Raw genomic sequence first — 181,223 nt, 5'->3', positions numbered from 1 at the left:
GGTGATGCGCTACCAACTGCGCTACATCCGCATTGCATCATACAAACTGCTGTGTGTAACAACCGTCTGCCGTGGTGCGAGTAGAAACATTATCGCGCACTTTCGAAGTTTCCAAATCCGCAGGATAATTAGCTGTTTTTACAGCGCTGTTTGATAGAGATTTTCACCGAGCGAATTACGTCGATGTGATTTTAGGATTCTCTTCAATAGACCGATTAGGAGTTGCCGCCGCCCTAGGTGTAGATTCAACACCGCACCGCGGTCCTATAGCTCAGTGGGAGAGCGTTCCGTTCACACCGGAAAGGTCGCTGGTTCAATCCCAGCTAGGACCACCGCTTTCTTAAAGCCGGCATCTTTTATTGAAGGATGCCGGCTTTGTTGTATCTCCTCGTTGTATCTCCTGCGCTGTTTCTCCACTAGGCTGGCCGGCATGAGCGAAAGCATTGATGTATCCACGTTGGTCGGCCCTGACGAGCCGGGAATCCGTCTGATTGAGGTCTCTACCCTTTCTGGTTCGGCCACTATAGATGGCACCTCGGATGCCATGGGCAACGATAACGACGCCGCGTTGTTTGCAGCACTGCGCGAGTGGGCCGACGTCGCAGTAGTGGGTTCAGGCACGGTCAAGGCCGAGGATTATGAGGGCTCCTCCCCTGGCAAGGCACGCATTGCAGTGATGAGTAACTCGCTCGACTTAGATGTGGAGTCGAAGCTTTTTAATGTTGGAACTCCGCCCATCATTTTGACCCCGGACGAGAACCTGGGCACCACCGCGTCGAAGCGTTTGGAGGAAGCCGGCGCCACGTTGCTAGGCACTGGTGACGGCACGATCCCTTCCGTCGTGGAGGCACTTCGCGCGAAGGGCTGGTCCCGCATTAGCTGCGAGGGCGGCCCAGGCATCTATTCCCTTTTCATTGCCGCAGGCATGGTGGACAAGCTCTATTTGACCCTGGACCCGCATCTTTCGCCCACGGTTTCCCAGCCGCTGGTCCACGCGCCGGATGAGGAAACGGCTAATGCACAGCCGTTGAGCCTGTCGCTTGAAAGCGTAATCCCGGACGCTGACGGCACGGTGTTTCTGCGCTACGCCGTAGTAGACGCCCCGTAAACTGCACATCGTGAAATCTCCGAGTCTCTCTCCAACTGCTGACGCGTTGCCATTGGACACAAAATCTTCGTATGGCTCGCGAAGCATCAAGGTTTTTAAAACCGCGGCTTGGCCGATTGCACTGTTGTTGGTGTTCCATCGCGTTGTCATCGTCGCGTTAAACGGCACCACCACCGACGACTTTACTACCGTGCATTCGGCCATGCGCCGCTTCCTGCAAGGCATTCCCGTCTACGAGCAGGACTACACGCATGTCGATCCGCTCTATCTCTACAATCCAGGCGCCACGCTTTTACTTTCGCCCTTAGGGTGGATGGATCTCACGGTGGCGCGCTGCGGCTTCATTGTGGTCAATGCATTGGCTATCATCGGCGCCCTCGCCGTCCTCATCAAACTCGTCGGACGCAACCTGCGCAGCCCGGAATTTCCGGCCTCCATCATCTTGGCTTTTGCCACTGAGTCAGTGACCAATACCCTTGCCTTCACCAACATCAACGGCATTCTCTTCTTGGCCATGGCGATATTCCTCTGGGGCATTTTGGATTCGTACCGCCGCAGCCACATCATCGCGGGGTTGGTGTTGGGCTTGGCCATCCTCATCAAACCCCAGTTTGGGCCGTTGCTATTCCTAACGCTGGTAAAGAAGCGGTGGCTAAGTGCCGCCTTAAGCGTCGCGGTGCCGGTCATCTTCAACGCCGTCGCTTGGCCGCTTACCCCGGGCGCCAGCGGCTACCTGGACAAGCTTGTGCCTTATCTCGGGCAAACGCGCGACTTCGCCAACAGCTCGTGGCCGGGCGTGCAGGCTTATTTTGGGCTTGGCGACGCCCCGTTCTACGCCGTTTGGCTCGCCGCCGCCGCGGCGTGCGCGTTTAGCATCCTGGGCCTACTCAAATGGCGCGATACGGAACCGGTGTTCTGGGCTTTGACCACCTCAGGCGCAATTATGGCGGGAATCTTCTTCCTGTCCTCGCTGGGCCAGCAGTACTACTCCATGTGGCTTATCCCGCTGGTCTTTACCGTTTTTCTGCCGCGTTCGGTATTCCATACCGTCCCGGCGTGGTGCGTGGCATTTTTATTCCTCGCGCCAGTCAAGTGGACTTCGGTGCCCTGGCCCACCGCGGGATACTGGATGGCCGTGTTCAGCGCAACAATTGGCTGGGGCCTGCTGATTGTTTTGATTGCCGCATCGGTTGCCGGATGGTGGCGGCAGAATGAGACCAAGGTCTAGACTTCCCGGCATGACTGATTTCAAGCTCATTGCCGATACTGAATGGCGCAACCGGCTAAGCGCCGAGGAATACCGTGTGCTGCGTCAAGCTGGCACTGAGGCGCCTCACGTTGGTGAGTACACCAACACCACCACCGAGGGCGTGTACTCCTGCAAGGCCTGCGGAGCCGAACTTTTCCGCTCTACGGAAAAGTTCGAGTCCCACTGTGGCTGGCCTTCCTTCTTTTCCCCATTGGTTGGAGAGGCCGTCATCGAAAGAGTTGATACCTCACACGGCATGACCCGCACCGAGGTGTTGTGCGCCAACTGTGAGTCCCACTTGGGCCACGTATTTACTGGCGAGGGTTATAACACCCCGACGGATCAGCGCTACTGCATCAACTCGATCTGCCTCAACCTCGAGGAAAAGCCCGTCGAGGATTAGGCTGCGTTTGCCAAATACCTAAGTAGGTTGCTTTAGGCAGCAGCCTAAGGCAACCTACTTAAGGCAGCACCGCGATGAGCTCGGCGACGCCCTTGACACGACGGCCGGTGTGGAAAGGAATCTCCTCGCGCACGTAGTGGCGGGCCTCGGTGTAGCGCATCAGGTACATCAGGTCGACGATGCGGTTTAGCTCTGGAGCCTCGAAGGCGAGGATCCACTCGTAGTCGCCGAGCGCGAAGGATGGCACGGTGTTCGCACGCACGTCTGGGTAGTCGCGGGCCTGCATGCCGTGCTCCATCAGGATGCGGCGGCGCTTTTCCTCATCCATGGTGTACCAGTCGTAGGAACGCACGAACGGGTAGACCGCAATCCAATCCCCTGGTTCCTCACCCATGATGAAGGAAGGCAGGTGGGATTTGTTGAACTCTGCCGGACGGTGCAGGGCGTTGCCCACCCAGGTCACCTCAGAGACTTGGCCGAGAACAGTCTCGCGGCGAAAGTCCGCAAATGCCTTCTGGATGTCCTCAAACTGCTCGGCGTGCCACCAGATCATGAAATCGGCAGAATCGCGCATGCCCGAAAGATCATAGATTCCGCGGACGGTTACCTTCCCTGCAGCTTCGAGAGCCGTGAAGAACTCCTGCGCCTGGGTCACGATGTCCGCGCGCTCGGTTCCCAGGGCACCCGGGATGACCTTGAACACCGCGTGTTGGGAATACTGCTGTACTGCGTTGAGCTCTTGGAAGTTAACCTTCGCCATAATGGACCGTCTCCTTGAAAAGCGGATTCATGTTGAAATACCTATCCATCATAAGTTGGATAGGCGGCCATTTCCATTTCCCCTGCCACCGCCCTGCCTCATTTGTCGGGCAGCTCACCGAGTTCCGGCGCGCCTTCGCCCTATTCCGAGCCGAAAACTATAGCTTGAACCTCGTGAGCAATTCCGACGCAACTTCGAGCACCCCGGCAGGCGCCCCAATGAGCCTGCACGAGCACGCCGCAGCCAAGGCCACTTCCGCACAGGAAGAGGCAACGACGCCCACCGTCTTCAATGCCGCTGTAGATTCCATGCACGCGGCACAGCTGCGCCCCGAAATCACTTTGGGCACCATTCGCCCGCCGCAGCGCCTGGCGCCGTATAGCCACGCTGTTGGCCTGGAAATTGGCGACCCCGCGGAAGGCACCGACGTGGTTCCAACGGACGCCGAGGGCGATGCCTTCGGCCGCCTTATCCTCCTGCACGATCCCGGCGCCGAAGAGGCATGGGAAGGTGCTATGCGTCTGGTGGCCTATATCCAGGCAGATATGGACGATGCGGTCGCGGGTGACCCGCTGCTTCCCGACGTCGCTTGGCAGTGGCTCAACGAGGCCATGGAGGCCAACGGCGCAACGCACACCAACTTGGGCGGCACGGTTACCTCGACCGCCTCTGTCCGTTACGGCGAGATCGGCGGCCCGCCGCGCGCCTACCAGTTGGAGATGCGCGCCTCCTGGACTGCTGCGGATCTGAACCTAACCCCGCACGTTGAGGCCTTTGCCCAGGTTCTCGCGAACGTCGCCGGCCTGCCTCCGGAGGGCGTTACAGAGCTCGGACGTTAACTACGGCTCCGTGTCACACCAGACTTGTAGGCTGGCTACTATGACTGAATTGCGGACCAGACCGGCGGAAGGCACTCCAGAGGTTTTGCGCACCGCGGCGGAGTTTAAAGCCGCGGCTAGTGCGCTGGCAGTTGGCGAGGGCCCTTTCGCTATCGATACTGAGCGTGCGTCCTCGTATCGATATGATGACCGCGCATTTTTGGTTCAGGTGCGCCGCAAAGGCGCCGGAACCTTCCTCTTTGCACCGGAGGGTAAACGCAAACAGCTCACGGCAGCGCTTGCGCCGGTGCTTAATGATTCCGCGTGGGTAGTCCACGCCGCGCCCTCAGATTTGCCGTGCCTGGCCTGGTTGGGGCTATATCCAGGCACTCTTTTTGATACTGAACTCGCCGCCCGCATGGCAGGGTTTGAGCATGCGAATTTAGGCTCCATGGTTGCAGAGCTTTTCGACGTCGAGCTAGAAAAAGGCTACGGCGATGCTGACTGGTCTGAGCCGAACTTGAGCCTGGACTTGCGTGCCTATGCGGCCCTCGACGTCGAGTTGCTCTTAGAGCTCGCGGAGGCCTTGCGCGATATCTTGGCTGAGCAAGACAAACTCGACTGGGCCTATGAAGAATTCGCGGCAATCGTGGCCGAGCATGCCGGCATCAAGGAGCCGGCGCCACGTACCTGGCGCGGGCTCAAGGGGCTCAAGGCCCTTCACAAGTCGGAACAGCTCATCGTGGCGAAGCTGCTGTGGACCAAGCGGGAGAAGATTGCCCGTGAGACTGACACCGCACCAAACCGCGTCTTGCCGCACCGCGTGCTCGTGGACATCGCACGCCAGCTGCCCGATTCTCCCCGCGATTTTGCCCGCATCAAGGGCGTGCCGCGCAAGCGCCACGGGGCGGGCCTGCAGTGGCTGGCGGTAGTCCAACAGGCGCGCGAGATAGATCGGCGCGAGTGGCCGAGCAAGAAGCGGGAGCCTTCCCGCGTTCCTTCCAAGACGGTGTGGAACAAAGACCACCCGCATCTGTGGCGAGTGTTCCAGGACCTGCGCACCGATTGCGAAGAGCTCGGTGAGGAATTGGGCATGCCGTGGGAAATCATCATCAAGCCCGCCACGTTGCGTGCGGTGGTGTGGGCCGCTGGCTGCCCGCCGCAGGCACGACGCGAGGGTTCCGTGGGCGGACTCGTCACAGACGAAAGCGATATCGCGCCTTTCCTACGGGATGAAGGAGCCAGAGAATGGCAAATCGAGCTCCTTCAACCGATTCTGGAAGAAGGGCTCGATTATTCCGGCAGCTAGGCCCTAGCCTTCGGTGATGGTACCCAGCCAGTCCTCGACGGCTGCGGCGATTTCCTCCGGGGTGAGGCTGTTTTCCTCCAGCACTTCGCCGCGGCTTGCGTGGCGTGGGAAGTAGTTGGCCACGCCCATGCGGCGCAGCGGCGTATCCACCTCAGCGGCATTCAGCGCCTCTGCGATCATGGAGCCGATGCCGCCACGGATGATGCCGTCCTCGACGGTGACCACGAGGTCGTGGTCTGCCGCGAGGCCAACCAGGGACTGCGGTACCGGAACCACCCAGCGCGGGTCGGCGACGGTGACGTTGTAGCCGCGCTCTTCGAGCAGCTTCGCGGCGTTGCGGGAACGGGTGCTCATCGCGCCGATGGCAACGAGCAGGATGTCTGGGACATCGGAGGCAGCTTCCTCAGCATCGTTGTAGTAGATGATGTCCACACCGTCGGAAAGCTGGTCCACTGCTTCGATGTCATCAAGCAGGTTGCCCTTGGGGAAACGCACGACGGTTGGTCCGTCGTTGACCTCGAGGGCCTCGTTGAACAGCTCGCGCAGGCGGGCGCCGTCGCGAGGAGCGGCGATGCGCATGCCTGGGACGATGCTCATCAGGGCCATGTCCCACACACCGTTGTGGGAAGGGCCGTCGGAGCCGGTGACGCCAGCGCGGTCCAAGACAATGGTCACCGGCAGCTTCAGCAGCGCGATGTCCATGATGACCTGGTCCACGGCACGGTTCAGGAAGGTCGAGTAGATGGCAACCACCGGGTGCATGCCGGCTAGCGCCAAGCCAGAGGCAGAAGCCATCGCGTGCTGCTCTGCGATGCCGACGTCGAAGAAGCGCTCTGGGAAGCGCTCCTCAAAAGGCGCCAGGCCGGTAGGACCTGCCATGGCAGCGGTAATCGCCACGATGTCCTCACGGTTTTCTGCCGCCTTAATGAGTTCCTCGGAAAAAGCTGCGGTCCAACCCGGCTGCTTCTGGCCCTTTGCCACGCCGGTGACTGGGTCGATGGCACCGGTGGAGTGCATCTGATCCTTCGGCTCGTTGACGGCTGGGGCAAAGCCGTGGCCCTTTTCCGTTACGGTGTGGACGATGATTGGGCCGTCGTAGTCGCGGGCGTAGGAAAGCGCGCGCACCACGGCGTCGATGTCGTGGCCATTAATGGGGCCAACATACTTAATGCCAAGCTCTGGGAACATCTCGGTAGGCATGACGGTGGACTTCACGCCGTCCTTGATGGCATGCAGCGCATCGAAGGTGCGCTCGCCGACCCAGCCCATGGACTTCAGGCGCTTTTTGCCCTGTTCCATGATCTCGTCGTAGCCATGCTGGGCACGGATACGGCCCAGGTTCTCGGATAGACCGCCGATGGTCGGCGAATAGGAACGGCCGTTGTCGTTGACGATGATGACGGCGTTGCGTTCTTTATCGGCTGAGATGTTGTTGAGCGCTTCCCAGCACATGCCGCCGGTCAACGCGCCATCGCCCACGACGGCCACGGCGTTGCGGTGGTTCTCACCCTTGATCTTGAAGGCCTTGGACAAGCCATCGACGGTAGAAAGCGCGGCAGAAGCGTGGGAGGACTCGGTCCAGTCATGCTCAGACTCGCCGCGATCGGTGTAGCCGGAAAGACCGTCCTTCTGGCGCAGGGTATCGAACTGATCGGTGCGCCCCGTTAACATCTTGTGCACGTAGGACTGGTGGGAGGTATCGAAAACGATGGCATCCCGCGGGGAGTCAAACACGCGGTGGATGGCCACGGTCAGCTCCACGACGCCCAGGTTAGGCCCTAGGTGGCCGCCGGTGACGGAGACCTTCTCAATCAGACGTTGACGAATTTCATCAGCCAACTGGCGCAGTTGTGCTGGGGAGAGAGCCTTCAAATCGCGAGGCGACGCAATGGTATCCAGAATGGTCATGGAGCGGCCTTCTTCTCCTTCTTGTCAGTTCTTTTTCTTTTCTACCGTACCCGTTCCTGCGCTAAGGGCGGCAATCCTCGAATTAGCTTGGGTGTTAGCCGCGGCGGCTGGGGCAAGGCTATTTATGCGGCTGCAGCAGCGCCATCGTCTCGAAGTGATGCGTTCCGGGGAAGGCGTTGAGCATGGTCAAGCGTTTGAGTTCATAGCCGACCTGCTTCCACGCCTTGATGTCGCGAGCGAAGGTTGCTGGGTCGCAGCCCACATGGACGACGCTGCGTGGTGCGGCGCTAGCGACGGAACTTACGACGTCGTCTCCAGCACCGGTGCGCGGTGGGTCAAGGACCACGAAGCGCGGTGCGGGCAGCTGCGCCGCAGACGTTTCCACCTTGGCGCTGCGGAACTCCACGGAGTACGGCGCCAGGCAATCCTGCTTAGTGGCAGCTGCTGCCGGCGAGTAGTCCACGGAGTAAATTTGCGGGGAGGCAAAGTCTGCAGGTTTCTCGGCCGCTCCGCTGCTTACCAGGGCGTCGTGCAGCGCGGGCACGAAAAGGCCCACGCCTCCATAGAGGTCCCAAGCCACAGCGGATTCTCCAGAAGAATCCGCCGGTGCTGACGAAGCAGAGAGCCACTCACGCACGAGCGAGGTATAGGCCTCGGGTGCGGCGCGGTGAGCCTGCCAAAATGCGGTGGCCGGGAAGGTAAAGGCGTGCTCTCCTACCTTTTCGACCACGGTGCCGGTGCCTTCAATGACTTCGCGGACGGTTTCGACTCGGCGCCCGCGCGGGGCACGGCGGGATTCCACGACGTGGCGGTTTCCCTCGCTGTCCATCACGGCGATGACTTCAGCACCCGGGGTGAAACGGCGGGCGTCCTCCCCCACGATTCCGTCGACGAGGCCCGGCACTAGCTGGGTGCAGGCAACATCGGTGACAAGCTCAGTGGAGCCACGCTTGCGCAAGCCGGCACGGCCCTCCTGGTCCACGCCGAGGCGCACGCGCGTGCGCCAGCCACGCTGTGGGGCAAGCTCGCGGGTCTCGACGTTGAGGGCCTCGAGCTCTTCTTTTTCCAGCTTGGCCACGCGGCGCAGCTGCTCAGTCAAGACTTCGGTCTTGATCTCGGATTCCTTATTCGGATCCAGCTCGTGGAAGTCACAGCAGCCAGCGCCCTGTGCAGCTGCCGGGCAGGCGGACTCCACGCGCAGCGGGCCGACGGTGTTAACTGCTACAAGGTCAGCCTCGATGAAGGACTTCTTGACCTTGCGGGCGATAACGCTCACGGCGTCGCCGGGGAATGCGCCGTGGACGAAGACGATGCGGCCGTCGGCAGCATGCGCGATGCCCACGCCACCGTGTGCCATGCGCTCGACAGTAGCGTCGAAAGTCTCGCCCTTAGTAATCGTTACCTCCGGGCTAGTCACGAATAGCCTCCTCAGCAGTTGCTTCCTCGACAGCGGCGTTGGCACGGCGGACCATCCAGATGGTCAGCAGGGTGACCACGCCTGTCAGTGGCCAGCCCATGAGGATGCGCACGACGCCGAGCGCGGTGGTGTTGTCGGCGTTGTAAATGGCGTTTTGCACGATGAAACGCGCCAGGAAGATCACTGCCCAGCCGGCAGTTGCGATGGCGTAGGCGCGGCGGGCTGGCGCCACGGTGCGCCAACGCATGTCCTCGCCGTTGATGCCTTTCCAGATGACGCCGACTAGCGGCCAGCGCACCACGATCGAGATGGCAGCCACGATGAAAAACAGCAGCGACATCCAGATGCCGTAGAGGAAGTAGCCCTTTGCATCGCCCGTGAACCACGCGATGGCGGCGCAAATACCGACACCCACCAGGCCGGAGATAGCAGGCTGCAGGGTTTCCTTGCGGGCAATGCGCCAGACGGCGATAAGGAGGGCAACACCAAGCGCGGCCAACAAGGCAGGGCCCAAGCCCCACACGTTGTTGACCGGAATGAGAACCACCACGGGCAGCGTCGCAGATACCAGGCCGGAAAGCCCGCCCATCTGCTCCAGAAGGGTGGGCTCTTGCTCAGTAGTTGCGGTTCCGTCGTTGGACGCGTTGGACGCGGATGCGCCGTTAGAACTATCGGGTTTCGTCACGTTAGCTTTCTTCTTTGTTCAATTCATCCAGCTGTGCCTTGGCTTCAGCCTCCGCTTCAGCTGCTGCAGAATCAGTGCGCTGGGCGTCAGCGCCATCGGCGCTGGTGCCCTCGGCGCTGGTGCCTTCAGCACGCTGCTTCATTGCCTGCTGCACCTGCTCGGCCAGCTGCTGCGACAGGGTCACCGGCAGCGAGTTGCCAGCCAGGATCGGATCCTCGCCGCGATAGATAAAGGTACGGGCGAAAACCTCACGGCCAAGCTCTGCGAGTTGTTCCTGCTTGCCCGCCGGTGCGGCAAGCGTCAGGCGGTACATCCAGCGCGGGCCGTCGACGCCGATGATGCGGATTTCACCATTCGGGTTGGTGCCGACGATCTCGGTGCCCCAAGGGCCATCCTCGCCGTGGGCTTCAAAGCCATCGCGGGTGAGACCATTAATGATGTCGGTCGCGGACTCAGCCCACTGACCCGGCTTGCGCGGCGCCGCGAAAGCAACCGGCGTCATGCGGCCGTGTTGGCTAACGATGTGGAGCATCTTCGGGCCCTGCTCGCCCATCTCAACCTGGACCTGGGTGCCCTTTGGCAGCGGGATGCGCATGGAACCCAAATCCAAAAGGCCTACCGAGAAATCCTCGAAGTCGAAGTCCTGGATATTTACTTGGTCGCCATCGAAAGGACCCATCTCGCCACCCACGGCGTCGTGTTCCACACTGTAGGCATTGAAGCCTGCAGGAGCTGCGGGGGCATCGGTTGGCGCAGCTGAAACGTCGCTTTGCGCCGCGCCTTCTTCTGCCGAAACGTTATCAGCAGCAGGTACCTCATCGGCCGGGACACGGGTTTCCGCGTCCTGGGAGTTATCGCTTTGAGAGTCAGATTTCTTCTTAGAAAAAGGCCACATAGGCATAATTGTTCTCCAAACTTTTCTCGCGCGCTACCTAAACACCAGTGGAGCCATAGCCGCCGGTGCCGCGCACGGTCTCGTCGAGTTCTTCGACTTCCTCGAAATCGACCAGCTCCACGCGCTGGATGAGCAGCTGCGCGATGCGCATGCCGCGCTCCACGTGGAAAGTCTCGTGCAGGTCGTGGTTAATCAAGCAGACCTTAATTTCGCCGCGGTAGTCGGCGTCGATGGTGCCCGGCGTGTTGACCACCGAAACACCGTGCTTGGCGCCCAGGCCGGAGCGCGGGTGGACAAGGCCAACGGTGCCCAGCGGTAGTGCGACCGCGATGCCGGTTCCCACGAGGACGCGCTCGCCCGGGGCGATGTCGACCGATTCTGCCGCGCAGAGGTCAGCGCCGGCGTCGCCACGGTGTGCGCGCTGCGGCAGCGGCAGCTCCTTATCCAGACGGCGTACCTTGACAGGGCCGAAGGGGCTTGCAGGATCGATTAATGGGTTCGTCTCATTCACCCGCACTAGCCTACCGTGGGGTCACAACGGCTTCGCTAAAGCAGGGCCTGAGTGACTACACTTACTTCCCGTGTCTAAGAATTCTGCTTCCGCTTCCCAAACCGCAGCCGGCGTAGCAGGCAGCCCCGCGCCGGAGGTCCTCTACAGCGAGCGCCAATGGGTGCCGTGGTATTTCTGGTTCATGGCAGCCTTCGTCGTGGCGATTACCACCGCGACGGTCAGCCTGAACCGCAATATTTGGTGGATCATCATCCCGGCCGTGGTCTTAAGCGCCATCGCAATTTGGGTCATGGTTTCTTGGTCCGGCACCGTCCTGCGCGTGGAAAAGGATGCTGATGGCACCCGCTGGCTCGTGGTCAAAGACGCGCAGCTTCCCCACGATGTCGTGCAGCGCTCCATGGTGGTGCCAAAGTCGGCGCGCCGCAGCGCCCTTGGACCGCAGTTCGACCCAGCCGCCTTCCTGGTCACGCATGGCTGGATCGATGAGCACGTGATGCTGGTTCTGGATGATCCAGAGGATCCAACTCCGTACTGGCTCGTTGCCACCAAGAACCCACAGCAGGTGCTAAATGCCTTCTTAGATCCGGCAGATCGCCCTAACACTTAAGAGCCGCAAGCTCCCTAAAGGCAGCAAGACATAAAAATTCCCCTCTGCGCCGCTTACCCAAGTTATTGCTCCGAAAGGAACTATTGCTCCAAAGGGTAAGTCGCCCGCAGAGGGGAATTTGTTTTTCTCGCCTATGCGCAGTCGAGGCAGATCGGCTGACCGTCTTCCTCGTGGGACAAGCGCTTGTTGGATTGCACCAGGAAGCAGGAAGAGCAGGTGAACTCGTCTTCCTGACGCGGGATGACGGTGACGTTGAGTTCCTCACCGGTGAGATCCACTGTCGGTGGCTGGAAAGCCTCGACGATTTCTCCATCGTCGTCCATGCCGTTGTTGTCGGTTTCGGCAGCCTTCAGACCTTCGAGAGAGTCGGCTTCCAGCTCGTCTTCTACACGGCGACGCGGTGCGTCATAATCGGTGGCCATAGTGTACGCCCCTATTAGTCATGTGGTTGGGATAGGTATTTATCGTGCGCATCCTAAAACACATTTGCTGCGATGTCATACTCGCCCCGCCGCAGGCGCGTCAGATTCCTACCCCCGCAGTGGCTCTAGGGCACCATTTTCTTCGAGAAGCTGGGAAAATGCCGAGGCCAGGCTACCCCCGCAGGCCCAGGTTAATTCGCCGTCTTTTGCGCCTTTATTCAATCCTGGGCGATTAACTACAGCTCCGGCTTCAGCTGCGATGATGGCACCGGCGGCGCAGTCCCAGGCGTTAATTCCGTGCTCGTAGTAGGCGTCGACGCTTCCCTCCGCCACGCGGCACAAGTCGAGCGCGGCCGCGCCCATGCGACGAATATCACGTACCTGCGGAAGCAGTCGGCAAAGCAACTCCGCCTGCGCTTGGCGACGCCCCGCTGCATACCCAAAGCCCGTTGCCACCAGGGCTAGCGCAGGATCAGTTTCGGTGCGGCAGTGAAGCTTTCGTAGAGTGCCATCGGACGTTTCTAGCGTGGCGCCGTAGCCCAGGGCCGCCGAGTAGAGGTCGCCGCGCACTACGTTGATGACGGCGCCGGCGACGATCTCGCCATCCACGGCGGCGCCGATGGACACCGCATACTCATTGATGCCATAGAGGAAGTTCACGGTGCCATCGATGGGATCGACAATCCAGGTAATGCCGGTGCTACTTAAAACGTCTGCGCCTTCCTCGCCCAAGATGCCGTCGCCAGGACGCGCGAAGACGATCTGCTCGGTGATAAAACGCTCAGTTGCTTGATCCACCTCGGTGACGGGGTCCACCGCACTCGACTTCGTCTGCGTGTGCGCGGCGAGACCGTCGGCGTCGATAAGCGCCGCTCTTTGCGTGCGAATACGTGCTGCGGCGGCACGGGCAGTAGCCGCGGCGAAATCGCGCAGCTCTTCGACGTTAATTACATCCCTATCAAAGCTAGCCATGCCAACAATTATGCATTTGCCTAGACTTGATGCCTATGACTGGCACTACAGCTGAAACCAGCACCGCAAACCACGCCGCCCCAGCCCAGGCGGAGCACTCTTTTGGCATCGACATCGGAGGTTCCGGCATCAAGGGCGCGGAAGTAGACCTAGCAAACGGCGAGTTCGTGGGCGAGCGTCTAAAGATTGCTACCCCGGAAAAGTCCACCCCGGAGGCCGTGGCGACGATCGTCGCGCAGATTGTGGCGGAAAAGAACTGGGAGGGCCCGGTGGGTATCACTCTGCCTTCCGTGGTGAAAGATCAGAAGGTGCTCAGTGCCGCCAACATCGACAAGTCCTGGATTGGCGTGGATGCGCAGGAGCTTTTCGCCCAGTACCTGGATCAGCCTTTCGTGGTGCTTAACGACGCCGACGCTGCCGGCCTCGCCGAGGTTGCCTACGGCGACGCGGTGGCGCGCACGGGCTCGGTCATCTTCCTGACCCTCGGCACTGGTATCGGCTCCGCGTTCCTGCTGGACGGCAAGCTCTTCCCTAATACGGAGTTGGGCCACATGATGGTCGGCGATGCCGAGGCTGAGCACCAGGCGTCCTCTGCTGTAAAGGAGCGCGAGGGACTGAAGTACAAGGAATGGGTCAAGCGCCTTGACCGAGTATTGGAAGAATACGAAAAACTTTTCAATCCCCACGCTTTCATCATTGGCGGCGGCATTTCCCGCAAGTGGGAAAAGTGGGGCGATAAACTCACCACTTCTACTCCCGTTGCCCCAGCGCAGTTGCGCAATCGTGCGGGCATCGTGGGTGCGGCTATGGCAGCCCAGCAGGGCCTTAAGCCGTAACAGCAATCACATAGCTAATCGACCCCAGTTAACCGCCTTAAAGGCAAGATCATCTATACTGGGCCGTCGATCCTTAATCTAAACAGCACGCGGCGTGCCTAACCCGCCCTGATGTGGCGAGCTCGTAGCATGGCCCCAAAGGTTGGACCTTGTCTAACCTTGCTGTTTTCAATCACAAGCAAGTCGAAAGGGCGTACGTGGCAGCCACTGATTCTTCAGACCAGGTTCTCGGCGAGGGCACTGATGCCGCCGAGGCATCTGCCCCTGTCAAGAAGACCGCCAAAAAGACGGCCAAGAAAACCGCAAAGAAGGCCGCGAAGAAGACCGCCAAAAAGACCGCGAAGAAAACGGCCAAAAAGACTGCTAAGAAGACGGCCAAGAAGACGACTCGCAAAACTGCGAAGAAATCTGCCAAGAAGACCGTCCGCAAGTCTGCGCAGAAGGCCGCGGCCGCTCCTGAGGAGAAGCAGGAACAGCTCGAGACCGCTTCTGACGAGCTCGAGGACGAGCTGGTAGATGACGCGGACCAGGATGACGCTGACTTCGATCCAGATAACGCGGACATGGACGATGACGAGTTCGGCGATTCTGATGACGAACTCGATGCGGATGAGGACGATGAAGACGACGAAGAGGATTCTTCCTCTGTCTGGGACGAGGAAGAGTCCGCTACCCTGCGCCAGGCGCGCAAGGATGCACAGCTGACCGCTTCTGCTGACTCCGTCCGCGCTTATCTCAAGCAGATCGGTAAGGTCGCCCTCCTTAACGCTGAGCAGGAGGTCTCCCTGGCAAAGCGCATTGAGGCTGGCCTCTACGCGCAGTACCGCATGGATGAGATGGAAAAGGCACGCGCTGAGGGCGATAAGGCCGCCAAGCTCTCCCCTATGGAAAAGCGCGACCTGCGTTCCATCGCCCGTGATGGCCGCAAGGCAAAGAACCATCTGCTGGAGGCGAACCTCCGACTCGTCGTTTCGCTTGCGAAACGCTACACCGGCCGCGGCATGGCTTTCTTGGACCTCATCCAGGAAGGCAACCTGGGCCTTATCCGTGCGGTTGAGAAGTTCGACTACACCAAGGGCTACAAGTTCTCCACCTACGCCACGTGGTGGATCCGCCAGGCCATTACCCGCGCTATGGCGGACCAGGCCCGCACCATTCGTATCCCGGTCCACATGGTTGAGGTCATCAACAAGCTGGGCCGCATCCAGCGTGAGCTGCTGCAGGATCTGGGCCGCGAGCCCACCCCGCAGGAACTGGCGAAGGAAATGGATATCACCGAGGAAAAGGTGCTGGAGATCCAGCAGTATGCTCGTGAGCCTATTTCCCTGGACCAGACCATTGGTGATGAGGGCGATTCCCAGCTGGGTGACTTCATCGAGGATTCCGAGGCAGTCATCGCTGTCGACGCCGTATCCTTCACCTTGCTGCAGGACCAGCTCCAGGACGTGCTCACCACCCTGTCTGAGCGTGAGGCCGGCGTTGTCCGCCTGCGCTTCGGCCTGACCGACGGCATGCCGCGCACTTTAGACGAAATCGGCCAAGTCTACGGCGTCACCCGCGAGCGCATCCGCCAGATCGAGTCCAAGACCATGTCCAAGCTGCGCCACCCATCGCGCTCTCAGGTGCTGCGCGACTACCTCGACTAAGAGGCCAAGCTAGCCAAGGCAAGCAACAAGACGCACACGCTTGCCGACGCCGCCCTCTCCTCCCCCCGTTAGCACTAAGCTGCGGAGGGACGCGAGGGCATTTTGCATCTGTGGCACAAGCAAGAGTCCCAAGGATGCGGCCTAAGCCTCAACGTCATGGGTTCGCAGCCAGACAACAGATGCAATCCAAGCTCCGATGACGAAGCAGATAGAAACAGCCATCCTGAACGCGATACCGTACACATCAGGAGTGTCATCTGCGCCGAAGGCAGTACTGCCGAGCGAAATCGTCGACGTAACCATAGCCGGTGGTAGCAGCATCGGGATGAGCCGAATACCGCTGTAGAGAATTCCAACTGAGGCAATCGCGCCCACAAGTGAAATCGCCACGGGCGTGGCAAAGCTGCGAAAGATCATCGAGAAGAAGGATTGCCAGGCCCCGACTGCGAACGCCGGGATGATTGCTAGGAACAGCGCGCTCAAGTTGAGAGGCGAAATCTCTCCCTGTATTCCTAAGCCGCGTCCAATGCCTAATGCCAGCGCAATGAACACCGCCTGCATTAGCGCGATGAGGACCATGATGGAGAAAAACTTGGCCGCGACTACTTCTCCCGCCGAGCGCGATGAGGTCAAAATAGTGTTCCAATTGTGGTTGCGATGTTCCAGGCGCCAGGCAGCTGCAGCGATGATGGCCACTCCCACGGTCATAAAGATTAAGCCGTAGAACAGCGTTGCTTGGGAAAGATAGCTTGCCCATCCGGCATTAAGTACCGCCAAGTTGGCGTGATAATTCGCGGCACCAATGCCGACTGCTATAGACGGCACGAGGAAGATGACAGCCCATACGTAAGAGCGTCGAAATTTCAGCAGGTCGATAGCAAACATGAACTTATTCCTCCTGGGAATCAAGCGTGCGACAAAGCACGGTGAAGATGACGGTTACAACGGCGATGAACAGTGCCCATGGAATCCACAGTGGTTCGATGCTCACCAGGCCTTCGGGGCGGAAGGTAAATGGGGATAAGATTGCGTAGTAACCGAAGGGATTAATGAGCGTGACCGCGGTTGGGGAAAGCATTCCTGCCACACCGAGGAAGCCGCCTACTACCCCAGTGCTGAGCACCACGAGCTGGGATTCCACGCGTGCTGCCTGCCACAAGAAAATCGCCATCAGTGCGCACGAGGTCCCATATAGACCAGCTGCTGTGAGAACCCATGTGCCGGGGGAATCAATCGACTGTGCGCCAAAGAGGAATGGAGTGGTCAAGACCGCGAGCAATTCAACTACCTTTACTGCGGCTAGGACAAGGGCTAAAGCTGCGAACTTCGCGCGGAGCAGACCACCGCGGCGGTACCCGGCGATGGAATTAAGCCGCCAGCCGCCGTGGAGATGCTCTACATCGGCTGCGCGGCTGGCTAACAATGCCACCTGCACCGGAGTGAGGAAGGCCGTCACCATGATGTAGCCAAGGAGATGTCCGCCCCATTGACTATGTGGATCTTGCTGAAATTGTTCGGCGGCGTGCTCACTCACCAGATTCATACTGGAAAAGGCAACGATGGCGAGCGTGACAGCAAGGGCAAGCGGCAGCATCCGGGTATGCCGCATCTTGGCATATTCATTCTGCAGCATCATTGCAAGCCACCTCGTCCCGTAATCGAAATGAAGATCTCTTCGAGACTGCGGTGCGTTCTTAGCACTTGGTAGATGGGCACGCCATGGTTGACGAGCTGCGCGCAAGCCCCCGCGACGTCGCGCTCGCTTAAGTTCGGGACCCGAATGCCACCTTCTACAAAGCGCACTGAGATACCCGCGAGTGCTTGCGCCGCTTCCTTGGGGTTCGGGGTTTCGATAAAGACTTCAGGCGGCTGGGAATGGAAAAGCTCCTGCTTTGTACCTTGGAAAAGCAACTGCCCGCGATCGATAATGGTCAGCTCACTAGCCATCTTTTCGATTTCCGAGAGAAGGTGGCTCGAAACCAATACCGTTCGCCCCTCATCGGCAGCGAGGCTGACGATGAGATTGCGAATCTCTTCGATACCGGCAGGGTCAAGGCCGTTCGTTGGTTCATCAAGGATCAGAAGCTGCGGGTTACGAATCATAGCCATTGCGATGCCGAGGCGCTGCTTCATGCCCAAGGAATAGTTCGCTACTTGTTTGTCCAGCTGCTTTTCCAGCCGCACGAGGTGCACTGCGCGATCCACGTCTTCTGCCTCAGCGCGTAGAAGCCGCGCAGCGATGCGCAGGTTCTCTCGCCCGGTGAGGTGCAAATAGGCCGAAGGCTGCTCGATGAGCGAGCCGGTGCGGGCCAAGGCCCGGCTGCGCGTCTTAGGCCCGAAAGGCTCGCCGAACAAACTGATGCTTCCCGCAGTCGGCTTTGCCAGACCCAAAAGCATTTTCATGGTCGTGGACTTGCCCGAACCATTCGGCCCCAACAATCCGTGAACGACACCGTGGCCGATTGCCATATCAAGGCCGTCGACGGCCTTGAATCCCTTATATTCCTTGGTCAAACCCTGAGTTTCGACAACATATTCTGTGCTCATAACTCAATCGTTGCCCGGCGCGCCTACGCCGCACATCGCCGCGAGGCACGATTTCGCGAGTCATACCGGGGTATTAGGAGCTAAGCAGGTCAGCACGGGAGACAACTCCTGTGCGATAGACGAAAAGGGCTGCGTGTACACGGTCCCTAGAACTCGTCTTGGCGAGTACTCGTCCAACGTGCGTCTTGACGGTCGGCATAGAGATGAACATCCGCTCACATATCTCTGTGTTTGACCATCCCATCCCGATTGCTTCAAGGATTTCTTGTTCACGGGCAGTCAGCGACTCAAGTACCCGACGGTCTACGCCGCTAATACTCAGCGTGTCCGTGGAATCATCCCTCATACTGTGGACAAGGCGCTTAGTGGCGCGGGGTGAGATTACCGCGTCTCCGCGATAGACAGTGCGCAACGCGCTTAGTAGCTCCTCTGGCTCTGCGTCCTTGAGCACGAAGCCACTCGCTCCTGCTCGCAGCCCAGCTACTACGTAGTCTTCGTCATCGAAGGTTGTCAGAATGATGACCTTCGTCTCCGGAAGAGTGGATGCGATTTCAGCAGTGGCGCTAATTCCATCGCGGACAGGCATCTGTACATCCATGAGCACCACATCAGCAGGCGTGGCCGCGCATTGGGTCAGCGCATCTTCGCCATCGTTTGCTTGCCAGATAACATCCATGTCTGGCTGCGAACTAATGATCTGGGCAATCCCGTGTAGGAAGAGAACCTGGTCATCTACCAATCCGACTTTCATTGCTTACTTCCTCCTCCTGTGGGTAACTCTGCTTCTACTATCCATGTGCCAGCATCACTGCGCTGTTGGAAGGTTCCTCCAACCAATTCCGCTCGTTCCTTCATGCCAGCAATGCCATGTCCCTCGCCTCGGGCATCACCCATGTATCCATTGCGCACCTCAAAGCGGACGATACCTTCAAGCCATTCGACTAGTACGTCTGCTTGCCCGCCACCATGTTTGTTCGCATTGGTCAAAGCCTCTTGGACAATTCGGTACAGACTTAGCGACGTCGCGGCGGAAAGCTCTTCAGGTGGCGTTCCTGTGCAGCGATATCCCACAGCAATGCCAGCGCTTCTAACGCTGTTAATGAGTTCTGAAAGATCACCGAATCCCGCCATCGGTTGAGTGCCGCGCTTTTCCCCTGTGCGCAGCAAGCCCACGACTCCCCGCATCTCCCGCAAAGAGGTCCTTCCCACGCGGGAAATAGACTTCAAAGCTTCTTCTTGCGCTTCCGTGTCTTTGGTGTAGAGCGCCCCATCGGCCTGGGCAACTATGACCGATAGCGAGTGCGTGACGACGTCATGGATCTCACGTGCGATGAACGCCCGTTGTTCCGTCGAGCTTTTCTCGAATTCCAGGCGTTGTTTCTCTAGAGCACGCGAAATCTCCCGTGTGCGTTCTTCCTCTGCTCTCCTACGCAGTTCACCCACAAGCATGCATACCGCAAGGACCAGTAGGCTCCAGCCCACGACGAAAAGGCGCCGCGCAATATCCTGTGCTGCTTCCTGTACCGTTTGGCTCACCCAAAATACGCCGATAAAGTCCGCAGCAAGCATCCCTATAGTCATTATTCGACGTAGGGGCTCTTCCAGCCTGCGGCGAATAATGTAGGCGACCTGCCCCGCAAGGATTATGATGCCTACGGTGAGTTCCACCTGGAACAGGCTGGCGAAGAGCACCACTGATGCAACGAAGACCACCAGGCGCGGCCACCGCCTGCTAATAATTGGCACTAGCACGACCAAGGCGATAATCAGGTAGTCAAAGAGCGGCCGGGACATCAGGTCCCTACCGATGAGAGACGCCGCTCCGCACAAAAGCGACACCGCAAGGTCACGAATCATTCGCCTATCAGAAAAGACTTCCACACCTCTACGCTATCCGGTTCGACGAGTTAAGTAGTCATGCCTGAGTACGATTTCGTCGGCCATTTCTTCCCCAGGCCGGGTCTAAATAGACCTCCTTCCCCACAATTTCAGGCAGCCGAAGATTGGAAATCTGCGCCCCAAACTAATGTCTTGGGATACCGTGACGAGAGCAACATTGCAGAACAGCCTGATTCGAAATCCTCGCCGCCCGCCCCGCCGCGGTGACACACACCATAGAAGTCACCGGACCCGTCGGACAACAGGTCACCGCCCAGTGGGTCGAGTTCCCCGCGCGACGCCTCGCCGTCATCGAGATGGCCTCCTGCGCAGGCCTCTCCCTCGTGCCGCAGGACCTGCGCGACCCCGGCGCGACCACCATCCTCCTAGCCGCGCACATTCGCTTGCGCGGCTTCCGCGTTCCTATCCCTCAATGCCTGCGACCCCGTCGCTCCCCGCGGCGGGGTCGGAGCTGTTTCCACCCCCGCCAGAGTGCCCCCTTGCTGGAACCGGTGGTGAGGAAATAGGGTGGATTTAACAAATTGCAAACGTTTACATCAATCGTTTGCACACCACAGGGCGAAGCGGGGTGACCATCATGGCAGCAGAACACAGCCGTCCCACCCTCAAGGACGTGGCCCAGCGCGCCGGTGTCTCCATCGCCACCGCCTCCCGCGCCATGGCGGACAACCCCGCGGTGGCCACCACCACCCGCACGCGCATCCAGGCCCTAGCCGCGGAGATGGGATATCTCCCCAACGCCCAGGCCCGGGCCCTGCAGAGCTCACGCAGCAACACCATCGGGATAGTGGTGCCCAGCCTGATCAACCCCTATTTCGCCACCATGGTCTCCGCCGTGCAGAACGCAGCCGAGGGTGCCGGTCTGGCCACCATCATCACCAACACCGATGAGCGCCCGGAGACCATGGCCGCCTCCCTGGCCTTCCTTGCCAGCCACGGGGTGGACGGCATCATCTGCGTGCCCGATGAAGCCTGCGCGGACCAACTGAACAACCTGCACGCCCAGGGCATGCCCTTGGTCCTCATCGACCGAGAACTCACCGGATCCCCCATCCCCACCGTCATCTCCGATCCGCAACCCGGCATGGACGCCGCGGTATCGCTGCTGGTGGAGCACCATGCCCTGCCGATCGGTTACCTCTCCGGGCCGCTGAGCACCTCCTCGGGACGTGCCCGCCTGGAAGCCTTCCAGCAGGCCTGCCGGAACAACGAACGGGAACCGCAGCTGGTCTTCCGTGGTGGGTTCGAACAGGAGCAGGGCTATCAGGGTGCCACCCACCTACTCAACCACGGGGCCCGTGCACTGGTCGCCGGGGACACCATGATGACCATCGGGGTGCTCCAGGCCTGCCACCGGGCGGGCCTGAGTATCGGCGAGGGCATCAGCGTGATCGGTTTCGACAACCAACCCATCTTCGCCCTGCAACCACGGCCCCTGACGGTCATCGACCAGCAGGTGGACGTCATGGCCCGGCAGGCCTTCACCGTCCTGCACGGGCTGCTGACAGGCTCCAAAACTACCGAATCCACCCAGACGCACCTTGTCACACCCACTATCCTGATCCAGGGTGATTCCCTCATGAAAGGCCCACAACCATGACTGACATACCCGGTTCACCCGGTTCCATTGTTGTTGTCGGATCCATCAACGCGGATCTGACCACCACGGTCCACCGCCACCCCCACCCCGGTGAGACCCTCCTCGGCGGCGGTGGTGAGATCAGTGCCGGCGGCAAGGGCGCCAATCAGGCCGTGGCCGCCGCCCAGCTCGGTGCGGAGGTCCACATGGTCGGTGCGGTGGGTTCCGATACCATGGCCGACTCCGCCCTGGTGCACATGCGTGCCTCCGGCGCTGACATGTCCGCAGTCCACACCGTCGACGGCCCCACCGGTCTGGCCGTGATCACGGTGGCCGATGACGGTGAGAACACCATCATCGTCGTGCCCGGCGCGAATGCCAGCATGGACGCCGACTATGTGGACCGGCATGCCCGGCTCATTGAACAGGCCGGCATCGTCCTGCTGCAGGGTGAGATCCCCGCCGATGGTTTCAACCGCGCGGTGGACCTGGCGCAGGGTCGGGTGGTGATCAACCTCGCGCCTGTGGTCCCGGTCGGTCATGAGCAGCTGCGTCAGGCGGATCCCCTCCTGGTCAATGAGCACGAGGGTGCCCTCGTGTTGGAGATGCTCGGTGCACCCACCCCCGAAACCGATCCGTCCACCCTGGTGGCAGCCCTGCTGGGTCAGGGTTTCCCCACCGTGGTCATGACCCTCGGTGCCGATGGCGCCCTGGTCGGTGACGCCGAGGGCCTCACCGCGATCCCGACCCCCACCGTTGAGGCGGTGGACACCACCGGCAGTGGCGATGCGTTCGCGGGTGCGCTCGTCGCAAAGCTCGCCGACGGCCACTCCCTGGTGGAGGCCGCACGCTTCGCCGCCCGCGTCGGTGCGTTCGCCGCCACCCGCCGCGGCGCGCAGGCCTCCTACCCCACGCTTGTCGACGACCTACCCACAGTCACCGCTTAACTCCCCCACCGAAACGAGAGTAACCATGTCAACCACCATCGAACCGAAGAAAGCCCCGGCCGCTGCGATCATCCCGCTGATGATCGCCCTGCTGGTGGCGGTGTTCGCCTTCCAGCTCAATGCCTCCATGCTCGCTCCGGCCCTGGCCACCATGGAGGTCGAACTGAATGCGACCCCCGCCCAGATCGGTATGACCCAGACCGCGTTCTTCACCGCGGCCGCCCTGTTCTCCCTCTTCCTGCCGCGCTGGGGTGACCTCATCGGCCGCCGCAAGGTGCTGATCGGCATGATGATCGTCACCGGCATCGGCTGTCTCGTCGCGGCACTCGCCCCCAATGTCACCGTGTTGTTCCTGGGACGTCTGATCCAGGGTGTGGCCGGCCCCACCGTGCCGCTGTGTCTGATCATCCTGCGCCAGCATGTGCCCAATGAGAAGCAGTACGCACTACTGCTGGGTGTAATCACCTCCATCAACGGTGGTATCGGTGGCGTCGACGCGATCGCCGGTGGCTGGCTGGCGGAACACTTCGGCTTCCGGTCCATCTTCTGGGTCATGGCCGTGTTCTGCGTGGCGGCCGCCCTGGCCCTGTCCTTCAGTGTGAAGGAATCCACCGCCGAGACCACCCCGAAGATGGACTGGCTCGGTGTGCTGCCGCTCGCCGTGTCCATCGGTGCCCTGCTGACCGCCTTCAACGAGGCCGGCAAGCTTGCCGACGCCAACTGGTTCCTCGTCATCGCCCTGTTCGCCATCGGCATCATCGGCACCGTCGCCTTCTACAACATTGAAAAGCGTGTGAAGAACCCCCTGGTCAGCATCGAGTACCTCGGCCAGCGCCGCACCTGGGCGCTGCTGCTGACCACCCTGTTGACCATGACCGGCGTGTTCGCCATCATGAACGGTCTGCTGCCCAACCTCGCGCAGAACGCCACCCATGGTGCGGGCATGTCCGCCGGTGTGGTCTCCTGGTGGACCCTGACCCCGTATGCCCTGGCCGGCCTGGTCTTCGGGCCCGTCGCCGGTATTCTCGCCGGCAAATTCGGCTACAAGATCGTCCTGCAGATCGGTATCGCCGCCACCATCATCGGTGTCGCCGGTGCCACCTTCCTCGTGGGCAGCACCTCCAACCTGGCGTACCTGGGGATCTCCATCTTCGTGGGTATCACCTACGCCGGTATCGCCAACATCATGCTCAACGGACTCGGTGTGGTGCTCTCCCCCGCCGACAACCAGGGGTACCTGCCGGGGATGAACGCCGGCGCCTTCAACCTCGGTGCGGGTATCTCCTTTGCCATCCTCTTCGCGGTGGCCACCAGCTTCGGGGACAGCAACGGTGGGTACGCCGCCGGTATGTGGGCCGGTGTGATCATCCTGGCGCTGGCGTTCCTGTGCTCCCTGCTCATCCCACGCCCGGAATCCATCACCGATACCGTGGCGGCCAGAAACCTGGCTGCCAATGCCACCGACACCACCGATACCGCCCCCCGTGGGCAACTAACCCCGCACTTTGAGAATTAGGAGTTTCACCATGACCACCAAGATCATCCTCGACTGCGATCCCGGACACGATGACGCCGTCGCCATGCTGCTCGCCCACGGCAACCCGGACATCGAGCTGCTCGGCATCACCACCGTCGGCGGCAACCAGACCCTGGCCAAGGTCACCCACAACGCCCGTGTCGTGGCCACCATCGCCGGCATGGACACCCCGATCTACCCGGGCGTGACCCGCCCGCTGGTCCGCCCCATCGAGGTCGCCGAGGACATCCACGGCGACACCGGCATGGAGATCAACAACTATGACCTCCCCGAGCCGACCGTGGGCGTTGAGGACACCCACGCGGTGGACTTCATCATCGACACGGTGATGAACAACGAACCGGGCACCGTCGCCCTGGTTCCCACCGGCCCGCTGACCAACATCGCGCTGGCGGTGCGCAAGGAACCCCGCATCGCCGAACGCGTCAAGGAGGTCGTCCTCATGGGTGGCGGCTACCACGTCGGCAACTGGACCGCCGTCGCGGAATTCAACATCAAGATCGACCCGGAGGCCGCCCACATCGTCTTCAACGAGTCCTGGCCCCTGACCATGGTCGGTCTGGATCTCACCCACCAGGCGCTGGCCACCCCGGAGGTGGAGGAAAAACTCGCCGCACTGGGCACCGCGACGGGCGACTTCGTCGTCGCACTTTTCGACGCCTTCCGCAAGAACTACCAGGACGCCCAGGGATTCGACAACCCACCCGTCCACGACCCCTGCGCCGTGGCCTACCTCATCGACCCCACCGTGTTCACCACCCGCAAGGCACCACTGGATGTGGAACTGTCCGGCGCGCTGACCACCGGCATGACCGTCGCCGATTTCCGCGCCCCCGCCCCGGAGGACTGCACCACCCAGGTGGCGGTGGAACTGGACTTCGATAAGTTCTGGACCATGGTCGTCGATGCGGTGAAGCGCATCGGTTAGGAACTCAACGCACTAGGGGGACGTGAATGTCCCATTACGTTGTTAGCAGTTCCACCCCAGGGCACCGAAGATTCAAAGCCCGTCCATCCGAATGGGCGGGCTATGTTTATGTCCGTTCCCGCCGTCTGAAAGGAAAGTGGAACTAGTCGCTGGCTTCGGTATGGCTTATTCCTGTCCCTGTCTCTGAAAATGATCCGGGGGTGATGCCGCCGAAGACAATGACATACTCAAACAGCTCAATAGGAACCTGGCCCGGCCCGGGTGGCATGAGGTTTCACAGTAATGTGGATGCCAGCGCAAGTATGTCCGACCACCCCAGCGATGAAGCTCATCTATTCAACTCCCTACTCATCGCTAGGAAGCACAGACTCATGGCCTATGACTTCGTCATTGGCATGGACGTCAGCGAATTCCTGGCCAGCGACGCCGACGCCTCAACGTCCTGTTCGCAATGATGCGCAGCGGAGAGCTCTACAGAGACATCCCCACAGCCCGGGAGGCCGCAGCGGCCTAGCCCCTACAAGCCCCGAAGCCGATTGTGCAGGAAGCCCTGCTCTGGAGCGTCATCGCGTACTGCTCGAGCAACGCGCTGTTCACCGTGGTCATGGGCAACGCCTTCGCCGCGTTCCCCATCATGACCGCTGCAATCGGCTGGCCAGTCCTCGTTGAGAACTTCAACGGAAACCCCACCGCCATCATCATGCTGGTGTCCATCACAATCATGATGCGAGTATTCGCCTTCTAGCGAGCCAAAGTTACAAAAGAAAACAAGAGACAAAAGCCTATAAAACTCTTCCCTGTGACCTAGGAAACAGTTAGCATTGCGGAATGAAGTCGATTTTTATCTCCGGCGGCTGCGGCGGCTTCGGTCTCGCCGTAGCCCATATTTTCCGCAATGAAGGCTACATCGTTGGATTGGGCGATCTTCGCCCACCAGCCGACGAATCCATCCTCGGTGAGGGCATCACCTTCTACGAGCTCGATGTCACCAAACCAGAGTCCTGGGACGCTGCCCTATCCGAGTTCACCAAACTCACCGGCGGCAGGCTCGACATCCTCGACAACAACGCCGGCATCATCGACTCCGCCACCATCGCGGAAAGCGAACCCGCGCGCATCCGCGCCGTCATCGACGTCAACGCACTAGGCGTCACCCTCGGCGCACGCGCTGCTTACCCCTATCTGAAGAAGACCCCCGGCTCACAGCTGATCAACATCGCCTCCATCGCCGGTTGCTACGGCATCCCCGACGTCGGCGTCTACGCCGCCACCAAGGCCTATGTCCAGTCCATGACTGAAACCCTCGACCTCGAGTGGCGGCGCGACAAAATCCGCGTGCTCGACATCAACCCCCTATGGGCAAAGACGCCCATCTCCGACGTCAAGTCCAAGACGGTCACACGCCTCGGCGTAAACCTCACGCCAGACGACGTCGCGCAAGCCATCTGGCGCGCCGCCAACCCCAAGAACCGCTGGGACAAAGGCCGCCTCCACTGGGGCGTCGGCGCCCAAGACAAAGCAGCCCGCGTAGCCCGCAACATGGTGCCCGACCGCGTAGCCAAGGTCATCTACCAGGTGCTGTCAACCTAGTTATCGAGACCATCCGCAATAGCATCAGCGATTTTGTCGACAATCGGCTTATCCGCTGAATCACCGATGATCGTCACGGTGTCGCCCTGCGCGGCGCCCAAGGACATCAGCATCATGGCGGAATCGGCATCAGCTCGGTCGTCATCGAATGCAATGACAATGTCGCCACTTGCCTCCGCGGCCATCTCAGCCACCTTCGCTGCAGGGCGTGCATGGAGACCAGCAGCATCAGCCACGGTTGCCGACCGTGAGTATGCATCGCCGTCTGCGACGTCTGCCTTGCGTTCCGCCACTTTCTTTGGCACGAACACCTCGATGGCGCGCTCGGCAGCAACAGCAACTTCGTCAAGGTCATCACCTTGCTGCGCCGCAGTAGCCGCAGCGATAGCAGCCTCCACGAGCGGTGCGTCCACGAACTTCACCGGCTCATCGTCAAGGAACTCCAGCACCGACTCAACGGTCATTGTTGCCGAGCCCAAGTCGGTGAGAACAACAACTGCGAGGCCTTCCCCGAGCAGGTCATTAATAGCCGACTCGATGAGGTCATACGAGGTTCCGATTTCACCGGACTCCAGACCACCCGCGGCTGCGATACGCACGTCAGCGGCCATCTGCCCAGCCAGCTCAGCAAGGCCTTCGGCCAGCTTGGCTGAGTGCGAAACTAGGACCAAGCCCACTTTCGGTTCTGCCATGCCCTAACCCTCCTTTACAGCAGAAGCAGCGTCAGCAGCTGCAGCAATAAACAGCGCGGTCGAAGCAGCACCTGGATCCTTATGGCCAACAGAGCGCTCACCCAAGTAGGAAGCACGGCCCTTGGTAGCAACGAGTGGAATGGTTGCCTCGGCGCCTTCGGCTGCGGCATCGGCTGCCGCGCGCAGAACGTCGGCAACTCCCGCCCCGGCATCAGCCTGCTCGCGGGCAGCACGCGCCGCCGGCGCCCACGCATCAACCATGGTCTTCTCCCCTTCGGCGGCCTTACCACGGGTGGTGATGCCCTCGAGTGCCGCCTCAATGAGCGCGGCCGCGCCAGCGCCATCAAGCGCTTCACCGCCGACTGACTTAGCAGCGCGCAGGAATGCAGTTCCCAAAAGCGGACCAGATGCGCCGCCGACGGTGGACATCAAGGTCTTGGCCGTCAGCTTCAGCACATCCACGATGCTTTCCGAGGCATCTGCTTCGAGCTTTTCCACGACCGCGCGGAAACCACGGTCCACGTTTTCACCATGGTCACTATCGCCGATGACGCGGTCGAGCTCAATAAGCTCCTCCCGGTGCTCGTGGGCTTGTTCGGCACAACCTTTCATCCAAGCCAGGGCCCATTCGGTGTTCAAAGTTTCAACAGAAGTCACTTTATTCTCCTTGGCGTAGTGCGGCGGTATGGCATGGTGCGTCGAACAGCTCGATGTCTTCATCGTCGGCGCGCATGACCGTGACAGAGCAGCCCGCCATGTCGAGGCTGGTGACGAAGTTACCTACGAGGGAGCGTTCAATGGTCACGCCCGCTTCTTCTAGGCGCTGAGCTACTCGGCGGTAGACCACGTAGAGCTCCGATGCCGGGGTGGCACCCATGCCATTGACGACGACGATGGTTCGCTCGCCTTCTGCCAACTTCAGGTCGGCAAGAATCGGCTCCATGAGATGATCAGTGACATCGTCCGCGGAGACCAACGGGATCTCCTTGCGGCCCGGCTCGCCGTGGATACCGACGCCGAGCTCCACCTCATCATCTGCGAGGTCAAAGGAAGGCTTGCCCACGTGCGGCACGGTGCAAGCGCTCAGTGCTGCGCCCATGGTCGCGGTGTTCTCCACGACCTTCTTCGCCACTGCCGTGACAGCAGCTAGATCATCACCGCGCTCAGCGGCTGCACCTGCCAGCTTCTCCACGAGCAGCGTGCCCGCCACACCGCGACGGCCTGCAGTGTAGGTGGAATCCTCCACCGCCACGTCATCATCCACGATTACCTGGCTGACCTCAATGTCATCGAACTCCGCCAACTCAGCCGCGGTATCGAAATTGAGGACATCGCCGGTGTAGTTCTTCACGATGTAAAGCACACCCGCACCCGCATGGACCTCGTCGGTCGCCGCCTGGATCGCATCCGGCGTCGGCGACGTAAACATCGCGCCTGGCACCGCGGCATCCAACATGCCGTGGCCCACGAAGCCTGCGTGGAGCGGCTCATGTCCCGAGCCACCACCAGAGACAATCGCAACCTTGCCCTGTTCCTTCTTCTGCGCACGCGCCACAAACAGCGGCTCAGTAAAGCGCTTGACGATGTCGCCGTGTGCCAGCGCGAAGCCCTCCACAGACTCCGCCACTACGTTCTCCGGTGAGTTGATGAGCTTTTTCATCACGTATCTCCTTGGGATGTCGAATTAACCCAATTTCACTGGTTATAACAGTGCCGAGCCTACACGCGGATCCGCATAGATGAACGCAAACTTAAGAAAATGGAGACGCCGAAAATACCCGTCTACAAATCAAAAAATATTCCCAGCTCACTACGTCGAATTTCGACATAACACTCGAGAGTACACAGCCCCGCTGCCGCGGATGCATGGATAGACTCTGGTGTCATGAATGCCTTCACGCCCGCCCTTGCGGCCTTCCTGGACAGTTCAAGCCCCATCGATCTGCTTCAGTGGGTCTCTGCGATCCTGTCCCTGGATGACGATTTCTCGCAAAAGCCTGCCGAGTTCTTTGAAGCCATGTGGGATAACCCCGCCCCAGAGACGACCGCGGTACTCTGGGCCGCCGCCCTGCTGGATGAAGATAAAGAGCGCGTAAAGCTCCATCGCGCTGAGCTCGCCCGGCGCGATGACTTACCGCAGGAACCGACCTGGCTTGCTCACCTTGAGCAAGCCAGCGTAGTCAACGTCATCGAGGCTACGCAGTACTACGGGGATGTCCATTACTACACTCTCGAGCTATCCGTCCCGCACTCTGCGCCCCTGACGGTGAATGTCTCCATTGACCTAGCAGGCGGCAATGGCTCGATTTATGACTGTTTCCTCACCGAGGCCAATGCACAGCAGGTTATGGAGATCATGTCCAAGGATGAGTCCATGGAGAGCTTCGGCCCTACGAGCCAGGAGGGCCTGGCCGATTTCCTCAGCAACGCCATCTGGCTAGATGAGATCACAGTCGACGACGGCCCTGGTGAAAGCTGGCCTACCACCCGTCCGCTGCTGCGCTGGGTGCTCTCGCTACTAGATAATGTCCCTGCTACTGTCTCCAGTCCCGGTATCATCGGCCGCCGTATTCGTCTTGAAGAAGGCGATAATTCCGAAACTGAAGAAACATTGGCCGCCTTCCTGGATGCCGTTCCGCTTAAGAAGGAGGAGGCCGATGCTACCGAGACGCTACTCAGCATCACAGCCAATTACACCATGGCCGACCTCTACCACTGGTCCCCACTACGTGTGGAAAAAGCTCTGACCCTCGTAGCCCGCAAAGTCATAGCCCGTGACTCGTTCCTCCGGTGCTTCCCACGCGTCCTCACCAAGTTCGTCACCTGGACCGGCGAAGTCGCAGGACGCCCCGCCCACATCCAAAGGCAGCTCGACTCAGCACTAAAGGAAGAAGGAAAGCGCTTCCGCAGGGAACTCCAAGCACAATCCGACTTCGGTTCCTATGGCTACGGCCCAGATGCCATCGGCCTCGGCCCTGGCATGCCCGACCCCGAGACCTCCCGCTTCGACGCACAGCTCGACGATTCCCCTCTCCCCTCCGAGGACACCAAACTCAGCGCCCTAGCCCCAGACGTTATCGCTGGTGTAAAGCAATGGGACGCACTTATCACCGAGTGGTTTAACGATCACCCAGAGATCGATCCGGAACTGCTAACATCCACTCGCCGGCTCCTGAGCGCCCTAGCCCACGACAAGCCGAAGCAATTTAGCTCGACCAACGCCACAGTGGAGCGCAGCGTCGCCGCACTTCTAATCGCGGTCTCCGAGATCAACGCCGTGCCATTCGTAGTCGCCCAGATCCAACGTGACTTCGATTTACGCACCAGCCCCCGCTCGCGTGCCGATACCCTCCACAACTATCTTTACGATGCCGCCATCCACTCCGGCCGCCCCTTGAGCGGCTACCTCATCTCTCAAACACGACAGAGCATGATGAGGAATGCAGGGCTCTACTAATGGCTCAAGTCATCCACCCCGGCTGCACAACATCGCCACCATTTGGAAGTGGAGAACTCATGTGTAGTCCATAATGGACACCATGTCTGCTTTCGGTGAAGTCCTAGCCCAGCTCCGTGAAAATCAGCCTCAAGGCTCGTACGGCATTAAGTTCGAAAAGTTAATGGTCAACTACTTCCGAACCGATCCCGTCCTCCAGGAGCAGTTCTCGGAAGTCAGCCGTTGGAGCGATTGGGAGTTCAACGGCGGTAAGCAAGACACCGGCATCGACCTCGTTGCCCGGCGCGCCGATGACGACGCGTGGGTTGCCATCCAGTGCAAGTTCTACAAGCCGGATACCTATATTCAGAAGCGTCACCTCGATTCCTTCTTTGAGGCATCCGGACACTCGTTTACTACAGACAAGGGCACAGAATCCTTCGCACAGCGGATCATCATCTCCACGTCGGAGCGATGGTCAAAGAATGCTGAAGCGATGCTGGAGCACCAGCTCATCCCGACCAACCGTATCGGCACGGCAGCGATTGCAGAATCCCCTATCGACTGGGATGTGACCTTCCCGGGTTCTGAGATCGAAATTAACCTCACCCGGCGCGAGGTTTTCTCCCCGCGCCCGCACCAGCAAGAAGCGATCTCGAAGGCTATCGCAGGCTTTGAAACACACGACCGTGGAAAGCTCATCATGGCGTGCGGTACGGGAAAGACGTTTACCGCCCTGCGTCTGGCGGAGCGCTTCGCGGAGCTCAACGGCAACAAGGCCCGCGTCCTCTTCCTCGTTCCCTCCATCTCCTTGCTCTCGCAGACGTTAAAAGAATGGACCGCACAGAACCAGGAGCACCTGCCGCTGAAGTCCTACGCAGTCTGTTCGGATACGAAGGTCTCCAAGAAGGCTGAAGACATTGCCTCCTATGACTTGGAGGTTCCGGTCTCTACCAACGGCAAGAACATTGCCGAGCGCACCGCGCAGGGCAAGCGTCGTGCCGGTATCAACGTCATCTTCTCCACGTACCAGTCCATTGAGGCCATTCACGAGGCCCAGGAACTCGGCATGGACGACTTCGATCTCGTCATCTGCGATGAAGCTCACCGCACCACCGGCGTCACCCTCGCCGGGGAGGATGCCTCCAACTTCGTGAAGATTCACGACGAAAAATACATCAAGGCTAGCAAGCGTCTCTACATGACCGCGACTCCCCGCCTGTTCGATGACAACATAAAGGGCAAGGCCGCTGAGCATTCCGCGGAGCTTGCCTCCATGGATGACGAGGCCATCTACGGCCCCGAGTTCTACCGCCTCGGCTTCGGCGAGGCCGTGGACAAGGGTCTACTCACCGACTACAAGGTTCTCGTCATGACCGTCGAGGAAGACATCGCCGCCGACGTCCTCGCTACCAACCCCACCAACGAAATCAACCTCACCACTGCCTCTGCCATGATCGGCGCGTGGAACGGACTCGCGAAGCGTTCGGGTGCCGAGCAAGACACCAAGTCCGGCTTTGAAGCGAACGCCCAACCCATGCGCCGCACCGTTGCCTTCGCCAAGGACATCAAGGCCTCGAAGACCATCCAAGAGACCTTCCCCACGCTCATCCGCCAGTACCAGGAGCAGCTCAAGGACCACGCCGCCACCAACGACGTCAGCCTGCTCAACATCGATCTTCAGGTCGCCGTCGAGCACGTCGATGGCACCATGAACGCCCTCGAGCGCGGCAATAAGATCTCGTGGCTTGAGTCCTCCATCCCCGAAGACGAAACCCGCATCCTTACCAACGCTCGCTGTCTCTCCGAGGGCGTCGACGTGCCCGCCCTCGACAGTGTCATCTTCTTCCACCCGCGCAACTCCATGGTCGACGTCGTCCAGTCCGTCGGCCGCGTCATGCGCAAAGCCGAGGGCAAGGACTATGGCTACATCATCCTGCCCGTCGCCATCCCGCCGGGAGTCTCCCCGTCCCAGGCGCTCAATGACAACACGCGCTTCCGCGTGGTCTGGCAGATCCTCAACGCTCTGCGCGCCCACGATGACCGCTTCAACGCGAAGGTCAACTCGATTGCGCTCAACGAGAAGACGGAACTCCCGATTGTTCCGATTCCCGTTCCTAAGCCCTCGCCTGACCAAGAATCCGACGAAGAAAAGGCTCGCCGCGCACGCCAAAAGCTCAATGCGGGAGATCGGAGGTCATCAGGTGAGCCAGAACACCGCGGAGGTGAAAAGGAACAACTCACCGCGGAGCAGATGACGCTGTTCTCTCTCGAGGCCTGGCAGGAGGCCATGTACGTCAAGCTGGTTGACAAGGTCGGCACGCGCACCTACTGGGAAGACTGGGCTGACGATGTCGCCACGATCGCCGAAGCACAAATCGCTCGCATCAAGGCACTCATCAATGCTGCGGACGACACGATCCGCAAGGAATTCGAGGTCTTCATCGAGGGCCTGCGCGGGAACCTCAACGACTCGATTACCGAGGACGAAGCCATCAGCATGCTCTCGCAGCACCTGATCACTGCCCCGGTCTTCAACGCTCTCTTCACCGAGCATGACTTTGCCGCACACAACCCGGTCGCCCGCGTCATGCAGCGCATGGTCGACGCGCTCTCGGACGCCAAGCTCGAGTCGGAAACCGAGTCTCTGACGAAGTTCTACGAGTCGGTCCGCATCCGCGCCTCCGAGGTCTCCTCCGCTTCCGGCAAGCAGCAAGTGATCAAGGACCTCTACGAACGATTCTTCCGCAAAGCTTTCAAGAAACAGTCCGAGGCCCTCGGCATTGTCTACACTCCAGTCGAAATCGTCGACTTCATCCTCCGCTCCGCCGATCAAATCTCCCGCTGGCACTTCGGCAAGGGGCTCACCGACGAAGGCGTCCACATCCTCGATCCGTTTACGGGCACCGGCACGTTCATGGTCAGACTCCTCCAGTCGGGTCTCATCGAACCGGAGGACCTCGCCCGCAAGTACGCTGGCGAACTCCATGCCACCGAGATCATGCTGCTCGCCTACTACGTCGCCGCAGTCAACATCGAGACGACCTACAACGCTCTCCAAGCCGAACGCGCCCAGCGCAACAATGAGCCTGAACCCGCGTACGTCCCCTTCGACGGCATCGCACTTGCCGATACCTTCCAGATCCACGAAGAAGGCGACATCCTCGACCTCACAGTCTTCAAGGAAAATAACGCTGCGATCGAGCGCCAAAAGTCCGCGCCGATCAACGTCATCATCGGCAACCCGCCCTACTCCGTAGGCCAGACGAGCGCGAACGATAACAACCAAAACCTCAAGTACCCGACTCTCGACAAACGTATCGAGGAAACCTTCGCCGCCAACTCGTCCGCTACAAATAAGAACTCCCTCTATGATTCGTACCTCCGCGCATTCCGCTGGTCCATAGACCGACTCGGTACCCACGGTGTCATGGCTTTTGTATCCAACGGCGGATGGATCGATGGCAACACCGCCGACGGCGTGCGTCTTTCGCTAGACGATGAACTCAGCGACATTTACGTCTTTAATCTCAAAGGCAACATGCGCAAAGCAGACTGGAAACGAGAAGGCGGGCAAGTTTTCGGCGGTGGTAGTCAATCCACAATAGCCATCATCATCGCCGTAAAACGCGAAATCCCAGACGATGTCTGTATCCACTACCGCGATATTGGCGACTTCCTCAGTGCAGACGAAAAACTTGCGATTGTTGATCGCTCCACGCTCGATAATGTCGAGTGGCAAATTATTGACCCCAATATTTACGGTGACTGGCTTGACCAGAGAGACGAAGATTTTGAAAGTTGGCCAGCTATCGGCGACAAAAAGAAAACCGCTAGCGCCAAAATATTTAACGCCTTCGGTGCTGGGCTGCAGACTAACCGCGATTCGTGGGTATATTCTTCGAGCAAAAACGAACTTGGCAGTCTGATTGAAACACTTACCAGTAACGTTGCGGTGGCTACCGAGAGCTGGAATAAGTGGGCCACGAATACAAAGATAACTAAGGCCAACGAGTCAACTGTGGCTCAGTTCCTCACAGAATATCCCGAGCTCTCCGACCCTCATTTCATTAAATGGTCACGCAGTCTCCGTCAACATGTTGCAAAAGGCGAGCCCGCAGTAATCCACAGCGATGGATTCACGACTGGTTTGTACAGACCATTTAACAAACAACGCGTATATTTCGACAGCTACCTTAACCACGAACGAAGCCAATTACCCCGCATGTTCCCCACCCCATTACATGCCAACTTCGGGTATTACGTCGTAAATCCTGGTAGTGCAAAGCCGTTCGCATCAATTGCTACAGATCTAATCCCGGATCTTGCTATGTGGGGCTCGAATGCCGGCCAATTCTTCCCCCGCTGGACTTGGGAAACGGTCAAGGCGCCGGAGGGTGAGCTGGCCTTTGGGATGGGGGCATCGGAAGGCTCGGCGCCTGGTACCGAAGGAGAAATCCTCGATGGGTACCGGCGCGTGGACAACATCACGGACGAGATTCTTGGGATTTACCGCGAGGCGCTGGGCTCGGATGTGACGAAGGATGACATCTTCTACTTCGTCTACGGGCAGCTGCACGACCCCGGATACCGGGAGAAGTACGCCGCGGACCTGAAGAAGATGTTGCCGCATATCGAGACGCCGACGTCACGGGCGCGGTTCGACCAGCTGGCTGCCGCCGGCCGGGAGCTGATGGACCTGCACGTGAACTACGAGGACGTGGATCCGTGGCCGGTGGCAGTGGATGTGAAGGCATCGGAAGACGAGTCCGACCGCGAGACTTGGCGCGTGCAAAAGATGAAGTGGGCGAAGAAAAAGGACTCAGAGACGGGTAAGAACGTCAACGACGTTACGACTCTCGTCTACAACAAGTCCGTGACCGTGCGCGACATTCCGGCTGAGGCGGACGAGTACATGCTCGGCTCGCGGTCCGCGTTGGCGTGGATTATTGACCGGTACCAGGTGAAGAAGGACAAGGCATCGGGAATCGTCAACGACCCCAACGACTGGGCTGACGAGGTGGGAAATCCGCGGTACATCGTGGACCTCATCGCGAAGGTTACGCGCGTGGCGGTGAAGACTGTACGAATCGTCGAAGGAATCAGAGAGGTTGGCGAAAATAAGTAGCTCTGGGGGACATGCCATCGATTAAACCGGGGTCGAGCCTGCGCCTCAGTACAGCGCGGGCGCTTCCTCTTTTTAGTCTCTGAAAGAATCATTTCAAGGCCACCAATTCTGCTCGGCGAGACAGAGTATGTCTCGCACATGCAGGTGACAGGCCGAGGCTAGCTGTATGTCGTAATGTCAGGTAATATAAGTTCCAACTTTTGCCTCAGACTTTCGCCGATAAGGAAAGGTGGACAGAGCCATGAATCGCAAAGACGCAGCACGTAAGCGTCTTCTTGAAAGCGCTCAAGAGTCTGCCGCCTCTGTCGAAGTACTTAGCGACAACGAACTTGCTACAGCAGCCTACCGTCAGCTTCTCCGCACAATCGATGCTCAATCTGAGCCCCTTGATCCCGGTGCTGCGGAAGCGTTTGCTCATGAAGAAATCGCCACTATGCGAATGGAAAAGAGGACCCGTACCGCCTTGGGAGCAGGTAAGTGACCGAAGAGCTTCAACAGATAGCAGCACACAGAAAGTTGCGTCTGGTTGTTGATACTAACCTCTTTATATCGTCTTTGCTGTCACCTCGCGGCTCCGTGCGCGCGCTGATTGAAGCATGTTTTGCAGGAAAATTTGAGCTGCTCTACTGCGAACGCCTTCTCCAGGAGATTGAAGACGTTATTTCTAGAGCAAAATTTCGGAAGCACTTCACTGTAGAAGAAGGCCTATCCCTTATCGATGCCATCGTCCTTGTCGGGACAGAGGTTCCGGACCGCGAGGAGCAAAAACTACCGCGAATCTGCGATGACCCCGATGACAACTTCCTTTTCGCTCTCTACGAAGACGGTAACGGAGACCTCCTTGTTAGCGGCGACAAAGATGTCCGCAAAGCCGCAGTCAGCGCACTTTGGGTTACCAGCGCCGATGGCAAAATGGCAGCCACTCTCCTAGAGAATAGGAAGGCTTGGGGATCCGAACTTCTCAGAGGTGATAGTGAGAGCGGATGGGAGGCTATCGAAGCAGCGGGAAATCGGGCTATTTTCAACGCCGTTAATTTCCTATTCGAGGTAATAGAGGGCATTAAGTCCAAAAAATTTGACCGTGAACTACTCGCCCAAGCCGTTGTCCCCGGCACCGCAACTGCGTGGCTTGATGACTTCGAATCAGCTCAGTCATTGTTAACGAACCGCGCATTCGGTACTCACCCGATTATCATCTCGCCCGAGATTGTTGCCATCAAACTGGTGCCTGATCTTGGAGATTCCTACGTCGCGCTGCGGCCGACTGCACCGATCGAAAACGCCGTTTTCCTCACACTTGAGCGTTGCCCAGACCTTCTCGATAACAAAGGGAACGACGCTCTCGGCCTTGATGGTTGGAGAGCACACAGCATAGGGCCACGATTCTTACAGCCCAATGAAGTCCGGCCTCCAACGGATGCAGTACGCAAGAAGGCAGTTCAGTCGCTACGCGGTTCGCGAAACTAAGCAAGCCCCAGAAAACAGATCACCATAATTTTCGACCCCTTTGGAGTCTTTCACGCGCACACCTTTCGTTAATTTTTATGCAGAGTTCTCTCTTCAGTTCCTAATCAGCCTTTCGGCTGCAGGCAGGCGTTGCGCCCTATATCGTTGAAAGGATTGATTCACGTGCACCATTAGCGAGGGGAGCCGCAGCCGCATGAAGGGCGAAGTCAAACAGGCATATACCATTTTCGACAGCGTCGAGAAAGAACTCATTATCCCTGTTTATCAACGCAATTACGACTGGTCAAAGAAGCAATGTGAGCGACTATTCGACGACCTGGAAACTCTGATTACGGAGAACAGAGAACGTCACTTCTTCGGCTCGATCGTTGGCAACCCCGAGACATCGTTCAAGTGGGTCGTTATTGATGGCCAACAGCGCCTCACCACGCTGAGTCTCTATATCCTCGCGCTCACTCACCTGTTGGATACCGGTGTCGTAACCTCCAAAGACCCCGAACTCGCACGGCGGTTGCGTACTAGCTATCTCATGAAAAACAGCTCGACCAACGAACCAAAATTCAAGCTCAAACCTGTAAAGAACGACGCGACCGCTTACAAGCGTTTGTTCGGCGATGAGTCGATGTTCATCGAGGACAGCAACCTCACGGCAAATTACCGGTACTTCCTCGAGCGAATGAACAAGACCAAGCTCACCGGCGATCAACTGTGGAACGCCATCGAGCGACTTGACCTCATGATTCTCGATCTAGAGTCGCACGATGATCCACAACGCATCTTCGAATCTCTCAACTCGACAGGCCTTGCGTTGAGCGAAGGCGACAAGATTCGCAATCTCATACTCATGGGCTGCGAGCACCAGTTACAGACGACGCTGTACGAGAACTACTGGAATCCGATGGAGAAGAATATTTGGTACCTCACGGACTGGTTCATCCGCTGGTACCTAACAATCAAATTGTCGCGGACTCCCAAGCGCAACGAGGTCTATGACGAGTTCAAGGCATACTTCAAAAAGCAAAGTTCCGATGTCCAGACGGTACTCGCCGACATGTACGAGTATTCCCAGTTCATGCGCGAGATCTGTGGATCCGACACGAAGAATGCCGCGCTGGACGCACAGCTCGAACGATTTAATTTCATCCGCGGCGATGTTCTGCTTCCGCTTCTCTTGCCGTTGTATCGCGACGTCAAGCTTGGCAAGCTTTCAAGAAACGAATTTTCGCGCATCATTCGACTACTGGAGATCCATATCTTCCGCCGTACGGTCGCTTCTGTTCCGACGAACTCGCTCAACAAGGTCTACGAGACCATGTACAACGACATGCGGAAGATTCGTGGAGAGAAAGATACGGCGTACGACGTGCTCACCTATCTGCTCCGACGCCGCGACGGATCGTCCGGACGCATTCCCAGCGACGAAGAATTTAGCGCTGAGTTCCGCACCCGCAATATGTACAACATTCACAAAAATGTGCGCGCTTATCTTTTCGATGTTCTCGAAAACGGGGATTCCAACGATACGAAGGACATCGCAACCGCGCTCGAGAACGGCAATATCAGTGTCGAGCACATTATGCCGCAGACGCTCAATGCGCAGTGGAAAGAAGAACTCGGAGAGGACTTTCAGGAGATCCATCAAACGTGGGTAAACCGCATTGGAAACCTCACTGTCACTGGTTACAACTCCGCGTACTCCAACTCCAATTTCATTACCAAGCGTGACCGTGAGAAAGGCTTCCGAGAAACCGGTTATCGCCTCAATGACGATGTAAAGACGAAGGACAAATGGGACCGGGCAGCTATGGAGCAGCGTACCGACGCACTTTTGCGCCGCGCTCTCAACTACTGGTACCTCCCCAATTCCGACTTTATCCCCAAGCGCGAAGTGCTCCCTACTGAGCCGATGGGCGACGATGCGAGCTTCACTGGGCGCTCGATCAGCGCCTTCGAATGGGAAGGCATCAAGATCCCTGTCAAAACCTGGGCCGAGTTCGTCCACATGCTGCTTAAGTTGATGGCCGAACGCTACCGCACGGAACTGATAAACTTCGTCGAACAAGCATCAGGAACTCTCGTGCTTACTAAGTCCGGCTACGCGTACTCGAGCCGAGTGCGTGAAGTTGATGCAGGTCTGGGCGTCGTCCTGTCTACATCGACCGATCAGAAAATTTCCTTCCTCCGTAGACTCTTCGATCATCTTCAACTAGATACCAACGAGGTCATCCTCACGCTGAGGAAGACAGCAGGCGAATCACAACGCAACGAGGAAGAAGCCGAATCGAAATACTCTGCACTCACCGTGTTCAAGAGCATGGCGGACGATTTTGGTTCCCAGAACATCACTCCAGAAGACACGCAGCAATTCGAGAATCAATTTGCTGAAGCGTTGGAGAAGTTCCGTCCAGATGAACCTGCCACTGTACTGGGAACGAAACCGCTTTCAGAGCTTGAGACAGCTGAGGGAATTGCAGCTGCCAGCGCCGCGGAGATTATTGCGGCTATCTGTCTAACCTACGACAAGCCGCCGGTGTATTTCCCCAACGCAATGTTCCACGCCATTGCAAACGGACACATGTCAATGTGGCTTGCGCGACTTGAAGACATTGATGCTGCCGTGGACGAGAACCACTAAAGCATAAGACACCACGTTCGTTGGGAACATCGAATCTTCCGATTAATCACGGCGCCCTTCACCTCGGGCGCCGACGGCGGAGTGGGCGACAGTGCGGGCGGCATCGGCAAGCGCGATGAGTTTGATAAGCCAATCTTCGACCTTGACGGTGTCGTCTTCCTCGCTCGGGGAGGCGGGGTTGAGGACGAACTCCATCCGCTGCGCGGAGTTGACGACCGAGGTGGGAAGAGCGGTCTCACGCACGAGCTTATCCTGCGCCGCCTTCGCCGCGTAGTACGGGAACTTCGTATTCTCGGGCTTGTCGAGGTTAGTGATGGACAGGAAGACGAGATGGCCCACGCCGGTGTGCGGGCACGCGTCAATAATGCGGCGCATGACGGTCGCCTCAGCGCTCCTCGTTCCCGTAATCGCGATGGCGACTTATGCAACCAGCTTCAGCAGCATCGATAACAGGGCCTGGCTCAGCTTTGCGTTCCTAGCGTTGTACTTTTCGGGCACCGTCCCGCTCGTGAAATCCATGGTGCGTGAGCGCAAGACGCCAGGTTTCACGCAGTTCTCCATCCTCTTCCACGCCGCCTGCGCCATCGCTTTTGCCGCAATAGTCGTAGCGCTGCTAACCAAAGAGTTTCTCAACATCTTTACCGCTACAGGGTTTAGTGCCTTCGGCCATCACATAATCTGGCAGGCAGCACTAATGGAACTAACTCTCATTGTGATGGTTACTTTGTGGTGAGCGCCGCGGTCACACTATTGAGGCGCGGGGCCTACTGCATCGACAATGAGCGCAATATCATCCTCGGAGTAGTCGGCATGAGCTGTAAGTCTTAGCAATGCCTGTCCGAGCGGTACCGACGGATAGCGGATCGGAGAAACAATTACTCCCCTTTCAGCCGCCTGTGCCGCACACTCCATAGCTGCGTCCTCAGCGCCTACTGGCAAGACGATAATAGGTGCGGGCGAGTCCGCCACTTTCCATCCGTTCGCCCGCAGACGCTGCCGAAGGTTGTGCACGACGCGGGCAAGCCGTGGCACATGCGAAGGAACAAGAGCTAACGCCGCACTAATAGCAGCCGCCTGCGATGGTGGCATGGACGTTGAGAAGATATAGCTGCGGCAGCGTTGGCGGCATAGCTCGATAAGTGGCTCACTGCCCACGACGAAAGCGCCCGCCACACCTAGGGCTTTGCTAGCGGTACCGATATAGATATCCGGCAAAGGTAAATCGAAATGCTCACAAACGCCGCGTCCATTTCTGCCAAGTGTGCCGATCCCGTGCGCGTCATCGATCATCAACCAGGCGTTGTAATCCTGAGCAAGTTCCTGAAGCGCATGGAGATTCGCAAGCTCGCCGGACATGGAAAATACGCCGTCACTGACAATCAATCGGCGCTCTGATGCATCGGCAGCAAGCTGCTCTTCTAAGGTTTTCACGTCGAGGTGCGGATAAACAGATGACCGGATCCCTTGGTAGCTCGACTTGGCCAGCCGGATGCCGTCGATGATGCTCGCATGATTATCAGCGTCAGAGAAAATAGAAAGTCTCTCGCCACAATCTCGCGCAGCTGCAGCAAGCGCAGGGATTACTCCCATGTTGGCGTGGTAACCCGAACCGAACACGAGCGCTGCCGGCGCACCGACAAAACCAGCCAGATCACGCTCGAGCGCGACATGATAATCACTCGTACCCGTAGTCAGTCGCGATCCTCCCGACCCCACCCCGGCGCGCAGCGTTGCTTCGTGGGCTGCGTCGGCAAGCGCGCGATTCGCCCCGAGCCCCAGGTAATCAGACGATCCCGCAAGCAGCGTTTCACGCCCATCGACCACGGTGCGCGGACTTTGACTACCGCTAATGACCCTTTCGACTCTTTCCAGACCACGCTCACGCCACGAAGCATTAGAACTGCATGCCCAGTCTTCCAGGCTCATTGCCAAGAACCTTCCACGAGGACAGGCTTTTCACGCAGCCACTGCTCTGTCGCCGGAAGTGCACTAAGTGCGCCTGAATAGAACAAGACACGTCCGCCTTGTTTCCCGCCTTCAGCCTTGACGTTGTGCAAAGCCGTATAGGAACCTTCGACCGCAACATAACCCGTGGTGTAGCTCGGGTCATCGGAAATACAGACTTCCGCGACAATGCCCGGCGCAGCAAGAGCCTTGGATGCTAAAGCAACGGCATCAGCCCGATGGTTCTTCGACTCGGCGCAAAAGGAATCAGCCCAATCAAATGTTCCCACCCGAACGCCACGTTGCCCATGAGTGTCTAGACGCTCGCCGGTTTCAGCACAGACGATGCTCGCACCGCGCATATCGCGGGTGCGGTACAGAAGCTCGATACCTCGGCGGGCTGCGCTCTCGGAAACTCGGTTGCCCTTAGCGAGCACGGCTATCATCGCTGTTTGTGCAGACTCCGGGTTCTCGCAGTCCCGTGTACTCACCTTCAAGGCACTGACATGAGCAATGTCGCTTGCTGCAACCACCCTCGTAGCGATATTGATGGAATCCGGCACGCCCTTTTCGTGCCGCAACGCACGAGTAGCAAGCTCTGAGCTCACACGAGGAACAAGGTGCGGTTCTACGATGCGTTCTGCACCCGAGATATGCCTACCTTCAAGGCTTGCACGCATCTTGATACTCATCAGCACAGTCGAGGTTTTTGCCATGCAGGTATCGTAGCCCAGCATCTTGAACACCGTTCAATAATTATCAAACAGGGTTAATCCCCTCTCCTAGTTCCGCTCGGAAACGCACTTACCGACGCCAAGTGACAGAGCGACTTCCACGAGACATTAAGAACCCCCACGTGCCTTCCAACCACATATGTGGTCGGGGCTCGTGGGGGTTGCTTAGTGCGATGTGTGGGTATTTCCCCTACTGCTGTGCTGCGGTGCCTAGGCTATCCTCCATGCAGGCCTGCTGCTGAGCAGGGTCCTGCATCTCCAAGCACTTGTCGGCGCCGGTCTCACCGAGGAACGCGACGCCGAGGGCCATGACGGCGATGGAGCCAGCGAGGGCCAGGATGGAAGTAACCAGGCCGACGATGGACATCCAGGTGCGGCGCAGCTCCTTCGGGCGCTTGCCGCCAACGACCAGCGCGATGATGGAGACGATGATGCCGATTGGGCCAAGCAGGAGCGGCGGAACAATCAGCAGCAGGGACAGCAGCGCGATGATGCCGATGACCATCGCCCAGATAGCAACGGCGTTCTTCTTTGCCGGCTGGCTGTCAGCACCAGCGTAGGCCGGGTAGCCGGTGCCAGCGGCGGTTGCGTTAGCGTCCGTGGCGTATGCGTCGTGAGCGCGCTCCTCGTTGGCCTTGGAGGTTGCCTCACCGTAGGACGGCAGCTTGCTGGTGCTGTCGCTGCTAAATGGGTTCTTTACGTTGTCCGGGTTCTCTGGGTTGTTCAGGTTGTTCGGATTCTCTGGGTTGTTCGGGGTGGTCATGTGGTTGGCCTCCTTGGGGCAGCCCTAACTGCGTGCTCTTTATCGAATATGTGCGTTTAATAACTTATACGTTTGCAATCGCTTCCGGCCACGTTACTTACGAAACCTGTGAAATCACTGGCAACCTAGTTTTGAGTAGAGCCATTCAAAGAATCTTCCATGCAGGCTTGCTTTTGCGCTGGGTCATCGATGGTCGTGCACATTTCAGGGTCAGGCGTCATCGTCCAACCAATGTGCGTATACAAGTAAATCGAGAAAGCAACGGACAAGATTAAAGCGATAATTGAGGTAATCAAGCCGGCGATGGACATCCAGGCGCGGCGCAGCTCTTTTGGTCGCTTCTTGCCTTTTAGCAATGCGATGATGGAGACGATGATGCCAATCGGCCCCAGCAGCAGCGGTGGAACAACTAGGAACAAAGACACCAGCGCAATGATGCCGATAACGAGAGCCCAAACAGCGATCACGCTCTTCTTTTCGGCTTGAGGTTCACCGACAACACCACCGGCATAGGCTGGGTATGCCGTGCCCTCGGTACTGTCGGAATTCTTCTCATTGCCCGGGGTGTGAGGGTCGTTCGGGGTGGTCATACGCTTGGCCTCCTTGAGTACAGCCCACAAGCCTTAATCGTGTTATTGCTCATCGTTCTATTACTTTTGACTACTGCTTTTGACCAAGTTACCCACGCTGGGTGCGCTCCACGCTAGGAGTGCACCGCGTCGCGTCACCTACCACTTGCGCAGGTACTCGATGCGCTGGCGCAGTTGCTCGGCGTCGCAAAGCGCGGTGGGTGGGCCGCCGCAGGCCTTGCGAACCTCAGTGTGAATGGCGCCGTGGGGGCGGCCGGTGCGCTGCGCGGTAATGGAGACAACGGTGTTGAGTTCCTTGCGCAGGTTGCCAATCTCATCTACTACGCCGGTGGATTCTTGGTTGTTAGTTGGTTCCTCACGGCGCTTCGGGGCGTACTGCATGCCGTAGAGCTTGCGGCGCTGTTCCTCAGCGGCCTCAGCAGCCCGGCGCGCCTTCTCCTCTGCTTCGCGGCGGTCGAGTTCCTCCGACTGCTTCTTGCGCAACAGGTCCTTGACCTGGTCGGCGTCGAGAAGCCCGGGGATGCCCAGGAAGTCCGCATCGACGTCTTCGGTGATATCGCCGGTGTTGAACTGCGAGCCGTTAAACAGCAAGCCGGAAAATTCCGCCTCAGCGCCGAGGGCCTCGTAGGAGGGCTCGAGCATGTCGGGCTCAGACTTCTTAGTATTGGCCTCCGCCAATAGCTCGTCGTCCCAGCCCTCTTTATCGGGGCCCTTTTCCTCACCCAGGACATGGTTGCGTTCCTTTTCCATGTTCTCAGCCAGGCCCAGCAGCACCGGCACGGAAGGCAGGAACACCGAGGCGGTCTCACCGGGCATACGCGATCGCACGAAGCGGCCGATTGCCTGCGCGAAGAACAGCGGAGTCGAGGCCGAGGTGGCGTAAACGCCCACCGCTAGGCGCGGGACGTCGACGCCCTCAGACACCATGCGCACTGCCACCATCCACTCGTCGGTGGACTTGGAAAACTCCTCAATGCGGTCCGAAGAGCCCGGGTCATCGGACAAAATCACGGAGACCGGGGTCGAGGAAAGCTGCTTCAGCAGCTTCGCGTAGGCACGCGCGGTCTGCGTATCGGTAGCAAGCACCAGGCCGCCGGCGTCCGGCATGTTGCGGCGCATCTGCATAAGGCGCGTGTGTGCGGCCTGCAGCACCGCCGGGATCCACTCGCCCTTCGGGTCCAGCGCCGTCTTCCATGCACGGGCTGTCTGCTCAGGGTTCAAGATATCGCCCAGACGCGCGGCGTATTCCTCACCCGCGGAGTCACGCCAGCGCGCCTCGCCCGAGTAAGACAAGAACACAACGGGGCGCACGACGCCGTCGCGAAGCGCATCGCCATAGTTATAGGCGTGATCCGAGCGAGAGACCAGGTGGCCCTCACCGTCCTCCTCGTAGCGCACGAAAGGAATCTGCGAGTCATCCGAACGGAAAGGCGTACCGGTAAGCGCCAAGCGATGCTCGACGTCGTCATAAGCCTCGCGCACGCCGTCGCCCCAGCTCTTGGAGTCACCGGCGTGGTGGATCTCATCCAGAATCACCAACGTACGGCGCGCCGAAGCCACCGCGCGGTGCTTGAACGGGTGCATGCCCACCTGGGCATAGGTCACCACGATGCCATCCATCGCCGGGTTCACGGCAGAAGAATTCGAGAAGTTCGGATCCAGCGCCAAGCCCACGCGCGCGGCTGACTGGGACCACTGAATCTTCAGGTGTTCAGTAGGCACCACGACGATGACGCGCTCGACCGTGCGGTCTTCCATCAGCTCCGTGGCAATGCGCAGCGCGAAGGTGGTCTTACCCGCGCCAGGCGTTGCCACGGCCATGAAGTCCTGCGGCTTCTTGGCGAGGAACTTGTCGAGGGCGGCCTGCTGCCAGGCGCGTAGCTTTCCGTTGTTGGCGAATCTTCTGGGGTTGCGGGACACAGAATTACTCACCGGGCGGCTCACTTGCGGCGCAGGCCCTTGTACACGCGCTCACAATCCGGGCATACCGGGGAGCCGGGCTTTGCCTGCTTGGTTACGGGGAAGGTCTCGCCACACAGCGCAACGACGTACTTACCGTTGACTGCGGAGTCCAAAATCTGGTCTTTCTTTACGTAATGAAAGAACTTCGGGGTGTCATCAGAAGTGGACGTGTCCTCGCGGACGTCGGGGCGTTCAATCGTCTTAGTCGTCGTACTCACTCCACCAATCATGCCGCATCGGTGTCGAAGTTCGCACCTCGCCCGTCTACCCTTGTACGCATGTCCCCCAAGAACTCGCGCGATAGGTTAAGCCGAAATTCCTCCGGCACCCCACAAACGGGGCGGCGCGGATGGGCGCGCCCTTTCCGACGCCGCGAAGCCCACCTCATCACCACCGCCCAGCTCTCCCCGGGCCAACAGTTGCATCGGCGCGAAGTCATCTATTCCATCCTGCAGTTTCTGCGCGTGCCCTCCCTCCTCATAGGCGGCGCGCTCATGTACTTCTTCGACGCCTGGCTCGCCGGCACCTTAATTATCGCCGTTACCTTCCCGCTGCCGTGGATCGCCGTGGTAATTGGTAACGCGCAGGGCCAGCGCAAGGACAAGCGCGAAAAGAACATCTATAAGCCGGCGCTTGCCCGCCAGATGGCGCAAATGCAGGCAGAACAACTAGCCCAGCCCAAGCGCGAGGGCATCGAGCAGCGGACTGCCGAGACCATCGAACATGACGACGACTCGCAATAATCGGCATAGATAAACAGATAAAGAAATAAGGCTGGAGAAAAGACGGAGAAAAGACAATGACTAAATTTGGACCTGACTTCAATCCCGAGCTCCCCGTCGCCGCCGTCGCCGCGGAGCTTGGCGAGTTCTTGAGCTCCCACGGTTTCACCGCCGACGGCATCGCTGGGCACTTAGGCCCCGAGTACACCGAGGCGCTTCACCGCGGCGAGCCGGCCGCCGTGGCCCTGGGCGCTGCGGGTGATACCACCTTGGACGCACTAATCCGCCTGTTTATCCTGCACGAGGCCGTGGCTCCGACGCAGCTTTCCGACGTCCTCGGCGCCCGCCTTGCCACCAAGCTCATGGATGCAGGCGTCGCACAACTCGACGAGTCCGGCAATGCCTACATTGCCTATGACATCCGCCCACACATCATCGTCGGCACCAACCGCCTGGTCTTCTCTGACGTGGATGCTTCCCTGGTGGACCACGTCCCGGGCTCCGAGCACGTGCTCGGCGTGGGAGCGGCCAGCCTCTCGCTTTTGCAATCGACGCCGCTTACTCCGGTGGAGACCACATTGGACCTAGGCACCGGCTCCGGCGTGCAGCTGCTCGGCCAGCTTTCCACCGCCGCCCACGTGACGGCCACCGACCTACACTCCCGCGCTCTGGACCTCGCGCGCGCCACGCTGGCCGCCGCAGGCCCCGCGGCAGAAGAAAAGGTCGAACTGCTCCAGGGCTCCTGGTTTGAACCAGTAGCCAGCCGCCGCTTCGATCGCATCGTGGCCAACCCGCCTTTCGTGGTGGGCCTGCCGGAAGTCGGCCACATCTACCGCGACTCCGGGCTAAACCTGGACGGCGCCAGCGAGCTCGTGGTCTCCCAGGCAGTCGAGCACCTCGCACCAGGCGGTAGCGCACACATCTTGGGAGCATGGGTCCACCAAGGCGAGCAGTCCTGGCAGCAGCGCGTGGCCTCCTGGCTGCCGGAAAAGGGCGTGGCCGCCTGGATAATCCAGCGCGACGTCGCCGACCCTGCCCTCTACGTCTCCACCTGGCTCAAGGACGAGTCAGTGGACGTTCGCAGCGACCTCGGCCGCGAGCGTGCCCGGCTTTGGCTTGAGCACTTTAACGAGCACGACGTCACCGGCATCGGCTTTGGTTTTGTGGCCATCCAGCGCATCGACGATGACGAGCCTTCCGACGTCCTCGCCGAGTACATGCCGCAGCCTTTCACCGATCCCCTGGGCCCAGAAGTAGAGGAATACTTCGCGCGCGTGGCCTGGCTCCGAGGTCTTGTCCCGGGCGAGCTAGAGACCAAGCACTTCCAGGTCCGCCCCGGCGTGGCCCGCGAGGACGTGCAGCTTCCCGACGCCGAGTTGGGCATGGGCTTTGCCCCCGCCGCGCTGCGCCTTACCCGCACGGAGGGCCCACGCTGGTCCCACGACGTCGACAAGCACATCGCGGCCATCGTCGCCGGCTTAAACCCAGCGGGGCTCTCCCTTGGCGAGACCATCGAGCTCTACGCCGCAGCCCAGGGCTTCGATGAGGAGGAGCTGGTGGCCTCCGCGCTGCCGGCCATGGTTGACCTCATCCGCCACGGCCTCATCATCCCCACCGAGCTGGCCCCGTTCTGCAACCTTGTAAATGGCGCAGTCGCTGCCGGCCAAACTGCTACTGCTGAGGAGGAAGACTAATGCGCGCAGTTTTAACCCGAGTATCCAGCGCTTCAGTGATCGTAGATGGCGAGGTCGTAGGGGCTATCGACTGCCCAGAAACCGGCGGGCTCCTCGCACTTGTGGGAGTATCACGCGAAGACACTGCAGTAAATACTGCAGAGCTAGAAGCCAAGATAGAGAAGATGGCGCGCAAGATTGCCGAGCTACGCATCCTCGAAGGCGAGAAATCCGTCGAGGAAGCAGGCGCTCCCGTGCTGGTAGTTAGCCAATTTACGCTCTATGGCAAGACTGCTAAGGGACGCCGCCCCTCTTGGTCTGATGCCGCGCCCGGGGATGCAGCAGAGCCTGTGATTGAGAAAATCATTGCAAGACTTCTTGCACGCGGCGTCCACGTTGAGACCGGAAAGTTCGGCGCGATGATGGAAGTTGCATCCGTCAATCAAGGCCCTTTCACCGTTCTGGTGGAAACTTAAAGGGGATCAATTAACCCCAAGGGGCGATTAATACATCCGAGCGCAGGTACTTTTACCTGCGCTTTTTCTTTTTGTCTGTGACGTAGTTCATTGTTTAATTTAGAGTGTTGAACAAAGCACAATCTGGCGCAAAACTCAAATTTTAAGGGAGTGATAAAAAACGTACTTGCAATGCGATAATTTATTATCAAATCTTCTCCAAACAGGCTTATGATAAAGACACAGCGAAGCAACAAGGGCTGAAGCTGCAGGACACAGAGTTAAAAAGTCCAACTGCAGTTGCAAAATTGTAGCCGCGAGAAAATTCTCAAGACTTGCAAAGTTGCGCCAAGCTCTAAGGCTTCGGTCGATCAACTAGAGACATCAAGGAGACCAAAAAATGTCTCACTCAGTCTTGCGGAAAGACACCGCTAACCATCCGGAGAATGAGCCAAACATGCCTGAGAACATGAAGACCTCAAAAGCAGTCAAAGCTGAACAAGCCGCAGGATTCGATCCTGCAGAATCCCCATTCGCCGGCACCACCGGCGCACCGAAGTGGAACAACTCCGACCTAACCTGGATGCTCTCCCTCTTCGGCACCGCAATCGGTGCAGGCGTTCTGTTCCTCCCAATCAACGCCGGCATCGGCGGCATCATCCCGCTCATCATCATGACGGTTGTTGCCCTGCCGATGACCTACTGGGCACACCGCGGCCTGGCGCGCCTGGTTCTCTCCAGCTCCAAGCCATCCGGTGACCTGACCGACGTCGTCGAGGAGCACTTCGGCATCAAGGCAGGCGTGTTCATGAACATCCTGTACTTCCTGTCCGTCTACCCCATCCTCTTGGTCTACTCCGTGACCATCACCAACACGGTTAACTCCTTCTTGGAGCACCAGCTCGGCATCACCCCGCCGGACCGCTGGCTGACCTCCCTGCTGCTCGTCGGCGGCCTCATCCTCATCGTCCGCATGGGCAAGGATGTCATCGTCCACGTCATGTCCTGGCTGGTCTACCCATTCATCGCCGTCCTGGTCCTCCTGTCCATCTACCTCATCCCGAAGTGGAACACCGCACTGTTCGATTCCTTCGACCTGAACGTTGCCCGTGAAGCTTCCGGCCACAGCTTGGGCGTCACCCTGATGCTCCTGGTTCCGGTTATGGTCTTCTCCTTCAACCACTCCCCGATGATTTCCTCCTTCGCAGTTGACCGCCGCGAGACCTACGGCAAGTTCGCTGAGGTCAAGGCGCGCACCACCCTGCTGCGCGCAGAAATCCTCATGGTCGTCGTCGTTATGTTCTTCGTCTTCTCCTGCGCACTGTCACTGTCGCCAGCTGACATGGCAGAAGCAAAAGCCCAGAACATCACCATCCTGTCCTACCTGGCTAACCACTTCGATACCCCGATCATCCAGTGGATTGCACCGATTATCGCAATGATCGCTGTTGCAAAGTCCTTCCTCGGCCACTACCTCGGCGCTGCTGAGGGCTTCGAAGGCCTCATCCTCAAGGGCAACAAGAACCTCGACAAGGACGACGCTGCAACCGCTCGCAAGCTCGGCACCATCACCCTCATCTTCATGCTGATTACCGCATGGTTGACCGCTTGGGCAGACCCATCCATCCTGGGCATGATTGAGACCCTGTGCGGCCCGACGATTGCACTCATCCTCTTCCTCATCCCGATGTGGGCAATCCACAAGGTTCCTGCACTGCAGCGCTTCAAGGGCCAGGCTTCCAACTACTTCGTCTTCTTCATGGGCCTGGTAGCTGTCGCCACCATCCTCTACACCATCGTCCAGGCTTTCTAAACACTAGAAACCCCCGGACCCCCTCTCCCCCTCGGAAGATTCAAGGAAAAGCAATGTTCATCAGCATTTTCGATATGTTCAAGATCGGCATCGGCCCCTCAAGCTCACACACGCTTGGCCCAATGAAGGCTGGTAAGGCGTTCGTAGATGAGCTGAAAGAAAAGGACATCTTCGACCACGTCACCCGCATTCAAGCCAACGTGTACGGTTCCCTCTCGCTTACCGGCATCGGTCACTCCACCGATAAGGCCATCCTCCTGGGCCTGGCCGGCGAGGTGCCAGAGACCGTAGACATCGACGGCATCAACGAATTCGTGAAGAACGTTCGCACCTCCGAAAAGCTCATGCTCGGTGGTACCCGCGAGGTCGATTTCCCGAAGGAAGGCGGCTTCTACTTCCACAACGAGTACCTGCCGATGCACGAGAACGGCATGTGCCTCATCGCCTTCAACGGTGATGAAGAGTTGCTCCACAAGACCTACTACTCCATCGGCGGCGGTTTCATTGTCTCCCAGGAAGATTTTGCAAAGCGCGGCGAGGACAACGTCAAGGTTCCTTACGCCTACGCAAGCGCACAGGAAATGCTCGCCCTCTGCGAGCAGCACAACTTGACTCTTCCAGAGCTGGGCATGGCCAACGAGCTGGCACACGCCACCGAAGAAGAGGTCAAGGAGCACATGCGCAAGGTCCGCGATGTCATGTACACCGGCATCGAGCGTGGCTCATCAACTGACGGCCCTCTGCCGGGCCAGCTCCTCGTCCCACGCCGTGCTGCTGCGCTCAAGCGCCTGCTGGAAACGGATGAGCCGCACGATGGCCTCAACATCCTCGACTGGGTCAACATGTTCGCGCTTTCCATCTCCGAGGAAAACGCTTCGTGTGGCCGCGTGGTCACCGCTCCTACCAACGGCGCTTGCGGCATCGTCCCAGCAGTCATCGCCTACTACGACAAGTTCGTTGAGCCGGTCACCGAGGAGATGTTCTCCGACTACATCTTCGCCTGCAACCAGATTGCTTCGCTGTACAAGATGAATGCATCCATCTCGGGTGCAGAGGTTGGTTGCCAGGGCGAGGTCGGCGTCGCCTGTTCCATGGCCGCCGGCGGTCTGGCTCAGCTCATGGGCGCTACCCCAGAGCAGGTCTGCATCGCAGCCGAAATCGCTATGGAGCACAAGCTCGGCTTGACCTGTGACCCGGTCCTGGGCCAGGTACAGATTCCGTGCATCGAGCGCAACGCAGTCGCTGCAGTTGACTCCATCACCAGCGCCCGCATGGCCCTTGAGCGCGAGTCCAAGCCATGCGTCAGCCTCGATGACGTCATCTGGACGATGTACAAGACGGGTAAGGATATGAACGCCAAGTACCGCGAGACCTCCCAGGGTGGCCTTGCACTGGCTATCCACCCACCTATCCCAGTCTGCGGCTAATACTGCCGTAAGGCACACCTTGAGCGGGTGAACACAGCGCTTGGCCGCTCGTGTTTACCCGCTTTTTGTCGTGTTAATATCTATCCAACTTTCTTAAAGTGTCAGGAACTTAAAGGACATGCTTCAGCTGATGAATGAACTCAACAGTCATGGCATAGACCAAGATTTCCTCGGGCAGTACGTACCACTCGTCGAATTTCTAGGCCAGGCCTTGGGCCCAAACACTGAGATCGTTCTGCACGATCTCGATGTCCCAGATCAGTCAATCATCGCCATTGCGAACGGCCACATCTCCGGCCGCCAGATTGGCGGGCCTGTAACTGATTTCGCCCTGTGGTTTATGAAACAAGGCGACGCCTCCGCCGTCCCCATGATGACCGGCTACCGGGCCGTCAACACGGAAGGCAAGATTTGCCACTCCTCTAGCTACTTCCTGCGTGATGAGACGGGCCACATGCGCGGCATGCTGTGCATCAACGTCGACATCTCGGATCTCGTAGCAATCCGCAACGCCGCCAGCTTCCTCATCGGCAACACCGAGGAAGCACCGGATAAGGCCCAAGCCTTCGGCGGCTACCCGGGAGCAAGCGCAGCCCAGGCTGCTGTGACTGCTCTGGCCCCGCAACCAGAGCCAGAGGAGGCGGTCAGCGAATCGCTGCGCGACAACGTAGAGAACCTGTTGGACTCCATGCTGGATTCCGCGATTTCTACCCAGTCCGTGCCTGTCCGACGCATGCAGCGCGACGAGCGCATCGAGGTCGTTCGCGCCCTCGAAGATAGCGGCTTTTTCCTCTTGAAGGGCGGAATCGCCGCCGCGGCAGAGCGCCTCAGGGTCTCCGAGCCGACCATCTACCGATACTTGGTAAAGGTGCGTAGCTAGTGGCCCCAAAGGCCAACTGCAAGGCCAAACTGCCCATGCCATGAGTGAGCCCTCCCCCGTATGCGGGGAGGGCCTCCTTTATGTCTGCACTACTTTTGAAAAATTTTTCTAAACCGGGGAACTAAACGCGCAAGCACTTCGTTGTACCTCATGTACAAAGCCGCAACCTCAGGAGGCTAGAGATGGCTGAAAAGTCCCACACCAAGGCCGCTGACCTTGGAAACAATTCAAATGAAGAGGAGCCGGAGGTAGACCGCGGCTCACGCCGCAACCAGACCAATGACAACCCTTCCGCCGACTTGGTCCGTGTTTATCTCAACGGCATCGGCAAAACCGCACTGCTCAGCGCTGAAGATGAGGTAGAACTCGCCCAGCGCATCGAGGTTGGTCTCTACGCCGAGTACAAGCTGGCGAATGCAGAAAAGGTCACCCGCGCCGAAAAGCGTGATCTCAAAATTCTGGTCCGGGAAGGCAAGAAGGCACGCTCCCACCTGCTGGAGGCAAACCTGCGCCTGGTCGTTTCGCTTGCGAAACGCTACACCGGCCGCGGCATGCCACTTCTGGATCTCATCCAGGAAGGCAACCTGGGCCTTATCCGCGCCATGGAGAAGTTTGATTACGCCAAGGGCTTTAAGTTCTCCACCTACGCCACCTGGTGGATCCGTCAAGCCATTACCCGCGGTATGGCTGACCAGTCCCGCACCATCCGTCTGCCAGTCCACCTGGTAGAGCAGGTCAACAAGCTCTCCCGCATCAAGCGTGAGATGTACCAGTCCCTGGGCCGCGAGGCCACCAATGAGGAGCTGGCTGAAGAGTCCGGCATCGAGGAATCCAAGATCGAGATGCTGCTGCGTCAGTCGCGCGATCCTGTCTCACTCGACATGCCGGTGGGCACCGATGAGGAAGCACCACTGGGTGACTTCATCGAGGACGCCGAAGCTACCGACGCCGAATCCGCCGTTGTGGCGGCAATGCGTCACTCCGATATTCGCGGCGTCATCGACACCCTCGAGGAGCGCGAGCAAGACGTCATCCGCCTGCGCTACGGCTTGGCCGACGGTGTCCCGCGCACCCTGGATCAGATTGGCCGCAAGTTCGGCCTTTCCCGTGAGCGTGTGCGCCAGATTGAGCGCGAGGTCATGGCCAAGCTGCGTGACGGCAACCGTGCCGATCGCCTGCGTGAGTACGCACTCTAATCTTTAGCCCTCTCCTGAGAAATTCTCTTCACCCTGTCAGCCACTTCTCCTTTAATAGGCAGTAGCTGACAGGGTTTCAATCTTTTATAGGTAGAATATGTGAAGCTACACCGCGCCGAAAGCAAGAGATGCGTTTATCCCTTTCGGAAGCAGGCTCGGCAAAGTGCGGTATTGTTTAGTTATTGTTCGAAGACGCTGCGAGCCATGTCGCCCGCACCGAAAGGTGCGTTCCGGCCTTTTTGCTCACGGCGCCTTTCACCATCGTGCAGAAAGGTATGCCCACGTGAGGGACCTAGTTGATACCACTGAAATGTACCTGCGTACCATCTACGAACTTGAGGAAGAAGGCATCACGCCCCTGCGCGCGCGTATCGCCGAGCGCCTTGAGCAGTCAGGGCCCACGGTATCTCAGACCGTTGCACGCATGGAACGCGATGGCCTGCTGCACGTGCGCACCGACCGCAGCCTCGACCTCACCGCCCAGGGCCGCGAGCTCGCCACGGCCGTGATGCGCAAGCACCGCCTTGCGGAGCTTTTGCTTACCGACGTCCTGGGGCTCGACATTCACAAGGTCCACGACGAAGCCTGCCGCTGGGAGCACGTCATGAGTGAGGAAGTAGAAAAGCGCGTTGTCGCCGTGCTTTCCGACGCCACCCACTCCCCCTTCGGCAACCCCATCCCGGCGTTGGATCAATTAGGCATCGAGGTTGGCGAGGCACCGAGCGGCACCCGTGCCATCGACCTTCCCAACGGCGTAGAGACCAAAGCTACTATCACGCAGATTAACGAGATCCTGCAGGTAGATTCCGCCACCTTCCGTGATATCAACGCAGCCGGCGTCGTCGTGGGCGCGCCCGTCACCGTGGTCAACGCCAACGGTGCGGTGACCCTTACCACCGAATCAGGCGCCAAGATTGAGCTGCTCGACGATCTGGCACACGCTATCCGCATTGAGGTGAAGTAAATGAAACTCCTAGTCACTGGCGGCGCAGGCTACGTCGGTTCCGTCTGCGCGGCGGTACTGCTGGAAGCAGGCCACGAAGTCACCATCATCGATAACTTCACAACCGGCAACCGCGAGGCAGTTCCGGCGAACGCGCGCCTGGTAGAAGGCGATGTCGCCGACGTTGCCGATGAGGTGCTCTCCGAGGGCGGCTTCGACGGAGTTGTCCACTTCGCCGCCCGCTCGCTAGTTGGCGAGTCGGTGGAAATCCCTGCCGACTACTGGGAGCACAACGTTGTCACCTCCCTGAAGCTGCTCAACGCCATGCGCGCTCACGGCGTCAACAACCTGGTCTTCTCCTCTACCGCCGCCACCTACGGCGAGCCGCAGCAGGTGCCTATCACCGAGGACATGCCGACCCAACCCACCAACCCTTATGGCGCGTCCAAGCTGTCCATCGACTACATCATCACCTCCTTTGCCAAGGCTTATGGCCTAGGCGCCACTTCGTTGCGCTACTTCAACGTCGCGGGCGCTTACGGCCTCATCGGCGAAAACCGCGAGGTGGAGACCCACCTGATTCCGCTGGTGCTGCAGGTAGCTTTGGGCCACCGCGACAAGATCTTCATGTTCGGCGATGACTATCCCACCACCGATGGCACCGCGGTGCGCGATTACATCCACATCCGCGACCTCGCCGAGGCGCACCTGCTCGCGCTGGAAAGCAATAAGCCGGGCACCCACCGCATCTATAACCTGGGCTCCGGCGATGGCTACTCCGTCAAGCAGGTCATCGAGATGTGCCGCGAGGTCACCGGCCACGAAATCCCGGCAGAGGTTGCTCCCCGGCGCGCCGGCGACCCAGCCACCCTGGTAGCTTCCTCCGAGAAGATCAAGGCCGAGCTGGGCTGGAACCCCACCCGCACGGATCTGCGCACCATCGTCACCGATGCCTGGAACTTCACCAAGCAGCTCGGTGATAAGTCTCATTCCGCCAAGCGCTAAGCCACTTTGCCGTCCCGGACTTGCAGCGCCATGGAACGCGCAACCCCAGAGGAATGGCGCAGGGCTTCGGTCAGCTGGCTTGCTAGTCCCTTGCGGTAGAGCTGGTGGACCAGATTGCCGAAGGTATGCTCTGGGGCCTCCTCCAACAGGATATTCAGCGCTGGCCCTGCCAGCTGGTAGCGCTCCATCTGCAGCTGCGCGATGGCATAAAGCACCAGCGCGTTATACCGGATAACTCCCTCGAAGGTCTTCGCCGTGGCCAGCATCAGGATGGCCGCTTTGTCCGGCCGCTCGCAGAGCTTCTCGATGACCAGGTCGCGCGACCACGTGGTGGCTAGCCAGGTGGCGGCGGTCTCGAGAGCCTCGACGTCGCCAAGCGTGGCGTGTAAATCCTGCACCGCGCGCAGCTGCCACCACGCATCATCCAGGAACTCCTCAAGCGCTAACTCTGGGTCATCCTCGTAGAGCTCGATCTCCTCGCGGAATTGCTGTGCCGCGGCCCGTGCGCGCTCTGCAATCTCGCGGCCCAACACCGTTCCTACCTGGTTATTGCCCGGCGCGAGCTTGGCGTAGAGCTCCTCGCGCGTTAGCTCCGGGATAAGGTCCTTATCCACGCAGTGGTGCATGGTGGGCGCAGAAGTCAGCGGTGGAATCTTTCCTTCCTGCCAATTCTTCATCGGGCCCTTGCCCTCGTGGTTGACGGCGCCGAAGAGAATTTCATAGCTGCCGCCGGTGATGATCTCCGGGGTATGCCAGGCGGCGTCGATGTCCATGCCGTCGTTGTGCTTGTGCAAGCCGTACATCCACTCGGCCAATGCGTCGACTTCGCTGGGTGGGCGCTGGGTGATAAAGAAGGCGAAGACGCCCTCGGTGCGGTCGGTGGTAATTGCCTGCCAGACTTCCTCCGTCGCCGCCTTGGCGTCCGCGAAGTCCACGCGTGCGACGGGGCCCAACGCTATGCCGTGTGGGGAAGGCTCGAAGGTTAGAAAGACTACGGAATCGGTGGGATAGAACCCGAGCACTCCTGGTAGGTTGGCCAAAAGGTGTCCCGGGGTGTTGATCGGTGGATAGCTGTGCTGATGTGTGTCTTGCTTGCTCATAGCACTTACTATGCGCGAGCGCGCGGGCCACGCACTAGGGTCAGTTTTCCCAAACGGCCGAATCTGTGGATAACTCATCGCGATGCCACCTGCCATCCGGGGCTTTTAGGATCCTAAAGGGCGAACTTCAGGAATACTTGTTTAAGGCTCGGTGTTGAAAGCGGTAAGTGTCTTCCGAAGCTGTATTGTCGGGGCACAGGTTAAGGAGGTATCGCACGCATGCATGATGATCAAAGGCGCATCTACGAATTGGAATACCCCGCCCCAGTGGTGAAGGATTCTTCCAGTGAGGATAAAGGTCCCACGATGATCGTGGCTATGCACGGCTATGCCGATGCCGGCCAGGCGGTGGAGGCCTCTGCCGATCACTTGAAGGCCGCGCTGGAAAACCGCCAGCTCGCCTCCTTTAATAGCGACGAGCTCATGGACTACCGCTCGCGCCGCCCCATGGTCACCATTGACCATGACCGCACCGTAGAAATCGAAAACATCGAACTCGGAATCAAGGTGCTGCGTGATAACTCCGGCAAGTCTTTCCTGCTGCTTTCCGGCCCTGAGCCGGACCTGCGCTGGGAGGCATTCACCGAGGCCGTCGTGGGCATTGCAGAGAAGTTCGATGTACACGACACCATCGTTCTCTACGCCGCCCCGATGCCGGTTCCGCATACGCGCCCCACGGTGATTACTGCGCACGGCAACTCCCCTGAGTTGGTAGGCCGCATGATGAAGATTGAGCAGACCATGATGGTTCCGGGCTCGGCCGCCCTCTTCCTGGAAAAGGCACTGGATAAAAAGGGCCGCAACGTCGCTGGCTTTACCGTTTCGGTCCCGCATTACCTGGCTTCCTCACCGTATCCGCAAGGTACTTTCTCCCTGCTGAACTCGGTGTCGAATGCCGCGGGCCTCAACCTTCCTCTGCGCAGCTTGGAAGAAGACATCACGCGCGTGAACCAGCAGCTCGAGGAACAGGTCATGGACTCCGAGGAGGTTTCCTCCGTGGTCCAGCAGCTCGAGCAGCAGTATGACCACTACCACGAGCGCTACCGTAAGGAGCACCCGAATGCTTTGCTGCCGGGTGAGGAATCCGTGCCCTCCGGGGAGGAAATCAGTGCGGAGTTCCAGGCTTTCCTAGCGAACCTGGACGGTGATTCCGAGCAGCGCCACGAGGTTCTGGACAGCGAGATCGATGACCGCGAAGATGCCGCCGATCGCGCTGCAGAAGATGACGAAGATACTCAGGAAGGCGAGAACTAGCCTCTTTCCACACGGCGGCGCCTTCATCCCCTAATGTGGAAAAGGTGAATCTTTCTCAGCTGCTGCCCGATCTCGCCGAAGTTCCTGATTCCCTCGTTGACGAGGCGATTTGGGATACCTTTACTAGCTGGACCACGCAGCGCGGCATTTCGCTTTACCCGGCGCAGGAGGAGGCCTCGCTGGGTATCCTTGCTGGCGATAACGTCATCCTTGCCACGCCTACGGGCTCTGGCAAGTCCATGGTGGCAAATGCCGCGCACTTCATCGCCTTGGCGCGTGGCCAGCGCAGTTTCTATACCGCGCCGATTAAGGCTTTGGTCTCCGAGAAGTTCTTCGCCCTGTGCGAGATCTTCGGCGCCGAGAACGTGGGCATGATGACGGGCGACGCCACGGTCAACGGCAATGCTCCCATCATCGCCGCCACGGCAGAAATTGTGGCGAACATTGCGCTTCGCGACGGCGCTGATGCTGCCATCGATCAGGTAGTCATGGACGAGTTCCACTACTACTCAGAGCCGGACCGCGGCTGGGCCTGGCAGGTGCCGCTGCTGGAGCTGCCGAAGACGCAATTCCTGCTGATGTCCGCCACCCTGGGCGATACCGGCTGGTTGGAAAAGGACTTAACCGAGCGCACCGGCCGCGAGACCACGCTGGTGGCCGGCACCACCCGCCCGGTGCCGCTGGATTTCTCCTACGTGTTTACCCCGGTTCACGAGACCATCGAGGAAATCCTCTCCTCCGGTAAGGCGCCGGTCTATGTGGTGCACTTCTCCCAACGTGAGGCCGCCGAGCGCGCCCAAGCGCTGACTTCCCTATCTGGCATCATCACGCCGGAGGAAAAGGAAGCTATTGCCAAGGAGCTGGCGCACTTCCGTTTTTCCACCGCCTTCGGCCGCGACTTGTCCAAGCTTTTGCGTCGAGGCATCGGCGTCCACCACGCGGGTATGTTGCCGAAGTACCGCCGCCTCGTCGAGAAGCTTGCGCAGCAGGGGCTGCTTAAGGTCATCTGCGGAACCGACACCCTGGGCGTGGGCATCAACGTGCCGATTCGCACGGTGCTGATGACCGGACTGGCCAAGTTCGATGGTCAACGCCAACGCATTTTGAAGTCCCGCGAGTTCCACCAGATTGCCGGCCGCGCGGGCCGCGCGGGCTATGACACCGAGGGCACCGTCATCGTTGAGGCCCCAGAGCATGAGATCGAAAACGCCAAGGCGCGGCGTCGCCTCAGCAACGACCCGGCGCGGCTGAAGAAGCTTAAGAAGAAGTCCCCGCGCGATGGCGAGGTCTCGTGGTCCGAGAAGACCTTCGCCCGCCTGACCGAGGCCGAGCCGGAGCAGCTAACTTCGCAGTTCCGGGTCTCGAACTCGATGCTGCTCAACGTACTTGCCCGCCACGGCAACGGGTACGAGCATATGAAGCACCTGCTGCGTACCAACCATGACACCCGTAGCAAGCAGAACCAGGACATCCTGACCGCTATCGAGCTCTTCCGCGGCCTGCTGAACTCCGGCGTGGTGCAAAAGTCCACCAAGGGCCTGGACATTTACGGCCGGCCCTATCACTTGGTCCGCGAACTGCCTCGAGACTTCGCGCTGAACCAGCCGCTTGGGCCTTTTGCTCTCGCCGCACTCACGCTGCTGGACCCAGAGTCTGAGACTTACACCTTAGACGTCATTTCCGTTTTTGAGGCGATCCTCGATGACCCGCGCCAGGTGCTCGTAGCCCAGCAGAAACAGCGCCGCGGCGAGGAGATTGCCGCGCTGAAGGCCGACGGCGTCGATTACACCGAGCGCATGGCCATCGTTGAGGACATCACCTGGCCAAAGCCGCTGGAGGAGCTGCTCGAGCAAGCCTATGACACCTTCGCGGAGACCAACGCGTGGGTCAAGGAGTTTGAGCTGCGCCCGAAGTCCGTGGTCCGCGACATGTTGGAAAACGCCATGACCTTCTCGGACCTGGTGGCCACCTACGGCTTGGCTCGCTCCGAGGGCGTTATCCTGCGCTACCTCACGGACGCCTGGCGCACGCTCAAGCAGTCCATCCCGGAGGAATACATGAGCGAGGAGCTTGCCGACGTCGTCGTTTGGCTCGGCGAGCTCATCCGCCAGGTGGATTCCTCCCTCGTGGACGAGTGGGCGCAGATGGCCGGCGAGGATTCGCCGATTTCCCAGAAGGACCTGGAGCGCGAGCTGGCCTTCGGCGTTGAGGACCCTTCTGCCCTAACGTCCAACCGCCGCGCGTTTAGCATCATGGTGCGCAACTACTTCTTCCGTTTGGTGCAGCTTTTCGCGCTCGAAAAAGAGGATCGGCTGGCCGAGCTTCTGGACTACCTGGACGAGGTCCCCGACTTCGGCGCAGTCCTCGACGACTACTTCGACGAATACGACGACATCGATTCCGGCCCCGCCGCCCGTGGCCCGGAATTCTTCCGCGTTTCCGGCCAGGACACCCGCTTGTGGGAGGTACGCCAGGTAATCAAGGATCCTGAGGGCGATCACGGCTATCAATTCGTTGGACGCGTGGATCTCGACGCCTCCGATGCAGCCGGCGAGGTGCGCCTAGCGGAGCTGCGTATCGAGCACTAGCTTAGGAAAGGGTCTGCTACGCGCCGCCAGCGCAGCCTAACCATGCTAGACAGGCCCCTTGACCTGCGACGACAATAAGAGTCGAAAGGACAAAAGGTGAAGGCCATGGTTGATATACTCCACCCCACCGAACCACACGCGGCAAGCCATAACTCGCGGCTCAATTCGCTACGCGCAGCCGTGCTGGGCGCAAACGACGGCATCGTATCGGTCGCTGCGCTCTTGCTCGGCGTCGTTGGTTCTGGTGCCAGCGATCAAACAATCTTGACCGCTGGTCTTGCGGCCACGGTCTCCGGCGCAGTGTCCATGGCCTTGGGCGAATACGTCTCGGTGTCTGCGCAGCGCGACTCCGAGCGCGCGCTCATTGCCAAAGAACGCTGGGAGCTCGCCGAGTTCCCCGAGCAGGAGCACGCCGAACTCACGGAGATGCTGGCGGGCTACGGCATGAGTGTGGAAACCGCGAGCCGCGCGGCCTACGAAATCGCCGATAATGACCCGCTCGATGCTCACCTGCGGCTGGAACTCGGCATCGACGGCGATGACCTCACCAACCCCTGGCATGCCGCCTTTTGGTCGGCGGTCTCCTTCCTCGCCGGCGCCTTGCTTCCGATGCTTGCCATCCTCATCGCGCCTTCTGCCGCAGGCGGCTGGGCCGTCGCCCTGGTTACGCTCCTAGCGCTTGCGCTTACCGGCTATATTTCCGCCCGCCTTGCCCGCGCAGTCATCCGCCTGCTCATCGGCGGCGCCGCGGGTCTGGCCGTAACTTATGGAATCGGTACCTTGTTTGGGGTGGCCGTCGGCTAGCGCGGCGTTAAAACGCCAAAAAGGCTCGCACGATATTTCACCGTGCGAGCCTTTAAAAGTGCTTTTAGCGAGCAGCCTCAACCTGAATGGTCTGAGCGATAGCCTGGATAACGCCAGCGATCTTGACGCCCTCCCAGATCTGCTCCTTGGTCATGCCCTCTTCCTGCAGGGTCTTGGAGTGAGCAACCAGGCAGTGCTCGCAGCCGTTGATTGCGGAAACAACGGTGTTCCACAGCTCGAAGTTAGCCTTCTCCACGCCCGGCTTAGCGATGATGTTCATGCGCAGGCCGAACTTAACCTGAGCGTAGTCCTCGCCCATCCAGCCCTTGGCGCGGTATGCAACGTTGTTCATTGCCATGACGGTGGCAGCGCCCAGCGCGGCCTCGATAGCCTCAGCGGAAAGGTGTTCCTTTGCCTCTTCCATGATCTCGGAAAGAACGGTGTCGTTGCGGGTTGCGGCAGCAGCAGCCAGCATGGAGCCCCACAGCTGCTCCTCGTTCAGCTCGGTGGAACGAGTGAGGGTGCCTAGGTTCAGCTTCTGGTCCTTTGCGTACTCCGGAAGGGAAGACTTCAGGTTATCGATAGACATATCTTGTGTTCCTTAGCGTTTTTAATAAGTGTTTTTCAGAAGAAGTTCAAAGGAAAGCCCCTTCGGTTGCCCGAGGGGGCTTTGTTGTCGCGCGTGACTATCACGCGCGGTTTAGTCACCCTTAGAGAGCAGACTGAACAACGTCCATCTTGTTGATGTTCTTGGTTGGGTCATTAGCTTCCCAGTTGCAAGCGCAGACCTCTTCGGACTGCAGTGCGTCCAGAACGCGCAGAACCTCGTCAACGTTACGGCCGACAGCGTCCGGGGTAACGGAAACGAACTGGATAACGCCGTCTGGGTCGATGATGAAGGTTGCGCGGTCAGCAACACCGTCAGCGTTCTCAACGCCGAGGGCGCGGATGAGGTCGTGGCGGATGTCAGAGAACATCGGGAAAGGAACTTCCTTCAGTTCTGGGTGGGTTGCGCGCCAGTTAAAGTGAGCGAACTCGTTATCGGTGGAGCCGCCGAGGATCTGGGTGTCGCGGTCCTGGAACTCCTCATCCAGCTTGCCGAAAGCAGCGATCTCGGTCGGGCAAACGAAGGTGAAGTCCTTCGGGTAGAAGAAGACGACCTTCCACTTGCCCTCGTACTTGTCCAGGGAAACCTGCTCGAAGTAATCCTCAGGCTGGTTAGCGTTAACGTCGTGCAGGTCGCCGCCCTTCAGTGCGGTGAGCTCGAACTCTGGGAACTTCTCGCCAACGGTCAAGATAGGCATATGAAAGACATCTCCTTATTAGATGTTGAATCAAAATTCTGGGCTGCGCATCTTCCAGCGCTTGTGGGGCCTAAAGCCCCGCCGCAGCCAAGTATGCCAACATCCGTTGCGCATGTCAATAGGAAATCCTATCGATGGATGTTAAAGTTATAGGCATGCACAATAAAGAGTACCGTCCCACACTCGCTCAGCTGCGAACATTCGTCACCATCGCGGAGAACAAACACTTCGGCACCGCCGCCGCAAAGCTGGAAATCTCCCAGCCTTCCCTCTCCCAAGCCCTCGTGGCCCTCGAACAGGGCCTTGGAATTCAACTCATCGAGCGCTCCACGCGCAAGGTAATAGTCACCGCCAACGGCGAAGAGCTCCTGCCCTACGCTAAAGCAACGCTCGAGGCCGCCGATGCGTTCCATGCCCATGCCCGCGGTGCCCACGGTACCCTCACTGGGCTGCTGACCATCGGCGTTATCCCCACCATCGCGCCATATATCCTGCCTACCCTGCTGCGGTCTATCACCGAGACCTACCCAGAACTCGAGCCGCGCTTCGTGGAGGAGCAGACGGAGCACCTTTTGGGCAAGCTGCGCGACGGCCAGTTAGATCTTGCCATCATCGCCCTGCCCTCCGAGGCCGCCGGCATGGTGGACGTGCCGCTGTACACGGAGGACTTCGTCGTGGTCACCGACAACAATGATGCCCTGGCAGGCCGCGAGGACCTCACCCCTGCAGAGTTAGATAGCCTGAAGCTTTTGCTTCTCGACGACGGCCATTGCCTCCGCGATCAAATCCTCGATCTGTGCCGCCGCGCGCATATCAACGCGTCTGAGGCCACTAACTCAGTTACTCGTGCATCCTCTTTGACCACCATCTTGCAGCTAGTTATGGGCGGGCTGGGCGCTACTTTGGTTCCGGAATCGGCCATTGCCACCGAGTGCACCAACCCGCACTTACAGGTCTCGCGCTTCGACCCAAGCGTTACCGCTGAGCGCGAGGTGGGCCTGGTCTTCCGCAGCTCCGCTGCTCGCGCCGAAGAGTTCCGCAAGTTCGGTGCTCTGGTTACCGCAGCCTTCGAAGAAGCCCTGCAGCGCTCGCGCAACGTATAAAAAATTCCTCGGCTCCTTGATTGGAACCGAGGATTTTTCTTTTATCTCTAGGCCTGTACATAGCGGCCAGCACACTGGCGGAACAAGTGCGCCTCAGCCAGCAAGGAAACTGGAGCGAAGATGAAAAGGCCCAGACCAAGCGTGAAGATACAAGCGATACCCAGGCCGAACATCATCAGCGTATACAGCAGCAGCTGCATGTAGTTGGCCTTGCCCGCCATGAAGCCCTTCTTGATGGAATCGCCGATGGAGTCACCGTCAGCTGCGAACCATGGCATCAGCTTGTACAGCGGAGTGACCAGCCAGCCGATGATGACCATCACTGCCAGGATGCCGAAGACGGTGCCAGCAGCCGCCAGAGCTGCATCCTCGTCCTGAACGTCCGCGCTGGTGAGCGTGGCAAAGGCCGCGCCACCAAAGACCATGACGGCCAAAATCATGACCACGAAGGACACGAGGGCGATGATCAGCAGCATCAGGAAGGTATTGCCCCATCGTACGTCCTTACCGATGTAGGACCAGCCAGTCTTCAGATCATCAATCTGGAACAGCGCCAGACGCATGACGAACAAGGAGACCAGCAGGGAAATCACCTGCGTGATCACGTTGGAGAAGATATTGCCCGTGAACGCGGCGTTGCCGTCGCCGTTGGAGGCCAAGATGAATCCCACAACGGCACCGAAGATGCCGAATACAGCCAACATCAAAAGCGAACCCAAAATCCACAGCTGCCAGTTACTAAAGACCGTGCGGAATGCCCAGCCGATAGCCTTCGTCGCAGAAACCGGGCCGTTGTAGCCCACGCCGCCCTGTGGCTGCTCGTCGTAGCCAGCGTTCCCGCCCGCGTTGTAGCTACCGTAGGAAGGCAAGCCGTAGTCAGGACGGTCCTCCGGGTGGTTGGTTGGCTCATAACGCGGGAAATCCTTGCCGTCGCCTGCAGATCCAAAAGGTGAAGACATCTTCAATCCCCTCTATTTAAATTCATTTTCTTTTTCCTTGATCGCACCCACCCTATCAACATTTCCCGCCGCTTACGACGACTAGTAGAATTCACAACCAGCTATGACGACTTCTTCAACGCCCACCCGCGACGAGCTTTACGCCGCTCTCGACGAGGTTTCTACCAAAGATGCCCGCGCTTTCCGACGCCGCCTTCGCAAGGCCCGCTCGCCCCAAGCCCTCACCGCAATCGGGGGCGATATCCAACAAGCCCGCGAGCGCGTCGCGCTAATCGACGCCGCCGTTCCCCCTATTTCCTACCCCGAGACCCTTCCGGTTTCCGGCCGCAAGGACGACATCGCAGAAGCCATCCGCGATAACCAGGTGGTCATCATCGCCGGCGAGACCGGCTCCGGTAAGACCACGCAGATCCCTAAGATCTGCCTCGAGCTAGGCCGTGGCCGCAAGGGGCTGATCGGCCATACCCAGCCGCGTCGTCTAGCCGCGCGCACCGTCGCCGAGCGTATCGCGCAGGAGATGGATCAGAAGATCGGCGAGTCCGTGGGCTACGCCATCCGTTTCGATGATCGCGTGTCTGCTACCACTGCCGTGAAACTAATGACGGACGGCATCCTGCTCGCGGAGATGCAGCGCGACCGCTTCCTGAATGCTTATGACACCATCATCATCGATGAGGCTCACGAGCGTTCCCTCAACATTGATTTCCTGCTGGGCTACTTAAAGCGCCTGCTGCCTAAGCGCCCGGATCTCAAGGTGATTATCACCTCCGCGACCATCGACCCAGAGCGCTTTGCCCAGCACTTCGCAGACGGTGAGGGAAAGCCCGCGCCCATCATCGAGGTCTCCGGGCGCACCTACCCGGTGGAAATTCGCTACCGGCCGCTCGAGTTCGAGGCTGGGGGCAAGGTCGTCGATCAAGATCCGCTAGACGGCCTGTGCGAGGCCATCGAGGAGCTCATGGCAGAAGGAGAAGGCGACATCCTCTGCTTCTTCCCCGGCGAGCGCGATATCCGCGACGCGCAAGAGGCCATCGAGGCGCGCAAGTGGCGCGGCGTTGAGGTCACCCCACTGTTTGGCCGCCTGTCCAACGACGAGCAGCACCGCGTCTTTTCCGAGCACCGCGGCCGCCGCATCGTGCTGTCCACTAACATCGCAGAGACCTCGCTGACGGTCCCGGGTATTCGATACGTGGTAGACACCGGCACCGCGCGTATCTCGCGCTATTCCACCCGCACCAAGGTCCAGCGCCTGCCCATCGAGCCAATTTCGCAGGCCAGCGCCAACCAGCGTTCCGGCCGCTGCGGCCGTGTTGCCGACGGCATTGCCATCCGCCTGTACTCCGAGCAGGACTTCGCCTCCCGCCCAGAATTTACCGACCCCGAAATCCTGCGTACCAACTTGGCCAGCGTCATCCTGCAGATGATTTCGCTGCGCCTAGGCGATATCTCGGAGTTCCCCTTCGTGCAGCCGCCGGAGAACAAGGCCATTCGCGATGGCCTGCTGCTCCTCCGCGAGCTCGGCGCCCTGCACTCGCAAGAGGAAAAAGACGGTCTTCCGGTTCTCACCGACATCGGCCGCGACCTTTCCCGCATCCCCGTCGACCCCCGTATGGCGCGCATGCTCGTCGAGGCCCACCGCTCCGGTTGCTTGGAAGACGTCATGGTCATCGTCGCGGCCATGACCATCCAAGACGTTCGCGAGCGCCCCCTCGAATACCAAGCGCAAGCCGACCAAGCCCACGCGCGCTTTAAGGACGCCTCCTCCGACTTCCTCGCCATGCTCAACCTGTGGGATTTCCTCAAGGACGCCCGCACCGAGATGAGCGGCAATGCCTTCCGCAAGCGCATGAAGAAGGAATTCCTGCACTACATGCGCATCCGCGAGTGGTTTGACTTGGTGCGCCAGCTTAGGGACGTCGCCAAGCAGCTCGGATGGAACCAGCAAGAAGCCACCGAACGCCGCCCCGATGACATCCATATGTCGCTTTTAGCGGGCCTTTTGTCCAACATCGGCGCGCGCGATGGCAACTCCAAGGAATTCCACGGTGCCCGCAATACTCGCTTCCTAGTCTTCCCCGGTTCCGCGCTGGCGAAGAAGCCGCCGGAATTTCTAATGGCCGCCGAACTCCTCGAAACCTCGCGCCTGTGGGCACGCGACGTTGCCGCCATCGACCCCGCGTGGGTGGAAAAGCTCGGCGCGGACCTGCTACGTCACAACTATTCCGATCCCGTGTGGTCGCGCAAGCGCGCCGCCGCCGTGGCCACACAGCGCTCGACGCTCTACGGCGTGCCCATCGTGGTAGACCGCACGGTGCCCTATCACCGCGTCGACCCGACGGCCGCACGCGACATGTTCATCCGCTCTGCGCTAATTGAAGGCGAGTGGAATACCCACCACCACTTCTTCCATGACAACGTGAAGAAGCTGGAAGAGGCCGCCGAGTTTGAGGACAAGGCGCGACGCCGGGGTCTGGTGGTTTCGGAGGACACTCTCTTCGATTTCTACGACACACGTATCCCCGCCAAAGTCACCACGGGCCGGCACTTCGACTCGTGGTGGAAGAAGCAGCGTCACAAGACCCCAGACCTGCTGGACTTCGACCCGGAAAAGCTTATCGAGGAAGACCACGACGTCACCGAGGAAGCCTTCCCGGACAGGTGGCTGAAGGGTTCGATTGACTATGACTTGAGCTATAAGTTCGAGCCCGGCGATCCCCTCGATGGCGTCACCTTGATGGTGCCCGTGCCGTTGCTTGCAGGGCTGGATACGGAGGGTTTCGACTGGCTGGTGCCGGGGCTGCGCCTGGAGTTGGTCACGGAGCTAATCCGTTCCCTGCCGAAGGCGTTGCGCCGCACCGTGGTTCCCGCACCGGAGTTCGCAGAGCGTGCCCTGCCGCGTCTGCTTCCTTATGAAGGCCCCCTGACGCAGCAGCTTGCCGACGTCCTCCGCGAGCTCGGCGGCCAAGGGATCAACGCTTCCGACTTCCGGCCTTCCAGCCTGCCGCCGCACCTGCAGATGAACTACGCTGCGGTGGATAAGCGCGGGAAGGTTATCGATTCTGACCGGGACCTCGCAGCGCTCGTGCAGCGCCAGGCGGGGCACATCAAGTCCTCAGTCTCGCGGGTCGGACGCAAGTCTGAGTCGAAGGCCGTCAAAGAGTGGACGCCGGAGACGCTCGGCACTATTGACGAGGAAGTCCAAACGGTGGTTGACGGCCATGAGGTCACCGCGTACCCCGCGCTCGTGGCAACCGCGGACGGCGTTTCCCTGAAGGTTCACCCCACCAAGGCCGCTGCCGACGCTGCTATGTTGACCACCACTCTGACGCTGCTCCTGCGGGAGATTAACGTCAATCACCAACAGATGGTCAAGGGGCTGCCCTTGCAGCAGCGAGTGGCTGTCGACGCCTACCCGCACGGCGGCGCCGAAGGCCTCGTCGGCGATGCGCGGGTGGCTGCCATACGCGATCTCATGGTCGAAGCCGGCGGTGCGCCTCGGTCGCCGGAGGGCTTCGCCAAGCTTCGCGACGTCGTCAAGCCCCAGGTGCCTGGCCGCGTCCGACAATCCGTGGTGGCAATCGCACCAGGGCTTGCCGAGTATGCGAACCTGCGCGCCGAGCTCAAACAATGGGAAGGCCCTGCCATTGACGATATGCGCGAGCAGCTGAAGTTCCTGCTTCCCGAAAACGCCATCACCTTGCATGGCATGGCTCACCTGCGCCATCTGCCGCGCTACGTACAGGCTATGCGGATTCGTCTAGATGAGATGGGAATAGACCCGGACAAAGACGCGGACCGGCAGGCCGAAGTCGACGAGGCCAAAGCGTACCTCAACAATCGCCTGCGCAACCTGCCCGCCGGGCGTGCCAAGACCCGCGAGGTCAAGGACATCTACTGGATGGTCGAGGAACTACGCGTCTCACTTTTTGCTCAGCGCCTCGGCACCGCGCACCCGGTATCCTTGCGCCGCATCCAAAAGGCGGTGGACAAGCTCCGCTAAGCACCGCGCCGTCTAGCTTCAGATGCGGCCATACGCCGTTCGCCGCCATCCGCAAACGAGCACCAGCCCTCGGCTGGCACTGCGGCTCTTAAAAGTTATCGCGGTCGCGGCGGCGCATCAGGCGAATTTCGGATTCGAAATCGTCGGCGCTTTCGAAGGACTTGTAAACGGACGCGAAGCGCAGGTAGGCCACCTCATCAAGGTCACGCAGCGGCTCGAGGATTGCAAGGCCAATGTCGTTGGCGTTGACCTGGGAGGAGCCGTGGCTGCGCACGGTCTCCTCTACTTCTTGGGCGAGCTTTTTCAAAGCGTCGTCGCTGACGTCGCGTCCCTGGCAAGCGCGACGGACGCCGCGGATTAGCTTGTCGCGGCTGAACGGCTCCGCCAGACCGTTGCGCTTAACCACCAAAAGAACCGCTTTTTCCACCGTGGTGAAACGGCCTTTGCAGGAGGCGCACTCGCGCCGACGGCGGATGGCGGTGCCGGCGTCGACTACACGAGAGTCGATGACTCGCGACTGTTCATAATGACAAAACGGGCAGTACACCGCACGGTTCCTTTCACTTTCACGTCATCCACCTCCCACACGTGGAAGGCAGGCGTTAAGACCGCATTTAGTGTACTGCCCAAACAACTGGGGATGCCATTTTCCGGCCGGCATCCAAGCCGAGTGATTACTTTCCCACACCAACAGCGCCGCACGCCCACAGAACCGCACGCCAAGGGCTCCGCCTAGCCAAACGCGCGACGCCAAACGCGCGACGGCAGCTAACGCGCGACGGGCTAGCGTGCAGCGGCGGCTAGTGCGTAACGCCTGCCTGGACTACTTGGGTGTTCTCAGTGTGGACAGCACCAGTGTCAGCAGTCAATCCTCCGAATACAGTTCCGACGAACACGGCTGCACCAAAGACAGCGCCCAACAGATAATTCGCACGATTCGACTGCGCACGCGAATATTCTGGCTCGCCATGACCAGCGGCTTCAGCATTCGCGCAACGGCGGATAGGGGCACCGTATGTTCGATTATCCACGCTAAGAGTTCGAACATCGTGGGGTGTTGTGGCTACCCCAGCGCGACGGACATCGTAGACATCTGCATCCCAAACAGAGGCTGCCGGCACGACGCGAGCGCGGTACGCGCGGCGAGCGTTAGTGGAAGTAACATGGGTGGAAGCGGTGTTGAGAGCGATAGCCATTGTGAGATCCTCCAGTGTTTGTACGTTGCGATTAACTGATGGTTGCAGAGTACTTTTCTGCTGCGACACGTTCGAAAAGTTCCATCGCTAATCCGTTCGAATTAGTTGCTATGTTCGATTTATAACAACTTTTCGAAAGTTTGTCCACACCTCCGGCAAATTTCTCGAACATTTGTCCCCCAGGTGGTAGAAAAGAAGGGAGGTTTTTCGAAAATTCGAGCAACCCAAGTTCAAACAACCCAAGTTCGAACAACCCAAGCCGCGACGGAAGCCGCGCGGCAACTTCCAACCCCGCCGAGGAGAAACCGTGCCACGCAAGCCAGCTAAAAATTCCGCTAAGCCCGACATCAGCTCCCTTTCGCCGCGTCAACGCCGCATCCTCGACGTCATTCACGACGCAGTCATGCTCCGCGGTTACCCGCCAAGCATCCGCGAAATCGGCGACGCTGCCGGCCTCCAGTCCACCTCTTCCGTGGCCTATCAGCTCAAGCAACTAGAAGAAAAAGGCTTCCTACGCCGCGACCCAAACAAGCCCCGCGCCGTCGACGTACGCCACCTCAATGAGGAAGAGCCCAAGAAGCCAGGACGCAAGGCCTCACCCAAGGAAGAACCGCAGCAGCCTGTCGACGCCACCCCAGAGGACGCTTCCGCAGTTTCCTATATTCCGGTGGTCGGCCGCATTGCCGCAGGTTCGCCGATTACCGCCGAAGAAAACATCGACACCTACTTCCCCATGCCTGATGACGTAGTTGGCAACGGCGAGCTATACATGCTCCAGGTTGTGGGAGACTCCATGCAGGACGCAGGCATCCTCAACGGTGACTGGGTTATCGTTCGTTCGCAGTCGGTGGCCGAGGAAGGCGAGTTTGTCGCCGCGCTTCTCGACGGCGAGGAAGCCACCGTCAAGGAATTCCACCGGGATTCCTCGGGCGTGTGGCTCCTGCCCCACAACGATGCTTACTCCCCAATCAAGGGTGACGATGCAGAAATCATGGGCAAGGTAGTTTCTGTATTCCGCAAGCTCTAATCACCCACTTCTGTTGCTTCAACGCCGGCCAACGGTTGCCCGAAAATACCCCCTTTTATGCGTAATTTTCCGGTTGTCCATTGGCCGGCGTTTAATGTCACATTTTGCAAATCTGCAGCTAAAGAAAATTTCGGCGATCGCATGCAAGATTGGCGATATGTGAAACTCTTTGTTTCGTTCCGATTCGTAGGGATTTCTGGAAAACTAGAGACAAGCCAGTATTATTCCGGCAACAGCTTCCGCTTACCCCCAATAAACGGAGGTTGTCTAGCCCCCACCCCGTTCCTGGGCAGACCTTTGGAGGACCCTATGTACGCAGAGGAGCGTCGCCGTCAGATCGCCTCCCTCACCGCAGTTGAGGGACGCGTCAACGTCACCGAGCTTTCCGAGCGCTTCGACGTCACCGCTGAAACCATTCGTCGCGATCTCGCGGTTCTAGACCGCGAAGGCGTTGTACACCGCGTGCATGGCGGCGCTGTGGCCTCTCAGTCCTTCCAAACCGCAGAGCTGACCCTCGACACCCGGCAGCGTTCCGCTACCGGCGCCAAGATTGCCATCGCACGCGCCGCCATGCAGTTCCTCCCAGACGCCGGAGGCAGCGTCTTCCTCGACGCGGGTACCACCACCAATGCCCTGGCAGACCTCATCGGCCAACAATTCGCCGCAGGGCAATTTTCGATAGTTTCCAATAGCTTGCCCATCTCGCTTTCCTTGGCAAGCAACGGCGTTCCCGACGTTCAGCTGCTCGGCGGCACCGTCCGCGCCATCACCCAGGCAGTCGTGGGCGATACTGCACTGCGCACCATGGCGCTCATGCGTGCCGACGTCGCCTTCATCGGCACCAATGCGCTCACCCTCGACCACGGCCTGTCTACCGCAGATTCCCAAGAGGCAGCCATCAAGTCTGCCTTTGTCACCAACGCCCACAAGGTCGTGGTCCTCTGCGATTCCTCAAAACTCGGTAACGATTATTTGGTCAGCTTCGCCTCTATCGCGGATATCGACGTCGTCATCACCGATTCCGCCGCACCAGAAAGCTTCATCGAGGCGCTTCGCGAGCGCGAAATCGAAGTAGTCATCGCCGCCGATAAGTAGCATCGGCACATACAAAAATAGCCCCGCAAAAAGCGGGGCTATCGTTATGTTTTAGAATTCGTCCAACAAAGAGAGCGCTGCCGCTCGGGCTTCGGATGGACCCTCGGCGTTGATGGCGGCGTCGGCAAGCTTTTGGCACTGCTCGAACGTCAGCTCCGCAAGCTGGGCGCCCACGCCGGCGACAGCCGTGGAAGCCGCCGACAGCGAGTTCACGCCCAAGCCAGTCAGCACGCAGGCAAGCAGCGGATCCGCTGCCGCCTCGCCGCATACGCCAACCGGAACATCGTTATCCTGGCCCACCACGCAGGTGTGCTGGATAAGGCGCAGCACCGCCGGCTGCCATGGGTCAGTAAGATATGCCAGCTGCGGGGAAAGACGATCCGCTGCCATGGTGTACTGCGTCAAGTCATTGGTACCAATAGAGACGAAGTCTAGATGCGGCATGATGGTATCGGCCATCAAAGCCGCTGCGGGAACCTCAATCATGGCGCCCGCAGTAAGGCCACGCTCGCGACAAAGACCCGCGAACCACTTCGCCTCAACGGCGGTAGCGACCATCGGCGCCATAACCCACGTCGGAGCATCGTAGCCACGGTCTGCGGAAGCCTTCGCAATGGCATCCAGCTGGCGAGTCAACAGCGCCTCGTTATCGCGCGCGATACGCAGACCACGCACGCCAAGCGCAGGGTTTTCCTCGGAAGACAGGGTGGCATAAGAAATCGGCTTATCTGAACCCGCATCCAAGGTGCGAACAACCACCTTGGAAGACGGGAAGGCGTTAAAGACCTTCCCATAGATGCGCGCCTGCTCATCCACCGTCGGCTCCTCGCTCGCAGAGAGGAAGGAAAGCTCAGTGCGGTAAAGACCAATGCCCTCTGCCTGGGAGTCCGACGCGATGCGCGCCGCGTTGCCGTCCGCGACGTTAGCCAAAAGCTGCACGCGATAGCCATCCTTAGTTTGCGCTGGGCCACGCCACTGCGCCACTCGCGCAGCCTTCTCGCGGTATTCCTCTACCGCCCGCAAAGACTCCTCGCGGTCTGCGCCCAAGTTCACTGTGCCAATAGAGCCGTCCACGAACACGAGCGTGCCGGCCTCAATGTCACGCAGCTCCGCGCCCGCGGCCACGATACATGGAATATCCAGCTGGCGGGCAATAATCGCCGTATGGCTCGTCGGGCCACCGAGCTCGGTGACCAAAGCCTTGATGTGTGCGGTGTCGAGGGTTGCGGTATCTGCGGGCGCGAGGTCATCAGCAAGCAGCACTGCTTCCCCGTTGACCATCGGCAGACCTGGCTCCTGCTCGCCACGCAGCTGCGCAATAACGCGGTCGCGCACGTCCTTTAGGTCCGTCGTGCGCTCGGCCATCACGCCGCCTGCTGCTTCAAACATGGTGACAAACTTCTCAGTCGCGCTCGCGGTTGCGTACTCCGCCGGCCGGCCTGCACGGATGGACTTGCGCACCGCTTTGTGCCAGCCGCGGTCCTTGACCATGCCGGCGGTAGCGCCCAGCACCTCAGCCGCCTGGCCTTCTGCGCCGGCCGCACGCTGCTCGAGGCGGCTTGCCACGATATCGACGGCCTCTAGGAAGCGGTCATACTCGCCGTCGCGCTTTTCTTCGTCGATTAGCTCCCCAGCAGTGGGCAGTTCTGGACGAGGACGCACCCACACGGCCTCGGCGTATGCGACACCGGCAACGACGCCAGTGCCCTTGATGGTTGATTGAGATTCGTTTTCCATCACACATTCCTTCGGGAGGGGATTTGCTCTCCCCCTAGATCATCACAGATCGGGTGAAAAAGCAACGAATACCACACTCTTTTGATTGACTTTCGGGCATAACCAGACAAGAATCAACAGGGAGCAGAAATCTGCGCTCGACCACCGTCCAGCTAGCTTTCTCCCAATATACGCAAACTGCGAAAGGGACGAGTCTCCACAATGATTCTCACACTGACCCCCAACCCCAGTATTGACGCCACCCTAAACCTCCAAGAAGCCATCAATCCGGGCGCAGTTCACCGCGCCAGCCAGGTTTCTCAGGTCGCAGGCGGCAAAGGCGTCAACGTCACGCACGCGGTGCACCTTGCCGGCGAGAAATCCGTCGCTCTTCTGCCCGCACGCAAGGGTGATCACTTCCTTACCTTGATGGAAGACGGCAACATTCCCTTCGATGCCGTATCTATGCCCGGTTCTGTCCGAACCAACACCACCATCACCGAGCCAGGTGGCCGCACCACCAAGGTCAACGGCCCGGGCCCTGAGCTCGACGAGACAGTCCAGTCTGCCATTGCCTCCTCGCTGGCCGCGCTTTCCATCGGCGCGGAATGGGTGGTGCTTGCGGGTTCCCTGCCCAAGGGCGTTCCCACGCATTGGTACGCCACGCTTGTCGACGCCATCCGCTCCGCCGCGCCCCAAGCACGCATCGCCGTCGACACTTCCGACGCCCCGATGGTCGCCCTTGCAGAGCGCCTCAACGAGTCCGCGCCGAATCTAATCAAGCCCAATGGGCTTGAGCTCGGCCAGCTCACCGATACTGACGGAACTGCACTCGAGGCGGCCGCGGAACAGGGCGACTACTCAGGCGTCGTCGAAGCCGCGCGCGTAGTGGTTGGCCGCGGCGTCGATGAGGTTCTCGTCACTTTGGGCGGTGCTGGCGCAGTTCTCGTTACTGCAGATGGCGCTTGGGCTGCTACCCCACCTCCCACGGCTGTCGCATCCACCGTCGGCGCGGGTGATTCCGCACTTGCGGGCTATATTTTGGCCCGCCGCGCAGGGAAGGACTTTGCGGAAGCTTTGCGCCAATCCGTGGCCTACGGTTCTGCCGCTGCGGCTCTGCCCGGCACCCAGCTACCAAAGCCTGCACAAGTCAATATCGCAGAAACCAAAGTTTTAACCCTATAACCGCGTTTAACTACAACTCTGATCATTAAAGGAGTGTCCTCATGGCATCCAATCTCATCACGACAGACTTGGTCGCGTTGGACGCCGATTTCGGCGACAGTGTCGAATCTGTCATCACAAACCTTGCCACCCTGGTGCACGAGACGGGGCGCGCGACCTCCGTCGAGGGTCTCGCCCAACCGGCCATCGACCGCGAGGCCAAGGCTGGCACCGGCGTGCCCGGAGGCGTTGCTATTCCACACTGCCGCTCTGAGGTCGTCACCGAGCCAACGCTGGCCTTCGCGCGACTTTCCCGCGGCGTCGATTTCTCCGGTCCTGACGGTGACGCCCACTTGGTCTTCCTCATCGCTGCCCCCGCCGGTGGCGGTAAGGCACACCTAAAGATCCTTTCCAAGTTGGCCCGCGCGCTGGTAAAGAAGGACTTCCTCGAGGCGCTGCGTACTGCGGCGACCAAGGAGGAAATCGTCAAGCTGGTGCTGGATGTGGTCAACGCGGAAAAGCCCAAGAAACCTGCGAATTCTGCTTCCGCGGCGTCATCTGCTTCCGCGGCATCAACTTCCGCCGCTACGGCGGCGTCCGCTACCGCAACACCAACTACCGAGAACGCAGCCACCAACATCGTGGCGGTCACCGCCTGCCCCACCGGCATCGCGCATACCTACATGGCTGCCGACGCCCTGGCCCAAACCGCGGCAGAGCGCACCGACATAAACCTCACCGTCGAGACCCAAGGCTCCTCGAATAACACCTCCGTCTCGCAATCGGTGATCGACGCCGCTGACGCCGTCATTTTCGCCACCGACGTCGGAGTGCGCGAACGTGAACGCTTCGCCGGCAAGCCCGTCATCGAATCCGGCGTCAAGCGCGCCATCAACGAGCCCGGCGTCATGCTCGATGAGGCCGTCGCCGCCGCCAAGAACCCGAATGCGCGGCGCGTGGCGGGAACGGCGGCATCGGAAAGCGCGTCCGGAAGCGCATCAGGCAGCGGAGAAGAAGGTGAAGCACTCGGCTGGGGCAAGCGCATCCAGCAGGCGATCATGACCGGCGTGTCCTACATGGTGCCTTTCGTGGCCGCGGGCGGCCTTTTGCTCGCCCTCGGCTTCCTCTTCGGCGGATACGACATGGCCAACGGTTGGCAGGCGATTTCCACCAACTACTCGTTGACCAACCTGCCCGGCCACCAAGTTGAGGTCGACGGCGAGATGATGAGCTTCGACCGCTCCGGCTTGCTGCTCTATATCGGTGCGGTGCTCTTTGCCATCGGCCAAGCAGCCATGGGCTTTATCGTTGCGGCACTGTCGGGCTATATCGCCTTCGCATTTGCCGGCCGCCCGGGAATCGCTCCTGGTTTCGCCGGCGGCGCCATCGCCGTCGCCCTCGGCGCGGGCTTCATCGGTGGCCTGGTCACTGGTCTTATCGCGGGACTCATCGCCATGTGGATCGGCAACTGGAAGGTCCCGCGCTGGATCGGTTCCCTGATGCCGGTTGTCATCATTCCGCTGCTGACCAGCCTTATCACAGGTCTGTTGATGTACCTGCTGCTCGGCGCTCCGCTGGCCGCAATTATGGAAGGCCTGCAGAACTGGCTTTCTTCCATGTCCGGCTCGTCCGCCGTGCTGCTGGGCATCATCCTCGGGCTGATGATGTGCTTCGACCTGGGCGGCCCCGTCAATAAGGCGGCCTATCTCTTTGCCACCGCCGGCCTTTCCACTGGTGACCAGGCCTCCATGGAGATCATGGCCGCCGTCATGGCCTCCGGCATGGTTCCGCCGATTGCGCTATCGATTGCGACCTTCCTGCGCAAGAACCTATTTACCCCGGCGGAGCAGGAAAACGGCAAGTCCGCGTGGCTACTCGGCCTCTCCTTCGTCTCGGAGGGCGCCATCCCATTCGCTGCCGCTGACCCGCTGCGCGTCATCCCGGCGATGATGCTCGGTGGCGCCACCACCGGTGCACTGTCGATGGCCCTGGGCGTCGGTTCGCGTGCCCCACACGGCGGCATCTTTGTCTTCTTCGCCATCGACCCGGCCTGGGCTTATGTCCTGGCTATCGCGGCGGGCGTCGTGGTTTCCGCGCTGGCGGTCATCGCGCTGAAGCAGTTCTGGCCGAACAAGACCGTCGAGGAAGCAGCCGCCAAGGCGGAGGCTGCCAAGGCCGCGGCATAACGCGTACACTTGTAGACACGAAATCTCACATAGTCGAAAGGACTTATCATCATGGCATCTAAGACCGTAAAGGTTGGCTCTTCCGTCGGACTGCACGCACGTCCTGCGTCCATCATCGCAGACGCTGCAGAGGCTTATGACGAAGACATTCTGCTGACCCTCGTCGGCAGCGATGACGACGAAGAGACCGACGCAGCTTCCTCCCTGATGATCATGGCCCTGGGCGCTGAGCAGGGTGACGAAGTTACCGTTACCTCCGAGAATGCAGAAGCAGTCGAGAAGATTGCCGCTCTCATCGAGCAGGACCTCGACGCTTCCTAGCGTTAGCGTTAAAAGACTCCCGAGCTTTAAAGCTTGGGAGTCTTTTTTAAGTTTTGGGCATGCCAAAGCACCCGCGCGTGGCGGGGGGCTCTAGCTCACCGGCGAAGCCCACGGCGGCAACCAGGTGATTTTTCCGCGAATGCGAGCTAGCTTTCCACGGGAAGTTTTCGGCGAACTTCCTGGCGGAGAGTCGTCATTTATTCCGTTGTGATACGCACAGCAGGTAACGAGGTTTCCGATGTTCGTATCGCCTCCCCTAGCCCAAGAGGTGAGGTGATGGACCTGCGCACTATCCGCCGGGTGATTACAGCCCGGCCACGCGCACGTGGGATTTTCGGCCGCGGCCAGCAGGCGCTGCTTTTCATTAGCAAACCGCTGCGTGCGATAAAGATTGACCGGCCCTTCATAAGGATGCACGAGGCTGACCAATCCATGCGCGGAAAGCACGCGGGAGACGAAATCCGCGCCAGAAATGCTCGCGCCGTTGGTCATGCGCAGCTGGATTTCCTCCCCGCCGCCTTGCGCGATTTCCACGAACTCGTCCAAAGTGATGACGACGTGGGAGCCCGCCACCGGCTTGTGCGCACCGGAAAAGAATCCCTCGTAAAAGGATTGGACGGGCGCTTCGGGTTTTAAGGCAGAGAAGATATCGGCAATCATGTCCTGCTTGCCGGTAACGGTCAGGGACCACAGCGCTTGGCGACGCCGCGTAATCCGCACCCCTTCCTGTGGTTCCCGCGGCTTGGCGTATTCTTTCGCCATCGCGCGGGCTTTTGCCTTCAGCTTGTCCGCGGGAAGGGTGCTGGTGCAGAGTGTTTCCCGTACTTTCCACTTATCGCGTTGGCGTGGAATACGGGAAATGTAGCCTTCGATCATCGTCAGCGTGGACAGGCTATGCGCTGAGCCCTGCGCGTTGCGCTGGCAGCGCAAAGAGGAGGTGGGGCCAAAATAGATGCCCGCCAGATAGATAAGCTCGCGGGCCTGTAAGTTCGACGCGCCGAGCTGCACGAGCTGTGCTTCGCTGCGCCCGTGGGCGCCGGCAAGAATGGCCATGCCTGGCGCCTGGGCTGCGAGGAAGTCTGCTAGTGCGTTCATGGTTTTTAAGCCTAAAAAGCCCTCACCAAGCCCCACAAGAGACAATTTTTGGCCTGTGGATAACTTCGCCAAATTCACCCCGAAAAGGGGCGAGATTGGTGACGTATCCCGTTTTAGTACTTGGCGCCCTTGCCCTCACCAAGGGTTTCGTAGAGCCACTTCGCCGCAGGGTAGACCACAATGACGCCGATGGAGCCCCAAGCGATGCCCTCGAGGGAAACGGAACCCACGTTCAGCGTTAGGTTGCCGATACCCGCAATCAACGCCACCGCAGCACAAGTCAGGTTCACCGGATTGTTGAAGTTGACCTTGTTATCCATCCAGATGCGGATGCCCAGCATGCCGATGAGGCCGTAAAGCACGAGAGTCGCTCCGCCCAGCACACCGGTGGGGATGGTGAAAATCAGGGCGCCGAACTTCGGGATGAAGGCCAAGCAGATGGCGAAGACCGCAGCCACCCAGTAGGCCGCCGTGGAGTACACGCGGGTCGCGGCCATAACGCCGATGTTCTCGGCATAAGTTGTGGTGCCGGAGCCGCCGAAGCCGCCGGCGATGGCGGTGCCGAGACCGTCGGCGATAAGCGCGTCGCCAGCTAGGTCATCGAGGTCGCGCTTCGTCATCTCAGACACGGCCTTAACGTGGCCGATGTTTTCTGCGATCAGCACCACCAGCACTGGCAGCGCCACGGCGATGGCGGAGAACTTAAACTCCGGCGAGTGGAACTGCGGGACGCCAATCCAGGCAGCATCGCGGATGGTCTGCGCGGTTCCTTCCGCTAGGTTTCCGGTAAGCGCCGCAAAGACCCAGCCCACGACAACGCCGATGAGGATGCCCAAGCGGGAGACCATGCCGCGCCCGCCCACGGTTGCAAGGACGATAGCAGCCAGGGTAATCGCCGCAACGAGCGGCTGGGTCTGGAAGTTTGTCGTGGCCGCCGGCGCCAAGTTCAGGCCGATGAGCGCCACGATGGAACCAGTCACGGCCGGCGGCATCACGGCATCCAAGACACGGCGCCCCGCGGCTTTCACCACGAAACCGACGGCCATCAACACTGCACCGGTCACCAAAATGGAACCGGACTGCGCGCTGATGCCATACTGCTGCGACGCCGTCAGCGGTGCGATGAAGGCAAAAGAAGAGCCCAGGTAGGAAGGCAGGCGATTGCGGGTAATCAACAGGAACAAAATAGTGCTGATGCCCGAGAACAGCAGCGTCGTATTAACCGGGAAACCGGTCAAGGTGGGAACCAGCAACGTAGCGCCAAACATAGCCACCACGTGCTGCATGCCGATGCCGATAGTGCGCCCCCAGCTCAAGCGTTCTTCGGGCGCTACTACCGCGCCAGGTGCAATATTCTTACCATCGCCGTGCAGGCGCCAACCAAAAGTACTCACGAGCTTTCATTATGGCCCACCAGCGGCGTTTTAGGAAACTTCTTCCGCAACGTACTCCGCCAATTCGTGGGCAATGGAGGCAGGCAGGCGGACGTCGACAAGCGTGCCCTCCCCTGTGTACTCCTCGCCCAAAACGGTGCCTTCGGCATGCACACGGGAGACAACATCGCCGCGAGTAAAAGGCACCAGCAAACGCACGTGCACATCACGGGAGTTGAGAAAGAGCTCAACGCGCGAGGTCAGCTCGTCAATGCCCTCGCCGGTGTGCGCGGATACGTAGACCACGTTCTCGCGGTCGAGCACGTGACGAATCTCAGCAAGCACAAGCGGATCGGCCTTATCGATCTTGTTGATGACGATAATCTCCGGCGGCGCCTGCTCGCCTGTTTCCTGCACGATGTCATAGATGACCTTATTGACAGCCTCGATCTGTTTCAACGGGAATGGGTCGGAGCCATCGACCACGTGCATCATTATATCGGCAGCCAAGACTTCCTCGAGGGTGGACTTGAAGGCCTCCACCAGCTGCGTGGGCAGGTGGCGCACGAAGCCGACGGTGTCGGTGAAGACGACTTGGCGGCCGTCGGCAAGCTCTGCGCGGCGGGTGGTTGGGTCAAGGGTGGCGAAAAGCGCATTTTCCACCAGCACGCCTGCGCCGGTCATCGCGTTGATGAGGGAAGACTTGCCCGCGTTGGTGTAGCCGGCGATGGCAATTTGCGCGATTGTCGACTCCTGACGCTTCGAGCGTTTGATATCACGTGCGGTTTTCATTCCGCGCAGCTCTTTACGCAGGCGCGCCATCTCGGAGCGGATGCGGCGACGGTCGGACTCAATCTTGGTCTCGCCGGGGCCGCGCAAGCCGACGCCGCCGTTAGAGCCCGCGCGGCCACCCGCCTGGCGCGAGAGGTTGCCGCCCCAGCCGCGGGTATGGGTATAGAGGTATTCCAGCTGTGCAAGCGAGACCTGCGCCTTACCCTCTTTGGACTTCGCGTGTTGGGCGAAGATATCCAGAATCAGCATGGTGCGGTCAATGACCTTGGTGTTGAGCTCGCGCTCTAGGGCGGAAAGCTGGCCGGGCTGCAGTTCGCCGTCGCAGATGACGGTGTCGGCGCCGGTGGCTTCGACGATTTCTTTGAGTTCCTGGACCTTGCCACGGCCGATGTAGGTGCCAGGGTCGGGCTTTTCGCGCTTTTGGTAAATCGCTTCCACGACTTCGGCGCCGGCGGTCTCGGTCAGCGCGGCAAGCTCGGCCATGGTGGCCTCTACTTCGGCGACGGTGCCTTCGGTCCATACGCCCACGAGTACGACCTGCTCGAGGCGCAGCTTGCGGTACTCCACCTCATAGCCGTCGGTGGTGTCCTCAGCGCGGATGGTGGTGGAAACGCGGCGAAAGGCATTGCGCTCGGCTAGGTCGAGGTCGCCCGTGGTGGGCTGGAATTCCTCACCAAAAGCCTGCGCGAGAAGTTCTTCGTGATTTTCGTTCATGTTGCTTTTATTCTTGCACGTCGCAGGCTTAAAACCCCAATTTTTAGTAGCTAAAGCCCGCGGAGATACAATAGCCACTATGACCGAAACTTCCCCCGCCTCCACTGCCAATACTGAGATGCAGGCAATTGGCCTGAACTTTGTGCGTTGGCAAGACGCCGTTGAGGCAGCCATTTCCACCAACCAGCTCACCGTCACCGGCGAGATCCGCGACGGTCAGCTCATCCAATTCGCGGACCCGTCCGGAGCGCAGATCAATATTCTCGCGGTCGAGCCTTTTGCCACCTACATCGGTTTCGATTCCGTGACGCAGGGCTTTGCGCATGTGTCCATGGTCAACGACGTGCTGGCTTTCATGGAAATCCTGGACCCATTCGGCACCGTTCTCGCACAGGCCACCGCTAACCTCGCGCAGGGTCCGCTGCTGGCAGACGAAGAAACCCAGCCGTGGCAGCAGGTAGGCCTTAGCGTCATGGGCTTCGGCGTGAAACGCTATGCCTCCGCCGCAGACTACGAGGCGGAGTTTGATACTTACCCGGCGGCCTTCGAGTCTGAAGGCGCAGAGATTGTCGCGAAGGGTTCCGGCGCAGCGGCGCCTACCCCGGGCTGCCGATTCGCCGCCCGCGTGATGGAATCCGAGTGGCGCGAAAACCAGCTTACCGGCGAAAAGTTCATGCACCTGGTCATGGACGGCGTCTTCCCGTTCGACCTCTGCTTACCGGCCAGCTTCGGTAAGCTTCCCGCCAAGGATGAAGTTCTGGCTGGAACTGGTATGCTGACGGCTTCAATCGAAATGCCCACCGGCGGCTGCGGCTCCGACGGCGGCTGCTCCTGCGGTTCTGGCGGATGCCACTAAATAAAACGAAGAAGGGCCAGGTATGGACTCGACAGGGCGACATATGCTCGCCGTCACCCTCGCGGTGGTGGCAGCCGTTGCGCTCATCGTGACCCTGAAACTGCCTGGCCTTTTCATTGCGCTCTTGGTGGCAGGCGCCATATGGCTTTTCGCCTCTGCACGTCCCGACGCCTCCGAGCACGCCGCCCTGCGCACCTCCATCGATCTTTCCGCGGACGATATCCGCGACGTGATCGCTGAATTCGACGCCTTCTGCAATTCGCAAAATACCGATGCCATTGCAGACCGCACTTTGCACCGCCCCGCGCTGCTGGATCTGGATTGCACGGATCCCACCATCGAGGCCTTCCGCTACGAATTAAACGGTGCCAAGCGATTTTTAAGCCGCTTGGACATCCGCGTATACCGCACAGACATCGAAACCGACGAGCTGGAATCCCTCTTAAGGGTTACCGATGACCGCGCCACCGAGCTGCGCGAGACCTGGCTCGCCGCCCGCCGCGCGGCCCTTTCCCTCGGCACGCACTACAAAGACTAAAGCGCGGTCTCGCCAGTTGCCACGATGCGCGAAGGGCCGGTAAGACGCGAGTCTTCGTCGAAGATCTCCACTTCCACCGTGCCGCCGGGAACATGGACGCTGACGGTGCCGGTGCCGTAGCCGGCGTCGGCAAGCGCGGCGCATGCGGCCGCCACGGTGCCGGTGCCGCAAGAGCGGGTCTCTCCGACGCCGCGTTCGAAGACACGCATGGAAACGGCGCCTTCAGCAAGCTGAGTCAGCACCTCAACGTTGACTCCCTCGGGAAAGAAGGACTCATCGAAAGTCGGCTGCTCGAAGGTCATCTCGGCCAGGCCTTCTGCCGAAAGCCCCGGGATGACCGCTGCCAGGTGCGGATTGCCCACGTCGACACCGAGGCCCGCAAAGCTCTCGCCTGCCATCGACGCCGTGGAAACTCCGGTTACCCGCGCAGCACCCATCTCCACGCTAACCTGCGCCTCGAACTCATCGAAGGAATGCACCGTCACCGTTTTCGCACCGGCACGGGTGCCGACGGTGAAGGTATCGGCCTGCACCAAGCCGCGGGAGCGCACCCAGTGGGCAAAGACGCGAGTGCCGTTGCCACACATTTCGGCGACGGAACCATCGGCGTTGCGGTAGTCCATGAACCAATCCTCGTCCGCGATGCCGTCTGCGAGCGGCTCCCTCAGCGCTCCCGCGCGGACCACGCGCAGCAGGCCATCGCCGCCGATTCCGGCGCGGCGATCGCACAGGCGCTGCACGCGCTCGGGGCTAAGCTCTAGCTGGCCGTCATGGTCTTCGATAATGACGAAATCGTTTTCCGTACCGTGTCCCTTGGCAAATTTCATGCCTCAATAATACGCAGCGCCTGCCCACGAGTATCGGCGGCCGCATCCAGCCAGTTGATGCGCTTGTCGCGGTTAAACCAAGAGCGTTGGCGGCGCACGTAGCGCCGCGTTCCGGTAATCGTGCGCTCTATGGCTTCGTCCCAGGTCAGCTCTCCTCGCTGAGCTTGGAATACCTGCGCATAGCCGATGGCGCGGCCGGCAGTGGAATCTTCTACGAGGCCTTGTGTTTGCAGGCGCTCGACCTCCGTTACGAGCCCGCGTTCGAACATGCGTCGGCTGCGCAGCTCGATGCGCGGGTTGAGCCAATCTGCTTGCGTGCGCAGGCCCAGCAGCAGCATGTTCCAGCGCGGCGGCGCGTCCTTCGGCGGCTGGCTGGCCTTGAAGGGTTTGCCGGTTAGCTCGATGACCTCCAGCGCACGGACGGTGCGCCGCGGGTCTTTGTCCTCGATGATGGCGGCCGCGGCCGGATCTACTTCTGCAAGCTCCGCGTGCAGCTTATCGACGCCGATTTCCACCCTCCGCTGCTCATACTTCGCGCGAACTGCAGGGTCGGTGGGTGGAAACTGCCAGTCGTCGACGAGCGCTTGGACATAGAGCATCGAGCCACCCACGAGGATGGGCGTTTTGCCGCGGGCCATGATCGCCTCGACGTCGGCAATGGCGTCTGCCTGATAGCGCGCGACGGAGGCCTTCTCCGTGACTTCCCAGACGTCAAGCTGGTGGTGCGGGATGCCCTCGCGTTCTTCCAACGTGAGCTTCGCCGTGCCGATGTCCATGCCGCGGTAGAGCTGCATGGAATCGACGTTGACAACCTCGCCGTCTAGCTCATGCGCGAGCTGCACGCCCAAGTCACTTTTACCCGAACCCGTAGGCCCTACGACTGCGATTGGTCTTAGCATTGCCACCCCGCCACGTATCGTCCAACGCCCAGCGTCGAATCCGCCGCGCGCAGTTCCGCTTTTACCGGCCGCAGCGCCGCGAGCTCTGCCCACAGAGCAGTCTCTTCGACGCCGGCGGCACGCAGCTTTTCTTCATCGCAGCTTTCGTCCGCGCCCGCTAGCAGGGATTCGCACCACCGGGCGGCCGCAGGGGCGGCGTCGATAAGCGCGAGCGGCGCGCGTTGGGTAAGCCCGGCACTGCCGTCTATGCACACGATGGTGAGAACGCCCGCGCGCGGGGTGCCAAGGTGCTCGCGGACCTCACCCACGCGATAATCCGGACCGCCTGCAAGCATGTAGCGCGCCATAAGCTCCGGCAGGTAATTGCCCTCGCCCAGCTGCACGCTCGGGGCGCCCCACGCGCGCAGGGATCCTGTATGTGCCGTATGCCAGCGTGCATCCCTGGAGCCAACGATGTCTAACACCAGCTCCTCATTGGCCGACGCGTATTCGCGGACTAGCTGCCGAGCTGCGCCTAATAGCGCGCGGCTAGGGGCATCTGCGGGAGATAATTCCTCCGCCAAGGCCGGCGAGGAAGGCATAATCAAAAGATTTAACATTGCTCACTCATCCTAATGCAGGAGAAGGTACTGTTAGGGAGAACACTCTAGGCAGCCGTGACGCGCGGCGCGACTTTCATAAAGGCGGTTTCAACCATGTCTATCCCAACCCCAGGTGCAATGCCCAAGAAGGGTGCTCGTCCAGGCCCTCGCCCGGGCGCACAGCCGGCGGCTAAGGTCGCAAAGAATGATCCGGCCAAATGGGGCCGCGTGGAGGAAGACGGTTCCGTCTTCGTCAATGCTCCCGAAGGCGAGCGCAAGATTGGCGAGTGGAAAGCCGGCACCCCGGCTGAGGGCTTGGCGCACTATGGTGCCCGCTACGATGACCTTTCCACCGAGATTGAGCTGCTGGAAACGCGTTTGAAAGCGCACCCGGGCGAGGCGGAAACCATCAAGGCCACCGCCGCGGAGCTGCGGGAGTCTTTACCTACCGCTGCCGTTATCGGCGATATTGCGGCCTTGGACAAGCGTTTGGGCGCTGTCATCGAGCACTCCGTAAGCGCCGGCGAGCAAGCGCAGGCCGATAAAGCGCGCCGCCGCGCGGAAGGCATCGCGGCCAAGGAGAAGCTCGCGGCAGAGGCCGAGGACATCGCAGCGAACTCCACCGAGTGGAAGGCCGCGGGAGATCGCATCCGCGCCATCCTCGAGGAGTGGAAGCAGATTCGCGGAATCGACCGCAAGACTGACGACGCCCTCTGGAAGCGCTACTCGCGCGCACGCGACTCCTTTAATAGGCGTCGTGGAGCGCACTTCGCGGAGCTAGACCGCAACCGCGCGGCGGCCCGCAAGCGCAAGGAAGAGCTCGTCGAGCGCGCCGTGGCGCTGCAGGATTCCACCGACTGGGCAGCCACCGCGCGCGCCTACCGTGACCTGATGACCGAGTGGAAGGCCGCCGGCCGCGCCCCGCGCGAGGCCGATGACAAGCTGTGGGCGCAGTTCCGCGCTGCGCAGGACCACTTCTTTTCCGCTCGCAACGCCGTCAACGACGAGCGCGATAAGGAATTCGCCGCCAACGCGCAGGCGAAGGACGCCCTGATTGCGGAATACGACTCGCAAATCGATCCTTCCAAGTCCATCGAGGCCGCCAAGGCGAAGCTGCGCGAGCTGCAAGAAAAGTGGGAGGAAATTGGATTCGTCCCACGCAACCAGGTCCGTGAATACGAGGCCAAGATTGAGGCCCTGGAAAAGCGCGTTTCCGCCGCGGAGGATTCCGAGTGGCGCCGTACCGATCCCGAAGCTCAGGCACGCGTGGCGCAGTTCCAGTCCAAGGTTGACGATCTAAACGCGCAAGCCGACGCCGCCGCTGCCAAGGGCAACGCCACGAAGGAGCAGGACCTGCGCGCCCAAGCCGCGCAGTGGCAGGAGTTCGCGGACGCAGCGGCAGCTGCTGTAAATGACAAATAGTTTGCTCGTCCAGATTGTCCCTGGCCGCGGAGAGCCAGCAGATTGCGTCCGTAGCTTCGTCTTCGACGCGAACCTGTATGCGCAGGAGGCCAGCGGTGACCCAGCCGCGTCTTCTGCGCCTTCGCGGGTGGTCCAGCGCCTGCAGGGCTCGAACGAGTCGCAGACCTATCTCTTTGGGCTAACTTCTCCTACCCCACTGGAGGTGGGCGCGCTGGGCTTGCCCACTATTTCCGCGGTGGAGCCCAGCCCGGAGTTGGATTTCGACGGCTTCATCCATATCTCGCTGCCTCTTCTTGAAGAAACACAGAATGCGGAAATCGAGTGCGTTCTCGCGGCGGGCCTGCTGCCCATGCCCGGCGAGGAGCTGTCCGCGGAAGCGCGCGGAGTGACCGAGCAGCTTGTCGACGCCGCCCTCGACCTGGCCCATAAGCTCGGCCGCAGCGTCGCACAGATAGGTATGCTCTACCCTGCCGATGCGGACTACTCTTATGACCCGTTCTCGGGCCCGTATATCGCGCGGGGCTTTGCACAAAAGCACGCCGAGCACCAGATGTTCGTAGAGTTTCCGGATACGCCAGCGCGGCCTTTCCCGGTGGCCTCGCGCAAATTTCATGTCTTTGCCGACTATGACATCCCCGCTGAGTATCTGGATGACATCCTGGAGCTTTTGACCGTGGCCTCCACGGATGCGGTCTACGGCGATTTGAGCACCGAGCCTATTTACTGGACCGCGCAGCGTTTGGAGGAGGCGCATCGCAGGCTGCGGGCACGGCGCTCGCATACTCTTCTGGTTGCGATCGAGGAAGCCGGGCGTATCGTGGCGCTGACGGAGCTTTCCCGGCACGCGGATGCGGACCCGGAGGTCTGTGAGTGGACGCTGACGGTCACCGCCCGCGATAGGCGTCGACGCGGACTGGCCACGGCTGCGAAACTGCACGCACTGCACGAGGTCGCGCGGTGGTGGCCGGACGCGCGCCGAGCATATTGCTCGGTCGCGGATGCGGACCCGGCGATGAACCGCATCTATAAGCACCTAGGCGCGAAGGTTATTTCCACTTCCTCAGCCTGGGAGCTGCATCTCCGCAGTTAAGGACTGAGCATTCGGGGCTTAACGCTTGTGTGCTTGGCGGCGCCGGTCGTCGATAAGCAGCGGATTCTCCTCCGGAGGAAGTGTAGTCGCGGCCTCCGTCTGCAGGACGCCGACTTGATCGAGGGAGCTGGCTGCGGCGCGGGCTTTTTCGGCCGCTGCAATCTGCTCGGGGCTGCGCCTAAAGGCCACGCGGCAGTACGCCAAGAATGCAATCAGGCTAGCGAGCACGCCGACCCACATGCCGATGGAGGCGCCGTCCGCGGTCGAGCCGCGGTACCAGAAGCCCCAGAGGTTAAGAAACAGCGAGATTGCCACCAGCATCCATGCAGCAAGACCGAAGTTTAAGCGGCGGGTGATGACGGTGAGGCTGGTCAGCACGCCGATGCCCAGCAGGGCACACCACCCCGAGATGTTCTCCATGATGGAAATCTTCACGCTCGAGCTGTCCAGACCAAGAACCTCCCAGCCGTGGGCGGTGCCGGCATAGGGCAGAACCAGGTACGCCACCCACGCGACAACCGCTACGATGAGCGCGGTTTTGTAGCCTCCCAGTTCCATCTTCTGGGCGGCAGCGCGCTCGGCGGCGTGGGCGGTGTCGTACTGATTGCTCATGAAATACTCCTTTAGCAGCCGCAGGAATCTTGGGTGGCGGGGGCGCCAACCTGCGGTAGACCCAAACCTACGCCGATAGGCACGGTGGTTGGGGTCTGACCCGCTGCGGACATGTCGCCGGCCTTAGTGCGGCGGTGCTCGGTAACGCCGGAGTCAGCCACGAGGAAGAAGGAACCAGAATCGGTGACGGTGGTATGCACGACGTCGCCTGGGCGGATATCTGCGCTGATGGAAGTGCCGGCGGCGTCGATAGGCGCAAAGTGCACGAGGCGGCCATCGCGGGAACGTCCGGTCAGGCGGTGAGTCTTGTCAGCCTTGCGGCCGCCCTCGGCCTGCACCAGCAGCTCGACGTCGGTGCCAACCAGCTTCGCATTCTCCTCGGCCTGGATGGAGTCCTGCAGCGCGACAAGGCGCTCAAAGCGCTCCTGCACGCTGTGCTTCGGGACCTGCTTTTCCATCTCCGCCGCCGGGGTACCCGGGCGCGGCGAATACTGGAAGGTAAAAGCGGAAGCAAAACGGGCGCGCTTTACCACTTCCATGGTGGCCTCGAAGTCCTCTTCGGTCTCGCCTGGGAAACCGACGATGATGTCAGTGGTGATGGCCGCATGCGGCATCTTCTCGCGGACTTCATCCAGGATGGCGAGGAACTTCTTCGAACGATAAGACCGGCGCATCTCCTTCAAGATGCGGTCGGAGCCAGACTGCAGCGGCATGTGCAGCTGCGGGCACACGGCTGGGGTCTCGGCCATGGCGTCGATGACGTCGGAAGTAAATTCTGCCGGGTGCGGCGAGGTAAAGCGCAGACGCTCCAAGCCCTCGATCTTTCCCACCTCGCGCAGCAGCTTCGAGAACGCGAACTTATCGCGCGGCAGGTCAGGGTCTGCAAAGTTCACGCCATAAGCGTTGACGTTTTGGCCCAGCAGGGTGACCTCGGAGACGCCTTGGTCTACCAGCGCCTTGACCTCGGCCAGGATGTCGCCTGGGCGGCGGTCCTCTTCCTTACCGCGCAGGGAAGGAACGATGCAGAAGGTACAGGTGTTGTTGCAGCCCACCGAGACCGAGACCCAGCCGGCGTAGGCAGACTCGCGCTTTGCAGGGAGCACGGAGGGGAAAGCCTCGAGGGAATCAACGATTTCCACCTGGGCCTCGTCATTGTGGCGCGCGCGTTCGAGCAGCGTAGGAAGGGCACCCATGTTGTGGGTGCCAAAGACCGCATCGACCCACGGCGCATTATCGAGGACGGTGTCTTTGTCCTTTTGCGCCAAGCAGCCGCCCACGGCAATCTGCATGCCGGGGTGATTCTCCTTGGTTTTCTTCAATGCGCCCAGGGTGCCGTATAGGCGCTTATCTGCGTTCTCACGCACCGCGCAGGTATTAAAGACGATGAGGTCGGGCTCGTCGCCGGAGTCGACTGCGCAGTAGCCTGCCTCCTCCAGCAAGCCGGAGATGCGCTCGGAATCGTGCACGTTCATCTGGCAGCCAAAAGTACGCACTTCGTAGGTGCGGGGCGCCTCAGTCTGGGGATTACTCACGTCGGGTCATTCTATCGGCCAAAGCAGCCAACTCATAAACCCTAGGATTCCAGCTCCGCGATGCGCGCATCCAGCGCCGCAATGGCAATCCGCATGGACATGCCTTGGTTGAAACCGCGCCGCGCCAGCACGCCTACGATGCGGCGCAAGTATTTATCACGCTCTGCCCTATCCTCCGGCACCGTTTTCACAGAGCGTGCCTTCTTTACTGCCAAGGCCTGGGCAATGGACTCCTCAGACTCCTCCGTCACCTGTTCCAAGGCCTCACTCCGCAGGGCTTGGGACACGCCCTTTTCCTGCAGCTCGCGATCTAGCACGCGCGCGGATTTACCCCTGCGGGCATGGCGCTGGCGCACCCACTCTTTGGCAAAGGTGGCGTCGTCAAGCAGGCCCACGTGCGTTAGGTCATCGAGGACCATCTCCACCACCTCGGCGTCGAATTCGAGGGCAAGGAGGCGGTCGCCTAATTCCTTGCGCGAACGCGCGCGCTGATCCAGCAACAACAGCGCGCGCGAACGCACCTTGGCTTTGGCTTCTTCTGCTTCGGCATCAAAAAGCCCGCCTCCAGCGGCGCCGGATTCATATTCGGCAAGCGCCTGGCGAAGCTTTTCGAGCTTTTCTGGGGCGGGCTTTGACATTTAGTCGTCGTCGAAGTCGACGTTCGGAACCAAATCGACGGCGTCATCCGTCAAGGAATCGTCCGCACCGGGCACGTCCATGTGGACTTCCTCTCCCGTCGCGGCCGCGGCGCCGATGCCAAGCTTGGTGAAGATCTTCTTCTCAATCTCATCAGCCAGGTCCTTGTTTTCCTTCAGGAAGTTACGGGCCTTCTCTTTACCCTGCCCCAGCTGGTCTCCCTCGTAGGTAAACCAGGAACCGGACTTCTTGATAAAGCCGTGCTCCACGCCAAGGTCGATGATGGAGGACTCACGCGAAATACCCTCGCCGTACATGATGTCGAACTCGGCGATCTTGAAAGGCGGGGAAACCTTGTTCTTTACAATCTTGATCTTGGTGCGGTTACCAATCGCATCCTGGCCATCCTTAAGCGTCTGGATGCGGCGGATATCGCAGCGCACGGAAGCGTAGAACTTCAGCGCCTTACCACCGGTGGTGGTCTCCGGGGAGCCGAACATGACGCCGATCTTCTCGCGCAGCTGGTTGATGAAGATGGCGGTGGTGCCGGAGTTGTACAGCGCGCCGGTCATCTTGCGCAGCGCCTGGGACATCAGGCGGGCCTGCAGGCCGACGTGGGAGTCACCCATCTCGCCTTCGATTTCCGCCTTCGGGGTAAGGGCCGCGACGGAGTCGATAACGATGATGTCGATAGCGCCGGAACGCACGAGCATGTCGGCGATTTCCAGCGCCTGCTCACCGGTATCCGGCTGAGAAACCAGCAGGTTATCCGTATCCACGCCCAAAAGGCGAGCGTACTCAGGGTCGAGGGCGTGCTCGGCGTCGATAAACGCAGCGATGCCACCTTCCTTCTGCGCAGACGCAATCGCGTGCAGCGCAACGGTGGTCTTACCCGAGGATTCTGGGCCGTAAATCTCCACGATGCGCCCGCGCGGGAATCCGCCGATGCCCAGTGCGATGTCGATGGCGGTGTTGCCGGAGGAAATCGCGCGGATTGGGGGACGCTCGTCGTCGCCAAGGCGCATGACAGCACCCTTACCGAAATCCTTCTCAATCATCGCCATCGCGGCGTCGAGCGCCTTCTGGCGGTCATCTCCCTTGCCCGCCGCAGCGGTGGACTTCTTCTTCGTTGCCATTTTTAATTCCTAACGTTGATTTACCTGCGCATCCCACAGGTCCATTGATTTAGACTGCCAAACCTTACCTGCGGTTCCGCAGCAAAAGCTAAGCTAGCGCCGACGCCCGACACCCCAAACCACCTTACACACAAGTGTTCGAAACTAAAATACAAACCCCGCGTGTCCGCCCAGTTTTTAACTCACAAGTCTTCGAATGCGTTCGAACAACTAGAGCGTGGGATAGTCCACGCCTAGGCGGCGGTTTTCCGGAACATCAAAATCGTCGCACAGGCCTTCCCACACCTCGCTTGGGTCTACCCCGCGTTCGATGAGCTCGTCGGCGGTTTCACCGTATTTAGCCAGCACGTGGGAGTGGCTTATCCACTTGCCTTCGGATTCACCGAATTCATCGACTATCAGTTGGTGATACTCCGTCAATCGCATGCCCGCTATCCTACAGGCCGAACTTCCAAGCCCCAGTCCCTGCTCAACACACCCGCCTGAACGCCGTTCAAAAGGCGAGTTTCCCAGCCGCAATGCCAGGCGTGTAATCTGCCCAACATGAAGAAGAACTCTGTCGCGGGCGACATTGCTTACGTTGCCGTCTTTACCGCTCTCATTATTGTCTTCGCGTTCGTTTCGATCCCCAGCCCGGTCTCCGGCGTTCCGATCGTTTTGCAGAACGCCGTCATCACCCTTGCTGGCCTGATTTTGGGCGGGCGCCGTGGCTTCTACGTAGGCCTACTTTTCATCGTTCTGGGTCTCGTTGGCCTACCGGTCCTGGCTGGCGGCCGCAGCGTTTTGAGCGCACTGGCCGGGCCTACTGTGGGCTACATCGCGGGCTATGTCATCTCCCCTGCCGTAGGCGGCGCGATTGCTTACCGCGCCCCGCGCAACAAGGCTGGCATGTGCATCGTCATTGCGCTCGCGGGCATCGTCAGCCTGCTGGTGCAATACACCTGCGGCATCATCGGCATGGCCTTGCGCGCGGGCATGGGCTGGGGCGAGGCCGCACTCGCGCAGATTCCTTTCCTGGGCCCTGACGCACTAAAGCTGGCGGTCATGGTCGTCATCGCGATTGGCGTGCACGCGGCGTTTCCGGATCTGATGGGACGCAATCCCAAGAAGGCATAAATGTCCACCATCGAGTTCCAGAACGTCAGCGTCGCTTTCGACGAAGAAGAGGTTTTAAGCGATATAAACCTCACGCTTTCTGAGCAGCGCATTGCCATCATTGGAGCGAACGGCGGCGGTAAATCCACGCTCACCCGCCTCATCAATGGCCTAGGCGAGCCCACCTCGGGCACCGTGCTTGTCGACGGCGCGGATGTCGCCCGCCACGGAAAAGAAATCCGCCGCAAGGTCGGTTTTGTCTTCTCCGATGCGGAGAACCAAATTGTGATGCCGAACGTGCGTGACGACGTCGCCTTTTCGCTGCGTCGGCTAAAGCTCAGCAAGGCCGAGCGGAACGCGCGCGTGGATGCTGTGCTGGAGCGCTTTGGTCTACGCGAGCTGGCAGACCAGTCGCCGCATACGCTTTCTGGAGGGCAGAAGCAGCTGCTGGCTTTGGCCGCGGTTCTCGTGATGGAGCCGGTGCTTATCATCGCCGACGAACCCACCACTCTTTTGGACCTGCGCAACCGCGACCGCATCCGCCGCGAGTTTGCGCGCTTGGAGCAGCAGCTTATCGTGGTCACGCACGACTTGGATTTCATCCACGATTTCGACCGAGCCATTTGCATCGATGAGCACCGCATTGCTGCCGACGGCGCGCCCGCTGAGGTCATCGACTTCTATCGCTCCCTGATGGCCTCCCGCCCGCTGTAATTTCCGCCCGTTGTAGCAAAGGGAGACATTCGTGCCACAGAATATTCCGCTTGGGTTTTATGTCGATGCCGATACCTTCATCCACCGCTTGCCGGCGTGGGTGAAATTTGTGGTGCTCATCGCTTTCATCATCAGCACCACGATTTTTGCAAAGACCATTCCCGTAGCCGTGGGCTGCGCGGTAGTCGCGCTTGCGGTCTACCCGCTCGCGCGTATCCCTGCGCGCGTGGCTTGGGGCCAGCTTTATCCCCCGCTCTATTTGCTCGTGGCGCTGGCGGCGCTGCAATGGTGGCAGCAAGACCTTGAAACGGCGGTGACCACTTTCTTTAGCATTTATGCCGCCATCGTCGCGGCAGTGCTCCTCACGCTGACTACTAAGGTCTCGGAGATGATGGAGTCTTTTGAGAAGGCGCTCGCGCCTCTTGGCAAGCTGGGGCTGCCGGTGGAAAATATCAGCCTGGCGATGTCACTTACGATCCGCCTCCTGCCGCTGATGCTCGGCACGGTTCAAGAGGTCATGGACGCCCGCAAGGCCCGCGGTGCGGGCACTTCCCTGCTGGCTTTCGGTACTCCGGTGGTCATCCGTTCGATACGCCGCGCCCGAGCCATGGGCGAGGCACTCCAAGCCCGCGGCGTGGGCGACTAGATACCGACTAGATCCACAAAGACCCTCGAGAACTTCTCTCGAGGGTCTTCTTAAAACTAGAGGCTACTGCTCGCCGCGCAGTTCGCGCAGGCGGGCCTGGACGGCGTCGTCAGCAGCGGCGTTAGGCTGCGCCGCCTGGTCCGCTGCAGAACCAGCGGTGCGGTTGCCCTCGATTGCCTGCTGGGAGTTGCCCTCAACAGCCTTGGAGGAACCCATCTCTGCACGAATCTGCTCCAGACGGGAGTGTCCGGCCAGCTGCACGCCTGCCTGCTCCACCTCGTGCATGCGGTTAGCCACGGAGTTCTCCGCCAGCTCCGCCTGGCCCAGGGCCTTGGTGTAGCGGCGCTCAATCTTGTCACGGACGGAATCCAGAGACGGCGTGTTGCCGTTAGCGGTCATCTCGTTCATGGAGTTGAGAGACTCGGAGACCTTCTCCTGCATCTTCGCCTGCTCGAGCTGGGAAAGCAGCTTGGAACGCTCGTTGACCTTTTCACGCAGGGCCATGCCATTGCGCTCGACGGCCTTCTTGGCCTGCTCTGCCTGCTGAAGGGCTTGATCGTGGAGCTTCTTGGTGTCTTCCACAGACTGCTCTGCGGTAACCAGCTGTGCGGCGAAGGCCTCTGCGGCGTTCTCGTACTCGGTGGCCTTGGTGTTATCACCTGCAGCGCGAGCTTTATCAGCAAGCTCCAGCGCCTGGCGGGTATTGCCCTGCAGCTTCTCAATCTCATTCAGGCGGCGGTTGAGCTGCATCTCCAGCTGACGCTGGTTACCGATGACAGCGGCTGCCTGCTGCGAAAGCTCCTGGTGCTGGCGCTGTGCGTCCTCGATGGCCTGCTCGATCTGTACCTTGGGATCAGCGTTTTCTTCGATCTTGGAATCGAAGAGTGCCATCAGGTACTTCCATGCCTTGGAAAATGGATTCGCCATTAGTGTGTTTAAGCCTTCCTAAGTTGCGTTTAACGCGTGACTAAAAGTGTTTCGTTACCCCACCAATACTAACGAAATCCGCGCTCCACTGTGGTGCCCGAAGGCATAAAGTTCACTGTGAGACGCGGAGAGTTTTAAAGCTCCGAAGCAGCAGGTGCGGTGGTTGCCAGTTCCTCGTCCATGGACGGCAGCGCCATGAAACCTGCAGCCTCAATCAAGACGTCAGAAACGCTGACCTCTAGAGCGTGGCAGACGGAGGCCAAAAGCTCGGAGGAAACTTCCTTGCGGCCGCGCTCGAGCTCCGAAAGGTAGCCTGGGGAAACACGCGCGACGCTAGCAAGTTCGCGCAGGGTCACGCCCTTGTCGGCGCGGAATGCGCGAAGGGTCAGCCCCAGAGCCTCACGCAGCAGCGGCTCCGGCGCGCGTTTAGGAGCCTCAACAGCACCTGCCGAGGCGTTGAAAGGCTTTTCAAGAAGTGCAGTAGTAGTGTTCATCAATCTGTACAACGGCGCTGCGGCCGGCTTTGTTCCCGAAAATCCTATTTTTCTTTCAAAGTTGATAGAAGCAGGCTCAAGACCTCTTCCACAGCGGCTTCACGGATCGCGTTACGGCTGCCCGATAGCTGCTGCAGTTGTATGCCATGGGCAGGAACCCCGGGGCCAACGATGCCCACGAAGACCGTTCCCGCGGATTTGCCCTCTTGCGGGTCAGGTCCTGCCACGCCTGTCAGCGATAGCCCCCAGTCCGCGCCGGTCTCGCGCACCGCAGCCTCGGCCATCGCCTGCGCGGTTTTGGCTGAGACCACCCCTTGGGCTTCCAGCTCCTCCACCGGAACCGACAAGAAGTGAGACTTCACCTCGGTAGCATAAGTTACTAATCCACCGCGCAAGACTGCCGACGCCCCCGGGACCGTAGCGAGCGTGGCCGCCGCTAGGCCCGCAGTCAAGGACTCGCAGAAGGATACGGTCTGGTGGCGGTTGCGCAGGGCATCGACAAGCGCGGGCGCAGACATCAGGAGTTCTGCTTCCTACCGTCGATGAGGTACTGCACGCCCGTGACCACAGTGACCACGACGGCGATAAACATGACCACGAAGGAAGGAATGTCCATCCAGCTCGGCAGCGGGCACAGGTACATCGCCACGGCAAGGGACTGCAGGACGGTCTTGAGCTTGCCACCTTTAGACGCCGGGACAACCTTGCCCTGGCGCAGAAGGGCCATGCGCCAGAAGGTGATGCCGAATTCGCGGACAAGGATGACCACGGTGACCCATACCGGCAAAACGCCGATGATGTTGAGGCAGACGAAGGCCGCGGTCATTAAGGCTTTGTCTGCGATAGGGTCGGCGATTTTGCCGAAGTCGGTGATGAGGCCACGGGAACGGGCGATGTCGCCATCGAGTTTGTCCGTAATCATCAACGCGGCGAATACACCAAACGCCCACCAGTCGTGGCCGGCCAGCACCAACCAGACGAATACGGGGATAAATAAGATGCGCAAGCTCGTCAGAATATTGGGTAGATTCCAGTTGGAAACGTGGGGATTTACATCCGACGCCGCCGCCGTTTTCTGCCGAGCCCTAGAGTGATTCACGGACTTTATCCTACCTGTCCTATTAAAGCCGCTGCGGCAAACTCCCCCATCTCTTTAAGATAAGTTCATGAAATACTTCGCAGTCAGCTACGAATACAACCCGCAAAATCCGGCCATCGCGGAAAACCGCCCAGCGCACCGCGAATTCATCGGTGATCTAAATGAAAAGGGCAAAATTTTAGGCTCCGGCCCCTTTACTGATTCCAAGGGCGGTGCACTCATCGTTTTGCAATTTGCCGATGAGGCCACCGAGGTTGCCGAAGCCATCAAAATTATGGACCAAGATCCATTCTTTGTCTGCGGCGCTGTTACTGCGCGCGCATTCCGCGAGTGGAACCCGGTGATTAACTCTTTTGCTTAAAGGTTAGGGCAGTTCGGTCTCTGGCAGATCGGCTGCCTTACCGACGAACTCGCCCGACTTGGTGCGGACGATCTTGTTGCCCTCTTCGTCCCAGTCGTAGTGGTTGTGGGACACGGTGATGCCGCCCTGCGCTTCGTCGCGCTTGTTCTTAAGGACAGAAGACGCGACGGTAAGCCCCAGCACGCCGACGATGACGAGCAGGGAGACCAAGGTCGGAATCTCTGGAATGCCGCCGACGTTTTCACCGCCATTCACGAACGGCAGGTTGTTCTCGTGCAGCGCGTGGAAGAGCAGCTTGATGCCGATGAAGCCCAGGATGATCCCCAAGCCATAAGGCAGGTAAACCAAGCGCTCGAGCAGGCCATCGATGAAGAAGAACATCTGACGCAGGCCCATTAGCGCGAAGGCGTTGGTACTAAAGACCAGGAACGGCTCCGAAGTAATGCCGTAGATGGCTGGGATGGAGTCGAAGGCGAACATGACGTCGATAAGCCCGATGGCGACCAGTGCCACGAACAAAGGCGTCAGAGCCAGCTTGCCCTTCTTCGGGCCGGACTCCTCGCGGTGAGTGAGCTTGTCACCGTGGTAGCGCGGGGTGACGTGGATGACCTTGCGCAGCCACTTGATGATCAGCATGTCATTCGGGTCAGTCTCTTCGGCATCGGTGACCTCGTCCACGATGAGCTTGACCGCGGTGTAGATGAGGAAGATGGCGAAGAGGTAAAACACGTCAGACCAGGCCTGGATGATTGCCGCGCCCAGCATGATGAAGATGAGGCGGAATAGCAGCGCCAACACGATGCCGATGAGCAGCACCTTCTGCTGGAAGCGGCGAGGAATCTTGAACGAACCCATAATCAGCGCGAACACGAAGAGGTTGTCCACGCTCAAGGCTTGCTCAGTCACCCAGCCTGTGTAGAACTGAATGGCGTGCTCGTGATCCCACAGCACCCAGACGATACCACCAAAGATGACGGCCATGCCCATGTAGAACAAGGTCCAGAAGCCGGATTCCTTCATGGAGGGCTCGTGCGGCGAACGCACGTGGCTCAAGAAGTCAAAGATGAAAAAGCCGAGGATGACGGCGATGGTTAGTATCCAAATCCACAAAGGGACATGCATATAGAAATATCCTCCGGTCGAGTAAGAAAAGATTTGACCGGAGGTCTCCCCCAACTCGTCTACTGCGAGCCAGCGAGACCGGGAACTCATTTCCCTGCGGAGTTGCCGTGTTGACGATCATCGCTGTGGAACGGGGTACTCCCCTCCAAGACTTGTACTATCTTACACAAAAGTTAATACCCCACCGCAATGGCTGCGGTGGGGCGAGAAACTTATTGCCTAGAAGGCACCGGAGGACGGGTTATACGTCGCTTGGACAGTGCGCGTGTCCTCGCCACTTGGGGCGGAGGCATCGTCGGCGGAAGAATCTTCCGCCGATTCAGCCTGCGCCATCTCGTCCTGGATTTCCTTCGGCGCCTCTGCTGGGTCGGCGCCCTTGATCATCCAGATGATGGTGTCGAGTTCTTCCGGCTTGACCAGCACCTCACGGGCCTTGGACCCCTCGGATGGGCCCACGACGCCGCGGGATTCCATGAGATCCATCAGGCGGCCCGCCTTGGCGAAACCGATGCGCAGCTTGCGCTGTAGCATCGACGTCGACCCCAGCTGGGAGGTGACAACCAGCTCGACTGCCTCGAGCAGATCGTCCATGTCCTTGCCGATATCGTCGTCGATTTCCTTCTTGGCCTCGGACTTCTTTTCCTCGGTAACGCCCTCGGTGTAGTTGGGCTGGCCTTGGGCCTTCGCGGCGTCGACAACCGCTTGCACCTCTTCGTCGGAGACGAAAGCGCCCTGCATACGCACCGGACGGCCACCCTGCGGAATGAAGAGACCGTCGCCCATGCCGATGAGCTTTTCTGCACCGCCTTGGTCCAAAATGACGCGGGAGTCCGTAAGGGACGAGGTGGCAAATGCCAAGCGGGAAGGAACGTTGGTCTTGATAAGACCGGTGACCACGTCCACGGAAGGTCGCTGGGTTGCGAGCACCAAGTGGATGCCGGCCGCACGCGCCTTCTGGGTGATGCGCACGATGGATTCCTCGATTTCCTTCGGCGCGGTCATCATGAGGTCGGCCAACTCGTCCACGACACAGACGATGTACGGGTACGGGCGCATCTCGCGCTCGGAGCCGAGCGGCGCCTGGTGCGCGCCGGAGATGACCTTGCGGTTATAGTCCTCGATCTTGCGCACGCGGGCAGCCTTCATGTCCATGTAGCGCTGCTCCATCTCCTCGACGAGCCACTGCAGGGCCGCCGCCGCCTTCTTCGGCTGGGTGATAATAGGCGTAATAAGGTGCGGGATGCCCTCGTAAGGAGTCAGCTCCACCATCTTCGGGTCAACGAGGATGAGGCGGACCTGCTCCGGGGTCGCGCGCGTCAGGAGGGAAACCAGCATCGAGTTAACGAAGGCCGACTTACCGGAACCGGTGGCGCCGGCGACGAGCAGGTGCGGCATCTTCTGCACGGAATAGGACGAGTACTCGCCCTCGATGTCTTTGCCCAGGCCGATGAGCATTGGGTCCTCATCACTGGCGATGGCCGGGGAATCCAGAACGTCACGCAGGCGCACCATCTCACGGTCTGCATTCGGTACCTCGATACCCACCGCAGACTTGCCCGGGATTGGGGTCAGCAGGCGCAGGTTGTCCGTCGCCACAGCATAGGCCAGGTTGGACTGCAGGTTCGTAATCTTGGAGACCTTCACGCCTGGTCCCAGCTCGATTTCGTAGCGGGTGACTGTCGGGCCACGGCTAAAGCCGGTGACCTGAGCATTGACCTTGAACTCCTCGAAGACATCGGTAATCGCCTCGATGATGCGGTCGTTGGCCTCGGTGCGGGCCTTGGTGGGCTTGCCCGCGGTCAACAATGCGGTGGTAGGCAGGTCGTAGTCGGACTCGTTGCCCATCGCGCCAACCTGTGCGGCGGCCGGTTGCTGCGCTGCAGGGGCCTGCGCGGCCTGTTGCTGCGCAGCAGGCTCCTCCACGGACTTGCCCGTCGCCGCATCGCGGCCGGAGCGCTGCTGGAATAGGCGCACTGCCTCCGCGTGTGCGGAAGAGACGACGTCGGAAGCAGCGTCCATTGCGGCCGCACCAGCAGCGCCGGCAGCGGCGGCACCAGCAGCGCCGGCAGCGGCGGCACCGGCAGCGCTTGGCGACGCCTTCTTGGCTACAGGCTGAGCCGCAGGTTGTGCGGCTGACTGCTGGACCGGCTGCTGAGTCGGCTGTGCAGATTCTTGACGCTGCGGTGCAGAAGGCAAAACGGTGGTCTGCTCTTCATCACGCACGGCCGGGAACTCGTCGGTGTCCTCGATGTTGCGGGAGCCAGCGAAGTCTGGGCGGCCGTGCTGGACTGGCGCGGGGTTAGAAAAGACTTCGGTGGGCTGGCCGGCCTCGTCAAGCAATGCTTGCTCTTCTTCCTGGGCAGCCGGCTTGGTGCTAGCGGAATCAAAGGACACGGTGGGCTGATTGACCGATTGGTTATCTGCCGGGTAGTTATCCAACGGCGTCGCCAAGCGGCGTGGGGCCTGACGCCGCACGCGACGTGGCTGCGAATGCTGGCGCTTATCACGCGGGGTGCGCTCGCGGCCTTCGGCAATGTCTTCGATGTCATCGTCGACGTGGCCATAGGCATCGTCGACGATGTCCTCGTCATAGTCGCCATAACGCTCGGCCTTCTTCTCGCGCAGGCCCGCCATCAGGTCGTTGAAGAGCGCAGAGAGGTAGTCGAAGGCCTGGCGCAAGGTGATGCCCGTGACGTTCAAAGCGCCGTAGATGATGAGCAGGATCAGCAGCGGCACGGCGACGTAGGCGGAAAATGCTGCCTCCAAAAGCTGGCCTACGGCAAAGCCGATGGCACCGCCGGCGTCTCCAGCCGCGTTATCATGCCAGGAAAGCTTGGGCAGACCGGCGAAGATGTGAATTAGGCCCAGCATCGAGACAACAATGAGGCCGATGCCGCCCATTACGCGGGGCTGCAGACGACCAGCTACGCCGGAAACTCCCATCATCAGCGCCATGGCGAGCGCGATCAGGGCGACCGGCAAGACGTAAGCGCCCGCGCCGATGACATAGCGCACGGCGTCGGTGAGATAGGCGCCGATAACGCCAACGATGTCGAACCAAACCGCGCATGCCAAGACGATGGCTACGCCGATAAGTGTTAAAGCAACGGCATCTGGGTTGGAAATCTGGATGGTGCGCTCTTCGCGCGCGATTGCATCAGGAGCAGTTGCCGGATGCTCATCGAGCTCATGCTCGCGCGCTGCGCGATCTTCTGTGGCCTTTGCGCGGGTCACCTTGTTTTTCTTTTGTTTGCCGCGAGTAGAAATTTCCTCTGGCTCCCTTGCATCGTCGTATGCGAATTCTTCATAGCCTTCTGCCCCGCCGTCACTCGGACGCAGATTGCCAAAACCGCGGCTAACGCCGCGCGTCATATCGCCCATGCCACGCGCGGTGGCACCGAATGCGGCACTTAGGCCACGCCCGACAGCACGAAATGCGCTGCCGGTCCGCTCATAAGAGGGATCAGCAGCGCGGTTGGCGGAAGTAAGCGTCAGGTTCTCTGCCGCATTCCGCGACGTGGACTTGGCCGCTCCAGACCGCCCCGAGGGGCGCGATCGATTCGCAGGACGGGCCGCCCCCTTGCCGGAGCGGCCGCGATGCGAGGCGCGTGACGGTGCGTTTTTGACAGACATGCCAGCCACTCTAGTAGCCCACACCCCACTAATCACATACGCCACACGGGTTTCGAGGAAGTATTTTCCTTAGTTAATGATGCGTCTGCGGGCCCGCGGGGCTACCCGCAGGACGTACGCGGCTATATCTAGCCTAGAGGGTTGACCTAACGACGGCGCTTACGTCACCCTCAATTTTCAGCGAGCAAGCATCGCGGCCAAAGACCCACAGCACGAGCTCTGGAACGGGCCCCATCACGCGGACGACGTCATCGCCGCGATCGGCGACCTTCCTATCGTCCGCGACGACAATACGGCCAAAGTTCTCCGGATACAACACGACCGGCTTGGAAGACTTATTCAGCATGCGTGGCGCGAGCATTTTCAGAGCCTTATGCAGCTCGCCCAAAACCACCGCGGAGAACTCGCGTTGCTCAGTCATGCCATTGGCCCGGCGCACGTCCTCGTGGTGGACAAAGTGCTCGGTGAGATTGATCTTGGAGTCAACAAGACGCATTGGGTTGGCGCGTCCGGCTCCCCTCCCCCAGTCATCGACGAGCTCGGTGAAATCGCGGGCAGCCGCCTGCTCCATCGCGGCGTCGAGACGGCCGGCAAGCTGTGGGACCAGCATGCCCGCCGCAGCGTCGGGACGATTCTCACGCACCCACAGGTGGGCAGCTAGATCGCGGGTGCTCCAGCCCTGGCAGAGGGTGGGAGCGTCTGGTCCGAGCTTATGAAATAGCGTCACCAGCTTGGCGCGCTCAGCAGAAGAAAACGACATGTGCCCCAGCATAGACTGCTGGGGCACATGTCGTCAGACGAGCAAGGCGGCTCGATACGCGCTGCCAAGCCTAAAGGTTTTTAAAGGGACTCGCGGGAAGCCTCTACCTCATCGTCGTCTGCAAGCAACGGACCAGAGTTGGTCGGAATGATGGTCGGCAGGATGACCGGCTCACGCTTGTACTTGGAATCCATGAGCTTGGTGACCTTGCGGCGGACCTTCTGGACCATGCGGTAGGTATCGTTCTCGCCTTCGGCAGCGAGATCGTTCATGGTGTTTTCCACGATCTCGGCAACCTCTGGCACGATTCCACGGTCGTCGTCGGAGAAGCCCGTGGTGGAAACCGCTGGCTTTTCGAGCAGACGCGAGGTGCGGTTGTCGATGACACAGGTGATGGAGACAACGCCGCCAGCGCCCAGGTTGGTGCGGTCTGCCAAGGTATCGGCATCGACGTCACCCATGGAAACACCATCGACGTAGAGGTTACCCACCGTGATCTGGCCAACGACCTCGGCGCGACCCTTGCGCAGGTCTACAACGACGCCGTTTTGGGCGAGAACCACGCGGTCGCGGGCGACGCCAGTAGAGACAGCCAGCTCCTTGTTCGCACGCAGATGGCGCCACTCGCCGTGGACCGGCATAGCGTTCTTCGGACGTGCAGCGTTGTAGAGGAACAAAAGCTCGCCGCCGTAGCCATGGCCGGAAGCGTGAACCTTAGCCTCCTTGTTGGTGACAACCTCGGCACCAATCTGGGAGAGCATGTTCATCACACCGTAGACGGCCTCTTCGTTACCCGGAATTAGGGAGGAAGAGAAGATGATCAGATCGCCATCGCGGACGGTGATCTGGCGGTGCTCGCGACGCGCCATGCGCGACAGTGCCGCCATCGGCTCGCCCTGGGTACCGGTGGTAATCAGAAGGACCTTGTGCGGTGCCATCTTGGCAGCCTCATCGATCGGGACGATGGTGCCGCGTGGAACCTTAAGGAAGCCCATCTTCTCGGCGATTTCCATGTTGCGCATCATGGAACGGCCGTTGAACGCGACCTTGCGGCCAGCGTAAACGGCGGCGTCGATAGCCGCCTGCACGCGGTAGACGTTCGAGGCGAAGGACGCAATGATGACGCGCTGCTTGGCATTGGAGACCAAGCGACGGAAGGTAGCCGGGATATCGCCCTCAGATGCGGAAACGCCTGGGATGTTCGCGTTCGTGGAATCGCAGAGCATGAGGTCGACGCCCTCGTCGCCGTAGCGAGACAGCGCCGGAAGGTCGGTCGGACGGTTATCCAGCGGGGTCTGGTCCAGCTTGATGTCACCAGTGTGGATGATGTTGCCAGCCGGGGTGCCCAGCATGATGCCCAGTGCATCCGGAACGGAGTGATTAACTGCCCAGAAGCGCAGACGGAACGGACCGTAGTTCACGTCGGACTTCTCGTTGACCTCAACGAACTTCGGCTTCTGGCGGTGCTCCTTACACTTCGCCGCAATCAGGGCGATGGTAAAGCGCGATGCCACGATTGGGATATCCGGGCGCAGCTTGAGAAGCCACGGGATAGCACCAATGTGGTCCTCGTGAGCGTGGGTAACCACGACCGCCTTGACCTTGTCGATCTTCTTTTCGATCGGGCCAAAGTCCGGCAAGATAAGGTCCACGCCCGGCTCCCCGGAGGACGGGAAGAGCACGCCACAGTCAATGATGAGCAGCTCGTCCTGGTACTCAAAGACGGTCATGTTACGACCGATCTCAGAAATACCGCCCAGAGCGTAAATGCGCAGGGCATCCTTCGGCTGCTTCGGCGGCTGCGGCAGGCGCTTGGTCAGATCCGCGCCCTGCATGGACTTCGGAACGTTGCGGCGGCCGCGGTTGTTGTTGCGGTTGCCACGGCCACCATTGTTATTGCCGTTATTGCCGTTGTTGTTATTTCCGTTGTTCTCGGCGTTGTTGCCGCCGCGGCCGCGACCGCGACCACCGCGGGAGCCACGGGAACGCGAGCGGCGGTTGCCGCCGTTCGAGTTCTCGGAATTGCCGTTGTTATTGGACTTCTTGTCGCCGGATTCCTGTTTTGGCTCCGAGTTGCTCGGTGCCTGAAAAACCGGCGAAGCCGCCTCGTTGGAGGCGGACTCGGTTTCCGCTGGTGGGCCCGCCTTGCGGGTAACCTTGCGGGAACGGTTACGGGGTTCAGTCATTCTTAAAGGACTCCAGCCTTTTCCATATCACGGCGAAGTTCCTCAATCTCCTGCTCGCTTGCTGCGACAACAGGCAGACGAGGATCTCCGACTTCGATGCCCTGCAGGCGCAGGGCAGCCTTTGCGAGTGTTGCTCCTCCCAAGCGTGCTTGAGCTTGGATGAGCGGGGTCAAAGTTTGTGCATTGATCTCCCTTGCGCGTGCAAGATCGCCTTCTTCGAAGGCATCCAGAAGATCTGCGAGACCGCGCGGTGCTGCATGGCCAACCACGGAGATGACGCCAGATGCGCCCAAGGTCAGCCACGGCAGGTTTAGCGGGTCATCGCCGGAGTACCAGGCGAGGCCGGTCTCCTGAATAAGTGGGGTGGCTGCACCAAGGTTGCCTTTGGCGTCCTTGATGGCCTGAATAGTCGGCAATTCCGCGAGGCGACGGATGGTATCCGTCGCAATCGGAATGCCCGAGCGGCCAGGAATGTCATAGAGACAAATTGGGGTATCAGTTGCCTGAGCAATCGCTGCGAAGTGCGCATACACGCCTTCCTGCGAAGGCTTGGAGTAGTAAGGGGTCACGACGAGCAGGCTGTCTGCTCCCGCTTCTGCGGAAGCCTTTGCCATCTCAATCGAGGTGGCGGTGTTGTTGGTACCTGCTCCAGCGCAGATCTTTGCGCGGTCCCCTACTTCTTCCTTGACGGCCTTGAGCAGCGTTAGCTTTTCATCCAGCGTTGTCGTCGGCGATTCACCGGTGGTACCGCCCAGAATCAAAGAGTCGATACCGTTGTCAACGAGGTGAGCTGCCAGCCGGCGTCCCGCGGCGACATCGAGTTTGCCATCCCCGTCAAACGGGGTGACCATGGCTACTCCGACGCGTCCAAAGGTTTCTACGCCTGTCTTTGCTGTCATACCTGTGCTCATAGCCGTCAAGATTACCCGCTTCCCGCGAAATTTTGTTCATCGGGGTGGTCGCGTGGCGGAACAAGCTATGTCCACCGCCACGGACTTGAGCTAGGCGTATGGGCTCGCTGCCATTTCGGTGCCGTCGGCAAGCTGGGTGATGTGGAAGTCATCGAATACCACCGGCGACTGCTCCTGCAACAGCTTTAGGCAGGCAATAGCTAACTCGCGCATCTCGGTATCCGCCTGCTCTGTGGCACGCGCACCGATGAAGTGACGCCAAGCCCTGTAGTTGCCGGTAACCACGATGCGGCTTTCCGTGAGATTGGGCAACACCGCACGTGCCGCCTGCCGAGCCTGCTTCTTGCGCAGCAGTGCGTTGGGCTCATCTTCTAACTTGCTCTCCAGCGCGCTGAGCAGCTCGTTATAGACAAAGCGAGTTTCATCAACGGCCTGCATAGTAAGCCGCGTCAGCTGCTCGTCTTCAGCAATGAGCTTGGGCAGCACCACCTGAGTTTCCTCCGGGTGGACATAGCGCTGCGAGAGCTGGGAGAAGGAAAAGTGGCGGTGGCGCACCAGCTCATGACTGGCAGAGCGCGACAGGCCGCGGATATACAACGTAGCCGTGGCGTGCTCCAGCAATGCGTCGTGGCCGACCTCCAGAATGTGGCGCAGGTAGGCCGAGTTTGTCGCGGTGCGCGGGTTCGGCTTATCGAAGGACTCGTAGCAAGCCCGGCCAGCAAATTCGACGAGAGCCTCGCCATCGGAGGCTGCCTGTTCCCTCTCCCACTCGATGCCCTGCGGCGGGTGGAACTGCGTTGCCGCGATGAGCTGGACGTCCAGTTCGCTAATGCGTGCCATGTCTAGTGCCTTATGTCTCCCTGATAGTCCGACTTATAGGCCCAAGTACTTCTCAAGACCCACGGTCAGCCCTGGGTGCTCTGCAATCTGGCGAACGCCAACCAGCACGCCCGGGGTGAAGGAAGAACGATCATAGGAATCCTGGCGGATGGTCAAGGACTGCCCCTGGGCGCCAAAGATGACTTCCTCGTGGGCAACCATGCCGCGGGTACGCACGGCGTGGACTGGGACACCGTCGACGTCGGCGCCGCGTGCGCCTTCGAGAGCTTGCTCGGTAGCGTCCGGCATCTGACCTAGGCCTGCTTCCTTGCGGGCGGCCGCAATGCCCTGCGCGGTGTGGATGGCGGTGCCAGAAGGCGCATCCAGCTTGGTTGGGTGGTGGTACTCCACAACCTCGGCGGTCTCGAAGTACTTCGCAGCCTGTGCTGCGAAAAACATGGTCAGCACGGCGGAGATGGCAAAGTTTGGTGCAATCAGGACGTTGCCTGCGCCATCTTGCTTGGTCCACTCCTCGACCTGTGCCAGGCGGTCTGCGTCGAAACCGGTGGTGCCCACGACGCAGTGAATGCCGTTGCCAATGCAGAACTCAAGGTTTGCCATCACCGAAGATGGCTGGGTGAAGTCAACGATAACCTCGGCGTGGCTATCCACCAGCACCTGCAGGTCGGTATCGCGGTCAACCTCAGCGACCAGCTCGAGGTCATCTGCCGCATTAACGCCTTCTACAATCGCCTGACCCACGCGGCCCTTCGCACCCAAAACGCCAACTTTGATAGCCATAAATGCTCCTTTGCCCTGTTCAATATTCAATGTTCGATGTTCAATCTAAATTTAAATACGTATAAGCACGCTACATCTAGCGCAGGCCTTATTGCCTGCCCCAACGCCGACCAGTCTAACGCGCCAGTTGGCAACGCAGACTTTGTGCCATGCGTATCTATATTGCTTCCGTGCTTGTCGACGACGTCGCTCGCGCCCACGATTTCTACGTCAACACCTTGGGATTCAAGGTCAAAGACGATGTCACGCACGGCGACTTCCGTTGGCTCACTGTCACCAACGCCTCCGGTCCAGCCGACGGAAGCGGCATCGAACTCCTGCTAGAGCCCAATGGCCCTCCAGCAGCAGCTCCTTTTACCGAGGCACTCAAAAAAGACGGCATTCCGTTTACCCAGTTCCTGTCTGAGGACGTGCAGGCCGAGTACGAAAAGCTCAGCGCAAAGGGCGTTAATTTCACCATGGAGCCAACCGACGTCGGCCCTTCCATCATCGCCGTCTTCGACGACACAGTGGGCAACCTGATTCAGCTAGTCCAGCTCAAGCATTAAAGCCTTTCAAAACTAACAAGACACAAAAATCTCCTCCCTCAACATTTCACGCCGCAATAGCAGCGCCAGCTTAAACTTTAAGCAGATGTTGAGCGGAGGAGATTTTCTATTTTGGAATGCTCAAGGCTTTAGGTCATAAGGCCTAAGGCCTGAAGCCTGAAGCCTTAAGCCTCTTCGACTGGAACCAGGGAGATCTTTCCGCGGTTGTCGATGTCTGCGATTTCGACCTGAATCTTATCGCCGACGTTGACGACGTCCTCGACCTTCTCGATGCGCTCGTCGCCGCCGAGCTTCGAGATGTGGATAAGGCCATCGCGGCCCGGGGTCAGGGAGACGAAGGCACCGAAGGCGACGGTCTTAACGACGGTGCCCAAAAAGCGCTCGCCGACCTTCGGCAGCTGCGGGTTAGCGATGGAGTTAACCTTCTCGATCGCGGCGTCGGCAGCCTCGCCCGTGGCAGCAGAGATGTAGACGGTGCCGTCTTCCTCGATGGAAACCTCAGCGCCGGTCTCCTCCGTAATCGAGTTGATGGTCTTGCCCTTCGGACCGATGAGCTCGCCGATCTTGTTGATCGGAATCTTCACGGAAGTGATCTTCGGAGCCAGACCAGACATCTCGTCTGGTCCTTCGATGACCTCAGCCATGGTCTCCAGGATGGTGGCGCGGGCGTCGCGAGCCTGCTCCAGTGCCTTAGCCAGGACCTTGGACGGGATGCCATCGAGCTTGGTGTCCAGCTGCAGCGCGGTGATGAACTCGGAGGTACCTGCGACCTTGAAGTCCATGTCACCGAATGCATCCTCGGCGCCCAGGATGTCAGTCAGAGCGACGAACTTCTCCTTGCCGTCTACCTCACCGGAAACCAGGCCCATTGCGATACCTGCAACCGGGGCCTTCAGCGGCACACCAGCGTTGTACAGGGACAGCGTGGAAGCACAAACGGAGCCCATGGAAGTAGAACCGTTGGAGCCGAGGGCCTCAGAGACCTGACGGATGGCGTACGGGAAGTCCTCACGGGAAGGGATGACCGGCAGCAGGGCACGCTCGGCAAGAGCACCGTGGCCGATCTCGCGGCGCTTCGGGGAGCCAACGCGGCCGGTCTCACCGGTGGAGTACGGCGGGAAGTTGTAGTGGTGCATGTAGCGCTTGCCCGTGACCGGAGTCAGGGAATCGATCTGCTGCTCCATCTTGAGCATGTCCAGGGTGGTAACGCCCAGGATCTGGGTCTCACCGCGCTCGAAAAGGGAGGAACCGTGTGCGCGTGGGATGAGGTCAACCTCGACGCCCAGGTCACGGATGTCGGTGACGCCACGGCCGTCGATACGGAAGCCCTCGGTGAGGATCTTCTTGCGCACGATGGCCTTCATGACAGCGTTATACGCAGCGCGGATCTGCTTGGAGGCATCCTCATCCTCAAACTTCTCGAGGAGATCCGCCTCGACCTGCTCCATGTACTCGTTGGTAGCGTCGTCACGGTCCTGCTTGCCAGGGATGGTCATCAGCTTCTCCAGCTTCTTGGAGGCTGCCTTTTCCACGGCGGCAAATACGTCATCGGTGTACGGCGGGAAGAGTGGGAACTCCTGGGTTTCTTTCGCTGCGCGCTCAGCCAGACCTGCCTGCGCCTCGCACAGGGTCTTGATGAATGGTTTTGCTGCTTCAAGGCCTGCTGCAACGGTGGATTCCTGCGGTGCCGGTGCGCCTTCCTTGATGCGCTCTGCAACGTTGATACCAGCGCCTGCCTCAACCATCATGATGGCAACGTCTTCCTTGCGGCCCTTCTTCACAATGCGGCCGGCGACGACCATCTCGAACAGCGCACGCTCGTGCTGCTCGTGGTTCGGGAACGCAACCCACTGGCCTTCTGGATGCTTGTCATCAGCGATAAGCGCCATGCGCACGCCGCCGACGGCGCCGGATACCGGCAGGCCGGAAAGCTGGGTGGAAGCAGATGCACCGTTGATGGCGATGACGTCGTAGTACTCCTCCGGTGCCATGGAAAGCACCGTGACAACGACCTGCACCTCGTTGCGCAGGCCCTTGACAAAGGTCGGGCGCAGTGGACGGTCGATCAGGCGGCAGGCCAGGATGGCTTCGGTGGAGGGACGGCCTTCGCGGCGGAAGAAGGAGCCCGGAATCTTGCCGGCTGCGTACATGCGCTCCTCGACGTCCACGGTCAGCGGGAAGAAGTCGAAGCCCTCACGCGGCTGGTTGGAGGCGGTGGTGGTGGACAGAAGCATGGTGTCCTCGTCCAGGTAAGTGGTGACAGAGCCGCCCGCCTGACGAGCCAGCTGGCCAGTCTCGAAACGGATGGTGCGGGTGCCAAAATCGCCATTGTCAAGGGTGGCGATTGCTTCGGTGATACCGAATTCTTCATCAATGTTGAACTCAACGGCGTTCTTAGCGCTCATTAAAGTCGTTCTCCTTTGGAGGTTTCTTTGGCGATCATCGGTGCCGCCTTCTCAAAAATTTGTCTATGACAACGTTGCACAATCCTAGCAGATATCCTGCGCTTTTGCCGCGACTACGCTCGTCTACAAAGCGGGTGAAACAAGCTTTCAAGAGCCGTAGGGTTTGTCCGCGGCTGTTAGATAGCACTCACCAATTAGATTGAACTGTGCTGGCTACCAGTAGATGGTAATCCTTATTAGAAAAACTATTTAAGGAGAAAAATGGCTTGCTCACTCGTAGCCAAGAATCTACAAATATCCCGAGGGAAAACAGTTGTCGTCGATAACTTCTCTGCAGAACTCAAATCCGGCGAAATTGTCGCCATGGTAGGACGAAATGGCGCCGGAAAGTCCACAATCATGTCGGTTCTTACTGGAAATCTCGTCGCCGCTTCCGGCACTGTTTCGATAGCGTCTAATAATGATCCGAAAACTGACAACGCAGCGTCATCGGTAGCTTTTGTCTCTCAAGGCCGTCCGCTTTACACCGGGATTACGGTCAAACAACATGTTCAATTGGCAAAAGACTTAAACGAAAACTTCAAGCTCGACTGGGCAACTGAAAAAATCACCTCGCTTCGGATTCCGATGAACGCAAAGATTTCGCAGCTGTCAGGTGGTCAACACACCCAAGTGGCATTGATTATTGCGTTAGCTCGCGGGAAAAGATTTATGGTTCTCGACGAACCGATGGCAGATCTCGACCCAGTCGTAAAGATTTGGGTTCGTAAGCTTCTCGAATACGCAGCGAAAGAAGAAAACGTTGGAATTCTTGTTTCTTCACACACCGTTTCTGACCTATCCCCTGTTCTTTCGCATCTTTGGGTTATTGAACATGGAGAGCTCTTAGTTTCGGTTCCCCGAGAAACAATTGAAAATGAGGAGCACGGCGATTTTGAGAAGTTCGTTTTGGACCACCTCACGAAAGAAGGAATCTAATGCTTAAGGTAGCTACGCACTATTTTCGTATCGACAAAACTGCTTGGCTAGCTTGCGCCGGAATCCTAGTTCTGCTGGGCCTTCTAGCGGCTTATGAAGTGAAATTTAAGCCGTATTTGGGCATGACCGAAATGCTGGCCGGAATCGTGCCCATGTTCGCAGGCATTGTTTGGGCGGTCGCGCTCTTTTCCCGCGAGTTCGAATCAAAGTCAATAGTTTGGGCATTGGGTCAGGATTTTTCACCTTCCAAATTGTTCATTTGCAGGATGATCAGCCCACTTACCTCAACTGTGATCTTTGGATTACTCGTATGGGGAATCGTCGAAGTCAGCCAGCTTCGAGCGAATGGTTTGGGACCTCATGAAAATATGATGAGCTACTCCTACATCGCTGGTCATGGCATCTACCCCACCTTAGCTACGCTTGTGCTCGTATCTGTTGCTGCATTAGCCGGCATCTTGTTTAAGAAGTCGATCCCTAGCGTCGCTATTACCTTCGCGTTAGGATTGGTGATCGGCACAACGGGTGCTTCTTGGCTAAACCCTTTGTTGCCCGTCGAGCGCAGCGAAGTGAATCAAGCTGGCATGGATGAGTCTTTCAACTTAGTTCCGGGCAACACCATCTCTTCGACCCCGCTTGATAGCGGAAAGGCGCTCCTCGAATTCTATCCAAATACTGCTTTCTGGACCGCTCAAGGCTTTTACGCGCTCCTTTGGGTGGTAACTGCCCTTATTCTCTTGTGTCTAACCCATTACTTCTTCAAGCGCTCCGCACGGAACGTGGCCTAATCAGAAATAAACAAGCTCCGACACATGAATTTTGTGCCGGAGCTTAGTTTTAAGTCGGCACTCACCAAATCTGACCGGTCCAACTAACGCAAAAATCCTCAGCCCAGGAATTGGACTGAGGACTTATCTCTACTCTAAGCTGCGCTCCTCGACGTCCACGGTCACCGGAAGAAGTCGAAGCCCTCACGCGGCTGGTTGGAGGCGGTGGTGGTGGACAGAAGCATGGTGTCCTCGTCCAGGTAAGTGGTGACAGAGCCGCCCGCCTGACGAGCCAGCTGGCCAGTCTCGAAACGGATGGTGCGGGTGCCAAAATCGCCATTGTCAAGGGTGGCGATTGCTTCGGTGATACCGAATTCTTCATCAATGTTGAACTCAACAGCGTTTCTAGCGCTCAAAGTTTTCTACTCCTTGTAGCCCGGCGATCATCGGTGCCGCCGGTTAAAAATGGTTAGGTTTCTACAACGAGTAGCGATTTTAGCAGCTTTCCTGGGATTATGTCGAACATCACGCTCCCCGACTCGCGGTACAGCCTTAGACTTAAACCATGGTCATGTTGTTGCTGTGGTCGCTTCCCACACTCATCTACCTTCTCCTGCGCCGCCAGCCGGCAGTCGCCGTCTGCGGACTGGGACGTCCATGGGCGCGCGGGTGGGCGTGGGCAGCAGTGATGCTGCTCGTGTTGCTGGTGCTGAGCTACCTCGCGTTGTTGCCTGCGCCGCCGGAGGTTGTCGCGCAGACCACGACTGCAACAACGGCAATGGGATTCCTCGCGATGGCGCTGCGCGCGGTGGGCGAAGAAATCTTCTTCCGCGGTTTCCTACAAGGAATTATCACCCAGCGCTGGAATGCCAGCGCGGGAATTACAGTGCAGGGCCTCCTCTTCGGCCTCATCCACCTACCGCTGGCCATGCTGGATGTCAGCCTCATCCCGCTCTTTGTTTTGCAGATTGCCACCGGCTTCGCCATGGGTTGGCTGCGCGAGAAAAGCGCTTCTCTATGGCCCGGCGCCACCGTGCACGCTACCATCAACGTCCTCACGGCAGTGCTCCTCGTGTAGCCCACGCTCGGGACTAGGCGAACGGGTCGCGCCCTCCCAGCATCATTTCGAAGCGCGCATAGTCCTCAAGCGACGCAAAGTGGCGCGCATAGAGGTCCACGTCTCCCTCGACCGTGCCGTCGAGTGCGGGCGCGACATCCACGATGTGGCGCATCACGATTGTGGGATGCTCTGCCGATTCTTGGCTACGCGCCAGCGCCTCGACCTTCGCGCGCGCCTCATCGTCGTCTGTGGCACGGACGAGGACAAAATCTTCCCGGAAATACGACGGCTCACTGGGCTCTACCGATTCAAGTTCAAAAACGACAATGCCGATATAAGGTTCCATGGTGCCAAGCTACCGTCTCTGGGGCCGCGATACCTGCTGCGTGATCGAGACGGCCTCAAAAACGCAACAAACCCCGTCCGAAGACGGGGTTTGAAAGCAACCGAAAAGGCTTAGCGGCGCAGGCCCAGGCGGGAGATGAGGTCACGGTAACGATCGATGTCGTTAGCTGCGAGGTACTTCAGCAGGCCGCGGCGACGACCGACCATCAGCAGCAGACCACGACGGGAGTGGTGATCGTGCTTGTGGAACTTCAGGTGCTCGGTCAGGGTGTTGATACGGGAGGTCAGCAGAGCGATCTGTGCCTCTGGGGAGCCGGTGTCGGTCTCGTGCAGGCCGTACTCCTTGAGGATCTCTGCCTTCTTCTCAGTGCTCAAAGCCATGTTGGATTTCTCCTATTGTATTTCAGTCCGCATGAAATTCTTAGCGCCTTTAACTGCTGCGGACCGCAGTCACAAAGCCAAGGGATAACTCTAACAGCTTTTCTGCCCCAAACCCAAACTGCGGCTTCTTGGCACAATCCGCAGGAAGGCACGCCACTTTCTGCACGTTAATGCTGTTGCAGAAGCGAATCGAGCTTGTCCATCAGCTCGGCCACAAAACGCGGGGCATCCACATCTACTGCCACGTGGGCAGCCTTGTGTAGTTCTTGCATCCTGGCAACATCGCCGATGGTGCGGCCAGGGGTCGTGCCAGTAGTTTCGCAGGCCAGGTTGGTATCGAAGCAGGTGACCAGGCTAGGGTCTGCCGCCACGGCCACCGCGAGCGGATCATGCAGGCCACAACCGCCCAGGTCCGGTTCGATGGCGGCGTAGGCGCGGATGTAATAGTCGAGCATGTCCGCATAAACGCGTCCGGCCCGCGTACCGAGCCAACGCCACTGCCGTGTCTCCGCAGTGGTCAGAAGCGTTTGCAGCGTAACATCCAAGCCCACCATCGTGACATCGCGTGCAGTGCGGAAGAGGAAGTCCGTGGCGGCGGGGTCCTGCGCCACGTTGGCCTCAGACCAGGTGGTGACGTTGCCCGGCACGGTCAGGGCGCCGCCCATCATGACGATGCGAGTGTCCGCGAGTGCCGGCTCAGCTTTCAGCGCCGCCGCAATCGTGGTGGACGGCCCAGTCGGGATAATCACCAGGTCTTCGCCATGTTCACGCGCCGACCGGCACAGAAACTCCACCGCGGATTTTTGCTGTACCTGCCCGCGCGGCGGCGGAAGCAGAACGTCGCCAATGCCATTGCGGCCATGGATGAATGCGGAAATTGGCTTGACCTGGAATCCCGCCGGCTGCTCACCGGCAAAGACCGGGACGTCGCCCGCGCCGAGCAGCTCCAGCAGCACCAAGGTATTGCGCACGCCCAGTTCCACAGGCACGTTGCCATAAGTCACCGTCACGCCGATGAGCTCGAGGCCTGGGTGCGCCAGCGCATAGGCCAGCGCCAGGGCATCGTCGATCCCGGTATCGAGATCCAAAATGACCTTCATTTAGCCCTCCTGCAGGAAGTACTCGTCCTTCTCCCAACCGCGGGCCTTAGCATCCTCGGCGAGGACCTCACGTGCCTTGGCCACATCTGCTGCCATCGCGTCCAGCAACTCTTCTACCGAGTTGAACTTCACCATGTCGCGCAGATGATCCACGAACTTCACGGTGGCCACGTGCCCATAGAGATCGGCGTCGCGATCCAGCACGAAGGACTCGATGGAACGTTCTTCGTCGCCGAAGGTCGGGTTCGTGCCCACGGAGATCGCTGCCGCATAAGCCACGCCATGGTCCATGTTGCCCTCGACGGGTGCCTCAGCCGGCTCCAGGATGAACCAACCCGCATAGACGCCATCGGCCGGAATAGCCACGCTGTCCGGGAAGTACTGATTGGCGGTGGGAAAACCGAGCTCCTTGCCGCCGCGCCCGGCACCGCGCACCACCGGGCCAGTCACTGAGAAGTGGCGGCCAAGCGCCCAGTTAGCCTTGGCAATCTCGCCCGCCGCCAGGTTAGCGCGGATGTTTGTGGAGCAGATTCGCACCCCGGCGTCGTCAAGCAGCGGCACCACGTCGACGCTAAAGCCATAGGTTTTGCCGAACTCCACCATCGCGTCCGCCGTGCCGCTCGCGCCCGCACCGAACGTGAAATTCTCCCCCACGACCACATGACGCGCGTGCAGCTTTCCCACAATCAGGTCTTCGACGTAGTGCTGCGGAGTCGTGCCCACGAGCTCCTTGGTGAAGTCGATGACGAGCACCGCATCGATGCCCATCTCTTCCGCCAGCTGCAGGCGGCGCTCAAACGTCACCACGGACAGCGGCGCGCGCTCCGGGAGGAAGACCGCGACGGGGTGCGGATCAAAAGTCACCATCACCGTGCGCAATTCCTTTGCGCGCGCGAAGCTCACCGCATTATTGATCAGCTGCTGATGGCCGCGGTGTACGCCGTCAAAGACACCGATGGTCACCGCAGTCGGGCCAAAGTCACCGGGGATGCTGTCGATTCCGTACCAAATATCCACGGCCACCATGCTAATGCACGGCGAGGCGTGGAATAGACTGCAGGGCATGACTGATGCGCTCGCAAATTCTGGCCTGGTGGTAGTGGACAAGCCGCAAGGCATGACCTCACACGATGTGGTGGGCCGCCTCCGCCGCATATTTCACACCCGCAAGGTGGGCCACGCAGGCACCCTCGACCCGATGGCCACCGGCGTTTTGGTGGTCGGTTTGGAACGCGGCACCAAGTTCCTCGCGCACATGGTCGCGTCAACCAAGTCCTACGACACCACTATTCGCCTTGGCATGGCGACGCATACTGACGACGCCGAGGGCGAGCGCACCTGGGGCGAGCCTGCAAGCGAACTCGATATGGAGCAGGTCAATAAAGAGGTCGCAGCTCTCACCGGTGACATCATGCAGCGCCCCGCTGCGGTCTCTGCTATCAAGATCGACGGCAAGCGCGCCCACGAGCGCGTGCGCGAGGGCGAAGAGGTAGAAATCCCCGCCCGCCCGGTTACGGTCAGCCGCTTCGACATCCTCGCCCACCGCATCGAAGGTGAGTACCTGGACCTCGACGTCACCGTTGATTGCTCGTCTGGCACCTATATTCGCTCCCTCGCCCGCGACTTAGGTGAGGCGCTCGGCGTGGGCGGTCACCTCACTGCCCTGCGCCGCACGGAGGTGGGGCCTTTTAAGCTTGGCGACGCCCGGACCCTCGACGAGCTCGCTGACGCTCCGGCGCTTTCGCTTTCCCTCGACGAGGCGCTCGCCCGCTCCTACCCTGTCCTTCAGGTCACCGAAGACGAGGCAAAGGCGCTCGCCATGGGCAAATGGCTCGAGCCGCGCGGGCTAAAGGGCACCTATGCGGCGGTAGATCCTGATGGTCGCTCGATTGCGCTCATCAAGGAAAAAGGAAAGCGCCTGGCCACGGTATTCGTGGCGCGGCCGTCGACGCTTTAAGCCTGAGAGTGGGCTATCGAGAGCCCACCCGCTAAAAGCCCACCGCGGGCACCACCGTGGACACAATGACGAAGCCATCGCGGATCATCCAGCGCCCGCTAATCAGCGGCACTGGGGTCGGGCGGGCCAAGATATAGGAGATCAAGGTGCCGTCGAGGCGCAGGTCGATCTCTGCTTGGTCGAAGTCCAGCCAGCGATGTGTCATGGGAAACCACGCTTTGTACGTGGCTTCCTTGGCGCAGAACAAGAGGCGATCGGGACAAGCAATCCCGGCGTCGGCAAGCTGCGTTAACTGCGCCATCTCCCCTGCGCGCGCAATCATGATCAGCACGTGATCGGGCAATGGCTCGGCGGGTTCGGCGTCGAGGCCCATAGAGCGCACATGTTTACTCGGAGCCGCTACCGCCGCACGCAGGCCCTCTGTATGCGTCATGGAACCGGTATAGCCGTGCGGCCACAGCGGCATGCCCCGCTCGCCGCGCATGATGGGCTCCTGACTTGCACAGCCCAGCTCCTGCAAAGCGCGATGCGCGCACCAGCGGGCGTCTCCAAATTCCGCCTTGCGCACGTCTACTGCCTGGGAGACCAAGGATTGCTCCTGCGGGTCCAGCTGCGTGTAATTCATCAAATCCGTAAGCGCAGCGTCGGTGCGCACGTAGCAGTAGCGGGCGGTATCTGGGAACAGGTGTGGTTCCAGCATTAGCGCACCTCCTCAAGCGCCGAGGACGCGGGCTCATCACTGTGTAGGACCGGATAGGGCCACTGCTGGAGATGGCCGTGCGCCTCCCACTCGCGGGGATAGCCCAGTGAGACCTCGATGTGGTCTACCCCATCGACGTTGGTGCGGCCGGGCAGATGCAGGTGACCGTAGATGACCGCCTGCGCGTTATAGCGCCGCGCCCACGAGCGGGTATGGCGAGTGCCGCACCACAGGGCGATTTCCGGCCACGCCATGCGCAGCGTGGGTTCTTGAACCAGCGGCCAGTGATTGACCAACACCGTAGGCCCACTTACCCGGGAAAGGCGCTTGATGGAATAGGCAAGGCGATCCCAGCACCAGGCGCGAACATCGACGAAGGGAGCGATGGCGAAGTCATCGGTCATGACAATCTGGCGTTCACGGGCGCGTTCTAGGGCACCCTCGACGGTGGTGCCGGGTGGGCGGAAGCTGTAATCATAAAGGGTAAACAGCGGCACGATGGTCACCCCGCCGAAGACGGGATATGGGTCTTCCGGAGTCACCACGCCGATTTCGCGGCAGCCCTCCACCAGCTCGTCATACTTGGCGCGGCCCTGGCACCTATCTTGGGAACGCGAGAAGAGCTCGTGGTTTCCCGGCACCCAGATCACCTTGGCATAGCGCCGCGAAAGCTTAGTGAGGATGCGCAGTACGAGTTCGGTGCGCTCGGCCACGTCACCGGCCACGATGAGCCAATCGGCAGGATCTTCCGGGTAAAGCTCATCGATGCGGCTGGAATTAGCGCGCACTGCCGCGTGGAGATCTGACACCGCCCATAAGGTGGCCATGGCGTGCTCCTTTCTTCGTTCTCCTTCAGGTTAGACCACAGCCCAGCGCATCGAGCGGAAGCGATAGACCACGCCGAGGAAACGGATGAAAACAAACAGCGCAAGGCCGCACCACACGCCGGGCAGGCCCGCGCCCAAGGCGTAGGCCGCCCACACGCCGGGCAGGAATCCGCAGAGCACCGAAACGACGGTCAGCGTGCGTAGGAAGGCGGCATCGCTGGCGCCGAGCAGGACGCCGTCGAGTGCAAAGACCACGCCTCCCAGAACCACCATGGCAATCATGATGAGCCACGGCAGCCGGATGACCTCGAGCACCACTGCATCGGTGGTGAAAAGCGCAGGAATGATGCTGATGCCCAGGGCTAGGACTACGCCGAGCCCGAGCGCAAAGGCCGTGGAGTAGAAAGTGACCTTGGTGCCGACGCTGCGCGCGTGCTTGGCCGAGCCCGCGCCGAGCGCCGCGCCGGTCAGCGCCTGGGCGGCGATGGCCAGAGAATCCAGCACGAGGGATAGGAAGTTCCACAGCTGAATCATGATCTGGTGCGCGGCGAGCTGGGCCGTTCCGAAGCGGGAAGCCACGGCGGCGGCCGAAAGGAAGGCCACCTGGAAGCTGGCAGAGCGTACGATGAGATCGCGGCCCAACACGAGCTGGCGCTTGACGACGCCCCACTGCAGCCGCCAGGAGCCCACGTGCTCACGGTGAAGTTCCCACAGGAAGAGCGAGGCCATGATCGCCATGCCCAGCACCGTGGCCCAGGCGGAGCCGGCAAGGCCCCACTGGTGGACGAATACTGGCACAGCAATGGCGCCAGGAATGAGGCCGGCCAGGGTAAAAAGCAGCGGTTTTACAGTGTTTTGAACGCCGCGCATCCAACCGTTGCCTGCCATCTCGATGAGATTGAGCGGGATAGCGAAGGCAGCGATGCGCAGCCACAACGCGGTGTCCTGGGCAGTTTCTGGATTGCCGGTTAGCCAGCGCGCAAAGTGCCCTGCGCCCAACCACATGATGACCGCCAGGGTCATGCCCACGCCGATGGCCACGTAGGTAGCCTGCACGCCCTCGGCTACGGCCTCGTCCTTTTTACCGGCGCCGAAAAGCCGCGAGGCGCGTGAGGTTGTGCCATAGGAAAGGAAGGTCAGCTGGGTGGTGACAACCGTGTGGATGGTCGCCGCAGCGCCAAGTGCGGCCAGCTGATGCGCGCCCAAGCGGCCCACCACGGCCGTATCCAGCAATAGGTAGAGCGGCATGGCAGCGAGCACGCCGAGCGCCGGAAACGCGAGGCGAAATACCTGACCAGCGCTCACGCGGGTGACTGCCTTACCTGGCTTCGAAGTATCTTCTGCTTCTGCCGAAGCTTTACCCTGTTCGCGCCGCGTGATGGTTACTCCCCTACAGCATTTTCTTCGTCGTAATTGGCAAGTGCGTCGACGAGATGAGCAATGATTTCTTCTGGCTTGCCCAGGGCCGTATAGCCGGCCGCCGGGATGTGCCCGCCGCCGTCGAACATGAGCGCCACCTGCGCGCAGTTAACGGTGGAAGAACGCAGCGACACCGCCCAGACTCCCGCGCGTTGCTCTTTGAACACCACGCCCATGTCGGTGCCTTTGAGCGCGCGAACGAAGTCCACCATGGATTCCACGGCGGAATCGGAATGCGACTGTACTTCCTCAACGGGCACGATAAGCGTGCCGAGGCGGTGCTCGCCAGCTTCGATGATGCGCAGACCAGACAGCACGCGGCCGACCATCTGCACGTCGTCGGCGGTGTTGGAGTCCATCAGTTCCACTGCGATCTGTTTGGTATCGAGCCCATAGAACATCAGGCGGGCAGCGATGTCGTGCATGGCTGGCCGGCCCCAGCGGAAGCTGCCGGTGTCGGTGACCAGACCGGCATAAAGGCAATGCGCAATCCCGCGATCGATCTGCACGGAGAGCATATCGAGGACGTCGAGAAGCACCACAGTGGTGGACTCGCACTCCGGATCAATCAGATTGATGGAACCGAAACCGCGGTTCGATGCGTGGTGGTCGATGCACAGTACCCGGCCGGTGCCCGCCATCTTCTCCAACTCCCCCATGAGAGCGCCGGTGCGGTCGATGGAACCACAGTCCACCGTGACATAAAGGTCATAGCCTTTTGGCAGGGTGTTGACGAGCTCAATCTCGTCGGCGGCAGGGATGGTGAAAAGATTGTTCGAAATCGGGCGTTCCTGGCCGATGACGGTGCGGGTCTGCTTGCCCCGCTGGCGCAACGCCAGGTTCAACGCGGCGGCAGAGCCGATAGCATCCGCATCGGGGCGCAGGTGCGTAATGATGCAGATGCTGCTCGCTTCTATCAAGGCGTCGGCGGCGCCTTGATAATCAGCGCGGCGCACCCTAGGCCTCTTCCCGATCGGAATCCTTGTATGGGTTTGCGTCTCCAGCCGGCTTCGCGTTGGCCTTCAGCTTGGCAAGTTCGGCATCGCGGGCGCGGGCACGCTCCAGCAAATCCTCCATGTGGGCGGAAGCTTCCGGAACGGTATCGACCTCGAAGGCGAGCGTCGGGGTAAAGCGCACGGAGAGCTGATCGCCCACAATCTTGCGCAGCTGGCCCTTCGCGCGGTTGAGTGCCTCTGCTGCCTTGTCGAAGTCTGGCTCGGAGTCGATGTCCTTGCCGCGCACGGTGTAGTAAACGGTGGCATCATGGAGATCACCCGTGACGCGAGTATCGGTGATGGTCACCATCTCGAGGCGACGATCCTTGATCTCGCGTTCGATAGCACTCGCCACGATTTCCTGAATACGCTTGGCCATTCGTGCAGCACGAGCGTGGTCAACCATGGTGCAACTCCTTCTCCGTCGAACTAGCGATCTCTACCAAGATCTATAAAATCGTGTTCATCTTACATTACTCCGCATACATGTCCTGCAGCAGAAAGAGGAAGCGTCATGCCCCATCCTTTAAATGAGTTTCATGCCGATGCTCCGAACAAAGCAGCAAGCTGCCTCGAAAGGGCTGAACTCACGCAAGCTTCTCTGCTAAACAAGGCACGCATTAGCAAACCCAACTTGTCTAAAACCTGTCTGGATAGTTGAAATTCTAAAGTTCAGCAGAAGTTGCAAATAAAATCGCCAGGGCTTCCCCCATCGGGGAAACACCTGGCGATTTTATTTATGCCGCTTGCGGACTAGGTACGCGGAACCTCGACCTCTTCGTAGGCCTGGATCTGGTCGCCCACCTGGATATCTGGGTAGGACAGGACCATACCGCACTCGTAGCCGGCGTTGATCTCGTTTGCGTCGTCCTTTTCGTGGCGCAGGGACTCGATCTTGGCGTCGGAAGTAATGACGTTGCCATCGCGAACGAGACGGACCTTGCCGTTGCGCTTGACCTTGCCCTCGGTAACCATGCAGCCCGCGATGGTGCCGACAGCGGAGGACTTGAACAGCGCGCGGATTTCCGCAGCACCGGTGTCGCGCTCCTCGTAGATTGGCTTAAGCATACCCTTGAGAGCAGCCTCGACCTCTTCGATGGCGCGGTAGATAATCGTGTAGTAGCGGATATCCACGCCCTCGGCGTTAGCTTCCTCAGTTGCCTTACCCTCAGCGCGAACGTTGAAGGCGATGATGATTGCGTCGGAAGCCGCTGCCAGGGAGACGTTGGTCTGGGTTACAGCACCAACGCCACGGTCGATGATGTTGAGCTGTACCTCGTCGTCGATCTCGATGTCCAACAACGCATCTTCCAGGGCTTCCACCGAACCGGCGTTGTCGCCCTTGAGGATGAGGTTGAGGGTCGAGGTCTCCTTGAGAACTGCATCCAGATCCTCGAGAGAAACGCGCTTGCGAGCCTTTGCCTGCAGAGCGGAACGCTTACGAGCATCACGCTGTGCAGCAATCTGGCGTGCCACGCGGTCATCTTCCACCACGAGCAGGTTGTCGCCGGCACCCGGAACACCGTTGAGGCCCTGGACCTGAACCGGTCGGGACGGACCAGCCTCTTCGACGTCGTTACCGAACTCGTCAAGCATGCGGCGGACACGGCCGTGCGCATCGCCAACGACGATGGAGTCACCAACGCGGAGGGTACCGCGCTGGACGATGACGGTGGCAACCGGGCCGCGGCCACGGTCGAGGTGAGACTCGATGGCAACGCCCTGTGCGTCCATCTCTGGGTTCGCAGTCAGTTCAAGCGCTGCATCAGCAGTCAGGATGACTGCCTCAAGCAGGCTGTCGATGTGCAGATCCTGCTTTGCAGAGATATCGACGAACATGGTGTCGCCGCCGTACTCCTCCGGCACCAGGCCGTACTCGGTGAGCTGGCCACGGATCTTGTCCGGGGAAGCCTCTGGCTTATCGATCTTGTTGACTGCAACCACGACTGGGATGTCCGCAGCCTTGGCGTGGTTGATTGCCTCAACGGTCTGCGGCATGACGCCGTCATCTGCTGCGACAACCAGGATTGCCAAGTCAGTGGACTTCGCACCGCGTGCACGCATAGCGGTAAACGCCTCGTGACCCGGGGTATCTAGGAAGGTGATGGTGCGCTCGCCATCTTCCAGTTCAACGGTGGTCTGGTATGCACCGATGCCCTGGGTGATGCCGCCGGCCTCGCCCTCGCGCTCGTTGGTCTTACGGATGGAGTCCAAAAGGCGGGTCTTACCGTGGTCGACGTGACCCATGACGGTAACAACTGGAGGACGGTTCTCCAGCGCCTCTTCGCCGCCTTCGTCCTCACCGAACTTCAGGTCGAAGGACTCGAGCAGCTCACGGTCCTCGTCCTCTGGGGAGACGACCTGGACGTCGTAGTGAATCTCAGCGCCGAGCAGCTGCAGGGTTTCCTCGGAAACGGAGGCGGTTGCGGTAACCATCTCGCCCAAGTTGAACAGTGCCTGCACCAGTGCTGCCGGATCTGCGCCAATCTTCTCTGCGAAGTCAGCCAAGGAAGCACCGCGGCGCAGACGAATGGTCTTGCCCTTGCCGTCAGGCAGGCGTACGCCGCCTACCTCATGCTTCTGCTGCTCTTCAAACTCATGGCGCTTCTGACGCTTCGACTTCTTGCCGCGACGCGGTGCGCCACCTGGACGGCCGAATGCACCTGCGGTACCGCCGCGACGTCCGCCGCGTCCGCCACCGCGGAAGCCGCCTGGGCCACCTGGACCGCCTGGTCCACCCTGGCCACGCCCACCGCGGCCGCGGCCACCGCCGCCACCGTTGGAGGACCTAGACGGCATGGCTGCCGGGTTTGGACGCGAAGGCATCATGGCCGGCGATGGACGACGACCGCCGCCCTGCCCCTGACGCTGGTTGCCCTCGCCCTGGCCCGAGCGTCCGCCGCCCTTGCCGCCGCGGTTATCGCCTGGCTTACCGCCAGGACGCTGGCCCTTGGAGCCGCCCGGACGTGGTCCTGGACGGCCGCCCTCGCCACCACCCGTGGAGAACGGGTTGTTGGCCACGCGGCGGGTGCCGCCCGGCTTCGGCATGGGGCGAGGCATAGCGTTGCCTGGGTTTGGACGTTCTGCGCCCGGCTTCGGGGCAGACTTAGAAGCGGACTTGTCCGCGCCGTTTGCCTGTGGCTTCTGGCCACCCTTCGGGCCCGGCTTAGCAGCACCTGGCTTCGGGGCGCCTGGCTTGGCAGCGGACTTCTGCTCTGCCTGTGCGGAAGCGGAATCCTTTGCGGCAGGCTTTGCACCTGGCTTGGCAGCTCCCGGCTTCGGGGCGCCTGGCTTCGGTGCGCCTGGCTTTGGCGCGTTAGCTGCAGGCTTTTCTGCCTTGGCAGCGCCTGCAGCCTTAGCTGACTTAGCGTCCTTGGCAGCCTTGTTTGCGGCAGGCTTTTTCTCTGCCGACTTCTCACCGGCCAGCTTCTCGCCGCCGGACTGCGCCTCGTAGTGGGCGCGCATCTTCTTTACCACTGGAGGTTCAATGGTAGAAGAAGCAGTCTTGACGAATTCGCCCTGCTCCTTGAGCGTAGCGAGTAGTTCCTTGCTGGTTACTCCGAGCTGCTTTGCGAGCTCGTGAACACGTAGCTTTCCGGGCACTTGTCTCCTTGTGATCGTTACTAGGAGCCAAGGCCTGGAAGTGGCCTGACCCCTAGTTAATGGCTATGGACTTTCATCGCTGATGCTTCATCGTTGTGCGCTCATCAGTGTTCGGTCTTCCTTTAACTCTGGCTCGTGAAGGCGCGGTGCCTTCACGAATGCACCTATGATTCGCCGGCTTTCGCCAACTTCTCCAGGTACTCACGTACGTGACCTGTATCCACGTCAGTGGATAACCGAAGCGCGCGCCGAAATGCTCGGGTGCGCTCCGCCAGCTCTAATGCAGAAAGTTCCGGGCTAATCCAGGCTCCCCTTCCGGGAAGGCGGCGCCGCGGATCCGCCACGACACGTCGGCCGCTTGGGTCATCGCGGTCAACGACAACACGCAATAGCTGCGTATCGGGAAAGCGGCGGCGCGTAGCAATACAGGTACGAATACGTACGTGAGGGTCTGACTGTGGTTGTCTCAGTGACATCCAACTCCCTTACGTTTTCGCGCTTACCTGAAAAACGCCACAGCTTTTCTGCATGTGGGCCGTTATCTAGCTTACGCGAAAACCTGGCAGAACCTTAATTAGTACCTTTATCCCTGTGCAGCTCGACTACTAGTTGGATTTTGCATCGGAGTGGATGTCGATCTTCCACCCGGTAAGACGCGCCGCCAGGCGGGCGTTCTGGCCTTCCTTACCAATTGCCAAAGACAACTGGTAATCCGGAACGGTCACGCGCGCAACCTGTGCTTCGTGGTCGATGACCTCAACGCGGACAACCTTAGACGGCGCCAGGGAGTTGCCCACGTAGACGCTTGGGTCCTCGCTGTAGTCGATGATGTCGATCTTCTCGCCGCCGAGCTCACGCATGATGTTGTTGACGCGCTGGCCGCGTGGACCAATGCAGGCACCCTTGGCGTTAAGCCCCTTGGCGTGGCCCACCACTGCCACCTTGGAGCGGTGTCCGGCCTCACGCGCGATGGCCACCAGCTCAACGGTGCCGTCGCCCACCTCAGGGACTTCCAGCTCGAACAGGCCGCGCACCAGCTCCGGGTGGGTGCGCGAAAGGGTGATCTGCACCTGCGCGCCGTTGCGGGTAACTCCCACAACATATGCCTTGATACGGTCACCGTGCTCGAGTTTCTCACCCGGCAGCTGCTCAGCGGGCAGCAAGATAGCGTCCTGGGAATCCAGTTCAGTACCGAGCTGGACCACAACGACGCCGCGCTCGTTGGCGCGCACATCGCGCTGGACGACGCCGGATACGACGCGCCCAGTCAGTTCCGAATAGGACTCATAGGTTTGCTCGGCTTCTGCCTCGCGCAGCTTGCGGATGATGGCCTCGCGCACTGCCTGCGCACCGAAGCGACCAAAGTTTTCTGGCGTATCGTCGTATTCGCTCAAAGTCTCGCCAGTTTCCAGGTCGGTCTCCGTGACGATGACGGAAACTGCACCGGTGTCGGCGTCTATGTCTACGCGGGACTTGGTGCCCTCCGCCTTGGTTTCTGCCGACTGCTTGCGATAATCCAGGTACGAATACAACAAGGCACTCGCGATCGCTTCGAGCAGGTCCTTGACGTGGACGCCGCGCTCGTTCTGGATCGTACGGAGTGCCTCTAGATCAATATTCACTTTTCATCCTCTCGGGTTGCCGAGTTCTGCTCGGCGTATTCAAACGTCTGCTGCGCTGCCTCCTGCTCGTCCGCAGAAGGTTTAGCAAATTCAATTTCTACCACCGCGCGGTGGATATTTTCCAATCGCTCGATGCGGAATTGGACGTCCTTCTTCACCGTAGTGATAAGCGCTACCGCAGCCTCATCCGCGGAAAGCGCACCAATACGAGCCACTTCGGTCTGGCCCGGAGTGGTTTCAAATGCGACGAGGCGGCCACGGTTGCGGCGCCAGTGGCGCGGGGCGGTAAATGGCAGATCGACGCCCGGGGTAGAGACCTCCAGGGTGTAGCCTGCGCCAAAGTTCAACTCGCCTGATTCTTCCTTGGCATCGAAGAATTGGGAGATCTGATTGGAGACTTCTTCCAGGACATCGGAGCTCGGGCGCGTATCACCATCGATGCGGATGATGACCTGGGATTTCTTTCCCGCCTTGGTGGTCTTTACGTCCTCCACGTCGAGTCCGCGGGGCTCCAGCAATGGTTGGAGTAGTTCAGTTAATTGTTCTGCATCTGGAAAAGCCATGCGCTCTAGCCTAACTGTTACGTGTAAGGTCTTTTGCGTGAACCGCCGTGCCCTAGCCCCCATCGCAACGCTTACCGCCCTTGGCGCACTCGCGCCCGCGCTGAGCGGATGCCAAGCCGTCGACTCCATCGTCGACTACTTTGGCCCCCGTCCCGATGAGGCACTCGTGGGCTTAGGCCGCAGCGCCGACGCGGACGCGCAGCAGCTCGCTGCGGTCGATCCCCACGCTTCGCAGTTGCGCTCCGAGCAGGCCGACGCCCTTTATGCCGAGGTCGAGCGGCTTTGCGGCCGCAACGAGAAAGGCGCTGCCCCGCGCTCCTGCGAGGTCCAGCGCGACCCGCAGGCCGCCGACCAAGAGCCGGCCGCAGAAAATATTGATGTCATCGAAGTCATGGACCAAGCCGCGGTGCATACCCGCGACGCCCTGAGCGAGGTCAGCGCGGAGTCCCGCGCGCTGGTGACCAACCAGGCCATCATCTTGGACGCGTGGGAGCCTTCCCAGCTGCCGGAGTCCCCGGAGCTTGATCCCAGCGAAGCCGCCCGCGCCCGAGAGCTTCTGGAATGGGAATACGAGCAGGTCTACGGCCTGGACTTCGCCCGCTCCTACGCCGCGCCGTCGATGGAAGAAAACATCGATGACCGCCTCGAGATGCACGAAAAGCGCATCGCAGCGCTGCAAAAGGCACTCGCCCCGCTTGGCGAAGTCCCCCAACCGGCCCCCGCTTACGAGCCAACGCCTGAGGAAATGCCGCTGCCTAGCGACGCTGCTTCCGCCCAAGCTTTCGTCGACCACCTGGGGTGGAATGACTCCCTCGAGTGGTCTTCTGCCGCGTCACAAGCCGCCGCCCCCACTGCCGAGGGCGAGGAACGCGTGGCCTGGCGCAACTGGCTCATCGCCGTTGCTGCCCAATCCCGCGGTTTATAGAAAAGCGTGAATCCCTAAACAAATCTTCGGGCCCCGCCTTAAGGCTGGGCTTTTACAATGGCCAGGGTGTCTCACCAGAAAATACGCCACTTTAGATGGCTCGCTCATCCCTAGCAAGGACGGCAACTCAGCCATCGTGCCAGTCCAGGTAACGGCCGGGACCTCTACCGAAAGCGCCGACAAGGTCACCCAGCTGCGCGAGTACTTCGGTGAGCACGCCGGCACCCGCAGCGAGGGCTCTGTACTGGTAGGCGACCCCGACTCCCAGCTAGCTGACGAAGAATCCGCGGCCGCGAGGATGCCCGAGCCGATACCCGCCGGGTCGCTCGGAGTGTTCTACTCGATACACTCATCGTGCGCACCGTCTTGGTACCGGCCTTGGTCCAGATCCTCGGCGAGAAGTTCTGGTGGCCCGCACACCTAAAGCGGGCTGCTACGAACAGCGCTAGCGCACAAGCTGCAACGCCTCGCGAATAATCAGCAACTGTGCTGGCTGACGCAGCGCGTGATAGAGCTTCTTACCTACGCCCGTGGAGGATTGATTCCAATCCTTGCGGGCGTGATACATATTGGCGGGCCATACCGCGAGCAACAGTGCTACTGCGGACCAGCCGCCGACGGAACGTGTGCGCTCATTAATTACTGCTGCACCGGTGGCCAGCTCCCAGATACCTGAGGCATAGTTATAGAACCGCGCACCGCCTGGCAGACGCGGCGGCACGATGGATTCAAATTCTTCCTTCTTCACAAAGTGCAGCGTGCCCATGCTTAGCATCACAGAGCCAAACGTAAGGGCACGGGCACGCTTCCAATCAATAGCCATGCCCTGACTCTACATCGCCGAGTTTTCTCCACCGAGCCCACAGCCGCTTAAGGCTTACTGAGTAGCGGCCAGACAATGAGCAGCAAACTTTACGACGCATTTCATTGCGAGGGCCCTCCCACCGCTTTTACGTTGGTTGGCCATGGACACACCGGAGATACCGCGTGGGTGTTCCTTTAATGACACAAAGAGAAGGAGAACTTTCTCAATGCGTTCAAAGAAGAAGTTTGCAACCCTGTCCGCTGCCGCTGCAATGGGCGTTGCCGCACTGGCGCAACCTGCCGCAAACGCTGCCCCGGCCTCCGCATGGGAACAGGTTGCAGCATGCGAGTCCGGTGGTAACTGGCAGATCAACACGGGCAACGGCTACTACGGTGGCCTGCAGTTCAATGCACAGACCTGGAGCAGCTTCGGCGGCCAGCAGTACGCCCCAACCGCTGACCAGGCAACAAAAGAGCAGCAGATTGCTGTTGCCGAGCAGGTCCTGACTACCCAGGGCGCCGGTGCTTGGCCAAACTGTGGTGGCCCGGTAGGCGGCTACTAAAGCCACACTCATACGTGCCATAAGGCCCTGCCCCTCGAACCGAAAGGGGCAGGGCCTTCGCGTATCCACAGCAACCCACCGCTTTGCATCCCCCATCAACGGACCGCTTTGCATCCCCCATCAACGTACTTCTGTGTGCAAATAGGCCGCCTAAAACACGGCAAACAGCTGCCCTATTTACACAGAGCGGTACTCACCCTCTAGCGGCTCACCTCAACCCCCGCGCACCGCACCCCACAAAGCGCACCGCACCCCACAAACCGCACCACCCCACACGGAAACGCCCCGCGAACCCGCGCGGCCGGAGTGACCCCAACTGCCAGGTACTTATATATGCAAATAAGGCCCCCAAATCACAAGATTGGAAGCCTTATTTACATACAGCGGTACCTGCGCCTTAACAGCGCGCTCTTAACAGCACGCGCCAACAGCGCACTCTAACGGCACGCCTCAACCGCGCACGAGCTCCAAGAGCTTGTCCACGATCTGCTCAGCTGGCACCTCAAGCGTTTCGCCACCACGGATGCGCAGCTCGATGATGCCATCGGCAAACGAGCGGCCAAGGATGGCGATGAACGGCATACCCAGCAGCTCAGCGTCCTTGAACTTCACGCCCGGAGATACCTTCGGACGGTCGTCAAAGAGAACCTCGATGCCAGCAGCATTCAGGTCCTCGACCAGCTTCTGCCCTGCCTCAAGCGCAGCGGCGTCCTTGTTCGCCACAGCCACGTGCACCTGGAAAGGAGCAACTTCAACCGGCCAACGCAGGCCCTTCTCGTCAGCCATCTGCTCGGCCAAGACAGCCATCATGCGGGAGATACCGATGCCGTAGGAGCCCATGGTCGGAACCGCACGCTTGCCGTTCTCATCCAGGATCTGAACATCGAATGCCTCGGTGTACTTGCGGCCCAACTGGAAGATGTGGCCCAGCTCGATACCGCGCTCCAGGGTCAGGGTGCCCATGCCGTTCGGTGCCGGATCGCCTTCCTTGACCTCGGCGGCCTCGATGAACTCGTCAACCTCGAAGTCGCGGCCAGCAATACAGCCCACCACATGGTGATTAGCCTCATCAGCACCAGTGATCCAGGAAGAGCCCTTCACCACGCGCGGATCCGCATAAACCTTCACGTCGTTTGCGTTGAGCGCACGCGGGCCCACGTAGCCGCGAACCAGGAATGGGTTCTTCTTGAAGTCTTCGTCACCGGCCAGCTCATACTCGGCAGGCTCAAGGGAGGCCTCAAGGCGCTTTTCGTCTAGCTCGCGGTCGCCCGGAATCAGAACAGCAGCTAGCTGCCATTCCTTTTCTTCCTCACTTGCCGCAGGCTGTGCCACCTTGATAACCATGCACTTCAGGGTGTCAGCGGCTTCCACCGCACGGCCTTCAACCTCGATGCCTTCAGAGTTAGCCCACTGCACCAAAGAGTCAATGGTCGCAGCATCAGGCGTCTGGTAAACCTTCGCCTCTGCCTGGCCTTCAATTGCCTTTTCTTCCGGCACAGGGGTAACCACGGCCTCAACGTTAGCCGCGTACTCGCCCTCCGTGGCGCGTACGAAGGTGTCCTCACCTGCCGGAGAGACAGCCAGAAATTCCTCGGACGCGGAACCTCCCATGGCACCAGAGGTTGCCTTGCAGATGGCGTAATCAATCTTCAGACGGTTGAAGATGTTCTGGTAAGCCTTGCGGTGGCGCTGGTAGGACTCGTCCAGGCCCTCGTCGCTCATGTCGAAGGAGTAGGAATCCTTCATCACAAACTCGCGGCCGCGGAGGATGCCCGCACGCGGACGCTCCTCATCGCGGTACTTGGTCTGGATTTGGTACAGGGTAACCGGGAAGTCCTTATAAGAGGAGTACATGTCTTTTACCGCCGAGGCGAACATCTCCTCGTGCGTCGGGCCGAGCAGCATGTCTGCGCCCTTGCGGTCCTTCAGGCGGAAGAGGTTATCGCCGTACTCGGTCCAGCGCTGGGTCTGCTCATACGGCTCACGCGGCAAAAGGGCCGGGAAGAGCATCTCCTGGCCGCCGATTGCGTTCATCTCCTCGCGCACGATGTCTTCAATCTTGGACAGGGTGCGCAGGCCGAGTGGCAGCCAGGTGTAAACGCCCGGCGCGGCGCGGCGGACGTAGCCTGCACGAACGAGGAGCTTGTGGCTGGTTACTTCGGCATCTGCCGGATCTTCGCGCAAGGTGCGAAGGAAGAGATTCGAAAGGCGAGTAATCATGCCTAGCACTCTACCCCGCTAGTATTTAGCTATGCTCATTCTCCTCCCTCCTTCTGAGACGAAAGCCCCCGGCGGCACCGGTGCCCCGCTCGACTTCGGAGCATTGTCCTTCCCCTCGCTGAACCCGGCGCGCCAGGAGATCGCGCAGGCGCTTGCCTCTCTCGAGGTGGATGAGGCGATGATTCAGCTAAAGCTCTCGGAAAAGCTCCGCGGGGAGGCCGAGGCCAACCAGGTAATTTATAGCTCTCCTACCCTGCCGGCCATCGAACGGTATACGGGTGTGCTTTATGACGCGCTGGATGCCGCCACGCTTTCCGACGCCGCTCGTTCCCACCTAGCCATCGGCTCCGCCTTGTTCGGCATCGTCCGCGCCGATGATCTGATTCCGCATTATCGTCTCTCCGGCGGAACGAAGCTGAGTGGAAACACTATGAAGTCTTGGTGGGGTAAGGCGATCACTGAGGCCTTGGAGGAAGTCGCGGCCCATGAGCTGGTGGTCGATATGCGCTCTGGCACCTACCAGCAGCTGGGCAAGCTCAAGACGGCGGCCACGGTTCGCGTGGAATCGGTTCAGCCTGATGGCTCGCGCAAGGTCATCTCTCACTTCAACAAGCACTACAAGGGCCTACTCGCCCGCCACGTGCTCAGCCAGCCGGTGCTTCCAACCACCTTCGAGGAGTTTTCCGCAGCCGCCGCAAGCTTCCCCGAGTGGGAGACGGAAATCCGCGGCAGCGAGCGCGCCCCAGAATTGGTGCTCGTGCTTGACTCCTAGGACCGAACACCGGCAAATTAGCTGTTATAGCGCAGGCTATTGCGCTCTAGGCTGCATTCGGTGGCAATCGCAATCCCGGAGGCAAGCTTGCCTCGCTCGCGCAGGCGGTACAGCGAATCAACGATGCGGTCGCGCAATCCCCACGGCGAGATGGTGTTGATATAAATCTTGGTCCCGCCCTCAAAGCCGGCCAGCGTGGACACGCGCAGTTTGATCATCACTCGCCACGGCTGCGCGAGGTCGACCGATGGCGCCTTGTGGTGCCATTCCTCATTACAGGCCACATCGGGGCCAACTGCCGCATGGGCCGCGTGGATAAGGTCAGACATTCCGCGGATTTCCCCAGGCGTTTGCTTCCACGGCTCGCAGTGCTCGGACTTGGAGAAGATCTCCAGTGTGGGATAGCGATGGCCAAAACCGGCAAAGAGTACCGCATAATCGTTTTCTGCAATCACCAGGTTGTGCTGCGCCGCGTAGCCTACGGCCCAGTCGTTGTACATGTTGGGGTGTGCACGCAGGATGTCGTTTTCATGCGCGGCCGACATGCTGAGGTCATCTATGGCCACCAGCTGCTTGTGCAGATGGTCAAAGGAAGCCCCGGCGGGCGCCAGCCAGTTCTGGAAGGCCACCACATAGTCGGCGTAGCGGTTGCGCTCATAAAGGTCACGCATGGAGTCTGCGGTAAACGAAGTAAAGAGGAAATGCTCGTCGGGGCTGAGCGTGCCAGACGAGGCCAACTGCGAATCATCGGTAGCACCGTCCACAAAGTGGCGCGCGCCAATGATGACATCGTGACCGCCACCGAAAAAGCAGCCGGCGTGTGTAAGCAGTTCCTGCTCCCCTAGGTCCGCATCTCGACCGGCCGCCCTGAGCTTCGTCCGCACGATGTTTAGAACGTGCTCGCGGCCTACAGGATTCGCAATGTAGCCCTCCATCCTCTCTTTAGTCTCCGCGTCCATCTCATACTCGTAGTTGGCCTTCCAGTAGTCGAAGGAGACGATCTCAAAGAGGTTCGGTACGCGCCTAAAAGCAGGCTGGGTTGCATCCAACGAATCTGGCGCAACCCCACGCACTATCTCGCCAGAGGCTAAGATGCGTGATTTCTCAGGCGGGGTTTCCAGCTTGCGCGAAGAACAAAAAGCACAGGTGTTTCGCGCGGCATCGGCAGCCAGCGGTTGGGAGCTAGAGGCGGTATGCGCAAACGGACGATTCCCGCGGCCTGGAACGGTCCATACCTCGGTTCCGGAGAAGGGATTGACCTGTTTGACGGTGCCATCCGCCATTACTTGAATTGGCTCGATGCGGCTAAAAAGTGCTTCGCTCATGTTCCATAGGATAGACCGCGGCATGGCGGCTTGCGCGGGCTCGTAAGCTGGTGGCCATGCACCTTGATTACTTCGAAGTCGATGTCTTCGCCACCACGGCCTTTAGCGGCAATCCACTAGCTGTCATCGCCGGGGCGGATGAGCTTTCGACCGAGCAGATGCAGCGCATTGCTAACTGGATCAACTTCTCGGAGACGACGTTCCTGTTGCGCCCTACGACCGCAGACGCTGACTACCGGGTGCGTATCTTCACGCCGCACGAAGAATTCGCTTTCGCAGGTCACCCCACGTTGGGCACAGCACGGGTGTTCTGCGAGCTCACTGGACATACAGGCGACCTCGTTCAGGAATGCGGCGTTGGGCTGGTAGACATCAAGGAAGAAAGGGAAGTCTTTTCCTTTGCCACCCCCGCGCTTTACAAATCTGGGCCATTGAGCGCGGCCGAGCTGAGCGAGTCCGCCGCAGCACTCGGCATCGATGAGGCCGAAATCTACGACGCCGCATGGGCAGACAACGGCCCCGGCTGGCGCCTGGTGCAGCTTCGCGACGCCGCCGCGGTCCGCACACTGCAGCCCAACAACGCGCGCGACATCAAGGTCGGTGTCGTGGGACTTGAGTCCCCTCAACAAGCAGGTCAACCGCTCTACGAGATACGGGCATTTACCCCTAGTTTCGAAGACCCAGTCACAGGATCTCTCAACGGCGCGGCAGCCCAATTCATGCGCGAGCGGGGCCTGGTACCGGCTAGTTACACCGCACGGCAGGGCAGCCAGCTTGGCAGGAACGGCTTGGTGCATATTACTGACGACGGCGCTAATGTCTGGGTCGGTGGAAACGTCCACGTACGAGTTCGCGGAAGCTTGGAGGTTTAGGCATGTCACTTCCCTTCGAACTGCACCACACCTTTGCTAAGCACCTTCCCGGCATGGCGCGGGAAAGCCGCGGCGAGCAGCAACCTGCGCCCCGCCTGCTCATCTTGAACGAGGATCTAGCTACTGAGCTGGGCCTCGACCCAGAGTGGCTGCGCAGCCCCGCTGGAATCGATTTCCTTTGCGGGCGCAGCGAGGATAGCCCGGCACACGCGATGGCCTATGCCGGTTACCAATTCGGCCAATTCAATCCGCGCATGGGCGACGGCCGCGCCTTACTACTGGGTGAAATCGAGACTCCGGAAGGCCTGCGCGATCTCCATGCGAAGGGAACCGGCCCTACCCCGTACTCGCGCCCTGGGGCTGACGGGCGCGGAACAGTCCGTTCTATGTTGCGCGAGTACCTGTTCTCGGAGGCGATGCACGCGCTGGGCATTCCGACGACGCGCTCGCTAGCGGTCCTTTCTACTGGCCGGCGCATCCAGCGCCAGGTGGAGGAGGAAGCCGGCATCTTGGTGCGAGTAGCTGCCAGCCACATCCGCATCGGTTCTTTCCACTACGCGGCGCAAACAGGCCAGCTACAGCAGCTGGCGGATTTCACGATCGCCCGGCATTACCCTGGCGCGAGCTACAAGGAGCTGTTTACCCGCGCCCTCGACGCCCAGATTGCTACGGTCGTAGCCTGGCAGCACGTAGGTTTCATCCATGGCGTGATGAACACGGACAACACCACCCTGTCTGGCGAGACCATCGACTACGGACCGTGCGCCTTCATGGAGACCTACGATCCTGATACTTGCTTTAGCTCCATCGATACCCGCGGTCGTTACCGCTTTGGACACCAGCCCGACTTCCTGGGCTGGAACTTCGCGCGTCTGGCGGAGAGCATGTTGCCGCTTTTCGACGCCTCCCCCAACGAGGCCATCAACTTCGCCCAAGAAACCATCAACAGCTACCACGAGCGCTTCGCTTCTCAACTTGAGCGCGACTTCGTCAAGCGCTTTGGCATCGGCACCGATGCTGAAGTCAGCGCTAGCAAGCACGCTAATCTCCGCAGTGAGTACTTCACCGAGCTGGTAGAAAAGCAGCCGGACTTCACGCTGGCCAACCTAGAGCTGTGGGAGAAGCTGCACGGTACGCAGCCGACGAATCCGCCCGGCGGCCAGAAGAACAGTACTGTTCCGCGGATCATCCCGCGCCCGCACAACGTGGAGGAAGCGCTGCTCGACATTGACGCCTTCCAAGAATTCTTGGACGCCATTACTCGCCCGTTTGCGCCCAACGCCAAATACGAAACGCCCGGCAACCTTGAGGGCTACCGGACGTACTGCGGAACTTAGGCGAAGTTTTTACTTCTCGTCGAGCTTGAGGGTCTTCTGAGTGTAGTCCCACATCTCGTCGTAGAGCTTCTTATCCTTGGCCAACTTGATGCCATAGGAAGGAATCATCTCCTGGATCTTGTCGCCCCACTGGATCATGTTCTCGCCGAAGCAACGCTCAAGCAGCTCGATCATGACGGCCGGGGTAATAGAAGCGCCCGGGGAAGCGCCGAGTAGGCCGGCGATGTTGCCCTCTGGGTTGTTAACGAGGGTGGTGCCGAACTCGAGGGAGCCGAAGTGCGGTGCAGCGGCCGGCTTGATGACCTGAACGCGCTGGCCGGCGATGACGGTCTCCCAGTCTGCTGGGTCTGCGGAAGGAACGTATTCCTTCAGCGCCTCGACGCGCTTGTCGAAGTCCTTGAGAACCTCGGAAACCAGGTACTTGGTCAGGCCGAACTCCTGCACGGCAACGCCGAGGTAGGAAGGAATGTTGTCCGGGCGGATGGACTTGAAGAGGTCGAGGTAGGAGCCCTTCTTCAGGAACTTCGGAGACCAGCCACCGTATGGGCCGAACAGCAGGCCCTCTTCGCCGTCGATGACGCGGGTGTCAAGGTGCGGAACAGACATCGGAGGAGCGCCGACGGCAGCCTTGCCGTACACCTTCGCGTGGTGCTGCTTGACCAGCTCAGGGTTCTTGGAACGCAGCCACAGGCCGGAAACTGGGAAGCCAGCAAAGCCGGAGACCTCGCGGACGCCTGCTTTGCGCAGCAGATTGAGTGCGTATCCGCCAGCACCAACGAAGACGAACTTCGCGCGGACCACGGAGTAGTCACCGGTGTGCAGGTTCTTGGCGTAAACCTTCCAGGTGGAGCCGTCGCGCTTGATGTCAACGACCTCGTGGCCGTAACGGATCTCGGTGCCGGAAGCCTTTGCAGCGGTAAAGAACTGCTTGGTCAGTGCACCGAAGTTTACGTCGGTGCCTGCCTCGGTCCAAGAAATTGCAACCTTCTTGGAGTTGAAGTCGCGGCCTTCGGACATCAGCGGCAGCTTCTCCTGGAATACTGCGTCGTCGTCGGAGAACTGCATGTTCGGGAACATGTGGTTGTCCTTGAGGGCCTCGAAGCGGCGCTTCAGGTAATCAACCTGGATGGAGCCCTGTGCGAAGGACACGTGTGGGACCGGGTTGATGAATGCCTTCGGATCGGTCAGGATGCCGTTGTTGAGCTGGTGAGACCAGAACTGGCGAGAAACCTGGAACTTCTCATTAATGCCCAGAGCCTTAGAAATGTCGATGCGACCGTTCTTTTCTGGGGTGTAGTTCAGCTCGCACAGCGCAGAGTGGCCGGTACCAGCGTTGTTCCATGGGGAGGAGGACTCCAGAGCAGGTCCATCGAGGCGCTCGAAGACCATCTGGGTCCAGCTTGGCTCCAGCTCGCGGAGCATAGCGCCCAGGGTGGCGCTCATGATACCGGCGCCTACGAGGGCTACATCTACCTCATCTACAACTTGTGCTGTCTTCTTGTCGGAGGACACCTTGCTATTACCTCTTCAGATTGAAAGTTATTGCTCCTGGACAAAGCTCTCGCTGGTGAACAAGAGCCTTTAGTGTCTTACGTTCTCGCCCACCTTTTACATTCCACTATCAGGAGAACAAAGCCCGCGGCGGCTTTGGTCACGCAAAGGCCAGGCAACTGCCCTAATCCTTTGTCGCTGACAACGGCACATAACAAGGGACGCGTCACGCATTACCAAACCACCATACGCCCTGAATGTAGAAATTGGGATTCTTCAACCGGGAAAATGTCCGTTTTTCACAGTCCGTATCACCCCACTTTGCCTAGACTGTACATATGACTGAGTCAACTCTGCAATGGAAACAAGACATTTTGGGCACGGGTTTCCAAGCCGCGGCCTTGCCCCTAGGCGCCGACCCCGACGGCGAAGGCGAAGTCGAGGCCACCTTGATTCGCTATACAGGCACCGCGAACGACGCCGACGAAGCCACGGACCGACAAGACGCCGAGCACACCGGGTTAGATAGCCGGGTCGCCGTCGTGTGGGTTCACGGCATGACCGATTACTTCTTCCAGGCGCACGTGGCAAAGCACTTCCACGAGAAGGGTTACGCGTTCTACGCCCTCGATCTTCGCAAGTGCGGCCGCTCCCGGAAGCCGAACCAGAAGTGGCATTACATCACGAACATGCACCACTACTTTTTGGACTTAAACGCGGCACTCGACGCCCTCCCGCAGGACAAGGTCGTGTTCTTGGGCCACTCCACCGCGGGTTGCATCCTTCCGCTGTGGCTTGACCAGTTGCGCCGTTGCGACGAGCAGCGCCACAACCGCATTGCAGGGCTTATCCTCAATAGCCCATGGCTTGACATGATGGGTGTGCCGAAGCCGGCTTACACGGTGCTCAAACCAGCCATCTTCGCTTTGGGCAAGCTCGCCCCCACTCTTCCGCTTTACGGCGGCAATCTCACGGCATTCGGTGATTCCATCCATTCCAGCCGCTATGGCGAGTGGAACTATGACCTTGAGAAGAAGCCCCTGGCGGGCCACAAGAAATATATGGGATGGATCCGCGCGGTGTTTAAGGCATTCGACGCCATCCACTCCGGCCGCATCGATGTCGGTGTGCCAATCCTGACGCTGACGTCTACCAAGTCGAATTTCACTGCACCGTATTCGGAGGAAATCAACTACGTGGACGCGGTAATTGATGTCAAGCAAACGCAGCGCTGGGCCAAGGAGCTGGGCACGCACTACACGTTGCACCCGATTGAGGGCGCGCGCCATGACGTGTTCTTGTCTCGGGAGCCGATCCGCGACGAGGCCTTCCACGTAGTCGATGAATGGTTGCCGGGCATACTCAAACCCTAGCTAAAACAAACTGAATAAAGGCACCCTAAACGTTTCCTAAATAATAAGGAGAAAAATGACTTCGCAAGATTCCACTTTCCCGGGCGCTGAACGCTTCGACCTGATCATTATCGGTACCGGTTCCGGCAACTCGATTCCTTCGGAGGATTTCGAGGATAAGAAGATCGCAATCGTCGAGGAAGGAACCTTTGGCGGCACTTGCTTGAACGTGGGTTGCATTCCGACGAAGATGTACGTCTACGCAGCCGACTTGGCGCACGCAGCGAAAGAGGGAAAGCGCCTGGGAATTGATGCGCAGGTAAATAATGTGGACTGGGAATCCATTATTGAGCGCGTCTTCGTCAACCGCATCGACAAGATTGCCGAGGGCGGCGAGGCTTACCGACGCGGCGATGAGACGCCGAATATTACGGTCTTTGACAAGCACGCCACGTTCTTAGGCCCCAAGGCAATTGCGGTGGGCGATGAAGTCATTACTGGCGAGCAGGTCGTCATTGCGGCGGGCTCTCGCCCATCTATTCCTGCGGTATACAAGGATTCCGGCGTGAAGTTCTATACGAACGAGAACATCATGCGCATGCCTAAGCAGCCGGAGAGCCTGATTATCGTGGGCGGCGGCTACATTGCCATGGAGTTTGCCCACGTCTTCGATGGTCTTGGTACGAAGGTCACGGTGGTCAACCGTTCCGAGAAGCTCCTGCGCCACCTGGACCACGACATTGTGGAGCGCTTCAACAAGCTCGCCCGTGAGCGCTTCGATGTTCGCATCGCGAATGCCCAGAGACTGGAGGAGACTGCGGAAGGTGTAGCGCTGACACTGGAGGATGGTTCCACAGTTGAGGCCGAGGCAATCTTGGTGGCAACGGGCCGCAAACCAAACGGCGACTTGATGGACTTGGACAAGGCAGGCATTGAGATCCGTGAGGACGGCCGCATCAAGGTCGACGAGTTTGGCCGCACCTCCGTGGAGGGCGTTTGGGCGCTTGGCGACGTCTCGTCTCCCTACATGCTCAAGCACGTTGCGAATGCAGAGATGCGCACGGTGCAGCACAACCTCCTTCACCCTGAGGAGCTTCAGGCTATGCCGCATGAGCACGTCCCGGCGGCTGTTTTCACCCATCCGCAGATCGCGAGCGTTGGTCTAACGGAGGAAGCAGCCCTCGAACAGGGGTACAACATTACCGTTAAGGTTCAGAACTACGGGGATGTTGCCTATGGATGGGCCATGGAAGATAATTCAGGAATTTGTAAGCTAATCGCTTGCAAAGAAACCGGCCGCCTACTAGGCGCACACCTAATGGGACCCCAAGCATCGACGCTAATCCAGCAACTCATCACCGCCATGGTTTACGACGTTGACATGCGCACATTTGCTCGGAAGCAATACTGGGTCCATCCAGCTCTGCCAGAGCTCGTAGAAAACGCAGTCCTTGGATTAAACTGGTAAATGACTGCATTACGTGACCAACATCACAATCACCCCCACGGGGAAGCCCCAGAAAGAGAGTTTGCCCACTTGAGCGCGGGGACCATCCCGAAATCCATCGTTGTAAATCCGATAGGTTTCGGGGGCAGCCCCGAAAACTTTCTAAATCAAATTACAGACGTGACGTGCAATTTAAGTGCATATGGGCTAACTTGATTGAGGACACCGGCTCGAGCCGATATTAAACCGGCGACCGTGTGTTTCTGGAAATGCTCTGAAAGCAATTTCGGAAGTAGTTTCCACAAAACACTTAGGTTTTCCATCGAAAGCCTTGCAAGTACGACATTTAAGGATTTTTGATATGCGTATCCGCAATGCAGCCCTCGCCGGCGCAACCGCAATCGCTGTAGCATTCGGCGGCACCACCGTTGCTTCCGCTGCTGAGACCGCTGACGGTTCCTCCTACGACGGAATCTTCGCTGGTTCTTCCAACGACCTGGCAAACTCCGAAGGCGAGACCAAGGGCGAAGGCTCCCTGTCTTCCAAGATCGATCTCGAGAACGATCAGGCCACCAATGGCCGCGACATCTTTGGTTCCTCCAAGGACTTCTCCGCAGTTCCGGCATGGGCTAAGGCTCTCTACGCTGCAACCATCGTTGGCGGCATCGGCGCTCTCGTTGGCGGCGTCATCGGCCCTGTTTACAACTTCATCGTTCACGGCCCGTTCGCTCGCTAATCAGCACTATCAAGAATTCCGAAAGGCAAAATAATGCGTAACTTCCGTACCGCTGCTGTTGCACTCGCAACTGCTACCACCGTCGCTTTCGGCGGCGTTTCCGCTGCGTCCGCAGCAGAGCCTGACACCCAGTCCCAGACCTCCTCTTTCTCTGGTTCCTCCAAGCTCGGTGACTGGCTGAAGGCTGATGAAGAGGTTGTCGGCACCGATCTTCTTGGCAAGGAGACCAATGACGAGAACAACGACGCACCCTGGTCCCTCGTTTGGCGCGATGGCACCATCGCTGCTGGCATCGTTGCTGCTATCGGTGGCCTGATCGCTGCTTACAACCAGGCTGTCTACACCGGCATCCTGCCGCAGCACATCCTGGACCCAATCTTCCGCCGCTAATTCACGGTAGAAGGTTCTAGGACTTTCAAAGCGCTGGCGCTCCTCCCCTTTTGGGGACGGAGCGCTTTTCGCGTATCTGGGCTCAGTATTGAGTCGGGTCAGATAGAAAAAGTGGCGCCTTCCAAGATGGAGGGCGCCACTATATAGTGTTGGCTTAGGTTTCTAGCTTCGGTTAGTTCTCGTCTGGCAGCGTGAGGATTTCGGCGCCGTCGTTGGTGATGACGAGGGTGTGCTCGAACTGTGCGGTGAACTTGCCGTCAACGTTCTGCACGGTCCAGTCATTGTCCCAGATTTCGTAATCAAGGGAACCGAGGTTGATCATCGGCTCGATGGTAAGGGTCATGCCTGGCTCGAGGATGTCACGGTACGTGGTGGAATCGTAGTGCAGAACCACGAGGCCGTTGTGGAAGGTAGGGCCAACGCCGTGGCCGGTGAAGTCACGGACAACGTTGTAGCCAAAGCGGTTGGCGTAAGACTCGATAACGCGGCCAATGACATTAACCTCACGGCCTGGCTTTGCCGCCTTAATGCCGCGCATCATTGCCTCGTGGGTGCGCTCAACGAGGAGCTTGTGCTCCTCAGAAACGTTTCCGGAGAGGAAGGTAGCGTTGGTATCACCGTGGACACCATTCTTGAATGCGGTGACGTCGATGTTTACGATGTCGCCATCCTCAATCACGGTGCTATCCGGGATACCGTGGCAGATGATCTCGTTCAGCGAGATGCAGCAGGACTTCGGGAAGCCCATGTAACCCAGCGTCGAAGGGTATGCACCATGATCCAGCATGTACTCATGCGCGATGCGGTCCAGCTCATCAGTCGTAACGCCAGGAGCGACAGCCTTACCGGCCTCCTGCAGGGCGTTAGCGGCAATCTTGGATGCCTCGCGCATGGCCTCAATGGTCTCAGGGGTCTGAACGAAAGGCTCACCCATTGCTTCTTGGACGGTTTCCTTCCAGACGTACTCCGGGCGCTCAATGGAATCCGGAACGGTACGGATCGGGGTGGGCTTCTGAGGGGTCAATTTTGCGCGATTACTCATGTTTGACCATGTTAGTCCTGTTCCCCACCCCGCGGCTAACCAGGTTAAGTGCTGCGGCTAGAGCTGGGTTTTGTGCGTTCTATTCGCCTTCTTGTGGCGCGGGCGCCGAACCGTTGCCCTCGGCGCGGTAAGCGTCGAGCTTCTGCAGGAAGTTGTCGGTGATGTTGACCGAGGTATCGGAACCACCGCCCAAGACAACGAGCGTGGCGAAGGCGATGTCATCTTCGCGGTAGCCTGTGAACCAGGCGTGGGAGCCTTCGTTGATCTCAGCCTCACCGGTCTTGCCGTAAATGGTGCCGCCGGCCTTCATGCCCGATGCAGTACCGCCGGTGACCACCGCGCGCATCATGTCGCGGACATTCTCCAGCACGTGCGGGTCAGGTGCCGGGGCGTCCTCAGACGCCTTCGTCTTGTGGTTCGACAGCAGAGTCGGCATCGGCGTCTTGCCGGCCGCCACCGTTGCAGAAACCAAGGCCATGCCGAACGGGCTAGCCAAGTCCGCGCCCTGGCCATATCCTGCTTCGGTGCGCTCCAACGGAGTCTTGCCCTCTGGAATGGAGCCCGTGATAGTGGTCAGCCCCGGGATGTCGTAATCAATGCCCAGGCCGAACTCCTTGCCCGTCTTCGCCAGCTCGCCTTCCTTCAAGTTGGTCGAGACCTCAGCGAAGGTGGTGTTACAAGACTGTGCAAAAGCCTGGCGCATCGGCACGCTGCCCAGCGAAAAGCCGTTGTAGTTGGTGACGGTGCGGCCAAACAGATTCATCGTGCCCGGGCACGGGACGATGGTATCCGCCGTAGCGCCCTGCTTATCCACCGCGGCCGAGGCCGTGATGATCTTGAACACCGAGCCCGGAGGGAACTGACCCTGCAGCGCGATATCACCCTTCTTGTCTGCCTGCTCAGTCTGCGCAACGGCAAGGATCTCACCGTTGGAGGGGCGGATGGCAACGAGCATCGCCTCGGAGTCAGCGCGCATGTTCACCGCTTCCTGGGCCGCGCGCTGCACATTGTAGTCCAAGCCAACGCGAATGGAGGGAGATTCCTCGGGTTGATGCAGCTCGACGTCGCTAAGCGCGGCACCGTTTTCATTGACCACCGAAATAGACCAACCAGAATTGCCCTCGACCTCATCCGAAACAATCGAGCGCACGCGCGCCAGGATATCCGGGGCCAGGCCCGTCTCCCTCGTCACCATCGCAGGCTCCTCGTTCAAACGCACGCCTTCGATGTGCTCCAACTGCGGGCGCACCTGCTCCGCCTGGGCCTCATTGAGCATCGTCACCGAGTAGCTATTGCCCTCAGAGCCCTCCAGCTCCTTAGCTAACTCCCCCGCGTCCTTCTCAGGCACGGAATCGTCCTGGGCATGCGCCTGGTTCAACGCGCTTGAAATCTTGGCAGCCAGCGGGCGCATATCCCCCGCCTTTTCCTTGTCCACCACCACGCGGTACTGCAGGCCCGGCGATAGTAGCTCCACGCCGTCGGAGGAAACCACGCTCGCACGCTTGGCGTCAATGGCGCGCAACTCCAAGTGCTGATGCGCTCCCAAGTTCGGGTGAACCAGGCTCGGCTGCCAGCGCACCTGCCAGTCCTTGTCCTTCTTGGTCAAGGTCATCTCGGTGTCGTAGCTCAAGGTGCGGTCCTTGGGCAGATCCCACGTCACCTTGTACTTGGCCGTGGCGTGCGAGTCATCCTGGGTTACATCACCAAGCTCAATATCAAGACCTTCTGCCTGCAGGCCCGAGTAGGTGGCATCCAGCGTAGACGTGGTGGCGTCCGGATTATCCACCAGCGTTGCCAGCTCATCGTTGTTGCGGGCTTCCATGTCCGCGATGAATTTTTCCGCAACAGGCTCCGCCGAAACAGGTTTCGGCGTGCACGCCACCAGCGAGCTAGCCCCAAACGAAGCCGCACATAGCAGCGCCACCATCTTTCTCATGTTTCGGCATACTAGCAGCCGAAAGAGACAAAAAGTCCACCCCACACCGAAGTGTGAAGCGGACAATTTTTATCGTGTTTTATGCTGAGTTTTCTGTGGGCTCTAGCGGGTTACGCGGACCTCAGCCTTGGCACCCTCGACGGCCTCCAAGCCTTCCTCGTCAGCAATGCGCATTGCTTCCTCGATGAGGGTTTCCACAATCTGGGACTCAGGGACAGTCTTGATGACCTCGCCCTTGACAAAGATCTGGCCCTTGCCGTTGCCGGAAGCAACACCCAAGTCAGCATCGCGAGCCTCACCTGGGCCGTTAACAACACAACCCATAACAGCCACGCGCAGCGGGAACTCCATGCCCTCGAGACCGGCGGTAACTTCCTCGGCGAGCTTATAAACGTCCACCTGGGCACGGCCACAGGACGGGCAGGAGACGATCTCCAGCTTGCGTGGACGCAGGTTTAGCGACTGCAGAATCTGGTCACCAACCTTGATTTCCTCAACCGGATCGGCAGAAAGCGAAACGCGGATGGTATCGCCAATGCCCTCAGAAAGCAGGGCGCCGAAAGCCACGGAGGACTTGATGGTGCCCATGAACTTCGGGCCTGCCTCGGTAACGCCGAGGTGCAGCGGGTAATCGGTCTTCGCAGCCAGCTGGCGATAAGCCTCAACCATCAGGACTGGGTCAGAGTGCTTCACGGAAATTGCGATGTCGCCGAAGCCATACTCCTCAAAGAGGCCAGCCTCCCAGATAGCGGACTCGACGAGAGCCTCTGGGGTGGCCTTGCCGTACTTTTCGAGCAGGCGCTTATCCAGGGAACCGCCGTTGACGCCGATGCGGATCGGGATGCCAGCGTCACCGGCTGCCTTAGCAACTTCCTTGACGCGGCCGTCGAACTCCTTGATGTTACCCGGGTTCACGCGGATAGCCGCGCAGCCGGCATCGATGGCCTGGAAGATGTACTTCGGTTGGAAGTGGATATCCGCGATGACCGGGATCGGCGACTTCTTCGCAATCGCAGGCAGCGCCTCGGCGTCGACTGGCTTCGGGCAAGCAACGCGCACGATGTCACAACCGGTGGCGGTCAGCTGCGCAATCTGCTGCAGCGTGGCGTTAACGTCGTGGGTCTTGGTGGTGGTCATGGACTGCACCGAAATCGGGTGCTCGGAGCCAACGCCAACAGGGCCTACGAAAAGCTGACGCGTTTTGCGTCGCGGAGCCAAGGTAGGAGGTGGGCCGTCTGGGATACCAAGACCGATTGGGGTCGACATGAATGCTCCTTAACCAAGCATGGAATTTAAATGGGGATTTAACGTCACCACTTTAGCACCGCTAAGTGGTGCGCCTCTTGCCCGCCCTGCGCCCGAGGCGAGCAATAGCGCTAAGCCGAAGAGGCTTAGCCGAAGAGGCGGATCGGGTTGACCACATCGGCGACGATGATGAGCGCACCAACCACCATCAGCACGGCCGCGATGGCATAAGTAATAGGCATCAAGGCTGTGTAGTCGGCCGGACCCTTCGGCTCCTTGCCAAGCAAGCGGCGGATGGCGTCGCGAATCTTTTCATAAATGATGACCGCAATGTGACCGCCATCAAAAGGCGGCAGCGGAATGAGGTTGAACAAAGCCAGGAAGAAGTTCAGCGTCGCCAGCATCATGAAGAAGGTCGACCACAGGCTACGCTCCACCAGCTCGCCGCCTACCCGGGAAGCGCCAACCACGGACATCGGACCGTTGACATCGCGCTCGTGACCAAAGATGGAGGCCACTACCCCAGGTACCTTGGCCGGGAACTGAATGATGCCGTCGACAGTCGCGTCTAAGACATAGCCCGCATAACGCGCCGTGGCCGGGAAGGCGCCGATAAAGTCATGCTTTTCCGTGGTATCTACCGTCTGGTTGACCAGGCCGATGGAGCCGGCGTCGACAAGCGCACCCTCCTGATTCAAACGCTTGACCGAATCCAGAGTGATCTCCAGCGTCTTGTGCTGGCCATCGCGCTCGACCTCGAGTTGCACCTTCTCCCCCGGGCGCGGGAAGACCTCCTCACGCAGCTGCGCAAAGCTTTCCAAAGGCTTGCCGTCCAAGGCCACGACGATGTCGCCGACCTTCACTCCAGCCTTGCCCGCAGGCCCCTCGCCCTGGCAGTCCGCAAACTCGCCCTGCTGGTTCTGCTCTGCCGAGCAAACCACCTCGCCCACTCGTGGGCGCACGTCTGCATCCGGGTTCGGAATGCCCGCCGTCATGGCGATGAGCAGCAAGATGACAAAACCCAAAAAGAGGTTGACCATGATGCCGCCAGCCATCACGATGACGCGCTGCCATGCCGGCTTTTTGTACATCGCATGCGGCTCTTCCTCCTCCGTGAGGAAGTCATCTTGTTCCGTCATGCCCGCGATGTCGCAGAAACCGCCCACCGGGAAGGCCGCTAGGCCGTACTCGGTGTGCCCGCGAGTAAAGCTCGCGATCTTGGGGCCAAAGCCGATGTAGAAACGGCGCACACGCATGCCAAAAGCACGAGCGCTGAACATGTGTCCAGCCTCGTGCAAAGCAACGGTGATACCGATTCCCAGGGCGAATAAAACGATGCCCAGGATATTTGCCATAGTGGTGAAAGCTTTCTAGTTAGCCAAAGTGTCCACCAACGCGTTTGCGCGCCGGCGGGCCTCGCCCTCAACGGCGATTACATCATCGACGGATGAGGGTACACCAGCGAACTGGGAGGCCTCCCCCACGACCTTGTCAACCACGTCGACGATCTCTGGGAAGTGGATGCGGCCTGCCAAGAAAGCCGCCGCAGCCTCCTCGTTCGCGGCGTTGTAGACCGCCGGATGCGTGCCACCCGCCTCCGCCGCGGCACGGGCAAGGGAAACGGCGGGGAACGCGGCGTCGTCAAGCGGCTCAAAGTGCCAATCGTGCGCCTTGGAAAAATCGAGTGCCGGCTGCGCACCGGGCACGCGATGCGGCCAATCCAGCGCCAGGGAAATCGGCAGCTTCATCGAAGGCGGCGATGCCTGAGCAATGGTGCAGCCATCCTTGAAAGTAGCCATGGAATGAATGATGGACTGCGGGTGCACCGTAACGTCGATGCGCTCGGGGGCAATGTCGAAGAGCAAGGTTGCCTCGATAAGCTCCAAGCCCTTATTAATTAAGGTCGCGGAATTAAGCGTATTCATCTGCCCCATGGACCACGTGGGGTGCTGCGCCGCTTGCTGCGGGGTCACGTCCCACATCTCCTCACGCGTGCGGCCACGGAAAGGGCCACCCGAAGCCGTCAACACGAGCTTGTCCAGCTCCCCTTCCGCGCCGGATCGCAGGCACTGCGCCATGGCGGAATGCTCGGAATCGACCGGGATGATCTGGCCCGGCTTTGCCATGCGGGTGACAATATGGCCGCCGGCCACCAGAGATTCTTTATTGGCCAGAGCAAGAAACGCCCCCTGCTCCAGCGTGGCGATGGTAGAGCGCAGGCCCATCGAGCCCACCAAGGCGTTGAGCACCTTGTCTGCTTCGACTTCGCGCACCAACTGCTCAGCGGCATCCGCGCCCGTGCGCACCGGGCCTCCCAAGGCTGCGGAGACTTCGCGTGCAGCCTGCTCACTAGCCACCGCCACGTGGTCAAACGAAAGATTGAGAGCACGGGCCTGCTCTATCACTAATTGCGGGTTGGAACCGCCCGCGGCGATGCCGACTACTTGGAATTTATCCGGGTTATCGGCGATAACTTCCAGTGCCTGGGTGCCGATGGAGCCCGTGGACCCGAGAATAAGAATGCGCTGTGTACTCACCTCTCCAACCCTAGCGAGCCGCGGCCAAAATAGGGTGAGCGAAATTGCCGGGGGTGTTTCTTCGCTAACGCGGCGAGGATGATTTAAACTACTACACAGAATAAATGGCATTTCATGTGCGCGCGCAGAGTGCGCCATGTACACGCAAAGGAGAGCAAGTGTCTTCCCACAAGCCGGCACCGCAGGTTTTCGACGGCGTTTCCACTGAGGACGTCCCGTCCGCAGGTTTTGGTTGGTCCCGCATCAGCCGCTCTGGCGTTCAGATCGCTGGCTGGATTTCTGTACTCTTCCTGCTGGCCTACAACTTCGGTAACCACAAGGGCCACGTTGAGACCGTCTGGCTCATCGCTCTTGCCGTCGTTCTTGCTCTGGGCCTTATCATCTTCGCCCTGCGCCCGAACCTCTCCCAGGTGCGCACCGTCACCGCTCGCAACCAGCCGGTTGGCCACGTTGAGCCGGACTGGGTATATGACCAGAAGACGGTTTCCGGCTCCTACGCTGAGCTTAACGACGCAGAGCTGCGCGCCCTGAACATCGACCCAGCTCGCGTTTCCCACCTGCGCGTCGAGCGCGGCACCGCTCGTGCAGCCCGCAAGGCAATGCACTAAGCGCATACGCGAAATACTCCCCGCCACCCACGTTGCTGTTGGGTGACGGGGAGATTTTTATGCGCTTTATAGCTGAAGCGCCGCCCAAGGCGAGCTTGGGCGGCGTGAATGGGTTGGGCGGCGTGAATGGGTTGGGCGGCGTGAATGGCTCGGGTGGATTGGCCGAGCTTTAGGCGGACTCGCGCTCGTCGGCAGCGAGCTGGCCGCAGGCGGCGGCGATTTCATCGCCCTTAGTATCGCGGACGGTGCACGGCACGCCCTGTGCGATGACACGGCGGACGAACTCGTCCTGGCGGTCCCTCGGTGCGGCGTCCCACTCAGAGCCCGGGGTTGGGTTCAGCGGGATGACGTTGACGTGCACCTTGGAGCCGAGCGCGCGGTGCAGCTTCTGCCCCAGCATGTCGGCGCGGAAGACCTGATCATTCTTGTCACGGATGAGCGCATACTCGATGGAGACGCGACGGCCGGACTTGTCAGCGTAGTAACGAGCGGCGTCGAGGACCTCCTCGACCGGCCAGCGGTTGTTGACCGGAACCAGGGAATCACGCAGCTCATCGTCTGGAGTGTGCAGGGAGACTGCCAGGGTGCAGGAGAGGTCTTCGTCGGCAAGCTTGCGGATAGCTGGAGCAAGTCCCACGGTGGAAACCGTCACGTTGCGCTGGGAAAGGCCAAAGCCCGTCAAGTCCTGGCCGGTTATCTGGCGCACGGCGTGGACCACGCGCTTGTAGTTGGCCAGCGGCTCGCCCATACCCATGAACACCACGTTGGACAGGCGGCCGCCTTCTTCCTCCATAAGCTTGGCGGCGTGGCGGAACTGCTCCACGATCTCTGCGGTGGACAGGTTGCGGTCGAGGCCGCCCTGACCGGTAGCGCAGAACGGGCACGCCATGCCGCAGCCGGCCTGGGAAGAAATACACAAGGTGGCGCGGCCCGGGTAGCGCATGAGCACAGACTCGAGCATGGTGCCATCGTGCAGGCGCCACAGGGACTTGGTGGTCTCCCCGTCATCCGTGGAGGTCTGGCGGATGGGAGTCATCAGCGTTGGGAAGAGACGCTCCTGGACTTCCTCACGCTTGCCGGCCGGGATGTCCGTCATCTCGGAGACATCCGCGGTGCGGTGTACGTAGTAGTGCTTTGCCAGCTGGTTCGCGCGGAACTTAGGCAGGCCAATTTCCGCGAGGACGTCAATGCGCTCGTCGTGGGACAGATCCGCGAAGTGCTTCGGCGGCAAACCGCGCCGAGGGGCGGAGAAATTAAGTTTCAATGCTTCAGCCATGGTTCCGCCCATTTTTCCACGTTTTCGGCACTTTTACCCAATTGAAACCGAGGCGAAGTGGCACAATCGACAGCTCGCAGGATTAAATAGACATATGACACAAAACGAATTCCCCGCAGACGAGACCGCCTACGCGCCAGAGACCACCGCTGATAACACCACTGGCACGCACACCGAAGTTGAGTCCACTTACTCCCAGCAAGAGGACACGAAGGTCAAAGGATCTTTCGCAGGTTCCACCTGGGCCGCACTGATCGTGGGATTCCTGCTGCTCATCGTCCTCATCGTCTTTATCCTGCAGAACCAGCAGAAGGTGCCGATGAACTTCCTGAACTGGTCGGGCGAATTCCCGGCTGGCATCGCCTACCTCATCTTCGCCATCGCCGGCGCACTGATCATGGCACTGGTTGGCATGTGGCGCATGTTCGAGCTGCGCCGCCAGGTGCGCAAGCAGGCCAAGGCACGCAACCGCTAAATACCCAGCGAGCCAAACACTGATACATTAAAAATCTCCTCCCGCATCTTCTTAAGTCACGCTCGACGCGTGGCCGGAAGAGAGGGAGGAGTCTTTTAGGTTTTGCCTTCGGCTAAAAATTTAGAAACCGTGGAAATTAGCCAAGAAGTTCACGGCCACCCAGGTCACCATGGCGGAAGGAAGCATGCCGTCGAGGCGATCCATTAAGCCGCCGTGGCCGGGAAGAATCTGGGACATGTCCTTGATACCCAGCTCGCGCTTAAATTGGGATTCCACGAGGTCGCCCAAGGTGGCGCAGAACACCAGCCCCAAGCCCATCAGGCCGCCTACCCATGCATCGTGGTGCAGCAGCAGCTTCACGCTAAGGGCGCCGGTGACAACGCCAAAGATGACCGAGCCGATAAAACCTTCCCACGACTTCTTGGGGCTTACTGCAGGAGCCATGGGATGCGAGCCGAACATTACGCCGGCTACGTATCCGCCGGTGTCAGAGGCCACGACGCAGAGCATGAACGCCACAATCGACGCCGCGCCAGAGGCGAACGGGGTCTCCACGCGGGACAGCATCGCCGCAAACGTGGCAAACAAAGGAATCCAGGTCAGGACGAAAAGTCCCACGGCCATATCGCGCAGATAGTTAATCGGCGGGCGATGCCGGCCGTTGTGGAAGAGACGGCCAAACATGAGTGCCAAGACGGCGACGACGTAGACCGCTACAAGCCCGGGGGCTCCTAGCGGCCAGGAGACCCAAAGCATCGCTTGGCCCAAGACGATGAGCAGGGTGCGAGGCATAAAAAAGGAATGCTCGCGCAGGCGCGTGAGTACTTCCCACATTGCGATAGCGACGGCTACTGCCACGACCATGTACCAAGCAAAGGCACCGGCCCAGACGGCAAAGACAACGAGTGCGCCAAGGCCCACGCCTACCCCGACCGCCGCAGGCAGGTCACGGCCCGCGCCGTTCTTCGGCTTGGGCAGACGACGATTCGACTCGCTAGTCACGCGCGCTCCTTCCACAGGAAGATGGGATACTCACAAAAAAGCGCCGCCGAGCTGAAAGTGCCCGGCGGCCAGGTTCGAGGTGCTTAGACCTCCATCAACTCGTTTTCCTTGTTGGCAACGAGCTTATCCACCTGGTCGATATAACCCGCGGTGGTCTTTTCCATTTCCTTTTCGGCTGCAACGACTTCGTCCTCGCCGGCGTCGCCGTCCTTCTGCAGCTTCTTCAGCTGGTCCATGGCCTTGCGGCGGATGTTGCGGATAGCAATCTTTCCGTCTTCGCCCTTGCCTTTTGCCTGCTTGACGAGGTCGCGGCGGCGCTCCTCGGTCAGCTGCGGGATGGTTACGCGCAGAACGTGGCCGTCGTTGGTTGGGTTAACGCCCAAGTCGGAGTTGCGGATAGCGTTTTCGATCTCTTGGATCATGGACTGTTCATAAGGCTTGATGAGCATCATGCGTGGTTCCGGAACGGAGATGGTAGCCATCTGGGTGATCGGGGTCGGCGCACCGTAGTACTCAGCAACCAAGCCGTTGAACATAGCCGGGTTTGCGCGGCCGGTACGGATGGTGACCAGCTGCTCGCGGGTGTGCTCCACCGAAGCGGTCATGTGCTCTTCTGCTTCGAGCTGGATCTCGTCGATCATTGGGTTAAAACTCCCCTTTTCGAATTTAAAGTAACTGGGATTGAATCTAGCAGGATCGCACGCCTTCTGGGGCGAAGGACGTGGCCTAAAGTACTTTCTTAATCTTCCTTGGACTGAACCAGGGTGCCGATCTGCTCGCCGTTGACGGCGCGCTTGATGTTGCCCTCAGTCAGCAGGTTGAACACCAGGATTGGCATGTCATTATCCATGCAGAGGCTGAACGCGGTGGCGTCTGCAACCTTTAGCCCCTTCTCGATGACCTCACGCGGGGTGATTTCGGAGTAGAGTTCCGCATCAGGGTTGGTGCGTGGGTCGTCGGAATAGACGCCGTCGACAGCCTTGGCGAGGAAGAGCACCTCTGCCCCAATTTCCAGCGCGCGCTGTGCGGCGGTGGTGTCAGTGGAAAAGTACGGCATGCCCATGCCAGCGCCGAAAATAACCACGCGGCCCTTTTCCAGGTGGCGGTCTGCGCGCAGCGGCAGGTAAGGCTCTGCGATCTGAGCCATGTTGATGGAGGTCTGCACGCGGCAATCGACGCCCTGCTGCTTCAGGAAGTCCTGCAGTGCCAGGGAGTTCATGACGGTGCCCAGCATGCCCATGTAGTCAGAACGGGCGCGATCCATGCCGCGCTGGGAAAGCTCGGCGCCGCGGAAGAAGTTACCGCCGCCAATGACTACGGCGACCTCGGTGCCCTGCTTTGCAATCTCGGCGATCTGCTGGGCGACGTTTTCTACAACGTCTGGGTCGATGCCGACCTTGCCACCTCCGAACATTTCACCGCCCAGCTTAAGCATTACGCGCTTGTATCCGGTTCGCTTGGTGTCAGGGTTAGCCACGGCCTTCATCGTCTCCTTAATGCGGGCGTTTTTAAGTCCGTTCCATCTTACCCACACAAGCTCTATTGCTCATATTCAATGGGGTGGATGCCACCCGCACAGAAAACGCGAAATGGTCCTGCCGCAATTGCGACAGGACCACTAGAAAGTCTGCAGCTAAAAAGCAAGCAGCTTTAAATCGAAGCCTTAGGCGCCGACCTCATAACGCACGAAGCCTTTGATGGTGGTGCCAGCTTCCTCAGCAACCTGCTTGACGGTCTTCTTGGAGTCGGACAGTGCAGCCTGCTCAAGCAGAACGACGGACTTGTAGAAGCCGTTCAGGCGACCTTCCACGATCTTCGGCAGAGCAGCTTCCGGCTTGCCCTCCTCGCGGGTGGTAGCCTCAGCGATCTCGCGCTCCTTCTCAACGACCTCAGCCGGAACGTCCTCGCGGGTCAGGTACTCAGCGTTCATAGCTGCGATCTGCAGAGCAACAGCGTGTGCGCCCTCAGCGTTGCCCTCGTAGGAAACGAGAACGCCAACTGCCGGCGGCAGGTCAGCGGAACGCTGGTGCAGGTAGACAGCAACGTTGTCGCCCTCGAGGGTGACTGCACGGCGTGCCTGCAGCTTCTCGCCGGTCTTTGCGGACTCTTCGTCGACGATCTCAGAAACCTTCTTGCCGTCGATCTCGAGGTTGTTCAGCTCCTCGCCGGAGTTGACCTTAGCCTCGCCAGCAGCCTCAGCGATCTTGGTAGCGAAAGCCTTGAATGCCTCGTTCTTTGCAACGAAGTCAGTCTCGCAGTTGATTTCGACCATGGTGTTGCCGGAAACAGCAACGAGGCCCTCGGTAGCCTCGCGCTCAGCGCGCTTGGAAACGTTCTTTGCGCCCTTGATGCGCAGGAACTCTACGGCCTTGTCGTAGTCACCGTTGGACTCGTCGAGTGCCTTCTTGCAATCAAGCATGCCGGAGCCGGTAGCCTCGCGCAGTGCCTTTACGTCTGCAGCAGTGTAGTTCGCCATAGTTCGGGCGATCCTCCTTGGTTTCAAACAGTATTCGATGTGACAGCGTACTCGACGCTAACGTTTTACGCCGCCCTTGGGGGTGAGTTTTTACAGAAGAATAAACCCCCGCGGCCGTAATCCAACGGTAGCGGGGGCTTAGCCTAAAGTCTTTTACTCTGCGGACTCAGCAGATGCTGGGTCGGAAGCAGCAGCAGCCTCTGCTGCGTCGCGAGCTTCCTTCTCAGCGGAGTCGCCGGCAGCTTCCTTAGCTGCAGCCAGCTGGCGCTCCTCGCGGGCCTTCTTGCCCTCTTCAACTGCGGTGGCGATGATGCCGGACAGCAGTTTGGTAGCGCGGATTGCGTCGTCGTTGCCCGGGATCGGGAAGTCAACGTCATCCGGATCGCAGTTGGTGTCCAGGATGGCAACAACTGGGATGTTCAGCTTCTGAGCTTCCTTAACCGCGATGTGCTCCTTGTTGGTGTCAACAATCCACAGTGCGGAAGGCGCCTTGGTCATCTCGGAGATGCCACCGAGAACGCGCTCCAGCTTGACGCGCTCGCGCGTCAGCATGAGAACTTCCTTCTTGGTGCGGCCCTTGTAGCCGTCCTCAGCTGCGTCCATTGCCTGAAGCTCCTTCATGCGCTTCAGACGCTTGGAAACGGTCTGGAAGTTGGTGAGCATGCCGCCCAGCCAACGGTGGTTGACGTAAGGCATGCCAACGCGAGTTGCTTCCTCAGCAACTGCTTCCTGAGCCTGCTTCTTGGTGCCGACGAAGAGGATGGTGCCGCCGTGGGCAACGGTCTCCTTGACGAACTCGAAAGCCTCATCGATGTAGGTCAGGGTCTGCTGAAGATCGATGATGTAGATGCCGTTACGGTCGGTGAAGATGAAACGCTTCATCTTTGGGTTCCAACGACGGGTCTGGTGGCCGAAGTGCACACCAGCGTCGAGGAGCTCGCGCATGGTTACAACTGCCATGATTCGCTCGCTTTCTGTTGTTATTTCGGTTTTGCAAGAAAATGTGCGGTGTTTTATTCCGCACCCTAGCAACGAAGGCTCTGGTCAACACCCCACTTCATGTGGGGACCGCGTCAACACAGGGCTGTTTCTTCCTTAACCCAGGAAGCAACGACTTCGCCGCGCGTAGTCAGCGCATCGAAATGTTTTTAAACATGCCAGACACACTGCTGGGGCAAATTCTAGCCGCATCCTGCGCACTAGTCCAAAACGAGTGGCGCTTTTCCACAATTTTTCGCTGACGCGGCCCCAAACGGCACCACATCGCTCACATGCACCCCACTAACCCCAGTTTGTTCACAGCGCATTAATCAACTCTTTCGCCACCACTGCCCCATTGCAAAGACTAGGTCTATGAAACTCAACGCAAAGAACTTTTCTTGGATACGCACGAAGCCAAATGTCTGCTGGCTGGCTCTGTGCCTCGGCGCCTTTCAACTGGTCATTCTTCCCTGTGCTCCCGGCGCGCCCAACACGCCGACCGCGTGGGCATATGTCGATCCCACCACGGGCGCTGCCATGGCAACGCGGGTTTTGGAAGGTTTTGATCCACCGGCTCAGAAGTGGAGCGCTGGTCACCGGGGTGTGGACCTGGCGCTTTCGATTGGCTCTGACGTTCGCGCTGCTGGCGACGGCGAGGTCTATTTTGTTGGCAAGGTGGCGGGCAAACCCGTAGTTTCCATCGCACATGCCGATGGCGTGCGCACGACCTATCAGCCTGTATTCGGGCATGTGGCCAAGGGCGATAAGGTCCGCGAGGGCCAAATCATTGGCAGGTTAGCGCCACCGGTGGACGGCAAGCCTGGCCTGCACTGGGGCGCGCTTATCGACGGCCCGGAAAAGACGTATATCGATCCGCTTTCGCTTCTCGACGCCCCGGTGATCCGGCTTAAGCCCGTGGATGGGCCTTAGAGTAAACATCCTTGAGCCGCTGTGCGGAAACGTGGGTATAAACCTGCGTGGTCTGCAAGGACGAGTGCCCCAAAAGCTCCTGCACCACGCGCAGGTCTGCGCCGCCTTCTAGAAGGTGGGTGGCCGCAGTGTGCCGCAAGCTGTGCGGGCTTAGCCCATTGGCGCCGGTTACCTGTGCGGCTTTCTCCACCACGCGGCGTACCTGGCGTTGGTCAATACGCCCACCGCGTGTGCCCACGAAGACGGCTTCCGTCTCCCCCGCCAATTGCGCGCGGCCCTTATCCAGCCAAGTGCGCAAGGCATCAGCGGCTGCCTCTCCAAAAGGCACCACGCGCTGTTTGTTTCCTTTACCGGTAACCCGCGCGGTCTGCCGGCGCAGATCGAGGTCACCGATATCGAGGCCGGCAAGCTCTGCCACACGCATGCCGGTGGCGTAGAGCAGCTCCAGCATCGCACTATCACGCAGGAAATGAACCTCGTCGGCCGAGACGGCATTGCCCACGAGCTCCCCTGCTTCGTTCTCCCCCAGAACCTTAGGCAGGTGTTTGCCCACCTTCGGAGTCACCAAGCGCGCTGCAACGTCCGAGCCAAGATGGCCTTCGCGCACCGCCCACGTCGAAAACGCTCGAACCGCCGCGGTGCGGCGTGCCAAGGTGGCTCGGGACTTGCCGGCGGTGACAGCCTCACCGAGCCAGGCGCGCAATGCGTTCAGGTCGAAACTCGCAAAATCTGGAACGCTACGAGCTAAGTCCCGAAGGTCGGAGCGGTATCCCTTCACCGTGGCCTGCGAGCGCCCACGGATGAGCAGCTGGTGCTCGGCGAAATCCTCGATTGCCTCCACCAGCTGCCCAGATAGCTCCTCCGCGCTCCGTGTCATGTCCCAGGAGTCTACTCCAGTTGCAGAAGGCTCAGCATTCCCCTGTCTAGCGCAGCGCCTTTGTCGCCTTTGTCATTTGTGTTCTCGTATCTCATTCACTGCGCCGCCAGTGCTTGCCCTCGCGCATGACCAGCCCCTGTTTCTGCAAAGCCACCAAGAGGTGGACACACAAGGCCACGCGCATGCCTGCTTGTTGCGCGATGTCTTCTGCGGTTGCACCTTCCTCGCTATTTTGTGGCGCGGCATCAAAGACCTTGAGCTCGTTGCGAGATAGCTGCTGCACCTTGCTCGGAGCAAAGTCGAGCTCGTATTGCCCTGCCGCATCCACACTTCCGACGTTGCCCACCAACCCGCGAATCTCATCCACCGATGTCACCAGCTGCGCCCGCTGGTCCTGGATGCGTTGATGGCATCCCAGCGAGCCTGCTGTGGTGACTGGCCCTGGCACCGCCATGGTTACCCGGCCGAGCGCCTCCGCCCAGTTCAAAGTGTTGAGAGCCCCTGAACGAAACGCGGCTTCTACCACCACAGTGCCGGCCGAAAGCGCCGCGACCAAGCGGTTGCGGGTGAGGAAACGATGACGCTGCGGGGTAGTCCCGGGCGCGAACTCAGAGATGACGCATCCGCTTTCCGCGATCCGCGCGAACAAGGACGCATTGCGCGCAGGATAGTTAACATCGATGCCGCATGGCGCAACCGCGACTGTTTGGCCACCTGCTTCCAAAGTTGCTTCATGGATAGTCGTATCCACGCCCAGCGCCCCGCCCGAAACCGTGGTCCATTGGTGGCTGGCCAAGCCCCCAGCCAGCAACTTGGAGACCTCCCAGCCGTAGCGACTAATCGCGCGTGTTCCCACGAGAGCTACCGACTGAGCCACGCATTCGCGCACGGACTTGCCTTTCACCCACAGCGCATGCGGTGGAACGGCCTGGCTATCAAAGGTCGCCGGGGCATCGGCGCCGCCTGCCTGATAGAAGCCGAAGGCCTGGGCGAATTCTTCCCGAGGCCATTCAGCATCCTCAGGAGTAATCAGCCGCGCGCCCACGCGCTGCGCCGCTGCCAAGTCTTCGTCCTGCCGCAGCCAGTCCCTCCTACTTGTCGTCTCATCGCGCAACGCACCAATCCAGTCCGCCGCGTGATAGACACCATGCGCCACCTCATCCACGGGGTACTGGGACAACAAACCGTGCAGGGTACGAGATGGACCTTCCACCACTCGGTTGAGATAGATCCAAGCATGCAGCGAAGTAGACAAATTTAAGCTACTCATGCCGCCAGCCTTTCCAGCACGCCCGCCCCACGCAGGTCTAGCGCCTTGCCCACATGGTCGATGTCAGGCTGGGCGCTGCCATCAAGGTCTGCCAGCGTCCACGCTAGGCGTAGTACACGGTCAACGCCGCGCTGGCTTAGCTCGCCATCTGCAAGATAGGCCGCAAGCATCGCCATTGCAGTCTCCGTCGCAGGACGATTCCGCCGCAAATACGAAGCTGGCACCGCACCGTTATTGTGAACGGCAAGTCCATCACCGCGCCAGCGCTGCTTCGCTCGATCCCGTGCTTGCGCGACCCTTTCCGCGATTGCCGCCGAAGGCTCCTCATCCACCGCATGCAAGCTCGCCGCCCGGCCCGATATATCCACCACCATATCCAAGCGGTCACGCAACGGCCCCGACAAATTTGTGAGATAGTTCCGTCGCTCAGACGCCCTACACCGGCACTTGCTTGGCTCCTCAGCGGCACAACGGCATGGATTGGCGGCCAGCACCAGCTGAAAACGCGCCGGGAAGGTAACTTCGCGCCGCGCACGCGAGATGGTCACGTGCCCGTCCTCCAAGGGAGCGCGCAGCCCGTCCAATACGCGCGCGGATACTTCGCTGGCCTCGTCGAGGAACAAGACCCCATGATGCGCCAAGCTCACCGCGCCTGGCCGCGGATTCCCCGCACCGCCGCCGAGCAGCGCTGCCCGCGTAACCGAGGAATGCGGCGCAATAAACGGCGCACGGGAGACCACCGCGCCGGGAGTGCCCGCCAAGGAGTGAATGGCTGTGGCCTCGACGGATTGGTCGGTGCTCAGCTTGGGCAGGATGGAAGGCAAACGTGCCGCAATCATCGACTTTCCTGATCCCGGCGGGCCCACCATCAACAGGTGATGCCCGCCAGCGGCCGCAACCTCTGCGGCCCACTTCGCTTCCCTCTGGCCCGCGATGTCGCGAAAGTCTGGAACCTCCTCGCATGCGGGAACTGGTACTTCCATCCCCTGCGCCGAAGGCAAGTCCCGGCTGCCGCATGCCCATGCGAAGGCATCGACAAGCGTGTGCGCGACCAGCACGTTCATATCCGGCACCAGCGTCGCCTCAGCCGCATTGCCCGGCGGGATCACCAAGGTGTCGAAGCCCTGGGACCGCGCCGTTAGAAGTGCTGGAATGATGCCAGATACTGGGCGCACGCTGCCATCTAAGCCCAACTCACCAAGCACCAACGCATTGTCGAGGAGTTCATTGTGCGGCATCTGTGCAGACAAGATCGCCAACGCCATGGGAAGGTCAAAGTGTGCACCTGACTTCGGCAAAGCCGCCGGCGCCATTGAGACCACCACGCGCGTCTTCGCCCACGGCAGCCGCGAGTTAACCACCGCAGTACGGATGCGGTCTCGCGATTCCGAGATCGCCGTATCCGCCATGCCCACCACCTGCACTCCCGGCAGCCCCGTTCCCACGTTGGCTTCCACCGTGACCACGTGCGCGGTAACGCCTTCGAGGGCCGTCGTATGGCATCTACCGAGCGCCATGCTCAACCCCTTCGTAGTGCGTGAGCTCAAATCCCTGGCCGCGTGCCACCAGCGCCACGACGTCGAAGCGCACCACGGACAAGGGTTTATCCTGCAGCCACTGCGCCGCAGCCTTCCGCATGCGCACCAGCTTTCGCGGGGTAACGGCTTCGGCTACCCCAAAAGCATCAGAGGCCCTCGTCTTAACTTCTACGAAAACAATCGTGGCCCCCTCCTGCACGATAAGGTCAATCTCGCCCACCGCATAATGCACGTTGGCGGCCAGCACCTGTCCGCCGCGCTCACGATAAAACTGCGCGGCAAATGCCTCCCCGCGTTTTCCTAAAACCTGGTTCTTATTGGACCTTAAAAGCACGCTTTACTCCCCCAAATTCCGAGCTTTCGCCGCGCCCTGGGCTGCGACACCCGCTGAAACGCCGCAAAAGCCGCATCAACTTTTCTTTGTAAGACCCAGTCCAGCGCAGAAGCAGAGAATATAGCTAGCCCCAAAACGCAAAAAGCGCGCCAACTGTGGATAACTCACCGCGACTCAGGCAAGTTACCGCGACAGGGCGCGCAAAGATGGTGTCGTTTGCTAAGCCAGCACAGCCTTATTCAGGGGCTGACATTTTAAGGAAATAACTATTCCGGCAGGAGGAAGTCTGGCTTATCCAGCTCCTCGATGTTGACGTCCTTGTAGGTAATAACGCGGACGTAGCGCACGAAGCGAGCAGAGCGGTACATGTCCCATACCCAGGCATCAGACATGCGTACCTCGTAGTAGACATCCGGGCCTGAGGTGTGCGGGATGAGCTCCACGGCGTTCGCCAGGTAGAAGCGGCGCTCGGTTTCCACTACGTAGGAGAACTGGCTTACAACATCTCGATATTCGCGGTAGAGGGAGAGTTCTACTTCCGCCTCGTAGTTGTCGAGTTCCTCGGCGCTCACTTGCTAATCCTCCAAAGTTGTGGGGTCAATGGGCCTTAGCTTAACCCGGAAATCACCTGAACAGTTTCAGGCGCGCGCGAGAAATTTCGCGTGGGCTTGTGCCACGTTGCGATAGCTCATCCGGTGTTCCGGGCAGGCACCCAATTGGGCGATCGCTTCCTGATGAATAGCCGTTCCATAGCCCTTGTGCGAGCCCAGACCATAGCCCGGATACTGCCTATCGAGCTCATCCATCACGTGGTCGCGCGAGACCTTCGCCAGCACGCTGGCAGCCGCAATGCAGCGCGCCGCGGCATCGCCGCCCACCATGGGCAGCTGGGGTGCGGGCATGCCGGGGATCTTCAGGGCGTCGGTAAGCACGTAGTGCGGGCGCACCTCCAGGCGCGCTACCGCCCTACGCATCCCAGAGACGTTAGCGTGCTGGATGCCGCGAGAATCAATGTCATCCGCCCCAATATGCACCACAGACCAGGCCAGAGCCTTGTCTTTGATGATGGGATAGAGCTTCTCCCGCGTCTTGGGCGTGAGCTTTTTAGAGTCGGTGAGCTTATCCAACTCCGGAACGATCTTCTCCGGCAGGATGCATGCGGCGATAGTAATCGGCCCGCAGCACGCCCCGCGGCCGGCCTCATCGACGCCGGCTACCGGGCCCAGACCAGCCTTACTCAAGGCCACTTCGTAGGTGCGCTGTTGTTTAAGCCGCCGCATGTTGGATTTTGGGATCGTCGATAAGCTGTGCGCGTGGAATCGGCAGAACCACTGCCTCTACCTTGCCGCGAACATTGTCCACCGGAATCGTGCCCTGCAGGTTGTCGCCCAAGTGCGCGCGGGAGTCGAGCGAGTTCGTGCGATTATCACCCATCACCCAAATATTTCCCTCCGGGACCGTGACGGGGCCAAAATAGCTGCCGCCGCAGGCCTCCGAGCCAGCTGCGGTATCCACCGGCATCTCTGGCGGGGTTTTGGCATAAGACTGGTCGATGGGCTGGCCATCCACCATCACTGCCGGGTCACCTGCCTCGCAGGAAACGGTCTGGCCTTCGGTAGCGATAACACGCTTGACCAAAATGTTTTCACCATTAGGCAGCAAGCCGATGGCCGCGCCGGCATTTTCGACGCCGCGAACGAGCACGTTATCGGAGCGCTTTACTGCGAAGGAAGAATTCCAGGAATCGGCGCCCGCGAAGACCACGACATCACCGGGCTGCGGATCAGAGAAGTAATAGCTGAGTTTTTGGACCAAGATACGGTCATTCTTACAGCCCGCACAGCCATGCAACGTCGGCTCCATCGAAGCCGACGGAATCAGATACATCCGCCCGATGAACGTCTGCACGAAAGCCAAGACCAGAAACACCACGATGACCGTAGGCAGAAGATCGCGCACGCGCACGCGCTCTTCTTCCGGGGCGTGGTCAACGGCGCGGTTTTCTAGGTTGGGACGCCGCTTTCTAGGCCTGGATGTCTGGGTCATCTACCCCACCGATGTGGTTGAACGGGAAGAACACGAACATGACCTTGCCGCGGACGTTTTCTACCGGAATGGTGCCCTGGTACTGATCCTGCATGTGATAGCGGGAGTCCGCGGAAGCCGTGCGGTTATCGCCCATTACCCAGATGTTTCCTTCCGGAACGGTAACTGGGCCAAAGTAGGCACCGCCGCAGGCATAGGAACCGGTCTTCTCGTCAACCTTGTAGGTTGGCGGATCCATGACGTAGTCCTGGTTAATCGGCTTGCCATCCACCATCACAGCTGGATCGCCCTCCTGACAGGACACGGTCTGGCCGCCCGTAGCTACGACGCGCTTGACCAAGGTGTTCTCATCCGGCGGGGTCAGCGAGACGTAGCTCAGTACATCCTGAATCTTGTGAATGACCTCGTTGGAAGAACGCGGCGACTGGTAATTGCGGTTCCAGTCATCGGTGCCCTTGAACACCACGACGTCGCCAGGCTCTGGGCCCTTATCTCCGTAGTAGGAAATCTTCTCGGTGAAGATGCGGTCATTGGTGCAGCCATCGCAGCCGTGGAGGGTTGGCTCCATCGAACCAGAAGGAATGACATATTGGCGGCCGATGAAGGTTTGTACGAGGCCTACCACGCACAATACGCAGAGGATGATGAGAAGGGTCTCCAGGAGCCACGGCAGCTCCTTTTTCTCCTTCTTTTCTTTCTTCTCTGATACTTCTTCTACCGGCTTGGCCTCGCTAGTCGCGACGTCTGCGCCATGGTCTTCGAATTCCTTCTCGTTATTCACGGGCTAAATCCTAGCAACAATGGGCCCGAAAACCGGTACCCTGACGAAAGCATTCAGCGAACTCTAAGTTCGCCGAATCCCCCACCAGTCCCCCGCGAGCTCCGCAAACTTCCATCAAAAAGTATTGAATTACTTTTTCGCCTGTAGTAGCGTGCTGTTTATGTCTTTGGGAATAATTGAACTTCTTTTCATACTCGTACCGCTACTGATCATCGTTGCGATCGTCGCGGGCGTCGTCTGGTGGGCGAAAAAGGTAAGGAGCGACCAACAAGACATTAAGCACATGCTCGCCGAGCAGCAAATGGCCCAGGGCTCCACCCAGCAGCCGGGCACCAGCTCAGCACAGATTTAAACGCAGCACCAAAACCAAGAAAACTAGAGCAAAGCTAACAGTCCAGGCCTAACAGTCTAGACATAGCAAAAGCGCCCACTCTCCCTCTCGAACCTCGAATGAGGAACGAAAACGGAGGCGGGCGCTTTCGGCGCTAGAACTAGCGGCGCTCCTTGATGCGAGCCTTCTTGCCGCGCAGGTCGCGCAGGTAGTACAGCTTTGCACGGCGGACACGGCCGCGGCGTACAACCTGGATGGACTCGATGTTCGGGGAGTGAACCGGGAAGGTACGCTCAACGCCGATGCCGAAGGAGACCTTACGGACGGTGAAGGTCTCACGGATGCCAGCGCCCTGGCGGCGGATGCACACGCCCTTAAAGAGCTGAACACGCTGGGTCTTACCCTCGATGACCTTGACGTTTACGTCGAGGGTATCGCCTGGGCGGAAGTCTGGAACATCGTCACGCAGCTGTGCTGCATCTACCTTGTCAATGAGGTTAGCCATTGTTTTTCCTTTTCAGTTTAAGACAGAGGACCCTAGCGCCCCTTCATCCTTGAAGAAGCTGACCGGTTCGTGCCTGTTACATAGAACAAAGGAATTCTTCCATACCCACCGCGCGAACAGCAAATTCTTGCAATTCCAAGACAGACGCGCATCACAGGGTTTATGGTGTGTGATGCAAGTACCCCACGGGTGCCCACGAAGAAGTGGGCTGAGATAGGCGCCAAGGCCGCGTCTAGACCGTTCGAACCTGTCTGGTTAGCACCAGCGAAGGAAGTGAGGAAGGCGCCATGTCGGCTACCCCTAACGAGATCCATCCAAAGCACTCTTACTCCCCCATCATCCGTGATGGCCTGGAGGTACCGGAAACCCAGATCGAGCTCGATGACTCACCCACTGGGCCCAACGAGCCTTTCCGCGTCTACCGCACCCGCGGCCCCGAGTGTGAGCCGGAGGTGGGCCTGCCGGGTCTGCGCAGCGAGTGGATTGCAGGCCGCGGCGACGTTGAGGAGTACGCCGGCCGCGAGCGCAATCTGGCCGACGACGGCAAGTCCGCCCAAAAGCGTGGTGCGGCCTCAGCGGAATGGCGCGGCGAGAAGCGTGCCGTCCTGCGCGCCAAGGCCGGCAAGCGCGTCACCCAGATGCACTATGCCCGCAAGGGAATCATCACCAAGGAAATGGAGTTCGTGGCGCTGCGCGAGCACTGCGATCCCGAGTTCGTGCGCGCCGAGGTCGCCCGCGGACGCGCGATTATCCCGAATAACATCAACCACCCTGAGTCCGAGCCGATGATCATCGGCCGCAAGTTCTTGACCAAGATCAACGCCAACATCGGCAACTCCGCCGTGACTTCTTCTATCGCAGAAGAAGTGTCCAAACTGCGCTGGGCCACCCGCTGGGGAGCCGATACCGTGATGGATCTTTCCACCGGCGATGACATCCACACCACCCGCGAGTGGATTCTGCGCAACTCCCCAGTACCGATTGGCACCGTGCCTATCTACCAGGCGCTGGAGAAGGTAAACGGCGTGGCCGAGGACCTTACCTGGGAGATCTTCCGCGATACCGTCATCGAACAGTGCGAGCAGGGCGTGGACTACATGACCATCCACGCCGGTGTGTTGTTGCCCTTCATCCCGTTGACTACCAAGCGCGTCACCGGAATTGTCTCCCGCGGCGGTTCGATTATGGCCGGCTGGTGCCTGGCCCACCACAAGGAGTCCTTCCTCTACGAGAACTTCGACGAGCTCTGCGAGATTTTCGCGCAATACGACGTCGCCTTCTCCTTGGGCGATGGCCTGCGCCCTGGCAGCCTGGCCGACGCCAACGACACGGCGCAGTTCGCCGAGCTTAAGACCATCGGCGAGCTCACCCGCCGCGCCTGGGAATACGACGTGCAGGTCATGGTGGAAGGCCCCGGCCACGTTCCGCTGAACATGATCCAGGAAAACAACGAGCTGGAACAGGACTGGGCCCACGACGCCCCGTTCTACACACTGGGCCCGCTGGTCACGGACATCGCTCCGGGATATGACCACATCACTTCCGCCATCGGCGCCGCACACATCGCCATGGGCGGCACCGCGATGCTGTGCTACGTCACCCCGAAGGAGCATCTGGGTCTGCCGAACCGTGACGATGTCAAGACCGGCGTCATCACCTACAAGCTCGCCGCGCATGCCGCCGACGTGGCCAAGGGCCACCCCGGCGCGCGGGCGTGGGACGACGCCATGAGCAAGGCCCGCTTCGAATTCCGGTGGCACGATCAGTTCGCGCTTTCGCTCGACCCTGAGACCGCGCAGGAATACCACGATGAGACCTTGCCGGCTGAGCCCGCCAAGACCGCGCACTTTTGTTCGATGTGTGGCCCGAAGTTCTGTTCCATGCGGATTAGCCAGGACATCCGCGATACTTTCTCGGATTCCCTGGGCATGCCGAGCTTTCCCACCGATGCCAAGGCCGGCGAGGCAATGATGTCAGCCGAGTTCAAGGCGCAAGGCTCCAAGCTCTATCAAACGGCAGACACGGAGCCAGCCGACCGTGCTTGATCTGCGTTGTTACTTCGTCACCGGCACCAATATGTCACCGGAGATTGCCGCGGCCGCCGTGCGTGGCGGCGCGGGCGTGGTACAGGTGCGCTCAAAGCCAATTTCTGCCCGCACGCTCTATGATTTGGGCGCCCGCGTGGCCGAGGCGGTGCACGAGGTAAATCCGCGCGCGCACGTGCTTATCGACGACCGCGTCGACGTCGCCCTAGCTCTGCGTTGCGCGGGCGCGCCCGTCCACGGCGTGCACATCGGCCAGGACGATCTCTGCCCACGTGCCGCACGTGAGCTGCTCGGCCCCGATGCAATCATCGGCCTGACCACGGGAACGCTTGAGTTAATTAGGGACGCAAACCAGTACGCGGACGTCCTCGACTACGTCGGCTGCGGTCCCTTCCGCGCTACCCCGACGAAGGATTCTGGACGCACCCCGCTGGGGCTCGAGGGCTACCCAGAGATCGTCGCCGCCTCGCAGCTGCCCGTAGTCGCCATCGGCGACGTCACCGCGGACGATGCCGCCGAGCTCGCTGCAACCGGCGTCGACGGCCTGGCCGTCGTGCGCGGAATCATGAATGCCCCGGACCCGGCCGCCTACTGCGAGCGTCTCCTGAGCGAATTCGAGAAAGGTCGCGCATGAGCACTGCCAGCACTGCCAGCTCAAGCGTTGCCATCGTCGGCGCCGGGGTCATCGGCCTTGCCACCGCAGTAGAGTTGGCCCAGTCAGGGATCAAAGTCGATGTCTTCGACCCAGCGCCAGCATCCGGCGCCACGCACCATGCCGGCGGCATGCTGGCTCCCGCCGCGGAGGTGGTCTATCAACAAGACCCGCTCTTTCCGCTAATGCAGGCCTCGGGCAAATGGTATCCGGAGCTTATCGCGGCCGTCGCCAAGCACAGCGACCTCGATACCGGCTACCGCGACGAAGGCACGCTCGTGGTAGCCGCGGACCGCGCCGATTCCCAGCATTTGTCAGAGCTCATGGACTACCAGAATGCGCACGGCATGCAGGTCGAGCGCATCACCGTGCGGCAGGCGCGCTCCCTCGAACCGGGGCTGAGCCCACGCCTGGCCGGCGCCGTCTCAATTCCCGGGGATACGCAGGTCTTCCCCCGGCAATGGGCGCTCGCGCTATACGACGCCGCGGAAAACCTAGGCGTGCACTTTCACCGCACAAAGGTCACACGCGTCGACGATGGAGTCGACGGCGGAGTGGTACACACCGAAGGAGGTACTTTCGCCGCAGACCAGGTGGTGCTGGCCGCCGGACTGGGGGCGAATGGTCTTAGCGAATGGTCGCAACCGCTACGCCCAGTCTACGGCGACATCCTGCGCCTACGTGTGCCAGAGCAACGCCGCCCGCTGCTAGACCGCGTGGTGCGCGGATTCGTGGAAGACCGTCCTATCTATCTGATTCCACGCGGTGACGGAACCATCGCCGTGGGCGCGACCAGCCGCGAGGATAGCCTCAATGCCCCGCTGGCCGGCGGTGTCTATGACCTGCTGCGCGATGCCATCCGGGTGCTGCCGGGCATCGAAGATTGCGAGTTCCTAGAAGCCACCACCGGCGCCCGCCCGGGCACGCCTGATGATCTTCCCTACCTGGGTCGCGTGAGTGACAGGCTCATTGTCTCCACCGGGTATTTCCGCCACGGTATCCTGCTGGCCGCCTTCGGTGCACGGTGTACGCGCGAGCTCGTCCTCGGCGAGGACCCCAGCATCGACCTTTCGGCCTGCGACCCGCTGCGCTTTGCGCGCTAGAGCCGAAGTAAAGACAGCCATATCGAGACAGATATATAAGGAACACGATGACAATCACCTACAACGGTCAGAAGATGGATACCACCGCAGCAACAGTGGCGGCACTGATTGCCGAGGTCAATGCACCAGAGGCGGGCACTGCGGTGGCCATAAATGGCGCGGTGGTTCCACGCTCGGCGTGGAAAGACACCCGCCTCGAAGAAGGCGCGGTCATCGATGTTCTTACTGCAATCCAGGGAGGCTAGTAAAGTGCTGACAATCGCAGATAAGAGCTTTGAATCTCGGCTCATCATGGGAACGGGTGGCGCAAGCAGCCAGGACGCGCTGGAAAAAGCGCTGGTAGCCTCCGGCACGCAGCTGACCACCGTGGCGATGCGCCGCCACAGCGCGCAGGCAGGTGGCGAGAGCGTCTTTGACTTGCTGCGCCGGCTTAACATTGAGCCGCTGCCGAATACCGCGGGCTGCCGCACCGCGCGCGATGCCGTGCTCACGGCGCAGCTGGCACGCGAGGCGCTAGGCACCAATTGGGTCAAGGTAGAAGTCATTGCGGATGAGCACACGCTGCTTCCCGATGTCGTAGAAACCATCGACGCCACCGAGCTCCTCGTGGCAGAGGAGTTTACGGTCTTGGCCTATACCAGCGATGACCCAGTGGCGGCGCTGCGCTTGGAGGATGCGGGCGCTTCCGCCGTGATGCCGTTGGGCGCGCCGATCGGCACGGGGCTGGGTATTTTAAATCCCCATAACATCAAGCTCATCGCCGCGCGCGCCAGTGTGCCCGTGCTTGTCGACGCCGGCATCGGCACCGCCTCCGACGCCGCCCTCGCGATGGAGCTAGGCTGCGACGGGGTTCTGCTGGCCAGCGCTATCAACCGCTGCCAAGACCCCGTGGCCATGGCCCACGCTATGCGTCATGCGGTGGCCGCCGGGCACTATGCCCGCCAGGCAGGACGCATCCCGCGCCGCGAGCATGCCCAAGCCTCTTCAACCTTTGAAGGCCTTGCCAGCTGGGCCGATGAGGTGCTCTAGTGGGCCTTAGCGAACTCGAGTCTGCCCGCACCGCGCGCCAACAGGTGCTAATCGGCCAAGATGCGCAGGTTGCTCTTAACCGCGCGCACGTGCTCATCGTGGGTGCGGGCGGATTGGGCTGCCCGGTCCTGCAGCAGCTGGCCGCCGCGGGTATCGGGCACATTACGCTCATCGACGATGACGAGGTAGCGCTGAGCAATATCCACCGCCAGGTGCTCTTCGGCGTGGATGACGTGGGCCAGCCCAAAGCCGCGGTCGCCGCCCGGCGCGCCCGTAAACTACAGCCAGAGATACACATCGAGGCGAAAGTCGCCCAATTTAGCGCAGACAATGCACTGCAACTGTGTCAGGACACAGACCTCGTCATCGACGGCACAGATACCTTCGACACGAAGTACCTCATCGCCGACGCCTGCGAGGCAACCTCGACTCCGCTGGTCTGGGGCACCGTCTTGGGTTTTCGCGGCGACGTAGCACTATGGCATTCAGGCACTAACACACCGGATGGCCGCGGCTGCGGTTTGCGCGACCTCTTCCCTGCCGCTCCCACTGCCGATGCCCTTCCCGATTGCGCCAGCGCCGGTGTTCTGGGAGCTACCACCTCCGTCATCGGCGGGCTGATGGCCACCGCCGCGATTGGCTGGTTCACCGGAATCGACACCACCGTGGGCCAGGTATCCAGCTACACCGCGTACCCAGCGAGCCTGCGCAGCTTCCGCGTCAGCGCCGATCCTGGGCGCGCACTATGCACCTCACTGGAAGCTCATGCCGAGCTCGACTCCGACGCCAGTGTTGCTGCTAGCGCTGGCGAAGCTGCGGAGTGCTTCCTCGACATCCGTGACCCGTCCGCACTGCTTTATAGCTCGCTGCCGGCGAACTTGCGCCAGCACGCTCTGCCTTTTCACAAAATTGCGGCAGGCACCGCCGGCGATGAGATGGTGCGCGCAGCACTGGGCTCCTTAGATGCTCCGGCTGGCGGCACCGTCTGGGTAATTTGTGATTCTGGCAGCCGCAGCGCCGGTTTCGCGCTGCGCTATGGCGAGCTCGCCGCGGGGCTTGGACTGCGGCTGCGCAGCTACCCCGGCGGCGCGGAGCGCCTACACCGGGAGCTTGGTTAGCTCGCGCACGCCGCTTAAGCCGTGGTCGCTGCCATGACCTTGTGCTCGTCCAGCAGGCGCGCGGTGCCGTGGTGGCGTGCGCGGAAGATGAGGTAGCTGGCGGCTACCGCCAAGACGGTGACGCTGAACAAGACCATGATGCCGCCGGCGAAGGTGCCATCATGAATGCCATCGGTGGCGCGGGTGAAGGCGTTCTTAGCATAGGTCATCGGGTGCAAAGGATGCAGCAAACGCAGCGGTGCCGGGATGGCCGCCGTGGGCCACACGCCGCCGAAGACCATGACTCCCATGGCAAAAACGCCGACCGAGAAGATGGCGCCAATCCTGCGCCCGAAGGTCACCAGCAGCAGCTGGTAGGTGGCAGCGCCCACCATCGCGATTGCTGCGAGCACTCCCAGCATCATCGGCCAGCTTGCCGGGTGCCAGCCCATAAGCGTGGACATCAGCGCCATACCCAGCAACAACAGGAAGTTGATGCCGCTAACCACCGCGAATGCGGGCAAAATGCCACGCAGATAATAAGGCAGGGTCATAGCGAGCAGCAGCATGGCTAGGAAGCCAAAGACGAGCACCAGAAGCATCGAGACGCCGCCCGTGATTTCCTTCTTGGTTGGGTCGACGGCGCTAACGCCGGTCTGCACCGGATGGACGTTGGATTCGGTGAAGTTGATCGGCACCGCCATATTCTGTGCCGTCGCGTCGGGCTGGGTAATATGCGGGGCCTTCTCAGCACCCTCCCCCAGCTTCGTGGCGAGCTGACCCGAACCATCCTTGAGCCTATCGATGCCGTCTTTCAATTGGGCACCGCCGCCCTTCAACTGACCGGTACCATCCTTAAGGCTCGTGGTGCCCTCTGCCAAGCGTCCCGCACCTTCATCCAGCTGCACGGCGCCGGTAGATAGCTCGCCCACGCCGCTTTTCAGCTGTCCGGTTCCCTCCGCCAGCTGATGGGTGCCCTGGTTGAGCTTGAGCATGCCACCTAGGTACTCGGAATTCGGGTCGGACAAGTTGTAATTCAGCTGCTGCGTACCATCACGCAGCTTCTCCAGCTGGGAGACCATGTTGCTGCTATTTGCCGGATCCAGCTTCGTCAGCAAAGTGGAAAGCTGGTCTGCCTGAGCCGTCATTCCCATTCCGCGCAGCACATCCACCAAGCCGATGAGGTTCGGCACCACTAACTGTGCTTGCTGCAGGAGTGGGATGAGCATGCCGGTGAGCTGGCCGACGCCGCCTTCGATTTGGCTGGCGCCTTCGCCAAGCTTGCCCGTGCCCTCCAGCAACTTATCGGAGCCCGTCGCCAACTCATTCGCGCCGTCGTCAAGCCGACCCGCGCCCGTGGAAAGCTCGCTTACGCCCTGGACCAGCCGGCCAGTGCCATCGTGCAGCTGACCCGCACCGTTGTTGAGCTGGCCCGCTCCGGCATCCAGCTTGTCGATGCCGGTCACAGCCTTCTCGCCGCCAGCCTGGAGCTTGCCCACGCCCTCGTCAAGACGGCCTGCGCCTTCGGCCGCGGTACCAATGCCATCGCTGAGCTTGACCATGCCCTCGATGACTTGATCCGCATACTTTTTGGAAATCGCGTTTTCAACGCTGGTCTGCACCTGCGGAACCAGGCTCGAAGAAATCACCGAGCCATTCGTTCCGTAATAGTCGTTGCTGGCGAAGTGGATCTGCGGTTTGACCGGCTTATCGCTAATGATGGTGACCGCTTGCTCCGAGAAAACCTTTGGGATGGTCACCACCATCAGGTACTTGCCCTTTAACAACCCATCGTTTGCCTCCTGAGCGTTCATCTCGGCGAAGTTCAGGTAGTCAGTTTCCAGGAGGCCTTCTACTACTTGATCGCCGTAGTTGACGTATTTGCCCTGCTTTTCCACGCCGGCGTCCTCATTGACCACCGCCAAGTCAATCTGCCGCATGTACTTGGAAGGGTCCCACATCGCCCACATCATCGTGGCTGCGAGGATGACTGGCGCTACCAGCAGGAAAACGATCAGCACCCGCGAGAGTGCGCTACGCGGGCGCCAGTCCAGGATGCGATGCCACCCCTTCGCTTCCGTTTCCTGCACGGCATGGGCAGCCGGCTGCGTGGCGTCGAACGGCGTTTGTTTCTGGTGCAAGGCGAAACCCTCCCTCATGAAGGTATGGTGACCGCGGTCACCCTTTTGTTTGTTTCACCAAACTTATCACTAACTCACCGCGCTGCACTAGCACGCCACGAAGCAACTTTTAATAAAGTTATTTGCCGAAGCCGGCCTTCTTCAGCGCATCGGCCATGGAGCCGCCGGCGGGCCGTCCACCGGAATTGCCGCGGCCGCCACGCGCTCCACGGCCACCTTTGGCACCATTGCCGGTGTTGCCGCCTCTGCTGCTACCGCCGTTGCCACCACGCTTGCCGCCACCCTGGCGTTGTGCAGGCTGGCCTGGTTCATCATCGAGGCGCAGCGAGAGGCCGATGCGCTGACGCTGCACGTCAACCTCCATGACCTTGACCTTTACTACCTGCCCGGAGCGCACGACCTCGTGCGGATCGGAGATGAACTTATTGCTCATCGCGGAGACGTGTACCAGTCCGTCCTGGTGCACTCCGACGTCCACGAAGGCGCCGAAGGCCGCAACGTTGGTGACGGTGCCCTCCAGAATCATGCCCGGTACCAGGTCCGAGACTTTGTCCACGCCTTCCTTGAAAGTAGCGGTCTTAAACTCTGGACGCGGGTCGCGACCAGGCTTGTCCAGCTCGGCAATGATGTCGGTGACAGTCGGGATACCAAAGGTCCCATCGGCAAAGTCGCCCGGCTGCAGCTTCTGCAGGACGCGGGAATTACCAATCAAGTCCGCCACGCCCATGCCAGTGGACTCCGCGATACGCGCCACCACCGGGTAGGCCTCAGGGTGAACTGCCGAGCTATCGAGCGGATCGGTTCCGCCATTGATGCGCAGGAAGCCTGCTGCCTGCTCGAAAGCCTTTGGCCCCAAGCGCGGCACCTTCTTGAGCTCCTTGCGGGATGCGAAGGAACCGTTCTCGTCGCGGTAGGCCACGATGTTATTCGCGATGGTAGAGTTCACGCCCGCCACGCGCTCAAGCAGCGGAACAGATGCGGTGTTTAGGTCAACGCCGACGCCGTTTACTGCATCCTCAACCACGCCGTCGAGGGTGCGCGCCAGCGAGGTCTGGTTGACATCGTGTTGATACTGGCCCACGCCAATGGCCTTCGGATCGATCTTTACCAGCTCCGCCAGCGGATCCTGCAGGCGGCGTGCGATGGAGACCGCGCCGCGCAAGGAGACATCCATGTTCGGAAATTCCTCCGCCGCCAGCTGGGAGGCCGAGTACACCGAAGCGCCGGACTCGGAGACAACGACGGGCGTCGGACGCTGGCCGCCGGCTTGCTTCAACATGTCAGCGATCTCGTTGGCCAGCTTCTCCGTCTCACGGGAAGCGGTGCCGTTGCCGATGGCCATAAGGTCCACCGAGTGCTTAGCGCACAACGTGGCCAAGGTGCTAACAGCTTGGGACCACTGGTTCTGTGGCTGGTGCGGGTAGACAATTGCGGTATCAAGAACCTTGCCCGTGGAATCAACTACAGCGCACTTCACGCCGTTTCGATAGCCCGGGTCCAGTCCAATCGTGGCGCGTTGACCCGCCGGTGCCGCCAACAAGACGTCGCGCAGGTTGGTGGCAAAGACCTTGAGCGCGCCCTCCTCCGCGATTTCTTTGAGGCGCATGCGCACATCAAGGCCAGAAGAGATGTAGAGCTTCGTGCGCCAGCCCCAGTGCACGGCGTCGGAAAGCCACTTGGAATCGCCGACCGCAAGATCAAAACGCTCGGCAATCATGCCCTCATAGACTTCGTCTTCACCGGCATCCAAGTTGAGCTGGAGAACGCCCTCGTTCTCACCGCGCAGCAAGGCCAAAATCCGGTGCGAGGGCAGCTGATCAAAAGGCTCAGAGAACTCGAAGTAGTCCTTGAACTTGGCGCCTTCGGTTTCCTTGCCAGCCACCACGGAAGCACCCATGGTCCCCTCGTTGAACATGCGCTCGCGCACGTCACCAACAAGATCGGCGTCGAGAGCAAACCGGTCGATGATGATGGAACGCGCACCCTCGAGAGCCTTCTTGGTGTCTTCAAATCCTTCAGTCAGGAACTGCCCCGCCATCTCTTCTGGATTGGCCGTGGGGTTCTCAATGAGCTTGTCCGTCAACTCTTCCAGACCGGCCTCGCGAGCGATGTCGGCCTTGGTCTTGCGGCGCTTCTTGTATGGCAGGTACAAGTCTTCCAAACGCGCCTTGGTCTCACACTCGAGAATCTGTGCACGCAGCTCGTCGGTGAGCTTTCCTTGCTCATCGATAGCCGCCAAAATTGCCTCTTTACGCTCTTCCAATTCGCGCAGGTACGTCGCGCGCTCCTCGATGGTGCGCAACTGCGAATCATCCAAACCACCAGTGGCTTCTTTGCGGTAACGCGCGATGAATGGGACAGTGTTTCCCTCCGCCAGAAGCGTCAAAGCAGTCTCAACCTGAGACTCCTTTACACCAATCTCTGCGGCGATGGTAGCTGCAATCTTCAAAAGAAATCCTCACCTTTGTGGCTGATTTTCTGGACTCAACAAAGGTACCCCACCGCCCTTTCATCCCAGCGATGAGCGCTCCAACTCCTCAATTACTCTCCCCTCACGCAGTAACGCCCCAACACATTCGTGTCGGGGCGACTCGTCCAGGAAGCGAAAACGCTTTGACGTGCTCGCAGAGTGCTAGTAGATGAGAACTGCTGCGTTGTCGCCTCCAGAACAGCGGACAGAGGAGGACGTGCCGGAGCAGTACATGTCGTAGTTGCCGCCGGTAACCGGAGAATAAACCGTCAGCGTTGCGTTCGAGGAGCCGGTCGCAGCGTAGTTGCTTACAAAAGATGAATAAACATTTGCCGCAAAGCTTTGCGAGGTGTTGCCGGTGAGCGCTCGATAGCTGGAGTATCCAGAGGAGTAGGACGGAGCTTGTGCAACGCGCTCAACGGGTACGACGGGTTCTGGCGACTGCGCGGTCACGGTGGCCGGGCGCTGCTCAGTGACAGTTACTGGGGCGGCCTCCTGCGCAGGGGAGACGAGTGCTGGGGAGGCCGCACCAGCAGCATCAGAGCCGCCACTTTTGCCCATGAACGCCATGACGCCCGCCACGATTGCAGCCAAGCAAAGACCAACGATGGCCGTAATAGCCACCGTCAAGCCGGTCGATATCCCGCCGCGCTGCTCTGTGGGTGCCACGTAGCTATCTGCCGGATCGGTGAAACCAGCGACGTTGTTGACCGGAGGGAAAGTATTGGGGATGGACATGCGGTGCACCTGCCTTGTATCGAGTAAAGAGAGAAGGAAGTAAGGAGACTTCCTTTTGATGACCTCATGCTAAGACGGGCGCTGCCAACGACGATTGAATCCGGGGAACATTCCTTTTTCCGCAGCTCACAAGATGATTCTGCAGCAACTAATCAGAGGGCGAGGTTCCCCATTTTCGTCGCCGAAGTTACTACCTAAAGATTTATGGTTGCCACGCGCAGGCGGTGCCCAACCCGAACTCGGTGTGACCGATCTCAGAGGTCCCGTACCACAGCGTGTGCGGCGGCAAACAGTCCACCACCGCCGCGGTGACCTTATGCAAGGGCAGGTCAGAGCTGCCGTTGACGATGACGCGCCACACGCTCTCGCCTACTGGTGCGCTGCCGTGCTTGGACATGTACTCGTTGACCAAGATGTTGTCTGGCTCGCAGGTAAAGGAGATGACCTCCGCGCTGATATTCGCCGGCTCATAGCCACCTTCTGCCAGCTGCTGCGGCATGCGGGTGAGAATGTCATTCCATTCTTTCTCCGTCATCAAAATAGATAGATCGGTACTAACTTCCATTGCGTAGCTGCTCCAAGTACTTGCGGTCGGCTTTATCGAGCTCCACGCCGTCCAATAGCTCGGGGCGGCGTTCAAAGGTGCGGCGCAGGGATTGCTCGCGGCGCCACTTATCCACGAGCGCGTGGTTTCCAGAGGTCAGCACCTCAGGCACGGCCAGCCCACGCCACTCGCGTGGTTTGGTGTAGCTCGGCCCCTCCAGCAAACCATCGGAGAATGAATCTTCCTCATGAGAGCGCTTGTTGCCCAGCACTCCTGGGATGAGGCGCACGATGGCCTCGGCCATGACGAGCACCGCCACTTCCCCGCCGATCAACACGTAGTCACCAATGGAGACCTCGCGTACGCGGTAGCGCTGCGCTGCATCGTCGATGACGCGCTGGTCGATGCCCTCGTAGCGGCCACAGGCAAAGACGATGTGTTCCTCGTTGGACCACTCGCGCGCGTCTGCTTGGCTAAAAGGTTTACCCGCGGGGGTCGGCACGATCAGCAGCGGCAAGGACGGATCCTCGGCAACGCCGTCCTCCCCTACCGACCGCTCGTAGCCGGTGGCCTCCACACCCTCGACGTCGTCGTGGCGCGGTTTGTTCAGGTGCGGGAGCGAGGATTCCAGGTCCGTGGTGCGCGCGGCGCCACTGGCGACATCGTCAAGCGCAGGGCCCCAGACCTCCGGCTTCATCACCATGCCGGGGCCGCCACCGAAGGGCGAATCATCCACCGACTTATGTGTATCGGTGGCCCAGCCGCGCAGATCGTGCACGCCCACCGAAAGCTTGCCTTGTTCGATGGCCTTGCCCAGCAGAGCATGGCGCAGCGGGTCTAGGTATTCAGGGAAAATTGTGACGACGTCTAGCCTCACAGCTCTAGCAATCCTTCCGGTGGCGTAATCGTGCAGGTGCCTTCCTCAAGATCGACCTCGGGAACGATTTCTTCAACGAAGGGAATCAAGGCTTCCTTGCCAGATTCCAATCGCACCTCTAGCAAGGACTGGGTTGGCCCATGGGTAATTCCGGCGACTTCACCGATGTCGGCCCCCTCGTGGATGACGCGCAGACCCTCGAGCTCGTGGTCGTAGAAACCTTCGTCGTCTGGGTTATCCAGTGGCGGCGCAAAAAATTGGGTGCCGCGCAGGCTATCGGCTGCGGTTCGGTCTTTTACTTCCTCGAAGGTAATGAGCAGGCGGCCCTTGTGCGCGCGCACTGCCTTGACGGTGAGATCGTGTTCCTTCTTTCCCTGGCGGCCATGGAGCACTTCGCCCACCGCGAAGCGGATTTCGGGCTCGTCGGTGGTGGCTTCGACGCTCAGCTCGCCTTTGATTCCGTGCGATTTGATGACACGGCCGATCATTAGTTCCATTTGCTCAACTTTAATCGCTTCCAACTGACGGCACGAACTACAATATTTTATACGGCTTGAGTCTTATTAAATCTGATGTTTTTGGGTAACGTTGAGAATGAAACCACCGCCTTTAGATAAAGGAGAAGCCCAAGACAGATAGGCCCGTGGCAGAGCTTCCAATCAATGACGTAACCACCTTCGGCAATGCCAGCCATCACGGCGAGAAAATGCTCAACCTGGACCTCCTGGCGGAGGCGCCGGAGCCGAACGCGCAGCGCCCACGCCCGGCCGTCAAACGCGTGTTAAGCGCCGATGGCGGCAACCTCATCCTATTCACCTTTAACGCGGGCCAAAGTTTGCCGGATCACAAGGCTGCACATCCGATTACCGTACAAACGTTGCGCGGAGAAGTCTTGTTTACGTGTGGAGGCAAAGAAGTCCTCCTCCGGCCAGGCCAGATCATCCACCTTCCGGCCTATGTTCCACACCGGGTTGACGCGGTGGAATCTGACGGCGATTCACCGGCAATTATGCTGCTCACAATGTTGACAGGAGAAACAATAGTAAGCGCTTAAGACGGTGATAGCATAGCCAAATCATGAGTCCCCCCAAGCCATATCATCACGGAAATCTGCGCGCGGAGATGTTGCGTGTAGCAGTAGAGCTCGGCCGAAAGCATGGGCCTGACGCGGTGAGCATTCGTGCAGTCACGCGCGCCATTGGTGTGTCCCCCACCTCAGCGTACCGCCACTTCACGGATCAGGAGGAACTGCTACGCGCGGTTGCCGACGCCTCGATTGATGAGCTCCTCAAGCGCCTCGACGCCGCGCTGATCGAGGCCGAGGACTTCGCCGCGCAGGAAGAAAATCCAGGTCCCATTCACGTCGAGCAGCTCATGCACACCGCAATGGCTTACCTCCGCTTCGCTTTGGACGAAAACGGCTTCTTCCAATGCATCTTGTCTGGACGCGGCTTTAATTACCCGCGGGCATTCAACGACGATCTAGACATGGGCGCTTCCGACGGCCACTCGTCTACGCTGCACCGCTTCTATCACCTACTGGCCAAGCACGCGATAGACACCGATGGCACAGCGGATTACACGCACTTTCCCGTCAACGCGCTTGCTGCTTGGGCCACGGTGCACGGCTTTTCGGTACTCGCCACCAGCGGTCACCTCAGCGCGCTGCCGGAGCAAATGAAGCTCGACATCGCCAAATCCGTCTTCGCCGCCTCCATCCGCGGCACCGATTTTAAGAATCCGGAAAATCCTTATCGCAACTACCCAGGCAGCGTGCGCCCGGAAGCGCAATAGCAAAGGAAGCAAAGGGCGCCTGTTACCGTTCCCCTTTACGGGAGGTAACAGGCGCCCTTTAGAAGATCTGATTAGAAGATCTAGTTACGCAAAAGCGCGGCGAGATTACTCTGCGGACTCCTCAGAAGCCTCAGCGGACTCCTCGGACTCTGCAGCGGCAGCCTCAGCGGCAGCAGCTTCTTCTGCAGCCTTCTCAGCAGCAGCCTTAGCCTCTGCCTCTTCCTTGGCCTTCTTCTTCTTTTCGGTAATAGCCTCGATGGTCGGGCCGTTGTTGGCCTCAGCCAGTGCAGCGTTGAACAGCTCCAGCTTGGAAGGCTTCTCCTCAGCAACCTTCAGGGTGCCCTCAGCACCTGGCAGGCCCTTGAACTTCTGCCAGTCACCGGTAACCTTCAGCAGTGCGAGAACCGGCTCGGTCGGCTGTGCGCCGACGCCCAGCCAGTACTGTGCGCGCTCGGAATCGATCTGGATGAGGGAAGGCTCCTGCTTCGGCTGGTAGATGCCGATGTTCTCGATAGCCTTGCCGGAACGGCGGGTGCGTGCATCAGCGATGATGACGCGGTACTCAGCGTTGCGGATCTTACCCATACGCTGCAGCTTGATCTTGACAGCCATGATTGGCTCCTTTTCTAGTCACCGAGCAGTTCAGACGCGTGGATTCAAACCACGCCGGTTCAGCTCTTGGATTTACCCTGCGCGTGACGTGCCGGCCGTCCGTAGGCGGTATACGGCGTTACGCAGAATGTTAAGTTTGCAGTGTTGTCTATCTAGTGTCGTCCATCTATAGAACCAACTACCTATAGACAACCCCGACTATATTAGCGGCAGACGCCCCAAAACGGAAATCCTCCCACGGAGAACTCTGGTGGCACTTTTCCTAGGACTTTTATGCAATCTTCGGCGGCATTGCCCGTGGCGTTATGAACAGCGCGGCCCGAGCGAGTACCCTATTTGACGCTAACCTAGACACCTTTCAGGCCAGTTTGCCCTTATTTACTTCCAAACACTTCCCCTTGAGGCAAAACCTTTTAGGGGACAGACGTATGCCTTAATTGGCCTGCTGAGAGAAATTATGACTGAAAATTCACCACGCAGCTTCCGTTACCGCTATGACCTCGATGGTCTGCGCGGCATCGCCATCGCACTCGTGGTCATTTATCACGTCTTCGTCGGCCGAGTTTCGGGCGGCGTGGACGTGTTCCTTTTGCTTTCGGGCTACTTCTTCTTAGGCTCCCAGCTGCGTTACGCGGCCAAGCCTAATGCTTCTTTGAATCCATGGTGGCCAATCTGGCGCACTTTGCGACGCCTCGTTCCCAGCCTCGTATTGGTCATCGGCGTCACCTATATCTTGGTTCGCATTTTTACTCCGGAACTGATGCGCACAGAGCTCGCCCAGCAAATCACGGCCACGATGCTGTATTTCCAGAACTGGGAGCTAGCCCGCCAAAACGCGGACTACACCGCAGCTTCTGCTAGCACCTCCCCTCTGCAGCACATGTGGTCCATGGCTGTACAGGGTCAGTTCTACATCATGGGCATCGCCTTTGCGCTGATTCTGGCAGCCATCATGAAACTGCGCCCAGCGCCGGACCCGAAGCGCCTCAAGCAGGTGCGCTTCCCCACCGTCAACCAGATTGCTGGCCCTATCCTTATCGTCGTTACCGTCGCGTCCTTTGCCTATGCTTCCCGCGATGGCCTCTACGGCACGGCCGCGAACTACTACTCCACGTGGTCGCGCGCATGGGAGCTGACCCTGGGTGCGGTTTTAGCTATTTACGGTACGAAGTGGAATATTTCTAACCGTTTTTCCAACCTGTTTACTGGCCTCGGCCTGGTGTGCCTAGCGTTTACCGGCGCTATCATCGCTGAGACCACGGCTTATCCAGGCCCGCTCTCCCTGCTGCCGTTGGGTGGTGCGGTGCTCATCATCTTGGGCGGCGGCGGTTCCATCTCCCGCCACATGGCTTCAAAAAAGGCGCGTTGGCTTGGCGACGTCGCCTACCCGCTCTACCTCTGGCACTGGCCGCTTCTGATTTTGTCCACCAAGGCCCTCGAGCTGGAGACCCCTCCATGGTGGCTGGGCATCATTATCATCGCCATCTCCCTGGTGCTGGCAGATCTTACCCACCGCTTCTTGGAGAAGCCGCTGCGCCAGGCCCGCAAGCGCCCGACGGCGGACGATATGCCGGTCAATAGCGCAATTGCCTCAATGAAGCAGCGCGCTGGCGCATTCCGAGCAGTAGGCGGCGTCGTCGTGGGCGCCTGCGTTGTCGGTTTGCTTTCCATTCAGCCGCTGTGGATGAACACCATCTACTCCGAGAATGCGGAGAACCTCGACCCGAAGCTCTACCCAGGTGCCACGGCCCTCGCACTAAATAAGCCGGTGCCGAAGGACGTAGAGTACAAGCCGGACCCGATCCTCGTTGGCGGCCTCATGCCGCCAACCGCAGTGGCCTATTGCTTTATTGGGCAGGACATGCCGGCGGATTACCTGCCGGATGCCCGCCGCGACGGCACTCCATGTGAGTGGGGCGACCGTGAGTCAAAGACCGAGGTCTACGTCGTCGGTGGCTCCCACGCGGAACAGTGGATGTCCGGCTTGGACCGCCTGGGCCGTGAGATGCACTTCAAGATCATCCCAATGCTGCGTCAGGGTTGCCCGATTGAACTTGGCGAAGACCTGACCGTTACCCCTGAATGCCACGAGTGGGGCGAGATGGTCACCGAGCGCATCCTGGATGCGGATCCGGCGCTGGTCATCTCGAATACCACTCGCCCATCCGGCCCGCTGGGCGAAGGCCCAGACTACGTCCCGGCAGGCTACGCCGAGTTCTGGAAGCAATTGGCAAACGCCAAGATTCCATTTATGGGCCTGCGCGATAACCCGTGGGGCTTTGACGATGCTGGCAAGGGCCGCGAGTTCGACGAGTGCTATGTCGCCACCGAGGACGAGAAGGGCTGCGGCATGACCTTCGACAAGGTCTACGCACCGGTCGATCCAGGCGCGGAAATCCTGTCCCAATACGACAACATGCTGTCGCTGGATACCTCTTCCTGGTTCTGTGACAAAAATGGCGACTGCCCGGTGGTCATCGGCAACACGATGGTCTACCGCGATATGCACCACATCAGCAACGCCTTCGCGGAGTCCGCAATGCCAATGCTGCGCGAGGCCATCGAGCCGTTCCTGGCCGGCAAAAAAGTAAAGCAGGCACCGCCTAAGACGCCTGCTAACATGCCGACCTCAACCGCACCGACCACGCCGTCAGCACCGGCCGATTCCACGGCCACGGCCTCCAATGCCCAGCCGGTCCCCTACCCGTATCTGACCGACAACGACGCAGTCTAAGTCGCGGATTACTTAATTTCCTCACCCTAGAGCAAAGAAAGCGTGGTGCCAGATGGCACCACGCTTTCTGCTATTTGACCCACGCCGCGGGCACGTATGCGCACGTCGGGTCGGAAGCTAGCGGATCACCCGTCATTGCGAACGCGGTCGAGCGGGAACCGCCGCAG

Annotated in this window: 175 protein-coding genes, 1 tRNA gene, 1 pseudogene and 1 riboswitch (1 of these 178 cut by a window edge); of the genes and pseudogenes, 78 read left to right on the top strand and 99 right to left on the bottom strand. The window is 59.9% G+C overall.

The window, feature by feature from the left end; genetic code table 11:
• Positions 1-260 precede the first annotated feature (260 nt).
• From HMPREF2692_RS11035 to msrB, 4 genes are all read left to right on the top strand, one after another.
• Positions 261-332 (top strand) — tRNA-Val (locus HMPREF2692_RS11035).
• Between the two features lie 98 nt (positions 333-430).
• Positions 431-1,108 carry a dihydrofolate reductase family protein gene (locus HMPREF2692_RS11030; RefSeq protein WP_070823611.1) on the top strand — a complete coding sequence of 226 codons (678 nt, stop codon included), beginning with the start codon at positions 431-433 and terminating at the stop codon, positions 1,106-1,108.
• Positions 1,109-1,238: 130 nt separating this feature from the next.
• Positions 1,239-2,336: a glycosyltransferase family 87 protein gene (locus HMPREF2692_RS11025; RefSeq protein WP_246818246.1), complete on the top strand. Its 1,098-nt coding sequence runs from the start codon at positions 1,239-1,241 to the stop codon at positions 2,334-2,336.
• A gap of 10 nt (positions 2,337-2,346) precedes the next feature.
• Positions 2,347-2,760: a peptide-methionine (R)-S-oxide reductase MsrB gene (gene msrB / locus HMPREF2692_RS11020; RefSeq protein WP_070456532.1), complete on the top strand. Its 414-nt coding sequence runs from the start codon at positions 2,347-2,349 to the stop codon at positions 2,758-2,760.
• 58 nt (positions 2,761-2,818) lie between these two features.
• Here msrB and hemQ read toward each other — a convergent pair whose 3' ends face one another.
• Positions 2,819-3,520 (bottom strand): hydrogen peroxide-dependent heme synthase, encoded by a 702-nt coding sequence (hemQ, locus tag HMPREF2692_RS11015; protein WP_070456529.1) that lies wholly within the window; start codon positions 3,518-3,520, stop codon positions 2,819-2,821.
• Positions 3,521-3,738: 218 nt separating this feature from the next.
• Between hemQ and HMPREF2692_RS11010 the strand changes: the two genes are divergently transcribed.
• Together HMPREF2692_RS11010 and HMPREF2692_RS11005 are read left to right on the top strand one after the other, a co-directional pair.
• Positions 3,739-4,359, top strand: coding sequence for a DUF3000 domain-containing protein (locus HMPREF2692_RS11010; RefSeq protein ID WP_061922858.1), 621 nt, complete (start codon positions 3,739-3,741; stop codon positions 4,357-4,359).
• Between the two features lie 40 nt (positions 4,360-4,399).
• Positions 4,400-5,647 carry an HRDC domain-containing protein gene (locus HMPREF2692_RS11005; RefSeq protein ID WP_070823609.1) on the top strand — a complete coding sequence of 416 codons (1,248 nt, stop codon included), beginning with the start codon at positions 4,400-4,402 and terminating at the stop codon, positions 5,645-5,647.
• A 3-nt stretch (positions 5,648-5,650) separates the two neighbouring features.
• On the opposite strand, the gene dxs is transcribed toward HMPREF2692_RS11005, so the two are convergent.
• From dxs to dut, 5 genes are all read right to left on the bottom strand, one after another.
• Entirely contained in the window at positions 5,651-7,555 is a 1,905-nt protein-coding gene (gene dxs, locus HMPREF2692_RS11000) for a 1-deoxy-D-xylulose-5-phosphate synthase (RefSeq protein ID WP_070433150.1), read from the bottom strand.
• Between the two features lie 118 nt (positions 7,556-7,673).
• On the bottom strand, positions 7,674-8,972 hold the full coding sequence (locus HMPREF2692_RS10995) for a class I SAM-dependent RNA methyltransferase (RefSeq protein WP_256381217.1): 1,299 nt from the start codon (positions 8,970-8,972) through the stop codon (positions 7,674-7,676).
• Positions 8,965-9,561: a DUF3159 domain-containing protein gene (locus HMPREF2692_RS10990; RefSeq protein WP_083306130.1), complete on the bottom strand. Its 597-nt coding sequence runs from the start codon at positions 9,559-9,561 to the stop codon at positions 8,965-8,967. Before HMPREF2692_RS10990 ends, HMPREF2692_RS10995 begins: the two co-directional genes overlap by 8 nt.
• 97 nt (positions 9,562-9,658) lie before the next feature.
• Positions 9,659-10,558: a DUF3710 domain-containing protein gene (locus HMPREF2692_RS10985; protein WP_070823608.1), complete on the bottom strand. Its 900-nt coding sequence runs from the start codon at positions 10,556-10,558 to the stop codon at positions 9,659-9,661.
• A gap of 31 nt (positions 10,559-10,589) precedes the next feature.
• The gene (gene dut / locus HMPREF2692_RS10980; protein ID WP_061922873.1) at positions 10,590-11,063 is read right to left on the bottom strand and encodes a dUTP diphosphatase; all 474 of its coding nucleotides are present in this window, start codon (positions 11,061-11,063) and stop codon (positions 10,590-10,592) included.
• A 70-nt stretch (positions 11,064-11,133) separates the two neighbouring features.
• On the opposite strand from dut, the gene HMPREF2692_RS10975 reads away from it, so the two are divergent.
• Positions 11,134-11,670, top strand: coding sequence for a DUF3093 domain-containing protein (locus tag HMPREF2692_RS10975; RefSeq protein ID WP_082785783.1), 537 nt, complete (start codon positions 11,134-11,136; stop codon positions 11,668-11,670).
• A gap of 131 nt (positions 11,671-11,801) precedes the next feature.
• Here the strand turns inward: HMPREF2692_RS10975 and HMPREF2692_RS10970 are convergent, their stop codons facing one another.
• Both HMPREF2692_RS10970 and HMPREF2692_RS10965 read right to left on the bottom strand, forming a co-directional pair.
• Positions 11,802-12,092 carry a DUF4193 domain-containing protein gene (locus HMPREF2692_RS10970; protein WP_061922875.1) on the bottom strand — a complete coding sequence of 97 codons (291 nt, stop codon included), beginning with the start codon at positions 12,090-12,092 and terminating at the stop codon, positions 11,802-11,804.
• Positions 12,093-12,200: 108 nt separating this feature from the next.
• On the bottom strand, positions 12,201-13,064 hold the full coding sequence (locus HMPREF2692_RS10965; protein ID WP_062040441.1) for an inositol monophosphatase family protein: 864 nt from the start codon (positions 13,062-13,064) through the stop codon (positions 12,201-12,203).
• Between the two features lie 35 nt (positions 13,065-13,099).
• On the opposite strand from HMPREF2692_RS10965, the gene ppgK reads away from it, so the two are divergent.
• Together ppgK and HMPREF2692_RS10955 are read left to right on the top strand one after the other, a co-directional pair.
• Positions 13,100-13,900, top strand: coding sequence for a polyphosphate--glucose phosphotransferase (gene ppgK / locus HMPREF2692_RS10960; RefSeq protein ID WP_062040438.1), 801 nt, complete (start codon positions 13,100-13,102; stop codon positions 13,898-13,900).
• A 197-nt stretch (positions 13,901-14,097) separates the two neighbouring features.
• The gene (locus HMPREF2692_RS10955; RefSeq protein ID WP_062039495.1) at positions 14,098-15,546 is read left to right on the top strand and encodes an RNA polymerase sigma factor; all 1,449 of its coding nucleotides are present in this window, start codon (positions 14,098-14,100) and stop codon (positions 15,544-15,546) included.
• A 141-nt stretch (positions 15,547-15,687) separates the two neighbouring features.
• On the opposite strand, the gene HMPREF2692_RS10950 is transcribed toward HMPREF2692_RS10955, so the two are convergent.
• From HMPREF2692_RS10950 to HMPREF2692_RS10930, 5 genes are all read right to left on the bottom strand, one after another.
• Positions 15,688-16,431 carry an ABC transporter permease gene (locus tag HMPREF2692_RS10950; RefSeq protein ID WP_070823606.1) on the bottom strand — a complete coding sequence of 248 codons (744 nt, stop codon included), beginning with the start codon at positions 16,429-16,431 and terminating at the stop codon, positions 15,688-15,690.
• Between the two features lie 4 nt (positions 16,432-16,435).
• The gene (locus tag HMPREF2692_RS10945; protein ID WP_070823604.1) at positions 16,436-17,182 is read right to left on the bottom strand and encodes an ABC transporter permease; all 747 of its coding nucleotides are present in this window, start codon (positions 17,180-17,182) and stop codon (positions 16,436-16,438) included.
• The gene (locus HMPREF2692_RS10940) at positions 17,179-18,093 is read right to left on the bottom strand and encodes an ABC transporter ATP-binding protein (RefSeq protein ID WP_070823602.1); all 915 of its coding nucleotides are present in this window, start codon (positions 18,091-18,093) and stop codon (positions 17,179-17,181) included. The genes HMPREF2692_RS10945 and HMPREF2692_RS10940 overlap by 4 nt, the downstream gene beginning before the upstream one ends.
• Positions 18,094-18,166: 73 nt before the next feature.
• The gene (locus tag HMPREF2692_RS10935) at positions 18,167-18,844 is read right to left on the bottom strand and encodes a response regulator (protein ID WP_070823600.1); all 678 of its coding nucleotides are present in this window, start codon (positions 18,842-18,844) and stop codon (positions 18,167-18,169) included.
• Entirely contained in the window at positions 18,841-19,974 is a 1,134-nt protein-coding gene (locus HMPREF2692_RS10930; protein ID WP_246823448.1) for a sensor histidine kinase, read from the bottom strand. Before HMPREF2692_RS10930 ends, HMPREF2692_RS10935 begins: the two co-directional genes overlap by 4 nt.
• A gap of 221 nt (positions 19,975-20,195) precedes the next feature.
• Here HMPREF2692_RS10930 and HMPREF2692_RS12785 point away from each other — a divergent pair, with 221 nt between their 5' ends.
• From HMPREF2692_RS12785 to HMPREF2692_RS10895, 8 genes are all read left to right on the top strand, one after another.
• Positions 20,196-20,498, top strand: a complete 303-nt coding sequence (locus tag HMPREF2692_RS12785) for a glycerate kinase (RefSeq protein WP_235591050.1) — start codon at positions 20,196-20,198, stop codon at positions 20,496-20,498.
• Positions 20,499-20,569: 71 nt separating this feature from the next.
• A complete protein-coding gene (locus tag HMPREF2692_RS10925) occupies positions 20,570-21,592 on the top strand; it encodes a transcriptional regulator UriR (protein ID WP_061923628.1) in 1,023 nt (340 codons plus the stop codon).
• Entirely contained in the window at positions 21,589-22,518 is a 930-nt protein-coding gene (locus HMPREF2692_RS10920) for a ribokinase RbsK1 (RefSeq protein WP_061922904.1), read from the top strand. Before HMPREF2692_RS10925 ends, HMPREF2692_RS10920 begins: the two co-directional genes overlap by 4 nt.
• Positions 22,519-22,543: 25 nt before the next feature.
• Positions 22,544-24,034 carry a uridine transporter UriT gene (locus tag HMPREF2692_RS10915; RefSeq protein WP_061922907.1) on the top strand — a complete coding sequence of 497 codons (1,491 nt, stop codon included), beginning with the start codon at positions 22,544-22,546 and terminating at the stop codon, positions 24,032-24,034.
• Between the two features lie 10 nt (positions 24,035-24,044).
• Positions 24,045-24,983 carry a uridine-preferring nucleoside hydrolase UriH gene (locus HMPREF2692_RS10910; protein ID WP_061922910.1) on the top strand — a complete coding sequence of 313 codons (939 nt, stop codon included), beginning with the start codon at positions 24,045-24,047 and terminating at the stop codon, positions 24,981-24,983.
• Between the two features lie 302 nt (positions 24,984-25,285).
• Positions 25,286-25,438, top strand: coding sequence for a hypothetical protein (locus tag HMPREF2692_RS13190; RefSeq protein ID WP_160330560.1), 153 nt, complete (start codon positions 25,286-25,288; stop codon positions 25,436-25,438).
• A gap of 83 nt (positions 25,439-25,521) precedes the next feature.
• Positions 25,522-25,728 carry a 5-oxoproline transporter, DUF979 family subunit gene (locus HMPREF2692_RS10900; RefSeq protein WP_061922916.1) on the top strand — a complete coding sequence of 69 codons (207 nt, stop codon included), beginning with the start codon at positions 25,522-25,524 and terminating at the stop codon, positions 25,726-25,728.
• Positions 25,729-25,811: 83 nt separating this feature from the next.
• On the top strand, positions 25,812-26,573 hold the full coding sequence (locus HMPREF2692_RS10895; RefSeq protein ID WP_062038728.1) for an SDR family oxidoreductase: 762 nt from the start codon (positions 25,812-25,814) through the stop codon (positions 26,571-26,573).
• Here the strand turns inward: HMPREF2692_RS10895 and dhaM are convergent.
• Genes dhaM through dhaK form a run of 3 tightly spaced genes read right to left on the bottom strand, consistent with a single transcriptional unit; the run spans position 26,570 to position 28,925 of the window.
• Entirely contained in the window at positions 26,570-27,265 is a 696-nt protein-coding gene (dhaM, locus tag HMPREF2692_RS10890; protein ID WP_061922923.1) for a dihydroxyacetone kinase phosphoryl donor subunit DhaM, read from the bottom strand. The two genes, HMPREF2692_RS10895 and dhaM, sit on opposite strands and share 4 nt — an antisense overlap.
• Positions 27,266-27,268: 3 nt before the next feature.
• Positions 27,269-27,877, bottom strand: a complete 609-nt coding sequence (dhaL, locus tag HMPREF2692_RS10885) for a dihydroxyacetone kinase subunit DhaL (protein ID WP_061923631.1) — start codon at positions 27,875-27,877, stop codon at positions 27,269-27,271.
• A gap of 46 nt (positions 27,878-27,923) precedes the next feature.
• Positions 27,924-28,925, bottom strand: coding sequence for a dihydroxyacetone kinase subunit DhaK (dhaK, locus tag HMPREF2692_RS10880; protein ID WP_061922926.1), 1,002 nt, complete (start codon positions 28,923-28,925; stop codon positions 27,924-27,926).
• A gap of 225 nt (positions 28,926-29,150) precedes the next feature.
• Between dhaK and HMPREF2692_RS10875 the strand changes: the two genes are divergently transcribed.
• From HMPREF2692_RS10875 to HMPREF2692_RS10855, 5 genes are all read left to right on the top strand, one after another.
• The gene (locus HMPREF2692_RS10875) at positions 29,151-30,722 is read left to right on the top strand and encodes a hypothetical protein (protein WP_062040418.1); all 1,572 of its coding nucleotides are present in this window, start codon (positions 29,151-29,153) and stop codon (positions 30,720-30,722) included.
• Between the two features lie 82 nt (positions 30,723-30,804).
• Positions 30,805-35,829 (top strand): DEAD/DEAH box helicase, encoded by a 5,025-nt coding sequence (locus HMPREF2692_RS10870; RefSeq protein WP_070823679.1) that lies wholly within the window; start codon positions 30,805-30,807, stop codon positions 35,827-35,829.
• Positions 35,830-36,070: 241 nt separating this feature from the next.
• Entirely contained in the window at positions 36,071-36,310 is a 240-nt protein-coding gene (locus HMPREF2692_RS10865) for a hypothetical protein (RefSeq protein ID WP_062038724.1), read from the top strand.
• Positions 36,307-37,296: a putative toxin-antitoxin system toxin component, PIN family gene (locus tag HMPREF2692_RS10860; RefSeq protein ID WP_062038721.1), complete on the top strand. Its 990-nt coding sequence runs from the start codon at positions 36,307-36,309 to the stop codon at positions 37,294-37,296. Before HMPREF2692_RS10865 ends, HMPREF2692_RS10860 begins: the two co-directional genes overlap by 4 nt.
• Positions 37,297-37,489: 193 nt before the next feature.
• Positions 37,490-39,931, top strand: coding sequence for a DUF262 domain-containing protein (locus tag HMPREF2692_RS10855; RefSeq protein ID WP_070823596.1), 2,442 nt, complete (start codon positions 37,490-37,492; stop codon positions 39,929-39,931).
• A 42-nt stretch (positions 39,932-39,973) separates the two neighbouring features.
• Here HMPREF2692_RS10855 and HMPREF2692_RS10850 read toward each other — a convergent pair whose 3' ends face one another.
• Positions 39,974-40,306: an SDR family oxidoreductase gene (locus tag HMPREF2692_RS10850; protein WP_070456504.1), complete on the bottom strand. Its 333-nt coding sequence runs from the start codon at positions 40,304-40,306 to the stop codon at positions 39,974-39,976.
• On the opposite strand from HMPREF2692_RS10850, the gene HMPREF2692_RS10845 reads away from it, so the two are divergent.
• The gene (locus HMPREF2692_RS10845; RefSeq protein ID WP_070588434.1) at positions 40,305-40,664 is read left to right on the top strand and encodes a hypothetical protein; all 360 of its coding nucleotides are present in this window, start codon (positions 40,305-40,307) and stop codon (positions 40,662-40,664) included. The genes HMPREF2692_RS10850 and HMPREF2692_RS10845 overlap by 2 nt on opposite strands.
• 14 nt (positions 40,665-40,678) lie before the next feature.
• Here HMPREF2692_RS10845 and HMPREF2692_RS10840 read toward each other — a convergent pair whose 3' ends face one another.
• From HMPREF2692_RS10840 to HMPREF2692_RS10815, 6 genes are all read right to left on the bottom strand, one after another.
• A complete protein-coding gene (locus HMPREF2692_RS10840; RefSeq protein ID WP_070456502.1) occupies positions 40,679-41,857 on the bottom strand; it encodes an aminotransferase class I/II-fold pyridoxal phosphate-dependent enzyme in 1,179 nt (392 codons plus the stop codon).
• Complete coding sequence (locus HMPREF2692_RS10835; RefSeq protein ID WP_235591269.1) at positions 41,854-42,591, bottom strand: 6-carboxyhexanoate--CoA ligase; 738 nt, start codon at positions 42,589-42,591, stop codon at positions 41,854-41,856. The genes HMPREF2692_RS10840 and HMPREF2692_RS10835 overlap by 4 nt, the downstream gene beginning before the upstream one ends.
• Before the next feature lie 208 nt (positions 42,592-42,799).
• A complete protein-coding gene (locus HMPREF2692_RS10830) occupies positions 42,800-43,372 on the bottom strand; it encodes a hypothetical protein (protein ID WP_062038696.1) in 573 nt (190 codons plus the stop codon).
• A gap of 125 nt (positions 43,373-43,497) precedes the next feature.
• On the bottom strand, positions 43,498-43,962 hold the full coding sequence (locus tag HMPREF2692_RS10825; RefSeq protein WP_070588430.1) for a DUF4190 domain-containing protein: 465 nt from the start codon (positions 43,960-43,962) through the stop codon (positions 43,498-43,500).
• A 138-nt stretch (positions 43,963-44,100) separates the two neighbouring features.
• Positions 44,101-45,894: a DEAD/DEAH box helicase gene (locus HMPREF2692_RS10820; RefSeq protein ID WP_246823447.1), complete on the bottom strand. Its 1,794-nt coding sequence runs from the start codon at positions 45,892-45,894 to the stop codon at positions 44,101-44,103.
• Positions 45,895-45,902: 8 nt separating this feature from the next.
• Positions 45,903-46,154 carry a DUF3039 domain-containing protein gene (locus HMPREF2692_RS10815; protein ID WP_049192065.1) on the bottom strand — a complete coding sequence of 84 codons (252 nt, stop codon included), beginning with the start codon at positions 46,152-46,154 and terminating at the stop codon, positions 45,903-45,905.
• 48 nt (positions 46,155-46,202) lie between these two features.
• Here HMPREF2692_RS10815 and HMPREF2692_RS10810 point away from each other — a divergent pair, with 48 nt between their 5' ends.
• From HMPREF2692_RS10810 to galE, 9 genes are all read left to right on the top strand, one after another.
• A complete protein-coding gene (locus HMPREF2692_RS10810) occupies positions 46,203-46,667 on the top strand; it encodes a DUF3099 domain-containing protein (protein ID WP_083286121.1) in 465 nt (154 codons plus the stop codon).
• Positions 46,668-46,723: 56 nt separating this feature from the next.
• Positions 46,724-48,340 (top strand): DUF7782 domain-containing protein, encoded by a 1,617-nt coding sequence (locus HMPREF2692_RS10805; RefSeq protein ID WP_070456498.1) that lies wholly within the window; start codon positions 46,724-46,726, stop codon positions 48,338-48,340.
• Positions 48,340-48,795 (top strand): D-aminoacyl-tRNA deacylase, encoded by a 456-nt coding sequence (gene dtd / locus HMPREF2692_RS10800; RefSeq protein WP_061922952.1) that lies wholly within the window; start codon positions 48,340-48,342, stop codon positions 48,793-48,795. The genes HMPREF2692_RS10805 and dtd overlap by 1 nt, the downstream gene beginning before the upstream one ends.
• A gap of 436 nt (positions 48,796-49,231) precedes the next feature.
• The gene (locus HMPREF2692_RS10795; RefSeq protein ID WP_062044191.1) at positions 49,232-50,587 is read left to right on the top strand and encodes an SLC5/6 family protein; all 1,356 of its coding nucleotides are present in this window, start codon (positions 49,232-49,234) and stop codon (positions 50,585-50,587) included.
• A gap of 53 nt (positions 50,588-50,640) precedes the next feature.
• Positions 50,641-52,014 (top strand): L-serine ammonia-lyase, encoded by a 1,374-nt coding sequence (locus tag HMPREF2692_RS10790; RefSeq protein WP_061922955.1) that lies wholly within the window; start codon positions 50,641-50,643, stop codon positions 52,012-52,014.
• 130 nt (positions 52,015-52,144) lie between these two features.
• On the top strand, positions 52,145-52,894 hold the full coding sequence (locus HMPREF2692_RS10785) for a helix-turn-helix transcriptional regulator (RefSeq protein ID WP_235591267.1): 750 nt from the start codon (positions 52,145-52,147) through the stop codon (positions 52,892-52,894).
• Between the two features lie 182 nt (positions 52,895-53,076).
• A complete protein-coding gene (locus HMPREF2692_RS10780) occupies positions 53,077-54,090 on the top strand; it encodes a sigma-70 family RNA polymerase sigma factor (RefSeq protein ID WP_070823593.1) in 1,014 nt (337 codons plus the stop codon).
• Between the two features lie 283 nt (positions 54,091-54,373).
• Positions 54,374-55,054 carry a metal-dependent transcriptional regulator gene (locus HMPREF2692_RS10775; protein WP_061922962.1) on the top strand — a complete coding sequence of 227 codons (681 nt, stop codon included), beginning with the start codon at positions 54,374-54,376 and terminating at the stop codon, positions 55,052-55,054.
• Positions 55,055-56,038 (top strand): UDP-glucose 4-epimerase GalE, encoded by a 984-nt coding sequence (gene galE, locus HMPREF2692_RS10770; protein ID WP_070823591.1) that lies wholly within the window; start codon positions 55,055-55,057, stop codon positions 56,036-56,038.
• Here the strand turns inward: galE and HMPREF2692_RS10765 are convergent.
• Positions 56,035-57,138, bottom strand: a complete 1,104-nt coding sequence (locus HMPREF2692_RS10765; RefSeq protein WP_070823589.1) for a DUF4192 domain-containing protein — start codon at positions 57,136-57,138, stop codon at positions 56,035-56,037. The genes galE and HMPREF2692_RS10765 overlap by 4 nt on opposite strands.
• 219 nt (positions 57,139-57,357) lie before the next feature.
• On the opposite strand from HMPREF2692_RS10765, the gene HMPREF2692_RS10760 reads away from it, so the two are divergent.
• From HMPREF2692_RS10760 to HMPREF2692_RS10750, 3 genes are all read left to right on the top strand, one after another.
• Positions 57,358-58,392 carry a PAC2 family protein gene (locus tag HMPREF2692_RS10760; RefSeq protein ID WP_070823588.1) on the top strand — a complete coding sequence of 345 codons (1,035 nt, stop codon included), beginning with the start codon at positions 57,358-57,360 and terminating at the stop codon, positions 58,390-58,392.
• Positions 58,393-58,436: 44 nt separating this feature from the next.
• Complete coding sequence (locus tag HMPREF2692_RS10755) at positions 58,437-60,980, top strand: DEAD/DEAH box helicase (protein WP_070456725.1); 2,544 nt, start codon at positions 58,437-58,439, stop codon at positions 60,978-60,980.
• Between the two features lie 105 nt (positions 60,981-61,085).
• The gene (locus HMPREF2692_RS10750; protein WP_070823677.1) at positions 61,086-61,784 is read left to right on the top strand and encodes a VIT1/CCC1 transporter family protein; all 699 of its coding nucleotides are present in this window, start codon (positions 61,086-61,088) and stop codon (positions 61,782-61,784) included.
• Positions 61,785-61,848: 64 nt separating this feature from the next.
• On the opposite strand, the gene HMPREF2692_RS10745 is transcribed toward HMPREF2692_RS10750, so the two are convergent.
• The gene (locus HMPREF2692_RS10745; RefSeq protein WP_061922980.1) at positions 61,849-62,373 is read right to left on the bottom strand and encodes an alkylhydroperoxidase, AhpD family; all 525 of its coding nucleotides are present in this window, start codon (positions 62,371-62,373) and stop codon (positions 61,849-61,851) included.
• 121 nt (positions 62,374-62,494) lie between these two features.
• Positions 62,495-63,088, bottom strand: a complete 594-nt coding sequence (locus tag HMPREF2692_RS10740; protein WP_061922987.1) for a peroxiredoxin — start codon at positions 63,086-63,088, stop codon at positions 62,495-62,497.
• A 155-nt stretch (positions 63,089-63,243) separates the two neighbouring features.
• Between HMPREF2692_RS10740 and HMPREF2692_RS10735 the strand changes: the two genes are divergently transcribed.
• Positions 63,244-64,191, top strand: coding sequence for a hydrogen peroxide-inducible genes activator (locus tag HMPREF2692_RS10735; RefSeq protein WP_070823676.1), 948 nt, complete (start codon positions 63,244-63,246; stop codon positions 64,189-64,191).
• 47 nt (positions 64,192-64,238) lie between these two features.
• Here HMPREF2692_RS10735 and HMPREF2692_RS10730 read toward each other — a convergent pair whose 3' ends face one another.
• Complete coding sequence (locus HMPREF2692_RS10730; RefSeq protein WP_070456494.1) at positions 64,239-65,150, bottom strand: DUF2189 domain-containing protein; 912 nt, start codon at positions 65,148-65,150, stop codon at positions 64,239-64,241.
• 103 nt (positions 65,151-65,253) lie between these two features.
• On the opposite strand from HMPREF2692_RS10730, the gene hrpA reads away from it, so the two are divergent.
• Positions 65,254-69,150: an ATP-dependent RNA helicase HrpA gene (hrpA, locus tag HMPREF2692_RS10725; protein WP_070433215.1), complete on the top strand. Its 3,897-nt coding sequence runs from the start codon at positions 65,254-65,256 to the stop codon at positions 69,148-69,150.
• Positions 69,151-69,238: 88 nt separating this feature from the next.
• Here hrpA and nrdR read toward each other — a convergent pair whose 3' ends face one another.
• Complete coding sequence (gene nrdR, locus HMPREF2692_RS10720) at positions 69,239-69,697, bottom strand: transcriptional regulator NrdR (RefSeq protein WP_061922995.1); 459 nt, start codon at positions 69,695-69,697, stop codon at positions 69,239-69,241.
• Between the two features lie 253 nt (positions 69,698-69,950).
• Positions 69,951-70,346: a hypothetical protein gene (locus tag HMPREF2692_RS10715; protein ID WP_070433216.1), complete on the bottom strand. Its 396-nt coding sequence runs from the start codon at positions 70,344-70,346 to the stop codon at positions 69,951-69,953.
• A 307-nt stretch (positions 70,347-70,653) separates the two neighbouring features.
• Here HMPREF2692_RS10715 and lexA point away from each other — a divergent pair, with 307 nt between their 5' ends.
• The gene (gene lexA / locus HMPREF2692_RS10710; RefSeq protein WP_070823587.1) at positions 70,654-71,373 is read left to right on the top strand and encodes a transcriptional repressor LexA; all 720 of its coding nucleotides are present in this window, start codon (positions 70,654-70,656) and stop codon (positions 71,371-71,373) included.
• A 309-nt stretch (positions 71,374-71,682) separates the two neighbouring features.
• A complete protein-coding gene (locus tag HMPREF2692_RS10705; protein WP_061923004.1) occupies positions 71,683-72,468 on the top strand; it encodes a DeoR/GlpR family DNA-binding transcription regulator in 786 nt (261 codons plus the stop codon).
• Positions 72,469-72,519: 51 nt separating this feature from the next.
• Here HMPREF2692_RS10705 and ptsP read toward each other — a convergent pair whose 3' ends face one another.
• A complete protein-coding gene (ptsP, locus tag HMPREF2692_RS10700; protein ID WP_070588406.1) occupies positions 72,520-74,205 on the bottom strand; it encodes a phosphoenolpyruvate--protein phosphotransferase in 1,686 nt (561 codons plus the stop codon).
• 201 nt (positions 74,206-74,406) lie between these two features.
• Here ptsP and HMPREF2692_RS10695 point away from each other — a divergent pair, with 201 nt between their 5' ends.
• Genes HMPREF2692_RS10695 through HMPREF2692_RS10685 form a run of 3 tightly spaced genes read left to right on the top strand, consistent with a single transcriptional unit; the run spans position 74,407 to position 77,855 of the window.
• Positions 74,407-75,369 (top strand): 1-phosphofructokinase family hexose kinase, encoded by a 963-nt coding sequence (locus HMPREF2692_RS10695; RefSeq protein ID WP_070823586.1) that lies wholly within the window; start codon positions 74,407-74,409, stop codon positions 75,367-75,369.
• Positions 75,370-75,410: 41 nt separating this feature from the next.
• Complete coding sequence (locus HMPREF2692_RS10690; RefSeq protein WP_070823584.1) at positions 75,411-77,534, top strand: PTS fructose transporter subunit IIABC; 2,124 nt, start codon at positions 75,411-75,413, stop codon at positions 77,532-77,534.
• A 51-nt stretch (positions 77,535-77,585) separates the two neighbouring features.
• Positions 77,586-77,855 (top strand): HPr family phosphocarrier protein, encoded by a 270-nt coding sequence (locus HMPREF2692_RS10685; protein ID WP_061923017.1) that lies wholly within the window; start codon positions 77,586-77,588, stop codon positions 77,853-77,855.
• Positions 77,856-77,945: 90 nt separating this feature from the next.
• On the opposite strand, the gene HMPREF2692_RS10680 is transcribed toward HMPREF2692_RS10685, so the two are convergent.
• From HMPREF2692_RS10680 to hflX, 3 genes are all read right to left on the bottom strand, one after another.
• A complete protein-coding gene (locus HMPREF2692_RS10680) occupies positions 77,946-78,950 on the bottom strand; it encodes an HNH endonuclease signature motif containing protein (RefSeq protein ID WP_070823582.1) in 1,005 nt (334 codons plus the stop codon).
• Between the two features lie 113 nt (positions 78,951-79,063).
• A complete protein-coding gene (locus HMPREF2692_RS10675) occupies positions 79,064-80,344 on the bottom strand; it encodes a uracil-xanthine permease family protein (protein WP_070823580.1) in 1,281 nt (426 codons plus the stop codon).
• A 30-nt stretch (positions 80,345-80,374) separates the two neighbouring features.
• Positions 80,375-81,829, bottom strand: a complete 1,455-nt coding sequence (gene hflX / locus HMPREF2692_RS10670; RefSeq protein WP_070823578.1) for a GTPase HflX — start codon at positions 81,827-81,829, stop codon at positions 80,375-80,377.
• Positions 81,830-81,908: 79 nt separating this feature from the next.
• Between hflX and HMPREF2692_RS10665 the strand changes: the two genes are divergently transcribed.
• Positions 81,909-82,685 (top strand): hypothetical protein, encoded by a 777-nt coding sequence (locus tag HMPREF2692_RS10665; RefSeq protein ID WP_062038631.1) that lies wholly within the window; start codon positions 81,909-81,911, stop codon positions 82,683-82,685.
• Positions 82,686-82,707: 22 nt separating this feature from the next.
• Positions 82,708-83,223 (top strand): hypothetical protein, encoded by a 516-nt coding sequence (locus HMPREF2692_RS10660; RefSeq protein WP_061923031.1) that lies wholly within the window; start codon positions 82,708-82,710, stop codon positions 83,221-83,223.
• Here the strand turns inward: HMPREF2692_RS10660 and dapF are convergent.
• Genes dapF through HMPREF2692_RS10645 form a run of 3 tightly spaced genes read right to left on the bottom strand, consistent with a single transcriptional unit; the run spans position 83,220 to position 85,548 of the window.
• Complete coding sequence (gene dapF / locus HMPREF2692_RS10655) at positions 83,220-84,050, bottom strand: diaminopimelate epimerase (protein ID WP_061923034.1); 831 nt, start codon at positions 84,048-84,050, stop codon at positions 83,220-83,222. The two genes, HMPREF2692_RS10660 and dapF, sit on opposite strands and share 4 nt — an antisense overlap.
• Positions 84,047-84,949, bottom strand: coding sequence for a tRNA (adenosine(37)-N6)-dimethylallyltransferase MiaA (miaA, locus tag HMPREF2692_RS10650; RefSeq protein ID WP_070823577.1), 903 nt, complete (start codon positions 84,947-84,949; stop codon positions 84,047-84,049). Before miaA ends, dapF begins: the two co-directional genes overlap by 4 nt.
• A complete protein-coding gene (locus HMPREF2692_RS10645; RefSeq protein ID WP_062044145.1) occupies positions 84,943-85,548 on the bottom strand; it encodes a hypothetical protein in 606 nt (201 codons plus the stop codon). The genes miaA and HMPREF2692_RS10645 overlap by 7 nt, the downstream gene beginning before the upstream one ends.
• Positions 85,549-85,644: 96 nt before the next feature.
• Between HMPREF2692_RS10645 and HMPREF2692_RS10640 the strand changes: the two genes are divergently transcribed.
• Both HMPREF2692_RS10640 and HMPREF2692_RS10635 read left to right on the top strand, forming a co-directional pair.
• Entirely contained in the window at positions 85,645-86,952 is a 1,308-nt protein-coding gene (locus tag HMPREF2692_RS10640) for a DUF349 domain-containing protein (protein WP_070823575.1), read from the top strand.
• The gene (locus HMPREF2692_RS10635; RefSeq protein ID WP_246823446.1) at positions 86,942-88,042 is read left to right on the top strand and encodes a GNAT family N-acetyltransferase; all 1,101 of its coding nucleotides are present in this window, start codon (positions 86,942-86,944) and stop codon (positions 88,040-88,042) included. Before HMPREF2692_RS10640 ends, HMPREF2692_RS10635 begins: the two co-directional genes overlap by 11 nt.
• 18 nt (positions 88,043-88,060) lie before the next feature.
• On the opposite strand, the gene HMPREF2692_RS10630 is transcribed toward HMPREF2692_RS10635, so the two are convergent.
• The 5 genes from HMPREF2692_RS10630 to HMPREF2692_RS10610 form a co-directional block, all read right to left on the bottom strand.
• Entirely contained in the window at positions 88,061-88,654 is a 594-nt protein-coding gene (locus HMPREF2692_RS10630; protein ID WP_070823574.1) for an Rv2732c family membrane protein, read from the bottom strand.
• An 11-nt stretch (positions 88,655-88,665) separates the two neighbouring features.
• Positions 88,666-90,186 carry a tRNA (N6-isopentenyl adenosine(37)-C2)-methylthiotransferase MiaB gene (gene miaB / locus HMPREF2692_RS10625; RefSeq protein WP_083323835.1) on the bottom strand — a complete coding sequence of 507 codons (1,521 nt, stop codon included), beginning with the start codon at positions 90,184-90,186 and terminating at the stop codon, positions 88,666-88,668.
• Positions 90,187-90,227: 41 nt separating this feature from the next.
• Entirely contained in the window at positions 90,228-90,824 is a 597-nt protein-coding gene (gene recX / locus HMPREF2692_RS10620; protein ID WP_061923048.1) for a recombination regulator RecX, read from the bottom strand.
• Positions 90,825-91,958 carry a recombinase RecA gene (recA, locus tag HMPREF2692_RS10615; protein ID WP_061923051.1) on the bottom strand — a complete coding sequence of 378 codons (1,134 nt, stop codon included), beginning with the start codon at positions 91,956-91,958 and terminating at the stop codon, positions 90,825-90,827.
• 210 nt (positions 91,959-92,168) lie between these two features.
• Positions 92,169-92,384 carry a DUF3046 domain-containing protein gene (locus tag HMPREF2692_RS10610; protein WP_061923053.1) on the bottom strand — a complete coding sequence of 72 codons (216 nt, stop codon included), beginning with the start codon at positions 92,382-92,384 and terminating at the stop codon, positions 92,169-92,171.
• A 117-nt stretch (positions 92,385-92,501) separates the two neighbouring features.
• On the opposite strand from HMPREF2692_RS10610, the gene HMPREF2692_RS10605 reads away from it, so the two are divergent.
• The 3 genes from HMPREF2692_RS10605 to HMPREF2692_RS10595 are packed head-to-tail and all read left to right on the top strand — an operon-like array spanning position 92,502 to position 94,413.
• A complete protein-coding gene (locus tag HMPREF2692_RS10605) occupies positions 92,502-93,074 on the top strand; it encodes a biotin transporter BioY (protein ID WP_070823573.1) in 573 nt (190 codons plus the stop codon).
• Positions 93,075-93,767, top strand: a complete 693-nt coding sequence (locus HMPREF2692_RS10600; RefSeq protein ID WP_061923060.1) for an energy-coupling factor ABC transporter ATP-binding protein — start codon at positions 93,075-93,077, stop codon at positions 93,765-93,767.
• A gap of 31 nt (positions 93,768-93,798) precedes the next feature.
• Positions 93,799-94,413, top strand: coding sequence for an energy-coupling factor transporter transmembrane component T family protein (locus tag HMPREF2692_RS10595; RefSeq protein ID WP_062044124.1), 615 nt, complete (start codon positions 93,799-93,801; stop codon positions 94,411-94,413).
• A 63-nt stretch (positions 94,414-94,476) separates the two neighbouring features.
• Here HMPREF2692_RS10595 and HMPREF2692_RS10590 read toward each other — a convergent pair whose 3' ends face one another.
• From HMPREF2692_RS10590 to pgsA, 4 genes are all read right to left on the bottom strand, one after another.
• The gene (locus tag HMPREF2692_RS10590) at positions 94,477-95,340 is read right to left on the bottom strand and encodes a PspA/IM30 family protein (protein ID WP_061923070.1); all 864 of its coding nucleotides are present in this window, start codon (positions 95,338-95,340) and stop codon (positions 94,477-94,479) included.
• A 134-nt stretch (positions 95,341-95,474) separates the two neighbouring features.
• Positions 95,475-95,834 carry a helix-turn-helix domain-containing protein gene (locus HMPREF2692_RS10585; protein WP_061923073.1) on the bottom strand — a complete coding sequence of 120 codons (360 nt, stop codon included), beginning with the start codon at positions 95,832-95,834 and terminating at the stop codon, positions 95,475-95,477.
• Between the two features lie 44 nt (positions 95,835-95,878).
• Entirely contained in the window at positions 95,879-96,352 is a 474-nt protein-coding gene (locus tag HMPREF2692_RS10580; RefSeq protein WP_061923076.1) for a CinA family protein, read from the bottom strand.
• Positions 96,352-96,933: a CDP-diacylglycerol--glycerol-3-phosphate 3-phosphatidyltransferase gene (gene pgsA / locus HMPREF2692_RS10575; RefSeq protein ID WP_061923079.1), complete on the bottom strand. Its 582-nt coding sequence runs from the start codon at positions 96,931-96,933 to the stop codon at positions 96,352-96,354. The genes HMPREF2692_RS10580 and pgsA overlap by 1 nt, the downstream gene beginning before the upstream one ends.
• A 67-nt stretch (positions 96,934-97,000) precedes the next feature.
• Between pgsA and HMPREF2692_RS10570 the strand changes: the two genes are divergently transcribed.
• Entirely contained in the window at positions 97,001-97,294 is a 294-nt protein-coding gene (locus HMPREF2692_RS10570) for a YciI family protein (RefSeq protein WP_061923082.1), read from the top strand.
• Positions 97,295-97,297: 3 nt separating this feature from the next.
• Here the strand turns inward: HMPREF2692_RS10570 and HMPREF2692_RS10565 are convergent, their stop codons facing one another.
• From HMPREF2692_RS10565 to dapB, 7 genes are all read right to left on the bottom strand, one after another.
• Entirely contained in the window at positions 97,298-98,416 is a 1,119-nt protein-coding gene (locus tag HMPREF2692_RS10565; RefSeq protein WP_061923085.1) for a TerC family protein, read from the bottom strand.
• Positions 98,417-98,635: 219 nt separating this feature from the next.
• Positions 98,636-102,049, bottom strand: a complete 3,414-nt coding sequence (locus HMPREF2692_RS10560; RefSeq protein ID WP_083323834.1) for an FtsK/SpoIIIE family DNA translocase — start codon at positions 102,047-102,049, stop codon at positions 98,636-98,638.
• A 133-nt stretch (positions 102,050-102,182) separates the two neighbouring features.
• Positions 102,183-102,821: a TIGR03085 family metal-binding protein gene (locus tag HMPREF2692_RS10555; RefSeq protein ID WP_070518809.1), complete on the bottom strand. Its 639-nt coding sequence runs from the start codon at positions 102,819-102,821 to the stop codon at positions 102,183-102,185.
• A 68-nt stretch (positions 102,822-102,889) separates the two neighbouring features.
• A complete protein-coding gene (locus HMPREF2692_RS10550) occupies positions 102,890-104,995 on the bottom strand; it encodes a ribonuclease J (RefSeq protein ID WP_083323833.1) in 2,106 nt (701 codons plus the stop codon).
• A 2-nt stretch (positions 104,996-104,997) separates the two neighbouring features.
• A complete protein-coding gene (gene dapA / locus HMPREF2692_RS10545; RefSeq protein ID WP_070518810.1) occupies positions 104,998-105,906 on the bottom strand; it encodes a 4-hydroxy-tetrahydrodipicolinate synthase in 909 nt (302 codons plus the stop codon).
• 90 nt (positions 105,907-105,996) lie between these two features.
• On the bottom strand, positions 105,997-106,746 hold the full coding sequence (gene thyX, locus HMPREF2692_RS10540; RefSeq protein ID WP_070823571.1) for an FAD-dependent thymidylate synthase: 750 nt from the start codon (positions 106,744-106,746) through the stop codon (positions 105,997-105,999).
• Between the two features lie 33 nt (positions 106,747-106,779).
• Complete coding sequence (gene dapB / locus HMPREF2692_RS10535; protein WP_070588380.1) at positions 106,780-107,526, bottom strand: 4-hydroxy-tetrahydrodipicolinate reductase; 747 nt, start codon at positions 107,524-107,526, stop codon at positions 106,780-106,782.
• Positions 107,527-107,675: 149 nt separating this feature from the next.
• Between dapB and HMPREF2692_RS10530 the strand changes: the two genes are divergently transcribed.
• Entirely contained in the window at positions 107,676-108,074 is a 399-nt protein-coding gene (locus HMPREF2692_RS10530; protein ID WP_061923103.1) for a VOC family protein, read from the top strand.
• Between the two features lie 164 nt (positions 108,075-108,238).
• On the opposite strand, the gene HMPREF2692_RS10525 is transcribed toward HMPREF2692_RS10530, so the two are convergent.
• Entirely contained in the window at positions 108,239-110,479 is a 2,241-nt protein-coding gene (locus HMPREF2692_RS10525; protein ID WP_070823569.1) for a polyribonucleotide nucleotidyltransferase, read from the bottom strand.
• Positions 110,480-110,740: 261 nt separating this feature from the next.
• Between HMPREF2692_RS10525 and HMPREF2692_RS10520 the strand changes: the two genes are divergently transcribed.
• Positions 110,741-111,457, top strand: coding sequence for an ATP-binding cassette domain-containing protein (locus tag HMPREF2692_RS10520; protein ID WP_049191761.1), 717 nt, complete (start codon positions 110,741-110,743; stop codon positions 111,455-111,457).
• A complete protein-coding gene (locus HMPREF2692_RS10515; protein ID WP_070588372.1) occupies positions 111,457-112,245 on the top strand; it encodes an ABC transporter permease in 789 nt (262 codons plus the stop codon). The genes HMPREF2692_RS10520 and HMPREF2692_RS10515 overlap by 1 nt, the downstream gene beginning before the upstream one ends.
• Before the next feature lie 141 nt (positions 112,246-112,386).
• On the opposite strand, the pseudogene HMPREF2692_RS10510 reads toward HMPREF2692_RS10515, so the two are convergent.
• Positions 112,387-112,640 (bottom strand): annotated as a pseudogene (locus HMPREF2692_RS10510) (polyribonucleotide nucleotidyltransferase); the annotation flags it as partial.
• Positions 112,641-112,789: 149 nt separating this feature from the next.
• Between HMPREF2692_RS10510 and HMPREF2692_RS10505 the strand changes: the two are divergent.
• Positions 112,790-113,302, top strand: coding sequence for a CPBP family intramembrane glutamic endopeptidase (locus HMPREF2692_RS10505; protein WP_070587245.1), 513 nt, complete (start codon positions 112,790-112,792; stop codon positions 113,300-113,302).
• A gap of 13 nt (positions 113,303-113,315) precedes the next feature.
• Here the strand turns inward: HMPREF2692_RS10505 and HMPREF2692_RS10500 are convergent, their stop codons facing one another.
• The 4 genes from HMPREF2692_RS10500 to HMPREF2692_RS10485 form a co-directional block, all read right to left on the bottom strand.
• Complete coding sequence (locus HMPREF2692_RS10500) at positions 113,316-113,630, bottom strand: DUF4288 domain-containing protein (protein ID WP_046645302.1); 315 nt, start codon at positions 113,628-113,630, stop codon at positions 113,316-113,318.
• A 110-nt stretch (positions 113,631-113,740) separates the two neighbouring features.
• A complete protein-coding gene (gene rpsO / locus HMPREF2692_RS10495) occupies positions 113,741-114,010 on the bottom strand; it encodes a 30S ribosomal protein S15 (RefSeq protein WP_005528980.1) in 270 nt (89 codons plus the stop codon).
• Between the two features lie 167 nt (positions 114,011-114,177).
• The gene (locus HMPREF2692_RS10490) at positions 114,178-115,110 is read right to left on the bottom strand and encodes a nucleoside hydrolase (protein ID WP_070587248.1); all 933 of its coding nucleotides are present in this window, start codon (positions 115,108-115,110) and stop codon (positions 114,178-114,180) included.
• Positions 115,111-116,136, bottom strand: coding sequence for a bifunctional riboflavin kinase/FAD synthetase (locus HMPREF2692_RS10485; protein ID WP_070587250.1), 1,026 nt, complete (start codon positions 116,134-116,136; stop codon positions 115,111-115,113).
• Between the two features lie 37 nt (positions 116,137-116,173).
• Here HMPREF2692_RS10485 and truB point away from each other — a divergent pair, with 37 nt between their 5' ends.
• Positions 116,174-117,067, top strand: a complete 894-nt coding sequence (truB, locus tag HMPREF2692_RS10480; protein ID WP_070823568.1) for a tRNA pseudouridine(55) synthase TruB — start codon at positions 116,174-116,176, stop codon at positions 117,065-117,067.
• A 31-nt stretch (positions 117,068-117,098) separates the two neighbouring features.
• Here truB and HMPREF2692_RS10475 read toward each other — a convergent pair whose 3' ends face one another.
• From HMPREF2692_RS10475 to rimP, 9 genes are all read right to left on the bottom strand, one after another.
• Complete coding sequence (locus tag HMPREF2692_RS10475; RefSeq protein WP_070823566.1) at positions 117,099-117,767, bottom strand: 4'-phosphopantetheinyl transferase family protein; 669 nt, start codon at positions 117,765-117,767, stop codon at positions 117,099-117,101.
• Positions 117,767-118,594 (bottom strand): metallophosphoesterase family protein, encoded by an 828-nt coding sequence (locus tag HMPREF2692_RS10470; protein WP_062044087.1) that lies wholly within the window; start codon positions 118,592-118,594, stop codon positions 117,767-117,769. Before HMPREF2692_RS10470 ends, HMPREF2692_RS10475 begins: the two co-directional genes overlap by 1 nt.
• Before the next feature lie 30 nt (positions 118,595-118,624).
• Complete coding sequence (locus HMPREF2692_RS10465) at positions 118,625-119,899, bottom strand: MATE family efflux transporter (RefSeq protein ID WP_070823564.1); 1,275 nt, start codon at positions 119,897-119,899, stop codon at positions 118,625-118,627.
• A 77-nt stretch (positions 119,900-119,976) separates the two neighbouring features.
• Positions 119,977-120,969 (bottom strand): DHH family phosphoesterase, encoded by a 993-nt coding sequence (locus tag HMPREF2692_RS10460; protein WP_070823562.1) that lies wholly within the window; start codon positions 120,967-120,969, stop codon positions 119,977-119,979.
• A gap of 1 nt (position 120,970) precedes the next feature.
• Positions 120,971-121,414, bottom strand: coding sequence for a 30S ribosome-binding factor RbfA (rbfA, locus tag HMPREF2692_RS10455; RefSeq protein ID WP_061923135.1), 444 nt, complete (start codon positions 121,412-121,414; stop codon positions 120,971-120,973).
• A gap of 347 nt (positions 121,415-121,761) precedes the next feature.
• Entirely contained in the window at positions 121,762-124,611 is a 2,850-nt protein-coding gene (gene infB, locus HMPREF2692_RS10450; protein ID WP_070733321.1) for a translation initiation factor IF-2, read from the bottom strand.
• Positions 124,612-124,775: 164 nt separating this feature from the next.
• The gene (locus HMPREF2692_RS12780; protein ID WP_082778614.1) at positions 124,776-125,087 is read right to left on the bottom strand and encodes a YlxR family protein; all 312 of its coding nucleotides are present in this window, start codon (positions 125,085-125,087) and stop codon (positions 124,776-124,778) included.
• A gap of 129 nt (positions 125,088-125,216) precedes the next feature.
• Positions 125,217-126,233, bottom strand: a complete 1,017-nt coding sequence (gene nusA / locus HMPREF2692_RS10445; RefSeq protein ID WP_061923138.1) for a transcription termination factor NusA — start codon at positions 126,231-126,233, stop codon at positions 125,217-125,219.
• The gene (rimP, locus tag HMPREF2692_RS10440) at positions 126,230-126,796 is read right to left on the bottom strand and encodes a ribosome maturation factor RimP (RefSeq protein WP_061923141.1); all 567 of its coding nucleotides are present in this window, start codon (positions 126,794-126,796) and stop codon (positions 126,230-126,232) included. The genes nusA and rimP overlap by 4 nt, the downstream gene beginning before the upstream one ends.
• Positions 126,797-126,833: 37 nt before the next feature.
• On the opposite strand from rimP, the gene HMPREF2692_RS10435 reads away from it, so the two are divergent.
• Both HMPREF2692_RS10435 and HMPREF2692_RS13500 read left to right on the top strand, forming a co-directional pair.
• The gene (locus HMPREF2692_RS10435; protein WP_070733323.1) at positions 126,834-127,721 is read left to right on the top strand and encodes a hypothetical protein; all 888 of its coding nucleotides are present in this window, start codon (positions 126,834-126,836) and stop codon (positions 127,719-127,721) included.
• A gap of 282 nt (positions 127,722-128,003) precedes the next feature.
• Positions 128,004-128,198, top strand: coding sequence for an MMPL family transporter (locus HMPREF2692_RS13500; RefSeq protein ID WP_201054749.1), 195 nt, complete (start codon positions 128,004-128,006; stop codon positions 128,196-128,198).
• Here HMPREF2692_RS13500 and HMPREF2692_RS10430 read toward each other — a convergent pair.
• Positions 128,167-128,544, bottom strand: a complete 378-nt coding sequence (locus tag HMPREF2692_RS10430) for a DoxX family protein (protein ID WP_062044078.1) — start codon at positions 128,542-128,544, stop codon at positions 128,167-128,169. The two genes, HMPREF2692_RS13500 and HMPREF2692_RS10430, sit on opposite strands and share 32 nt — an antisense overlap.
• Positions 128,545-128,752: 208 nt before the next feature.
• Here HMPREF2692_RS10430 and HMPREF2692_RS10425 point away from each other — a divergent pair, with 208 nt between their 5' ends.
• Entirely contained in the window at positions 128,753-129,088 is a 336-nt protein-coding gene (locus HMPREF2692_RS10425) for a transglycosylase family protein (protein WP_061923146.1), read from the top strand.
• A gap of 450 nt (positions 129,089-129,538) precedes the next feature.
• On the opposite strand, the gene HMPREF2692_RS10420 is transcribed toward HMPREF2692_RS10425, so the two are convergent.
• Positions 129,539-131,308: a proline--tRNA ligase gene (locus HMPREF2692_RS10420; RefSeq protein WP_070733325.1), complete on the bottom strand. Its 1,770-nt coding sequence runs from the start codon at positions 131,306-131,308 to the stop codon at positions 129,539-129,541.
• Between the two features lie 31 nt (positions 131,309-131,339).
• Here HMPREF2692_RS10420 and yaaA point away from each other — a divergent pair, with 31 nt between their 5' ends.
• Complete coding sequence (gene yaaA, locus HMPREF2692_RS10415; RefSeq protein WP_070433238.1) at positions 131,340-132,080, top strand: peroxide stress protein YaaA; 741 nt, start codon at positions 131,340-131,342, stop codon at positions 132,078-132,080.
• A 17-nt stretch (positions 132,081-132,097) separates the two neighbouring features.
• On the opposite strand, the gene HMPREF2692_RS10410 is transcribed toward yaaA, so the two are convergent.
• The gene (locus tag HMPREF2692_RS10410) at positions 132,098-133,405 is read right to left on the bottom strand and encodes a DUF4921 family protein (RefSeq protein WP_179294359.1); all 1,308 of its coding nucleotides are present in this window, start codon (positions 133,403-133,405) and stop codon (positions 132,098-132,100) included.
• A 56-nt stretch (positions 133,406-133,461) separates the two neighbouring features.
• Between HMPREF2692_RS10410 and HMPREF2692_RS10405 the strand changes: the two genes are divergently transcribed.
• Positions 133,462-134,277, top strand: a complete 816-nt coding sequence (locus HMPREF2692_RS10405) for a PhzF family phenazine biosynthesis protein (RefSeq protein WP_070433308.1) — start codon at positions 133,462-133,464, stop codon at positions 134,275-134,277.
• 2 nt (positions 134,278-134,279) lie between these two features.
• Positions 134,280-135,614, top strand: coding sequence for a protein adenylyltransferase SelO family protein (locus tag HMPREF2692_RS10400; protein WP_070823560.1), 1,335 nt, complete (start codon positions 134,280-134,282; stop codon positions 135,612-135,614).
• Between the two features lie 9 nt (positions 135,615-135,623).
• Here HMPREF2692_RS10400 and mqo read toward each other — a convergent pair whose 3' ends face one another.
• Positions 135,624-137,126: a malate dehydrogenase (quinone) gene (mqo, locus tag HMPREF2692_RS10395; RefSeq protein WP_061923161.1), complete on the bottom strand. Its 1,503-nt coding sequence runs from the start codon at positions 137,124-137,126 to the stop codon at positions 135,624-135,626.
• A 317-nt stretch (positions 137,127-137,443) separates the two neighbouring features.
• Between mqo and HMPREF2692_RS10390 the strand changes: the two genes are divergently transcribed.
• From HMPREF2692_RS10390 to HMPREF2692_RS10375, 4 genes are all read left to right on the top strand, one after another.
• Positions 137,444-138,478 carry an alpha/beta hydrolase gene (locus tag HMPREF2692_RS10390; RefSeq protein ID WP_061923164.1) on the top strand — a complete coding sequence of 345 codons (1,035 nt, stop codon included), beginning with the start codon at positions 137,444-137,446 and terminating at the stop codon, positions 138,476-138,478.
• Positions 138,479-138,533: 55 nt separating this feature from the next.
• Entirely contained in the window at positions 138,534-139,925 is a 1,392-nt protein-coding gene (gene mtr / locus HMPREF2692_RS10385; RefSeq protein WP_070733335.1) for a mycothione reductase, read from the top strand.
• A gap of 340 nt (positions 139,926-140,265) precedes the next feature.
• Entirely contained in the window at positions 140,266-140,640 is a 375-nt protein-coding gene (locus HMPREF2692_RS10380; RefSeq protein WP_070433242.1) for a hypothetical protein, read from the top strand.
• Between the two features lie 33 nt (positions 140,641-140,673).
• On the top strand, positions 140,674-141,030 hold the full coding sequence (locus tag HMPREF2692_RS10375) for a hypothetical protein (RefSeq protein ID WP_070433243.1): 357 nt from the start codon (positions 140,674-140,676) through the stop codon (positions 141,028-141,030).
• Between the two features lie 172 nt (positions 141,031-141,202).
• On the opposite strand, the gene map is transcribed toward HMPREF2692_RS10375, so the two are convergent.
• From map to dxr, 5 genes are all read right to left on the bottom strand, one after another.
• On the bottom strand, positions 141,203-142,072 hold the full coding sequence (map, locus tag HMPREF2692_RS10370) for a type I methionyl aminopeptidase (protein WP_061923176.1): 870 nt from the start codon (positions 142,070-142,072) through the stop codon (positions 141,203-141,205).
• 79 nt (positions 142,073-142,151) lie between these two features.
• Complete coding sequence (locus tag HMPREF2692_RS10365) at positions 142,152-144,008, bottom strand: penicillin-binding transpeptidase domain-containing protein (protein ID WP_061923178.1); 1,857 nt, start codon at positions 144,006-144,008, stop codon at positions 142,152-142,154.
• Positions 144,009-144,110: 102 nt separating this feature from the next.
• Complete coding sequence (gene ispG / locus HMPREF2692_RS10360; RefSeq protein ID WP_061923181.1) at positions 144,111-145,274, bottom strand: flavodoxin-dependent (E)-4-hydroxy-3-methylbut-2-enyl-diphosphate synthase; 1,164 nt, start codon at positions 145,272-145,274, stop codon at positions 144,111-144,113.
• A gap of 125 nt (positions 145,275-145,399) precedes the next feature.
• Positions 145,400-146,608, bottom strand: coding sequence for a M50 family metallopeptidase (locus HMPREF2692_RS10355; protein ID WP_062044063.1), 1,209 nt, complete (start codon positions 146,606-146,608; stop codon positions 145,400-145,402).
• Between the two features lie 15 nt (positions 146,609-146,623).
• Positions 146,624-147,790 (bottom strand): 1-deoxy-D-xylulose-5-phosphate reductoisomerase, encoded by a 1,167-nt coding sequence (gene dxr / locus HMPREF2692_RS10350; protein ID WP_070733337.1) that lies wholly within the window; start codon positions 147,788-147,790, stop codon positions 146,624-146,626.
• A gap of 158 nt (positions 147,791-147,948) precedes the next feature.
• Here dxr and HMPREF2692_RS10345 point away from each other — a divergent pair, with 158 nt between their 5' ends.
• Positions 147,949-148,398, top strand: coding sequence for a DUF2631 domain-containing protein (locus HMPREF2692_RS10345; protein WP_061923190.1), 450 nt, complete (start codon positions 147,949-147,951; stop codon positions 148,396-148,398).
• A gap of 169 nt (positions 148,399-148,567) precedes the next feature.
• On the opposite strand, the gene rlmN is transcribed toward HMPREF2692_RS10345, so the two are convergent.
• Complete coding sequence (gene rlmN, locus HMPREF2692_RS10340) at positions 148,568-149,674, bottom strand: dual-specificity RNA methyltransferase RlmN (protein WP_061923668.1); 1,107 nt, start codon at positions 149,672-149,674, stop codon at positions 148,568-148,570.
• 94 nt (positions 149,675-149,768) lie between these two features.
• On the opposite strand from rlmN, the gene HMPREF2692_RS10335 reads away from it, so the two are divergent.
• Entirely contained in the window at positions 149,769-150,149 is a 381-nt protein-coding gene (locus HMPREF2692_RS10335; RefSeq protein ID WP_070733339.1) for a LapA family protein, read from the top strand.
• Positions 150,150-150,269: 120 nt separating this feature from the next.
• On the opposite strand, the gene HMPREF2692_RS10330 is transcribed toward HMPREF2692_RS10335, so the two are convergent.
• The 5 genes from HMPREF2692_RS10330 to rpsB form a co-directional block, all read right to left on the bottom strand.
• Positions 150,270-151,151 (bottom strand): phosphatidate cytidylyltransferase, encoded by an 882-nt coding sequence (locus HMPREF2692_RS10330; protein WP_210400656.1) that lies wholly within the window; start codon positions 151,149-151,151, stop codon positions 150,270-150,272.
• Positions 151,152-151,234: 83 nt separating this feature from the next.
• Positions 151,235-151,792 carry a ribosome recycling factor gene (frr, locus tag HMPREF2692_RS10325; protein ID WP_061923195.1) on the bottom strand — a complete coding sequence of 186 codons (558 nt, stop codon included), beginning with the start codon at positions 151,790-151,792 and terminating at the stop codon, positions 151,235-151,237.
• A 98-nt stretch (positions 151,793-151,890) separates the two neighbouring features.
• Positions 151,891-152,637, bottom strand: a complete 747-nt coding sequence (gene pyrH / locus HMPREF2692_RS10320) for a UMP kinase (protein WP_061923198.1) — start codon at positions 152,635-152,637, stop codon at positions 151,891-151,893.
• Positions 152,638-152,814: 177 nt separating this feature from the next.
• Positions 152,815-153,627: a translation elongation factor Ts gene (gene tsf, locus HMPREF2692_RS10315; RefSeq protein ID WP_061923201.1), complete on the bottom strand. Its 813-nt coding sequence runs from the start codon at positions 153,625-153,627 to the stop codon at positions 152,815-152,817.
• 153 nt (positions 153,628-153,780) lie between these two features.
• A complete protein-coding gene (gene rpsB / locus HMPREF2692_RS10310; protein WP_061923205.1) occupies positions 153,781-154,587 on the bottom strand; it encodes a 30S ribosomal protein S2 in 807 nt (268 codons plus the stop codon).
• A gap of 393 nt (positions 154,588-154,980) precedes the next feature.
• Here rpsB and HMPREF2692_RS10305 point away from each other — a divergent pair, with 393 nt between their 5' ends.
• A complete protein-coding gene (locus HMPREF2692_RS10305; protein WP_082778616.1) occupies positions 154,981-155,538 on the top strand; it encodes a M23 family metallopeptidase in 558 nt (185 codons plus the stop codon).
• On the opposite strand, the gene HMPREF2692_RS10300 is transcribed toward HMPREF2692_RS10305, so the two are convergent.
• The 8 genes from HMPREF2692_RS10300 to lepB (HMPREF2692_RS10265) form a co-directional block, all read right to left on the bottom strand.
• Positions 155,516-156,415 (bottom strand): tyrosine recombinase XerC, encoded by a 900-nt coding sequence (locus tag HMPREF2692_RS10300; RefSeq protein ID WP_061923208.1) that lies wholly within the window; start codon positions 156,413-156,415, stop codon positions 155,516-155,518. The two genes, HMPREF2692_RS10305 and HMPREF2692_RS10300, sit on opposite strands and share 23 nt — an antisense overlap.
• Positions 156,416-156,506: 91 nt before the next feature.
• Positions 156,507-157,685: a DNA-processing protein DprA gene (gene dprA / locus HMPREF2692_RS10295; protein ID WP_070456404.1), complete on the bottom strand. Its 1,179-nt coding sequence runs from the start codon at positions 157,683-157,685 to the stop codon at positions 156,507-156,509.
• Positions 157,682-159,202 (bottom strand): YifB family Mg chelatase-like AAA ATPase, encoded by a 1,521-nt coding sequence (locus HMPREF2692_RS10290; protein ID WP_070518834.1) that lies wholly within the window; start codon positions 159,200-159,202, stop codon positions 157,682-157,684. The genes dprA and HMPREF2692_RS10290 overlap by 4 nt, the downstream gene beginning before the upstream one ends.
• The gene (locus HMPREF2692_RS10285; RefSeq protein WP_061923217.1) at positions 159,189-159,557 is read right to left on the bottom strand and encodes a YraN family protein; all 369 of its coding nucleotides are present in this window, start codon (positions 159,555-159,557) and stop codon (positions 159,189-159,191) included. The genes HMPREF2692_RS10290 and HMPREF2692_RS10285 overlap by 14 nt, the downstream gene beginning before the upstream one ends.
• A 266-nt stretch (positions 159,558-159,823) precedes the next feature.
• Positions 159,824-160,129, bottom strand: coding sequence for a DUF2469 domain-containing protein (locus HMPREF2692_RS10280; protein WP_061923219.1), 306 nt, complete (start codon positions 160,127-160,129; stop codon positions 159,824-159,826).
• Positions 160,130-160,195: 66 nt separating this feature from the next.
• Entirely contained in the window at positions 160,196-160,837 is a 642-nt protein-coding gene (locus HMPREF2692_RS10275) for a ribonuclease HII (RefSeq protein ID WP_070456400.1), read from the bottom strand.
• A complete protein-coding gene (gene lepB / locus HMPREF2692_RS10270; RefSeq protein WP_070587282.1) occupies positions 160,824-161,603 on the bottom strand; it encodes a signal peptidase I in 780 nt (259 codons plus the stop codon). Before lepB (HMPREF2692_RS10270) ends, HMPREF2692_RS10275 begins: the two co-directional genes overlap by 14 nt.
• On the bottom strand, positions 161,581-162,384 hold the full coding sequence (gene lepB, locus HMPREF2692_RS10265) for a signal peptidase I (protein WP_061923229.1): 804 nt from the start codon (positions 162,382-162,384) through the stop codon (positions 161,581-161,583). Before lepB (HMPREF2692_RS10265) ends, lepB (HMPREF2692_RS10270) begins: the two co-directional genes overlap by 23 nt.
• 160 nt (positions 162,385-162,544) lie before the next feature.
• Here lepB (HMPREF2692_RS10265) and HMPREF2692_RS10260 point away from each other — a divergent pair, with 160 nt between their 5' ends.
• Positions 162,545-162,736, top strand: coding sequence for a hypothetical protein (locus HMPREF2692_RS10260; protein ID WP_141744865.1), 192 nt, complete (start codon positions 162,545-162,547; stop codon positions 162,734-162,736).
• Between the two features lie 139 nt (positions 162,737-162,875).
• On the opposite strand, the gene rplS is transcribed toward HMPREF2692_RS10260, so the two are convergent.
• Positions 162,876-163,220 carry a 50S ribosomal protein L19 gene (rplS, locus tag HMPREF2692_RS10255; RefSeq protein ID WP_005528888.1) on the bottom strand — a complete coding sequence of 115 codons (345 nt, stop codon included), beginning with the start codon at positions 163,218-163,220 and terminating at the stop codon, positions 162,876-162,878.
• A 175-nt stretch (positions 163,221-163,395) separates the two neighbouring features.
• Positions 163,396-163,511, top strand: a riboswitch (TPP riboswitch).
• On the opposite strand from rplS, the gene thiC reads away from it, so the two are divergent.
• From thiC to HMPREF2692_RS10225, 6 genes are all read left to right on the top strand, one after another.
• Complete coding sequence (gene thiC, locus HMPREF2692_RS10250) at positions 163,508-165,265, top strand: phosphomethylpyrimidine synthase ThiC (RefSeq protein ID WP_070433255.1); 1,758 nt, start codon at positions 163,508-163,510, stop codon at positions 165,263-165,265. (Overlaps the previous riboswitch by 4 nt.)
• Positions 165,258-165,899 carry a thiamine phosphate synthase gene (locus HMPREF2692_RS10245; protein ID WP_083281306.1) on the top strand — a complete coding sequence of 214 codons (642 nt, stop codon included), beginning with the start codon at positions 165,258-165,260 and terminating at the stop codon, positions 165,897-165,899. The genes thiC and HMPREF2692_RS10245 overlap by 8 nt, the downstream gene beginning before the upstream one ends.
• The gene (thiO, locus tag HMPREF2692_RS10240) at positions 165,896-167,020 is read left to right on the top strand and encodes a glycine oxidase ThiO (protein ID WP_070823559.1); all 1,125 of its coding nucleotides are present in this window, start codon (positions 165,896-165,898) and stop codon (positions 167,018-167,020) included. The genes HMPREF2692_RS10245 and thiO overlap by 4 nt, the downstream gene beginning before the upstream one ends.
• Before the next feature lie 47 nt (positions 167,021-167,067).
• Entirely contained in the window at positions 167,068-167,265 is a 198-nt protein-coding gene (gene thiS / locus HMPREF2692_RS10235; protein ID WP_070456393.1) for a sulfur carrier protein ThiS, read from the top strand.
• A gap of 4 nt (positions 167,266-167,269) precedes the next feature.
• On the top strand, positions 167,270-168,049 hold the full coding sequence (locus HMPREF2692_RS10230; protein ID WP_070823557.1) for a thiazole synthase: 780 nt from the start codon (positions 167,270-167,272) through the stop codon (positions 168,047-168,049).
• A complete protein-coding gene (locus tag HMPREF2692_RS10225) occupies positions 168,049-169,167 on the top strand; it encodes a ThiF family adenylyltransferase (RefSeq protein WP_070497193.1) in 1,119 nt (372 codons plus the stop codon). Before HMPREF2692_RS10230 ends, HMPREF2692_RS10225 begins: the two co-directional genes overlap by 1 nt.
• Before the next feature lie 14 nt (positions 169,168-169,181).
• Here HMPREF2692_RS10225 and HMPREF2692_RS10220 read toward each other — a convergent pair whose 3' ends face one another.
• The 6 genes from HMPREF2692_RS10220 to rimM form a co-directional block, all read right to left on the bottom strand.
• Positions 169,182-171,287, bottom strand: a complete 2,106-nt coding sequence (locus HMPREF2692_RS10220; protein WP_070456702.1) for a YhgE/Pip family protein — start codon at positions 171,285-171,287, stop codon at positions 169,182-169,184.
• A gap of 118 nt (positions 171,288-171,405) precedes the next feature.
• Positions 171,406-173,736, bottom strand: a complete 2,331-nt coding sequence (locus HMPREF2692_RS10215; protein WP_070823556.1) for a Tex family protein — start codon at positions 173,734-173,736, stop codon at positions 171,406-171,408.
• A 183-nt stretch (positions 173,737-173,919) separates the two neighbouring features.
• Complete coding sequence (locus tag HMPREF2692_RS10210; protein ID WP_070823554.1) at positions 173,920-174,495, bottom strand: hypothetical protein; 576 nt, start codon at positions 174,493-174,495, stop codon at positions 173,920-173,922.
• Between the two features lie 202 nt (positions 174,496-174,697).
• Positions 174,698-175,060: a hypothetical protein gene (locus HMPREF2692_RS10205; protein WP_061923253.1), complete on the bottom strand. Its 363-nt coding sequence runs from the start codon at positions 175,058-175,060 to the stop codon at positions 174,698-174,700.
• Positions 175,050-175,916, bottom strand: coding sequence for a tRNA (guanosine(37)-N1)-methyltransferase TrmD (gene trmD, locus HMPREF2692_RS10200; protein WP_061923254.1), 867 nt, complete (start codon positions 175,914-175,916; stop codon positions 175,050-175,052). The genes HMPREF2692_RS10205 and trmD overlap by 11 nt, the downstream gene beginning before the upstream one ends.
• A complete protein-coding gene (gene rimM / locus HMPREF2692_RS10195) occupies positions 175,913-176,413 on the bottom strand; it encodes a ribosome maturation factor RimM (protein WP_061923255.1) in 501 nt (166 codons plus the stop codon). Before rimM ends, trmD begins: the two co-directional genes overlap by 4 nt.
• A 146-nt stretch (positions 176,414-176,559) precedes the next feature.
• On the opposite strand from rimM, the gene HMPREF2692_RS10190 reads away from it, so the two are divergent.
• Both HMPREF2692_RS10190 and HMPREF2692_RS10185 read left to right on the top strand, forming a co-directional pair.
• Positions 176,560-176,970 (top strand): cupin domain-containing protein, encoded by a 411-nt coding sequence (locus HMPREF2692_RS10190; RefSeq protein WP_061923256.1) that lies wholly within the window; start codon positions 176,560-176,562, stop codon positions 176,968-176,970.
• 23 nt (positions 176,971-176,993) lie between these two features.
• Positions 176,994-177,710 (top strand): TetR/AcrR family transcriptional regulator, encoded by a 717-nt coding sequence (locus HMPREF2692_RS10185; RefSeq protein ID WP_070823551.1) that lies wholly within the window; start codon positions 176,994-176,996, stop codon positions 177,708-177,710.
• Positions 177,711-177,815: 105 nt separating this feature from the next.
• Here the strand turns inward: HMPREF2692_RS10185 and rpsP are convergent, their stop codons facing one another.
• Positions 177,816-178,322, bottom strand: coding sequence for a 30S ribosomal protein S16 (gene rpsP, locus HMPREF2692_RS10180; RefSeq protein WP_062038405.1), 507 nt, complete (start codon positions 178,320-178,322; stop codon positions 177,816-177,818).
• Between the two features lie 457 nt (positions 178,323-178,779).
• Between rpsP and HMPREF2692_RS10175 the strand changes: the two genes are divergently transcribed.
• Positions 178,780-181,056, top strand: coding sequence for an acyltransferase family protein (locus tag HMPREF2692_RS10175; RefSeq protein WP_070823550.1), 2,277 nt, complete (start codon positions 178,780-178,782; stop codon positions 181,054-181,056).
• Positions 181,057-181,126: 70 nt separating this feature from the next.
• Here the strand turns inward: HMPREF2692_RS10175 and HMPREF2692_RS10170 are convergent, their stop codons facing one another.
• Positions 181,127-181,223, bottom strand: partial view of a TIGR04053 family radical SAM/SPASM domain-containing protein gene (locus tag HMPREF2692_RS10170; RefSeq protein WP_070823548.1) — the end only. 1,046 nt of this gene lie beyond the right edge of the window; 97 of the gene's 1,143 nt are visible here — the last part of the coding sequence; its start codon lies beyond the right edge, outside the window; it ends in the stop codon at positions 181,127-181,129.

The organism is Corynebacterium sp. HMSC036D03 (assembly GCF_001836185.1).
GTDB lineage: Bacteria > Actinomycetota > Actinomycetes > Mycobacteriales > Mycobacteriaceae > Corynebacterium > Corynebacterium simulans.
Note: the sequence above shows the minus strand (reverse complement) of the source record. Positions and strands in the feature narration are given on the sequence as shown.

Excerpts from the sequence above, each read along its gene's own strand:
- HMPREF2692_RS10525 (WP_070823569.1), bottom strand. The coding sequence starts at position 110,479 with ATGAGCGCTAAGAACGCCGTTGAGTTCAACATTGATGAAGAATTCGGT.
- rbfA (WP_061923135.1), bottom strand. The coding sequence starts at position 121,414 with ATGGTTGACCACGCTCGTGCTGCACGAATGGCCAAGCGTATTCAGGAA.
- HMPREF2692_RS10660 (WP_061923031.1), top strand. The coding sequence starts at position 82,708 with ATGGACTCGACAGGGCGACATATGCTCGCCGTCACCCTCGCGGTGGTG.
- HMPREF2692_RS10965 (WP_062040441.1), bottom strand. The coding sequence starts at position 13,064 with ATGGCTAGCTTTGATAGGGATGTAATTAACGTCGAAGAGCTGCGCGAT.
- dxs (WP_070433150.1), bottom strand. The coding sequence starts at position 7,555 with ATGACCATTCTGGATACCATTGCGTCGCCTCGCGATTTGAAGGCTCTC.
- recX (WP_061923048.1), bottom strand. The coding sequence starts at position 90,824 with ATGTCAAAGCCCGCCCCAGAAAAGCTCGAAAAGCTTCGCCAGGCGCTT.
- HMPREF2692_RS10630 (WP_070823574.1), bottom strand. The coding sequence starts at position 88,654 with ATGAGCAATCAGTACGACACCGCCCACGCCGCCGAGCGCGCTGCCGCC.
- HMPREF2692_RS10500 (WP_046645302.1), bottom strand. The coding sequence starts at position 113,630 with ATGGAACCTTATATCGGCATTGTCGTTTTTGAACTTGAATCGGTAGAG.
- HMPREF2692_RS10355 (WP_062044063.1), bottom strand. The coding sequence starts at position 146,608 with ATGGCAAATATCCTGGGCATCGTTTTATTCGCCCTGGGAATCGGTATC.
- msrB (WP_070456532.1), top strand. The coding sequence starts at position 2,347 with ATGACTGATTTCAAGCTCATTGCCGATACTGAATGGCGCAACCGGCTA.
- dprA (WP_070456404.1), bottom strand. The coding sequence starts at position 157,685 with ATGAGTAGCTTAAATTTGTCTACTTCGCTGCATGCTTGGATCTATCTC.
- HMPREF2692_RS10915 (WP_061922907.1), top strand. The coding sequence starts at position 22,544 with ATGTCAACCACCATCGAACCGAAGAAAGCCCCGGCCGCTGCGATCATC.
- dapB (WP_070588380.1), bottom strand. The coding sequence starts at position 107,526 with ATGGCTATCAAAGTTGGCGTTTTGGGTGCGAAGGGCCGCGTGGGTCAG.
- HMPREF2692_RS10260 (WP_141744865.1), top strand. The coding sequence starts at position 162,545 with ATGTCTTTGGGAATAATTGAACTTCTTTTCATACTCGTACCGCTACTG.
- rimP (WP_061923141.1), bottom strand. The coding sequence starts at position 126,796 with ATGGCTTTTCCAGATGCAGAACAATTAACTGAACTACTCCAACCATTG.
- HMPREF2692_RS10210 (WP_070823554.1), bottom strand. The coding sequence starts at position 174,495 with ATGTCCATCCCCAATACTTTCCCTCCGGTCAACAACGTCGCTGGTTTC.
- HMPREF2692_RS10850 (WP_070456504.1), bottom strand. The coding sequence starts at position 40,306 with ATGCGCCGCATTATTGACGCGTGCCCGCACACCGGCGTGGGCCATCTC.
- HMPREF2692_RS10855 (WP_070823596.1), top strand. The coding sequence starts at position 37,490 with ATGAAGGGCGAAGTCAAACAGGCATATACCATTTTCGACAGCGTCGAG.
- rimM (WP_061923255.1), bottom strand. The coding sequence starts at position 176,413 with ATGGAACTAATGATCGGCCGTGTCATCAAATCGCACGGAATCAAAGGC.
- HMPREF2692_RS10640 (WP_070823575.1), top strand. The coding sequence starts at position 85,645 with ATGTCTATCCCAACCCCAGGTGCAATGCCCAAGAAGGGTGCTCGTCCA.
- frr (WP_061923195.1), bottom strand. The coding sequence starts at position 151,792 with ATGATCGACGAGATCCAGCTCGAAGCAGAAGAGCACATGACCGCTTCG.
- HMPREF2692_RS10920 (WP_061922904.1), top strand. The coding sequence starts at position 21,589 with ATGACTGACATACCCGGTTCACCCGGTTCCATTGTTGTTGTCGGATCC.
- HMPREF2692_RS10865 (WP_062038724.1), top strand. The coding sequence starts at position 36,071 with ATGAATCGCAAAGACGCAGCACGTAAGCGTCTTCTTGAAAGCGCTCAA.
- HMPREF2692_RS10845 (WP_070588434.1), top strand. The coding sequence starts at position 40,305 with ATGACGGTCGCCTCAGCGCTCCTCGTTCCCGTAATCGCGATGGCGACT.
- dhaM (WP_061922923.1), bottom strand. The coding sequence starts at position 27,265 with ATGGCAGAACCGAAAGTGGGCTTGGTCCTAGTTTCGCACTCAGCCAAG.
- ispG (WP_061923181.1), bottom strand. The coding sequence starts at position 145,274 with ATGTCGACCCCAATCGGTCTTGGTATCCCAGACGGCCCACCTCCTACC.
- HMPREF2692_RS10815 (WP_049192065.1), bottom strand. The coding sequence starts at position 46,154 with ATGATTGGTGGAGTGAGTACGACGACTAAGACGATTGAACGCCCCGAC.
- HMPREF2692_RS11005 (WP_070823609.1), top strand. The coding sequence starts at position 4,400 with ATGACTGAATTGCGGACCAGACCGGCGGAAGGCACTCCAGAGGTTTTG.
- HMPREF2692_RS10375 (WP_070433243.1), top strand. The coding sequence starts at position 140,674 with ATGCGTAACTTCCGTACCGCTGCTGTTGCACTCGCAACTGCTACCACC.
- dhaL (WP_061923631.1), bottom strand. The coding sequence starts at position 27,877 with ATGAAAGGTTGTGCCGAACAAGCCCACGAGCACCGGGAGGAGCTTATT.
- HMPREF2692_RS10530 (WP_061923103.1), top strand. The coding sequence starts at position 107,676 with ATGCGTATCTATATTGCTTCCGTGCTTGTCGACGACGTCGCTCGCGCC.
- HMPREF2692_RS10985 (WP_070823608.1), bottom strand. The coding sequence starts at position 10,558 with ATGCCTATGTGGCCTTTTTCTAAGAAGAAATCTGACTCTCAAAGCGAT.
- map (WP_061923176.1), bottom strand. The coding sequence starts at position 142,072 with ATGAGTAATCGCGCAAAATTGACCCCTCAGAAGCCCACCCCGATCCGT.
- HMPREF2692_RS10810 (WP_083286121.1), top strand. The coding sequence starts at position 46,203 with ATGTCCCCCAAGAACTCGCGCGATAGGTTAAGCCGAAATTCCTCCGGC.
- HMPREF2692_RS10695 (WP_070823586.1), top strand. The coding sequence starts at position 74,407 with ATGATTCTCACACTGACCCCCAACCCCAGTATTGACGCCACCCTAAAC.
- HMPREF2692_RS10505 (WP_070587245.1), top strand. The coding sequence starts at position 112,790 with ATGGTCATGTTGTTGCTGTGGTCGCTTCCCACACTCATCTACCTTCTC.
- HMPREF2692_RS10835 (WP_235591269.1), bottom strand. The coding sequence starts at position 42,591 with ATGGCAAAAACCTCGACTGTGCTGATGAGTATCAAGATGCGTGCAAGC.
- HMPREF2692_RS10175 (WP_070823550.1), top strand. The coding sequence starts at position 178,780 with ATGACTGAAAATTCACCACGCAGCTTCCGTTACCGCTATGACCTCGAT.
- mtr (WP_070733335.1), top strand. The coding sequence starts at position 138,534 with ATGACTTCGCAAGATTCCACTTTCCCGGGCGCTGAACGCTTCGACCTG.
- lepB (WP_070587282.1), bottom strand. The coding sequence starts at position 161,603 with ATGACCCAGACATCCAGGCCTAGAAAGCGGCGTCCCAACCTAGAAAAC.
- HMPREF2692_RS10300 (WP_061923208.1), bottom strand. The coding sequence starts at position 156,415 with ATGACACGGAGCGCGGAGGAGCTATCTGGGCAGCTGGTGGAGGCAATC.
- HMPREF2692_RS10400 (WP_070823560.1), top strand. The coding sequence starts at position 134,280 with ATGTCACTTCCCTTCGAACTGCACCACACCTTTGCTAAGCACCTTCCC.
- rpsB (WP_061923205.1), bottom strand. The coding sequence starts at position 154,587 with ATGGCAGTTGTAACCATGCGCGAGCTCCTCGACGCTGGTGTGCACTTC.
- HMPREF2692_RS10515 (WP_070588372.1), top strand. The coding sequence starts at position 111,457 with ATGCTTAAGGTAGCTACGCACTATTTTCGTATCGACAAAACTGCTTGG.
- dhaK (WP_061922926.1), bottom strand. The coding sequence starts at position 28,925 with ATGAAAAAGCTCATCAACTCACCGGAGAACGTAGTGGCGGAGTCTGTG.
- truB (WP_070823568.1), top strand. The coding sequence starts at position 116,174 with ATGACTGATGCGCTCGCAAATTCTGGCCTGGTGGTAGTGGACAAGCCG.
- rlmN (WP_061923668.1), bottom strand. The coding sequence starts at position 149,674 with ATGGCTGAAGCATTGAAACTTAATTTCTCCGCCCCTCGGCGCGGTTTG.
- HMPREF2692_RS10305 (WP_082778616.1), top strand. The coding sequence starts at position 154,981 with ATGAAACTCAACGCAAAGAACTTTTCTTGGATACGCACGAAGCCAAAT.
- HMPREF2692_RS10365 (WP_061923178.1), bottom strand. The coding sequence starts at position 144,008 with ATGAGAAAGATGGTGGCGCTGCTATGTGCGGCTTCGTTTGGGGCTAGC.
- HMPREF2692_RS10840 (WP_070456502.1), bottom strand. The coding sequence starts at position 41,857 with ATGAGCCTGGAAGACTGGGCATGCAGTTCTAATGCTTCGTGGCGTGAG.
- HMPREF2692_RS10950 (WP_070823606.1), bottom strand. The coding sequence starts at position 16,431 with ATGTTTGCTATCGACCTGCTGAAATTTCGACGCTCTTACGTATGGGCT.
- HMPREF2692_RS10380 (WP_070433242.1), top strand. The coding sequence starts at position 140,266 with ATGCGTATCCGCAATGCAGCCCTCGCCGGCGCAACCGCAATCGCTGTA.
- thiO (WP_070823559.1), top strand. The coding sequence starts at position 165,896 with ATGAGCACTGCCAGCACTGCCAGCTCAAGCGTTGCCATCGTCGGCGCC.
- thiS (WP_070456393.1), top strand. The coding sequence starts at position 167,068 with ATGACAATCACCTACAACGGTCAGAAGATGGATACCACCGCAGCAACA.
- rplS (WP_005528888.1), bottom strand. The coding sequence starts at position 163,220 with ATGGCTAACCTCATTGACAAGGTAGATGCAGCACAGCTGCGTGACGAT.
- dapA (WP_070518810.1), bottom strand. The coding sequence starts at position 105,906 with ATGAGCACAGGTATGACAGCAAAGACAGGCGTAGAAACCTTTGGACGC.
- HMPREF2692_RS10910 (WP_061922910.1), top strand. The coding sequence starts at position 24,045 with ATGACCACCAAGATCATCCTCGACTGCGATCCCGGACACGATGACGCC.
- HMPREF2692_RS10780 (WP_070823593.1), top strand. The coding sequence starts at position 53,077 with ATGGCTGAAAAGTCCCACACCAAGGCCGCTGACCTTGGAAACAATTCA.
- rpsO (WP_005528980.1), bottom strand. The coding sequence starts at position 114,010 with ATGGCTTTGAGCACTGAGAAGAAGGCAGAGATCCTCAAGGAGTACGGC.
- HMPREF2692_RS10690 (WP_070823584.1), top strand. The coding sequence starts at position 75,411 with ATGGCATCCAATCTCATCACGACAGACTTGGTCGCGTTGGACGCCGAT.
- HMPREF2692_RS10635 (WP_246823446.1), top strand. The coding sequence starts at position 86,942 with ATGACAAATAGTTTGCTCGTCCAGATTGTCCCTGGCCGCGGAGAGCCA.
- HMPREF2692_RS10870 (WP_070823679.1), top strand. The coding sequence starts at position 30,805 with ATGTCTGCTTTCGGTGAAGTCCTAGCCCAGCTCCGTGAAAATCAGCCT.
- HMPREF2692_RS10645 (WP_062044145.1), bottom strand. The coding sequence starts at position 85,548 with ATGTTAAATCTTTTGATTATGCCTTCCTCGCCGGCCTTGGCGGAGGAA.
- HMPREF2692_RS10705 (WP_061923004.1), top strand. The coding sequence starts at position 71,683 with ATGTACGCAGAGGAGCGTCGCCGTCAGATCGCCTCCCTCACCGCAGTT.
- HMPREF2692_RS11010 (WP_061922858.1), top strand. The coding sequence starts at position 3,739 with ATGAGCCTGCACGAGCACGCCGCAGCCAAGGCCACTTCCGCACAGGAA.
- hrpA (WP_070433215.1), top strand. The coding sequence starts at position 65,254 with ATGACGACTTCTTCAACGCCCACCCGCGACGAGCTTTACGCCGCTCTC.
- HMPREF2692_RS10805 (WP_070456498.1), top strand. The coding sequence starts at position 46,724 with ATGACTAAATTTGGACCTGACTTCAATCCCGAGCTCCCCGTCGCCGCC.
- yaaA (WP_070433238.1), top strand. The coding sequence starts at position 131,340 with ATGCTCATTCTCCTCCCTCCTTCTGAGACGAAAGCCCCCGGCGGCACC.
- HMPREF2692_RS10665 (WP_062038631.1), top strand. The coding sequence starts at position 81,909 with ATGACCGAAACTTCCCCCGCCTCCACTGCCAATACTGAGATGCAGGCA.
- HMPREF2692_RS10790 (WP_061922955.1), top strand. The coding sequence starts at position 50,641 with ATGTTCATCAGCATTTTCGATATGTTCAAGATCGGCATCGGCCCCTCA.
- dtd (WP_061922952.1), top strand. The coding sequence starts at position 48,340 with ATGCGCGCAGTTTTAACCCGAGTATCCAGCGCTTCAGTGATCGTAGAT.
- hflX (WP_070823578.1), bottom strand. The coding sequence starts at position 81,829 with ATGAACGAAAATCACGAAGAACTTCTCGCGCAGGCTTTTGGTGAGGAA.
- HMPREF2692_RS10760 (WP_070823588.1), top strand. The coding sequence starts at position 57,358 with ATGCATGATGATCAAAGGCGCATCTACGAATTGGAATACCCCGCCCCA.
- HMPREF2692_RS10990 (WP_083306130.1), bottom strand. The coding sequence starts at position 9,561 with ATGGGCGGGCTTTCCGGCCTGGTATCTGCGACGCTGCCCGTGGTGGTT.
- HMPREF2692_RS10590 (WP_061923070.1), bottom strand. The coding sequence starts at position 95,340 with ATGGCGAATCCATTTTCCAAGGCATGGAAGTACCTGATGGCACTCTTC.
- HMPREF2692_RS10425 (WP_061923146.1), top strand. The coding sequence starts at position 128,753 with ATGCGTTCAAAGAAGAAGTTTGCAACCCTGTCCGCTGCCGCTGCAATG.
- HMPREF2692_RS10830 (WP_062038696.1), bottom strand. The coding sequence starts at position 43,372 with ATGACCACCCCGAACAACCCAGAGAATCCGAACAACCTGAACAACCCA.
- HMPREF2692_RS10730 (WP_070456494.1), bottom strand. The coding sequence starts at position 65,150 with ATGTCTTCACCTTTTGGATCTGCAGGCGACGGCAAGGATTTCCCGCGT.
- HMPREF2692_RS10585 (WP_061923073.1), bottom strand. The coding sequence starts at position 95,834 with ATGAACACTACTACTGCACTTCTTGAAAAGCCTTTCAACGCCTCGGCA.
- HMPREF2692_RS10605 (WP_070823573.1), top strand. The coding sequence starts at position 92,502 with ATGAAGAAGAACTCTGTCGCGGGCGACATTGCTTACGTTGCCGTCTTT.
- HMPREF2692_RS10970 (WP_061922875.1), bottom strand. The coding sequence starts at position 12,092 with ATGGCCACCGATTATGACGCACCGCGTCGCCGTGTAGAAGACGAGCTG.
- HMPREF2692_RS10290 (WP_070518834.1), bottom strand. The coding sequence starts at position 159,202 with ATGGCGCTCGGTAGATGCCATACGACGGCCCTCGAAGGCGTTACCGCG.
- HMPREF2692_RS10765 (WP_070823589.1), bottom strand. The coding sequence starts at position 57,138 with ATGAGCAAGCAAGACACACATCAGCACAGCTATCCACCGATCAACACC.
- HMPREF2692_RS10580 (WP_061923076.1), bottom strand. The coding sequence starts at position 96,352 with ATGTCTGCGCCCGCGCTTGTCGATGCCCTGCGCAACCGCCACCAGACC.
- HMPREF2692_RS10520 (WP_049191761.1), top strand. The coding sequence starts at position 110,741 with ATGGCTTGCTCACTCGTAGCCAAGAATCTACAAATATCCCGAGGGAAA.
- HMPREF2692_RS10410 (WP_179294359.1), bottom strand. The coding sequence starts at position 133,405 with ATGAGCGAAGCACTTTTTAGCCGCATCGAGCCAATTCAAGTAATGGCG.
- thiC (WP_070433255.1), top strand. The coding sequence starts at position 163,508 with ATGTCGGCTACCCCTAACGAGATCCATCCAAAGCACTCTTACTCCCCC.
- HMPREF2692_RS10205 (WP_061923253.1), bottom strand. The coding sequence starts at position 175,060 with ATGGAAGTTAGTACCGATCTATCTATTTTGATGACGGAGAAAGAATGG.
- HMPREF2692_RS10275 (WP_070456400.1), bottom strand. The coding sequence starts at position 160,837 with ATGCGGCGGCTTAAACAACAGCGCACCTACGAAGTGGCCTTGAGTAAG.
- HMPREF2692_RS10925 (WP_061923628.1), top strand. The coding sequence starts at position 20,570 with ATGGCAGCAGAACACAGCCGTCCCACCCTCAAGGACGTGGCCCAGCGC.
- HMPREF2692_RS10335 (WP_070733339.1), top strand. The coding sequence starts at position 149,769 with ATGACACAAAACGAATTCCCCGCAGACGAGACCGCCTACGCGCCAGAG.
- HMPREF2692_RS10875 (WP_062040418.1), top strand. The coding sequence starts at position 29,151 with ATGAATGCCTTCACGCCCGCCCTTGCGGCCTTCCTGGACAGTTCAAGC.
- HMPREF2692_RS11030 (WP_070823611.1), top strand. The coding sequence starts at position 431 with ATGAGCGAAAGCATTGATGTATCCACGTTGGTCGGCCCTGACGAGCCG.
- HMPREF2692_RS10390 (WP_061923164.1), top strand. The coding sequence starts at position 137,444 with ATGACTGAGTCAACTCTGCAATGGAAACAAGACATTTTGGGCACGGGT.
- HMPREF2692_RS10555 (WP_070518809.1), bottom strand. The coding sequence starts at position 102,821 with ATGCTGGGGCACATGTCGTTTTCTTCTGCTGAGCGCGCCAAGCTGGTG.
- tsf (WP_061923201.1), bottom strand. The coding sequence starts at position 153,627 with ATGGCGAACTACACTGCTGCAGACGTAAAGGCACTGCGCGAGGCTACC.
- HMPREF2692_RS10680 (WP_070823582.1), bottom strand. The coding sequence starts at position 78,950 with ATGAACGCACTAGCAGACTTCCTCGCAGCCCAGGCGCCAGGCATGGCC.
- HMPREF2692_RS13190 (WP_160330560.1), top strand. The coding sequence starts at position 25,286 with ATGTCCGACCACCCCAGCGATGAAGCTCATCTATTCAACTCCCTACTC.
- hemQ (WP_070456529.1), bottom strand. The coding sequence starts at position 3,520 with ATGGCGAAGGTTAACTTCCAAGAGCTCAACGCAGTACAGCAGTATTCC.
- HMPREF2692_RS10485 (WP_070587250.1), bottom strand. The coding sequence starts at position 116,136 with ATGGTGGCCGTGGATATTTGGTACGGAATCGACAGCATCCCCGGTGAC.
- HMPREF2692_RS10600 (WP_061923060.1), top strand. The coding sequence starts at position 93,075 with ATGTCCACCATCGAGTTCCAGAACGTCAGCGTCGCTTTCGACGAAGAA.
- ptsP (WP_070588406.1), bottom strand. The coding sequence starts at position 74,205 with ATGGAAAACGAATCTCAATCAACCATCAAGGGCACTGGCGTCGTTGCC.
- HMPREF2692_RS10895 (WP_062038728.1), top strand. The coding sequence starts at position 25,812 with ATGAAGTCGATTTTTATCTCCGGCGGCTGCGGCGGCTTCGGTCTCGCC.
- HMPREF2692_RS10550 (WP_083323833.1), bottom strand. The coding sequence starts at position 104,995 with ATGACTGAACCCCGTAACCGTTCCCGCAAGGTTACCCGCAAGGCGGGC.
- HMPREF2692_RS12780 (WP_082778614.1), bottom strand. The coding sequence starts at position 125,087 with ATGTCACTGAGACAACCACAGTCAGACCCTCACGTACGTATTCGTACC.
- HMPREF2692_RS10745 (WP_061922980.1), bottom strand. The coding sequence starts at position 62,373 with ATGTCTATCGATAACCTGAAGTCTTCCCTTCCGGAGTACGCAAAGGAC.
- HMPREF2692_RS10470 (WP_062044087.1), bottom strand. The coding sequence starts at position 118,594 with ATGGCCACCTTATGGGCGGTGTCAGATCTCCACGCGGCAGTGCGCGCT.
- HMPREF2692_RS10475 (WP_070823566.1), bottom strand. The coding sequence starts at position 117,767 with ATGCTGGAACCACACCTGTTCCCAGATACCGCCCGCTACTGCTACGTG.
- HMPREF2692_RS10785 (WP_235591267.1), top strand. The coding sequence starts at position 52,145 with ATGAATGAACTCAACAGTCATGGCATAGACCAAGATTTCCTCGGGCAG.
- HMPREF2692_RS10735 (WP_070823676.1), top strand. The coding sequence starts at position 63,244 with ATGCACAATAAAGAGTACCGTCCCACACTCGCTCAGCTGCGAACATTC.
- HMPREF2692_RS10420 (WP_070733325.1), bottom strand. The coding sequence starts at position 131,308 with ATGATTACTCGCCTTTCGAATCTCTTCCTTCGCACCTTGCGCGAAGAT.
- thyX (WP_070823571.1), bottom strand. The coding sequence starts at position 106,746 with ATGGCACGCATTAGCGAACTGGACGTCCAGCTCATCGCGGCAACGCAG.
- HMPREF2692_RS10825 (WP_070588430.1), bottom strand. The coding sequence starts at position 43,962 with ATGACCACCCCGAACGACCCTCACACCCCGGGCAATGAGAAGAATTCC.
- HMPREF2692_RS10185 (WP_070823551.1), top strand. The coding sequence starts at position 176,994 with ATGAGTCCCCCCAAGCCATATCATCACGGAAATCTGCGCGCGGAGATG.
- HMPREF2692_RS10570 (WP_061923082.1), top strand. The coding sequence starts at position 97,001 with ATGAAATACTTCGCAGTCAGCTACGAATACAACCCGCAAAATCCGGCC.
- dapF (WP_061923034.1), bottom strand. The coding sequence starts at position 84,050 with ATGAAATTTGCCAAGGGACACGGTACGGAAAACGATTTCGTCATTATC.
- HMPREF2692_RS10405 (WP_070433308.1), top strand. The coding sequence starts at position 133,462 with ATGCACCTTGATTACTTCGAAGTCGATGTCTTCGCCACCACGGCCTTT.
- HMPREF2692_RS10795 (WP_062044191.1), top strand. The coding sequence starts at position 49,232 with ATGCCTGAGAACATGAAGACCTCAAAAGCAGTCAAAGCTGAACAAGCC.
- HMPREF2692_RS10685 (WP_061923017.1), top strand. The coding sequence starts at position 77,586 with ATGGCATCTAAGACCGTAAAGGTTGGCTCTTCCGTCGGACTGCACGCA.
- ppgK (WP_062040438.1), top strand. The coding sequence starts at position 13,100 with ATGACTGGCACTACAGCTGAAACCAGCACCGCAAACCACGCCGCCCCA.
- HMPREF2692_RS10715 (WP_070433216.1), bottom strand. The coding sequence starts at position 70,346 with ATGGCTATCGCTCTCAACACCGCTTCCACCCATGTTACTTCCACTAAC.
- HMPREF2692_RS10940 (WP_070823602.1), bottom strand. The coding sequence starts at position 18,093 with ATGAGCACAGAATATGTTGTCGAAACTCAGGGTTTGACCAAGGAATAT.
- HMPREF2692_RS10430 (WP_062044078.1), bottom strand. The coding sequence starts at position 128,544 with ATGGCTATTGATTGGAAGCGTGCCCGTGCCCTTACGTTTGGCTCTGTG.
- HMPREF2692_RS10610 (WP_061923053.1), bottom strand. The coding sequence starts at position 92,384 with ATGCGATTGACGGAGTATCACCAACTGATAGTCGATGAATTCGGTGAA.
- HMPREF2692_RS10490 (WP_070587248.1), bottom strand. The coding sequence starts at position 115,110 with ATGAAGGTCATTTTGGATCTCGATACCGGGATCGACGATGCCCTGGCG.
- rpsP (WP_062038405.1), bottom strand. The coding sequence starts at position 178,322 with ATGGCTGTCAAGATCAAGCTGCAGCGTATGGGTAAGATCCGCAACGCT.
- HMPREF2692_RS10945 (WP_070823604.1), bottom strand. The coding sequence starts at position 17,182 with ATGATGCTGCAGAATGAATATGCCAAGATGCGGCATACCCGGATGCTG.
- recA (WP_061923051.1), bottom strand. The coding sequence starts at position 91,958 with ATGGCAACGAAGAAGAAGTCCACCGCTGCGGCGGGCAAGGGAGATGAC.
- HMPREF2692_RS10935 (WP_070823600.1), bottom strand. The coding sequence starts at position 18,844 with ATGAAAGTCGGATTGGTAGATGACCAGGTTCTCTTCCTACACGGGATT.
- HMPREF2692_RS10740 (WP_061922987.1), bottom strand. The coding sequence starts at position 63,088 with ATGCCTATCTTGACCGTTGGCGAGAAGTTCCCAGAGTTCGAGCTCACC.
- HMPREF2692_RS10565 (WP_061923085.1), bottom strand. The coding sequence starts at position 98,416 with ATGCATGTCCCTTTGTGGATTTGGATACTAACCATCGCCGTCATCCTC.
- HMPREF2692_RS10750 (WP_070823677.1), top strand. The coding sequence starts at position 61,086 with ATGGTTGATATACTCCACCCCACCGAACCACACGCGGCAAGCCATAAC.
- HMPREF2692_RS10560 (WP_083323834.1), bottom strand. The coding sequence starts at position 102,049 with ATGTCTGTCAAAAACGCACCGTCACGCGCCTCGCATCGCGGCCGCTCC.
- pyrH (WP_061923198.1), bottom strand. The coding sequence starts at position 152,637 with ATGAAGGCCGTGGCTAACCCTGACACCAAGCGAACCGGATACAAGCGC.
- galE (WP_070823591.1), top strand. The coding sequence starts at position 55,055 with ATGAAACTCCTAGTCACTGGCGGCGCAGGCTACGTCGGTTCCGTCTGC.
- miaA (WP_070823577.1), bottom strand. The coding sequence starts at position 84,949 with ATGCTAAGACCAATCGCAGTCGTAGGGCCTACGGGTTCGGGTAAAAGT.